This window comes from Desulfoluna spongiiphila (genome assembly GCF_900101345.1).
GTDB lineage: Bacteria > Desulfobacterota > Desulfobacteria > Desulfobacterales > Desulfolunaceae > Desulfoluna > Desulfoluna spongiiphila.
This window is the reverse complement of the sequence record NZ_FMUX01000004.1, coordinates 104,910-335,595: the sequence shown is the minus strand read 5'-3', so window position 1 is coordinate 335,595 and position 230,686 is coordinate 104,910. Positions and strand designations below refer to the sequence as shown.

The following is a 230,686-nucleotide window of genomic DNA, read 5'->3' as shown; positions in this document are numbered from 1 at the left end:
GCACCACAGCTGGCACCGTGCATTGAAGGGCGTTGCCGAGGGAGACGCCTGCCGGCACAGGCTCGGGGACATAACGGTGCGGCGCACCGCCCATGCCCGGCAGCTTCTTTTTTCAGATGCCTTTACCTCCATGGAGGAGGGATACGCCCTGAGGCGCTGGGTGGACCGCCTTCTCAGAAAGCCCCCCGGATGTGTCCGTGAGTTTATTTCCTCCCTTGGGATGCACAGCACAGGAGGCCACAGGCTGGTTTGCGTGATGTCCGAACACCAGCTGGAAAAGGTGCTGAAACGCCTTGCCCCGGGGCCTGCGGACCGAATTCTCCAACAGGTGGTGGCGCTTATAGCAAGCCTTCAGGATTTCAGGGAAAGGGAGGGCAGCAGGGGATGCGTCTGGGTGCTGGACCATGAGTGCCATGGGGTTGCCCGCATCTCGACGGGGGGCTGGAACCCATGGCGGCACGGGGGCCGGACAACGAGCCTGGATCGCTTCCTGTTCAAGGCCGATTACCGGCGGGATCCGGTGTTGCTGGTCTGGTTGGCCGTGTTGGGAGATATGGCCGGGGGGGGCCCGGGGCCGGGTTCGGCGAGGCCCATGGGGCAGGGGGCATCCGTGCGGTAAGTGCAGGCTGCCCGATTATTTATCATGTCAACACCAGCAGGGAGGAACACCATGAAGACCTTAAAGCAAGGGGACGGGTTTTCCCGTCAATCACCTGAGTTACGGCCCGAAGTGAAAGTGTTTCAGCAGGGGTTGGTCAAAGCCGGGTACCCCGTGGATACCGACGGCCTGTTCGGCAGGGGCACGGAGGCGGAGCTGAAACGCTTCCAGGCGGACAAGGGGCTTGCCGCCACCGGCATCGTGGATTCGGACACATGGAAGGCCCTGGAGACCGGCGGAGAGATCCTTCGAGGTTTCAGGGGGGATGCGGCATGGGTCCACGCCCGGGAAGGCTACGCCGGAAAAGCGTACTGGCCCGGGGGGGAGTCCGGCGTGACCCTGGACCCGGGAATCGATCTCGGGTATGCCGCCTCTTCCCTGGTAGAGAAACTCTACGGGCCCCTGTTTTCAAGGGAGCAGCTCAGTGCCATTGAATCGGTTGCCGGAATCAAAGGCGAGGCGGCCAAGGCGGCCCTTTCGGCCAACCCTGTGGTTCAGAGCATCCGGGTGTCCCGGGAGCAGTCGGATACGATTTTTCCGTATGCCGCCGATCCGTATTGGGAGAAGATCTCCGGGCGATTCAAGACCCTGGCAGATGACGACACCTTTCCTCCGGTCCAGACGGTGATGCTCTCCCTCGCCTACAACCGGGGTCCATACAACAAAGGCCTGGAGGTGTTGCGTCAACCCATCGAGGAGAAAAACTGGGCCGAAGTGGCCAACGTGGTGGGAGCCATGCAGCAGGATCACCCCCTTGAAGGGATCCGGAAACGACGGCGTATGGAGGCCGAATTGATCCGGTCCCATCTGGGGTAAGTCATGGCATGGTCGCAGGCATCGCGATTGAGACGGCCTGCAGCGTATCTGTATTTTGCGGGGTGCCGGACCGGCCCTGTTCTGTCGGGGGAGCGGGGAGTTGTGATTCCATGGCATTCGAGGGCATGCCAGGACCCGTTCCCCCGTCTATCTATAAGGAGGCCATTGGTGGATCGAGATTTCCATTTTTTCGGGACGTTCATGGCGGCTTCCCGGGCCGGTTTCTCCGGTAAAGAGGCGTTGACCATCGCCACTGCGGCGCAGTTCGTGGACGATTGCACGGAGGCTGTCACCCACAAGGGCCGGCCCCTTAACCGGAACCCCAGACAGGTGTGGGTGCTCGCAGGGGGCGGGTATGTCTTTACCCCCATCATCACGGCGGTGGCCGATTTGAATACCTGGGCCGGAGCCTCTGAAGTCGACGAAACCCGGCAGATCTGGATGCCCTTTCACTACCTGCCCGGGAACACGCCGAGCCCGAAGGACCCGGTGGTGGTTCGAAGGGGACCGGCCGGGGAAGCCCTGGACGCCCTCTGCCGTCCGGGGAGCGAAGCGGCCAGGGAGCTTGTCAACTTTGCCGTGGATCGGTACGGGGAGCTTTCTGCGGTGGACCGTCACCTTGCCCTGATGCTTGTGGGGATCTGCATGCATGTGTTTGCAGACACCTATGGCCACCAGGACTTTGCGGGCAGCGCTTCCCCGGAGCTCAATGCCCCGCGCCTGGGCATCTGGCGAAACGCAGGTACCTTTACGAACAAGGGGAGCTGGAAGGGGCGCCGCTGGATTCCCCGCAAGCGAAGCCCCAAGGAGATCGCCTGGCCCTGGCGGGTTGGCAGGGGACCGGCAGCGCCCCTGACGGCCTACTCCGAGGTGCCCATGGACGCCACCCGGGTGGGGCACGGCCACATGGGCCACCTTCCCGATGTTTCGTCCATTGCCTATGAGTTTGAGCCCTGCTGGTCGGACGGGAAAACCGACACCAACCGAAACAACCCGGAGGTCTTTTTGACCTGTTTCATGGAGATGGTGCGTGCCCTTCGGGCTGTGCGTGCAGGGGAACGCTTTTCCTTTCTTGCATCGGATAGCGACGCAGACGAAGCCTTTGGCCTGGACGCCTCTTTTTTTGAGCGCGTGGGCCGGGTCATCTGCCCGACAGCCCATGAGGCGTGCGACCGTGACCTCTACGATTCGGGAATGAACCTGGCCGCCGATACCTGGTTCCGGGCCTCGGAAGAGCGGTGGGGGGCGCTGGTTACCGAGGTGATCAAGCCGGGTCTTCGCGTTGACATGGCTGTTTATGACGCCACCCGGGATGCGTGGGCGGCCCAGGTCAAATCTGCCGGGGGTGGGGAGATGTCCGTCCGGGAGTTCACGGGCCTTCCCTTTATCAAATGGAACTGCGCGGCCAAAGCGGTGTTTGCCCACCTGTTCCAACGGCTCCAGACCCCGGGGACCAGGGTGAAGGTGCTGCCCTTTGCAAAAACCTCAGCCTGCCTGCCGTCCCAGTTCCATCTCCTTGATGAGATTGCCGAGTTCTGGCTCCCCAAGGGGAGGGGCTCCGGCGGGTACTACTATTCCGATCAGGTGGCGCGTCTCAAGCTGAGGAACCGAGCCCTCCAGAGGGCCACCTCACCCTTTGAAATCGAGACCCTGTTTTTCTGCTGAAGGCCCATGGCCTTGAAAAAAAGCCCATGTTTCCGCATTTCTCACCTCCATTTCGAAAGAACGATTCCATGAACTCATCACTTCTGCACCATGCGCTGGCCTGGTTTGCCCTTGGCGGGTGTGTCGCCATGTTCCTGGGCGTTTCCGGTTTTCTGGGGTATGGGGGCCTTCTTGGGATCTCCATGGCCGTGGCAGCGGCGGGCCATTGACCATGGGGCTTTAACAAAGGGGGGCGCCGCATGCTTCACCATGCCATCGAGCACATCACGGGCTCGCTCAACGGGTACCTCAGGGGGGTCTTTGACCTTCCCCAGGACGTGGCCGTCATGTCCGGGATACTGGACCAGGACGGATCCATTGAGGCCCAGATCCACAACAAGCTGGTGGTGAGCCTGGTCAACATCGAAAAAGAGCAGGTCCCTGCCGCTTTTATCCGGCAGGGGTCAAAGGAGACCGGGCTCACGAACATCGGTTTTCCGCCCATTCATCTCAACGCCTATGTCCTTGTGTCCGCGTATTTTCCGGGGTCCAATTATGCAGAGGCCTTGAAGTTTATCTCCTATGCAGCCCTTTTTTTTCAGGGAAATCCCGTCTTTACCCGAGAAAACTCCCCTGAGTTAAACGGGGATATCGAAAAGCTCGTCATGGACATTGAAAATTTGAACTTAAGGGATTTGAGCAGCCTGTGGTCTGTGATCAGCGGCAGGTATCTTCCCTCCATCGTTTACAAAATGCGTATCATCACCATTGACTCAAGGGGGATTGGCAAGCAGGTCACCAGCCTGTCCGGTGTGGATTCCTCGGCAGGCCAGTCCCATCGGTAAGGGGTGCCCAGTGAAGACGCTGTTTCTTCTTGAAGGCAGGCACAGTTATTTCGGAGCGGGGGGAGGGGCCGGGGTGCGTTTTGTTCCCACCCGGCACTGCCGGTATATTGCGGACAAGGCCGGTCTGCGGTTTTTCCCCCGGGAGAGCGGGCTTCGGATCTGCTTTGAGTCCACCGACCTCCCCAAGCTCAAGGCCTACACCGAAGACACCGTAGAACCTTTGATGCTGACGATTCTGGTCCTTGCAGGACGGGACGATTTCTGGAATTATACGGCTTTTCCCGAGGTTCCCAGGGACAGCCTCATTCAGGGAACCTACAGGGAGGACGGACTCGACCCATCCCTTTGCATTCGAAATCCCCCGGCACAGGACTCCCTGGTCCGTGCAGATGCGTTAACGGCGGACGGTACCTGTACGGGGGAGGAGCTGGCGTCGTCACCCGTTGCTCTGATACGCCTGGACTGCAGGTCCCGACAGGGGAGGGATTATCTTCAGGGAGCCCTTGAGGGGTGCCCCCGGGTCTGCAGGCTTGATTTTGAGAACCGCAAGACCTTCTGGCGTTATTTCATTCCCTGTGATGGAAATCCTGAGCACCTTCGCATCGTTGATCGTGGTGGGAGTGTCTCCTTCGGCCTGGCCGGCGGGCTCAGTGCCCAGGGGCATCCCTACTATGCCCGTTTTGTATCGGATCGGCCCCTTGGCCTTCAATGGAAGGGTGCCGGGCGGTTTCAGTTGACATGCACGGGGGGCGGTCGGGCCCGGACCCTTGTGAAGGCTTTGCCAAATGCCCCGTCGGATCCTCTGCACTGCATGGATTTGGACAACGGAAAGGTGTTTGTTTCGGATATTTTCGTCAATCATTACGTTTACGGGAGGTGAACATGGGTCAAATGAAGACACCGGGTGTCTACATCGTCGAGAAAAGCGCGTTTCCGAATTCGGTGGTGGAGGTGGCAACAGCCGTGCCAGCCTTTATCGGGCATACGGAAAAAGCGGTGAACGGAGGGAAGTCCCTTGCCGGAAAGGCATGGCGCATCACCTCCATGGCGGAGTTCCACAGCTTTTTCGGCGGGGCGCCTTTCCCCAAGTTCACCCTGGCCGAAGCGCAGGGTGGCGGCGCCGAAGCAGCGACACCCCCGCCCGCAGAGGGCGGTGAGGCAGGGGCCGCCGAACCCGCAGCCGATGGCGGCTCTGCCCCGGCGGCCATGGATTTTACCTTCAACGACAAAGCCTACACCCTGGACCAGTCCGAGGGACACTACATCCTCTACAACTGCATGCGCCTTTTTTTCCAGAACGGCGGCGGACCCTGCTACATCGTCTCCGTGGGGGACTACAAGGCAGCCGTTGAGGCGGACCGGTTTAAAAAGGGCATCGAAGAGCTCATCAAGGAGCAGGAACCCACCATGGTGGTGGTTCCCGAGGCGGTGCTTCTCGAGGATGCGGACTGCACCGGTGTTCAGCAGGCGGCCCTTCAGCACTGTGGCGGCAAAATGCGGAACCGGGTCGCCATTTTGGATGTCTACGACGGCTACAGGGACCGCCAGGACCCCGCAGGGGACTGCATCGACCAGTTCCGAAATGCCCTGGGGATCAACTACCTCGATTTTGCGGCGGCCTATTATCCCTGGGTGGACACCTCCATCGTCCAGGACAAAGAGCTCGGCTATGAGAGCATCAGCAACGCAGACATGGTCAAGACCTTGATCTCCGAGGAGCTGGGCCTTGACGGCGACTCCGGCGGGGACAAAGGCGGGGACGCGGGGGGCGAAGATCCCAAGAAGGCCCAGCTTAAAGAGGCCCTGGAGAAGATGACGGACCCCTCCCTTGCCGACGACGAAAAAGAGCTCCTCAACAAAACCCTGGTGCAGGTGAGCCCTCTGTTCAAGACCATGTGCAAAGAGCTCAAGGCCAAGCTCAACCGCCTGCCCCCATCGGCTGCCATGGCCGGGATCTACACCATGGTGGACAACGCCCGTGGGGTCTGGAAAGCCCCGGCCAACGTGAGCCTGAACGCGGTGATCGCTCCGTCCGTGAACATCACTCACGACGACCAGGAAGACCTGAACGTCCCCACCAGCGGCAAGTCCATCAACGCCATCCGGTCGTTTATCGGGGAAGGTGTCCTCTGCTGGGGAGCCCGGACCCTGGACGGCAACAGCCTGGACTGGCGCTATATCAACGTGCGGCGTACCATGATCATGCTCGAAGAGTCCATTCGCCTTGCCAGCAAGGCCTATGTGTTCGAACCCAACGACGCCAACACCTGGGTGACGGTCAAGAGCATGATATCCAATTTCCTGACGGGTATCTGGAAACGAGGGGGCCTTGCCGGAGCCGTGCCCTCGGACGCCTTCAGCGTCCATGTGGGTCTCGGGGAGACCATGACGCCGGAGGACATTCTGGAAGGGATCCTGCGCGTCACGGTACTTGTGGCTGTGTCTCGTCCTGCGGAGTTCATCGAGATCACCTTCCAGCAGCAGATGCAGAAATCCTGACAGGGCCCTGCGATGATAACGATTATTAAAGGAGGTAGATGCCATGAGTGATGACGGTTCCGCACAATCGACCACGGTCTGGCCGATGCCCAAATTTCACTTTGAGGTGAAATGGGACTCGGAGGTGATGTCGTTTCAGGAGGTGTCCGGTCTGGATATCGAGGCACAACCCATTGAATACCGCCATGGGGACAGCCCGGAGTTCTCCACCATCAAGATGCCCGGGATCAAGAAGAGCGGCAATGTGACCATGAAAAAGGGTGTCTTCAAGTCCGACAACAAGTTCTGGGACTGGTTCAACCAGATCAAGATGAACACCATCAAAAGGGTTCCGGTGACCATCAGCCTGTTGGACGAGACCGGGGCTCCCACCATGGTCTGGACCCTGGCCAACGCCTGGCCCACCAAGATCCAGGCCACGGACATGAAGTCCGACGGCAACGAAGTGGCCATTGAGTCCATTGAGATCGCCCATGAAGGACTGGTGATCGCCAACGCCTGATCGTCACCGTCTGAGATAAGGGAGTCCGTACCATGATAGGTATACCGGATGCAGGCCTTATGTCTCTCCCCCTTGGTGGGATGTTCGGTGGCGCCCTGCCGGCGTCGTTTCATTTCCGGGTGGTCTTTTCGGCCACCCAGGGAGCCACCGACACCTCGTTTAAAGAGGTGGGCGGCATCGGCTCTGAGATGGAACTCGAAGAGGTGGTGGAAGGGGGAGAGAACCGTTACGTCCACCGATTGCCAAAGGGGGTGAGACATCCCAAGCTCCTGTTGAAACGGGGGGTGGCCGATGTCACCTCCCCGTTGGTGATCTGGTGCAAGTCCGTGTTTGAGTCGGGGTGCCATGTGGCCCTGGTCCCCATGCCTGTCCTTGTGTATCTGCTGGACGAAAACCGGCTCCCGGTGCGTGGGTGGTTCTTTGCCAACGCCTACCCGGTGAACTGGAAGATGGACCCCTTCAACGCCACCGGCAACGAGGTGGCCATCGAAGAGATTGAGCTGAGTTACAACCACATGTTTCGCATTATCTGACATCAAGGAGGCCGTATGGCGGTTGAGATTCGCGAGATGGTGGTGCGGACCACCATCTCTTCAGGTCCTGCAGGAGAGCCGCGTGAGACCCTCTCCTGCAGCGGCATGGAGCGGGTGAAGCGAGAGGTGGTGGCCGTCTGCATGGAGCGGCTGGCCGATTACCTTCTAAAGCAGAAGGAGCGGTAGATGCTGGGATCGGGTCTGAAGAAAAAACTGAAGCTCACCGCCGTTGCCGTCACCAAGGGCAAGCTTGGGGCCGAAGGGGACAGCTTCGAGGTGATGATCAACCCGGCCGGTTTTTCAAGGACCTTGGGGATCTGCTTCAGCGAAGACCAGGCCCAGGGGGCCATCGGCAGCGAGCAGAAGTTCACCCGGGTCAGCCCGGACAAGCTCTCCTTTGACATCGTCATGGATGGCACCGGTGTGGTGGAGGTGACCGACCCCGATGACGTGAAGACCCAGGTGAAAAACCTGAGGGCCGTGGTGAGCCGTTACGAGGGCAGCCAACACGACGTCAACGTGGTGAAGGTCCTCTGGGGCACGACGTTGTTTTACGGCCGCCTCGATACCCTGGAAATTGAATACACCCTTTTCAAACCCGACGGGGACCCCTTGCGCGCCAAGGTGAAGCTGAGCTTTACCGAGTTTTTGAGCAAAGAGGAGGAGGTGAAGAAAAAGGCCAACGAATCCCCGGACATGACCCACCTCATCGAGGTAATGGCCTTTGACACCCTGCCGGCCCTGTGTCGCAAAATTTACGGTGACGATGCGTACTACCCGGATGTGGCGCGCATCAACAACCTGGTCAATTTCAGGCGGATAGAGCCGGGAACCCGCCTTCGATTTCCCCCCTTGAGGTGACCTGTGCCCGATTCCCCGAAAAAAGAGGCCGACGGTGTCTTAAAGCTGGTGGTGAAAAGCGGCGGCAGTGAGGTGGATGAGAAGAAATGCCGGGTGATCTCCGCGGTGGTGGACAAGAAGATCAACCGGATCCCCTGGGCCCAGCTGGTGCTCATCGACGGCGACATGAGCGACAAGACCTTTGAGGTGAGCAGCGACAAGGCATTTAAACCCGGCGCTGAGATCACCCTGGAGGTGGGGTACGGCAAGGTGGCGGTCCCGGTGTTCAAGGGGGTGGTGATCACCCATGGCATCAATATCCACGACGGGGGCTCCCACCTTGTGGTGGAGTGCCGGGACAAGGCCGTGGCCCTGTGCTCGGTGCGGAAGAACACCAACCACACGGACAGTGCCGACAGCGCCATCCTCTCAAAATTGATCAAGGCCTGCCCGGGCCTGTCCGCAGACGTTGCATCCACCCGCCCCACCCATGCCCGCATGGTGCAGTACCAGGCCACGGACTGGGATTTCATGCTCACCCGGGCCGATGCCAACGGGCTTCTGGTGACCGTGGCCGACGGAAAGGTTTCGGTAAAGCCCCCCAAGACCGACGGGGCGGCAGTGCTCAAGGTCACCTGGGGGGACGACCTGATTCATTTTCGCGCCGACATGGACGCGCGGCATCAGGTGGCGGCCTCCCGCGGGGTCTCCTGGGATCCCAAGACCCTTGCCATTGCAGAAAAGACCGGGTCCAAACCCTCACTGCAGGCCCAGGGAAACATCACCACAGCCGAACTCGCCAAGGTGGTGGCGGACCCCAAGGGGGTGCTGCGAAGCGCCGTCCCCATGGAGGGTGATGCCCTGAAGGCCTGGGCCGATGCACGCCTTCTCAAGTCGGGGCTGGCACGGATCCGCGGGACCATGCGGTTTCAGGGCAGCGCCAAGGTCTCCCCGGGGGACCTGGTGGAGGTGGAAGGGGTGGGGGACCGGTTCAACGGCAAGGTCTTCGTGGCCACCGTGCACCACGATATCTCCATGGGAGACTGGTACACGGATGTGGAGTTCGGGCTCTCCCCGGACTGGTTTGCAGAAAGGGATGACATCTCCCCGCCCAAGGCCTCGGGCCAGCTTCCCGGCGTGGACGGGCTCCAGGTGGGGCTCGTGACCAAGCTCGATGCGGATCCGGCCAAAGAGACCCGGATCCAGGTCTCCCTGCCCGTGATGGAGAACAGCACCCCGGGGATCTGGGCCAGGATGGCCACCCTGTACGGCACCAAGGACGCGGGAACCTTTTTTATCCCAGAGGTGGGGGACGAGGTGGTCCTGGGCTTTTTCAACTCAGACCCTCGTCACCCGGTGATCCTGGGCTCCCTTCAAGGGAGCTGTCACAAGATGCCGGTCCAGCCCGAAGCCAAGAACAACACCAAGGCCATTGTCACCCGGGAGAAGATGAAGATCACCTTTGATGAAGAAAAGAAGGTGATCACCGTGGAGACTCCCGGGGGCAACAAGGTGATCCTCAGCGACGACGCCAAGGGCATCACCCTGCAAGACCAGAACAAAAACACCCTCATCTTAAACGACAAGGGCATCTCCCTGGACAGCCCCAAGGACATCACGGTCACGGCCAAGGGAAAGATCTCCCTGGATGCCATGGGCGCTGCCAGCGTCACCTCCAAAGCCGATGTCAAGCTCAAAGGCATGAACGTCAATGCCGCGGCCGACGTGGGGCTGGTGGCCAAGGGCAACGCCAGCGCCGAGCTCTCGGCCTCGGGCCAGACCACGGTCAAAGGGGCCATGGTGATGATCAACTGATGCCTCCCGCCGCCCGCCTCACCGACATGCACACCTGCCCCATGCAGACCCCGGCCTTTCCTTCGCCCATCCCCCACGTGGGGGGCCCCGTCACAGGCCCCGGGGTCCCCAACGTCATGATCGGCAAGATGCCCGCCTCCGTGGTGGGAGATACCTGTACCTGTGTCGGCCCACCGGACGCCATTGTCAAAGGGTCGGCCACCGTCATGATCGGCGGACGTCCCGCAGCCCGTGTGGGCGACAACACCGCCCACGGCGGCACCATCGCCATGGGCTGCCTTACGGTAATGATCGGAGGGTAACCCCATGGACGATACATCCCTGTTCCTCGGTTCGGGCTGGCGATTTCCCCCGTCCTTTAACGGACGCGGGCGCCTGGCGAGCATGGCCCAGGGCGGGGAGGACATCAAGGAGAGCCTCCACCTGCTTCTCTCCACGGTACCCGGCGAGCGGGTGATGCAGCCGGAGTACGGCTGCAGCCTCTCTTCCATGGTGTTTGAAACCTTTGACAGGAGCACCCTCACCGATGTGGAGGACCGGGTGAAGCGGGCCATTCTTTTTTTTGAGCCGCGCATCATCGTGGAGCGGGTGATGGTGGACCTGTCCCGGGAGCCCGAAGGCTTTCTCTCCATTGTCGTCTCGTATCGGGTCCGCGCCACCAACAACCGCAGCAACATCGTCTATCCTTTCTACTTCCTTGAGGGCACCAACCTGTAAATGAATCCCGACACCCAACCACAGACGCCTCACCCCCTGACCGACACCGACGGCACAGGGCGGGACGATCGCCTGAAAGGGCTCCCGGCCCCGCCGGAGCTCGCCGTGGACGGCATGGACCTGACACGGCGCCTTGCCCTGGCAGCGGCCTTCTCGGACCAGGTGGCCTTTATCGGCGACGGCAACCTCCCTGCGGGAAGCTGGAAAGGCACCTTCACCACCGATGCCTCCATGCTCCTGGCCCTGATCGCCTGCTCCCCCCTGGAGGATGCGGAAAAGAAGATGAGGCGGTACAGGGGACGGCACCAGGGAGAAGCCGGGTGGGCCATGGGGGCCCTGATCTATAAGGTGGCCCGTCTGCTCAACGACTGGTACCACGCCCTGACAGCCAGTAAAGGGCCGGAACCCTCGGAGCTGGGAAGGGCCCTTTCAGAGCTTATCCAGAGCCGTTTAGGGGATGCCCTTGCCTCCCTGTTTCTTGCCGGGGATGCCCTTGAACGGGAGCTCCCGGACAAGCGTTCCTTTGCGGATCCGTCGGCCTTTCACCCGGTGTGGTCCCTTTCAGGGCGCATGCAGGCCCTTGAAGCCGGGGCGACCGGGGAAAGCGGCGTCCACGCGGATCTCTTTTCGCCATTTTACAATGCGGCCCTTCATATCCGGGAGAAGGCCCGGCAGCAGGTCCCCCGAACCCTGGCCACCGGGGACCACGATCCGGCGGCGGGCCTTTTTATCGCCTTTCTCACCCTGTACCAGCGTGCCGCAGATCGCATAAACGAGATGCCCGGTCGCCACAGGGATCTTTATTACGATAACATCCTGGGGTTTTCCCTGAAGCCCAGGCGCTCCGACAGTCTCTACCTGACCCTGTTTTCCGACGGCTCCCAGCCCGTTGTCCCTGTGCCTGCGGAGACCCTGTTTTTCGGCGGGAAAGAGAGCCTGGGCCATGACGCGGGATGCCGAACCTCCCGTCCTCTCCTGGTTCACCATGGGCGGGTGGCCCGGGTGGAGACCCTCTTTTTTGAACGTCATCCCCTCATCACCCCGGAATGTGATCTGGGCCTGGTGAGCTCCGTGCGCCATGCGGGTTGCGACGTGGCGGACCCCGCCGCCGACGAAGCGCCGGCTGAAGGGGTGGGGTGGAGCCTCTTCGGCGCCCACCACAGCGAAGGTGAAGAGGGGGGTGAAGCCACCCTGGGGTTCGCCGTGGCCGCCCCCCTGCTGCTCCTTGCCGAGGGACATCGCCATATTGAGATGACCGTGCACACGCACCCCCTTGACGCCGGGACCACCGATCTTTTCCATCGCACCCTGGCAACCCTTGAGCAGAGCCGCAAAGAGGGGCGTACAGGGGCCTTGCGCCTTCTTTTCGGGAGCGCTTTTCACCTGTATCTCTCCGCAGAGGGGGGCTGGCACCCGGTGTCCGACTGCACCCTGTCGGTGGGGCTGTCCGAGGCCGGTCCCACCCTGGTTTTCCAGATGGATCTGGAGCCCCGGGACCCTGCCGTGGTGCCCTGCACGGCCGAGATGCACGGAGACATCAACCTGGGGGAACCCGGGGCTCCCGTGCTGCGGGCGGTGTTGAATCCCAAGGCCCACGTCAACCCGTACACGCTGTTGTCCCGCATGCGGTTGACGCGCATTGTGCTCCGGGTGAAGGTGGACGGCGCCCGGAACCTGAGCCTGGCGAACAACCTGGGCATGCTGGATGCCAACACCCCCTTTGCCCCCTTCGGCCCCTTGCCCAAGTGCGGTTCGTTTCTGGTCCTGGGCCACCGGGAGTCCACCGGAAAAGAGGTGAAAAAGCTCACCGTGGAGTTTTCCTGGGCGGAACTTCCCGCGTCGTCCGGCGGGTTTGCCCGGTACTACAGGGCGTATGGAGGGGCCATTGACAATGGGGCCTTTAAGGTGAAGATGGCGGTCCTGAAGCAGGGGCAATGGGTGGAGGACGCCGAAAGCCCCGGGTACCGACTGTTTTCCGAGGACCCCGGCCCCGGGGACAAACCGGCCACCACGGGTGCCCTGGTCTGCACCAGCGAAAAGCTTCTGGACTCCGTGCCCGATGACGAGGGGGCCTTTGTGTTCGGTCCCGGTGTGTGCAACGGGTTTTACCGGTTTCAACTTGTGGCCCCTGAGATGGCCTTCGGCCACGCGCTTTACCCCCAGCTCCTGACACGGGGTCTGATGAAAGAGGCAAAGGCAAAGGGGAAGATCATCGCCGATCTGCCCAATGCTCCCTACACGCCCATGGTGTCCCGGTTGAGCCTTGCCTACGAGGCCGTGGAGACCCTGGACCTCTCCTGTGGCCAGGGGGCCGGTCAGTTTTACCACCTCTACCCCTCGGGCTATGACCGGCTGGACGATCGCGAAGAGGGGGAGACGATTCCCCTGATCCCCGACGCCGACGGCGACGGCCATCTGTTTTTAGGGATCAGCGGCCAACGCCTGGCCGGCATGGTGAACCTCCTCTTCTGCCTGGAAGGGGACGGGGTCCACTCCTTTCACCTGCCCCTTCCCGAGACCCGGTGGGCTTACCTTGAAGCGGACCGGTGGCAGGCGCTGCCCGACCGGTGTGTGCTCCTGGATAGCACCCGGGGGTTTCTCACCTCAGGCCTCGTGGTCCTCGACCTTCCGGCCAGCGGGCTTTCCAGCGACCATACCGTGATGCCCACCGGTTTTTTCTGGCTTCGGGCCATCCCCATGGTTCCGTCCGGTGACCCGGCAACCCTGCAGAACGTCATGGCATCCCTGAGCAGGTGCCGTACCGTGGTGCTCAACGGTGTCCTCGCCCGGCTGGACCACGAAGCAACCACCGACGCCTCGGTGCCCTGCGGGAGTGCGTTTCGGCCTGCAACCCCCCTTGCCGGGGTGGGGACGGTTCGTCAGCTCCTGGACTCCTTCGGCGGCAGGGGAGAGGAGAGCGCCGAGGAACGCATGGCACGCATCGGCGAAAGGCTTCGCCACAAGGGCCGGGCCGTAACGTCCTGGGATGTGGAGCGGCTCCTCCTGGAGCGGGAGCCTGCGATTCGCAAGGTGAAATGCTTTCCCGGCATGAGCTTGGAACGCAGGGAGCACCCCGGGCGGCTGCTGGTGGCCGTACTGCCCGACCGGCAGGGGCAGGGCTCCATGCCTCCGCTGTTTACCATCCTGGAGCTGGGGAGAATGGCAGGCTACCTCAAGGGCCTGCTCCCCGATCATGCCGAGGTGGATGTGATCAACCCCGTCTACGAAAGGATCCAGGTGCGGTGCACCCTAACCTTGAGGGAGGGGCAGGGGGACGCCTTGAAACGGGTCCACCGCTCCATCAGTGACTTTTTGTCTCCCTGGGTACTGGACGTGGGATACCCGGCCCGGTTCGGCTGGTGCGTCCGCGAAGTGGAGGTGGAGGCACACATCGCCGCCCACCCGGATGTGGTGTCCGTCACCGATTTTTCCATGCTGCACCTGATTCGATCCCCGGAAGAGGGGTATGCCATGGTGGATACGGTGATCATGGCAGGGGACCGGGCCGATGACGTGGCCCAGCGCCCCTGCGAGGGGGTTACAGATGAAGAGGTCTCCATCACGCTGAAAGAAATCCGGCCCGCAACCCCCTGGAGTATTGCGGTTCCCGCAGATGCCCATTATCTCCAGACCATCCCCGAGCCCCGTCCCATAGCCCCCCAGCGTACCGGTGTCGGGGAACTCGAAGTGGGGCGGACATTCATTGTTTGATAAACGGTGACTGTTCAGTTTATGCCTCCGGCGGCCCTGCCGGGGGCCAACCTTTTGAAAAGGTTGCCAAACACCTATCTGACACAAATTCCCCAATATAGCCTGAATGAAAGGCGGATGTGATTTGACCCGAGGGACGAGGGGCAAAGCGTATCCGCAACCCGCTTTCAAGGTGGCACACCTTGCCGTTGGAGGCTGTTTTTGAGCACCTTAACCATACAAGGCAGCATGTTAAGCACTGAATAGTTACGACAAACGGAGCGAACTCCATGGCCCAGCAGAACCGCAATACCCTGAAAAAGTATTTCAAGAAGGGCGCCCTGCCGTCGGAAAAGCAGTTCGCGGATTTGATCGATTCGGTGATCAACATCATCGACGACGGCTTTGAAAAGTCCGCAGAGCACGGCTTGAAGATCGCCGCCATCGGGGAGCGGGAGAAGCTCATCAGCTTCTTTCAGAAGATGGAGATGGTCTGCCCGGACTGGTCCATGGGGATCCACCCGGATACGGGGCGGTTTCACCTCCGCAACGCAGACAGCAAGAGCCTGCTTACCCTGACCCCCGACGGGCGGGTGGGCATCGGCTGCGACGACCCCCGGTCCGACCTGGATCTGCGCGGGACCCTTGCCGTGGAAGGCCAGACAGGTCGGTTTCGCCAGGGGTTGATTCCGGCCGACGGGTGCTGGCATACCCTGGTCAGCGGCCTTGACGGCTGCCAGGCCTTTGAGATCACGGCAGGGGCCGGTAAAAAGCGGGAAGGGCGCTATGCCCTGGTGCATGCTGTGGCCCTGAACACCTTCAGGGGCCGGGGAAAGATCACGATGCACCAAGCCTATTTCGACGCCCGGCGCAACCGGATCCTGATCCGGTGGCGAGGGAAACGCCATGATTATCGGCTGGAGATGCGTACCTGCCGCGCCTACGGAGATGATGCCGCCATCCGGTTCGGCCTTGCGCGGCTCTGGGACGATCCCTTCATGGAATCCTGTGTTCTTCCTTTAGACCCCGGGCAGGTGTGAGATGGGGTCCCTGGTCCTTAAAAAGCGGGATTTCAGCCGGGATGACACCAGCTTTGAGTCCCTTCGCAAAGAGGGGATACGGCTCATCCAGGAGCTCTCCGGTGGGGTGTGGACGGACTACAACCTCCACGACCCCGGGGTTACCATGCTGGAGCATCTCTGTTATGGCATTACCGATCTGGTGCATCGCACGGGGTTTCCCACGGTGGACTACTTCACCGGGGAAGAGGGGTTTGTCCCGGAGGCCGTGGGGATGTTCAGTCCCGAGGCCATCCTGCCCTGCGGGCCTGTGACGGGAGATGACTTGAGAAAGCACCTCTTCGACCGGCTGGAAGGCGTGGAGAATGTCTGGGTGGAGGCCCTTTTTCCAGGGCTTTGGCGGATTCTGCTGAGGGCGGCCCCGGGTGTGGACGCGGCGTATCTCATGGCCGAAGCCACCGACGTATACCACGCCGTTCGAAACCTGGGGGAAGATCTCCTGGAGGTGGTGGTCCTCACCGAGGATCCCTACACCCTGGAAGCGGAGATGGAACTCGACGGATCCCGTTCCCCTTCCGTGGTCATGGCTGAGATCTACCATGTCTGCAACGGGCTCCTGGCGCCGGGAATCCGACCGGAGTCCCATCAGGCGATGCTGGAAGAGGAGGTGGAACTGGCCACTGTCTTCCATGGGCCCCTGACCCGCCACGGTATTTTGTCCCGGCTGGGGCGCTCGTCCGTGGTGGAGAGGGTCGCCGTCACCGAAGTGATCGGGGCGGTGCGGAAGGTGGAAGGGGTGGTGTCGGTAAAAAAACTCTGCTTTTTCAAGGGGGGGCTCCGTCACTTTGTCTGCATCCAGCGAGAGAACAAGGGAAGTGTACTCTCCCTTGCCATCCCCGGGCACGATTCTGACAACCGGGTCGCGCTCTTTCTTGAGGGAAAGCGCCTTGCCGTTGATATAGATCAGTTCAAGGGGCTTTACTCCGCCCTGGAGTTCGGTGGGCGGCGCCCCGTGCCCCACGATCCCGCATCGCTTTATACCCTTCCGGAGGCGACGTTTCGGGATTTCGGTGAGTACACCTCCATCCAGGACCACTTTCCCAATGTCTACGGGATCAACGCCTTCGGCGTTCCCCCCTCCTATCCCGAGGAACGAAAGGCCGCGGCCAGGCAGCTCAAGGGGTACCTGGCCCTGATGGAACAGTTCCTGGCCGACGGCATGGCCACCCTGGATGCCATGCCCGACCTTTTCTCCCCGGAGCCTGCGGTGCGGCGGACCCGGTTCGGGAGGTTCCTTGACTCGGGTCACATCAGCGGCATGGACGGGCTTCGAACCAAAAAAGAGCCCGAGGCCGCCCACAGGGCCCTGATGAAAAAATACGACGCCTTTCATCGGCGCCGCAACGGGTTTCTTACCCACCTCCTGGCCCTTTACGGGGAGACGGTGGAGAAAGAGCCCCTTCGCCGGGACGGAAGCTACTTCAGCGATACCGCCCTTGACGAGGCCCTGATCCAGGTGCGCATCGCCCTTTTAAAACGGCTGCCCGAGATCTCGGCCCACAGGTTCAGGGGGTCGCGTCCGGGGCACCGGGTGGAAGGGGAGCGAAACATCCCGCCGTTTCAAATGAAGTGCGAGATTCTCCTGGGGTTTTACCATCACAAGCATGACTCCCTGACCCAGGCCATCACCCGGGACAGCCTGGAGCTGGTCAGCGACGAACACTACCTGGGCCTGCATGCCGGAACCCTTGCCGCGGACCTCGATGCTGACGGGTCCGGCCACATGGCCCCCATCTCTCCCGCCCCGAAGGAACCCCGGCTCACCTGCGGGGCCGTCCGTGAGTTGATGGTCTCCATCGTCCCTTTTCGTCACAACCTCCTGTTCGATTCCCTTCTGCGGGGCGGTGGTCAGTTGAACCGGTACCGCCTGGTGCACCTGTCCGACTGCGATGATGTGCAGATCGCTTTTCACATGGGGGACACCTGGGTTTACCTGGGCAGCACCCGGACGATCTGGAGGGCCGCCCACCTGGTGCATCTCCTGCGCCGTTACCTCATGTACATCAACATGGCCACCGAAGGGATGCATGTGGTGGAACACCTGCTCCTGAGGCCCCGCTCCTTCGGCACAGACCCGGAGACCCCGCCGGACGGTTTTTACGTCCACGGCATCAGCATTCTGTTTCCCGCGTGGACCGATCGGTTTGCCAGCGACGTCTTTCGCGAAATCACCATGGAGATGGTCGCCGGACAGCTCCCGGTCCACCTTCAGCCCTCCTTTCATTTTCTCTCCTTTGACGAGATGCAGCACTTTGAAACCCTCTGGACCCGCTGGCAGGATGCCGCGGCAGGAGGAGACGAAAGCCGTCGGGACGAACTTGCCGATGCGCTGAAAACCCTGCTGCAAAGCCGGTAAGTCGCCTTTGCCCCACCCACCGAATGACAACCAAGGACGAGCCATGGAAACCATTGTGCTGCTGGTGCATGGAGAGGCTTCGGACGGCTGCTTTTCGCATCCGAAGGTAAGGGTCATCGCAAAAGCCGGAGGGCCGCTCAGCGGCAACGAGGTCCGGGAGTATCTCCGGGGGGCCTCAGCCCCGGAGTGCACCACCTCGTCTTCGGGCTCTTTTTCCGGGCTCAGCGATGCACAGTGCAGCCGTGACCTCGGGGTGATCCCCGGGGCCGGGCCCGGCTTCGTGGACAGCGGCAGGCGGAGCGGCGGGGCCCTGTCGGGCAACCGGGTCTTTGTGCTGCGCGGAACGGATGCCACGTTTTGGGATATCGGGGATTTTGCCCGAAGCTATCGGAAAGTCATCCTGCTGCCCTGCAGCCGGGAACCCAGTCACACGACTTCATGACAACGGAGGAAAATCATGCCTGCAAACTGTTTGGCCTACGCGTGTGGCAGAGAGGAGATCCCCTCGGCCATCGAAGGCTGCCCGGGATGGACTGTGTGGTGCAAAAACAATGAGAAAAAAGCGACCCTCTCCTGGGGATACCTGGCCTGTGCCGTGGTGTACCTGGCCACGGTCACCGGCGGACGACCGGACAAGAAGAATGTCTTTCGAAGCAAAGAGACCATCAACGGGTACGGCCGGGATCTGCTCAGGCTCCTCACCGGAAAAAGCGACGGGGAGTTTCTCCGCGGCCGGGACAGGATCCCTGCGGAAGGGGACCTGCTCATCTGCGGTACCCCGGCCGACCCCCACTATGTGCGCTATACCGACGGGTTGTACACCGGGCAACCGGCCACGGCAGACATTCAGTTCGAGGCCATGGTCCATGGGGATTCCCTGACGCAGTATACGGACATCGCCGGTGGGAAACGCGTCTATGGCATACGCGGGGCTTTTCGATGAACGCCGGCCCCCGGCAGGGGCACCGGAGGCAGTGGGGGCCACGTTATTTACATAATCGTTTTGTAACGATTCAGCTTGCCTCCGGCGGAGCCTGGAAAGGCTTGCGTAAGGCCTGTTTGTCAAATGTTTTAAACGTTTGGCCCCCGGCAGGGCCGCCGGAGGCATTTTGAGCTGAATACTTACATCGTTTTTTACATTCACCGATGCCGTGACGGCACGAAAAACCGAACCGATCGTGGGAGGATGACAACGTATGAAACGGATGAAGGTTGCAACCAAACGAGCCATTGACAGTGAAATCACCGGCCAGCTCCTGAAAATAGACCCCATCCGGGGGGAGCTGATGGCCTACGCCAACCGGTTTATGGAGAAGTACCACACCGACACCCGCCCGCTGCTTGGTGCCATCACCCTCCATGAACTCTGCTCCCTGAGCGTCAAGGGAGGGCTGGGCCTGAGTAACCTCAAGGCCCAGATCAGCCCCAACCCCCCGGACACCCTGGTCTGGGACGGGTATGCCGGTGACTGCGACCTGAACCTTGTCATTAAGCAGGATAAGATTCCCAAGGGCAAAACCGTGGGAGAGGTCATGGCGGCCGTTGCCCAGCGCATCAAAATCCTTCTTGTGGAGGCCATCGAAGACACGCGGTACAGCACCCTGCTTGAGCACCTGCCCCATGGGGCGCTGGGGGGGGACAAGCTGTACCGGTGTTCCCAGCTTGAAGCCCTTGCAAAGCTCATCGATTTTTCGTCAAAGAAGCTGGATATTCCTCTTCAGGTTCCCGTGGAGTTTGCAGGCGCCCAGACCATCGTCAATGTGTTCAAGGACCTGGTCCCCATCCTCACCGCCGTTGGCGGCGCCAACCTGAAAAAAGTCTTTGACCTGATTATGACCGCTGACTCAAAGGACTGGTTGGTGTACTGCACGGAGACCCTTTTTTTTGTCTCGGACCTCAACCGGGTGAATTCCGCCTGGAACGATGTGGACCACAGCTTTTTCCCTTACGCCCCGGGTCGCATGGATGCCCTGGGCCATGAAGTCTCGGAGCTGGCCATCGACCAGCAGAAGGCCCGCCAGAAAGAGGCGGAGGCGACTCAGCCCTACGACGTGTTCAAGATCATTACCTCGGATTTCAGGTACAGCAGCAGGGACATCACCGAAGGGCCTGTCTCCGATGACGACGACACCCTCTTTGAGCCGGAGGAGAGCTACAACCTCTCCATGTACGCCAACAACCTCATCGATGATTTTACCCTGATCCGCACGGCGCTGAAATTCCTGGGCTACTCCGTGGAGTACCGCGATGTCCCGGACACCTCCCCCGAGGCGGAAAAGCTCGATGTGCGAAACGGTGCGGGAAAGTGCGAGTTCGTGGATGTGGCCGTGCCCCATATTACGTCGCCGGAGTGGTATTTCTGCCAGGACCGTACCTACTATCACCAGATCCCCGATCCGGTACCCGACGGCCAATGGGGATTCAAGGTCTGTGACTTTGACTACCAGCTTGAGGAGAACGTCAACCTCATCATCGAAAATTCATGCGGCCTCAGCCACAGCGCCCACAAACTGGGCAAACGGATCGCCCGCATGAAAGAGACCTGGGTGCACTGTGACCATGTGCAGGTGTTCCCCAGAAAGCATGACGGCCCGAGACCTGCAAGCATCACCGAGATCTTTGACGCCCCCAAGGCCCTCGTGGACTCTTTCAGCATGGATTATCAGCAGCTTTACTCCATCCATACGCTTCCGGACTGGCTCTACGACGGGATTTTCCTTTCACTGAAAGAGTTGAAGGATACAGCGGACACCGGCGTTCCCGATGATGTCGTGGGCGCGGCGAAAAAGCTCGGGGAAACGGGCATTTTTGAAATGATGTGCATGGCCGACGTGGTGGACGGTCCGGCAATCGCCGAACTCAGAGCCTTACTGGAAGATGGTCATATCAAAGTCAACTGGGTGGTGGCCGCCTACCTTCTTCTCAAGGCGAGCCAGGTGGCCGACGTGATCTGGTTTCCCACCTTCGGCATCTTTCAGGTGGAAAACCCCGAACAGGTCCAGAAGGCCCTTGCCGTGACAGGCACCGGCAAAGCGCCCATGGCTGCGGGGGATTTGGTCAAGGTGGACTGGGACGCCAGGCCGGGGGTGCCGCCCCTTACGTATTTTCCCATTGAAGCAGGCGATGTCATGGGGCCCTCCCCCGAACACCCCACCCCCTTCTTCGGCCACGGACTGGATGCCTCGCGGCGCGCGATTTATCGCGAAATCAGGTTTCGGCTGAGGCGCGCCAACAACCAGATGCTCCGTATTGCTTACGGGCGCATGCTCAATGCCCTGATGCGAGGCGCCGCTGACAGCTATTCCCTGGAAAAATAATCGGTTTCCCATATACCAACTCGAACAGGTGAAAGGATGGACCCATGGATACCTTGCATATGGTGTGGATCGGAGACCCGGTTCAACATAAAAAAAATGCCTTGATGCTGCTGACCTCCATCGTGAACGACCCCGGCCTCGCCGCCAACGAGTCCCTTAAAATAAAGTACTGGTGCAACGGGGACAAGGCCGGGGCATTGGACGAGATGATCAGGGAGATGGACTCCTCCGGCGAGGACAACAAACCCCACCGGCACACCGAGGTGGTGAACGTCGATGCCATACTCGAAGGCGATATTGAGAACGGGTTCCGGTTGATCTATGAGAATTTCGACGGCCAGGTCTGTGTGGAAAAAGAGGGGGCGGTCAAAGACGCGGCAGAAGGCGTCAAACGGGCGTACGACAGGCTTAAGGAGGTGGCGCCGGTGGCGGCAAAAGACCTCATCGCCCAGTACATCATGTGGCGGGAAGGGGGGCTGTTCCTGGACACGACCATGGAGCTGGTCGATGGCGCGGCATTGCTTGATACCCTGAGTCATACGGACAGGCTAACCACGGTACCTGTGTTGATAGATGAGGTCCAGACCTTTCCTGATTTTCTTCAAAGTAAAGTGAGTACCACCTCTGAAGACCAGGGGATCGTAAAGGAATGGTCGTGGATGAATATAGGTATGTACGCCTCGGATTATGGTGCGTACCTGCACCATTATCAAAACAACCTTGAATGCTGGGGGTTGAGGGCAACGGTTCGCAACAGGCGGATCTTCTCCGTGGCATTGGGGCGGCTTCTGAGATTCTGGGAGACACTGTTTTTCCTTGATCCGCCTGTCCAGGGCACAGAAGAGGATGTGGAGCGTTTGAAAAACGCCATGACGTCAGGACAGGACAAAGCCACCCGGGCTACGGTCATCGGCGGCTCCATTATTTACAGCATGTACGAAGGCATGAAAAATGCCACGAAGAAGGGCTTTGATATCGAACGCGGGTTGCCCTTCGGCTTGGAGGACTATTGCTGGACGGGAACCAAAGAGTCTGGAAAGGTGACCATCGATGCCCTGGGAGTTACCAAATGCTACCAGGGAAGCTGGCGGTAGTGAACGTGAATCAAATCGTTTCATAACATGGAGGAAACATCATGCCTACGAGCATTCCCTATGATCCGTCCCTTGTGTTGGGCAACATCGTCAAACCCGAAAAAATAAAGGCCCTTGAGCACATCGCCACTCTGCAGAAACCCGTGGACGATGCCCAGCGGGAGCTCAATGCCCTCATCCTTGCAAAGCGAAGCATGGACATGACGATCCAGGAAATGATGAACATGAACGTGGATGCCAAGGATCTGGACAAAGTGGCCAAGCAGGTCGAAACCCTGAAAACCTCCATGGCCGATGCGGCCGTGGATCTGGCCAAAAAGACCATTGATGCCCAGAACAACATCAAATCGGCACGGGACAGCCAGAAGGAAGACAAGATAAGCGCCACTGTGGAGAGCCCCATTGATTACAACAAGTCCGCCATCAAGCAGATGCCCCTGTCGTCGGACTCCATGATCATGGATGCCCAGTACTTTCGGTTCGAGTCCAACAATCAAAGTTCGGAAGCCCACTCCAGTTCCATCGCCACCTACGTTTCTGCCCAGACGTCAGGCTTTCTTGAACCTTCCTACGGCGCGTCCGTGGGGTCGTCGGCCAAGAGCGCCATGGAGAGCCAGCATGCCAACCACAAGCTCGAAGGCACCCTGGTGATTACCGCCAACTGCACCCACAAGATCTGCGATATCTTCGCCCCCTTTGTCCTGGACCCGGAAAAGGGCATCCGTGCGTGGAACGTCTACTGCCCGGACCGGAAAATCAATACCGACGACAACACCTCCATGGACCAGGCCATCGAGGGCAAAGACGCAGATACAGCTGGCATGCAGCTCCTCTCCGGGGCATCCTACGGGTCGAGCTTTGTGGGCCTGGTTCACCTGTTGAAGGACGAAAAGAGCGACTCCTCGCAATCGGCGAGTTCCCTGGCCGAGTCCCTCAGCACCTCCATCAGCGAAAACCTGTGCCTCTCCAACTACAGCGGGAAGTTCGGCCTGGACTCCTCCTTTGCTGACAGCGTCAAGAGCCTTTTGAGCACCTCCAACCTCCAGACCCATGCCAGCGTTATCACCATGGGCCTGATTCCCTCCATCGTTTCCAACAAGATTGAGACCTCGGTGCAGAACCTGAAACCGGATCCCAAGGAGGTCATGTCCCAGCTCGCCGCCATCCAGGGTGCCAGCGATTCAGAGGTAAACACCATGGGGTCGGCCGCAGACAAGGCCAAAGCAGGCGAGAGCTTCATGCAGCTGAACAACGCCTACGTCAAAAATGTCGTCTCCGGCCTCGGCGCCTACGACGACAAGAACAACAAAGTCATCGACACCAACTCCCTCATGACAGCCTTCGAGGACTATGTGAAAAAAGCCATCGCGGGCAAATGCGGCGTCCCCATCAACTTTTTCCTGAAGCCCATCACCTCCAGGCAGCTGGCCGAGGCCTGGCTCAACAAGTTCTACCCGGGTCAGTTTATCGGGGAGAGCTCCGGTGACGATCAGTCCAAAGGTCCCGCAAAGAAATAAGCACATCATCACAGAGGAAACCACATGTACGTCTTAAAAAGCAGCGATGGCCAGCATACGCAACTGGGAACCTCGGCTGGCAACCGGCAGGAAAATCCTGACGGCTCCTTTTGGGTCACAGGCTGGGGCCCGGTGACCCAGGGCAGGATCGGCGTGGGCGCTTCCTACTTCCTGAGCGATGCCAACGGGAATAACTTCATGTCGGTGAGGGTGACACAGATCGGTGGGGCAGGCATGGGTGGCATCTGTTTTGAGCTTAACCGCTAACCCGGATATTTCACGCGTGGCGTGTTGCGATTATTCATCAAATATCCGGGCTAAGGACAAAGGGGCATCCCCCTTTTTCCAAATGACGTGGAATGAATACGGAGGGAAAGGCGATGAAAACTGTGATCGTTTTTTTGGTGTGCCTCGTGTTGCCCCTGGGGGCTTCCGCACGGATGATTTCCTTTGATCAACACGTCTGCGATACCTCGACGGTGTCCTGCTCGTTCACCAAAGAAGACGCCGGGCATATCAAGTTGAGCATTTGGTGGGGCACGGGAGAAGCCCAGCACACCACATCGTATCTCTGCGAGAAGAAAGTCGACTCCTGGCAGGACCTGGTTGTGTACGCAAAAGGACTTGCCCTTTACGTGGGCACCACGGACCACATCGATATCAAGGAGATCCTCACCCAATTGGGCCTGCCGAATTTTAAGGAAGGAAACTGATGACCCCGGCACACCGTTTCTGCAAAGGCCCCGGGAACAGCAAGGGGCTACGCATGTGCGCGTTGCCCCTTTTTCGGCCCCGTGGGGCCATCTCATACAAAAGGAGCCATTATGGTGACATTCGTCGCATCGGAAGGCACGCAGTGGTACGTCAAGATGACGCTGACCTCGGAAGAGAAAACAAGGATCCTCAACGTTGACTGCTCGGACAATGTGGCCTTTGACACCCGGTCCGGCGGATCCGTGGACGGGGCGTGGAGCGAGGTGGCGGTCTCCGGGCACAGCCTGCGTTATGCAAAGGCGGGAAAGACCTTTACCATCTCGGCCAACATCACCGACGGCAGGGCGTTTACCGTTTGTGGAAAGACGGTGGCAGGGCCTGAGCCTGCTCCGGGTGATCCGGAGTTTTCCCACGATGAGGGAAACGGCGATCCCGTAGAAATCTCAGACGAGGAAAAGGGCGAGCCCCTGGCGATGCATCCCATTGAATCCTGGTTCACACGCAGCGTCTGGGACGAGCTCTTCCCCCATGCCAACCACCAGTGTTTTGAAGGGGTAACACCTTACAGCTATGATTCGTTTATTAAAAACGTCCGGTATTTTTCGGGCTTTGCCTCAGGAGAGGAAAAAAGTCAGAAAAAAGAGGTCGCCGCCTTTTTCGGCATGGCCCTTCAGGAGGTGGGGGGCAAGTCCCTTCGTGACGGGGGCCCCATCGTCTTAAAGGGGCTTACCCAGACCAAGGCCAAAGGGTTCTCAGAGCCCGCCTGGACCGATGTACCCAGCCACAAATGGAACCTGGCGTTTTCCAGTGAACAGGGCCACGAACGAAGCCGGGCTTACGACACCGGGTATCCCCTTAAACCCAACCAGAAGTACTTCTCCGGAGCCGGAATCCTTCAGCTCAGCTACCCCGTCAACTACGCCCGTTTCAGCCAGTTTTACTACGGAGACAAGGAGATCCTCCTCAACGATTCGGACCGGGTGAGAAAAGACTCCGACCTGGTGGTGGCCTCCGCCCTGTTTTACTGGATGGCCCAGGCCGGAACCCGCCCCTCCTGCCACTGCTGCTTTACCGGTAATCCGGTCAACGACATCGACAGGGTCTGCTACGAGCGCATCACCAGTCTGGGCTTTAAAAAAGGTATGGCCATGGCCATCGCCGCGGTGAACGGCATCGAGTGCGCCATCCCCGCCGATTACCGCGTGGGCACCAGAGTAAACGGCTACTTTGAGTACGGTAAAGCCTTTGGCCTCACGGAAGACGAGCTGCTGAGGGAGTGCTTCGTGGAGACGGCGGAGATGTCGGGGAACCTTCACATTGCGGGGATTGCCTGAGGGGCTGGAATCATGGACATCAAGGGCTGTGCAAACGGGAGAGGATCATGAAGCAGAAAACACTTTTTCAACAGTCGGTTGTGTGGTGCATCATTTTAGTCATCAACGTCCTTCTGCTGGCGGGGATCGGGTGGGTTGCCTTCGGGAACAAAGGCGTGAACGAACCCACCGAGACCACAGGCCGCATCATCATGGAACTGCAGAAGTTCAGGGTCAAGACAGATGCCGACCCGGACGGGCCGTGGGACCTGACCCACGGGGAGTACAGCGCGCTTCTGACATCCATGATCCAGGAGGCCACCAAGGCGTCACGGGATCAGCAGACCTTCGCGGCCCACTCCTTTCACATCATCCTCGGGGCCATCCTTGGGTTTCTTTCGGCGTCGGCGACCATGGTGTTCCAGGGGACGAACGGCAAGGCCGGAGAGATCGATACACCACCCGGAGCGAACGGCTCCGACGAGGGGACATAAAGGCGTTGCCATGGATCTGCCCTGTGATGATGACCGATGCATTTTACACTGTTTTTTTGCATGGTGAGGGCAATGGGGCAGGAATGATTTAACGAGGTGCCAAAAGGAAGCGATGTTTAAGGGATATTCTTATCAACCAAAAGGAGAAAACATGATCGTCGAGCAGAAAAGTGAAGACAGCGTGAACGCCTTCGGGGTGTCCTGGGGGCACTATGTGGAGAACCAGATGCCGGTGACGGTGTCCTTGGGCACGGACAGCCTGGGGAGCTGCTTTGCCTTTATCCGCGTCGACAAAGACGCCGAGTCCGTGATCTTCGCCCATGTGTCCAGCGACGGAGAGACCGACACCCTTCTGGACAGAGACTTTCCCGTCTCAAGCATTCTGACCCCAGCCAACAAAGAGATCCAGTACCTCTATGTGAAGGGCAAGGAGCCCAATGACAACACGGAGCGGCGGATCAAAAGCCTGAAAGACAAGTACGGGGGCGGCGTCTACCAGAAAGCCGAGTACGCCGGGGTCGCCCTGTCGCCTTTCAAAAAAGCGGACGGCAAGATCGTGATCACCCACTGCAAATCCATTACGGCAAGCAACAACACCAACTACGTCGCCAACACGGAAACAGCCAAATCATGGGCCGGCACCCATGGGCTTGAGTCCATGTGAGTGGCTGGTGGTGAATGGTCAAGAGTGAATAGTGAGTAGAACCGCCTGAACCGCAGCGAATTTACGATACCCCGCATGGCGCGCCGTGCGTACCGCCATATCGACATCCCACCAAATCCTCTCCAGCCCGTAGGGTGCACTCCGTGCACCAAATTGCTCTCGCCTCAGAACCGTTGTCTCATTTTCGATCATGCAACGAAATACCATGCGTGACTCTTAGCTTTTACCCCAACACCAAAAAATGGAGGTAACAACCATGCCGATGTGTGGCGCAAGACCCGCTTACCCTTTCAACGACATCCTACCCGGTGCTGTCGGCCAGAACGCAAGGCACCATCTCATCCCTTGGGCCGAGGTGTGTGTGGTGGGGCGGGATTACATAATGGATGAACGGGTAAGAGTTCAGGGCTTTTTTGACAGTTATGATGCCAACAGCCTCCTGACGGCCAACCTGGGTGAATGGGGAGGGACCGGGCAGCTAAAGGAACTTGACGGCGATGACGGGCTTATCAACCAGATTCTTCAGCAGAATAACGCCGCATTGGAAGAGTTTGCCGGATTGTTGTCATGGCTGCCGGGAAATCTTGTGGTCGGGCCGACCAACAGACCGAATCATCCTGATCCGGGTGAAGCCTTCGATGATTTTGCATGTGGGCGGAGAGGCGCTGTCGATGGTGAGTATGCTGGCTTGAGGGCAGAGTGGGAAAGTGCGGACGATCAACAAAAATATGAATTGATTAAGGATTTAGCGGGGAAAGTCATGCTCAATGACCTCGCCAATGCCGGGCTGTGGTGATTTTTCTTTCAATGTAACTTACGTGATTAACCAAAAAGGAGGCTCCCATGACAACCTGCACGATATGCCTGAAAAAATTCAAGCAGGGCGACAACATCCGAACCCATGATTCCGACGCCACAGGGGAGACCGTGGCCCACCCGTTCCACGAAGAGTGCCTTCGGGAGTGGTATAAAACACGGGACACATGCCCCATATGCCGGGATCGCATAGATTGGGATGACTGGATCATCGTCGAAATGTGATGTTTGGCCATCACAAACATGGCCCCGTCGGTATGCCCTGCATACCGGCGGGCGTCCTTCCGCGTTTTATCATCAACCACGGAAGCCCGTTGCCCTGTGATGGGGAGGGAGGGGTCTTTGGCATATACCAGTCTGGACCAAAGGGTTCCAAAAGCCGAAACAAGACCGGCAGCCGCGCGAAGGGCCTTAACGTCGGAGCGACCCAACTCATCCCGGGACAACGGTTTTCCGGCAGCGGTCGTTCAGCTGGCCTTGCGGCGAAAAGACTACTTCGGGGAACAGAGCTGGGTAAACAAGATCGGGATGTGGAAAGGAGGTGCCCGTGAGGTTTGGGAAGAGATTGAAGAGCTCTCGGAACAGGTCGTAGACATGGAGACCCAGGACGCCACCCTCATCGCCCGGCGCCAGGCCCTTGAAACCCATGCCATCGGGTTTGCCGAGGCACCGGAGTACCGGGATCGATACGAGGAACTCCTGCAGGATCTGTTAATCGACGAGGGCTTTGTGGCGATGAAGGCCAAGCTGGCCGGTGATTTTACCTATGCCAAACTTTCCGGCGCAGAAAAGATTCTTACCGATATCGAGGAGGATGCGGTTCGAGACGGCGTTGTCTGGAAATTAAAAAGCAAAACGAAAATAGCTAAAAGGATCTATAGGATATCAACCCCGGAAATGAGGAAATATGCCCGCCCCCTGGCCCGGTTGCTGAAGCTGAGCGATATCCCACCCATGATTGTTCAGCAGTCTGACCCTCTGGAGGATATTCGGGGCATGCATCCAGGTCCGGACGTTGATATCGACGATCTCTTCCATGGATTTTGCCGGTGCGGGTTTCAGTATGACAGTGCCCAGAATTTTACGCCGGTTATGCTTGGGGCACCGGGGGAACGCCATGAACCGGAAGATCACCTGGCAGGAAACTGTGTGGCCATGGCCTATGCATTTGCTTTACTGCTTGGAAAGTACGGCATTAAAGCAGAGGCAAAGTACGTGCATCCCGAGCATACCTCGGCCATTATCCTGGAACTCCCTAATTTTATCGATCGCTCCATGCACGGCAACATTCGGATCCAGGGAAAGTTCCAAGGTTACTACCTGTTCACCATGCATGCGGCCACCTACATTCCCCATTTGAATCTCTACTACGACCCCATGGCAGGGGAAGTGTATCCGTCCCTTAAAGGGATGCTCAGCCGGGATTTTGTTTTTTTGGATAAAGATACGTTGGGAGATAAGATCCGGTGCCAGTTCCGGGGCACAAAGGGGGCGTTGAAGGTATCAGGCTCCATGGGGGGGATGTCACGCTGGGATTTTACCCCTGAATAGGTGACGGGAAGGCCTCGGGCTTGGTTTCACAAGTTGGTGCTGTCATCGCAAACCGCCGTTCGATTATCCCTTTGGTCGAAACAGTGGGGGAGTTGCGGGGCCGCGCTATACAATTCCGCATGGGCATGTGTGCGATGTTGCGCATGCCCGAGCGCGATTCAGCAGGAGGGCATCCATGGCTTATCTGGACATCGTGTTTCACAATATCCGGCGGAATATGGTTATTGTCGGGGCTGGTCAGGCCTATTACAACGGCTTTCCTGCAGCGGCAAACGTCGGGCAGGGTGCCGGTGGGGCATTTGCCGTACCGGGTCCCTCAGCCGCCTGGGGGGCAAGCGTTACGGGAGCGGCCACTGCGGCCGGGATATTTCTGTGTGAGGCACCAGCCTATGGCTCTTTTTTTGCCAACTGGGATGTGCCCCCTTTGAACATTCTCGGAAACCTGGGCATGGTACCGGCCACGGATCGTCGATGCCTGTATCTCAGGGGAGGGGCTCCTGCAGGGCCGGTGGCGGTGCTTCCGGCTGTGCCTATGCAGATCGGCGCTGCGGCCTGGTTTGGTCGTGGGCTCCTCGGGGCGCCGGATCACGGTATCCGTTGCCTGGGCACCGGCGCCGTGAATTTTCCCCCGCTGCCCGTCCCTTCGGCTCCCCCCGGCTCGGATCGCTTCGCCTTGCTTTTTCAGGCCGACTGGAATTACAACGGAAGCGCACAGCGAGTGACGGGACTGTTTGTTCACACAAAGAATACGCAAGCGGATCCCGGGACGCAGATCGTCGCGCTGTGCAGGCTCTTTCCCAATGAGATCATCTTTGGGGACATGAATTTGAACCTCAGGGAGGTTTACAAACATACCTCGCTTTCATACGCCGTTGGCGGCACCCATACGATTCTTGCCCTGAGACAGGTCGGGGGCGGTGGCAATTATTACCATACCCGCTACGCAGGCGGAGGCGGAACCTCCACCATTGATTACGCCCTTGTTCCCAATGCCCAGGTAGCAAACGTGGAACTCTGGGCCCGATGCCCGGGCCCTGTTCCTGTGTTGCAGCAAAACGGATCGGACCATAGTGTGATGATGTTGCGCATCCGTGTGTAGCCCAGGCGTCGTCAAACCCGTGTCAAGTATTCCCTACAGGCGTTCCTGCCGTTGTTGTTTCCCCATGCCATCGATGCAGTCAATTTTCCAGGTGTTGCTCTGTAACCCAGCGGCCGGGCATACACCGATATGTTCATATTTTGAGGTGACGGTTGCGGGGAGATGACGACTGATCGATTCCTTTTCGTGGTTCATGGCCTAACACATTAATATAAGAAGGGAAGGTGCTATGAATATCGATTTTCATTACTACGCAACCTACACCGCCGCGCGCATTGCGGGGTACAGTTTCACCGAAGCCCAGACCATCGCCCACGCCGCACAGTATGTGGACGAGTCCGATCACGCCCTGTTGCAGGATGAGGCCGGACAACCACATATCGGTGATTTTGACATGGTTCCCACCGTGCAGACCAATGCGGAAATGGTCAAATACAACACCATTGCCTGGTCAGGTACCCACCTGGATGAAACCTTGAGCGTCTGGATTCCGTTTCACTTTTTGCCCGGCAACTACGGACATGGCCACACGGTCGATTATACCGGGCCCATGGAGGATCACGGCTGGACCAACCACTGGGTTTTCAACCGGGAGTCGGAGCAGAAGTTTAAGCTGATATGCCTGCCGAACAGTCTGCTTTTGGGGGAGATGATCAACAACGTGGTGGAGGCGCACGCCGACAATCTGCAGATGCTCGGCCTGCGCATGCATATTCTGTGTGACACCTGGGCCCATTGCTATTATGCGGGCATCCCGGCATGGTTCATGAACAATGCCGGTGAAACGGTGATGGACATCCATCCCGACGGCTCTGAACACGAGGTGGCCTGGACACGTGTCTGGCCGTTGGGGGATCTGTTTAATCCGGAGATAGCCACCCCGGCGCTGCCGGCTTACAACTCCTATGCCTATCAGGGCCACGGACGCATGGGGCACCTCCCGGATTACCCCTACATGAGGTATCGTTATCAGCCCCAATGGTCCGGGGAACCCATCATTAAGGACAACCGTGATTTTTTCATGAAGGCGTTCAAGCAGATGGTCCAGGCCATGACCTGCGTCCGCAACCGCGCTCCCTTCACGGTTGAGACCTACGCCCCCCTGGACAGCGCCACCGAACAGGTGATCCGCGAGATTCTGGACACCCGTGAGCCCGATCAGTGCGGGGCCTGGAGAAAAAATATCGGTCGCATCCTGGTGGACGGGCAGGCGTTGGAGGTACCCGAAACCTTTGAGCGTATGCAATGGTTGAATGAATACCTAGCCAGCAGCGACAAGGCAGGAACCTCTTATTACCGGTTCAATCGGGCGGCTGTGGATCATCTGGGATTGGTCCATGGACACCTGGAGAGCCAGGGGCTTTTCTTTCTGTCCGGCGATGAGGGGCCCAACACCGTCAGCATGCGGCTTCGCAACCGGGACGGCGCATGCATCGGCAAGATGTCCGAAAGCGCCTATGGCATCGGCAGCTCCCAATACTATCCACGTATGAGCAACATCGGCCTGACCCACAAGGTGATCAAACCGGACGGGGGACCGCTACGTTCCGGCGCGGTGACGGAGATCAAAACCACCGAAGGTGCCGTCGGTGAATACGCCTTTCTGGGAGCCTGGGAGACGCCTGCCCTCTACTATTACACCAAGGACTACTCGGTCAACAAACAGCGCTGGATCATCGAAAAGAGCGATCTCAGCCAGGATGACGTGATCCGGCCGGGTGATCGGGTATACGTCAAGAATCAGAACTTTACCGACAAACCCTACCTGGCCGCCTATCAGTATGGCGACGGCTATCAGTACCTGACCACCATCGCCACCCAGGTGGAGTGGGACCTGGAAGAGGGCCCCATGCCCGGCGGGGTACCCGTCCAATACCGCACCAGCGATGTGACCCTGCAAGGTGGCAACGGCCAGTTCATCGGCGCCATGCAGGAGGAATCACTCTTTCCATCCACCCAGTATTTCCCCAAAATGCGCACAGCCGCCATCACCGTCTCGCTTATCCATGCCGACAACGAAGACTCACGGGATGTAGCCCTGCATGGTGCATCCATCAAGATCAAAACCAACGAATCAGCAACCGGTAATTACTGTTTCCTCGGCGCCTGGTCCACCCCGTCGCTTTACTACTACACCAAAGATTACGACACCTCCAAACAGGGCTGGACCCTGGAGAAGATCAATCTGGAAGATGGGGAAGAGATCCGGGCCGGTGACCGGGTGCGGATCAAAAACCATCACTACACCGACAAACCCTACCTCGCCTGGCACCGTAGCGCAGGTGACAACTACCTGACGACCATCGCTGACGGCAATAGTGACGAGGCGATATGGGTTGTGGGTGTGAAAATGGGATAATACGGGACATCGATTCGGTAAGCCGCATTAACCAAGGGCGCTTTTGGGTGCAAGCGCCTTTGGTTGACGTCTATAAGGATGTTGATTGCCTTCGTTCCATTGTAGGATGGGCAAAGCGGAGCGTGCCCATCTTATGCCCGCCATATCTCACCATTTGATCATCTGACGAAAAACATCACGATGAATCGGTATCTATATTTTGAGGCATTTCCATTCTGCATTCACCTAGTGGGCACGCTGTGGCTTTGTCTATCCTACAGCACGTGGGGCGCCATTGCCGAGCGTTTGGCTTATTTCCCTGATGTTGTTTTGGGTTCGTCAAATGTATAGACACGGCCCCTAAACACGCATCGGAAATCAGAGCATGACCGGGAGTAACACCAACGAGAGAGCCCTTTGCGGCAATGCCCAGGCAACCCTCGCCTTAACAGGCTGATCATCGTGCCTCCAAGGAGAAAACGTTATGCCCATGTATGTGTTTAACGCCCAGCAAGACAGCGGCTCCACCATGTGCGGGGCCTTTGCCCTCTGTGCTTTCTTAGGGGAAAAGGGGTTCAGGCCGGAAGATATTATGTATGCCATCTCGCGGGGACTCTACAGCGGGGTTCTTGAGAACGCGGAAGTCAAAAAACGACGGGATGATCTTGAAAAAACCACTATTTCCAAGGATAAATTTGTGGCGTCCTGCGTTTATGAAATCGTAAAAAGTCCTGATCTGCGAGGTTTCTGCTCGCCCAAACAGATGATCGAGTTTGCCAGGTTCGGGTTCGACCTTCACCTGAAAATAAAAACCCAGGACAAATTGTACGTCGACTCCAAGGTACAGGCAGCCATGGGCGTTATCGGTCAGCATATCCGAGGTATCGAATACGCCACCTATGCCCGTATTGCAGCACCCCAAATCCTTGTGACAATCATAGGGAATCCCGAGATCTGGTACCAAGGCATGCACTACATCACCCGAAGTCTCAAAGGTCACTACATCGATTCCGGGGCAGGTTTTGGCGATCGAGATCATTACGAGACACCTTTTCTGGACAGACCCAAATATTACCCCACTTGGGGGCCATTCTGGATTGAGTAACCCGGCCGATCCCCACGCCCATTCGATAACCCTTTGTCAGATGCCAACGGCCATGGCTTTGTAGGATGGGCAAAGCAGGACGTGCCCATCAGTCGCCCGCATCAACCACTGACCTACCACCAACCACTCCTTTTACGATGGTTCACCCTTTCCCGGGGGGCTTCCCCCACAACACAACAACCCAAAGGAGAAAAAACATGGATGTAGAGTACCTTTTCAGGCCTCACATTGAGGCCCCGTTGTGCGATGGCGTTTCCATGGGACATTACGTGATGCGATCCTTGCCCTCCGGTGAGCTGGGCACAGATTCCATGGCCAGTTGTTTTGCGTTTATCTATATCACGCAAAAAAAAGAGGGAAGCTACGTGTTGATGGCCCATGTGGCAACCGATGGGGATGAGAAGTGGCTCAGGGACTTGAACCTCAGCCAGGGCTCCAAGGATGAGCTGTTTTTTATGGTGACGGGCATAGGGCCCAATAAAAACACGGAAGCACGCATGGACCGGCTCCAAAAGCTCTACCATATTCCCAAAGAGCACATCAAGTCCAACAAGGACAAGGTGGGCGGTGTGGTGGTCAGTTCAGTAAAAGCCGATACCAAAACGGTTACCATCACCTCTTGCGCCAAAATCAAGGCCAGAGATGCGGCGGGCTACAAAGCAAAAACCAACGCTGGCTGGGCCAAGGGAAACCAAGTCCCCCTCTCCCCGCAAACGGCCATGGATGGTCAGAACTACGAAAATGAGTTTGAGGGCTAATCCTCGGTCAGGTTTTGTTTGACCGAAAAGGCATTGACGTGTTGTCCGTGTCGGGTGGAGCATCGATAGACGATGCTTCACCATGATACCGACATCCTGTTAAGCAGTGCAACAAGTTCGAAGGGCTGTTCGAGCATCATAACCGCGAAAAATAGCCGGGCTAAAATAATCGCATAGGTTTTCTTTGGGGTGGCTATGGGGTTTCTATCCCCAAATCGCCCTGTCGGAGGCGCTCATGTATGCTTGTAAAACCCAGAATAAATCTGTCTCAAGGGGGGCTGCAAGAAGAGATCCCGGCGGCCAGCGCGCAACCGCTTCAGCCCAGGGGAGTGCGCTGGTTTGCCAGCGCGCTTTGTACGCCTTTAAGCAGCCGGCCGTTCCCAATGTGGATCAAGCTCAGATCGCAGCCGATGCCGCCACCATTGATGGGTTCACCAATGCGGTATATCCCAATGTGTGGCAGGCCATTCGAAATTCGTTTCCACCCACCAGCACACCATTGACCGCCGCCATGTTTCCCAACACCTCCGCTGCCCGCGTCACAAATCTTGTCAATGCCTTGAACTTCGGTAATGTGGGCGCAACGCTTATGGCCATCGGCTATGTCATTGAATCCGAGGTTTCAGGTGCCGGTCTGCCAGCAGGTACAGCCACTCAGGTGCCTGTGGGAAATGCCATTCCGGATTTTGTCATCACCCACAACGCAGAGCGCGGGATCGTAGACCTCACCTCCACCGGGCAACTGGGCCATGTGCTCAAAAAAGATTTTGCCAAAGGGCCCTTTCCTTACATCGCCGAGACCGTTTACCCCAGCGTGAACTATGCAAATATCACAGGAGGGGCCGCAGGGCCTCCGGCTGTGGGTGGCGGGCTTGCCGCCGCTGCAAACCTTGCCCAGAGAAGCCATGCGAATGCAGCGGTGAGGTCTGGGTTAAGCAAGCTGAAAACCCTGCTGGATCTTTATGTGTCGGGGGTCTATATGGGCGATAACGCCTTTGGGCAGAAGGCCGTTGACACCAAAACGGGCATCAACCTAATCCTCGGTATAGGTGCTGTCTGGACAGGCGCCCAGGTCCAGGACGTCGACGATCTTATTGACGATGTGAATGTGACCCTGGCAGCCGACGGCCAGCCCAGCATAAACACCCTGTCGGATATCATCGATGCAGCCCGCGATAATTACGTGTTGGCTGGCAATCCGGTGTGGTGATGAAGAAAGCGTGGAATAAGACGTGTCGCGTATTGACAGTGGATTTCCTGTCAAAACCTTCTACTGGCGTTTTGGACTCTTTATGGGCGGCCATCATGACGCCACTTCTCTTATCGATAAACCCAATCTGTAAAACGTAGTCAATCTGCAGGGTTTTTCTTTTTTATCCCGCCGATCTACCAATGAGCGTGTATGAACAGACGGTGCTATATGTTGTGATAGCAATTGCAGGGTAATGTTTAAGATCAAGCAGCCGTTATGCTTGTTGTATTGTAGGATGGGCAAAGCGGAGCATGCCCATCTTTAACCCGGAATAGCTCACCTTTTGAGCACCCGACATAAACATCGCGATCAATTGGCATCCTCCTTATGAGGCATTTCCATTCTGCATTCACCCGATGGGCACGGGCTTTGCTGGTGGGGCGTGAATGCTGAGCGTTTGGCCTATTCCCTACATTTTTATTTCGGTGTTGCAGAGACCTATTGTTTTGGGGCTGTCAAATGTCAAGACGCGACCCCTATACGCTATACGCGATCAATTGGTATCCCCCTTTTTAATGACAAGCTAAGAATAGGTGAAAAAATCATACTGGGCGGAGTCTATGTATTACAATAATAATAGATGAATATGAAAGGCTTAAGATATGCATACACGAGTAGAGAAGTCGAAAGGGATTAGAAGTGAAGTGTCTGCTAATTCTGCTGTTCGGAAGAAAGATAATGATAAGCAAGCCTCAGGTTTTGTGGATAAAAGGAGAGACGTCCATAAGTATAAAACAATAATTCAGGGCGCGGCAAGTTATAGTACAGTTGCGCAATTAGCGGAGATACCTATCCAAAGTATTTATTTCAACGATAAGTTCAAGAATGATCACATGGCAGCAAATCTTCGTCAGGCCATGATAAATAGTCTCCAACGACAAGATAATGTAAATAATTATGGTGGTTCGACCTACTGTGTATTATCGAAGGGTGATAAAGATAATATTAAAGAAAATCATCGCGTTGCATACAATGCGAATAATAACAATGGAAATGCGTGGACATCAGGAATCAACGGTGCACATACTATAACAACGGCTCGAGAGATGACTCCCGATGGCGAGTATCGAGCATACGAAACTACTACGTTTAATGGAGCAGATATTAAAACAGGTATGGCAACAAGAAAAAGCGATTTAGGTGAAATTGGACACTTGGATAAAGCGGTTGGAGGAATGGCTATTATGACTTACTATTCGGATAGTATTGATGGGCATGTGTCACGTGAGCTAAGTAGGGATTGATAGATAAAGCTCCATAACAAAATTTAAAAGCAAAATATATAGATTGTCAAATAAACGGTGTGTCTGGAGTGTAAATGTCAAGACTCGACTCCCATACACTATACATGAAAAACTATGGCCTTGAAATCATGGCCAATTTTCGCGATACATTTTGAGGAACGGTGCTCGGATATCATGTATATACTAGCATTGTTGGGACATATTAACCCGGCAATTTAATACACAGGATATGCAGCATAAGAAATTTTCGGATGCTGGAAGTATTTTTTTACCCTTGAAGGCATTTTTTGGAGCATTCTCATATGGGATAATACTTTCGCCTTCAATTGTTTCTGGTTTCTTGCTGGCTTTTTGCTGTGAATTCCCGCTTTCAAGTCACAGTTCAGGTATTCATCTGGGTTTAACTCTAAAGAATACGAAGGTAGATAAAAAACTTCTATCCGTTCAGCGTTTTCTGCCAACCATCGCTTAACAACTTTGGAATGGTGGACTCTTAGGTTGTCCAGGATTAGAAAAACCTTTCGACCAGCATCTTGAATAAGTCGTTTCATGAATCGAATCAGTACAGTAGCATTCATTGTTTCTGTATAGATCATGAATCGAACTTTCCCTTGGTTGGTAATTGCCGATATCATGTTCGCTCGATCCCTTTTGGCTGGAATGCGTATTGCTGGCGTTTTGCCCTTTGGTGCGTAGGAACGCCCATGCTGACTATCTGTACGGAGGCCGGTTTCATCACCCCAGTGTATTTCAGCCTTTTTGAGTTTGGCTCTTTCTTTGATTGAGGGGAATTCATCTTCAAGCCATGCATCAACGGCCTTGGGGTTTTGCTCATAGGCCCGTCGAAGTGGCTTTTGCGGGGTAAAACCCCATCTTTTTAGGTATTCACCAACCGTTCGTATAGGCATTTCAATATCAAATTCTTGTTTGATCAAAAGGACAATAGCCCGACGATTCCATAGGCAAAAATCCAATTTCAATTGATTTGGATCTTTTTCTTTGATCCATTTTTGAATTGTTTTTTCCTGCTCTGGTGTCAGCGTTCGCCGTTCACCGGCCTTACGGCCCCGAGTTTTGGGAATAAGGGCCTTTGAACCCTCTTTCTCAAAGGATTTACACCATCGGCGCACGGTTTCTTGGTGAGCTCCAACAATTTCAGCGATTTTTCTAAACGTCATGCCTTTACTGCGTAGACGGGCTGATTGTTTTCGGAGTTCGTGTAATGTATCAGCTGGTAGTTTTCTTGTATCAATCTTTTCCATGAAAAGGAGTATAGCACAAACAACCAGTTTACTGTATTTTTAATTGCCGGGTTAATAGCAGCACAAAGACCACTCAAATTTACACTCATATCACGGCAAAGGGACTTGTTATTGGCAATGAAAGAACGCCTATAACATCGAATAAATCTAATTTAAAAGGTTTTTGATATGAATGCACAAGTAGAGAAATCGTATGATAATAAAAATAGGACAGCTGCTAATTCAGTTGGTAAAAAGAAATGTAATAGAAAACAAGGGCTGGGATTTGTAGATAATCGATTTGAGTCAATAGCACAAAGAAAGTTGCAGGACATGGTTAATATCAGTACACAGAAAAACAAGCATGAAAACGGACCTTCCTCTTCTTCAATTAAAAATGAAATAGCCCAACTCATGGTAAAAAAAAATCTGGAGAAAGACACTCCGGTGCTCGTGAAAGAGTTGAATAGGGTTTACTATGTCTATGATGAAATAGAGGGTTTTGGATATACTGTTTCTGCCGTCCCGTCTGGAAAAAAAGGGCCGCTCTATATGTACGAGATGTTGGATAATTATGAAATATCAGGGGATAAACTTCAAACATTGAGTGAATTACCTCAAACGCCAAGTCGCTATATTCGAATAAATTCTTTCGCTTTTGCTAAGAGCGGCAAGTTACCTATTGCTAGCCATAGTTACATGACATGTATGGGGGTGATTGTACATGATAACAGCCGAAAAATGGGTGGGTTGGCACACATTGACACAGATGCTCAGGAAAAAATTAAGGATAAGACGGTTCTTATCAATAAATCAGTTTATGCGATGCTAAAAAGCATTAAGCCTCAACGTAAAGAAGATTTAGAAGTGTCGGTCTTTGCTGGTTTGGGTTTGATAGGTAAAGATAAGGACTTTACTGAATTTGTGTCAGGGTTCACAGGATTTTTGAAACAATTTGGGGTTGGTTCGAATCAAATTCACTTCAATCTGAATAAAAAGCAGTTTGCTAAAATGGCAATTTATTTTCCTGAACAGGGGAGTGTTTACTTTGACGGAACTTCCGAGACCTCAGTGATCGACAAGGGTGCGATGAAGCGAATTAACTATGGAGATGATGATTACACCATCGATTACGAAGATCAAGAAGAAAAAAAAGATGAGGTGGGGGAAGGTAACACGATCATTTTTGAAATAGAGTTCGATGAGCAGGGGAATGAAGTAGCGCATACGAATCATAAGGAAAATTATGCCCATTCGCCTGGGATCATGGGTAGTGAACCAATTACGTCTTTTCGAGAACCTGTGCAACGAAAAAAAAGTGCTCTACAACCGAGCAATCGCACTTTACAATTTAAAGAATACCAAGGTAGAGAGGGGGATTTCGAGCAACCAAGACCGCAGGAATCTTCCGGTTTTATTAACTCTCAGGAAACAATTGAAACCTTCACTCAGCTAAAAGGAGTGAATCAAAACATGCAGCCTGCAGGAAATGCTGTGATCCAGCGTACGGAGATCGATGCCATTAAATATGTGGACAGTAAGGGGCTATGGCATGGAAGACCCAAAACTGGCAATTGGCTGATTGTACTACTCGCGGAACTACGGCTTAGTGGAAACAGTGAGTACAACAATGTTTATAGTCGGTTAACTCAAAATTTACCTGATAAGCCTTTGCTTGGGACTGAAGGCTATGATCCCCCAACTCTTTTTGAAGTTGAAGCAGCCTTAGACGATGAAATTGCGAGGCAACGAGCAAATAAAATAGAACAATATTTTTCTGACTCAAGTCATTATACGTTCACTTTCAATCATGTTCGCGCTTCCAAGTCAGACGCAACAGAACGGTGTCGAGACAGATTAAAAACCGGGAAGACATCGGGGAATACTGTGCTTCTTTTGACAACTTCCGAAAAAAACGCCGTTCTGAATACCCTGAAAACCGCCCGCTCTCAAAATTGGGACTATATTTATATCGATTGCGCAGAGGCAATTCAAGGAGGAATGTATGGTATTCAACGCCTTCGTGAAGTAAAAGTTAAGGTAAGTTTGAATGATCAATACCAATTGAGGCACCTTCACGGTGAAGACCTAATCTTTAAATATTCAGATAATATGATTTCTTAAGTAATTGCAGCAATAATCAACTATAAAAGTTAGAGGAGTAGAGAAGGGGGCGCGTCTTGACATTGGGCAAAACCCATACTTAAAAAACGCCCTCACAGCAGAACACCGATTTTCCCATCCACACGTTACGCAAGCCGCCCACTTCATTCCTTCACAAGGTCATGCCCCCAAAACCAACAAACCACATCAGAAATATCCAGATCGTCCTCTTAATTCTTTCCCTTGTCTTTTCGGCCGTGATGATCTGGCACTACCGCGCCGACAAGGCGGCGTGTGTCCGGGAGACGCTGGATATGGCCAGGGCAAAGGTGGGAACGTCCATCGGGTATGCGGAGTCTCGGTTGGCTGAGCTGGAGCGGGTGGGGCAGGAACTGGCCAGGGAGATTTCTGAAGCAAAGCCGGATGCTGATGCTCTGGAGGCGATGGTTGTGGCGACTGCTGAGAAACATGGTTTTCTCAACGGGATTTGCGTGGCATTCAGGCCGTTTCAGGCTCCGGGGGGAAGGGAACTCTATGCCCCTTATTACCGGAAAAACAGGGCCGGAGTTTTTGGCATGACGTATGTGGATGATGTCTACAATTATGCGGACGGTTCCTGGGAGTGGTTTGAGAGGCCTCTGGAGGAGGGGGCGGTATGGCATGATCCTTTCTACGGAAAGGCGAGCGGTGCGTTTCTGGTTCAGTACGGGGTGCCTGTCTCCATCCAAAACGAGAACGATGCGGTGGTGGGGGTAAACTACTCGTTGGCGGATATCCGGGAATACATGGCTGCCTCGGAGCTGGATGGGGCGGGGTATTCGGCTATCATCACGGCTTCAGGGCGTTTTGTGTATCATCCCAATGACGACCTCGTTACGCACACACAGACTGTGTTTGATATTGCCCGCGCAACCAACAACCGGAACTTACTGGATGCCTCTGAAAATGCGGTGAAAGGCAAAGCTGGTCAGGTGGAGTATACCAGTCCGGTGACCGGCCTGGAGGGGTGGTTTCTTTACAGGCCCCTTACTGTTCCAGGGTGGGCGGTGTTGTCCGTGATTGATCGGCACGATGCCCAGCTGGGCAAGGATGACTTGAAAAAGCACGGCATGGAAGTCAGTTTTGCCTTGATTACCGCTTGTTGCTTCTTCTGCATGGTGGTGGTGAAGAGGTACTGGGTCAAGACTCTGTTGTGCTCCCTTGGGTTTGTTATGGGAATCGGGGTGACCTGGTACATCGTGATCAATACGTCTGCGGAAACAGGGCAGATCATTTCCAGTGAGATGACACTGGACAAGTTTAAAAAGAAATATGATGCGGAGTGCCAGCAAAGGCATCTGTCCACTCCGGTGTATGTGCCCACGGGGCTGTTTGTACAATCCATTGAGTACGACGGGCCGAACAATGTCACCATGACCGGATATGTCTGGCAGACGTACGACACCGGTTCGAAAATCGATAAGGGCCTTGTGTTTCCCGAAGCGGTCAAGACCCTTCTGGAAGAGACATATCGGAAAACAGTCAATGGGAAAAAGGTGGTGGGGTGGTATTTCGAGGTGACGGTGAGAGAGCGGTTCGATAACAGCAAATTCCCCCTCGATAAAGTGAACCTCTGGATCAGGATGTGGCATAAAAATTTTTACGACAATGTGGTCCTGGTCCCGGATATTGCGTCCTATCAACTGAGCAATCCAAAATCCCTTGCCGGAATTGAAGCGGATATCGTGACGGAGGGAAAACATATTGTGTCATCGTTTTTCAGCTACAGGTGCAATGCCTACAAAACGAATTTCGGCGTGGCGCGGGGCAAGCCGGGCCGGGACGTTCCTGAACTTTACTACAATATCGCCATGAGTCGGAAATTCCTGGATTCCTTTGTGGCCCACCTGATCCCTTTGATCGTGGTTCTCTCCCTTCTCTATATTATCCTGTTGATGAGTGTTCTGGAAAAAAGCCTTGCGTTGAATGTTCTGGCGGCGTGCTCGGGCCTGTTTTTTGTGGCTATTTTTGATCATATAGGCCTCAGGGAATCGTTGTCTGCTTCCGGCATCGTCTATCTGGAATACTACTATTTTGTAACGTATTTTGTCCTTCTGGCCGTATCCATCAATTCATATCTCTACGCCTACCATGGCAATCTCGGCCTGGTGGGGTTCCAACGCAATATCTACCCACGGGTGTTTTACTGGCCCCTGATCACCGGGCTGCTCTATGCCGTGACCTTTGCTGTTTATTATTGATTGCTAACCCCCACCCCATGAGGCCCCCCATCAAAACAATCCGCTGCATGATCCTTTCGACCCTGTTCGTGGCCGCTTTTGCCCCCTGCCTTCTGTTTGCAGGGGGCAGGGGCGATCTTCACATTGCCGTGGTCTGTCCTTTGTCCGGCAGGAATGCGTCCAACGGCAAGGCGGTGATCCAGGGGGTGCGCCTCTATGTGGACGCGGTGAACAGGGGAGGCGGGGTGGATGGGAAAAAGATCGTGCTGGATGTGTATGACGACGGGGACGACGCGGATACGGCGGCCAAAATGGCCCGTGACATTGCCGGGGCGGATCGGGCGTTGGCCGTTATCGGGCATGAGAGCAGCACCTGTTCCATGATGGGCGGGGAAGTCTACTTGCAGCATCGGATTCCGGCGCTATCGCCCACCTCCACGGATGTGCGGGTGACCCGAGGGAACCCCTGGTATTTTCGCATGACCTTTAACAATGAGTTTCAGGGGCGGTTTCTGGCCAACTACATGCGCAAGGTGTTTCGCCAGGGGCACGTCAGTGTCATCCATGAGGACCTGGCCTATGGGGCCAACCTTGCCGAGGTGTTTGTGGGGGCGGCGAAAAATCTGGGCGTGAGGGTGCCCCACGTGTGGCGATATGACGTCAAGGACAAGGGCCTGGACCAGCGCCTGGAAGAGATTGTCGATGAGCTTGACCGGGCCGGGGAAAAGGCCGGGGCTGTGTTTATTGCCCTGCACCCCCCGGAGGGGTTCAAGCTGATTACCCTGCTCAGGGACCGGGGCATTGAAAACCGTATTGTCTTTGCCGCCGGTCTCTCCTCCCCGGAATTTCTCCGGCAGTTCAGTCGGTATCCCAAGGAGATGGAGCACCCCGGGTATTACACCGACGGCATGTACGCGGCAAGCGGGGTCATCTTTGACACGGCGGATGAAAAAGACCAGGCCTTTATGGAGGCCTACCGCAGGGCCTACGGGGAGGAACCCAACCGGCGGGCGGCGTTTTCCTATGATGCGGCAAAGGTGGTTCACAGGGCCCTTGAAGATGCGGGGATCTCCGGGGACTTGGAAGAACTGGCCACGGACCGGCATCGTATCCGTCAGTGGCTGGCATCCCGGGACTCTTCCTTCAAGGCGATCTCCGGGGTGACGGGGCGGACCTACTTCAACGCAGACGGCGATCCGTCCAAGCCCATCACCATGGGCATGTTCAAGAACAGGCGGTTGGTCTCGGCGCCCATCCAGCTGCAGGAGGTGCCGTCGTTAAGTGAGATTCCCAATGTCCGTACGGCCCTTGCCGATGAGCGGGTAATCCGGGTGGGGGGGCGGTATTTTTACAAAACCAACGTGGTGTATACCGGGATCCAGATGGACAAAATCAGTGAAATCGACATCAGGTCCCAGACATACCTGGCGGACTTTCACGTCTGGTTTCGCTATCACGGCAGCATCGAGCCCCAGGATATTGAGTTTTTAAATGCCACGGAACCCGTTGAGATGGGGGCGCAGCTTGCGGAAAAGCAGACAGGGCAGATGACGTATCGCATGTACAAGGTCCAGGGGCGTTTCATGATGGATTCCTACTCGGATCGCCGCATGTACGGAGAGCATGTGCTTAATATCTCGTTTCGCCACCGGGAGTTGCCCCGGTGCAACCTGATCTATGTCACGGACCTTTTGGGCATGGAACCGCCTGAGACGCTTCAAGAAAAAATTGCGACAACCCGGGTCCTCAACCCCGCAGAGGACTGGACCGTGAGCGGGATCTATTTTTTTCAAGGGGTGTCGGAAAAAGAGTCGTTGGGGCATCCCGATCACCTGGAGAGCCAATCAGGGGTCGTGGACTACTCAAAGTTCAAGATCGGGGTCCGCATCAAAAAACAAGAGCTCCGCCTGCGCCGCAACCTTCCGCCCATGTCCGTGAATTACCTGTTCGGTGCTTCCCTTGCCGTGTTGCTGTGCGGGTTTGTTCCCGGGATCAAGCGGGAGTCCTTTCTCCTGGTGAAGGCCGCCACCGTGGCGATCCTGCTGGTCTCTTCCGAGATAATTTTATTGCAGTGGTTTCTGGAGCGCCACCAGACCCATCACCTTCAGCCCATTATCCGCATCTTCGACATCCTCTGGTGGGGCGTTCCGGCCTTTTTTCTGATCCGGTGCATCGAGCGCTACATCTGGACCCCCCTGGAGCAGAAGACCAACCGCAGCATCCCGAACCTCGTGCGACGTTTCGTTAAAATTTTTATCTGGATGCTGGTGTGTTTCGGGATCCTCGCCTTTGTCTTTGACCGGAAGATCACCAGCCTTCTGGCCACCTCGGGGGTCATCACCATGATCATCGGTCTGGCCATCCAGGTGAACATCGCAAACATTTTTTCCGGCATCGCCATCAACCTGGAGCGGCCCTTTCAGATCGGGGACTGGATCAAGATCAATGACCTTAGCCAGGGCAAAGTCACGGACATTACATGGCGCACCACCCGGATCTGGACCTCGGACAACAACATGGTAAATATTCCCAACAGCATGGCCTCCGAGGCCGTCATCGTCAATTACAACCGGCCCGACGAAGCCTTCAAGATCGACATTGACGTCCACCTGGACGCCGTGCATCCCCCGGAGCAGGTGGAAGAGATTATGCGGGAGGCCATGCTCTCGGTGCCCGGGGTCCGGAGGGTCGAGGTTCTTTTTCAGTTCCATGACTGGGGGTGTATCTACACCGGGTCAATTTTTGTCCGGGACTACGGAGAGATTCAGAGCTTTCAGCATGCGGCAACCAAAAAGATCTGGGCGGCTCTTACACGGGAGGGGATTGAACCGATGGGGCTGAAGTATGCCCCCTGGATGACAAAGGACCCCGCTCCATGAGCCACCCACTTTGTATGGAATGCACTCGACGCGCCACGGTATGTCCCATGGTTTTGATTCCCCTCTAAAAAAAGGAGGCCCGCCATGCAGGAACCGACCCACTCAGGTGAACGCGGAGGGTACCCGTCTCTTTCGGATACTCTCTTGTGCGATGCGATTTTGAGCCGTGCCCCGGCAAGCGATCTGGCCCACATGCTGATGCACGTGGGGGAGCGCCGCATTGAAAAAGGAGAGGCGCTCTTCAAGGAAGGGGAGCCCGCAGACACGGTGTTTCTCGTGCGGGACGGCGCCTTTTCCCTGTCCGGGGAAGAGGTCGGCGAGGTCTGCCTGTGGCGCCGGGACCCCTTGGCATCGGGGGGCTATCTTGGCCAGGAGGCGGTGCTGGGGGCCCGGGGGTACAAGGTCACGGCCGTTGCCCTGGAGCCCTCGTCCGTCATTGAGATCCCCACCCAGGATATCCGGCAGCTGGCCGATGCACACCCGGAGATCAAGAACCTGTTTTTTGCCTCCTATGCAAGGCGGGAGTCCTGCGTGGCATCCGAGCCGCCGGCTCCGGGCAGCGTATCAGGTGCAACAGAGGATGCGGCGCCATTTCCGGTGAGGGAGATGGTGGGGTGGTGCGCCACCCTGCTGGTGGCCCTGGGGTGCTGGCTCGGGGCGTCTCGCCTCGGCCTGGAAAAGAACACCGTTTTTTATCTGGCCATTATCGCCTCGGCCGTCGTCCTGTGGGTGTTTCAACTCGTGCCTGCCTTCGCCCCGCCGCTGTTTGTGGTGATCATGGTGATTCTCCTTGATATCGTGCCGCCGGATGTGGCGGTCTCCGGGTTTGCATCGGGGAGTTTTTTCATGCTCTTGAGCGTCTTCGGGGTGGGGGCGGTGATGGTGGTGTCGGGCCTGACGTTTCGCCTCTCCCTTATGGTGCTCAGCCTGGTGCCGTCCTCGTCGTTCTGGTACAGCATCTGCCTTTTCTCAAGCGGGCTGTTCTTAACGCCCGTTGTGCCTTCCCAAGGGGCCCGTATGGCCATTTTGTCTCCTTTTCTGGTGGACCTTATGGGGGCGTCGGACCCGCAGGAAAAGGATGTCCTCGGGGCGCATTTCGTGAACAGCACACTGGGGGGAATAGGGCTCATGGCCTCGGTGTTTCTTACGGGCAAGCCCGCCAACCTCATTGTTCTCGGCCTGTTTGACTACCAGACCCAGTTTGCCTTTCAGTGGATGAACTGGCTGGTTGCCGCATCGTTTACCGGGCTTCTCATGCTGATTCTGTTTTTCGGTACCTCCTGGGTGGTGTTCAGGGATTCCCGGCAGTTCAGGATCCCCAGGGCCATTGTCTCCGAACAGTTGAAGGTTTTGGGGCCCCTGTCGTCCATGGAGTGGACCGCCGCCATCTCCGTGGGGGTGCTCATCCTGGGGATTCTCTTTTCGTCGGTTCATAAGGTGGATATCCCCTGGGTGGCTCTGTCCATCCTCACCGTGCTGATTCTGTTCGGGGGGGTGGGGAAACGTGAGATCCGGTCCCACATCGACTGGTCCACCCTGCTCTTTGTGGGGGCCATCATCGCCTGGCTTCCGGTGATGTCCCTCACCGGGCTGGACACGCTGGTGGCCAAGCACCTGGACTGGCTCGGCGAGTACATGCGAACCAGCCTGCCCATGTTCATCGGGCTGTTGTGCCTGATCATCGTGCTGGTGCGCCTGTTTCTGCCCGAGCCCATCACGGTGATCCTGTTTGTCACGGCTCTGTTTCCCCTGGCTGATGTCTCGGGGGTCTCTCCCTGGATCGTGGGGTTCATTATTCTGACCATGGCCGAGGCCTACCTCTTTTCCTATCAGTGCGGGTACTTTATCCAGCTCAAGGATATTCTCGGGCTCAAGGGGTTTGACGGGCTCTACGACGAGGGGCGGATTTTTCTGTTTAACATCCTCATGATCATGGGGCGCGTGCTTGCCATCTATGCGTCGCTGCCTTTCTGGAGGTACCTGGATATCATATGAATATCAAAAAGAACGTCTCCGTATGGCTGAAGGCCGGGGTGGTGGTGCTGGTGACCATCCTGATTGTTTCTCAGAAAGCCCAGAAACCGAGGATTCTCATCCTCCACAGCTACCACACGGATTACCCCTGGGTGGTCCAGATCAATGAAGGGATCCGGCGCGTGTTTGACGGGCACCACGACATCGCCCTGCGGCACCACTACATGGACCTGAAAAACCACACGGATGAGGATTTCAAGCGAACCGCCGCCTCCACGGCAAACCGCACCATCCGGAAGTGGAAGCCGGATGTGCTGGTTATTTCAGATGACCTGGGCCAGCAGCTTGTGGGGCGTCGCTATCTAAACGATCGGGATGTGCAGATTGTCTTTTGCGGGGTGAACGGAGAGACCCGGGTCTATGGGTATGACACGGCGGACAACGTCACCGGGATCCTGGAGCGAAAGCCCCTTTCGGCCATCCGGGAGACCTTGCTGATGGTTGCCCGGGCCAAGGGGTACCGGGAGAAGACGGCCGGTGGGGACCACCCGAAGGTGGTGTTTGTCTGCGATGCCTCGGATTCGGTGACCGCCGAACTCTCCGAACTTGGCGCTTTTCAATGGGCGCCTCTGACCTGGTGCCCTCCTGTGCGGGTGAAGAATTTTGCCGGGTGGAAGCGCGCGGTGAGGGATGCCAACGGCTACGCGGACATGATCCTTGTCAGCGATTACCGGGAGTTTCTCCTGCCCTCGGGGGAAAAGGAACCCGTCTCCCCTTCGGAGATCATGGGGTGGACGGAGACGAACTCGGAGATCCCCATTCTGGGGATGTCCCTTGTTAATGTGGCCGACGGCGGGATGATCTCGGTGTTTACCTCGGGGTACGAGCAGGGAGAGGTGGCAGGGGCCATGGCCCTTGCCGTTGCAAGGGGAGAAAGGGCAGGGGACATGGAGGTCAGGCGAACCCGGCAGTTTCTGATCTCCGTGAAAAAATCGGCCATGGACGAACGGAATCTTCCCATTCCCACCATTTACGAGTCTTTTGCCCGGGCCACGGACAATTTCTATGAATAGAGAAGGCACCATGCCCACCATCCTGATCACCACCTCCTCCTTTGGCACCCATGACACCACCCCCCTGGACCGGTTGACACGTTCAGGCTTTGAGGTGGTGCGCAACCCCTTCGGGCGACGGCTCACGGAAAGGGAGGTGTCCGTTCTTATCCGCGAGCACGCCCCGGTGGGGATCGTCGCCGGGGTGGAACCCCTTACCGGGAAAGTGCTGGAAGGCGCCGGAGGCCTCAAGGTGATCTCCCGGTGCGGCATCGGCCTGGACTCCGTGGCCCTGGATACCGCCGCCCGGCTGGGGATTTCGGTTCTTACCACACCGGACGCCCCGGTGGTTCCGGTGGCTGAACTCACCCTGGGGATGATGCTCTCCCTTTTACGGGGCATTCACCGCGTGGACTCCCGCATTCGTTGCGGGGGATGGGATCGCCACATGGGCGGGCTCCTTTCCGGCAAAACCGTGGGCATCATCGGGTACGGCCGGGTGGGGGCCTGCGTTCAGGCTCTGCTGGGGCCGTTTCGGTGCCGGGTGATGGTCAGCGACCCGCGCTGCCTGTCGTCTCTGCCGCATCCGTGTCGGCAGGTGCCCATGGACGAATTGCTCGCGGCATCGGATATCGTGACGATCCATGTGCCGTACACCCCGGAGACCCGTCACCTCATCAACGGCGAGGGGCTGAGCGCCATGAAAAAGGGGGCGTTTCTCATCAACGCCTCCCGGGGCGGCCTGGTGGACGAGGCGGCCCTGCATCATGCCCTGGAATCCGGGACCCTGGGCGGCGCCGCCCTGGATACCTTTGAAGAGGAGCCCTACAAGGGGGTGCTGATCGGGCTGGAGACGGTGCTGCTTACCGCCCATATCGGCTCCTACGCCAAGGAGGGCCGGGTGATGATGGAGAAAGAGGCCGTGGATGGGCTTCTTGATCTGCTGGGCCGCACCTGACCCGGATATTTCACGAAGTGATCGTTTTTTCATGAAATATCCGGGCTAAAGGAGAATGCATGGCATGGCAGGGGGTGTTCTTTGATTTTGACGGCGTGATTGTGGACTCGGTGCCGGTGAAGACCGAGGCCTTTGCCAGGATGTTCCGCGGGTTCGGCCCGGAGATCGAGGCGCAGGTGGTGGCGCACCACCTTGCCCACGGCGGTGTCTCTCGATTTGTCAAGTTCAGGTATTACTACGAGGAGCTGCTCCACAAAGCCGTGGGGGAGGACGAGCTTGCCCGGTTGGGCAGGGAGTTTTCACAGATGGTGCGGCAGGGGGTCCTCACCGCCCCACTGATTCCGGGTGCCCTTGAAAGCCTTGCCATACTGCACTGGAAGCGGGTCCCGGCCTTTGTGGTCTCCGGCACCCCCTGTGAGGAGGTAAGGGACATTGTGGAGGCAAGGGGCCTTGTGCACTGGTTCATGGAGGTTCATGGCTCCCCCTTACCGAAGCACGTCCTCCTCCGGGGCCTCCAGGCCCGTTATCGCCTGGCACCCTCCGCCTGCCTCATGATCGGAGATGCCATGACCGATTACCATGCGGCCACGGCAACCGATACCTGCTTCCTGGGCATTGTGCCCCAGGGCCAGGCCTCTCCCTTTCCCCCGGATACACCCGTTTCCGCGGTTGTCTCCATCCCCTGATGGTTTATCAGGTCACCTTTGACCCAAAGGAGTCTTCCCACCATGGATAAAGCGATTGTTTTCGGCGGTTCCGGGTTCATCGGAAGTCATGTGGCGGATGAACTGAGCGCCAGGGGATACGATGTCGTGATCTTTGACCGGAAGGCGTCCCCTTACCTGAAGGAGACCCAGGCCATGGTGCTGGGGAATCTTCTGGACAGGGAGGCGGTGCGGGAGGTTGTGGCAGGGGCCGCAGCGGTGTTTCATTTTGCCGGCCTTGCAGACATCGCCACATCGGCAAGCCACCCCTGGGAGACCATGCAGGCCAATGTCATGGGGACCTGTTCGATCCTGGAGGCCTGTGCCGCATCAAAGGTCAGGCGTCTTGTCTTTGCCAGCTCCATGTATGTCTATTCCGGGCTGGGGAGTTTCTACAGGGTGTCCAAACAGGCCTGTGAGAAATTGATCGAGGAGTATGCCAGGGCCTTTGGCGTGGACTACACCATCCTGCGCATCGGGACCCCGTACGGGCCACGGGCCAATGCCTTTAATTCCATCGGAACCATGGTGCGCCAGGCCTGCCGTGAGAAGAAGCTCACCTGTTACGGGACCCCCGACGAGGTCCGGGAGTACATCCATGTGTTCGATCTGGCCGAGGCCTGTGTCGGGTTTATAGAAGAGGGCCCCGGGAACCGGCATGTGATCATGACCGGTACCGAATCGGTTCGTCTGGAGCACCTGACCCACATCATCCGGGAGATCTTAAACGATGATTTAACCATTGAATACCGCCCACGGCAATCCTCCGGCCATTACCGGCTGACGCCTTACGCATACAAACCGGAAAAGGCGGTGAAGGTCGCTCCACGTCATTACCATGACCTGGGGCAGGGGTTGCTGGAGATGCTTTATGAATTTGGCGGGCGTGCATCGGAGGATATGCCGTGATGTCCATGGACACACCGTGCCCCCGGAGGCCTTTGTTCGGCCCATGGCCGCTTTGGGGCTGGATGGTCGGTTTGATGTTTGTCGTGCTGTTGCTGTCGGGATACCTCTGCCATGCACAGGCAGAAGGGGCGGCAGCCGGGATTACACCTGCCGAAGGGTGCGGGTGCCCGCCGGATACCGATGACTACAAGAAGACCTACGGGCTGTTCGACATGCAGCAGGGAAAGGGCCTGGTGGTGAACCTCCAGGGTTGGAGTCGCATCGGTGTCTCCGAAGGGGCGGTGCCCAGTGTGTTCGGGTACCTGGGCAGGGACGGGACAGAGCTGCGCGAGATGGTCGGGGTGGTGAGGGCCTATGGCACCGGGGTGGACCTCGTCATCGACCTGGGCCTCCGAAGTGAACCAAAGGCACAGGCCGATGGCGGCGAGGCGGTGGCCAAGGAGGGCGAAGGGGGCGAGAAAGGAAAAGAGGGACCCGGGTGGTTGAAAGCGGGAGAGGGCGCCTGGGTGGAGGAGGCCAACGCCTTTTCCATCGCCAACCTTGCAGAAGAGATCGATCTGTATGCCAGGGGAGCGGGGTGCGACGGCGTGCTGCTCCGGTTTCCCATGGCCTACATCGGAGATTATTTCAACGTCACCGCAACGGATTCCGAGGGAAAGGCGGAGGAGCGCCATGTGCTTCCCCGGCAGCGGGTCATGGACCTCATCTATAAATTGAAGAAGATGGAGACGTATAAGGGGCAGGGGTTACGCATCAACCTGTGCCTGACAGACTGCCAAGATGCCAAAGAGGACAGCGTCCTTTACAGCTATCTGGAAAAGTTACTGGCCGAGGTCGACGTGATCCTGCTGGATATGGCCGTGCTGATGAAGAACATGACCGCGCCGAAACTCAACGAAGCCCTCTGGCAGTACTATTCGCCCCTGGTCTCTTTGAAGGAGGGAAACCGGTCCAAAATGTATCATGTGATGTCCTACGAGCGGTACAAGACCCTCCATAAAAAAGATGGGGCCGATCCCATGGACGTGGCGAGGGTCCTGGGATTCGGCGGGCTGGCCATGGAGCTGACCGAGGAGACTGCCTCTGTGTTCCTTGAGTACAACAGGGCAAGGCTTGAGGATCAGGGCGATTTTTTTGCGGAGATTGTGTGGAAATCGGGGGTGGGCAATGCCCTCTGCTCCAAGCGGTACCTGATCAAAGGGGCGGCCTGGGCCCTTGGGCTGGGGTTGCTTGCCCTGGCTGGCCTTGCCTGCTGGTTCTGGCCTGTGTGCAACCTTCTGGAGCGGTTCTACTATGTCGTGATCGGAGCCGGGTTCCTGTTTGCAGGGCTTGTCTGGCTCTATGAGGCCGTGAATCCCACGGAGAACAACTGGACCAATGAAACGGCGGCGGTGATTCTGGCAACGGCGTGTGTGGTGTTTGTGCTTATCTGGTTGAGAATCCGGCAGCGTGCCGGGTTTCCTTGAAGGCAGGTGTCATGACCCGATCCTTTCTTGTGCGCAGGGCCAGGTTTGAGGTGGCCCTCACCTTCGGCCCGGAGGGACAGGCCGTGGAAACGGCCCTGGTGGCTCTTCTCCGGGAGCGGGTCCTTCCCGTGTTGGAATCTGTATTGGAAGGGTTTGACTGGCCGTCGGGGGATCTCTTGATTCCCGCGCTTGTCATGGACCTGGGTGAGGTGACGGCAACCGAAGCGGCAGAGCTTATCCCCAGGCGGTTTGAAACCCAGTTGACCCGGATGCTGATCGACCATGTCCGGAAGCTCCGGCCCCTGCCCCCCGAAGCCTTTGCTTACGGTGCCGATGCCGTGATCCGCAAGATGAAGGCCTCCCGACCCCGCACCGGTGGTGACGGGCGGGAGGCGGTGTTCAGACGGGTGTTGAAAAAGGTCCTGGTCTTCGGGCGGGGCGGGCGAAACATGTCTCGGGTGGCGGAGCTGTGGCCGGAATTTCCCTGGGTGGTGAGGCACATGTTTTTCTTTTATGCCCATGACAGGAATGTCCCCCGCCATGGGGCCCACTACCTGGGCAGGGCTCTTTTGAAACAGAGCGCCATGCTGCTCTGCCCGGAGCACGGAGGTTTTGTGGGGGGCTTTGTGGCAAAAACCGCTGAAAACAGAATCCTGCTCAAGCACACGGCACCTGTGTCCGGGGATGCGGACGGGTTTGAGCGGCTGCTGTGGGAGTTCACCCTCGGCTACCTTCTGGTGGAGGGAAAGGGGCGGTTTGAACGGAAACAATATGTGTCCCACCTGATCTCGCGCATCGCCTCCCATGAAAATGTGGATGCACGCAGGCTTCTCCTTGCCTTTCAGACCATTTTTCTCCATGTCCCGGGGATCGCGGGCCAGCAGATGCGGGAGATCTTCGGTGCCTTGGTCCGTGAAACGATGGTGGCAGACGAAAAAAGGGCCGGGGCCCCGGATGATGGGGCTGATGAGGTTCTTGGGTTCCCGGGTGTCCTTGAACGGGTTCTGGAAGGGAGGGGTTCTGTGGCCGATGTGGACGAGGTGATGCGCAGGCTGATCCGGGGGGACGCCGATATCCGCGAGATGGTGTTAAGGGAAGGCCGCAGAGCCGATGCCCGCTCGGCCATGGTGAAGGCGCTTTCCCACGATCAGCTCGAAAGCCTGGTGGCGTCCCTGGGACCCGATGAGGCCGCCGCCGGACGCTTTGTCAACCATTGCATCTCCCATGGCACCGTTCTTCAGCAGCGCAGCCCCGAGGTCCAGGGCGGCGAGGTCTTTTCCCGCCAGCTCTGGGAACTGAGCCTTGCCTTTCTTCTGGTGGAGAGAAAAAGCCGGTTTAATTTCAAACGGTATCTCCAGCACCTGATCTCAGGCATGGCGTCCCGGTACAACATGGCCTACGCAACCCTTCTGGATGCCTTCAGGGGCGTTTACGCAACGGGCGGTGGCAAACGAGAGCAGGACGATCTTGCCCTGCTGGATGAACTGTGGCTGGAGGAACATCAACGGGAAAGCCGCTCCGGCACCGACGGAAAGGCGCGTGGAGCCAGGCGGGGCGAGGTCCTTTCCCCACAAGGGAAAGAGGCCTCTTCAACGGTGGAGGCGTCTTTGGCAGAGGAACCCGGAGGTGTGCCTTCCAAAGCGTTGTCCGGTCCGGATTCACCCGAGGTTTTTTCTTCAGAAGGCGGGCCATCGGTTGAGGGCAAGCCCGGCATGGTCCGGTTGATACGCTTCCTTGACGCCGCTGAACCGCCCGGCCCCAAAGAAGCGGCCCTGTGCGTCCGGGAGATCCAACGGGGCCTTGCCGCCAACGGGGCGCTCATGAAGGGCGTTCTGGCGGGCAGGTTGACCTCCCGGCACGTTGCCCTTCGCCTGGCAGGGGCCCTGCCTGTCCCTGACTCTGTCCGGGTGCTCCATCTGCTTGCTCCGTCGTGGAGAACAGGGGTGTCGTCGATGCTGGATGCGGTGCTGGGGGTTATTGACTCGGCTGGCACGGGGTCAGGCCTCGGAGCATGGAAGCACCGCATCCGGGCGTGGGCCTTTCAACTGGCAGCGAGCCCTTCGGGAAGGCCCATGACGCCGAGCCTTTTCCTGCGTAGCCTTTTGGGATGGATGGGGCGCAACGGCAGCCGTGGCCAGGCCGGGGAGCTCCTCGACCGGTTGGCCGTAACGGTCCGGCCCGGAGCCTCTGGTACCCTGCTGCCGGTGGCAACAGCCATCCATGATGTGTTGTACGGAAAGGGCGCTGCAGGTGACCGGGGCGCTTCGTCGGCGGTATCACCCCCTGGCGTGCCGGGTCAGGAGGTCCTGCCTGATGTACCGGAAAGAGGCGATTTGGCCTGTGATGCCGATGAAAAGGATGCCCATGGCGCCAGTCTCCCCTGGGATGACGACGAGCCCGTGGAGGAAATCTGCCGGGTGGACAGCGCAGGCCTCGTGATTCTGTCCCCTTACCTTCCCACCCTTTTTTCCCGGTTGGGCTATGTTGAAAACGGCCGGTTTAAAGACCGGTCCCACGCGGACAGGGCCGTTCTCCTGCTTCACTACATATCCCATAAAATTGTAGAAACGCCGGATTCCCCCATGGCCCTCAACAGGTTGCTCTGCGGTATCGCCTCGGAAGGTCTCTATCTTGGACACATGACTCTGGTGGAAGAAGAGACCAACCTGGCCGAAGAGATGCTTCGCGCCGTCACAGCCCACTGGACGGCATTGAAAAACACCACCCCCGACGGCCTTCGGGAGTCGTTTCTCGCCCGCAGCGGCGATTTGATCCTTAAGGATGGCGCCTGGCATCTGACCGTGGAGCCCAGGGGCTGGGATGTCCTTCTGGACCGCCTGCCCTGGGGGCTTACGCCCATCAAACATCCCTGGATGAAACAGGTCCTCTACGTCAACTGGAGGTAATGCGTGATGAAAATAGCCGACGTGCGTTCCGACAGAGAGGGGGCACCGTCCCTTTCCAGCGTCTCCAATGCCCGGTACCCCGTGTCCCGTGACACCCCCGATGCGGTGCAGCGGCGGTGCGGCGCCCTTGTGGCCCAGGCCAAAAACACCACCGGCATGCCGGACAACGTGAAAGAGGGGATGCAACGGTCCTTTCAGTCGGATTTTTCCAACGTCACCGTGCATCCCTCGTCATCAAAGGCCCCGGCCCTGGGAGCCCAGGCCTTTACCCAGGGCCATGAGATCCATTTTGCACCGGGCCAGTTCAGGCCCGACACCACCTCGGGACGCGCGCTCCTCGGCCACGAGCTGGCCCATGTGGTGCAGCAGCGGGAAGGCCGGGTCTCCCCCACCTGCGAGGTGTCGGGCATGCCGGTGAACGACAACCCGGGCCTGGAAGCCGAAGCCGATGCCCTGGGGAAACGGGCCTCGGGTTCGGTGTAAGGTGGGTTGAAAAGCAGCCTCCGGCGGCAAGGGGCTGAGCCCCTTGACCCCAGGTTGCGAATGCTCCAACCCTCGTTCCTCGGGTTGTTGCATTCGCTGACAGGCTTCGCCTGTGGTCACCGGTGTGGGATCTTTGTGCTCGTTCCCAGGCTCCGCCTGGGAATGCATTCAGGAGGCTCTGCCTCCATGTGTGATGTTATCGGAACCTGCGAGGTGTTCCACCCACGAGGCTATTAAGCGTATAGGCAAGGCAGAGCCTTGCACCCGACACTCCTAAGCAGAATCAAAACCCGTCATGCCCCGAACGCCTCCGCAAAATCAAAGCCTCGGGTGACCCGGACTCAATTTTATGGGAACCTTCGCGAAAGCCCTCACCCTGAGGAACGAAGGGGGAGGGCTTTCGCAACCTGCTTTCAAGGTGGCACACCTTGCCGCCGGAGGCCGTTTTTTCTCTCCCCACGTTGACCATAGACGCAGGGTGCACTGCACTCCGTGCACCAAAATCAAAACCCGTCATGTCCCGAGCGCCTCGGTAAAATCGAAACCTTGGGTGACCCGGACATGGTGCACAGAGTGCACCCTACGGGCTGTCGGCTTTTTGGAACGGTGTCATCAATAACACCCTGGTGGCCCAAACGATGACCAGGGCCCAGCCTTTTCTCTGGGCCATCTGTGCCTCTGTGGTTCCCCCCACGTTGGCCATAGAGGCAACGCGAAACATACCCTTCCATGATACCTCTCCCAACAGAGCCCCAGTCTTCGTCCCCGGGGCCCAACACCTCTGCCCTTGAGCAGGAGCTCGCCTGGTTTGAGCGGGTCCTTGAGACCCGGATTGCGCTGTACTTCGGCCATGAGTGCGAGGCCAGGGGCATCGCCGATCACGCGCCGCCGGATCTTTCCGGGGATCCGTCCCCCTTTGCCGAGGTGGTGTGCGGGCTGGAACTGGATGCCCGGGAGCGGCTGGTGCTTGTGCTGGCCCTTGCCCCCCATATCCGGCCCCAGGTTCTGGACACCTTTTTTATCCAGAACAAGAACATCGACAGAGGGTTTACCGAGTTTGGGGGGGTGACGGGAAACCGCCACGGGGGCTTTTTGCCCACGGGGGAGACCGCGGCCTTTCTCGTGGCCGGGGATGATCTTGGGGCGCGACTGGCCCTTTTGCCCCTTTTCGGGGAGGATCATCCCTTTGCACGCAGCGGGGTGTTGAGCCTGGAAGGCCGGGAGGCAGGGGAGCCTGTCTGGAGCCGGTCCCTCCGGCTCTCCGAGGCGTTTTTACACCGGGTCACCTCGGGTGGGGTTCACCGTCCGGAGTATGGTGCCGGGTTTCCCGCCAGGCGGCTCACCACGCCCCTTACCTGGGAGGACCTTGTCCTGTCTTCCGAGGTGATGGAAGAGATCGATCACATTGTGGGGTGGGGGCGCTTCGGGGAAGAGATCATGGGGCCCTGGGGCCTGTCCCGGGTGCTCAAGCCCGGGTACCGGGCCCTGTTTCACGGGCCACCGGGCACGGGAAAGACCCTTACCGCATCGTTGATCGGCGAGGCCTGCGGGGTGGATGTGTACCGCATCGACCTGTCCATGATGATCTCCAAGTACATCGGGGAGACGGAGAAGAACCTGGCCGGTGTGTTCGACCAGGCCGAGCACCGGAACTGGATCCTGTTTTTTGACGAAGCCGATGCCCTTTTCGGCAAGCGCACCCAGGCCAGCAGCTCCAACGACCGCCACGCAAATCAGGAGACCGCTTACCTTCTGCAGCGCATCGAGGATTTTCCGGGGGTCGTGATCCTGGCCACCAACATGAAGGCCAATCTGGACGAAGCGTTTTTCAGGCGGTTTCAATCGGCGATCTATTTTCCCGTCCCCGATGCCGAGCAGCGCCGGATGATCTGGGCCCGTGCCCTGCATGGGGTATCGCGCCTTGCAGGTGACGTGGACGTGGCATCCATGGCCGAGGCCCATGCCCTCACCGGGGGCTCCATTGTCAACGTGATTCGTTTCGGCGTGATCCAGGCTCTCCTTGAGGGGCGGCAGCATGTGTTCATGCGGGATTTTGAAAAGGGGATACGGAAAGAGCTCTTAAAAGAAGGCAAGACCGGATAACAGGAGGTGAAAATGACGGAATCGGAAAAAATTACCCAGGTTTCGGAACTGTTTAACCGCCTTCAGGACGGCCTGACGGAGATGCAGAGCCTGGCCGTGGACAAGGCGAGTTACACGGCGGAGGAGAAGCAGGTGGTCCTGGAGGTGCTTTTTACCCGGGACGCCATCCACGAAGCCTACAGCGCTTTTGATGTCAATGATGAAGAGGCGGCGGCCTGGTTCATCCGCGCGGACGGCAGGATCAAGTCCCTGGACCGCTGGCTCAGGAAGAACGCGAACCTGGTCAATGCGGTGATCCAGCTGGACAGGTGGCGTGAGCAGTGCGGTCCTGAAACAGACGCCTGGTGGTGGCACATGACGCCGGACATGTCTCCCTGGGACCGGTACGACTGGGTGTGGAATTTTCTCACCATGCTGGTCATCGGCCTTGGGGCCAGCCACGTGGTGACCATTGTGAAGGCACTGTCCGTGGGGGATGTGACGGTTGCCTCCACCTTTTCCACCATTGCCCAGGTGGGCGGCCTTGCCGCCATCAGCCAGGGGACCTTGACCGCCTCCGGCCGCGAGAAGGTGACAACCATCCTGGAGAGCCTGAAGGTCCCGACGCGGTTCCAGAGCGAGGTGGTGTTTGTGCTGGCGGTTATTCTTCTTGTGGGCGTGATGAGCACGAGCTCGTATTTGAAAAATCATTACGATGAGGCGGGGCGGCGAGCTTACGGGCAAGGGGACCTGAACAACGCGGAGACCGCCTTTATGAGGGGCCTGGAACTTGATCCCCAGGAGGCCTCCTTTGACTCGGAGCTCGGGAGGATCTACGAATCCATCGGCATGCAGGAGAGCGCCGGTGATCACTACTATCAGGGCGTGCGCGCAGGAGACCTGGCGGGGATCAACAACCTGGGGCGTCTTTTGATCAACCGCATGAACCCCATTACCCAGGCTCGGGACCCCCGCCTTGCCCAGTCCTTTCTGATGCTGGGCCTCCAGAGGGTGGAGGCCCTGGATCCACGGAACCTCAACCTGGAGTACCAGTTTAATAGAAACCTCGGATGGGCCCTTCTGGAGTCAGAGGATTACGAGGCGGCAAAGAGGTACCTCAAAAAGGCCATTGCCCTTGATGTGCAGATCAAAGACGACCAGATCGGCGCGGGCATGGCCTACTGTTTTTTGGCCCATGCCCTTGAAAAAGCCCCGGATCGTCCCGTGAAAAAAGGCACCGCGGCACAAGGGACCGTCGAATCCGCCGAGGAGAACTGGAACCACTGCGTGGAGTGCGCCCGTCCCGAGACCGTGCTGGAGTACCGGTGGCTCATGCGGACCGGCAACGCACACCGGGCGTACTTCGTCGACACCAGCAAGATTATCTCGGGGCTGGACCGCAACGCCAACCAGCAGAGGGCGGTGTTCGATACCTACATGAAATACAGGAACTCTGCCGTCACCTCGGTATCCAGTGGGAAAAAGCGCTGAACGAGGGGGAAGGGTAAGAATGAAATGGGCCTCTCCTGCAAAAACGGTTGCCACATGCCACACATCACGCGAATGCCCCGAGAACGCTTGCGTAACGGCTGCCGCCATGCATTCGCCATAGGGTTTCAAGGTGCCCCCACCTTGCCGCCGGAGGCATTTTTTGCTTTTTTGTCTGTTTTATTCTTCGTCCCTAAGTCCTGTTGAGAAAATTTGCGATTTTGGTGTAGACGGCCTCGCACTCTTCACGGACCAGGTCCTCCATGTTCATGAAGGTGTGGATCATGTCGTGGAAATGGAGCTGCTCGGCGGCCACCCCGGCTTCTTCGACCTTGCGGACATAGGCGGCTCCCTCGTCCCGCAGGGGGCAGAACTCCGCGGTGATCACAAGGGTCTCCGGGAGCTTGTCGGTGACTTCCATGTGCAGGGGGGATGCGGCATTCCGGTTTTCGCTGTGCTGGAAGTAGTTGTCGAAGTACCAGAGGACTTTTTTCGTTTCAAGAAGATACCCCACGGCATTTTCGTCCATGGAGGCACCCTCCATGGTGTAGTCAAGGCTCGGATAGATCATGGCCTGGCGACTGATGGTTATCCCCGCATCATGCTGGGCCAGGTGGGCGACGGTTGCGCACAGCGCACCACCACCGCTGTCGCCTGCAATGGAGAGCCGGGGTTCGTAGGGCAGGCCCCGGCTCTCCAACACACCCCATACCCCTTTGACGGTGTAGTACGCGTCGTTTACGGCAGCAGGGTAGGGGCACTCCGGGGCAAGCCTGTAGTCCGGGGCCACCACCACATGGTTTGTGGCAAGGGCCGTTTTGCGGAAGATGGGGTCGTACACTGTTACGCTTCCTGCCATGTGGCCGCCCCCGTGGAAAAAGACCAGGACGGGAAGGGGCCGGGACGGGTCCGGATGATAGATGCGCACGGGGATCTTGAAGGCGGGGCTGTGGATGAAGTCGTCCTGGATCCAGGCGACCTCGGGGCTGGTGGTGACCAGCCCCCGGGTGAGGTTGGCCAGCCCTTCCCGTGCGTTGGTGGGGGTGGCCTTGAAGCCGGTTGCCTGCAGGTGGGCAAGGAGCGCGTTGAAGGTTTTCAGCCAGGCTTCCAGTTTGGGGGATACACGTCGCATGGGTCCTCCTATGAGGCCTCTTCGGCGGTTAGGGTGGAAGATGGATCCTCTTGCCGACCGGTTTCAGGCAGGAAGAACGAAGCCAGGAAAAATGTCGAGGAACAGGCCACCGAAAAGTATGCGGCGATGGAGATATTGCCTGTGGCGTCGGCCATGGCCCCGGCCAGGTACATCAAGAGGGTTTCGATGAGGTAAGAGATGGACCAGAACATGCTGAACACCACGGTGATGCGTCCCGGAGTCATGCCCGGGAGTTCCTGGGGCAGGGTGGTGAGGGCGGGCATGGGAAGGAACATGAAAAAACCGGCCAGAAAGGCTGTGGCGTAGGCGATGCCCGGGTTTGAGGTGAGCACCATGGTCGCGGCGCAGGCGGTCATGCAGAGTCCGCTGAACCGGATCACGGGAATTCGCAAGGGGTATCGGTTCGCGCTGATGATCCCGGCGACGGTGCCGGCCATGCCCGCTGCGATCATGATGGCCGACAGGTGGGTTGCCTTGGCAGCAAAATCAGGCATCAGGGGAAAGAGGGCAAAAATGGAGATGTAGCAGAACAGAAGCCCCGAGTACGTAATCGGGAGCCACCAGTTCACCGGTTCCCGGAACCCTTCCTTGAGGGTGTACTCAGCGCTCTTTGCAGTGTTATCGGTCCCTTGCCCTCCCAGGTCGAAATCTTCGCTTAACACCCACCAGATAACAAGGAGCAGGCCACTGACCGCGGAGATGGCCAGGGTGACGTTCTGCCAGGTCCCGAGCCATGAAACCAGCGCCCCGGTAAAGAGCAGGGCAAGCAGGTTGCCTGTGTTAAAGGCGGCTGCGTTGATGCCGTTGACCAGGGGGCGCTCCTCCGGGCCGAAGTACCTGACCACGATGGGGGCGAAATAGACGATCACAAGGGCCCCGCCGAATCCCATGACAAACCGGGAGGCGACATACACCGTGTAGGAAGGGGCAAAGGCACCGATGACGCCGCACGTGATGAGGACCGAGGCCAGGGCAAAGGCTTTTTTGGGGCGGAGTTTCACCAGGAACCAGGCCGCGGCAAGGTTCCCCACGATCTTTGAGAGGGTGATGGCGTTGTTGAGCCAGGTGGCGTCGGCCATGGTGTCGATGCCGAAGTGCCCCATGATATCCAGGGTCAGGGTGGATCCGGCCACCCAGGACATGGCAAAGAGCGCATAGGTGAAGAAGATGATGGTCTCGATGACGATCTTTTTTTTCATGGATTCAGGTATCCTGTTTGGGATGACGGGGCGGGGGGAACAATGTGATTGTTCTGTTTACGGTTAGCAGGGCTGATGGAAAAAGTAAAGCGTCTCAGGCTGTTGGTGTGCCTTGTGATGGTTGCTCGTTGTTCCGGAAGGTGCCGGGAAGCCAAGGCTCTCGAAAAAAACGAAATAGCTTTCAAAACCTGTTTGTCAAACTTTCTGAAAGTTTGGCCCCCGGCAGGGTCGCCGGAGGCGCATTTTTTTACTTGTCTCCCTTCCTCAGGGATGAAATAGTTTCGTGGCATATTCACCCCACCTGAGGAGCGACACCATGCGATACGAAGGACAGATTTTCAGGCCGTTCAGCGAAGCCAACAGCTATTTGCTGCAGTGCACCGTCGGGTGCTCCCATAATAGGTGCACCTTTTGCGGGATGTACAAGGACAAGCGCTACCGGGTGCGTTCCATGGACGAGATCATGGAAGACATCCGCATGGCCAAGGCGCATTACGGGGACCTGGAGAAAGTGTTCCTCTGCGACGGGGACGCCATCGCCATGGAGACCGATGCCCTCCTCGAGATTCTTTCAGCCCTTTACAAAACCTTTCCCTCCCTGCGTCATGTGGGCAGCTACGTGGGACCCCAAAGCACCCTGGCCAAGGGAGACGATCTTTCGGTTTTGCGGGACGCCGGGCTGACCAAGGCCTACCTCGGGGTGGAGTCCGGGGATGATGCCGTGTTGGCCGCCGTTAAAAAAGGGGTGACGGCAGATGAGATGCTTGAGGCCGGTCAGCGCCTGGTGCAGGCTGACATCAACCTCTCCTCCATGGTGCTGCTGGGCATTGCCGGAACCGGCGAGGCCGCACGCCGACACGCCGAAGCAACCGCCGAGATCACCAACCGCATGAATCCCCGCTACCTCGCAGCTCTGACCTACACCCCGGTGCCGGGGACCGTGCTTTTCAATGCCTGTGAAAAAGGTGAGCACCTGTTGCCCGATCCTTTCGAGACCCTGGAAGAGATGAAGACCATCTTCGAGAATATCACCATCGATCATCTGAAATTCGTGGGAGCCCACGCCTCCAACTACCTGCCGGTGAGCGGGGAGCTGCAGAAGGACAGGGCCAAGATGCTGGCAACGGTGAATGAGATCCTTGAAACGAGAAATACGGGGGCGTTACGGAGTGAGGCGGCGAGGGGGCTTTAGAGCAGTGAATAGTGAATGGGTAATAGTGAGTAGGGAATAGGAAACAGGTCATAGGCAATAGGGGGAGGTCAGGGTAGGATGTTTCGTTGTGATCAATGGTTGACCCTCTGGATGGGGTTGATTTGTTGATGTGACCCCGGCAAACTCACCTGAATTGTTTGATTTATAAAAACAGTTGACAAATGCCTTGAATGCCTTCAAAGTTAACCAACTTTTATTTTTATGATGATAAGGACACCAAACGTGCTCAGCCTTAACAACATTCAGATGACCGCTTCAAACGCCGACGTTCGCGTGGTGGGTGTGGTGGTGCATGTGGTGGTGTGCTCCGGCTGAGACTTTGCTCCCATAGATTGAGACAAAGCCCGGCCGGATCAACCGACCGGGCTTTTTTTATATCTTTAACAACCTCGACTCAACCCAACGGACCTTTTTGATGATGACCATTTCAACCCCCCATATCACCCTGACGATTACCACCCTCGTGGTGTGTGTGGTGGTGGTGGTGGTCTGCGTGGGCAGGCCGGGGTGAGACGAGACGCAGAGCAACGCTGATCACAACCCCGGCCGGAACCAACCGACCGGGGTTTTTTTATGCATAGATTTTGGCATCCGGCACGGCGGCCGGAAACGCACGCATGATTTCATTTAAGGAAAGGAGAGAACCATGGAGTATTCAGGAGCAGAAATCGTTATCAAGCTTCTCGAACGGCAGGGTGTTGAGTGCCTTGCCGGGATCCCCGGCGGCACCAACCTTCCCCTGTACGACGCCTTGCGGGAGAGCCCCATCCGGCATGTCCTGGCCCGGCATGAACAGGGGGCAGGCTTCATCGCCCAGGGCATGGCCCGATCCACGGGCGTTCCGGCTGTGTGTTTCGCCACCTCCGGCCCCGGTGTCACCAACCTCATTACGGCCATTGCCGATGCTCACCTGGATTCGGTACCCGTGGTTGCCATCTCCGGCCAGACGCCCATGAGCCTCATGGGCACCGACGCGTTCCAGGAGGTGGACACCTTCGGCATGAGCCTGCCGATAACCAAGCACAACTTTCTGGTCCGCAGCGCAGGCGAACTCCTTGAGGTGATCCCCGAGGCCTTTCGCATTGCCATGAGCGGTCGCCCCGGGCCGGTCTGGGTGGATATTCCCAAAGACGTTCAGACGGAAATGCTTCACATCGATACCTTTCCGGAGACGGGCACAAAGCTGTGCCCGTCATCCCCCCGGGAGGACGTCCTGATTGCCGCAGCTGAGATGATCAACGGGGCGGAGCGCCCCGTGTTCTATGCGGGCGGAGGCGTCGTCAACTCCGGGGCCGGGGCCCGGGTGAAGGCCCTGTGCGAGAAGGCGGGGATCCCGGTGGTCACCACCTTGATGGGCCTGGGGCTCATGCCCGCCGACTCCCCGCTCTCTCTGGGCATGCTGGGGATGCACGGGGCGCGGGCCACCAACCTCATCCTGGACCAGGCGGACCTGCTCATTGCCGCGGGCGTTCGGTTCGACGACCGCGCCACGGGTCGCATCGCCGCTTTCTGCCCCCATGCCCGCATCATTCACATGGACATCGACGAAGCAGAGATCGATAAACTCAGGCCGTCGGATTGCAGCATCCAGGGGGACGCCGGGGAGATTCTTTCCGGTCTGTTGCCCAGGGTGGAGGGAAGGGCCAGGCGGACGTGGGACGCCTCAGTTGCTTCTATGAAAGAGACCCACCCGACCCCGGCAGGCGATTTGGACGACGCCAAGCCCCCGGCCCTGATCCGGCGGATCGGCCATCTTGCCGCAAGGGATGCGTATGTCGCAACCGACGTGGGCCAGCACCAGATGTGGGTGGCCCAGCACTATCCCCATCACGAGGCAGGCAGGCTCCTTACCTCCGGGGGCCTGGGCACCATGGGGTTCGGCCTGCCCGCCGCCATCGGGGCCGCCCTTGCAAACCCCGATTCCCCGGTGATCTGTTTTTCCGGTGACGGCTCCATCATGATGAACATCCAGGAGCTGGCCACCCTGGCCGAGCAGGACCTCAACGTAAAAGTAATCGTCCTGAACAACGGGGCCCTGGGGCTGGTCCGCCAGCAGCAGGAGCTGTTCTACGGGGCCCGTTACATGGCCTCACAGTACGATCGGAACCCGGATTTGTCGGCCATCGCCCGGGGGTTCGGTATCCCGGGGCGCCGCCTGCCCCTTGCCGCCTGTACCGACGGGGCCCTGGCAGAGTTTCTCCACTCCCGCGGCCCGGCCCTCCTGGACATCACCATCCCCCAGGAAGCCAATGTCTACCCCATGGTTCCTCCGGGAGCCGCCAACACCCGTATGATCGAGGAAGGAGCCACCCATGACTGATTGCACATTGACCCTCACCGTGTCCAACCACCCTGGGGTTCTCTCCCGGATTGCCGGCCTGTTTGCCCGGCGTAACTACAACCTGGACGGCGTCTACGTGGTGGGTCTCACCGGCACCACTGATAGCCGCATGCAGCTTCTGGTCAACAAGGATGAGAGGCTGCCCCAGATCATCAAGCAGCTGGAAAAACTCTATGACGTTCGGGAGATCTCCGTGGAAGAGGGCCGGGATATGCCCATCTGTTTTCAGCATCCAAAGGCAGGGTAGGTCGAAAAACAGGCCTCCGCCGGCAAGGGGGTACCACCTTGAAAGCGGGATTGCGAATGCTTTGCAGCTGTCGGTACTCAGGGCACCTTGCGTCCGCATTCGCGTGAAGGGTGAAGGGGGCCTCGTACGTCGCAAGCGCATGAGCTGCCGGCTTCATCGCCCGGAGAAGGGGGCGCGGCATAAACCCGTTTGAATGGAGCGCCGCACTCCTGTGCGGCATGAACAGTGACGCCACCACAAAAAAAGCCGCACCGGAATGCGGCCCTTCAGAACATGTTGGTTCAGCCACAGTCGTGAATTCACGGATACCCATGATTGAACAGAACGGCCTTGATCATCGTTTCGGCGAAGTCCATAAAAACCACGAGTTACCCTTGGCCGAAATTGCATGGGAAGAAAACGTAAATCCGGGCATGGATCCCCGGTCACCTGGCGATACAAAAGGTGGCGAGTTTCGAACAGTAAAACGACACAACCGAATCCATTTTCTCAGTCAGCCGGGGAAGACGAGGAGGGACGAAGGCTATCATGCTCTGTAGCGTTTCTTCCATCCTGCCCTCGTCATTCCCGCCTCGCCCTCGTCATTCCCGCCTCGCTTTCGTCTTTCCCGCCTCGCTCTCGTCTTTCCCGCGAAGGCGGGAATCCATGGTCATGATGAGACACTACCGGGTTTTATGATGCGGATGGTGATGTCAATGCGAAGGTGGCTGATACAATGACCAAGGCCAACAGAACCAAGACACCGGCCAAGGTTTGGCCCCCGGCAGGGCTGCCGGGGGCATTTGGGGCGGTATTCTTAGCGGTCTGTTGTCTCGATCAGTGTAGACCCGTCGTCCGGGGTATGTTTCCAAAGATAATGGTGCGTATCATCTTGGGTTGAGTAGAGGAATTCGTTTGCGCCGGTCGGTTCCGTGTAAAGGATGTTTCTTTCCGGGTTCCTTTCGCTTACCTCTATGAGCGCATCGCTCGTCCCCGGTTGCATGGCATATACTTGATAGTCAAGCGATGAGGCATAGCGCCAGACACTAAAATAGAAGGTGTCGGCGACAACGCGAATGCCCCCCCTTACCTGATTGAAATCGGGCAGTGTGTAGAGCTTTCTGACCTCAACGGTTCCTGCTTCGGTGCCGTTCGAGGTCCAGATCGCATCATTCATTATAAAATAGGGGGTTCCATTCACGGCAAACATCTCTTTGACGTCCAAGGATCCTTGTCTTTCCATGGCTTTTACCAATTGTGTGCCATCCACGGTGCCGTTGCTCTTCCAGAGGTCCCTGTGGTTGATGGTGTTTTCGCCATCCGTTGTCTGGTAGTGGGCAAAGAAAAAGAGCAGGCCACCGGCTTCGGTCAGTTTCCATGGCACCTTTTCGAACCCTTGGAGCAGCTGGGTTCCGCCAGGGGTGCCGTCACTTACCCAGAGACCGCAGGCGTTGCCGTCTATCTCATCGGAGGCGATGAAGAGCTTTCCACCGGCGCTGGTGAGGTGTCCATAAATGTCCAGGGACCCTTTTACCAGAGTCGTGCCGCCTGCAGAACCGTCACTTTTCCACAGGGAGTCCGGGCTGCTATGCCCGTTTACGTAAAAAAAGAGCGTGTCGTCGATGGTTTGCAATTGCTGGATGTTTCCGCCTGAAATGGATTTCACCTGGGTGGTGCCATCTTCTGTGCCGTCAGTTTTCCAGAGGGCCGTCTCTGTTGATGTCGGGGCAGTTCGGAAGTAGACCCGGTCCCCCAGTGTCGCAAACGAGGAGTATGCGGCATGTGTCAGGCTCTCTTTCAGGGGGGTTGCTCCTTCGTCAAGCGTTGCGGTGAACAGTCGCTGGTCTACGTTGCCGTCGTCATAGGTGTAATAGTAGCGATTGCCGGACTTAAACGGCTGGATGTCGAAGGAGACCGAGTCGCCGTTCGGGTTGGCGTCGTTTAACAGGGAGCCCGTGCTTCCGTCCGTTTTCCAGAGTTCGGTGCCGTGGGTGCCGTCGGCAAAGGGAATGAGGATGGAGGGCTTGTGGTAAATGGTGAACTCCTTTTCACTGGTGTAGGTGCCGTCACTGACGCGGAGGATCACGCGCTGGGTCAGGAGGCTCTCCGTATCAAAGTCGCCGGTGGTCAGGGTGACGGTGCAGTCATAGCCTCCGTTAGCGTTGGGCGTTGAGGTCACAGAGGATACGGTGGTGCCGGTGTACCCACCCGGGGCATTGACCGAGACGATGCGGGCCGTGATGTCCAGTTCGTTTAAGGGGGTGTCCCTGTCCGTGACGGTAAAGGAGAACGTCAGGGGTTCGGAGGCGCTGACCCTGACCCCCGTGTTGAGAATGGCTCCGGTGATCTGCGGGCCTTTGTAGGCGAACCCGTCATACAGGCTCAGCAGGTGGAGGGTCGTGCCTTGAAAGCCCAGGGCCAGGTCACGGTCGGTGTCTGCAAACTCGAATCGCCCCATTTTTTCGGTGCTCCGGTACACATCGGTATCGTCTCTTCGGGGGCTGACGGCGGATTTGAGGTACCCGGAGCAGGTGAGGCCATCGGCACAGTAGTAGGCCCCGTCCGGGTTGTAGCGAAGGGACGGGACATTCTGGTAGGAGGACCGGTCACCGAAGTAGTACGCGTCGGTGAACGTGTCATACCGGAGCTGGAAAAGGAGCCGTCCCAGTCGCAGTACAGAGGAGGAGCCGTCAACGGTTGCCACGCATTGCAGGTCGTTGACAAGGTCCCTGAACGAGAAGATGCGTTTCAGCGGGTAATACGATTTGATATCGTTTCCGTTTGTCGGCGCGTAGAAAATATCCTGGGCGTCGGTGAGTTCGAGGCGGTGGCTGTCGTTGATGGCAAAAAGCAGCAGGTCGTTGCCCACCAGTTCAAACAGGCAGTCCAGGTTGTCGCTGGTGCAGGTGCGCTGGACCTCTTCCCAATCGGGCCACCAGGCGTAGCCAGCCTCGCCGAACAAAAGGGTCCGTGTCATGACCGCCACATGGGTCTCATCCAGAAATTCGATGCTTGTCAGCGGCGCACCGTTGCCGAAGGAGTTGGATGAAAGACGGGTAATCTCTGTGGTCTCCCCCATGTCTTCCGCCAGGTCGATTTCATACAAATTCAAGTGGGTGTAGGCGGGGGTCTTTTTGTCCGTGCCGGCATAGTCCGTGGGCACAAAGGGCACCATCAGGCGGGTTCGGCTGGGAGAGAGCTTTGCCTTTAAGATGCTGTACACCGGGTTGCCTTCGGCGTCTTTGATGGGTTCGCTTTTCTCAAGGGTCATGGCTCCCGAAGCATTGTATGTCACGATCATAAGCCGTGCGCCTTCATGGTGGGATATGGCAAAGAGCAGTCGATTTCCCGGAAGGAGTCGGACCAGGGGCAACTCCTTTGTCGAGAGCGCTTTGGATGAGGCCAGGGCCTGGGCGATGGGCAGCAACTCGCCTGTGAACGCGCTTACATCATAGGTGAACCGGTTCGTCAGGTAGTAAGACGGTCCGACGCCATACTCAACCAGGCTTGCGTTTTTGAGGTTCTCTCCCACGATGGCCGCGCCGTTGTAGACATCCAGGAGACGCCCCGTGGCAGGGGTGCTTGCAACCGATGTCATGTTCATGGAGTAGGTGTCCCGACCGCTTCCCATGACCCCTAAGTCCAGGGAGGTGTCCACCCTGGGGTGGGGGATGCTCATATCCCCTAAGGTGAGGTTGAGGGTCAACGAGACCAGGGCGCTGGGCCTTCGGTTGCGGTTGTGGGCTTTCTGGCGTTCAAAGTCAGGGCTCAAGGGGTTTTCCAGGGAGAGCTGATTGCTGGAGTTGTAGATGGGGTATTCGGTGATTGTGAGCCGATAGTTGTTGCCGCCGAGGAACGCCCATGTGTAATCGGCGTGTTTGTTGAAGATCTCTTCCAGCGGGATGGTCTGGCTGAAGACGCCGATCATGTCGTCGTCTTCTACGCTGATGGCGTCATCTTCCATAACGGCCAGCTCCACGTAGACCGCGGCGGCGTTGTATCCGCCCCCCGAATAGAGAATCGTATCGGGTGTTTCCAGGGTCTGGCCATCTTTTACTCCCCCAAATCGCAGGTAATTCCAGCTGTGGTTCCCATCGATGATGGCCTCACTCTCGGTGAACACCGCGTGCAGGGCGTCTCCCTCCTGGGGCTTATCGCTCACCACCCCCACAAAGGGGAGCATGTTGATCTCAGCCGTGTTGCCGGCCTCTTCGTAGTTGGAGATGATCTTCACCCGGTCAAGCACAACCTCCAGATTGGCCACGGGAACCGAGCTTACCCGTTTGAATTCCACCTCCGCCCGGGTTTTTTTGTCGGTGCCCAGTAAGTATTTGGCGTTGGATTTTAAGACGTTGTTTCCGTTTCCGGCAGAGCCCGCATTCCCATAATGGGCGATGAGGCTGTCCAGGTCATCAAAGAGATCCCTGCCTTCCGTCAGGGAGTTGATGTCGCTGTGTGTTTTTAAGCGTTGTTTGGCCTGGTCGATCTTGCCTTCCCGGATCAGGCTGTATACCTCTTCGGCTTCCGCCATCACTGCGGCCCCGCCAATGGCCGTCGAAGTCCCCGCGATGATTTTGTAGACATCGGCCACGCTGCCCAGCTGTTCATAGTCCAGGTTGAGGAGCAGGTCTGTGTTTTTTGCAAACTGCAGCCCCGAGCTCGAAAGGTTGGCGCAGTCGCAGGCAATTTGCGCGTAATTCAATTTCTGGCCGTAGGTGTCCACCTCGCTGTTTTGCTCCGGCACCCCGGACATGAAAAAGGTGAACGCGTCCTGATGATGCAGGCCGTAAAAGGGGTCGCTGCTGGAGTACCGGTTGATGCTGACCCGGGCGCTGCCCAGGGGGTCGTCCAGGGCGGCGAGTTCCACGTCATGGAGATCGTCCACCAGGTCCACCGAATCACAGATCATGCCCACAAAGTTGCCGGTCACGATGTTGAAGGTCTGGCTGGCCAGATAGCTGACAAAGGCCCAGTTTGCGGCGTTGGTGTCGTAGACGTCCTGGTCGCTTGCCGTGTAGTCGAAGGTGATGGGCAGGGTGCTTTTGATGAGGCGATCCAGGGAGACCCCGAAGATGGGCCGGTTGGTCTGGATGATGACGGGGATGCGTGGGTAATCCCCCCTCAGCGCTGCTGCGATGCACTCGGCGTCTCCCTCTTGGCAGGCTGTAAACTCATGGGTTTTGTAGGGCACCCCGTCGTAGGGGAACTGGGCCGTGTCCACCTGCACGGTTCGATCTTTCCAGTTTTGGTACAGGTCGTAATAGTTGGATAAGAGGTTCAGGTACTCGACATCCTGGTACTGGCGTTGCATTTTCTTGGAGAAATCGGTCATGACCACCCGGGCCTTGAACTCGTCGGGGATGGGCTCGGCCATGTTGTAGGGTCCCAGCTCCCCACGGATGCAGACGGCCGACTCCCCGTTCTGGTCGCGGCACTCGTAGATCTCCGGGTCGTTCTGATAGTCAACGCTGTGCTCCGTCTCGTAGCACCGCTTCAAAAGGTCAAAGAGGTCTTTGTACTTGAAACACTCTGCCTCGGGCTCGAATTCTCGGCCTGTTTTCTCGGATTTTGCCCACGCCTGCCAGAGCGCCACCCGCTCGTTGAGTTTGTCGCCGCTGGCGATGATGTCGTCGATGTAGGATGGGATCACGAGTTTGGGGGCCATGCTGGTGTTCAAGTCTATGGTCACCTCGCCTTCGTTGAAGGCACCGGTTTCCCCCTGGGTTTTCAGGGAAATGGTCTTGACGATGCCGAGCATGAACTCTTTGGTCTGGACATCGGGATCGGTGGTGACAAGGGGGGTGAGGGTGAACATGGTCTCGTCGTCGGGAAGGAGCTCTTTGGCTGAGAGCCCCGTGATTTTTTCCGAATGGACGGAGACGCTCCCGGACGGCAGGATGTCCAGGCGCCAGATGCCGGAGTCTCGGTCCACAGGGTGACTCAAGCCATCCTGGTCGCCCGTGTAGACATCCCCATACGGCGAATAAAGGAGAAAGGTAAACCCTTGCGCTGCATCGTCGGACTCTGTTTTGAACGTGAGGTCCAAGGTGTCCAGATGGGAGTTGAGGGTACTGAAGGTATACGATTTCGGTTTGAAATAGGTGCATGAATTGAGGAGCTCGGCCGGTTGCCCCGTGGTCAGGTACTCTGCGCCGTCCACAAACGCTCTTTCGGTGAGGCGCTCGGGCTTGATGATCTCCATGAGCGTTACACTGTACGCGGTGCTGGCACCGACAAACCGGAAGGGTTTGCAACGGTTCTCGTGGGTGATGGGCAGGTAATAGACGTGCGCGTCCGTGGCGGTGCCTGTGCAGAGCGTTTCCCCCTCACTGTTTTCAATGGTGGCTTCCCTGCTGGCCACGATGACGGCGATGCCGGTCTCAGGAATGGAGACCACCGCATCGTTGCCGTCTGCGTGGACGATAACGGTGTCAACGGGCTCGCCGGGTTGGGCAATGGCCATGGGCAGGCCGGGCAGTGCGGCCATGGCGCAGGCATCGTTGGGTGACGGCTCCGTGCCGATGCCGCCGGTCGCCTTGAGTTCGTCCACGGCATTGACCAGGGTGTAGCCAGTGGACGGGGTGCTTCTCAGGGCCTTTGTCAGGGGCGTACGACGAACCGGGATGTTCTGGGCTTGCTGATCCAGGTTGCCAAAGTTATTGACGATCTCTGTTTTGCTGAAGGCGGCTTGCAGGGCAAGGAAATCGCCCATGGCCAGGGGCGCCTGGCCGCGCAGGCGCAGCTTCCTGTTAAATGTCTTTAATTTTGCTTCATTGAGCTGAGCCAGAGCGTCTGAGGAAGCCTGGATCGGAAAAATCTCAGGGTCCGGGAGCTGGACACATTGTTTGGTGGCAACCGGAGAATAGGGAAGCTGTTTCAGCCTGGAGATCACAGCTTTGGAGACACCCTGTTTTTCGAGTTTTTTGTATTCGATGTTCTTATTGTTTTGTTTAAGAACCGTTATGATTTTTTCAGTCGGCAACGCAGGATTCTCGTTGCGTATCTCGACCGTCAGGGCAACAACGCCCGATTTGGAAATTTTGTTTTTTACGTCTTCATTGGTGGTGAGGCCAATGGAGGCCAAAACCCCATCGGGGTCCTGCAAGGCCACCGGGGCGCTTGCCGCCGGTGGCTCTTCATGTGAACCGCCCCCGCCGCCGCATCCGACCATCAGACATGCGATGATGAAAAGTGACAGGAATCTGTGGAAGGATATGTGTTTTAAACGATACATTGAGGTCTCCTGAGGGCATTGATTGGTCATGCACGGGATGTGCATTTATGCCAAGGGGCGGCCTGGAGGGCGTTTCCCTGTCTTTTTGCTATTTTTCAAAGAGTGTCGCGATATTGCCCAGCAGCGACCCTTCCTCTCTCTCATCGCCTCCAACGGACGGGGCGTGATCGATGATGCGGTCCGCCATGCGGGAGAAGGGCATGCTCTGGAGGTAGACGGTGCCGTGTCCTTGCAGGGTGGCCAGAAAGAGCCCCTCGCCGCCGAAGAACATGGATTTCAGGTTCCCAGCCTGCTGGATGTCGTAGTCGATGCCCTGGGTGAACCCCACGAGGCAGCCGGTGTCCACGAGGAGCTTTTCTCCGTGGAGCTCTTTTTTGACGATGGTCCCCCCGGCGTGCACAAAGGCCATGCCGTCGCCGGTGAGTTTCTGGAGGACAAACCCTTCGCCCCCGAAAAAGCCCCGGCCCAGCTTCTGGCTGAAGGAGATGCCGATGCTGGTGCCAAGGGCCGCGCATAAAAAGGCGTCCTTCTGGCAGTAAAGCGTGCCGCCTTCCATGCCGCTTAAGTCCACGGGTATGATTTTTCCCGGGTAGGGCGCTGCAAAGGCGATGTGTTTTTTCCCTGCCCCGGCATTGGTAAAGTGGGTCATGAAGATGGACTCGCCGGTGAGCACCCGTTTTCCCACACCCTTGAGCAGGCCCATGATCCCACCTCCCTTGGGTTCGGTGCCGTCGCCCATTTTGGCTTCGAACCGGATCTCTTCTTCCATGTAGTTCATGGCACCGGCTTCGGCGATGACCGTCTCGCCGGGGTCCAGCTCCACCTCAATGATCTGGATGTCGTCGCCGATAATGGTGTAGTCGATTTCGTGGCTCTGCATGTGTTGCTCCTTAATAAAAAATAGGTCGTAATCAGCCGGTGGCTGTGTGGGACATGGTCAAAATGGAATGGTTACTCGCCTTGGCCGGACGGTCCGAAGAGGCCCTGCATCTGGTTCTGGAGGGCTTCAAGGCCGCCGTTTTCCTGCATCTGTCGAAAGGTTTCCATGGCCTCGCCCATGTCATCCATGGATTGCTCCTGGCGGCTCACCGGGCGCTCTCCGGCAAGAAGAGACTGGAACATCATGTGGATCTGGTTTCGGATTACGGCATCGGCCGCGGGTTCGTGGCGGATGTCGGCTCCCCGGGGCAGGGCGAATTTTTCCGTGGGGACCCTTTTCTTCTCGATGCGGGTCACCTCTTCATGGATCTGCATGCCCATGATGCTGCCCGACACCTTCATGGGAAAGTCGGTTCCGGCAAGGGTGAAGGTTTCGATGCCCAGGGCCGTGACCTTGTCGCAGGCATACCCTTTCAGCTTCACCGCTTTTTTTTCCACGGATCCGCTCATATCCCCCACCATGGTGATGCCCATTTTATCGCTGTTTTTAACGAGTTTTTTCTGCTCCTTGCGGGAGAGGCGGCCAAACTCCTCTTCGATCACCTTCTTGGGGTTGATCTGCCGGGTGCCTGTGTTGTCTCCCAAGTCCACGGTGTAGACCCACTCCGGGGTGGTGAGGGTGAGTTCCCGGGAGTTCATGGGCACCCCGAAACTCGACCCGGATTCGGTGTGGTAGGCGGCAGTGGTGCGGCCATGGTCTTTGACATAGACCGTCTCTTTTCCCTGCATGGTCCCCGAGATTTCATAGGTGACCACGGCTTCTTTGAAGGGCAGCTTTCGTGTCCAGGGATTTTCCACGGCATGCACCGGGGCTGAAAGAAAAAGAATCATGACAAAGGTCAGTAGTGCGTGTTTCATGGGGTCTCCTGCATGTAATGGTAACGTTGGCGGATTCGCCGCGTGGCGGGAAAAAGATAGGAGATTTATTGAATTAAGTCAATGTGTTGCGAGTCACTTTTGGTGTGTCCGCACGTCACTGTTTTGGACGGGAATGGAGTGACTCAGGTCATCGGGCGGTGACGCCGGTCATAAAAGGGGGAGAACTATTCAGCTTATGCCTCCGGCGGCAAGGTAGGGGCTAAACATTTAACCCTCCTTCGTCCAAGGGCTACGGCGCGACAGGAAAGTTTAACAAACAGGCCTTAAGAATTGTCGGCCTTGATCATCGTTAAGGCCACCTTCACGTTTATCGCACCACCCGCATCATGAAGCCCGGCAGTATCCTATAACCAACATGGGTTCCCGCCTTCGCGGGAAAGACGGTACAGAGTGTGATGTCCTTCGCACCTCTTCGTCTTCCCCGGCTGCCCGGGAAAAGGGGCCGGTTGTACCGTTTTGCTGTCCGGCACCTGCCACCTTTCGTATCGTCAAGTGACCGGGGACCCATGTCCGGAATTACATGTTCCGTCTGCAGTATGGTGACCAAGGGTAATTCGCGGTTTTTATGGTACTGGCCGAAACGATGACTAAGGCCGAATTGTCCTTGAGTCAATGTCATCTTAAAGGCGAATGTGATTTTCCCTGAGGAACGAAGGGGAAAGCGCATTCGCAACCTGCTTTCGAGGTGGCTCACCTCGCCGCCGGAGGCCTGCTTTTTCCACCGGCTTTAACCATAGGAGGCCGCTTTTTAAGAGCTGCACAGTGACGTTGTATGTTTGATTTTAGGGCAGGTCTTAAGAAACTGAGAGGTCACCTTGACGTGGAATGGTGATGCGGGTCATGAAACCGTCTTCGGAGCTGAAGTGGGCCTCGCCTCCCAGGGCGCGGGCGCGTTCCTCCATGCCCAGCAGGCCGCTGCCCGGAATGAGGGGATGGGCCCCTTTTCCGTTGTCCACGGCCATGAGGTGGGCGTGGGTTTCACGGATCTTGACGGAGAGAAAGAGGCGCGTGGCGTCGGCGTGCTTGAGGCAGTTCGTGATGATTTCGGTGCAGGTGCGGTGAAGGGTGGTGTAGAGGGCGGGTTCCAGGAGATAGATCATCCCCTGGAGGTTCAGGCTGGCATCCAGGCCGGTGTGGCGGGCCTGCTCGATGAGCTCGTCGATCTCTTTTTTCAGCTCTTCCCCGGTGACCCGGCCTGACTCCTCCTGGGACTCCGGGACGGCCTTGATGCCGGAGAGGCCGGTGTCCAGGGCGGTGACGGCATGGGTCAGGGACGGGAGCCCCCGGGTCGTGTCGTGGGGGCCGTAGATGCGGGCCACCTCCAACAGCTTGATGGCCGCCACCAGGGAGTGACCGATGATGTCGTGGAGTTCCCGGGCCACAAACTTTCGGGCGCTGCCTTTGGAGAGCTCTTTTAGCTGGCGGATGGTCTCGTTGACGCGCTTGTTCTTTTCCTCGATCTTTTCCTGGCCGGCCATGATGTCCGCCTGGATGGCCTTGTACTGGGTGACATTCCTTAAGGTGACCAGGAGTTGGCCTCCGGTGACGGTGCGGATTTTCCTGCAGGAGACAACAAAGGAGGCGTCTCCGATGCGTGCTTCAAACCCGGACTCTCCGGATTTTTCGAGCTGGTCCGGCAGCGTGGCCAGAAAATCGTCCATGGCGTGACCCGAGGCAAACAGGGACTGAAATGCCCCGTTGGTGTAGCCGAGGCGGAACCGCCGGTTGAAAAGGGCGATGGGCAGGTTGAGGTGGTGGGTGATCTCGTGGCGCATCAGGGGCGTCAGGGAGAAGAGGTCGTGGTTGAAGGTGGCGTACATAAAGAGCAGGGTCGACCAGGTGAAGACAATGGGGGTGATGTCGAAGATCACCGGGATGCGGGCCATGAAGGTGAGGGTGTGGAGCACCTTGGTGATATAAAGGAGGTTGAGGAAAAGGGGCACCAGGATGGCGGTACTCACAATCCAGGTCACCGCCCGGTTTCTGGTGGAAAATTCCTTTTTGAACCGAAGCCTGCAGTAGAAAAGGCCCACGCCGAAGTAGGTGTACTCGATGAGCATGTGTGCGTAGAACAGGGGGCCGAAGCTGTCTCCGTAAAAGTCGTAATGGCCGTAGAAGAGAAAGTGCAGCGGGTTGGTGAGGATCCAGGAAAACTGGAGCACGGGCAGCCCGTAGACCAGGGGGCGGATCTTCCGGGGCAGGCGGGTGCCCCGGGCATAGGCGTGCCCGAACTCAATGAAGGCCGCCTCCACCACACAGGTGCAGGCGTAGTAGCCGAGGATGAAGACCCACCTCAGGGTCACATCCGGGGAGACGGTTTTCAGGATCTTGAAGACCATCCACAGGGTCATGGCCCCCTGGAGTATCAGAAAGGCGTTGGCCGAGGGGTCGTCCCTGCGGCTCTTCATGGTGAAGACCGCCAGGCAGACCACCGAGAGCACGATGGCGATGATGTGGATGATGCAGATGGCTGAGATCTCTAATTGAAGGGTCGGAGACACGGCGCGGTATCCTATTCAATGCCGTTTTCAACGGCATAGACGGCCAGCTCCAGCCGGTTGGTGATGCCCAGCTTTTCATACAGGCGGCTTACCTTGTTTTTGACGGTGCCCTCGGCGTAGTGGAGGGTCTCGGCGATGGTCTTGTTGCTCTCCCCCATGACGATGAGCCGCACGATGTTGATCTCCTCCATACTCAAAAGATCTGTGTAGGTGGCTTTCCCTGGGCCCAGGGGCTTGAACCGTTCCAAAAGGATTTTTCGGGCACCGGGGTGGATCACGGTCATGCCCATGGCCACGCACCGGATGGTTAAGATCAGCTTTTCATAGCCGATATCCTTGGTGATGTAGCCGTCGGCCCCGCCCAGGAAGGCATCGGTGATGTACTCGGGGTTCTCAAAGGTGGTGAGCATCAGCACCTTGATGTCCGGGTGGCTTTTTTTGAGGATGTTCAGGGCGGCCAGGCCGTCGATGCGGGGCATCTCCACGTCCATGAGGATGAGGTCCGGGGCCTTGCGGTTGCACGCTTCGATGAGCTCTTCACCGGAGCCCACGCTGTCTGTGACGGTGATGTGGGGATCGCTGTTGATGATCTGCTCAAGGGAGTTTCTTAAGAGCAGCTGGTCGTCGGCGATGATGACGTGAATATCAGGTACCATGGTATCTCCTGTAACGGGCGACAAGGGAACGGATGCGGGAGAGGTTGGCCTGGGCGTCCCCGATGAGGGCGTCCAGGCGCTCGTTGAACCCTGCCGCATTCCGGGTTTGGGACAAGGCCCGGACCCGGGCGCGGAACTGGTGGATGAATGTGTCCTGGGTGTGGGTGACATCGCTCAACAGGGCGGACACCTCTTTCTCTTTTTCCAGGTCAAAGACGATGTGGGAGTACTGGCGCAGCCTCTGGTTGGCCTCCTCCAGCTGGGCTCTCTGCGTCTCCTGCAGGTCAAGCATCTCGATGTGTCGGGAGATGTCGGTGAAGATAAAAAAGCGGCTATTTTCCTGGGGACCCACGGGCTGGGTACGGCAGGAAATGTGGCTTTTTTCGTCCGGGGAGGAAAAGACCGGGATTGTGTACGGGGTGGCCGGACGCATTCCCTGGGCGACCAGGGCTCCGGGGCCCTCGTCCGGTACGGTGGTGATCCCTTTTTTAAGGAATTTTGCCTTTTGGGCGAGGGGGTTGCGGTAGACAATCTCCCGCTGCTCGTCGCAGAGAATCACCGCGTCGTCGATGAGGTTGGTGATGTTGGCAAAGGCCTGGTCCCCGATGTGATAGGCCCTGAACTCCGTTGAAAAGAGATGGAGCCCGCAAAGGAGAAAGGGGTAGAGGAGGAGCAGGCTTGTCTCCCCCGGGGTGCCCCCGAAAAAGGCCCCTGCCAGGTGCACTCCCAGGGGAAGGGCAAAGAGAAGCAGGGCACGGAGGCGCGACGTCGAGGAGAGGCCGGCTGCAACGGAAAGCAGAAGGATACCGCCGGTGACGGCAAGGTAACCGGTTCCAAAGGCCATGACGTAATGGCTGTGGTTTTGGATAAGCCATGGCCCGTGGGCCTGGAAAAGGATTCCTACCGCGGCGCAGGGGATCAGAAGCGCCCTGGCGGAGAGAAAAGGGGCCAGGGCCGAGCGTTGCCCCATCACATGGAGAACGATACATTCCGTTATCAGGGTGCAGGCCAGCTCAGCCTGCCTGGCGCCGAGGGCAAGGGTCGGGGAGACCACCACTTCGGCTGCAAACCGCATGAACACCGCCGCTCCCAGGGTGGCGTGGGCAGCCAGGATAAGCCGCCCTTTCTGTTTGAATCCCTGGTAGCAGCTGATGACGCCTAGGATGCTGATGGCGGTGAGCAGGCACGTAAGGAAAAGAACAGAGTAAAACTGATCAAATGTGTAGTAACGCCCGTCCCCCACGTCCATTCCTTTGGGTTGGTAAACACCCTGGGGGACGTGGCCGTGAAAACGCCTGTGGTCCGGGCCCCGGGATGCTCCGTCAATGGTTTATAAACGCCCCTGCCGGGGGCGTCTGCCCCATGCGGCGTGTTGCCGTGCATTTGTTTGTTGGAAAAGTTTTCCTATTAATCATGGTTTGTTTTGTCTTGTCAAGGTGGGGGGGCAACGGCGGGAGGGAAGAACGAAAAAAGGCAGGACCGAATCGGTCCTGCCTTTTTCTATTCAATGGAGTCTGCTCCTTCCCCGAATAAAGGGGAAGGGGCAGGACGGGCTGGTCTTAGGGGTTCATCTTGTAAGCGTCCACCAGGGCATACAGGTGGTCGTTGATCACGCGGTTGTATCTCTCTTCGTTGACCACGGGCTTCATGACCATCTGCTTGCAGAGTTCCTGCTGCTTTTCGGTGCTGGAGGGCTTCATGGCAAGGTCGAGGGCGTAGCGGCTCATGTCTCGGACAAAGACGTCAAAGATGGAGTCGAGGATGTCGTCTTCGAGGCCTTCGCGCTTGGCGCTTTCCACGATGAGCTGTGCGTAGGGAACCACGCAGAAGATCTCGCCCATGGCGTAGAGGAAGTCGAAGTTTGCCATCTGGCCCATGAGGTCGTTGGCGGACTCCATGAGGAGCTGCTTGAAGAGTTCCACCTGCTTGATGAAGACCTTGACGTTGGGCAGGTCAACGCTTTCAAAGACAGGCATGTAATCGTGGAACTGGATCTTGCCGTAGCCTTTGGTGGGACCCTGGTTGAAGAGGAAGTCGTCGTTTTCTGCGCCGTTTCTCAGGCCGACTTCTTCGTACTCTTTCGGGTTGAACATGAAGTTGGGGATCAGCTTGGCCATGAGGGCCATGTTGACGTGCTTGGTGCCTTCCAGCTTGGGCATCCCTTTGATCTGGACGGCTGCGTGCTCGAAGTGCTGATCCTTTTCAAAACCCTTGGCTGCCAGAACGTCCCAGATCAACTCGTGAACGATCTCGCCCTGGATGGCCACCTTCATCTTCATGAGGGGGTTGTACAGGAGGTAGCGGCGATCCTCGGGACCGGCGGCGCGCATGTAATCCGTGGCACGCAGGCCGAAGAGCTTCATGGCCGTGATACGGATGTAGGAGTCGAAGAAGAGCTGCTTGATGTGGGGGAATTCGGTGACTTTTTTGCCGAAGATCTCACGGTGGGCCGCATGGTTCAGGCCTTCGTAGAGGGAGTGCGTGGAGAGGCCGATGGCAGCAGAGCCGATGTTGAACTTGCAGATGTTGATGGTGTTGAGCATGTCGTCCCAGGCCTTCTGGCCGCGGGAGAGGATCTCGGCGTCGGTGATGGGGTAGTCATGGAGCTTGAACTCAGAGACGTACATCTGGTCACAGGCAATGACGTTCTGCACGCACTCGTATTTTTCGTGCTTGGAGTCCACCATGAAGAAGACGTAGTCACCGGTGTCGGCAAGCTTACCGAAGACGGTTACGGTTCCGGCTTCGTTGCCGTTGCCGATGTAGTACTTGCTGCCCTGGGCCAGGTAGGTACCGTCGCCCTGGGGGTAGAGTTTCATGTCGCTGGAGTAGATGTCCGCACCGTGCTCCCGCTCGGAGAGGCCGAAGGCGCACAGGGGATTCTCTTTGAGCTTGGCGGCCGCCTTGTGCTTGGCTTCTTCGTTGTCGCCCAGGAGAACGGGGTCCAGGCCCAGGGTGGAGACGTGGTACATGTACCAGTATGCAGAGCTGTAGAACCCGCAGATTTCGGAGAATTCGAACATCTTGTAGGTGCTGTAGTGCTGATTGGGGTCGTCCCCGTAGCCCTTGGGCAGGAAGAGGGTCTCAAAGATGTGCTCGTCACGAATAAAATCGGCAAAGTCACTGGTGAAGGTTCGTTCCTGATAGTCTCTCTTGATAGCCGCAAGACCCTTGTTCTCGAACCAGTCGATGGTCTTGAGCATGATCTCTTTGGAACGCTCGTCCGGGTAATTTCTGTCTTTGTATTTTTTCGGGTTTAAAAGGACCATGGGTTCACCTCCTGAACAACTGAAATAAGCAAATATGTGGATTCGACTCCGAGTATTAAGAAACATTGTTTTGGTAGCACCAATTCCGGGGGGTATCAAGGGATTTTTAGTCGTGTACAAAAGTTTCTTTTGGGGCCTATTGTCAAATATCGTGTATTTACAGCCTTGAACTCATCGAACATTTGTTTGTGTGCAACATAAAAAATAAAATTGGTTGACCAATTTTTAGCCCTGTATTACTTGTGACGTACATTTTTACCATGCGGTAAAAGCTCCTGTACCCCGGTACCACAGGGCGGGTATGGCGTGGGGCATCGGGGTGTTGTTTACCGATACAGCCCCGGTGATCATGTGCCCGGCGTCCTGGTTTTGACGGTACCTTCCACTATTTAAGCTTTTGTGGCCGCCTGCAGCGGCTGCCGGGATGGACCCATGCCCACATGCATTGCAGACACAGTCTTTGAGAGCCTTCGGCGGGATATCTTCAACGGTCGTTACGAGACTGGGAGCCGGCTGCCCTCGGAAAGGGAGCTGGCCGAGCGGTTTGATGCGAGCCGGAATACCGTTCGGGACGCCCTGAGCCGACTCGGTCACATGAAGCTGGTCAAGCGGGTGCCCCAGAGCGGGACCTATGTAACGGATTATCGCAATGAGGCGGCCCTCTCGCTCCTGATTTATTACATCGAAAACAGCCTGGACCTAAACGATGATGTCCTCACCTCTTTTATGGACTTTCGTCTCATCAGCGAGCGATTTGCGGTGAAACGGGCCGTGCACAACCTGACCCCCGAGGACCTTGGGTATCTCCACGGCATCCTGGACGAAAAGCAGGCAGCCCGAACCGACGCACGGGCCCTTGCCGAGTGCGACTATGCCTTCCACGAGTTCCTCTTTCAAAAAGCCGACAGCCTGGCGGTTCAGCTGATCTTCAACACGCTGAAGCCTGTGTTCATCAACTACCTGACCTATTATTACAACCTCGGGGACGACCCCGACGGGATCATCGAGTACCAGAGGAGCCTCGTGTCCGCCCTGGAGACCAAAGACGAAGAACTCTGCGGGTACATGATGGAAAAACTCCTGCTCTTCGGCATCAACCTTATCAAGGAAGCGCGATTGACGGATAAGAGCAGGAAGTAGAAGGGGCAGGTAATACAGGTCATAGGTAAATAGGTCATAGGGGTATAGGGGTATAGGGGGTAGGTAATACGGGGACTAAGGAGTCGTGAGGAGGAGGGACGGGCAGCCTGGGAAAGAGGGCTGCCCGTGGTGGTTTCAGCCCGGATATTTTACGAGCCGGGTGCACCCATATTAAGGCATCAGAGTTGCCGATGCAGTGGTTTACCTCAAAGCTCTGATAACCCAGAAGATGAACGAACAGGTTTAAACATCTTTTTTAAAAGGTGGATGTGGCTTGCCCCGAGGAACGAGGGGCAAATCACATCCGCAACCTGCTTTCAAGGTGGCACACCTTGCCGCCGGAGGCATCGTCTTCGGCGGAGTTATTTTTTCGTTTCCGAGGCCTCGATGGCAGCGTGGGCGGCGGCCAGCCGGGCGATGGGGATGCGATAGGGGGAGCAGCTTACGTAGTCGAGGCCTGCCTTGAAGCAGAACCGCACCGAGGCCGGGTCGCCGCCGTGTTCCCCGCAGATTCCGATTTTGAGATCGGGGCGGGTTTCGCGGCCCCGTTCCACGGCAATTTTGATGAGCTCCCCGACGCCTAAGGGGTCCAGGGTCTGAAAGGGGTCCGCAGAGAGGATTTTTTTCTCAAGATAGGTGGGCAGGAACTCCCCTGCGTCATCCCGGCTGAAGCCGTAGGTGAGCTGGGTGAGGTCGTTGGTGCCGAAGGAGAAAAACTCCGAGAGTTCGGCCATCTGGTGTGCCCTGAGGGCCGATCGGGGGATTTCGATCATGGTCCCGAACTTGTGGACAATGGCGGCAAGGCCGTATTGTCTTGCAACCTCCTCGCAGACCCGGTTGACGATTTTTCTTACGAACACAAGCTCTTCCACGTCGCAGGTGACGGGGATCATGATTTCCGGCTGGGGATGATGCCCGTTTTTGGCAAGCTCTGCGGTGGCTTCAAAGACGGCCTTTACCTGCATCTCGGTGAGATCGGGAAAGCTGATTCCCAGGCGTACGCCCCGGTGCCCCATCATGGGATTGCTCTCCTGGAGGGTCTCGCAGCGTCTTTTGATTTCATTTAAGTCCACGCCAAGGGCCTCGGCCAGCTCCACCTGTTTGGCCCGGGAGTGGGGAACGAATTCGTGCAAGGGGGGATCCAGGGCGCGGATGGTGACGGGCATGCCGTCCATGGCCTTGAGGGTCTCTTTGATCTCCTCTTTGACAAAGGGCTCAAGCTCCCGTACGGCGGCCTTTCGTTCGCCCTCGGTGTCGCTCAGGATAATTTTTCTCAGGATAAAGAGGCGGTCATCCGCTCCGGCGCTGTAAAACATGTGCTCGGTGCGGAACAGGCCGATGCCCTCGGCGCCGTAATTTTTAGCCACCAGGGCATCTTCCCGGGTATCGGCGTTGGCCCGGACCCCCATGGTGCGGTAGGCATCCGCCATCTTCATAAAGCTCTGGAACCGTGAGTCTTCGGTGGCGTCCACCATCTTGAGCTTCCCTTCGTAGACCCGGCCCCGGGTGCCGTTTAAGGTCAGGATGTCCCCTTGGTTGAAGGTCTTGTCTCCGATCTGCATTTTTTTCATGGAGGGGTGGATGGCGATGTCACCGGCCCCGACGATACAGCATTTTCCCCAGCCCCGGGCCACCAGGGCCGCATGGCTGGTCATGCCCCCCCGTGCCGTGAGGATGCCCGATGCCGCGCGCATCCCTTCGATGTCCTCCGGGTTGGTCTCTTCCCGTACCAGGATGACATTGGGGTGGGTCTTGGCGAGCTTGACGGCATCGTCCGAGGTGAAGGCAAGGTGGCCGAAGGCCCCGCCGGGCCCGGCGGGGAGCCCTTCGGTGAGGCACTGGGCCCGGCTCTCTTCATCGGGGTCCACGATGGGATGGAGGAGTTCGTTCAATTGGTGGGGTTTCACCCGTTTGATGGCCGTGATCTCATCAATGAGCCCCTCTTCCAGCATCTCCATGGCCATGACCAGGGAGGCGGTCCCCGTGCGTTTGCCCACGCGGCACTGGAGCATGTAGAGCCGTTCGTTTTCGATGGTGAATTCGATGTCGAGCATTTCCCTGTAGTGGCGCTCCAGGGTGGTACGGATGGACTCAAGCTCCTGATAGGCTGAGGGCATGGTCGCTTCCAGGGATTTGACCCCTTTGTTTGTCTCCCGTTTGGTGGCGTCGTTGATGGGGGCGGGGGTGCGCAAACCGGCCACCACGTCTTCGCCCTGGGCGTTGGCCAGCCACTCGCCGAAAAAGGTGTTTTCCCCTGTGGCGGGGTTTCGGGTAAAGGCCACGCCGGTTGCCGAGGTGTTTCCCATGTTTCCGAAGACCATGGCCTGCACCGTGACCCCGGTGCCCCATTTGTCGGGGATCTGCTCGATACGGCGGTAGGAGCGGGCCCGTTTTCCGTTCCAGCTTTTGAACACAGCCCCGATGGCCCCTTCGAGCTGGGCTACGGGGGAGTCGGGGAACTCTTCTCCCAGCACCGTTGCCACCCGCTCGGTGAACAGCCCGCAAAGGGTTTTCAGGTCGTCTTCGGTGAGATCGGCGTCGTTTTGAAGATTGCGGGTCTCCTTGAAGGCGGCCAGGATCTTTTCAAGCTGGTTGCGGATGCCGTTGCCGTTGACCGCTTCGATGCCTTCGGCTTTTTCCATGACCACATCGGCATACATCATGATGAGGCGACGGTAGGAGTCGTAGACAAACCGGGGGTTGCCGGTTTTCTTGATGAGACCGGGGATGGTCTCCGAGGTGAGCCCCACGTTAAGGACTGTCTCCATCATGCCGGGCATGGATTGCCGACCCCCCGACCGGCAGGAGACAAGCAGCGGATTTTCAGGATCCCCGAAGGCCAGCTCCATGTTCGCCTCAAGGCGCGACAGGGCCTCTTCCAACTGGTCTTCGTATCCTTTGGGGTAGCTTCCGCCCGATTGAAGAAAGGCGTTGCAGCATTCTGTGGTGATGGTGAACCCCGGGGGCACAGGAATGCCCAGGCGGGCCATTTCTGCGAGGTTGGCTCCCTTACCGCCCAGAAGGTTCATCAAGGACGCATTGCCTTCTGTCTTCTCGCCGTTGAAACTGTAGACATACTTTTCCACGCGCGACATCCTCCATGCTTGATCTTGGTTTTACGGTGGGTGTGTGCTTCATTTCGGGACGTTCACGGTTTGCTTGATGTGCATCGTGTGGAGCGGGTCGGTGGCCGGGTTGAGACAAGGGGGCCGTGGGTGTGAATGGTGTGATTTTTTGACTGGGATTAGGAAACGAAACGATTGAGGTGTCACCACGTCCTGTTGACCTTGCACTGGGGACGGCCGGGTGGGTATGGGGTAAAAACCGAAGGACGCTGGACACGATGAAAAGCAAACCATATGAATAAAATACAGGCATGGGTGACCGGTGTCAAGACGGGGGCGGGGGGCTTGGGGGAAAAGGGCCCGGGGCAGGGCGCCCATTGATGCCTTGCCTCGACAACCCTGCCGTGTTACTTGCAGTGTCCCGTGGGATTGATTACAATTACCAGATACCATCTGTAACACCACCGGAAGCCGATGCTTCCCAACCAGCACCCCAATTCCACATCCCGGCACATCACCGAAGGGGAATTGCCCCTTCAATCCCGCACGGGCAAAGGCCTTGTATGCCTCAACCCCATGTGATTCATGTGGCCGTGAACCCCTCGAAAATGAGTGTTGATGACTGCTCACCTGAGCGTATCGGAGAGAGACGTGATCGCAAGATTTTTTCCCTTTTTGACATGGTTTTCCCTTGTGGGCCGGGCTTCGCTGAAGGCAGACCTTCTGGCAGGGTTCACCGGGGCTGTCATCGTGCTCCCCCAGGCCGTCGCCTTTGCGGCCATCGCGGGCCTGCCGCCGGAGTACGGGCTCTACACGGCTATGGTCACCCCTGTTGTGGCGGCCCTGTTCGGCTCGTCCCATCATCTTATTTCGGGGCCCACCACAGCCATATCCATAGTGGTCTTTTCTGCGGTGAGTCAGTACGCCGAACCCGGGAGCGGGTTGTATATCCAGCTTGCCCTGACCCTGACCTTCCTTGCGGGTTTTTTCCAGCTCGCCTTTGGCCTGGCGCGGCTTGGCACCCTCGTGAATTTTGTCTCCCACACAGTGGTGACGGGCTTTACCGCCGGGGCCGCCATCCTCATCGTAACCAGCCAGTTAAAGCACGTCCTGGGGCTGACCCTGCCCCGTGGGGAGTCGTTTCTGGATACCTGGGTTGCCATGGCCGAGCACCTGTCCACGGCCAATGGGTTTGTGGCGGCCATCGCCGCTGTTACCATCGGGGCTGCCGTGGTGTGCCGCAGGTTTGTTCCGAGGGCACCGAACCTTCTGGTGGGGATGGTGGCGGGGAGCATCGCCTGCGCGGTCATGGGCGGGCCCGATCACGGGGTGGCCCTTCTTGGGGAGATTCCGTCACAGCTTCCCCCTCTCTCGTTTCCGGAACTTACCATACCCGCTGTTCGGACCCTGGCACCGGATGCCTTTGCCATTGCCCTTCTGGGGCTCATTGAGGCTGTTTCCATCTCACGGTCCGTTGCGGCAAAGTCCCGGCAGCGCATCGACGGCAACCAAGAGTTCATCGGCCAGGGGCTCTCCAACCTGGTGGGAAGCTTTTTTTCCAGCTACGCGGGGTCGGGCTCCTTTACCCGGTCCGGCATCAACTACGCCGCCGGGGCCAAGACGCCCCTGTCCGCAATCTTTGCAGCCGTTGCCCTCATGGCCCTGGTCCTTCTCATCGCTCCGCTCACGGCCTGGCTTCCCCTGGCCTCCATGGGCGGGGTGATTCTCATTGTGGCGTGGAACCTCATCGATTTCAGGCATATTCGATTTATCCTTCGCGTCAGCCCTTCGGAATCAGCGATTCTTCTGGTGACCTTTCTCTCCACCCTGTTTCTGGAGCTGGAGTTTGCCATCTATATCGGGGTGTTTCTCTCCCTGATCCTTTTTCTTTCGCGTTCCTCCACCCCGGACATTGTGGTGATGGCCCCGGATCCCGCCACCCGGACCCGGCAGCTTACCGATATCGCCAAACGGCCCCTGCATGAATGTCCCCACATGAAGATCATCCGCATCGACCGGTCCATCTACTTCGGATCGGTGAGCAGCATCCAGAACCGCATTGAAGAGATGGTGGAAAAAGAGGGGCTGACCAACATGCTCATCGTCAGCGAGGGGATCAATTACATCGACCTTGCCGGGGCCGAGATGCTGGTGGACCTTTCGGATACCCTCAAGGCGCGTGGTGGCGGGCTCTACTTCTGCAACCTGAAAACCACGGTGTTTCAATTCATAGCCCATGTGGGGTTCATTGACCGCATCGGAGAGGACCACATCTTCGACCACAAGCGCGAGGCCATCGCCGCTTTTGTGGCCAAGCGGGATGAGGCGTGCCGCAGCCAGTGTACCTGCCGGATTTTCAGGGAGTGTGATAAGGATGGGGGCGATGAGCCCTGAGGCTCAGACCAACGTCGCCTCCGGCTGTCCTGCCGGGGGCCAAACGTTTGCCTGATCTTATAACGACGGGTTTAATAAACAGTTTTAAAAAACAGATTCAGTTTAATCTGAACCCTAGGCGAATGTGATTTTCCCTGAGGAACGAAGGGGAAAGTGCATTCGCAACCTGCTTTCGAGGTGGCTCACCTCGCCGCGGGAGGCAAGCTTTTTCCACCCACGTTAACCATAGAAGGCATGGCTTTTGTGAGTTATATTTTTGCACCGCCGCTTATTGAATCACCGCCTGTTATGAATGGATAAAGGAGTTGGGTTATGTCTGTGGACTCGTTGTCGCCGTCTCATTTAAAGGCCCTGGGGCTGCTTTTGGAAGAGGGGCATGTCACCAAGGCCGCTGCGCGGATGCGGGTGAGCCAGTCGGCCATGAGCAAGATCTTGGGAAAACTTCGTGAAGCGTTTTCAGATGATCTGCTCGTGCGGGTGGGAAACCGCCTTGAACTGACGGAACGGGCCCAAGCCATCCGCCCGAGGCTGGAGGTGATCCTGGGCGAGCTGGCCGCCATGGCCTCGGAGGCGCCCTTTGACCCGGCCGGGTGCAGGCGCTGGTTTACCCTTGCCGTCAGCGATTACGTGGCCCAGTTCGTGCTCCCCGATCTTCTCTGCTCTATCCATGCGGAGGCCCCGGGCATCCGGGTCTCCCTGGTCACAGAACGCTCCGACACCGTGGTGGAAGAGCTGGTGGAGAACCGCATCCAGGTGGCAAGTGCCATAGAAGGGGAGGGGCCCCTTCCGCCGGGGGTGGTGTGCCGCTGGGTCGGCACGGACTCCTTTGCCTGTGTGGGGGCCAAGGGGCACCCCCTGGCCCGGAACTGCGATATGGAGGGCTACCTGAAGGCACCCCATGTGGTGGTGACCGGCGGCAGCGACAAGGCCGGACCCATTGACCGGGCCCTTTCCGCCCTGGGCAGGCAGCGCACCGTGGCCCTTGAGACCTCCCTGTTTGCCTCGGCCATGGAGGTGGTGGCCCAGAGTGATTTTATCCTGACCATCCCCGCCCATATCGCCCGTCACCTTGCCCGGCGGTACGACGCCGACGTGTTCCCGCTGCCCTTTGAGGTCCCCCCGTTTCGCTACGGCCTTCTCTGGCATGAGCGCTACAGGCGGGATGCAGCCCACGCCTGGCTGCGCCGGAAGCTTGTGGAGCAGCTGCAGGATTCCGACTATTCCCACTAAAAGGTATTCCGTCTTGGAATCTCCTGTATTCCGGGTATGTGTTTTACATCATGTCTCCATTGGGTTATCGTTTCTCTTTCAGATTGTTACCCAACCATGACAACACGGAGTACCCGATAATGTTCGAATCCCTTGTGGTCGTCCTGGGGGTGGCCCTGGCCGCCCAGCTCTCCCCCGGACCCGACATGATGCTGATCTTCCGCCACACCACCACCTCGCTCCGGGCCGGTATGGCCTGTATCCTGGGCATCTGCCTCGGCTTCACCTTCCATGTGACACTGTCCGTTGCGGGCCTTGCCGTGCTCATCCGTACCAGTCCCGTTCTCTTCAACACCATCCGGTACGCCGGGGCCGCGTACATTCTCTACGTGGGGATCCGCTGCCTCACCGGCAACTCCGGCCTCACCTTCGATGCCAATCAGAGATCCTCGGCCCCCTTTGGCCAGGCCTTTCGAGACGGCCTCTTCTGCAACCTGCTTAACCCCAAGGTCACCCTGTTTGTCCTCAGCGTCTTTTCCCAACTCCTCGCCCCCGAAACCCCCACAGGCATCCGGGCCCTCTTCGGCCTAGCCCTGATCGTCGAGGCCATCGTGGTCTGGACGCTCTTCTCCATGCTCCTGGACAGACCGGCCTTCAGAACCCGCTACGAGCGATTCCAGAACCCCATATCACGGGGCTGCGGCGTGGTTCTCTGCGGCCTTGCGGTGCTGATGGTCGCCGGGTAAACAACAAGCCTCCGGCGGCGAGGTGAGCCACCTCGAAAGCGGGTTGTAGAAACGGTTTATCCTCCTTTTGTGGGGTAGGTGCCGATTGTCGTTTGGTGAAAGGGTCCACACTCCACCGCTGATCTCAATCCCTCTGTAAAAATGGAGCGCCGCACTCCTGTGCGGCAAACGCTTCGCTATACACCCGAATCCACATGAGCGGGGAAAACCAGATAAAAGGCACCATATCCATCTGTATACCCCCCCCCTATTTACAATGATATATCCAATTTTGTTAGTCTGGTTTTTACAGCCCATTACTCTCTTGCATTTGTAACGCTCAAAGAGTAAGAATTTAATGGCGTTTGGATGAATGACTGAATTCGTTGTGCCAGCCAGGTAAGGTACCGGATGGGGCATTGCATTCGTATTGTGGATTTTAATGGAACATTGTTGATGGAGAGAAACGCAAACGTAGTTGCGCAGTGTCCGAAAAAACTGGAATTAGTCGGATTATCGGACAGCCTTGTCCGATAATCTTGCCATAGCTGGATTATCAGACAGTTTTGTCCTTATTTGTCCCTGAGAGGGGATTATCGGACAGAAATGTCGGATAATAATTGTTAGGCTTAGTATTACGTAAAATGTAACATTAAGGAGTTTAGAAGTTGGAAGATGAGAATGTAGAAAACATGAACGATAATGTAAAAACTGAAACTGCTAAAAAAGTAAAAAACAATCAGAATGGATTTTCAAGTTTTTTATGGGATTTAAGTAGTTTGATTTTTTTGATTTGTATACTTCTTTGGAATATTGATGGTGTTTGGCAGACAGATATCAAATTTATCAAAAATATACAAAAAAACTATTTTTCTCAAAAATACAAATCTGAGCAACTTAAAATTTCGAGAATTACGCATAATAACGAAATTATAGAAGATATTCAAAGAAGGTTGGACCGAACAATGCAAAAGTATGAATCTCAACTTGTCCAAGTTAACTCTGAAAAAGAGCAAGCGGAAAAAGTAGCTCTACTTTCTCAACAAAAATTAGAATCATATCTTGAAACTGAAAATAATAAGTGTAGATACTACCAAACAGCATTAATGATAATTAAAAATTTACGTAGGCACTATTCTGAAGATGAACTCCAAAAAATAATTACATGCACAAACCCTGAGTGTGTAGACATTCTGAGTTTTAAAACAGAAGCATTTGATGTTTGTACAAAATAGAGCCTAACCACAAAAAGAAGGGGTCGCACCTACACATTTCACATTTTGGCCATTAATCAGATTTTGGTTTCCAAAATGGCAATATCAAGACCCGTAAGTGTTGATTTACTAATTGGGTCATATTACACCCGACATTTGGTGCGCCATAAGGCCCTGAATATAATGCCCGCTGAAGCAATTACTATGTCGACTGGGATTCGGCCTCATTAGTAAGTGTATTCGCGGGAAAAAAGTCAAGCATAGGTATGTGACCGTTTTTACAAACACCATGCGTTAGATGGACACGGCTTCAGTCGGATGATTAAACGCTTCGAAACACCCAAGGGCAAGTCCCGGTACAGCAGCGTATGGACACTATAGAAAAGGTCTTTGCAACATCAGGGGCGCCTTCGTGTTGAATCGGTTTGCCCTGGGAGGGCGGGCCAAAGTCGATACGCATTGGAAACTTTTTGCCATGGTTCACAACATAGGGAAGCTGGCGCGCTATGCTTGGTGTTGATCAAGTAAAATCTGATTGGGAAGCCTGCGGCGGTCGTATCTATGGCAGCAAAATGAGGGCCTGCTCCGGCAAGTGAGGTTCCATAAAGATCAGATATGGCGTGATAAATTTCGTTAGTTGAATTGTGGCAGCCGTCTGAAAGCTTTCTTTAAAATCAGCCTGGAGAGGCATTCCTGAAAATGGGGTTATTCTACAGGCTCGTTAGGGCCTATCTACCATGGCGAATAAATGTAAATGAATGGAGAACGAATGAAACCTAAAATTGCGGTCATTGGGGAATATTATGAGAATTTCGATCCCCATACTTCCTTGAACAAAGCTCTTGATTACTTGAATGATGAGTATGATTTCGAGTATGAGTGGATAGACACTGAAAGCATTGAAAAAGAAAAAGACCAGATACTGAAAAAATATGCTGGAATTTGGAGCGCACCTGGTAGTCCTTTTAAAAGCTTCGACGGCGCATTGTATGCCATCACTTATGCACGATTGAACGATATTCCACACTTAGGAACTTGTGCGGGCTTTCAGCATGCTGTTATTGAACTTGCAAGGAATATACTTGGAATTGAAGAAGCGCAGCATGAGGAATATGATTCTCAGTCCTCAAGCCTTTTTGTCAATAAATTGGTATGCTCACTTGCAGGGAAAAGCATGGATGTCTATCTCAAAAAAAACACACTTGCTCACAAACTGTACGGCTGTAATGAAACAAAAGAAAACTATTATTGTAATTTTAGCATTAACCCTGAATTCAAGCAACATCTGGCTCATCCTCAGATAGCTGTTTCCGGTGTAGATCAAGATGATGAGATCCGTATCATTGAAATACCGAGTAATAATTTTTTTCTGATTACCTTGTTTGTGCCTCAGACCAAATCGTTGCCGGGTTCTCCACATCCTATAATCAATGGTTTTGTGAATGCTGTCTGTTTAAAGTGAGTAATAATAATCTATTTCACCCTAACCAAGCTAATTCAGCCGACGGAAAAAGCCGCGCGGCTGATTAGCGTGTTAGCAGCTAGGAAATGAAATATTATCATGTCTGATAAGGCAATCAAATTTTGGGGACTGCTCGATCTAAGCTTTGTTGCCTGGTATGTTGTATTCTCCATTACAAATGGCCGCATCCCGTTTTGGTCCGATTTATTAGGCTCTATTGCTGTTTCTAAATCGTTCGGAAATCTGTTGCCAGTTTTCATGTCGGTCACAAGTATCATTTTTTATGTTTCGTTTGTTGTCTTAGGTATTCTCCTTTTTAGGGTGAAAAAACCCGGTGTATTTGTAAGTTACCTACAGTTACCTTTCAGAGTGCTCAGTGTTTCACCATCAATGTTTTTTGTTGTCTGGCCGCTCAAATACTTGTTTGTGGAACCACCGTTAATTCTTGGTGCTATTCTTATGGCTGCAACAGAATCAATTAAACTATTTTCGACAATATTGTGGCATAGAAAACATGCAACAATCTGCTGCTAAGAATGCGCCTGAGGAGAAGGGATCAGATCTACACATTTGGCAAAATAAAATTATTTATAATATTTGTGCGTTATATTCCAAATCAACCGATTTGCATATTCAGTATGGGATAGGTTTGATGTCATTGTCTTCCTGAAGGGTGGAGCCCTCCTTCGGAATAGCCAATTCCGCGCTTTGGCGGAAGCCTTGCACAAAAGAATGTCAAGAAAAAGCTTGTGTAAAATGTGTGGGGCTGTCCCCTACACAGGCGTTTAGCGATATGCCTGGCGTTGAGTAAGAGGAAGCTGGTCGAGAAGCTCACTGTCGTCACGTTGATGATAGCGAAATGTTGCGTGAGCACTTTTTGTGATGGAGCCGAAAAACTTTTATAAAATTCAGCCTGTAGAGGTGTTCTTTTTAAAAGAGTTATTCTGCTGGCTCGTTTGGACCTGAATTTCAACAAGTTATTTGGGGTAATATGTCACTATTTATAGCAATGTTTACATTCTCATTGGCAATGTCAATATCACCTGGCCCAGTAAACATGGTAATAATTTCATCTGGTGTTAGCTATGGTATACGAAGGACTTTTTCGTTTGTTTCTGGTGCGACTATTGGTTTTACAATGCTCTTGCTCTTTGTTGGTTTGGGTTTTTATAGAACAATCAATCTATATCCATTTATTCTAAAATATCTTGGTATTGCGGGTTCCGTGTTTATTATCTACATGGGTTATCTCATAGCGAGGTCAAATCCAGAGTTAAATATCGAAGAGCAAAATAGGCCTACTTTCATTCAAGGGTTTCTTATGCAGTGGTTAAACCCAAAAGCATGGCTGGCTTGTATGGCAGGTGTTTCAATGTTTTCATCACCAATCAGTAATAGAATATTTATTACCTTTTCTCTAATCTATTTTGTAGTTTGCTACTTATCTCTTTTTGCATGGTCTGTATTAGGAAACAAAGTTACTGTAATTCTGAAAAATGAACTTAGAATAATTTTTTTCAATAAAATAATGGGTGGATTGCTAATCTTTACAGCTGCTTTCTTGTTGTATGCTCAATTCAAACAACCATAAAAATAAAAATTTTCTGCAAAGATAGGACCCAAAGAAGGGGGCCGCACCTACACATTTGACATTTTGGGCTCTCGATCAGATTTTGGTTTCTGAAAAGGTAATATTTAGGCCGGTAAGTGGCGATTCATCTATAATCATGGGATAAGTCGAACATAGGTGATGTAATCGCTTTTCACTTTCCAAACACAATTTGCCAGATGGGTACACGGCTGTCAGCCGAATGATTCAGAGAGAAGGGGGCTGACATAGGACAAAAGGTCCTCCATTGTCCTGGAAAGTGCGTGATAATACCATCAATCGAATGAGTATAGCGGCTATTCTGATTAAAGGGACTATTCTACAGGCTCGTTTGGCAGCATACCTACTTTGTATATTCTAAGGAAAAAAATGAAGGCAATTGTAACTGGCGGTAACCGAGGAATCGGCTTCGAAATATCAAAAAAACTTTTGGCCAGAGGCTTTGAAGTTCATGTTTTGTCCAGATCGGGGATCGATTCCCCGGCGGATGGGGTCATCTCCTGGACAGCGGATATTTCAGATTACGAACAGACAACCCAGGTTGTTGACAAGATCGGTCATGCCGATGTGCTCATCAATAACGCTGGAATCATGAATACCAAGACGGCAAGCGACTACTGCCAAGACGATATTCATCATATCCTCAACGTTAATCAGGTTACTTCCGTGCGACTTAGCATCCGCATGGCCGAGAAAATGGCCAGTATTGGTGGAGGCCGGATCGTGAGCATGGGGTCAATTGCTGGCGAAATCGGCCATCCTGACATTTGGTATGGTATTTCTAAAGCAGGAATTATGAATGCCATGCGCTCAATCGCAAGAACATTCGGTCCAACAGGTGTCGTTGCAAACTCGGTGGCTCCCGGGCCTGTGGATACAGACATGATGAAGAACATTCCTCAGGATCGAAAAGAACGTTTAAAAACCGCTACCATCACACAACGATTCTGTTCAGTTGCAGAGGTGGCAGAGACAGTCTGTTGGCTCGCAACAGATGCACCTGCATCCATTAACGGCGAAGTTATTGATTTGAACAATGGGACGAATTACCGGTAAAGGCCCAACTATAGGCTGCAGGTGATGCCAAAACGCTGCGGTGGTTATTTGCATAAAAACTCATTTTAGCGTTGGCGTTCTCTCGGAGATGGAAATATTGATATGATTTCGATTGCAAAGGCAGATGTGTCAGATGCTTTCCAAATTTGGAAAATCCAAAAATCCGCATTTGAAGGGCAAGCAAAAATCTACAATAATTACAAATTGCCACCATTGATTCAAACGTTGGAATCATTGAAAGATGAGTTCGAAGAAAAAGTGTTCTTAAAAGCTGAAATCGATAGCAAAATCGTAGGTTCTGTACGCTTCACGGTTGATGGTAATGAAATTGACATAGAACGTCTGATAGTGGATCCGAATTTTCAGAATCAGGGCGTTGGAACCATCTTGATGAAACGGGTTGAGCAAATTGCTGATAAAAAAGTTACCTTCAAATTATTTACGGGCATAAAAAGTAGTCGAAACATCCGTCTGTATGAAAAGCTGGGTTACACGATTTATACTCAATCAGAAACATCTCAGGGCGTTGAACTGCTTCATATGCAAAAAACATCTCGGTAACAATTGCTTGTTTGAGAGGGGCCAAACCGAATGGCATTGGAGTGCTCTTGGAAATGAGAGTATTCTACAGGTTCGGTAGGGGCTTCTGCACCATCACTTTATAGCTCAAGTATTCAAACCTTAAAAAAGGAATATATAATGGGGGATTTAAGAGAAGAGTACAACCAGATCAGTGATAATTTCTGGGAGTTGATCGATTGGCAAGGGGAACAGGGGGAACAATACCAAGCCCATTACAAGAAAACGTATGAGCCTGGCGTTCTGGACACGAAGACCAAGCGGCTGATGGCAATGGGTGCAGCCATAGTGATGGGGTGTAAGGGTTGTATTTTAGGACAGACACAAAAGGCTATTGATGCAGGGGCAACACGAGATGAGATCATGGAAACCTGCTCTGTTATGCTTTCTCTTGGTGGGACCATGGCAGGGTCAAAGATTTCCATTGTTATGGAGTTATTGAAAGAGATTGGTATGATAGATGCCGACAAAAAGTGAACAGGGAAAAGTGCTGTACATTTGGCTTATTTGCAGTATTTTGCGCTAAAAATGAGGAAATTCGGGTTTGTGAGATCATGTTTACGTATTTTTCCGGAAAAAGATCGCCCACAAACAATGTAATCGTCTTGTAACGCCCTTAGATCAGATACGTATGCCTGTCAGTCGAAGCATTCTGCGGTTTAACAAACTCAAGGGTGGGTTCTGTTCAGCAGGCGAATGGGCCCCGTTGAAACGGTTTACCCTAACCCGGATATTTCATGAAATAACGATCAGTCGAAAGCCATGATGGGTTGTAGATTGTTACTGTGGAATATCCGGGCTAAGAGGGCGGGCCAAAGTTTACATGCAATGGAACCGGCATACTCGTTATGTTTCCCAAAGGAGTTTACGATGGATGCTATAAGCTATATCATTACATTTGTGAGCTATGAGCTGATACTAAGCTTTTTCCCGTTTCCTTATGTATTGTTGCTAATTTTTCTGTTACCGATATTGGATAACTTACCAACTATAATCAATTTCGTATTAATCGTACCTGTTTTGGTATGGTATTTTTTTTGCTCATTTTGGCTTGCACACAACGCAACGATAAGAAGACTTACACATTATGGAGAATATTGGGCATCGTTCGGTGGGGCACTATCTGAAGGGAAAATGTACTTAGCCTTTATTCCTGTTATCGGTTTCCTCTTTGAATCAAATAAAGATGTTTTTACGCTAAACGAAGTGGATAGACATGACACATAAATTATGAAAAGGGAGCGCGCCTTGACGAACGGTCCGTCATGGCTCCTGATAGCACCTGTCCTCCCTTTTCTCCCACAGAACACAAAAGCCCCCGGCCATGATACGCCGGGGGCTTTTACGTTACCCTAATCTTTTTTATGGAAATACCGGGGCTTGATCATGTTCTCAGGGGAGAGGATGTCGTCCAGATCCTCTTTTTTCATATACCCCTTGGCAAGGACGATGTCGTACACTGACGTGCCGGAGGCAAGGGCCTCGTGGGCCACTTCTGTGGACTTTTCATAGCCGATATAGGGGTTCAAGGCCGTGACCAGGCCGATGCTGTTGCGGACGTAGTTGCGACAGACGTCCTCGTTGGCGGTTATGCCGTCGATACATCGGGTCGCCAGGGTTTCAAAGGCGTTGTGCAGGTACATGAGAGAGCTGAACAGGCTGTGGGCGATAACCGGTTCCATGACGTTGAGTTCCAGCTGACCGGCGCCGCAGGCCATGGTGACGGTCATGTCTGCACCAACCACGTAGAAACAGGCCTGATTGACCACCTCGGGAATGACGGGGTTGACTTTGCCCGGCATGATGGAAGACCCTGGGGCCATGGGGGGCAGGTTGATTTCGTTGAAACCGCAACGGGGACCGGAAGACATCAATCGCAGGTCATTGCAGATTTTGGAGACTTTTACCGCCACACGCTTAAGTACTCCGGAAAGCTGGACATACGCTCCGGTATCCTGGGTGGCTTCCACCAGGTTTTCGGCTTTGACCAGATTAATGCCCAGCAGGTTGGACAGTTTCTCCGTCACCAGATCCGCATACTCGGGATGGGCGTTCAAACCCGTGCCGATGGCGGTGGCCCCCATGTTGATCTCACGCACCAGGTCCGTGGTTTCCTGCAGGCGCATCATGTCTTCGCCGAGCATCACGGCGTATACGGAAAATTCCTGTCCCAACGTCATGGGCACGGCGTCCTGGAGCTGAGTACGCCCCATCTTGATGATGTCCTTGAACTCCTCGGCCTTTTTTTCAAAGGACTTTTTCAAAAACGCCATGGCCTCGATAAGCTGGCGTATTTTGGCAATCAAGGTGATACGCATGGCTGTGGGGTACACGTCATTGGTGGACTGGGACATGTTCACATCAATGTTCGGGTGCAGGAACTCGTACTCACCGCAGCGGTGGCCCATGCCTTCCAGGCCGAGGTTGGCGATGACCTCGTTGGCGCACATGTTGGTGGAGGTTCCTGCACCGCCCTGGATCACGTCGACCACAAACTGATCGTAGTATTTCCCTTCCAGGATCTTTTCACAGGCCAGTGTGATGTGTTTTGACTTGTCTTCTTCCAGCAACCCCAGCTCACAGTTGGCCTGGGCTGCGGCCATTTTGATATATGCCAGGGAGTCGATCAGCTGGGGATAATGGCTGATGGGAATGTTGCTGATTTTGTAGTTTTCAGCAGCTCTCAGGGTCTGGATGCCGTAATAGCATTCACAGGGGACTTCTCTTTCACCGATGCAATCATGCTCAAGACGATAACTTTTCACTGCATTTCCTTCTTACTATCACTGTGTTCCTGTTTCCCGGGGCCTACACCATACATGTACGCACATGTTGCTCTACCGGGGAACATATCAATAGGGTACAGGGTGGTTCCGTGTACTGGATCCCATTCACTTCATTTCTTTCCTTCAGCTAACAGAAACTGCCGCTTGAGAGAAGGGGGCAGGCATGCATATTTGATACGATCCTCTTTGGAATCGCCTCGCAGGGAACTAACATACTAAAATAGCATTGTTAATTTTTTTGCTTATTTTTAGAATGATTTGTTTTGGCTTTGCAGAAAAACAGACCGCTATGAATCGGCGATCAGCCTCTATAGGCATGGGTATCTCCCCGTCACACAGGCGGTTTGGCGGGATCGTATGGTGAGGGACCGTATTTTTTAATTCCCGGGTTTACCCCCACGGGAACTGACGCCGACGGCTTGGTGCCAATCGAACCCGTTCCTCTTCTGATGATTCAGCCATCGAAAATTGCGATCACAGCAGCCTGGGTGATCTGGATTTGCATGGTCACAATGCCACAGTGATGTGGGGGGAGAAAAAGTTTCAAGGAGGCGCGTGGACGGCATGTTGTCCATGAAGCGGTTTACGGAATGATATCCCTTGCGGCGATGTCCCAACCCTACGAGGGCCTTTTGGCTTTTGTTTTATCGAACCGGATGTTGAGCTTTTTTATTTTACTTCTCAGGGTGTTCGGTTTCATGCTCAGGAGTTTTGCAGCGCCATTGGGGCCTTCTATGCGCCCGCCTGTGCGTTTTAAAACCTTGACGATGTAGTGTGAAATCATGTCATCAAAGGGGATAATGTCATCATCGTTTTTATCCATAGGGATTTCCGTGGCGTTATGTGTGGCAGAGTTGATATGCAGGTTGTCAAAGGTGAGTGGGGTGTTGCGGTTTAGAATCAACGCTCTTTCTATGACATTCGAAAGTTCACGTACATTGCCGGGCCAGTCATAATCCATCAATTGGTCCATGGCCCGGGGGGCCAGTCTTTGAGGCGGGTAAAGATTTAAATCTTTGGCTTTTTTTTCGATAAAGTAATGGGCGAGGGCCGGGATATCCTCTTTTCTCTTCCTTAAAGGGGGAATGCGAATAGGGAAAACGTTTAGTCTGAAGTAGAGATCTTCACGAAATGTGCCGGATTTAATCAACTCATCCATATCTCGATGGGTTGCGGCAATAATACGTGTATCCACAGGAATTGTTCGGGTGCCTCCCAGGCGTTCAATCTCCTTGAACTGGATAGCCCGTAACAACCTGACCTGGGCAACCAGGGAGAGTTCGCCGACTTCATCTAAAAAAAGAGTGCCGGAGTCAGCGCGTTCGAATTTTCCTCTTTTTTGGGAAACAGCACCGGTAAATGCGCCTTTCTCATGGCCAAACAGCTCAGAGTCTATCAGATTTTCCGGTATAGCCCCGCAGTTGACCTTGACAACCGGTCCTTCGTGTCTTTTTGAAAACTGGTGGATAGCATTTGCAATGACATCTTTGCCTGTGCCTGTCTCTCCAAGAAGCATCACGGGACTTTCCACTTCAGCCACATGCCGGGCAAGGGTCATGACCTCTTTTAAGCCGGACTCCGCGCCTATGATTTTATCCCCTGAGATTTCCATCAGTTCAAGGTAGAGCCTCTGGGTCTCTTTCTTGAAATTTTCCGACCGGTTCTGTACGTCACGGTGCCTCAGTGCATTGGACATGGCCATCGAAAAGGGTTCCTTTACTGCTGAAAGAAGCTTTGCATGGTCTGCTGTGTAGGCATGTTGAGAAAAAGTGTACAGGGAAATTGTTGCAGGAAAACTGTCCTCAAAGTCCACCGGCAGGATAAGGTTGGATGCTTCCTTGAGGTTAAGGACTTTGGCAAAATCCTTACTGATGGGATTTATGCTCGGTGCATTGAAAATCAGGACATCGTCAATTTTTTTATTCTCTTTTTTTTCATAATACCTTTGCTCTTCTTCTATGGACTCCGGTGAGAACGGAATAAGAATGTCCTGAATTTCGACCCCTTCTTTTGTTACCCTGACAATACTGAGTGTGGCGCCGTTAGGTTCGGTAATATCGAATTGAAGACCATCTGCCGGGATGTATTTCCTGATATAATGAAAGCACTTAAAGAGCGCCTTTTCAAGGTCAAGGCTGCTGCAAAGGCTTAGCGTTACATTTCGGAAAAATCGGTGTTTATCAACCGTCATCTGAACCCCCTTCATGTGAACCAGACAAAATAACCACGATATTAAATAGTTTATCATGTAGCCACGAAATTTAGTAGCCGAAAGCCATTTAATATCGTTGTTTTGGGGTATTGGTGTTGATAATAGCTGTATTTACAGACCCTTATATTTTGGCATATCTTTTGAAACAATAGATATCAACTTTTAAACACAAGGGGAATCTTAAATGAATTCAGAAATAGTAAAAGAGAGCCTGAGGAAATTTTCAGAAGTCGTGTCTTTCAATTACCCTGCCATCGGCTGGTATTTTTCGCCTGAAGAGATAGACGATTCTTTTGTTTACCAGAAAGACCGCTGGGTATGCATGTTCATGTATCTGAAAATGGTTACGAAACAGGGAAAAAGAATCCGTTTTTCAGAGGATAACGGGAAGGCATGCACCGGTTCAACGGAGTATTTTGGTTTTGGAGAACTGGAAGATGACGGAGGTGTATTTTTAGCGGAAACCGAACGGTTTTTTAAGAATCTCGAGCTTTCAAAGGCATATACCCGTGAGTCGGCAACCCTTATTCAGCCGCCAAAAGAAAAATATCTGTACATGGAACAACTCGAAATGGTCGATAAAAACAGGGAAATTGAGGTTGTAAATATTTTTCCGGCGGATCTCACCAACCTGACAAAACTGGTCACCCTGTCAGGCTACGACAGCACGGCCAGTTTGATGGACAATGTGTTGATTCCCAATTGTTCAGGGTGTCAGTCTGTCTTTACACTTCCCTATAATGAAAAATTTCAAGAGCACCCCAGGAGTATCGTCGGGTTCATGGAGCCCATGGTCAGGAATTTTGTTCCTGAAGACATGGTGTCCTTTTCGTTGCCTTCCACTCGTTTTGTTGAAATGGCGAACAACATCGAAGGCAGCTTTCTTGATAAAAACTTCAGCAATCCTAAAGGGTTTTGATCTCTTTGTCGCCGGATCAAAGGTATACAGGCGTGATCAGGCATAAAAAAACCGATGCCCACGAGAGTGCGGGCATCGGTTTTTCGCGTTTTATCTGTATCGCTAACCCGGATCTTTCACGAGTCGAGTGTGCCCATATTCAAGGCATCAGAGCTGTAGATGTAGTGGCTTACCTCAAAGCTATGATAACGCAGAAGATGGGCGCACTCGGATCGCCCGAAGGGTGAGAAAAACGGGCCGAAGACGGTGAGTTACATTTTGTATTTATGAAATATCTAACTTTTTCTCATGAAATGTCCGGGCTAAAGAGCTGTGCGGCTTAAGCCGCCTCGCTCTCAGGCCTCTCACCGTTTTTGATGAGTCCCATCACATGTTCAGCCACGAGGTAGACACCCACGGCGGCCAGGACGCTGTTGACCGGGGCGATGCCGGGGATCACCCTGGCGGCTGCCACCCCTGCGGCCCAGGCCAGGATGGCGGTGGGGCGGATGGTTTCGAAGCGGGTTTTATCCAGGTGGCCGTAGAGGCGCTTTCGGACCATGAAGTAGTCTGCGATGAGGATGCCGCCGATGGAGGGGAGCATGGTGTTCAGAAAGGCGAGCCATCCCACAAAGTTGTTGTAGAGGTAAAGGGCGGCAAGGGTTCCCACCACACCGTTGGCCAGGACCACCCATTTTTTGGGCAGGCCGGTGATGTTGGAGAAACCGAGGCCTGAGGCATAAAGGGCGTTGTCGTTGGTGGTCCAGATGTTGAGGCCCAGGATCACCATGGCCCAGACGATCATGCCCTGTTTCAGGAGCACGTCGGAGATATCCGCCTGCTGGTAGAAGGCCGCTCCCACGGCGCCGAAGAGAAACATGAGGCTGTTGCCGAGGAAAAAAGCCATGACCGTGGTGGAGACGGCGGTTTTGGTGTTCTTGGAAAACCGCGTGAAGTCCGGGGTGAGGGTGCCGCCGCTGATGAAGGAGGCCACGCAGATGCCGATGGCGGTGAACAGGCCCATGGGCTCGGCAGGGACCATGGAAAACCAGGCGTCCAGGCCGCCGAAGTCGGTGAAGGCCTTGCCCACGGAGAAGCTGCCCAGGACGGCGATGGAAGGCACGGCAATGAAGCTTAAGATGGTCAGCGCCCGGATGCCGAACCAGGCCGTGGCCGTCATGACAAGGCCCGAGGCCAGGATGAGGGCGTGGATATTCCAGCCGGTGACCTTCTGGACGGGCAGGGCGAACATGGCAACCCCTACGCCGAACCATCCCACCTGGGTGATGGACAGGAGAAAGGAGGGGAGGTAAGAACCTTTTTCCCCAAAGGAGAATCGGGCAAGCAAGTGGGTGGAGAGACCGGTTTTGGCGGCGATGGCCGCAAGCAGGCCCGTGTAGCAGCCCAGAAGCAGGTTGCCGGTCATCACCGTGGCGATGAGCTGCCAGGCCGTCAGGCCGGTGCCGAGCTTTCCGCCGGACCACATGCTGGCGGAAAAAAAGGTAAAGCCGAGCATCACCACCAGCATGGGCCAGAACCCTTTGCGGTGGGAATCGGCGACATGGGTGAGGGCGAAATCAGCGTCTGTTGTGTGGTCTTTCTTCATCTGTTTCTCCTAAAATATGTACAAAAATCGTGCCTCTGGCGGGCAGGGGATAAATCCCCTGCACCCCGGGTTCGCAAATGCTCCGTGCCTTCGTTCCTCAGGTACGTCCCATTTGCTGACGTGCTTTGCCCGTGAAAAGCGGCTAAGAACCGAGTCCATCATACGTTGAGCTAAATGCATGCCTCCGGCGGGTCGTTTGTTGAAAAAAGCCCCGTAAAAACTTTTCGGCTGCAAACGAATCATCATGATGGGTGGAGGTTACCGTAAACGTCAGGCGCGCGTTTTATTATAAATACCTGTTTGTCAAACTTTTCAAAAGTTTGGCCCCCGGCAGGGCCGCCGGAGGCGTTTTTTTCTATCAAGCGTCCAATTGTGATATCTGCTTCCGGCAGATCCGTTTCAGGTCCACTTCAGAGAAACGGTTCGCGTCGAGTTCGGGGAAGCGCTCTTCGAGCAGCTCGGCAAAGCCCATGCCTTTTTCAGCCAGGGCCAGGGTTTCGCCCCAGTATTCCGTGAGGTCCGCGATGTACTCCGGGGTCCAGAAGGCACGGGATCCGGCGTCGTAGACGGCGCAGCGCTGGATGGGGTAGGAGGGCTCTTCGTACTGGGACTCGATGAACTCCGGTGCCATGAGGGCGCCCTTGCGCAGAAGGTCGGTGCCGGTGATCTTGATGGTGAGGGGCGTCTCTTCCGTGGGGACCACAAAACGGCCTTCCAGGTAGATGAGGGTGGTGCCTTCGTAGGAGGGAAACCGCTTGCGGCACATGGCGTCGGCAGCTTCCAGGATCTCCTCGGCGCGGGGCCCGCCGAAGGTGAAAAAGACGATGGAGCGCAAGGCGGTTCCCTGTTTTTCGGCTTCGGCCACCAGGGCCTTCATGGCGTGTTCCAGGCTGGTGCCGGTGGCCACCACATCGCCGATGACGATGCTGGCGGTTTTGGGCATGTAGACCTTGCTGTACTCGCTCTCCATGATGTGCCAGTTCTCGGGATCGCCGTCCACGCGGGCGCGCTGGGCGCTGATAAAGGAGCAGCCGTGGCGGTTCCAGCCAAAGGCGTCGGCCAGGGCTTCCCGGAGGCCGAAGTTCAGGCCGCCGCGCAGGATATCGAAGACAATGGTCTCGTCCTCGGTGAGGCAGGTTCGCTTTTCGGTATTCAGGATGGACAGGATGCGCGTGCAGGCGGTCTTGAGGCGCCGGGTGTAATCGACCCCCATGACTTTGGGATCGTTGGCGATGGCACGTGTTTCCGGGGTGGAGACAACAAGTCGGTTGACCGTTGACGGGGTATGATCATCAATGCGGTGAATGGCACATTCGGGTGTGTTGACGACGGGGTGCAGCATGGGCAGTTCTCCTTGGGCGTTGTACGATCCGCCATGGTCTGCCATGGCGGAGCCCGCCGCAGGGCGCTTGGTTAAGGCGACATGCGAACCGGTGACGCTGAAGGGCGTTTCCGCTGTGTGCGGCAAAGGGTGTTGCACGGTAAGGTTTTCTCCGGGCACAAAAAAACCCGCGCGATGACGGGTACCCCTTGCCGGTGCCGATAAAAGAGCACCATGCTGCGAGCTTACGCTTTTTAATCGGAGATTCCGTCGGTGTCAAGCCCTCTGTCCCAAAAGGAGGGTGAAAAAATGGACCGGGGCCTGACGCATGTGAGGGAAACCGTGCGGCCTGCACCTGTCTCCGGCGCTTTGGCCTGCAAGTTGTTGATGGTGCGGGATTTTTCATTTTCGGTGAAATATGGGGCCTGGTTTGTTACAGTGGCATTGGCGCAATGGCCCGGCGACCCTGCGGGGGCGGTTTTTATAAAGTTAACCTCAGAGGGCATTGTTTTTCCGGCCCCTTACACACACATCAACGATGGCCTGGCTTCTGTTTCTGGCAGGCAGGCCAGGTACCCTGGAAAGGAGAGGCTATGGACGGTTTCACCGAGATGCTTGTGGAGCGGGACGGTCGGGTTGTCACGGCGACCTTGAATCGCCCGGAGATTCGCAACGCCCTCACCGGCGGGGCCATGGTGGAGGAACTCTGCAGGCTGGTTGATGAGGTCAACAAAGATACCGGCGTCAGTGTTCTCGTGTTGACGGGAAGTGACCCGGCCTTTTCCTCCGGGGGCAACATCAAGGACATGGCCGGACGAAAAGGGATGTTTGCAGGGGATGGGCCGGAGCTGGTGGCCCGTTATAAGAGTCATGTCCAGCGAATCCCCCTTGCCATGGAGTCCCTTGAGATCCCCATCATCGCGGCCGTCAACGGCCCGGCCGTGGGGGCCGGTTTTGATTTGACCCTCATGTGCGACCTCCGCATCGCCTCGGAACGGGCGACCTTCGGGGAGACCTTCCTTAATGTGGGACTCATTCCCGGTGACGGAGGGGCCTGGCTCCTGCCACGGGCCCTGGGAATGGCCAAGGCCTGCGAGCTCGCCTTTACCGCAGAGGTCATCGATGCGCAGCGCGCCCTGGAGATGGGGCTGGTCTCCCGGGTGGTCCCCCACGGGGCGTTGATGGAGGAAGCAACTGCCCTGGCTGAAAAGATCGCGGCCAAGCCGCCCCGGGCCCTGCGCATGACCAAGCGGCTTCTCAAGATGGGGCAGCGCACGGAGCTTGCCGATTTTCTGGAAACCTGTGCCCTGATGCAGGCCCAGTGCCACGGCTCCGAGGACCACAAAGAGGCCCTTGCAGCCATTTTTGAAAAACGAGAGCCCCGCTTTACAGGAAAGTGACCATGGGAATCAACCTGATCAAAAGAGAATTTTTTTCGGTGTCCGGCCTGTTTCCGGACGGATTCCGGACCCCGCGCCTTGCCGTTTATCCCTTTGCCCCTTCGGATGTTGCAGGCATGGAGACGGGGTTTGACTCGCCGTCCGTCTGGAGGTTTTCACGGGGCATCGACTCGGCTGCGTCTGCCGGGGAGTGGCTGCTTTCCACCCTGGAAGATGCCACACAGGCGACCTTTACCGTTCGGATACGGGAGACCGACGAGCTGGCGGGGTTCTGCGTGCTGTTGCCTTTCGGTAAGGACCGTGTGGAGGCGGGGGGCTGGCTCTCTTCGCAGTTCTGGCGTCGGGGCCTGGGCCGTGAGCTTCTGGATGCGTTGACTCAGCACACCTCCGACGGAAAGGGCCATTGCCCCCTGGTGGCCGATGTGGACCCGGAGAACAAGGCGGCCTGCTGTCTTCTTGCCTCCGCAGGGTTTGTGGCCCGCGGAGGGCTCTGGACGGTCGATCCCGTTTCTGGGCGTGGGGCTATCGCCACCTGAATACCAGGTCGTAATCGGAGGTTGTTTCCACCGACGTGTTTGCGTCTTTGATAAAGACCTGCTTCTCATCAGACGCCGGGTAGGTGAGGTATTCCGAACACTTGGCAGACTGCCCGGTGCCTACGACGATTTTTGTTCCGGGTTTCAACCTGCCCACCACCAGTTTGTCCAGGGGGGACCACTGGTAGCAGATTTCACAATCCGAGCGATAGGCGGAGACCAACCCCATGGGCTTGCTAAAGGACCACCACTGACCCATTTTGCTGTGTGGGTTTGTGCTGTTCCACGCACGGTAGATGGTAATGTCTGAATTTTCTTTGGCCACATACACCTGGCCCCAGCACAGTTTGCCCTTGTCGGGCGCTCCCAGCGCAAGATCCAATAACACACTGTCATCCGCCTCTCTGAATTGGTCTTTAAATACTGCGGGAATTTCCGTATTTCCGAGACAATCCGGTGTTAAGGCTGTGGTGACGGTTTTGTTGTCCATGGAAGAACAGCCGAAAGCAAACAAGACAGAGAGTAAAAGAAGTGTTTTTTTCATCATGGGCACCTGTGGTTGGGGTGTTGTTATGCGGCGGGCCCGGCAGATGGAAGCCGGGCTTTGACGGGATGTTCCCGGGTAGAGTCCGCAAGGACGAATTCAATGGAGGGGCCTTATCCCGACAGCACGGTTTATTGAAGCATTGAATCTGAATACACGGACATCTCGGCTTCAAACGCTTCAAAGCGAAGGTCAAGGGAATGGACCAATGAGTCTTTATCTTCTTCAGGAAGAAATGAGTGGTGAATGCTGTTGTACACATACTCCTTAACCGTTTTGTAACTGGGCTTATATCGTGCCGCCAGCAATACGTACTCACCGGTCAAATTGTTTCTGGATACCCCGGAATCATCCGTGCAGATAACCATTGGGACGCCGTAGGCGGAATAGATAAGATAAGGGTGGGTATTGCCTTTCACGCCAAGGATAAATTCATTGCTTGTGAGGCAAATCTCCACGGCAGCGTTTTCTTTGATTTCCTGCAACAGGCCAATGGGGTCTTCTTCATAGGGTAAGTCCACGCCATGCCCGATCCTCTGGGCTTTGGCGACCCTTATTGCCTGAGAAATATGGAAGGTCAGATTTTTGGGGCGCACCATGCCAAGGGTAAGCTCTCCCGCATGCAGCGCCCTGTTAACATCCTGGAATTTCTTGTGTAAATATGCAAACATCTGCATGTGTAGATTATAATCAGCGATGGCAACCACACCGTTTTCAGGGCCGACGATGTTGACGCCCACAAGGAGATCGGACTGGTCAACGGCTTTAAATGCGGAATAAAGGCCTGAAAAGACAATGCTTGGTGAGCTGTTTCTTGATGTGTATGTTTGGTAACGCATCATAAAGTGTTCATCGTCGATGCCTTTGTGAGCAGCTTCCATTGTCTTGGTGAATGCGTCGATTTTCGTCTTAAACCCATCATCTGTATCTATTTTCGAAGACAGTTCATCCAGATGAGCCCAAACAGACTCGTGACTGGCATCCTTTCTGATCAGTTTATCAAAGGACGGATCCGGATATGAGTACCCCACAGACTTGAGCATGACCTCGATAAAGCTGACATTTTCTTTGATGGCCCGCTCTTTTAAAATCATCAGCCCTTTATTGTAATTCTGTGCGATGGGGCCAAAGTAACCGAAGGTATCGAAAAAATTCTGGTCAGGGGGAGGCTGTGAGTGGTCATGGTTCTGATAGTCTTTGTCTGACCAGCGTGTTAACAGGGTTCTGTAGAGCCCGGTGTCAGAACGTAATTCATCAACAGACATACTGGTGTCCGTCTTTACCTTGCTGATATGAAGTGTTTTTTTGTCTATCCAGTAACCGGCATCGGCAACCCAATCCAAATATGTCTCCGCATAAATACTTCCAGAATAATGATTGTGCAGGTCCCCACCCTTGGGCATTTTGGACATGAAAAGGGTGAGTTGAGCTGTGTTCGGGGTTTCGCCTTTGATCAGCTCGTCGTAAAGCAGCGCTGTTGTGCGCTCATTATCAATATCGGCATTTGATTTGATCTCGAAGGTCGAACATCCGACGATCGCCAACATTGCAACCATGATTGTGCATATTCTAAACTTCATGTCTCTCCCCAAATCATTACGACACATTCGTCACTACCGACGCTGGCATCCACAGGCACGATTTTATGCGATGGCCTGGACCTTATATCGGGAAACCCTCTGAACAGGAATACTACCGGCCAGAAAACGATTTAACATAAGTACTAACCTAAGACAAGGCTGGCCTGCATGGCGCTATCTGGGTGATACAGATCGAAAGGTAATCCGGGCAGGATTGTTTAAGGTGTCAGATTTATCGGTACAGGTTGCCTCCATGGTTCAACCAGCCCCACCTCATGGCGCCCGCTGGGGTCATGGGGCGTCCAGTGAACAACGCCACCTTTGCCGTTCCACTCGTATTGGACGAAGAAATTGATGTGGTCGCCGACCCGGAGCGCGTCAATGCGTGGGCCATCAGAGGTGTTTGACCGGAATCGAGGCGACCAATAACGCGTTGGTGCCTGCTCCCCTGGGTGTCGTGGGGTAAAATGGTGATCACTTTACCCGAGCCGCCGACCTGGATAGCACTGAGCTTTTTGTCCAATGCTCTCTGAAGGGCTTCATCGCTTGAAGACGCCTCGGATGAGAAGAGGGAAAAGAGGGGCTTGATGGAAGAAGGGATATTCACCCGAGTAAAAGCCCCCGTAGGCACCCAAACCGATAAGGGCAATAATCACTATTTTTTTCATGTCAGGCTCCCCATGCTGTCGCCTCAGGGCGTGTCATACCGGCTGACCGGATGAAACGCTTTACGTATGTTAAGACAAGGATGGCGCTGTTATGTTTCAGCTGGAGGAAAGCCGGTTGCGAATATCACGAGAGCAAGCGGGAACGATCCTATAACCCGGAAATTTTAACGGGTCGAGCGTCCCCATATTAAAACTGGTGAATTGCCGTTTGTCTTTTTGGGATGCTTAAATTTTTAATAGTAACCAGCCGTAATGGCGCCGTATTGTCCTGATTGTTTTCTCATGAAATGTCCGGGATAGAGTGGCCTTCTGCGGAAAATCTTACGGGCGACAAACAGGCAAGCCGGCCGGAGTGAGTGTTATCCGTTTTTTAACGGCCCCGGAGGATGAGAGACAGGGGATTCCGAATCACCAGCACAACAGGACGAAATTCAGGGTTCGAGGATGTAAGGCAAATGCCCGGGCGTGTAGATAAAGGCCACATTTTTATCTGGTATTGAAAGGCATTCGGAACAGACTCAGGTTTGGTTCTGTTTTTTTGCTACGGTCCAAATGTCTTTGAGGATGGTCAGGTATGTGCCCTGACCCGGCTATCCGGTTGGGGCACTGGCAAAAATAAAATATACACGTATTGGCGTATGAAATAACTCTCCATGAGCCTTACCGTTCGGTGAACTCCCGGTATCGCTCAAGGGGCCAACACTTCATGGTCTATCATTATTTTCCGGCCGATCCCTTGGCTATTTCGCCCCAATGGTAATGCCACCCGGGTTGTCTACTTCACGGATCGAAAAATCTTCGATGGTTAGCGATTGTACTTCACACTTAAGGACAACTGAAATATTATTGCTTGGTTTGTGAGAAAAATTAATACTCGTATATTTCCAATAGCCTTCATCCTCAAGTTTAACCCTATATGTTTTAGATACAGTGCCTCTATCTAATATCTCTACTATTAAACCATAATTATCTTTCGGATATGCCGTGCACCCCCCTAATATTTTTGCATCTCCTTCCCACATAAAGGAAAAATTAAGGCAATGGACTGCTGAACTATTTAAATTGTAATTTTCAACGACTGGCCCGTCAATACAACCACTTGTATTGTTGGCTACTGATCGCCCACTCCAAGCGCTGAAATTATCACTGATTTGAACGTATTCTTTTTCGAATACAGAGTCACTCTGCTGTGGAGGTATGTTTCTTGAATGAGTTCTACTTGTTGCTCGGGGATGAATGTGTTTTCTCGATTGTCCGGATTGTTTGGCGCCATGTCATCTGACGAACCCCCGCAACCCCCAATTAATAAAACAATAAAGAATAAAAAGGTGAGGTGTTTTGGATGCACTTTTATCCCTCCAGTCCTGCGATGTGGTTGATGTACACAAACGTAAGGGGGGGGGCTGTGATTCAATACCTGACGATCGGTTTCACCGAGCGAAAAATGTGGAGCAAAAAAACGTTTGGCTTCTTGGGATTCCTCCGCAAGCCGCTGTGAACGACCGTCTTGGGTGTGATTTATTGCGGCGGTCAGTAAGTCCTTTATAGGAAAGTCTAAGCGGGTATCCTTGTGGCTAAACAACGGTTTACCATAAGCAATGGTCGATGACAAGGTCCGCGCCGTGAGGTTTCGTCTGGTGGTAATGGAACGGAGTCATGAGCGTGAGGGGGCTTTCCATGGAAGATCAATGGGTGATGGGTGAATCGCCTACAAGGCCTGATGCCGCAGCCGAGCCTTTGAAGCCTCATAATGCGTGATTGGGTTCTGAGCGGTTCTATTTTCGCAGTCTGAGCAGCATCCGCAAAAGGTCAGTATGCCGTGGGGGGTGGGGTATGGATTTGAAAACACCGGCTATCCGACAAGCTGCTATTTCCCGATTTCTTTTTTATACTCAAAAAGCCTGAACGGATTGTTGGGGATTGGCTGGGATTCACCAACCTTTATAAATCCGTTTTTTTCATAAAAGTGATGGTTTCGAAACGATTTATAGGGGGTTGATAATACCCAAACGGCTGCGTCGCTATACTGCTTCTCGATTAGCTCTATGGTCGTTGAGCCAATTTGTCTGTTTTGGTATTTTTCAGTGATGAAAAAGTACTTTATTTCGATGCGGTCATTATCCGATGGGATGACGCAGATTCCACCTGCAGTCTCACCATTAAATTGAATTTTATAATAATGGCCTTTTTCGATTTCTGATTGATGCCAACCTATCGATCCAATACCCGGAGGATAAGAGCCGTACTCTTCATAATCACCCGTAAACGCCTCGATACTGGTGGAATTGAGAATCTCTGCATCGTCAATGTTTGCCAGCTCAAGTGTAGTCGTCACTTTTTATTCCCTGTTATTGATTCGTGCGATTATGCGGCGCATAGCATATGCTTCGGCCCACGGGAGTGCCGTGTTGACCCGGATGGCGTTGGGGCTGGGGAGAAACCCACGGCTACTCAACCTTGTTTGCTTTTTTTATAGCATATATTTCAGTAAGGGAAAAATCACATTGAGAAAGAATGCTTGAGATAAATTCCGTTTTTGCTTCGCAATAGGTATCTACATCATGGGGGTATTTTTCAGCAAGTTCATGTTTGAGACGTGCATACTTTTTGGCAATGCCAGGATGACTTCTAAGATGCTCCCTGAAGACCAGGTGGTTTTTTACAGCTAAAGCATGGGGGTCACATACATATAGGTTGTGGGGATGTATCGGGTTGCTGATTTCAAACATTTCACGTCCCTCAAGGCCTAAATTGCCTCTATGGCAATAACCGATTCCTTCAAGTGTTTTTTTTGCAGGCTCAAAACCATCGAAATCCTCTAAGATAATATCTATGTCTATTATTGGCTTGGAGTCCAAGCCTTCAACAGAAGTGCTTCCGACATGCTCAATGCGACATGAGACGTCCCGAAGGGCATCCGATAGGTTACATGACAAGTTTTTGAACCAGATTTTCCATTCCGAAGAATACGTGACAACATTGACGTTCATTTCTTAAGACTCCGATCATTAAGCTGTTTGAGGGATGTGGTTGAAACTTATTACAGCGTGCCCAGCAACCTTGTCTTCCGCGGCATCAGAACGTTGGCGTGAATTATCCGGGGCGGGTGTAATCCAATCGCGTGATTTCATTCTTACTCTATTGAAATAGATCATGGCAAGGAGAGGATATGAAGGGCTTGGCTCTCGTTTCGTGCCAAGGGGATCGACCAATTGGAACGGCCGTTGCCTTATTCACAAACGGGCTCGTGGGATAACCGGGGGTACAATCGGGTTAAAACTATCTCTGTTGCGCTATCAGGCGAGTTGTTGTAAGTTTAGCTTGTGTAGATAATCTGGTTGTCATTTATTTCAGGTACTTACCTCTACTCTTTGGTACCACTTGGTACGTTACAGGTGACTATGTCGTTTTCTGAAAATGGGATGAAATGCCCGGTATGCGGATATCTGAACGACCCGGAAGATGCGGAGTGCATAGCCTGCGGATCGGACATGGCCCTTTCTGCGGAGTCCATAGCTATTGAGCAACGGCGGAGCGAGGAGGCGATGGAACGCTATCACCTTCAGCAGAAAGAGTTGCGCCGGGAATTGGGGATCGACGAACCGGAGGAGGAGCCCCTTGTCATGGCAGGGGGCGGTGAGGTACCCGAGCCGTCGGAGCCGTCGGAGGCCTCTGCCGTGTCCCTGGAGATGGAGAGTATCCCCTCGGACTTTCATTCCGATGCGTTTTTGTGTCCGCAGTGCGGTTTTCGAAACGATACGGAGGCCCTTGAGTGTGGTCGCTGCGGCGTTATTTTCAGCAAGCTCAAGCGGGCAGGGGGAAATGGCAACGGGGCGGTGGCGGGCCCTTCTTCACCTGCAGGCCGCGGGGTGCTGCTGGATGACCTCGGGGAGAGTGCCCTGGACACGGGTACGGGCTATACCCCGTATGTGCCCGAGACGAAACTCGAATCCTGGTCCGGTGCCAAAGCCACGGGACAGCGGGTGAAGGAAGCCTGGGAGGATGTGGATCTTTCGGGCAGGGGTGAGACAGCCCTTAAAGGGCTGCAGGGGGTGGGGGCTCGGATGAAATCGGTGCCGCCGAAATGGTATGGCCTTGCCCTTGGCATCGTTTTGTTGCTGGTGGCTCTGCCGTTTGCATGGAAGGGTGGCCTTTTCCTTAAAACAGAGTGGGAGCAGCGGTCACGGCTCAAGCTTGAGGCAACCCTCGTTGATGAGTTTACTCGCAATCATGCTGCCATTGGTGCTGAGATCCGTTCCCTTGCAGACGGGAAAAAATTCAAAGAGGCCCGGGCCGCCCTGGACCGGTTTGATATCGAGCCCCTTCAGGCAAAGACAGAGCCCCTGGAGCGGTACCTGGAGGAAAAAGAGACCTACGCCAGGGTACTGGCGGTTCCAGCCTGGAAATTTGAGACCAATTACACCTTATTTACAAGGCTCGTGGCCTTGGACCCTTCCAGCTCCTTTTACAAATCAAAACAGGATTTTTACAAGAAACGTTTTGCCGGTCAATGCTATGACAAGGCCTTGAGGCTTTATCAGGGCCGCAAGAACGACGCGGCCCAGAGCGCAAAGGCGGTTGCCCTTATTGATAAGGCCGTGGGATTTTATCCCCAGGACCGGACCTTCAAAGAACTTCGGTCCAAGCTGATCCATGCGGATCTCCTGTACTACAAGGGCAATGGCAGTCTTCAGATGGCGCTTCGTGATGAGGGGCGGGGAAAGGCCATTCATGCGAAACAACGGAAAATAACCATTTGGCTACGCAATACAAGCGATGCGACGCTGTACATCAACCCCGATTTTTTTACCCTTGAAACACGAAACGGGAAGAGCCTGAAGTACAATAACGTGATGGAGACAGGGTTCCAGGGCAAGCTTACTCCAGGCGCAAAAACAGCTGGAGTCCTCTATTTCCGTACCCTTGCCATGCCCAGGGCGCTCACCTTTGAGCACCTTGTGGCCGGGACCATACAAAGGGAGTTTCCTTGACCAGTCGGCTGTGATATGCCTGTGTCCGACATGGGCCGCTGCGGCCAATGCATCGCAACGACCGAATGCCGTGTGCGGCATTGTTTTTTACGATTATCAGCATGGTTTGGACTGGTTTAATGAACAAGCGTTTCGTGAAAAAGATAAAAAACGATATTATCTATTATAGCATTGTGGTTCTCATTTCTCTGCTTCGGGCTCTCAACCGTCGCGCCTCTATCCTGCTGATGCGTGGGATCGGCCGTCTCGCCTGGCACCTTGCCCTCTATGAACGAAAGAAGAGCCTCAAGCACCTGACGGGTGCTTTCGGGAAGGAGTTGTCCAAAAAGGAGATCATTCAACTGTCCAAGGGTGTCTTCGATAACATCGCTGTGTGCGTTGCCGATGCCGTGCGATTGCCCAACCTGGTAAGCCAAGGCCTGGACCGCATTGTGACGGTAGAAAATTTTGAGTACCTTACCGATGCGGTGGCCGAAGGCAACGGTGTCCTTCTTCAGACCGGCCACTTCAGCAACTGGGAGCTCATGGGAACCTGGCTGGTGCAAAAGGGGATTCCCCTGCGCGTCATCGCTAAGCGTTCCTATGATCCGCGACTCGATGCCATCATTGTGGGGTACCGTAATAAGGCCGGCTATTCAAATACCGCTCGCGGAAATGCCTTGAAGACCATGGTGGACGGGTTGAAAAACGGCTGTGTTTACGGTATGCTTTTTGATCTGGATACCAAGGTGAAAGGGGTGTTTGTGGACTTTTTCGGCAAGCCTGCCCACACCGCTGTGATCCCCGCCATGATGGCGGTTCAGCATGATATACCCATTGTTCCCGTCTTTATCCGTCTCAATGATGATTACACCTATACCATTGAATGCCAGCCCCCTCTTTCCCTTCAACGAACCGATGAGCCTTACGCCGATGCGCAGGTGAATACCCAGCGATGTTCCGATGTGTATGAGTCCATGATCCGCCGGTATCCCAGGCAGTGGATCTGGATGCACTCCCGATGGAAGAAGCAGCCTACCAGGACGGCTGCGTGAGGCGTGCTGATCGTTTCCCGTTAACCCCACTCCCTTTGGTCATCGCGCACGCGTGATGTCCGGTTGGTTGCCCGCAGCCACGGCATACCAGACACGTCATGTCACATGGCCCGTTCCGCAGGGCGGAAACCTTGAAAACAAAGGGCGTGATATATCTTGGTTCTGTGATCCCACTCACAACCCCTGAGCGCATCTCTGTGATAGATATATGGGTACGTGTCAAGGTTGTCTGGCCTGTGTGTCGGGCCAGCCGACAGCGCGAAAGGCCATTGAAAACAGAGGCGGGTTCATGTATTTATTGGGGATAAACCATAGCGAAAAAATCATGGCGCCTGCCATCTTCCATACACGGAGAATTTAAGATTATGGCTTCATCTACTATGCGTAACGGGTGTCTCATCATCTTGGCGTTGCTGCTTGCGATGCCTCTATCAGCCGACGAGTTTGAAGATTTTGCCAAAAGTGAAATGGGAAGCTTTACGCAATTTCGCGATGAGCGGGACGCGGAATTCGTCAGTTTTCTCAAGGCTCAGTGGGCCGAGTTCGACGCATCCCGCGGGGTCGTCAGGGACAGTGTTCCCAAGCCCTCTGCCATGCCCGTTGCCAAGCCTCCGGAGCCCGTGCCTGCAGAAGAGGAGGGCGTTGAAACGCCCCCTGAGCCTGCCACGCCGGTGGGCGAGATTGTTCTTCCTGCGTTGCCGCCGTCTTTGCCCCCGGAGCCCGAGGTTGTCCCGGACGGGGAGGGCGTTTCGCCGGAGCCGATTGAGCCTCCGGTTGCCGTTGAACCCGCGCCCCTGCCCGAGGTTCCCCCTGTGCCGGAAGAGCCGTCGCCCTTTGACGATCCCTCCGGAATGGAGACCGAGATGGTCCCTGTGGGGCTCTCCATCGCTTTTTTCGGAGCCAATCACTTGTTCCACGGCGAGTTCTCCTTTCCCCATACGCCGCTTGCAAAGCCTTTGAAACCGGCTATTGCCTCTTATTGGGAGGCCATGAGCCAGTCGTCAAAATTTGAGGCCTTTTTGTCGCAGGCCAGGGAAAAGTCAGAGAGTCTCGGCCTCAATGACTGGGGCTATCACAACTTTCTTTTTACCTGCGGCATGGCGGTCCATGACGGCGACCGGAACCTGGCCAACCTGTTTACCTGGTTTATGTCGGTGAAGAGCGGCTATGACGCCAGGGTGGGCTACTCCGATAATCGGGTCTACCTGCTGCTTCCGTCCCGCAACACCCTCTACAGCGTGTCGTACCTCACCCTGCAGGGAACCCGGTACTACGCCATGACCTTTGACGGCAGCAGGGAAAAGCTGGGCCGGCTCTACACGTACAAGGGGAAGTACCCGCAGTCTGAGCGGCTGATGGACTACAGGATTCTCAAGGTGCCCGCCCTCGGCCCCGAGATCACTGAAAAAGAACTGAGCTTTGAATACGGTGGGGTGCCCCAGGCCCTTAAGGTTTCCTACAACAAGAGCCTGGTGGACTACTACCGATACTACCCCCAGACCAACATCAAGATCTATTTTGATGCCCTGGCCTCGGATGAACTGAACTACTCCATGGTCAAGGAGCTGAAGGACAGGCTTGAGGGCAAAAGCGAGAAAGAAGCCGTGGATTACCTCCTGGGCTTTTCGCAAAAAGCGTTTGCCTATAAAACCGATGACGACCAGCTCGGCCGTGAGAAGTACATGCTGCCGGAAGAGACCCTCTGGTATCCGTATTCGGATTGTGAGGACCGCTCCTTTCTTTTTGCCTACCTCGTGCGGCGGGTCCTGAAACTGGACGTGGTGGGCCTCAACTACCCCGGTCATGTGGCAACCGCGGTTCGCTTCAGCGACAACGTGGCCGGTGATTATGTGGTGATGAACAACAGGAAATATATAGTTTGTGACCCGACGTATATCAACGCATCTGCCGGTATGGCGATGCCCAAGTACAAACGGCGGAGTCCCAATGTAGTAAAAATCCGGAACTGGCAGTAACCGACCCGTGTGTTACAGCTTGGGCCATAGTGAAGGATGCCGTAACAGGGTGGTGGTCTCGAAACCAAATATACCGGGCCCCTTCCATCAATTACACAAAGGAGAATGAGACGATGAAACGAGTATGGACAGCGGTACTGCTGGTGGTGTGTTGTGCATTTGTAATGACCGGTTGCCAGAGCAGCCCCGAGGTTGCTCCCAGTGACCTTCCTTCCTGGGTCCTGATGCCCCCTGAAGGTGGTATCAGTGCTGTGGGTTCTGCCAAGGTGGGCCCTGCGGGGATGAGCTTTGCCAAGCTTGAAGCCACCTCCAACGCCCGTGACGAAATTGCCCGCACCATCAACGTCAAGGTGAAGAACATGATCAAAAACTTCACCGAGACCACCGGCGTCGGCGACGACACCACCGTGGACAAGGTGTTCACCAACGTGTCCAAGCAGGTAGCCAAGGTGGATCTGACCGGAAGCCAGATCAAAAATGTTCACCTTGACAAGGCCAACGAAGAGATCTACGTGCTCGTGGCTCTTCAGCCCGAAGCGGTGGCAGGTGTTGCCGATGCCATGAAGCAGGCGGCCGTGACCAGCTACAAGAACGACAAGGCTCTCTGGCAGAAATTCCAGGCCAAAAAAGGCCAGGAAGAGCTGGACAAAGAGATCGAAAAAGAGTTCGGCGGCATGTAACCCTTTTCGGGTACAGCTGACTGAGACAGTATAAGGGCAAGGGGGGAGGCTGTGTGCGGCCACCCCCTTGCTTTAAAGAGAAGAGGGGGAGGGCTCGGCCGGTGCCCGGTGTGGGGTGAGTGCCAGTGGGTGTCATGGTGCCGGGTTTCTCGTGTTTTTTTTGCCGTGTGTGTGATGCTTGTTCACGGACGCGGTGTTCTGTTTCGTGATGTCGGGTTTTTCCGGGCGGTTGGTGACTGTGCGGGAAATATGGGTGGAAGCGCATCACATGGGAGGAAGCGGTGTGAGAATTGTTTATGTGGGTATCATGGCCTGTTTGGTGGCCATTGGGGGGTGCAGCCCTGTGGCGGCGCCTGTAAAACAGCCTCCTGCCTGGGTTATGAACCCTTCCAATGGTGGGAAGGTCGCGGGGGTGGGCAGTTGCCGGCCCCACATCAACGGGTTCAGCGCCCAGCGGAAAGTGGCCATTCGGCGAGGACTCGATGAAATTGCCATGCAGAAAGGGATGACCATCAGCAACGTGGCGCTGGTGGGGACGTCCGGCACACGGGCCGGAACGACAACCAGCATGGAGAGCTGGAGTTTCCAGACTGTCGACAACCAGAAGGTGACGGCCGTTGTCAAGGCATCCTGGAGGGACCCCGTAACCGAGGAGCTGTTCGTATGGGTGATTTCAAACTGAATGCATGGCATGCCGGTGCCCTGAAAGGGGTGGCCATGGTCCTTTGCCTTGCCGGTTTTCTGGCGTGGGCGCAGCCGGTGCGGGCCGACGAGTTTTCAGACATGCAGAATGAATTTAACTCGTTTAAAAACGATGAGGCGGAATTCGAAAGCTACAAAGCCCGGGTTGCGCGGGAGTATGCGGCCTACAAAACCATCATCGATGAGGAGTTTGCCCGGTATCGCGGCGAGATCCTCAAGGTGTGGGGCAAGCCCGAGGTCACGACGAAAAAGACTTACGTGGGTTACTCGTCCGATTACAAAGTCAAGAAGGTCGTGGACTATGAGAAGGGCGTCATCAGGATAAGCGCGGTGGTTCCCGCATCGGAAAAAGAGCCGGTCAAGGTCCTTGAGGGGCATTTGAAGGACCTGATGAACCAAAGCGCCAAAGGGGCATACAAGGCCGATCAGTTTACCACGGGGGTGGAGAAGAAGCTGAAAAAGAAGGTGACCCCCTCGCATCTGCAGGGGGCCGAGGTGGGGAACAAGCCCATCGTGGCCGATATGGTGACGGGAAAACTGCGTCCCACCACCAAAGAGATTGATGCTTCCGTGGCTGGGATGATGGGGTCGGCGACCATGGGAAAGAAGAAAGCCCCCAGGCAGGCCAACGCGGAGATGGTGACCCTTGAGGTGAAGATTCCCACCACCGGGCGCGCCGTCAAGGCCAGGGCGTATCTGCCGGATGTGAAAAGGCAGGCGGCCAAGCGCGGGGTGGACCCGGCCCTTGTGTTTGCGGTCATGGAAACGGAAAGTGCGTTCAATCCCATGGCGCGTTCGTATGTCCCGGCCTACGGGCTCATGCAGATCGTGCCCAAAAGTGCAGGTCGGGACGCCTCCAAGGTGGTGCTTGGAAAAGACGTGGTGCTGTCGCCTTCGTACCTCTACAACAGCGGAAACAACATTGCCATGGGGGTGGCGTATCTCTACATTTTAAACGATCGCTACCTGGCGTCCGTTAAAAACCCGGAAAGCCGTCTGTACTGCGTTATTGCCGCGTACAACACCGGGGCGGGCAATGTGGCGCGGGCCTTCATCGGGACCACGAACATAAACAAGGCGGCAAAGAAGATCAACAGCATGCCGCCTGAGAAGGTGTATAAGGTGCTCATCCGAAAATTGCCCCACAAAGAAACCCGCGACTATCTGCAGCGGGTTTCTAAGCGAATTCCATCGTATCAGGCCGTGTGACGGGTATCAGCCGATGCCGTACTCCAGGGGGCGCGAGGCCTGCTCGTCACCGCTGGACTCGGATGGCGGGGTGGAGAGGTTGAAGAAACCTGATTTTCCAGAGATGGTCCAGCCTGTGGTGTCCCAGAGGTTGGCCCTCTCCATTTCGGAGCCGTGGTAGTAGACATCCCCAAGGGGGGTGGTCAGGGTTTGGCCGCGTTTGCCTGAAACGGGGGTGCCGTTGTGGAAGAGGTCACCGTGGATGCCCTGGCTTCGGGTCCCTTTGTTGGTGACGTAGACCACGAGCTTCCATCCGTCTTTTTCGTATATGCGTTCGGGCATCTGTTCACATGCCCGGGTGGTATCCATCTGTGACATTTGCGTGTTGTGACCCATGTCGCGTGAGGTATGGCTGGGTCCAGATTTCATGGAAGATCCACCGCAGGAAGCGATGAAAATCGTCAAGGCTGTTACGATCCCGATCGATACTTTTTCAGGGCTCATGCAATCATACTCCTTCAAAAAAAAACGTGGCACGCCGGGGGGATGTTGCCGGGGCGGGAAACAACGATATAAAAGTCATGGCCGCTGTTGCCAACCTCAAGGCGCCCCGTTACCGGGTGTCTTTGTCAAACGATACCATACGTATCATAAATAACATCCTGAATCCACCTTAAAAATTTGTTTTGCCCCTTTGCGGGGGCTGCGGGGTTGGGGAAAATACCGCGCACGTTCGGATATTTATAAAGAAATAAGTTGACATCCTGCCGCGAATGACCGATGCTCCGGGCCGTACCTGACTCCTTTTGGAGATCCTTATATCAAGGCGACCTCACACCTGAACGTTCCCGCCGTTTTATAAAGCCCTTCTCAAGATGGATCCAACATGGTGTTGCGTGACCTTGGGCCAGGTTTTCCTTTAGATAAAGGGGCAACCATGGCAGAGGATGCATGGGACGCTGCGGTCAGCGATATGCTGGCGCGTGTTGCCGGCGCGTGCTCGCCGGAGGAGACAGGGGCCCGTCTTGCCGCCAGGGCGTGCGAGATGGGCGAGTACATGGTAAAAAAGGTGGAAACAAGCCAGGGGATGGAAGGCACGTCAGACTGTGAGAAAGGCTGCGGCTGGTGTTGCCATGCCCAGGTTCCCGTGTCCAAACCCGAAGCCGAGTGGCTGCGAGGCTGGATCAACGAGAACTTCAGCCGTGCCCATCGAGACGACACGCTGGCCCGCATTGCCCGTAATCGGGATCTCACGGAGGGTCGTTCCCTTGAAGAGCGCGTCGCCGTCTGGGATCAGACACCTTGTATTTTTCTGCATGAGAGCGTCTGCCGGGTGTATCCGGTACGCCCCCTGGTGTGCCGAGCGTGGCATGCCCTGAACAGGGAGCAGTGCCGAAGGGCCTTTTTGGCCCGGGAGACCGGCGCAGAGATCGACAACACCCCTTTCCGGAACTATATCCTCGGGGTGGTTCGAGATGAACTCGCACGTATCATGCCCTGGCCCGGAGGTGGCGTTTTGCCCCTTCCTGAAGCCATGGCATGTTTAATATAGGTTCCGTTGCTACGGAGCCTGCCTCATTTGTGTTCGGGCGACTCACCTGGCTGAACAAGAGCCTGCGTGTCGCCCTTTTTGTTCTTTTCGTTTTCGGGTAATGACCCGGAAACTCACCATGGCCTTTACCAAAGGCCTTTTGAAAAAATGTTCGCGACACGTCCTGGGTTTGATGTCTCTTGTGCCTTGAGGTGCACTGCGGTGCCGGCACGAGAAAGGGAAGATATCAGTGGATTCGGTGACGGTTTGCGACAACCACCACCACGCCCGTGCGTGATGAAAGAGAGTAAGCGAATATTATGTCCGTTTGTTTTGAAGAGTTTGGATTACGTCAAGAACTGGTTGAAGCCGTCGCCGCCCTCGGGTTCACCGAGCCTACCCCCATTCAGGAAAAAGCCCTTGCCACCCTTCGGGAGAGCACGGGCGACCTCGTGGCCCTTGCCCAGACCGGAACCGGTAAAACGGCAGCCTTCGGTCTTCCCCTGATCAACCGCATTCAGACGGATCGGCGACATATCCAGGCCGTAGTCCTTTGCCCCACCCGTGAGCTGTGCATTCAGATTTCCCGTGATTTCCTTGCCTATGGGGCGAAAATCCCCTCGTTGCAGATTGCCTCCATTTACGGAGGCTCTTCCATGGCCCTTCAGATTCGTCAGGTCAAGCGTGGTTCCCAGATTGTGGTGGCCACCCCCGGTCGTCTCCTGGACCTTATGGGACGCGGTGTCGTGGACCTTTCCGGCGTGACCAATGTGGTCCTGGATGAGGCCGATGAAATGCTCAACATGGGTTTTAAAGAGGCCATCGACGACATCCTCAAGGAGACCCCGGACTCTTCTTCCACCTGGCTTTTTTCCGCCACCATGCCCAAGGGCGTTGCGGCCATTGCCCGCGGGTTCATGACCGACCCGGTGGAAGTGACCGTGGGTAAGAAGAACAGCACCTCGGCGCGTATTGACCACGAAAACTACGTGGTTCGCCCCGGCTCCCAGCTTGTGGCCCTGAAGCGCATCATCGATGCCTATCCGGATATTTACGGGGTGGTGTTCTGCCGTACCCGCCATGAAACGCGTCAGGTGGCTGAGTCCCTTCTCGAGGCGGGCTACGATGCCGATGCCCTCCACGGGGATCTCTCCCAGCAGCAGCGTGATGTGGTCATGCAGCGATTCAGGAACCGTCGTCTGAAGCTTCTTGTGGCAACGGATGTTGCCGCGCGTGGTATTGATGTGGAAGGGATCTCCCATGTGATCCACTTCGGTCTCCCCGATGAGGTGGCTGCCTATACCCACCGCAGCGGTCGGACGGCCCGTGCCGGGCGATCCGGAAAATCCCTTGTTATCATGAACTGGCGAGATCACCGCAAGCTGGGTCTTGTGGCCGCAAAATGCGGGATCCGCTTTACCGCGTGCAAGGTGCCCGAAGGGGACGTGATCTGCAAGCTGAAACTGGCCGATATGGTGGAGAAGCTCAAGGCCGTTGAAGTGGATTACGACGCCGTGGGCGAGTACCTTCCTTCGGTTTACGAATCCCTTGAGGGGCTCTCAAAAGAGGAGCTCATCAACCAGATCGTTGCCGAGCGCTTCAACAGCGTGGCCGCTTCGTACAAAGGTGCGGAAGACGTCAACGACCGGGGGGCCCAGCCCCGCCGATCACGGCCCGACAAGGGGAACCGCTCCCATGGGGACTCACGCTCTTCCGGCATGCAGCGCATCACCTTTAACAAGGGCGCCAACAACCGCATCAACCAGGGGGCTGTCATTCGCCTGGTGTGCGACCGGGCCGGGATCTCATCCCGCCAGATCGGGCGCATTGATATCGGCAAGGATGCATCCTATTTTGAGGTGGAGGGCGGTCTCGCCCGCCACGTCTTTCATGCCATGAAAGGGGCGACCCTGGACGGTCAGCGCCTGTTCGTTGAACTGCAGGGCGGGGGAGACTCCCCCTGGCGCGGAGGACGGCGGGTAAACCGCGGCGGTCGCCGACCCCAGGGACGACGGGCTTCCTGAAAAGTGTCCTGACCCGTAGCACAATCTCGTATTAAACAAAAACGGCCGACGTCCCATGACGTCGGCCGTTTTTGTTTTTGTCGTGTGTCTGCTTATTTCTCCGGCGGCCCTGCCGGGTCTAACTGTTTGAAAAATTAACAGAACAGGTTGAAGAAAAGCATCCGCAACCTGCTTTCAAGGTGGCACACTTTGCCGCCGGAGGCCGTTTTTCACGGCTTAGAAAAAGAACCCTCCGGTTCCCAGGCCTGCCGGAATGGTGATGACGGTGGTGACAGCCGTGGGCACGGCCAGGATATCCTGCTGGACGGTGTGCAATTCCCTGTGGATGCGGGTGTTTTGCTGTGCCGTGTGATGCATGTCCCGGATCTCTTTGATCAGCTCGGACGGGACCATGTTATTAATGGCCGCAAACGCTTGAATGCCCATGTTTCTGTTTTCCTCTTCACGTCGTTGCTCTTCCGTCGAATCATTCCCTTCAAGGGTCCTGATACCGCTTTGGGCGGTCATTTCCATCATCTCCCGGTCCGTCATGCCTTTGAGTTCTGCAAACGCATACGGGGTTGTAAAGGTCAGGAGACTGGTGGCGATAAGGCTTTGTGCTATTTTTTTTTGCGTGGATTTCATTTTTTATCTCCATGGGCGGGTCGATCCGGCGGTTCCCCAGATTTCAGGGGATCCGCCGGATTAAACCCGTACCGGTAGTGTTCCGGGCCGTTGGGGATGCCGGCGGTCGGTGTGCGGCATGGGGCCCGTTGGAACCCGGCTGGCGGGATGGTTAAAGGGCGGATTAAGGGCGACAGGGGAGCTTACGGACCCACCACAAGCTGGGCCGCATCGATGAAGAACTGGGGGAGGCGCCCCGGTGTGCCCTCATCCAGGAGTTGGTGGATGGTCTGGCCCGATAATTTGCCGTTTTGGATGTTGGCGAACTGGGTGAGGCGTTCGTGGCTGGATTCCACCGGGTACTCGGTGGTGTTGTTGCGTCTCAGGATCTCCCGTTTGACCTCGGTGTTACGCTCGGCAATTTCGAGGAGGGCATGGCCGTCTTCAATGCCGCTTTGCCCTGAGATGGTGTCCATGTCCCCCTCGGAGAGGGCAAGGGGCTCGGCAAAGGCGCTGCCGGCTGTAAGAAGCAAGCCGAAGGCAATGAGGGCCAGGGTGGTTGGTCGAGGTGTTTTCATGGGGCTTCTCCCGTGCCTTGGTCAGGCTGTTGCGTGGTTGGTATGTCAGGCCGTGCATGCACATGGAGACGAGGGGAGAGAGCGCCGTTGGCGTGGGGACATCCCGTGGTGGGGATGGTTGACCTGAGGTGTTGCCTACAGGTAATTCACGTTTCGTTCCAAGTGGGAGAAGAGGTGCCTTTTTTTTGAAGGCGAGATGAAAAAAGAGGGGGGCATCAAGGGGAATACGTCGAGTGGCGGGGATCTTGGTAACGCGGTGGTCGCATCAAGGTTGTGCCGGGGCAGGACAGTTGAAAGGCTGTATCAATTTGCTTTTGTTCACTATACCACATCGACGGGTCTTTATCCCGTATGATGAATGGGCAGCCTGTTCACTATCTGGGACACAAGGGGGGGGGGCGCCCCATGGTTCAGATCATATATGACTGGTGGAAATAGATGTAACTATTCAGGTTGTGCCTCCGGCGGCCCTGCCGGGGGCTGGACATTTGCCTGATATGATAAAGTAGGGTTTAACAAACAGGCCTTAATGGTTCTTTTTGAATGACGTTTGGGCTTTGTCGTTCGGCCGTGACAGTCAAAAAAACCGAGAAAACCCGACCGAAACGGAGCGCCGCACTCCGGTGCGGCTTTTTAGTCCGTCGCCACCCGTGCCGCACAGGAGTGCGGCGCTCCAGGGGACAAGGGTGTTCGGGGGGAAATGTAAATGGGCCGATGACCCACACGATGATTGAGGCCGACGTTTGTTTGAAAGGCGGATGTGATTTGACCCGAGGAACGAGGGGCAAAGCGCATTCGCAACCTGCTTTCAAGGTGGCACATCTTGCCGCCGGAGGCTTTTTTGAGCTGAATAGTTACGTTTTTATTTTTTTTTGCGGCCTTAAGAAAACAGATGGAGGGTGATCTCCGACGGGGAGCCGAGGCGAAAGGGAGGGCCCCAGAATCCTGTGCCGCGATTGATGTAGAGGCGGTGGCCCTCCTCTTCGTACAGCCCGGCTACCCATGGCTGAACCATATGAATGACCCAGGTGTAGGGCAGGTATTGCCCGCCGTGGGTATGGCCGCTGAGGGTGAGCTGGCAGTTTTCTTCCTTGGCTTCGGTAAAGGAGAGGGGCTGGTGGGCAAGGAGAATCCGGTACGCATCTTGGGGGGCGCCTGAAAGGGCCTGCTTCGGGCTGGATGCGTGGGTGGGGACCAGCCGGCCCGCGTGATAATCCGTGACACCTGCCATCACCAGGGGAGCGCCATTGTAGTGGAGGGTGCGGTGGCTGTTGAGGAGCACCGTAAATCCGAGACGGGAGATTTCATTCAGCCAGGGGTGCACCCCGGAGTAGTACTCATGGTTGCCGGTGATGAAATATTTCCCCATGGGGGCGTGAAGGTCGGCCAGGGGGGCGACGTCGTCCTTGAGCATGGAGACCGATCCGTCGGCAAGGTCTCCGGTAAAGACGATGATGTCCGGTGAGAGTTCTGAAATCTGGCTGACGACCCGTTCCACCATGCTGCGACGGATGGTGTGGCTGATGTGAAGGTCGCTGATCTGGACGATGCGAAGGCCTTGAAGGCCTGTGTGCCCGGCCGGGTGGGTGACGGTTACGATCTCCGGCGCCCTGAGCCCGCCTTTCAGAGCAAGCCCGGCCAGGGTGGCCGTCCCCCCTGCGATGGCGAGGTTGACGCCGTTGATGAGAAAACCGCGACGTGCGGGGACAAAGGGCAGGGCCATGGCGGCATGGCCCTTGGAGGATCCCAGGGAGAAAAGGGACACAAGACCGCTTGCCAGGTCCCGGGCCATCACCCCGCAGATGAGGATGGAGTAGGTTCCCATGAGAAGGTAGCCCACCCATGCCATGGCATCGAAGAACGCTCCCTGTTGCCCAAGGGTCCGCAGGTAAAAAAGCAGGGGGGAGAAGAAGAGGGCGTAAAGAAGGCTGGCCCAGAGGGCGAGGCGAAGGACAAACGGCAGGGGCAGCTGGTTGAAGAAACGGAATCCGCCGAACCAGATGAACACCGAGATGGAGACGACAAGAAAGAGGATAAAGAGGCTCATGTTTCGCAACTTTTCAGAAAGGTTCATGGTGCCCGTCGTTGTTGTGATGGGAAGGTGACGCAGCCTTTCCCCGGATTGCAGAGAGATATTGATTGTAGATCAACGGAGGCTTTTCGCACAACCTCAAAGTGCTTTCGGTGATGAGGCGGGCCATCGGCGAACACAGTAAGTCGGCATACGTCCGGTTTTCCGGAGGCGGTTGCGCATGTACCGCGGGAATCAAACAAAAAAAGCGAACCCTTACCATGGGTTCGCTTTTTTGATTTTATGCCGCCGCGAGGGTCTCGTGGGGGGGGGGCTTTTAGAGAATCTGATTGAGGAAGGTCTGGGTTCGCTCGCTTTTCGGGTTCGAGAAAAACTCTTCCGGGGTGCCCTCTTCAATGACGCATCCGGCGTCCATGAAGATGACCCGGTCCGCCACTTCCCTTGCAAAGCCCATTTCGTGGGTCACCACCACCATGGTCATCCCTTCCTTGGCCAGTCCCTTCATGACGTCCAGGACCTCACCGACCATCTCGGGGTCCAGGGCACTGGTGGGTTCGTCGAAAAGGATCACTTTCGGATCCATGGCCAGGGAGCGCGCGATGGCCACGCGTTGCTGCTGTCCCCCCGAGAGCTGATTGGGGTAGACGTTGAATTTTTCTTCGATGCCCACTTTTTTAAGCAGCATCATCCCCTTTTCCTCGGCTTCGGTTTTGGACCGTTTCCTGACGCTCATCTGCGCCATGGTGAGGTTGTCCAGCACGGTTTTGTGGGGAAAGAGGTTGAAGGACTGGAACACCATTCCCGCTTCGGCCCGAATGGCGTTGATGTTGGCCTTGGGGTCGAGGACATCGTCACCGTCAATGGTGATGGTGCCGCTGTCAGCGTACTCCAGACGGTTCAGGCAGCGGAGGAAGGTGCTCTTCCCGGAGCCTGAAGGGCCGATGATGACCACCACCTCACCGGGGGCCACATCGAGGGAGGCGTCCTTTAAGGCGTGAATTTTATGGGGTGCGTAAAAAAATTTGTTAACCTGTTGTGCACGTATCATGATTACACCGCTCTTGTTTCAAGCTTCTGGACAAGCAGGGAGAAACCGAAGGTGAGGACCAGGTAGAGGGCCGCACAGACGATCCAGAGTTCAAAGGGTTGCAAAGATGAGGTGACCACCTCACGGGTGACTTTGGTCAGCTCACGGACGGAGATAACCCCCAGCAGGGAGGAGTCTTTGATAAGACTGATGAACTGCCCGGCCAGGGCCGGCAGGATCCGGTTGATGGCCTGGGGCATGATCACTTTTCGCATGGCCTCAAAGTAGCTCATGCCGAGGGACCGGGCCGCCTCCATCTGGCCGACCTGCACCGACTGGATGCCCGCGCGGACGATCTCAGCGGTATAGGCACCGGTAAAGATGGCCAGCGAGAGGATCCCGAACCAGAGGGTGGGGATCTTGGAAATGCCTAAATCCATGAGGATCCGGTTGATCAGGGTGCCGATGACAAAGTACCAGATCATCAGCTGCACCAGCAAGGGGGATCCTCTGACCAGCTCGATGTAGGTGATGGCGGACCATTTGAGAGCCGGGTTGTCGGAGATGCGCATCAGGCCGGTGACGATGCCGATGATCAAGGCCAGGATGATGGCATAAAAGCTTGCCTTAAGGGTGATCCAGAGGCCGTAAAGGAGAAGGCCTGTCTGCCACTTTTTTTGTGAGCCCAGGGGGTCGCCGGCGTAAATATAATCCCCTTCCGCCGCCAGGAGGCTCTCCGTGGGGAGGGTGTAGGTCTCGGTCTCCCCTTCGCCCCGCACCGTGACATGGGTGGCTGTTCCTTGGGTCTCGATGCGGTCGACGAGGCCGTCGATTTCGCTTAAGGTCTCAACCTCTTCCTGATACACAAAATAATCCGGCACCTGGTACCAGCGCCACACGTAGTCCACGGACTTGGTGGCCACGTACAGGCCGGCCATGCCGAGGATGAGGGCGACGAAAAAGATGCCTGTCCAGATGGTTTTGTACGCCTTGGTGCGCGGCGCATCCAGACCCGGGTAAAGTGACATGTCCTGCTCCTTTGTCCGCTGCCGGCATGTGGTCGGTCTGCCTGAAGGCCGCGGGAGGGATCGCATCCGAACAGCCTTGCATGGGGATCTGTTCGGATCTGAGAAGGTGAATCGTGTGGTACACATAACGGCCATGCAACAAATCACCCCGGAAGCGGAAAGCTGCCGGGGTGAAGATATGCGGAAAAACCGTCGGGGACCGGTTACATATTTTTAAACCACTTGGTGCTCGAGATCCACTTGTGGTGGAGACGATCGTAGGTGCCGTCGGCCTTGATCTGGCGGACAAAGTTGTTCAAGAAGTTGAGGAAATCCGGATCGCCTTTGCGGATGCCCATTCCCAGGGGCTCGTAGGTGAAGGGCTCGTCCAGGAGGATCGCTTTGCCTTCCCCGTGCTGGGCCATGAAGACCACGCCAAAGGGGAGGTCGTAGACAAAGGCGTCGGCCTGGCCGTTGACCACGTCCATGGCGCCGTCTGCCTCTTTGTCAAAGGACTTGTACTTGGCCTTGGGGATCATGCGCTTGGTGGCCATCTCCCCGGTGGTGCCGATGCGTGAGGCCACGGTGTACTTGGGATCGTTCAGGTCCTTGTAGGAGTGGACGGTGTCCTTCAGGCGCTTGTTCAGGATAATGGCCTGGCCCACCACGATGTAGGGCTCGGGGAAGTTGATCTGCGTGTTGCGGCTCTGGGTGATGGTCATGCCGCTTAAGATGATGTCGAACTTGTCGGTGAGCAGGGCAGGAATGATACCGTCAAAGTCGGTGTTGACAATGGTGAGTTTGACACCCAGGGACTTGGCCAGGAGTTTGGCGATGTCGATGTCGAATCCTACGATGTTGCCCTTTTTGTCGGTCATTTCAAAGGGCTGGTAGCCGGGGTCAAGGCCGATGCGGAGTTCTTTGCGTTCCAGGATCTTGTTCAGGGTGGACTTCTTGGCCAGTTCAATGTCGTCTGCGAATCCCTGGGCGGCAAACGCCAGCAGGCACAGGGTCGCAATCAGCATCTTTTTCAGCTTCATCAGTGAATAATCCTCCAGTTCGTTCTCTCCGTTAACACTTCATCCGTACGGGGCGGCGTTGGCAAAGGCACGGCCTTGGGTCAATATTTGCCTTCCGTAAGGACCTCTTTGATGATCATTTTTTTCCGACAGACGGGGCAGTCCGGCATTTTTTCATCGGGAAGGTAGATGATCTGGCTGCGCTTGCACTGCGGGCAGTGCACCTCCACGGCTTCCCTTTTGTATCTGTTTTTGATGACGTCCATGGGACCTCCTCGCCTAAAAGACAGGTGACGTTAAAATCGGAGGGAGAGGCAGGTGAGCCCCCCGTCCATTTTTCTGGTTTCGCTGGTATCGATCTCCACGATGGGGAGCTCCAGCGCCTCAAGTTTTGCCCGTGTTTTGGGGTATCCCTTGGGCATGATCAGTGTGTCGTTGATAAGGAGCGTGTTGCCTGCATACTCCTCTTCGGGGTCGAGGACAAGAAGGGTGTATCCCTCAAGCTCACTGCGGTCCTGAAATGTTTCGGTGACGAGCAGGGTGTTTTTCCCCACGTAGTTGACGCTGGACTTGAAGTGAAGCCCTGCAGCCACGGGAACGGCGGACCAGGTGTATCCGTGCCGGGTTACGATGGCACCCAGCTGGGCGGCACCTTCATCGTTGGTTCGGTCGGAGACACCGATGAAGAAGTGGCGACCCACCATGAGGATGTCGCCGCCGTCCACGGTTCCGGGGGCCGTGATCTTTTCGATGGGGCGGTGAGCGGTCAGGGCCTTTTCGATGGTCACCTCTTCGCCTTTTCGCGCATCCGCGCCGGGGTTGGTGATGACGGCGGCTTCGGGGAAGACCACTGCGGTGTCCTCCACAAAATGCGCATCCGGGTAGGCCTCCTCTGCTTCGAGCACCTCCACCGTAAGGCCGAGGGATTTCAGGGTCTCGGTGTAGGTGGTGTGCTGAGCGAGCATTGTATCATAATCCGGGGCACCCAGGGACTGTGTGGTAATGCCTTTGGCGAAATTCCTACAGGGTATTCTGACGATAGCTTTCTGAAACATAGCGAAACCACCAACTCCTTACAACAAAAACGGTAACCGATCCCTTCCACAGCAGAAAAACGGCAGCCATGTATAGCCATGGTGCCGTCGGCAGGCAACAAACGGGTCAACAACGCCGGGACCGTCATGCTGGCAACCCGTGAGTGCGAACGTATCTTAAAAAATAGATGACGTTTCGTTTTTAGTCGTGGAATGGAGTCATGTCAACCCTATTTCATGACGGCACCGGAAATTAGGCGGGGGCAGTGCCGGGAAAAGGGGCTCTTCTGCTTGAAAAAACCGGAGATACAAGGGGTTGGCGGGCGGGATTCGGGGAGCCACGGGTCCGGAATGGGTGCCCTTTTGAAACGAGGCGCTGAATCTCCTTTCTTTTGTTCTTCAGGTGGGTTAGAAAGCAGTGTTTGCCTGTTTTGATGTATTGCTGAAAATGATGCAGATCGCACCATGCGTCCGGTCGCAACCCGGCGCGAAGTCCTCCACACATGTCTGACTCCGGTCAGCCCCTTGTGTTGCCCGGGGCGGCCTTTTATCCCTTTTTCGTTGGAAACGAACCATGCCCGTTGAAACCTTTCTCCATGCCCTGACATCGTATTTTGTCATCATCGACCCCCTGGGGGCCGCCATCATCTTTTATGCCCTCACCGACGGCAAGGGCCGCAGCTATCGCCGTAGCATGGCGGTGAAATCCATTGCGGTCTCCACCTGCATCATCCTGGCCTTCGGATTTTTCGGGGAGGTCCTTTTGACCCGACTCGGTATCAGTATCGAGTCCCTGCGCGTGGCAGGGGGGCTGCTTCTCTTCTATACCGCCTTTCACATGATCACAGGCGCCGAATCCCAGCAGGAAGGCGGGGCGGTCCAGGGGCTGACCGATATCAGCGTTTATCCCATGTCCATTCCCCTTTTGTCCGGCCCGGGCTGCCTGACCCTGACCATCCTGCTCTTTTCCGGAGCCGCCGGGACCCCCGAAGTGGTCTCGGTGATGGCGGCCGTCCTTATCATCAATACCATCACCCTCATCTCCTTTCTCTTTGCAGGCACCGTCATGCGGTGCATCGGCGGCACCGGCGATGACATCATCAAGCGCCTTTTCGGCGTGATCCTGGCCGCCCTGGCCATTCAGTTTATCGCCGACGGCATCCGGCAATTGGCCGGAATGCAATAACATAGAGGCTCAATTATTCAACGCATACGAATCCCAAAAGAATGCCGCTGTGATTTGACCCGAGGAACGAGGGTTAAAGCGCTGCGGCAACCCGCTTTCAAGGTGGCTCACCTCGCCGCCTGAGGCATTGCTTTTGTTTTTTCCTGAGCCCTTTTGATCTGTGATTCATCCGACTTTAACCATCGAAGGCATCATTTATCTTCTGACTTTCGTCAGGTGGTTTCGGAAAATGTCGTGAGGTGTGTTTTGAGGGTGTTTTTTTCGGCGTGGAGAAGGGGCCGCCAGGTGATGGTGTAGATGGTCTCTTCGCCGTCGTGGTAGGCGGGGGTGAAGTGGGCCGCGTGGAAGGCCTCTTTGAGGAAGGGATCGCACTCGATCCAGAGGGTGCGCTTGATGGACAGGTTGAACTCACAGAAAATATGACGCCCCAGGCTTTCGGCACAGATGCGCCGGCGGGGGCCATCGGAGATGTCTTCGGCCAGCACCACGTGGCGCTTCAAGGGCATTACCGACGTGGTCCCGGGGGCCAGGTCGATGATCCGCAGTCGGCACGTGATGAGCCAGGGGGTGTGCCGGATATCTCCCGCAGCACACTCTTTGCACCCTCCTTCAGGGCCTTTCCATTGGTAGATGTCATCGTAGATGACCAACACAGGCTCTCCTTTGCCGTGGGGACTCGATACGGATCACGGGGCGTTTATCAAAAACCCGTCGGTTATTGTAATGGATGCAAGGGTGGCCGTAAACTCAATTAATTCGGGACAGGATATTTTCCCGTTGAACCGTCCCAGGTGGGGGCCGGTGAAGAGGATGATATCGGCGGCGCCCCGGGGTACCCGTTGCGCCTCTTGGTCGCTGTAGCCCCGATCCGTAAGAAACCGCGTAAAGTCTTTTTCCTCCATATCCTGCTGGTCCCTTGCCCTTAAAATCTCCTCCATATGGGTATCTCGTCCCATCTCTTCGATCATGCGTCTGCCAAGGGCCCCTAAGTCGATTCCGTCCGGGGGCTTTGACCCGCCCCCTGTAAATCCCTGGTGGTAGCCGGTCAGGATGGCTTCCAGCATGGCGGTGAGGTGATCTGCGTTGAACCAATCTCGGCGATCGCTGGTGTCGGGAGCGTGCGAAAGGGCGGCTGCGCCTTCCCTGCTGCGAAAATGGCTTCCGGCCACGAGGAGCAGGCTCAGGATCTGGTCTCCCATGATGCGGTAGTAGTCCCCTGTGGGCAGCTCCCGGGCCGTGCTCATGTGTTCAAAGTCTCGCAGGCCGGACAAGCCGAAGTTGGGGAACCGGCAGGAGGCGAGCCAGCGGTCCAGGCGGCCCCCTTTCTGCCAGAGGTAGACCCCTTCGTCGTTGCGTCGGTCGGTCTGGACGCGGTTGTGGAAGAGGGGGACCGGAGCCGTGTGGAGGATGCCCCGGGCGGCCAGGTGGCCGAAGAGAAAGGCGGACCGGCCCATGATTTCGATAACGCTGGCGGTCTCCAGGGGGGCCAGGGGTTCGTTGGGGTAGGTAAAGTAGTCCGGTGTGGTGAGAAAGGCCATGGCCGTGTCCGATGCCGCTTCTTGGGGAAGGTCCGTGATACGCATCAGGGCAGGGCCCACAGGTGTCGGTACGTGGGAACCGGGCGGGAGTGACGAGGCCAGGGTCTGCATCCAGTGCCATTCGGCCGAGAGACCTTCGGGATCTTCTTCGGGTCGCGCGCACTTGATGACCAGGGTGGTTTTCCCGTGGTGGTAAAGGAGGCTGCGGCCCGTGGGATGGGGGTGGGTATCCAGGGGAAAACCCGCCCTTTGAAGGATCTCGTCCAGGGAGCAGCAGGTGGGGGCCGGACCAGGCCCTGCAGGGGGAAGGTCAGAGTGTCTCGGGGCCAGGCAGTGACAGGCTGAGCAGATGGCCATGTGGCGCCTCCCTTTTGCCTCGGCGCACAGGGTGCTGACGCCTTCAAGGGCCAGGCGGGAGACGGGGTGGCCGGGCCCGAGGGCTTCGGCGGTGCGGGCGAGGATCCCGGCGAGGCGTCCGTAGAAGAAATAGGCGGTTCGCCGGGTCTCAAACCGGTCGTCGGCAAGGCATCCGAGGAGGAGTCTGACCCCTGTTTCCGTAAGGCTCTCCGGGTTCTCTTCGCAGGCCTCTTCAATGGATCCGGCAGCGAGAAACAGGGCGTTGTAGCCCCGCGATGCGGAAAAGAGCCGTTCGATATCTTCGGCGGTGGAGGTCATGGGCTCCTAAACAAAAGGGGCCATGCCGCAGCATGGCCCCTCGGGTTGGTGTATGGGATGACGGACGACGGACGACGGGTCAGCCGCCGATCTCCTGCTCGCTGATGGTCCCGGCCGGCGAGGCGGGCGGGGGCGTCTGGGCAGGAGGGTCTGCCGGGGCAGGGGGGCCCTGGTCCGCCTTTTCGATACTGTCCATGCGCATGTCAAGGGAGGTGCGCACCTCGTCAATGCGGACCTGGAGCAGGATGCGTTCCTTTTTCAGCCGCTTGTCGAGTTCCGAAAGGGTGGGCAGGGAGACTGCCAGGTCCTTCAGATCTTTTCGGGCGGCGGCAAGGTCAGCCTTGAGCCGGGTCAGGCCCTTGGCATCGGCTGCGGTTTTCTTCTCCAGCTGCCGGGTGCGGTCGATGGTTTCGTCCACATCGGACTGGATCAGGGCCAGGGCCTTGTCGTTTTTACCGAGCCGGGTCTCAAGCGTTCCGAAACGGGCCTCGGTCTGCTTTTTGGTGAGGCGGGTGGCCACAATAAAATCGACGTCCTTTTGGGCCTTGCCGATTTTTTTCTCCAACACCCCGAGCCGGGTTTTGATGACCCCCAGCTCTTCGTCCAGGAGCTTTTCCATTCGGGCGTTTTTGACCTGAAGGGAGGAGACCATGCGCTCCATGTCCTTGGAAGCGCTGCGCACCTCTTTGGAGCCGGTGTCCTTGAAGGCCGCCACCCGTCGGTTCATGTCGATGTAACCGAAGAGCATCACGATGCCTATCAGGCAGGGCGTAATGACGGCAATGAGCGTTACCTTGAGGCTGAGGCTGTCCAGCCGGGAACGCTCATGGTCGCCGTAGGCCACCGGTTCATCTTTGTCGTCGGCCCCGAACACAAACCGACCGTCGTTTTTCTTGTCCATACGGGCCTATTCCCATTCAATGGTTCCGGGGGGTTTGGAGGTGATGTCGTACACCATGCGGTTGACCCCGTTGACTTCGTTGATCACCCGGTTGGAGATGCGGGCAAGGAGATCGTGGGGAAGGCGCGCCCAGTCTGCGGTCATGGCGTCCTTGCTGGTGACGGCACGCATGGCGACCGTGTAATCGTAGGTGCGCTGATCGCCCATGACGCCCACACTCTTAATGGGGAGCAGCACGGCAAAGGACTGCCAGACTTTTTTGTAGAAACCGGCCTTTTTGATCTCTTCCACGATGATGGCGTCGGCTTCCCGGAGGATGTCGAGGCGGCGCTTGGTGATTTCACCCAGGACGCGGATGCCGAGGCCGGGGCCGGGGAAGGGCTGGCGCCAGACAAGATCGTCGGGGATGCCCATCTCTTCGCCCAGGGCGCGGACTTCGTCTTTAAAGAGGTATTTCAGGGGCTCAACGAGTTTGAGCTTCATGTCCTCGGGGAGGCCGCCCACGTTGTGGTGGGACTTGATAACGTCCGAGGCACCGCCGAATACGGACTGGGACTCGATGACGTCCGGGTAGAGGGTCCCCTGGCCGAGGAACTCCGCCCCTTCCACTTTTGCGGCTTCGTCTTCAAAGACATCGATGAAGATGTTGCCGATGAGTTTTCGCTTCTGCTCGGGATCGGAGACGCCGTCAAGGGCCGTGAGAAACCGCTCGGAAGCGTCAACAAACTTGATGTTGAGGTCCAGCTTGTCGGTGAGGGACTCTTCCAGCTTCTCCCGCTCGTTGAGCCGCATGAGCCCGTTGTCCACGAAGATGCAGGTGAGGTTCCGGCCGATGGCCTTGTGGATGAGCACGGCGGCCACGGTGGAGTCCACGCCGCCGGAAAGGCCCAGGATGACCTTTTTGTCGCCGACGGTGGTTTTTATCTCTTCAATGGATGACTTGACGACATTCTCCATGGTCCAGGTGCGCTGGCATCCGCAGACATCAAAGAGAAAGTTGGAGAGCATCTCGCGCCCCTTGAGGGAGTGCTCTACCTCGGGGTGGAACTGCAGGCCGTAAAATTTTCTGGCCGGGTCCGCGGCTGCGGCAAAGGGGGTGTTGTCGGTGGTGCCGGTGGGCATAAACCCTTCGGGGAGCTTTGAGATGGAGTCGCCGTGGCTCATCCAGCACTGGGTGGGGGACTCGATCCCTTCGAAGATGCGGCAAGGCTCTTTGATGGCGAGCTCGGCAAACCCGTACTCCCGCTTGTCGGAACGCTTGACCTCGCCGCCCAGGGTGCTGACCATGAACTGCATGCCGTAGCAGATGCCGAGGACGGGGATGCCCAGATCGAAGATGGCGCTGTCCACCTGGGGGCTGTTTTCATCGTAAATGCTGCAGGGGCCACCGGAGAGGATGATGCCCTCGGGCTTGAGCTCTTTGATGTAGTCCAGGGTGGCGACATTGGGTGCGTCGACCTGGCAGTACACGTTGAACTCACGGACGCGGCGTGCGATGAGCTGGTTGAATTGTGAACCGAAATCGATGATTAATATCATGATATTCCTTTATGTGTTGGTAGCTTTGCAGATAAAGTGCGATGTTGCCTTTCTTCTAAGGATGGCACCGCAGAGCCCGGATGCTTTTTTGCTTGGGTTACAGGGACATCGGGCATGGTGTCGTTTTTTGGAAAGCCAGTATAATTCACTTTAATCCGTGCATTTACCATATCAGGAAAAAAATGGAAAGGGGATCATCCCATGGCTGCCGGGCGCTGGCGTTGCCAATGGGGGCGTCATGTGGTAAAAAAACGGTGAGCCGTCTGTGTTTCAAGCCAGGGGGCGTTGCAGGTGGCGTAAGGGGCATGGAAACAAAGGGCCTACGCGCGCATTCTCACCCACATAAGGTTAACGGGCCGTTGACAGGTCTCCGGAACGGCCGCAATGTGCGCAGTTGAGATGGCTTTTTTCCATACAAGTCCCAGACATATGATATCAACAGGCCCGAACAACCCGGGCCATGAAAAAAACAGACGAGGACAGGCAGACAATGATTGAATGTGGTGAACTGCGGAAAGGCATCAAACTTGAGATTGACGGTGAACCTTATGTGATCGTGCAGTTTGAATTTGTAAAACCCGGCAAAGGCCAGGCCCTTTACAAATGCAAGCTGAAGAACATGATCAACGGCACACAGTTTGACAGAACCTACCGCTCCGGTGAGAAATTTACCAAAGCCAGCCTGGAAGAGCGTGAGATGGAGTATCTCTATTTCGACGGGGATGCCTACAGTTTCATGGATACCCAGAACTACGAGCAGGAGTTCCTCTCCGCAGACCAGGTTGCAGACGTCATTCCCCTGCTCAAAGAGAACACCAAGTGCTCCGTGCTTATGTTCGACGGGCGCGCCATCGGTGTGACCCTCCCCAACTTCGTTGAGCTCCAGATCACCAGGTGCGATCCCTGGGTCAAGGGCGATACCGCCACCAACAACTACAAGCCTGCCACCGTTGAAACCGGCTATGAAATTCAGGTGCCCCCCTTTGTGGACGAAGGGGAAGTCATTCGCATCGATACCCGCACCGGCGAGTACTCCGAGCGTGTGAAAAAATAAAAGCCCCCGGCATTTTTCTGTGCCGGGCGCTTGCGCCATCAGGATTAAAAAAAGGCCCATCCGCAGAAAATAACGGATGGGCCTTTTTTGGTCTCTGTCAGGTGGTGACCATCAGGCCTCTTCGTTTTTTTCCACGGGCTCTTTAAAACCACACCCGTCGGTGAGGCACTTCAGGAAGGTGCCGTCACGCTTGGTGGTCTTCTCCACCACAAAGGGTGCGCCGCAAAGCTCGCAGGGGCGGGCCACGGGCTTGTCCCAGATGGCAAAGCTGCAGTCGGGATACTTGTTGCACCCGTAAAAGACCTTGCCCCGCTTGGAGCGTTTTTCAACGATGGTGCCCTCGCACCCTTTTTCAGGGCAGGGGACCCCGGTGTCCGCGCCGGTCCCGGAGCTTGCATCGCCGTTGACTCCCATGGTGTTTTTGCACTCGGGGTAGCCGCTGCAGGCCAGGAATTCTCCGTAGCGGCCCTGTTTGAGCAGCATGGGTTTGCCACACTTGTCGCAGACCTTTCCTTCGGCCAGCTCAAAGGAGGGCTCAATGGGGTGAATGACGCCCTTGTCGTCCCGTTCGTAGTTCCGGGAGTAGTCGCACTCCGGGTAGCCGTTGCAGGCGATGAACGTGCCGTTTCGGCCGATTTTAAGGTGGAGTTTCTCTTTGCTGCATTTGGGGCAGGTGAGTTCTGTCTCAATCCCAACGCCCTTGACGCTGATCATGTGAGAGGTGGCCTCTTCCAGCTCCTTGTCAAAGGAGGCGTAGAACTCGCCCAGGAGGGTGAGGTAGTCGATCTCCGAGGCTTCCACCTTGTCGAGGTTGTTTTCAAAACTGGCCGTGAACTCGACGTTGAAGACATCCGGGAAGTTGGCCACCAGCAGGTCGTTGACGATAAAACCGAGCTCGCTGGGGCGGAAGTAGCGGTTCACCAGGTCCACATACCCTTTGTTCCGGATGGTGGACAGGATGGTGGCGTAGGTACTCGGACGCCCGATGCCGTTCTCCTCCAGCTCCTTGACAAGGGAGGCTTCCGAAAAACGGGGGGGCGGGGAGGTGAAGTGCTGCTTGGGGTCCAGGTTGATAAGGGAGAGCGCTTCCCCTTCGGCAAGCTCCGGCAGCTGCTGCTTTTTGTCGTCGTCTTTTTTCCCTTCATCGTAGGTGTAAAGGGTCATGAAGCCGGGGAACCGAACGGTGGAGCCGGAGACGGACAGGGTGAACCGCCCTGAGGCGATGCCCACGCTGACCTGGTCGATGAGGGCCTGCTGCATCTGTGAGGCGATGAATCGTTTCCAGATGAGGGTGTATAAGAGGCGCTGGTCCTCGTCCAGATAGGCCGCCACCTTTTCAGGGGTGTTGAAGACGCTGGTGGGACGAACCGCTTCGTGGGCGTCCTGGGCCTTGTTTTTGTTCTTGAAGAAACGCGGTGCGTCAATGGCGTAATCGTTGCCGAATTTGTCGCGGATGAACTGTCCGGCTTCCACGGCCGCTTCATTGGCGATACGCGTGGAGTCGGTACGCATGTAGGTGATAAGGCCTACGGGTTCGCCCGGCCCAAGTTCCACCCCTTCGTAAAGCTGCTGGGCAACGCTCATGGTTTTTCGTGCGGAAAACCGCAGGCGGTTGATGGCCTCCTGCTGGAGCTTACTGGTGGTGAAGGGGGGCAGGGGGTTGCGCTTTTTGGTGCGGCGCGTGACTTTTTCGACCTTGTAGGGGTTGTCCCTGAGCTCATCCACCATGGCGTGGGCGGCGTCACCGGTCTTGATCTCGGCCTTGGCACCGTCGACCTTGGTGAGTTTGGCGATAAAGGTGGTGTCTCCGTCGCCTTTGAGTTCGGCTCCGATGCTCCAGTACTCTTCGGGCTCGAACCGGTGGATGGCGTGTTCGCGTTCGCAGATGATGCGAACCGCAACGGACTGAACCCGTCCTGCGCTGAGGCCGCCCTGCACTTTTTTCCAGAGAAGGGGAGAGACCTGGTATCCCACCAGCCGGTCCAGGATGCGTCGCGCCTGCTGGGCATCGTACCGGTTGTAGTTGAGCTCGGTGGGGTTGTTCAGGGCCTCTTCGATGCCCCGCTGGGTCAGCTCATGGAAGAGGACTCTTTTAAAGGTGCGATCCTTGCCTTTGAGGATATCCGCTGTGTGGAAGGCAATGGCCTCCCCTTCGCGGTCGGGGTCGGGGGCGAGGTAGATTTCGGTGGTGTTGGCTGCCGCGGCCTTGAGTTCTTTGATGATCTTGGACTTGCCTTTGATCTGAAGATACTTGGCCTTAAACCCCTTTTCAATGTCAATGCCCATCTCTCTGGGGGGCAGGTCTTTGATGTGACCTGAGGTGGCCGCCACATTGTAGGTTTTTCCAATATATTTTTTGAGGGTCCGCACCTTGGTGGGGGACTCCACGATAACCAGGGGTTTGCTCACGATTTCTCCTCTTTCAGCGAAAAGAGTTTTCCGGGGGATCGTACCACCACGCCTTTCAATTCAAGGTTCAACAACACGGCGGAGAGTCGACCCGCCCCCATGGGAACGGTTTGTAAAATATCGTCAATATGAGACGGATACAAGTCAAGGACCTTTAATACAGAGATCTCCTCATGATCAAGAGAAAATTTTGATGTGTCCGGCCTGCAGGTGTTTTGGCTTGGCTTGGAATGACTTAGATCACAGGGTGTTGTCGTTGATTTTGCGGCGGTGTGCACATGGGCCGCGAATTCTTCCGTGATATCTGCCGACGATGCAACCAGTTTTGCCCCCTCCTGAATGAGGTGATGGGTACCGGCGCTCTGGGAGGCGTGGATGTGGCCCGGAACGGCAAAGACCTCCCGGTTCTGGTCGGCGGCACAGCGTGCGGTGATGAGGGAGCCGCTTTTCAAAGAGGCTTCCACCACCACGGTTCCCAGGCTCAAGCCGCTGATGATGCGGTTGCGCATGGGGAAATGGTGGGCTTCAGGGGAGCGGTCGTAGTCAAACTCAGAGATGAGGGCGCCGGAGCGGGCGATGGCTTCGGCCAGGCGCCTGTTCTCCGGAGGGTAGATGGTTCCCAGGCCGCATCCCAGGACGGCGATTGTCCGCCCCTGTGCGGCAAGGGCGCCGCTGTGGGCCGCCGTGTCAATGCCCCGGGCCAGGCCGCTGACCACGGTAAATCCCGATGCGGCCAGCTCCGAGGCAAGGCCGGAGGCGTTTTTGAGCCCGTAGGAGGTGGCTTTACGCGACCCCACAAGGGCCACCATCGCCGAGTCGGGGTCCAGCTGCCCGACGATCTGGAGCACAGGGGGCGGGTCGTGAATGGCCGCCAGGAGTTTCGGGTAGTCCCCATGGGTCAGGGGAACCAGGCTTACCCCGGCATCAAGGGCGCGGTCATGGCTGCGCCGGGCCTGGTCGCTGATTTTATGGGCGCGGATCGTGCCTGCAAGGCGTTTTGAAACCCCGCTTACGCGAGCCAGGCGTGACGCATCGGCCCCAAAGACCTGTTGAGGGGTCTGAAAGGCGTCTATCAGTCGTTTGAACAGCAGGTTCCCGACACCGGGGACTTCCTTGAGGGCGAACCAGGGGAGAAGGTTCATCGGTTCAGATCCGGATTCAGCGGTCGTTTGGGGCTCGCCGCCCGGTGTGTCGGCGCACCGCATGGCGGTGCGCAAACGGGTCCGGGAATGTGCTGTGGTTCGGTGTGTGAGCCCTTAGTTATCGTCCAGGGAGTTGAGCGCTCTTTCAGCTTTGGCGCCCGACGGGGTAAAGGGGTGTTCCATAACCACCCGTTTCAAGTATTTTCTGGCGGATTCCTTGTCATTGAGTGCAAGGAAAGAATACCCGGTTTTGAGCAGGGCATCCGGGGCTTTGCTGCCTTTGGGGTATTTTTTCAGGAGTGTCCGGAACGCGCTGATGGCGGCCGAATAATTTTTCTCAGTATAGTGGATTTCACCCGACCAGTAAATGGCGTTGTCGGCCAGGTTGTCTCCGGGCCACTTTTCCGCGACCTCTCGGAACAGGAGAAGGGCCTTTTCGTGGTTTTTTTCTTTCATGGCGGCAAAGGCTTCGGTGTAGGTCCGGCTGGCCAGGTTGCCCTTGTCGGATTTTTTCTGCTTTACAGGCAATGGCGCCGCCTTTGGCAGGGAAGAGGACGCCGAGGACTCCTCGCTGATCTGGGGCGCCTTTACGGGAGGTTCGGCCGATGCGATGGGGGTTATGGGGGCTTCACCGGACACGGGGGTGGTCCTCTCCAGGTCGGAGATGGCCCGTTCGTGGCTGTCCACCATGAATTGCATCACCGAGAGGCGGTGGTGCATTTCGTTCATCTTCTGGCGGGTCTCCTGCAGCTCCCGTGCAAGGGTGGCTGTTCCGGGATCACGCCGCTGTGGGACCGTTTTGCACCCGGGGGCGACAAGAAGGGCAATGATGAGTGCCGTTGCGGCGGATTTTCCTGGGAACCTGTCTCGTCTCTTGGCCGTTGCCTTCATCATCGTTGCAAAAACTCCTGTTGAAAAAAAGTGGGGGGGTGGTCGATTCGGCGTGCCGCAAAGCACCCGGGCGCCGGATCGCAGCATCTCCTTGGCGGTGGGTGCCCCAGGGATGCAGGCGGACAAAATATGCCAGAAAAAGCTACCAGAATGGCCCGTGGAATGCAAAACAAAAAGAGTGTGAGGGGGCAGGAGAGGCGGTGGAAAAGGTCCGCCGGCTGGATGGCCCAGCCGGCGGGAGAGATCAAAGACGCTGAGTGATCAGTTTTCGTCTGTTTTCCAGGCCAGGAGAATGGGGCTGGCCACATAGATGGAGGAGTACGTCCCCGTGACAACGCCGATGATCATGGCAAAGGCGAAGTCGTGGATAACGCCGCCGCCCAGGACATACAGGGCAATCACCACCACCAGGGTCGTCAGAGAGGTGAGGATGGTGCGGCTCAGGGTCTCGTTGACGCTGCGGTTGATGATGAAGTCCAGGGGCTTTTTGGTGTATTTTTTGCCGTTTTCACGGATTCGGTCAAAGACAATGATGGTGTCGTTGAGGGAGTATCCGATGATGGTCAAAAGCGCCGCGATGATGGGCAGGGTAAACTCGATGTTGAGCAGCGAGAAGATCCCCACCGTGATGGTGATGTCATGGACCAGGGCGATGATGGCCCCCATGGCGTATTTCAACTCCAGATACCAGCAGAAGATGATGCTGACCACCAGGGCAAAGACGATGAGAAAGGGCATGCCCGAACTCACAAAGGCAATGGACTGCAGCTGGGTGACGCCGTAGACCGCGCCGCCCAGGATGGCTGCCATGGCACCGGAGATGCCCCATTTCAGCTCGAAACGGCCCGAGATGTAGATGATGATGAACAAGAGGGCGTAAAACATGGCCAAAAGGGCTTTTTGCCTCAGGTCCTTGCTGACCTGGGGGCCTACCATGTCCAGGCTCAGGTCCTTGACGGCCACGCCGGTGCTCTCGCCCAGGGCTTTTTTGACCTTGGGGGCAAAGGCGCTGTCGGCCATGAAGGCCTGCTTGGTGCGAATCTGGAACTCATGGTCGCTTTCGCTGCCGAAGCGCTGGACGGATGCGCCGTCGAGTCCGGCGGGCTTGAGCCCTTTTTTGACGGCGGCGATGTCAACGGCATCGGTAAATTTCACCTGGACGGCGCTGCCGCCGGAGAAGTCGACTCCGTAGCGGGGTCCCTTGTGAACGACCAGGGAGAGGATGCTGATGACGATGAGGGTCAGGGAGACGCAGAACGCGATCTTCTTGATGCCCGTAAAGTTGATGTTGGTCTCTTTGATAAACTGCATTGGGATATCTCCTCACTAAGGGCTAAATGCTCAGGGTTTTCACGTTCGCCTTGTGCAAGATGGAATCAAACAGCAGTCTTGACACCACAAGGGCCGTAAAGAGGCTGGAGAGGATACCGATGCCGAGGGTGACGGCAAAGCCCTTTACCGGGCCGGAGCCGAACTGGAACAGGACCATGGCAGCGATGAGGGTGGTGACGTTGGCGTCCAGAATGGTGAGGGTCGCCTTGTCGAAGCCCGCCTCCACGGCAGCCATGGGGCTCTGGCCGAGGTTCAGTTCCTCGCGTATTCTCTCAAAGATGAGCACGTTGGCGTCCACCGCCATGCCGATGGTCAGGATGATGCCCGCAATGCCCGGAAGGGTCAGGGTCGCCTGGAAGGCGGCCAGGCCCGCGGCAATGAGCAGGACGTTCAGGATCAGGGCCACATCGGCGATGAGACCGGATCCCCTGTAGTAAATCACCATGAAGACGATGACGGCCAGGCCCCCGATGAGCATGGACCAGATCCCCTTGCGGATGGAGTCTGCGCCCAGGGTGGGACCGACGGTTCGTTCTTCAAGGATCTTGACAGGTGCGGGCAGGGCGCCGGCTCGCAGGGCGATGGCCAGGACTCGGGCCTCTTCCATGGTGAACCCGCCGGTGATCTGGGCGTGCCCGCCGGAGATCTGATCCCGGATGACCGGGGCGGAGTAAACGGTGTCGTCCAGCACGATGGCCAGCCGCCGGTTGACGTTGGCGCCGGTGACCTTGCCGAAGATATGGGCCCCTTTGCGGTCGAATTCGATGGAGACGTAAGGCTCGTTGGCCATGTTGTCAAAAAGGACCCGGGCATCGGTGAGGGAGTCGCCGGTGAGGAGGACACGCTTTTTGATCAGCATGGGGGTGGCGGATTCCGCGCCGGTGGCGGGGTCTTTGCGCACCAGGTTGAGCAGCTCGCTGCCTGCCGGGGCGTGGGATGCCAGGGCAGCCCGGACATCGCCTTCTTCATCCACGAGGCGGAACTGAAGGGTGGCGGTCTTGCCGATGAGGTCTTTGGCTGCCTTGGTGTCGGTGATTCCGGGAAGCTGAATGAGGATGCGGTTTTCCCCCTGCTTGCGGATATCGGGCTCACTGACGCCGAATTCGTCGATGCGGTTACGGATGGTCTCAAGGGCCTGGTCCGCAGCAAATTTTTCCACGCGCTCCGCTTCGTCGGTTTTCATGGCCAGGGTCACCAGGGTGATGCCGCCGCTTTCGGATGCGGAGGTCACGGCAAGGTCGGGAAAATCGTCGGCAATGATGCTTCGGAAGGCCGGCAGGTCATCTGCAGAGAGGAGTTTGACATGGAGCTTTGCGCTCTGGTCCACCAGGACAACGCCCCTGTTTTTCATTGTGTTTTTGCGCAGGGCCTGGCGAATGTCGGATATCTTCAGGGACATGGCATTTTCAACGGCTTTTTCGGTCTGGACTTCCAGAACCAGGTGCATGCCGCCCTGAAGGTCAAGGCCCAGGTTGATCTTTTTGTGGGGCCATATCTCGGGCTCGCTTGTCCCTTTTATGTACATGCTCGCCGTGGGAAGGATAAACACGGCAGCCATGATGATAACCACAAGAACCGCTATCAGTCTCCAGGATAGATTCTTCAATGGTGCTTCCTCTCAGCCCGGTGGGTGTTGGTGATCGCGTGAAAACATGCTCAAGGTCAGGATCTGGTTTTAAGCGGGTTTCAACGAAAGAGTCACTGTTCCCTGGGTGCTCACTCTGGTAAAAGCTGTTCGTACAAGAAAGAATATAAAAGCACACAAGCCGCTTCGGGGCACCTTATGTGCTTTTTATTCGCTATGGGGGCAATCGGATCAACGCCGATGGCGGGATCAGACCTTGACGGTGATGTTGGCCCTGATCACCTTGATGTTGACTTTTTCGGCAATCTCAAGGGTTACCGTGGCATCATCCACCTTGACGATGGTGCCATGGATGCCACCGGAGGTGATCACGTTGTCCCCCTTCTTGATGGCGCTGATCATCGCCTGGTGCGCCTTGGCTTTTTTCTGCTGGGGGCGGATCAGGAGAAAATAAAAAATGACAAACATCAAAATAAGGGGAACAAAGGCGGCGAAACCCTGCTGCCCGCCGGCGGCACCCTGGGTTCCCATGGCGTATGCGGTGCTGGTGAACATGATACTCCTTTATATGGATCAAAAGGGGTTGTGTATGACGGCTTAGTGAAAAGCCCGGCACATACCCGAATCGAGTGGGCATGCACATGGTTACCTGTTAACGGTCGCTGTCTGTGGGGCGCCCCCGTCGACCCGAAAAGGGTGATGGAGGCGGTGGCACCGGAAAATCAGCATGGCGAATCGCTTATCCGGCACCTCGCAAACTGCCCAACAGATACAGTAAAAGAGCCTCTGGTGTCAACACAAATGGGGCTGTGGACAGGCCCTTGAGGGCCCCTGAAGATGGCCGCGCGGGCCGTGGGGTCCGGTATCCCCGCGGCCGTGCTGCGGGGATCCGGCTTGCTGCGATACTATTCGCAGATAATCCGGCTCTCTCCATGGACCATGGAGGTGTTGCCTTCGATGGTGATGGAGATGCTGCGTTTGATCTCGATGTCGAGGATCTCTGCCCGCTTTTTGTTGAGGAGGTAGACGGCCACATCTAAGGGGACATAGCCCTTGGCGTTGGTGATCCCGTCCTTGAGGGTCTCCAGGCTGAGCTTTCGCAGGAAGGCCAGGGCCACGGTCTCCGTAGAGAGGATCATGCCTTTGCCCTTGCAGTGCTGGCAGGGGACCATGCTCCCGAATTCAATGGAGGGACGGATACGCTGGCGGGACATTTCAAGGAGGCCGAAGCGCGAGATGCGGCCCACCTTGGTGCGGGCTTTGTCCGACTTGAGGTTCTCCTTGAGCTTGGTCTCCACGGCGCTTCTGTTTTTGGGCTCCTTCATGTCGATGAAGTCGATGACGATGAGGCCGCCAAGGTCACGCAGTCTGAGCTGGCGGGCCACCTCTTCGGCGGCTTCCAGGTTGGTCATGAGGGCGGTCTGCTCGATGTTCTTTTTCTGGGTGCCCTTGCCGGAGTTGACGTCGATGGCCACCAGGGCCTCGGTCTGGTCGATGACGATGGACCCGCCGGAGTTCAAGGAGACGCGGCTTTCAAAAATGGAGGCGATCTGGCTTTCCAGCTGGTGCTTGGTGAAAATGGGCTTGTCGCCGGTGTAGAGTCGGGTCAGCTTCACGTGCTTGGGCGCGATGAGGCGGATAAACTCCTTGATCTCCTTGAAAGCGTCGGGGTTGTCCACCAGGATTTCGGAGACATCGTCGGTGAGGTAGTCCCGGATGGCGCGGACGGCAAGGTTCTTTTCTTTGAACAGAAGGGAGGGGCCGGGGGTGTTGGCGGCCTGCTTGTTGAGGTCTTTCCATACCTTGGTGAGGTAGGTGACATCCTTGGAGATCATGGTTTTGTTGCAGTTTTCCCCTGCCGTGCGGACGATGAGCCCATACCCGTCGGCGAGTTTGAGCTTGCCGATGATCTCTTTTAAGCGGTTGCGCTCCTTTTCGTCTTCAATCTGGCGGGAGACCCCTCTGTTGCTGCTTCCGGGCATGAGCACGGCGTGGCGGCCGGGCAGGGAGACGAAGGTGGTGAGCATGGCCCCTTTGTTCATGATGGGGTTTTTGGTCACCTGAACGATAAGCTCCTGGCCGCGTTTGATAAGACGGGTGAGGTTTTTTTCGTGTTCGCTGGTCTGGTGGAAATACGAGTTGTGGATCTCCTGTTTCTGGAGAAAGCCGTTTTTTTCGCTCCCGAAATCCACGAAAACGGCCTGAAGGCTGGGTTCAACACGCGTGACCACTGCTTTGTAGATGTTGCCCTGGATGCTTTCGCGCGAGGTGGTCTCAAGGTGGAACTCTTCAAGGCGCGAATTGGTGACTTTGGCGATCCGGCACTCTTCCGGATCCACCGAGTTGATGAGAATTTTACTTGTCATAGTAATGTGTTGTCCTTAACGAACGTGGGATAGGGATCTGAAGAAGGAGCGGTACCCGGCAGGGCTCTGCGATGGGAATGTGGGTGCGCGGCAAGTCTGCCAAGCATAGTGGCCCTTGAAGCAGCTGACAGCCTCCATCCCGTTTTCGTCTCCTCCATTGCGTCTGGTGGTGGAATGTTCGGGGATGGGTCTGCAGCGGGTAGCAACATCATGCCGGAGTTCGTTACCGCTGACTTGGGTGGGTTTGATGGCCGTATTCTAACCAAAAAACGATACGGTGGGCAGCTGGCTCTCCGGGGATGCTTCTGATCCGGTGGTTGTGATTTGTATGATGGCCTGCGAAGCGGCTCTCCCGGCCCTCCCGGCGCATGGCTGGGTTTACGGGGTCGGGCAGTGGCTCAAGACGGAGGCATCATGATTTTGTGAAAAGACGCGAAATTGATGGAGACGGGTCGCATGCTTGGTGGACACCGCCTTGCAAAAGGGGCTTCGACCGTTTCGAAGCCCGGTGTTCTTTTCACAGCCATCGAATGCTGTACAGATCCGGGGGGCAATGTGCATCATGGGATCCCCCCATGTGCCCGCCGGTTTTTCGTTCCATATGCAGCGTTCATGTTTGTTCTCTTTAAATAGGGGATTGTCGGAGGCAAGTCAATATTAAACCTCCCCGGCGACGGGGGGCAAGGGCCCCGGCTTTTCTCGGTCGTGCGGGGCAGGGTGGGTGCGTGGCAGGCCTTTTGCTTGCCATTTATCTATGATTATGGCATTTAAATTTGTTTGGCGCATTTGCGTTTGTTGGGAACCTTGTGTCCACGAATCTGAATCCATTTGCAATATCACACGCACTCTGGAGGTTTTAAATATAATGGAAGATAAGTATCTCCCGGACTCGATAGAGTCCAAGTGGCAGCAGCGATGGGCCGATGACGGCTCATTCCGGGTGGTTGAAGACCCTGAAAAAGAGAAGTATTACCTGCTGGAGATGTTTCCATACCCGTCGGGCAATATCCACATGGGCCATGTCCGGAACTACACCATCGGTGACGTGGTGGCGCGCTACAAAAAAATGCGGGGCTTCAACGTGCTCCACCCCATGGGATGGGATGCCTTCGGCATGCCTGCGGAGAACGCCGCCATTGACAACAACACCCACCCTGCCGCCTGGACTTACGCCAACATCGACACCATGCGCAGCCAGCTCAAGCGCATCGGCCTGAGTTACGACTGGGACCGGGAGATTGCCACCTGCACGCCGGAGTACTACCGGTGGGAGCAGTGGCTCTTTATTCAGATGGTTGAAAAGGGCATGGCTTATCGGAAGGAGTCGTACGTCAACTGGTGCGAATCCTGCCACACGGTCCTTGCCAATGAGCAGGTGGAGAACGATTGCTGCTGGCGATGCGGAGAGAGCGTGCAGCAGAAAAAACTCTGGCAGTGGTTTTTCCGTATCACGGACTACGCCGAAGACCTCCTGGTGCACTGCGACAAACTCGGCGGGTGGCCGGACAGTGTCACCACCATGCAGAAGAACTGGATTGGAAAGAGCGTGGGCTCGGAAGTGACCTTTGAGGTGGAAGGCTCGGAGGGGCCCCTTTCGGTCTTTACCACGCGTCCCGACACCCTGTTCGGTGCCACCTTTATGTGTCTGGCTCCGGAGCACCCCATGGTGGCAAGCCTCTCCAGGGGCACGGAGCAGGAGGGGGCTGTAGCAGAATTCGTGGATCGCATCCTCAAGCAGGAGCGTTCCAGCAAGGCCATTGAGAGCTACGAAAAAGAGGGTGTGTTTACCGGTGCCTACTGCATCAACCCCCTTACCGGGTACAAGATGCCCATCTATGCCGCCAACTTTGCCCTGATGGAGTACGGCACCGGGGCCGTGATGTCGGTGCCTGCCCACGACCAGCGTGACTTTGATTTTGCCCGGAAGTACGGCCTGGAGGTAAAGGTCGTGGTGAGCCCCGAAGGGGAGGTTCTTGATGGTGCCACCATGGCGGAGGCCTACAGCGGCTCCGGCGTGATGGTGAACTCCGGGGATTTTGACGGCATGGACAGCGTGGCGGCCAAGGAGGCCATCACCGATGCCCTCGAAGGGCGGGGAATCGGGAAAAAGACCATCTCCTTCAGGCTGAGGGACTGGGGTGTTTCCCGTCAGCGCTACTGGGGCACGCCCATCCCCATGATTCATTGCGATGCCTGCGGGGCTGTTCCCGTTCCCGAGGAAGATCTTCCCATTGTGCTGCCCGAAGACGCTCAGCTCCTGGAGTCCGGCGGCTCTCCCCTGGGTACCCTGGATTATTTCAAGAAGGCGACCTGCCCCAAATGCGGCAACACCGACGCGCGCCGCGACACCGATACCATGGATACCTTCGTGGAGTCCTCCTGGTACTTTGCCCGCTACTGCAGCCCCGAATACACCGAGGGCATGGTGGACAAAGAGAAGGTGGCCTACTGGATGCCCGTGGATCAGTATATCGGCGGGGTGGAACACGCCATCCTGCACCTGCTCTACTCGCGGTATTTTACGCGGGTGATGCGCGATATCGGCCTCGTGGAGTTTTCAGAGCCCTTTAACCGGCTCCTCACCCAGGGCATGGTGACCAAGGAAACCCTGTCCTGTCCCAACCACAAGTGGGTGTTCCCCACCGACACCGAGAAGGCCGAGGACGGCAGCGTCACCTGTAAGCTGTGCGGGTCGCCCGTGGACGTGGGCCGGGTCATCAAGATGTCCAAGTCCAAGAAGAACGTCATTGACCCCAATGTTCTCCTGGGTCGCTACGGTGCGGACACCACCCGCCTGTTCTGTCTTTTTGCCGCTCCCCCTGAAAAGGACCTGGAGTGGAACGATGAGAGCGTTGAGGGGTGCTTTAAGTTTATCGGCCGCGTGTGGCGCATTATCACAAGCAGGCTGGAGGCCTTTTCGGGGGTCGAGGCCTATGCCGGCCCCGCATCCGAACTCTCCGGCAAGAGCCGCGAGCTCTACACCAAGATCAACGCCACCATCAAAAAGGTGACGGACGATGTGGAGGGCAAGTTCCATTTCAACACCGCCATCAGTGCGGTAATGGAGCTGGTGAACAGCATGTATGCCGTGGATGGCGACGCCTCGCTGAGGGAGGATGTGATGAAGCGGGCTGCAGAGACTGTGGTGCTTCTTCTCAACCCCGTGTCTCCCCATGTCACCGAAGAACTCTGGGAGAAACTGTCCGGTACGGGGCTCCTCATGGATCAGCCCTGGCCCGAGTACCGCGAAGATGCCCTTGTCTCCGATGAAGTGCTCATTGTGGTGCAGGTCAACGGCAAATTGAGGAGCAAGTTTCAGGTGCCCGCAGGCGCATCAAAGGACGAGGTGCAGGAGTTGGCCCTTGCCGATGCGGCTGTTCAGAAGTTTATCGACGGAAAGCAGATCCGAAAAGTGATTGTGGTTCCCGGTAAGCTTGTCAATATTGTGGTTTAATCCGTGGGTGGCCGCCTTTTTCCCGAATGGGAAAAGGGTGGCCACGTCCAGAAGAGGTGTGTGTCCATGAAAAGGGTTTTTGCATGGAAAGCGGCGGCTGCTGCCGTTCTGGCGGCAGTCATCATTCCCGGTTGCGGGTATCAATTTTCCGGGAGCGGTTCCCTGCCGGACGGGGTCACCGGCCTTTGTGTGGCGGTTCCTGAAAACCGGTCGTCGGATATCGGTCTTGCGCCCATGGTGGCAAGTGCTGTGGTTACCGAGGCGGTGGCCGCCGGCGCGGATGCTGCCGTGGGGTGTACCGGACGGTCGGGGTCCCTTATGGGCGAGATCCGTACGGTTTCAACGTCCACCATCACGAGGAACAGCGACGGCGACGGCACCGAAGAACGGGTGACCATTACGGCGTCGTTCCGGCTGGCTGATGAGGACGGTGCGGTGCTCTGGCAGAGGGCGTCGGTGACGGGGACGGAGACGTACAGCGTGACCCCCGGAGCGGATTCCACGGCTGCCCGGAACGCGGCGCTTGGGGAGGCGGCCGAGGACCTTGCGGAGAATGTCTGGGTGGGTTTGACCCAGAGGTTTTAGGCGGCTCCTCCGGGTGACGCAAAGGTGGGTGCCCCACAAAAAACAAAAAAGGCCTTCCGGTATCTCGCGAGTGCTACCGGAGGGCCTTTTTTTGTAGGGCAATAAAGACGGGATCACAACAATGTTGCGAAGGGCCGGGGTTCAGGGTTTTGCGGTGAAAACGCTGAGGCGGCCGTGTCTCGTCTTAAGCCTGAGCGCCGTTGATGAGCTTTGTCAGGCGGGAAATCTTGCGTGCGGCAGTGTTGTTATGAATGACGCCTTTCTTTGCGGCGACATCAATCACTGATTTTGCTTTGTTCAGGACGTCCCCCATGTTCTCAGCCTTTTCGGCCTCTGCGGAACGAACGGCCTTAACGGCGTTCTTCATGCGGGTCTTGACCGCCATGTTACGGATGCGCTTTTTTTCGTTCTGGATTGCTCTTTTTTTTGCCGATTTGTGATTTGCCAAGGACTTAACTCCTTTTATCGTCGAAATTTTTTAACGATGATGCCTCTTCCCGATACCAGCTTGCCGCGTGCTTACCCGTTGCTCGATGGTGCCTGCAGCGTGTGCTGCGCTTTCGAGCGGTAAACCCACCGGTGAGGTTGAAACGCCATCTGTAGAAAGATTGTGTGTTTTAACGGTTTCCGTGACAATACAGGCTTTTTTTTGAAGAACGTCTCGCAAAAACGCCTCCAAAGACCCGTTTGTCTCCATGTGCGCACGGGGTGGAAAGGGAGGAATATCCTTTCCTGTCCATGGGTTACGGAACCGACAGTGATTTAACTTGGTAAAATTATAGTGTTTGATGGGGGGTGTCAAGGGAAAAAGTGGATGACGGACGGCTCACAGGGGCTTTATAAGGGGTTGCCATCGGAAGGGGGTTGGACTAAAGGATAGTCAGGGGCCATGCAGCCCCCTTGACCTGTCACAGGATGTTTCTCTCTTATTTCAAAACCGGATCGGAAGTGTATGTCGGAAAAAGGAAAGGTTACCCGGGCTGCGGGTATTGTCGGGAGCGCCACGCTGCTCAGCCGGGTTTTCGGGTATATCAGGGATATGGTTACGGCCTACTATTTCGGGGCGGGGCCCCTGGCGGACGCCTTTATCGCCGCGTTTCGCATACCCAATATGCTGAGGCGCCTGTTCGCCGAAGGCTCGCTGAGCATCTCCTTTGTCCCGGTGTTTACCGAAACCTTGAGCCGGGACGGCCGAAGGGAAGCCTTTCGCATGGCCGGAGCCGCCCTGCGCCTTCTCTCCCTCATTCTGGCCGTGGTGGCGGTGATCGGGGTGCTGGCCTCCCCCTGGATCGTGTCGGCCATAGCCGCAGGCTTTAAAGGAGATCCCGCCAAGTTTGAGCTTACCGTGCTTTTGTCCCGGATCATGTTTCCCTATGTGGTGTTTATCTGCCTTGTGGCCCTGTGCATGGGGATATTGAACGTGCTGGGCCATTTTGCCGCTCCGGCCCTTGCCCCGGTGGCCCTGAACCTTGCCATGATCGCCGCGCTTTTTCTCGGCGGGGTGGTGGCCTCCGACGGAGAGACCCGCGTCATCCTTCTGGCGTGGGGGGTGCTTTTGGGCGGGCTGCTGCAACTGGGCATGCAGGTGCCGGTGCTGTGGCGCCGTGGGTTTAACGTTTTTAAGCCGGGCCCTTTGTGGCATCCGGCCCTGGCCACGGTGGGGCGTCTCATGCTCCCTGCGGTCTTCGGGGCTGCGGTGTACCAGGTGAACATGTTCATCGGCACCATGCTCGCCTCTCTTCTGGACACGGGGAGCATCACCGGACTCTACTACGCCGATCGGCTGGTGCAGTTTCCGTTGGGGGTGTTTGCCATCTCCATCGGCACGGCCGTGCTTCCGTCCCTTTCCCGGCAGATGGCCGAAAAGGACCTTGCGGGGGTGGCCGAGACCTTCAGCTTCGGGTTGCGCTTTACCTTGTTTATAACCCTTCCGGCCACGGTGGGGCTGGTGGTGCTCAGAAATCCGCTGATTGCGCTTCTGTTCGGGCGGGGGGCCTTTGACGCCGCGGCCGTCTCCCTCACGGCCGATGCGCTGTTGTTTTATGCGGTGGGGCTCTGGGCCATCTCCTGCGTGCGGGTGACGGTTCCCCTTTACTATGCGTTTAAAGACACCCGGACTCCTGTCCAGGTGGCCGTGGTGGCCATTGTGATGAACATTGCCCTGAGCTGTCTTCTCATGGGGCCCATGGCCCATCGCGGCCTTGCCCTTGCTGTCTCCCTTTCCTCCATGGCCAATTTTACCCTCCTGGTGTTTCTGCTGGTCAAACGGGGAATGGTTCAATTAGACTATGGGGCGATTCTCGTGTCTGTCATGCGCAGCGGCGCAGCCTCCCTTGTCATGGGGGTGGTGGTGTGGCGGGGACTTGTCTTTTTACGGCCCGACGGGGGGTACACCTTTTTATCTGCGGCTGTTTCCACCGCCTTTGGTGTCACGGCCGGGGCCGCTGTCTATTTCGGGGCGGCCCGGTTGATGAAAAGCCCCGAGCTTTTAACGGTTCAACAAATCCTCAACAAGAGAAGGGGGCGATAGTGGGAGGCAGAGAAAAGATTGTCGGCGGCGGGCTTGCGCTGGTGCTGATAGCGCTGCTGATTCCCCTGGTGTTTATGCAGTGGGGGCTCCTTGATCTGAAGGAGAGGCAGCAGGAGCTTTTGGACCGGCAGGCGATGAACCGGAGTATCGCCGAAGAGAACCGCAGCCTGGAAAAAGAGATCAGGCGCCTGAATCATGACCCGGCATACCTGGAGCATATCGCTCGAAAGGAGCTGGGCATGGTGGCCGAAGACGAGATTGTCGTGAAGTTTCACGGAAAGGATGCTGCAGAGTGAACGACCCTGTGATGACACGGACCCTTGCGGATCTCTACCTGGCGCAGGGGCATGTGACGGAGGCGCGCGATGCCTATGCGCTTCTGCTGTGCCGGTTTCCCGATGACGAGAAGGTGGCAAGTGGCCTGAAAGCGGCCCAGTCCCTCGTGACGGAGTCGAAAAAGACCCGCCTTCTCCTGCTTATGGATGAGTGGGGCACCCTGGACCGAAAGAGAGAAGGGGGAGTGGCTCCATGAAGTACCCGGTGCGAATGGCCTTGCTGGTGGTGGTCGCAGCCGCTGTGGCTCTGGTGTGGAATGCCCTGTCTTCCCGGGGGATTCCCCTTGTGGGGCAGTGGAACGCCGAGGTGGGCGTGGTGACCCCGGCCCCGGAAGCCGATGAACAGGACGTCACCGTTCAGACCGTTTCCGAGGCGCAGAGACTCTGGGAGGCAGGGGATGTGTTTGTGGATGCCCGGGCCACGGAGAGTTACCGGGAGAGTCATATCAAAGGGTCGGTCTCCCTTTCTGTGTATGAGTTCGACGCCCTGTTTTTTGATTTTATCGATGCCTATCCCCTTGAGACGAAGCTGGTGACCTATTGCTCGGGGCGGCTTTGCGATGAGAGCCACCGACTGGCCACGATGTTGAAAGAGCTGGGGTACGAGGATGTGCGAATTTTTGCCGACGGGCTGCCTGCCTGGGCGGATGCCGGGCTGCCGGTGGAGGAGGGAAGATGACAGGCGTCAATGAACATGCGGGACGGACGGCTGTTCCATGGGACATGGTGGAACTTTTGTGCCGCTTGGTTCTGGGGGGGCTTTTTCTCTACGCCGGGGTGCAGAAAATTGCCGACCCTTACGGGTTTGCCAAGACGGTGTACGGCTACGGGATTCTTCCCGGGGAGCTGGTCAACCTCACGGCCATTGTGCTTCCCTGGGTGGAGGTACTGGCAGGGGGGACGCTGATTCTCGGGGTCTGGCCCGTGTCGTCGGCCGGGGTGATCACGGGGCTGCTCCTGCTGTTTCTGGCGGCCCTTCTGGCCAATATTGCAAGGGGGTACACCTTCGACTGCGGATGCTTTGGCTCCGGGGGAGATGAAACCACGGGCTGGGGGACGGTGTGGCGCGATGTGGCCATGCTGGTGCCTGCAGCGGGTGTGATCCTGTTCAAGGGGCGCAGGCGCTTTTGCCTGTACGGCAGTGGGGAGTAGTCAACCGGCGGCGGGGGGAACCCGACGCCGGTCGCTCGGGTGATTTTAAAAAACAGGGGGGGCGGGGTGTCAGGCCTTGACCACATTGCGGGCGCTGGGGCCCCTGTCGGTCTCAATGATTTCAAAGTTGACGAGATCGCCTTCCGCCAACGTTTTGAAGCCTTCCATGGTGATTTCGGTGAAGTGAACAAAGACGTCGGAGCCGCCGTCGAGTTCAATGAATCCAAATCCCTTCTTGTCGCTGAACCATTTTACTTTTCCAGTAACCAAAACCAATTCTCCTTTTAAAATCTAATTCAAGGGCCATGCTTTGAGGTGAGTATGGTGGTTAGGTGTTGAGAAGAATGCCTATATCTTATGTCGTATAGGTAATAAAACAATTACTTCTAAATAACCATGAAGAGGAGAAGTTTACAACAGATTTTTTAAGGGGTGTAATATTTTCAGACGATACGCTGGTGAGGAGGAAGGAATTGACATGTGGGCATATGGTGGATTATCTGCCCACATATTAAGTCATTAGGATGTGATTTTTGTGGTGTGGTTCTTTTGAGGTAAACACGGCGCGTTTGACGACGGGGCCCTAAGGCATGGCGATGGTTTCCCGGATACACGCCGCCAGGGCTTTGAATTCCTTCCCCTTGGGAGCGCTGTCCCTTTTTTTGAGGGCGTTTCTCCGGAGCATCCGGAGTCGCTGGCGGTCCCCTGAGGGCCATTTTTCGAGGAAGGTTTCGATGGCGCTGTCGTCGTCAAGGATGGCCTCGGCCCACGGGGTCTCTTCGGAGGGCTTGTTGCCGGGCGTACCGGAGAGTGAGAGGCCTGCTTCCAGTCGGTCCAGGGCCTCCCGGACAGGCTCGGGATCGCATTCGCGCATGAGGGCGCCGATGAACTGCCGGTTGCGATGGGCGGCTTTTCGCGCAGAGATATGCCTCGCATCCTCAATGGCTTTTCTCAGCTCGTCGGGAATGTCGACGTGTTTCAGCTGCGCCGGGGAGAGTTTGATGAGGCGCTCTCCCAGTTTTTGAAGTTCTTCGGACTCCTTCTTGATTTGAGTCCGGCTTTTGTAGATATCGGCTGTGATTTCTTTGTTCATAATAGTTCTTGCCACACTTCCCATGTTGATCTTATATATAAAGCCAACCCGCATTTTTCGGGGTGTCGCCTAACTCGCAAACCCGTCATTGTGAGTCCTGGCCTGTTGCTGTCCGTTTGGCGTCATAGTGGCATATCTCCGTTTAAAATTCCATCAAAAACGATGGGCCTGACGTCCCCTGGCATGTCCGGGGGGACGGGCAAAAAATCAACTGTTCCAGAACGCCCTGGACCAGGTTGAAGGAAAGGACCTTTTGGATGAGCCGGGACAGCCGATTGAACAACAGGGTAAAACTTGAGGTCCGCACCGTCATGGACATCGGGCCCAGGAGCGGCCAGGAAGATGCGGTGCTCGTGGGGACACGGGTGTACCAGCAGCCTTCCCTGGACCTTGAGACCGAGGAGGACGCATCCTACGTGAGCCTCTGCGTGTGTGACGGCATGGGGGGCCATGCTGCCGGCGATATCTGCAGCCGGTTTGTCCTGGATGAGTTCAACCGGTCCTTCAGCCATGACACCTTGTCGCCGGAGGGGATCGACGTTCTGCTCAACATGATCCAGACCGCCGCCGAAGGGGAACTCCCCATCAGCAGCGGTACCACCATCGCCGGCGTGGTGCTGACCGGGGAGCAGGCCGTGGTGTTCAATGCCGGGGACAGCAGGGTGTACCTCATGCGGGGCGGAGAGCTCCTCAGGTGCTCCCACGATCACTCCTACGTCCAGAGCCTCGTGGACAAGGGCGCTGTCTCTGAAGCCGAAGCCTTTACGCATCCGTATCGCAACGTGGTCAGCTTCGGCGTGGGGTCGGCTTTCAGCGAACTCTGGGGCCACACAGAGGTCCATTACAAGGTGCTGGATGTGAGGCCGGATGATACCTATATCCTCTGCAGCGACGGGGTAACCGATTTGATTGAAGACCCGGTGATGGAGACGGTCCTCGGGCCAAGCCCCATCACCGGTGTCGCCAGGCTGCGCGTGGAACTCAAGCGCAAGACACTCAAAGACAACACCACCTTTATCATCGCCCGGGTGGTGGCATGATGGCGTTTCGGGCGGAATTATGGGAGACAGGATCAGTGAGGATGCAGCGGCGGGGAAGCCATGATCAATAACATGAAGGAGGTTATCGAAAAGTGCCTCCCCACCTACGAGATTGTCGGCGAATTGGGGCAGGGTATCCACGGGTCTGTGTATCATGCCAAGGACAGGCTGAAAGAGCGGGCGGTGAAAGTGGTTCCCATTCATGTGGAGCGCTCCGTTTTGTTCCGGGAGGACACCGACCTTGATTCCAAGGTGTCCCGGGATTTTCATGCCGTGTGCAGCTACTACGAAAAGGTCAAGGGACCGGACGTGGTGACGGTCCATGATTTTCACCTTGTGGACAAGCGCATCGCCAGCGGGTATGCCCAGGCCTTTCTGGTGATTCTCATGGAGCTGTGCCGGGAGAACCTCCAGGACCTTGTGCTGCGTGAACACCCCCTTTCCGCAGAGACCATCTCTTCCCATGCGGCGTCCCTGGTGGACATGATGGATCGGCTGAGCCGGGCCAGCGGAGAGACCTTTCTCCTGACCGATTTCAAGCCCTCGAATATTCTCGTGGGCGACACCGGCCGGCTGCTCATGGGCGATTTAGGGGGCCTGAAACGGGTCAGTTCCGTCTCCTCAGCCCTTGCCGGTGCGCAGTTCACCCCCAACTGGTCGGCCCCCGAGCTCATCTTGCGGGGCGAAAAACCGGACGTGGTCTCAGGGGTCTACTCCCTGGGGCTTGTGATCTATTACCTGTGCGAAGGGCACCTCCCCTATGAAGAGGTGGATTTCATCGACCGGGTGCGCAAGGTCCAGGAGGAGGGGGTGAGCTTTTCCCGCAGCGACCTTTCCCAGACCCTGGCCCACACCGTCATGCGGTGCCTGGCCTTTGAACGGAGCGAGCGCCCGGCTTCCTTTACCGAGGTGAAGGACCTGTTGAACGCCGAATCACAGGCGGCCAAAACGCCGGAACCCGAGAGACCCCGGGCCCCCAAAAGGGCGGTGCTGCCCACCCCGCCGGTGACGCCTGCCCTCCCCACGGTGTGGGTGGAGCAGGCCACGGCCCTGACCATGAACTGGATCTCAAGCGGGAAGCTGACCCTTCGTGATGCCCGGCATCTGTGGTCCGAAGAGGTCTCCGGATTCTACCTGGGGATCCACCCGGTGACCCAGGCCCAGTGGCGGCGGGTCATGGGCACGGACCCCTCTCATTTTCCAAGGCGGCCCGACCAGCCGGTGGAGATGGTGTCCTGGAAGGACGCCGATGCGTTCTGTAAACGCCTGACGGAAGCCTACAAAGGGGAGCGTCTCTTTTTTCTTCCAAGCGAAGGGGAGTGGCTCCATGCCGCCCGGGGGGGGCGATGACCAGTCCCGTTACGCAGGGGGAGATTCCCTGGACAGCCTGGGGTGGCACCTTGGAAACAGTGACTTTACCACCCACCCTGTGGCGGAGAAGAGCCCCAACGCCAACGGGATTTACGACATGTGCGGCAATGTCCAGGAGTGGTGCCGCGATGCGGTGGGGTGTTTCAAGGACAGGGACATGGGCGCCCGTGGAAAGGTGATTCGCGGGGGCAGCTGGAATCAGGGGCCGGAGAGGTGCACCCTGGACCACCGGCGCATTGTTCAGGAGGGCCTTCGATACAGCAACCTTGGATTTCGCGTTGCCATGCGACCGGGGGATACCCTTGCCTGAGTCACGGGTGTCGGCAGGTGTTCGACATGGCGGAAAAGTAATGGGTAATATGACCGCCGTTGACTCAGGACCCGGGGTGTGCGGGAGTAATATACCTTCAGCTGCTGAGGTGTTGCCGTTTTGAATCCGGAGAGAAATTGCATAATGTAGAGTTTTTTCTGAAAAATTAGCTATTTTTGTGTTAGTATGGGTAAACAATGTTAACGGGCCGTATCGGCCCACATCCGAGGCCCGGCTGACGGCATGCATAGAAAACACAACGACCTCGAACCATCTGTTTCCCAGTGGGGGCGCAGGAGACCCGTTCCGGTGCTCCAGTATGTAATTCGTGCCTCGCTCCTGCTTTTCTGGGCCGCTTACGGGTCCGTGGCCCCACCGTCTTCCGTGATTTCTTATCCCCTGGCCTTTGCCGTGGGCGTGGGGTATGTCGCCATACAGGGCTTTTTGTTTTTTATGCTTCGGCATCGGGGGGCCCACTGGGGGCTGATTCGTGCCACCATGGTTGCGGACCTCGGTCTTGCCTGGGTCGTCTGGCTGTTTGACCCAACCCTGCCGCCGCCTTTGATGCTCTATACGGTCATCGTGATTGTGGGCAATGCCATTCAATACGGGATCCGGGCCTTTAAGCTCCTGGCCGCCTCCACCCTGGTCATGGCTCCGTTGACCATGGGGCTCCGCTTTTTCTTCGGTCAATTTCACGTCACAGAACCCTTCCTCCTCTTCTTCTGCATGGTGATCGTCTGGTATGTCTACAAGTTTATCTTCCGCATTGAATCGTTTCGGCGCGAGACCATTCGCCGCACCGAAGCCCTGGCCCAGAGCGAGCACAAATACCGGAGTATCTTCGAAAACACCGGGGGCGGGGCCATCATTGTGGAGGACAACCTGGTCATTTCCCAGGCCAATGCCCGGTTTGAAAAGATCACGGGGTTCAAGCGCCACGAGATCGAGGGCAAGGTGCGGTGGATCGAATTCGTGGAAGCAGGCGACTTGGACCGCATGCGCCTGGAGCACAAAACGCGGGTCCAAAACGGCCAGGAGCCCCCGCGTGAGTACGAGTTCCGCCTGGTCCGAAAAGACGGGGCAGTGATCGATGTCTTCTCCGAGGTGAACTATGACCCCCTGGCCAGGCGCAGCGTGGCCTCGGTCATCGATATCTCCCTTCGCAAGCAGGCGGAAAGGGCCCTGAAAGACGCCCACGACCAGTTGGAACGACGGGTGGAGGAGCGCACCGCCGAGGTCATGGAGGCCAACAGGCAGCTCAAGGTCGCCAAGGAGGCCGCCGACGCATCGGGCCATGCCAAAAGCCAGTTCCTGGCCAACATGAGCCATGAGATAAGGACCCCCATGAACGCCATCATCGGCATGTGCGACCTGGTCCTTGCCACCGATCTCTCCTCCCGGCAGAAAGAGTACATCAACATTGTCCGCTCCTCCTCCCGCTCCCTTCTGGAGCTCATCAACGATATCCTGGATTTTTCAAAGATCGATGCGGGAAAGCTCGACCTGGAGACCATTCCCATGTCCCTTCGGGATGTGGTTGAGGAAGTGGCCGACATGTTCCTTGAAAAGACCATGGACAAGGATCTGGAGATGATCATCGATATTGCCGATGATGTCCCGAGAAAAGTGATCTCCGATCCTCTGCGCCTGCGGCAGGTGCTGGCCAACCTCACCGCCAATGCCTTTAAGTTTACCAATCGGGGGGAGATCAGCCTGGCGGTTCGCACGCAGTATCTGGATGCCAAGGCGGCCAAGCTGCAGTTTTCCGTGCGGGACACGGGCATCGGCATCGAGGCCGACAAGACCGGGACCCTTTTCGACGCCTTTGCCCAGGCGGACGGATCCACCACGCGCAAGTACGGGGGCACCGGGCTGGGCCTTGCCATCTGCCGGAAAATCGTCACCATGCTGGGGGGGGACATCTGGGTGGAGAGCGAGCCCGGGCAGGGGAGCACGTTTCGGTTCACGATGGAGGTCAGGCTCCTGCCCGATCAGGCCACGAACCCGGAGCTGGCCCTTCCCCCGAACCTCCAGGGCAACAAGGTCCTGGTGGTGGACGACAACCCCTCCACCTTGATGATCCTCAAGCGATACATGGAGACCTTCGGGTTTCGCACGGAGATTGCCGAGTCGGCGGAATCGGCGCTTGAGCGCTACCGGCGCAGCCGTGAAAAGGATCCCTTTGCCCTGGTGATCATGGATATCCACCTGCCGGCCATGGATGGCATCGATGCCGTGGCACACATCAAAGAGGAGTCGGCCGGGGAAGCACCGCCCGTGATCTGCATCAGCGCCTACGGCAGGGATCGCGAGGTGGACCGGGCCAGGGAGGCCGGGGCCGACGGTTTTTTGATGAAGCCCATCAAGCAATCGATTCTCTTTGATACCATCATGGAGCTGTTCGGGTTCAAGGCCGTGAGGCACGCCCATGTGACCCGGGGGCTTGTGTCGGACAGCGAATTTTCCGAGTTGAACCTGCTGCTGGTGGAGGACAACGCCATCAACCAGATGGTGGCCGTGGAGATTTTGAAATCCGCCGGGATTTCGGTGACCACAGCGGAAAACGGGTTGGAGGCCATCAACCACCTTCGGACCAAAAGCGACTACGATGCGGTGCTGATGGATGTGCAGATGCCGGAGATGGACGGCCTGGAGGCGTCCCGCCAGATACGGAAAAAGCTGCACAGAGGGGACCTGCCCATCATCGCCATGACCGCCCATGCCATGTACGGGGACCGGGAACGCTGCCTGGCCGCGGGGATGAACGACTATGTCCCCAAGCCCATTGATCGCAACGAGCTGTTTGCGGCCATCCGGCGTAATATTGCCCGTTTCGGCGGGACCTTTGCCCTGCCTGAGGGCCATCATGACACCGTCTCCGAATCGGTGGAAACCCAGTACATGCTCCCTGGGATCAACGTCTCACGGGGGCTGGCACAGACCGAAGGCCAATGGGGCCTGTACGGCGACATGCTGGCGGAATTCCTAAGGGACCATGGGGATGCAGGGGCCCTGTTGAGGCATCACCTTCAAGGGCATGCCTTTGACGAGATGGTTTCGGAACTGGAGCGGCTGGTCGATGACGCCGGAAAGGTCAGTGTCGTCCATGTGGCGACCTGGGCAGAGTCCCTGAAAGAGGCTGCCGTCGCCCATGACGCGGACCGTTGCGGAGAGCTCTTCTTTTTTCTTGAAGAGTCCCTGCGTGAGGTGGCCGCGTCGTCCCGGGAGCTCCTTGCCGGCCTGGAAGCCGGGGAGGACTCGTGGGACCCCTTGTTCACCGCGGGCCCTGAAAAAATGTTCTCATTGCTGGGTAAACTTGGTAAGAGCCTGGAAGAACTGGACCCTGTGGAGTCCGGTCGCCTTTTTGACGAACTCCGGGAAGGGGTTTCGCGTCATGGGGTGGGGCCCGAGTGCCGGAGCCTGACAAGCAGCCTGGAGCAGGAAGTCCGGGAGTACAGTTTCGAAAAGGCAGGTGGGACCTTGAAGCGCCTCGGAAACCAGTTGAAAAAAGAGATAGCGGCAGGAACCTTACGATGACTGAGCCTTTGAAACAGTGCAGGGTGTTGCTGGTGGACGACACCAGGGCCAACCTCGATATCCTCATCGACGCCCTGAAGGATTCGTTTAAGCTCGGGGTTGCCATGAGCGGGGTGCGTGCCCTTGAATATGTGCGGCAGCATCCGGTGGACCTGATCCTGCTGGATGTGATGATGCCCGAGGTTGACGGGTTCGAGGTGTGCAGGCGCCTCAAAAGGGCCCCGGAGACGGCGGGGATCCCCGTTATTTTCATTACCGCCCTGGACAGGCCGGAAGACAAAACCCGGGGATTTGATTACGGTGCGGTGGATTACATCACCAAGCCCTTTGACATTGCCGAAGTCAAGGCGCGCGTGCGGACACATCTCACCCTGGTCACGGCCCAGGAGGCCTTGAGGCAGCAGAACATCGCCTTGGAGGCCATGGTGCGGGAGCGGACCCGGGAGCTGGAGGAGACCCAGCTTGAGATCATCAACCGCCTTGGGCTTGCCTCCGAGTACAGCGACGAGTGCACGGGCAAGCATGTGCAGCGCATCTCCGATTACTGCCGTCTTCTGGGGCGGGCCGCAGGGTTGCCCCGGGACGAGGTGGAGCTCGTTGCCCTGGCAAGCACCATGCACGATGCCGGAAAGATCGGGATCTCAGATGCCATCCTCCTGAAACCCGGGGCCCTCACCGATGAGGAGTGGGTGGTGATGAAACAGCACGCCGAAATCGGCGGCCAGCTTCTCTCCGGAAGCACATCGCGGCTGCTTTGCATGGCCGAAGAGATAGCCCTGACACACCACGAACGGTGGGACGGCACCGGCTACCCCAAAGGGTTGAAGGGCCCGGAAATTCCGCTTTATGGACGGATCGTCTGTATCTGCGACGTCTTTGACGCCCTTGTCTTTGAAAGGCCGTACAAAAAGGCCTGGTCCGTCACAGATTCCCTGGCCGAGATCTCCGAGTGGGCCGGGCGGCAGTTCGACCCCTGGCTGGCAGAGCTGTTCCTCGGGCTCGAGCCGGAGCTTACGCACATTGTCAACACGGTCCGTGAGGCGGGCAAGGGCGAAGAGAGCATAAAGAAAGAGGCCGGGTGACCCCAAGGGACACTCTTCCCCGGGGGGTGTCGATACCGGTTTACATCGGGGGCTGCCCGGTGTATGAAAAACCATCACAGCCGATTAGAAAGGGGAGCAGGCACAACCGGCCTGGTCCCCTTTTGTTCATTACCGCATGACCATTCATCCCAAGGGGCGTCCATGAAGAGCTATCTATTCTACGATCTTGAAACAAGCGGCCTGAATAAATCCTTTGACCAGATTCTTCAGTTTGCCGCCATTCGCACGGATATGCACCTCAACGAGCTGGAACGCTATAACATCGTGGTGTCCCTGCGGCCCGACGTGGTGCCGTCTCCCATGGCCTCCGTCACCCATCGCATCGGCATCGAAAAATCCATGGAGGGGATCTGCGAGTATGAAGCGGTGAGGCATATCCATGCCCTGATGAACCGCGAGGGCACGATTTCCCTGGGTTACAACACCCTGGGGTTCGACGACGAGTTCCTTCGGTTTGCTTTTCATCGCAACCTGCTCCCCCCTTACACCCACCAGTGGGCCAACGGGTGCTCCCGCATGGACCTGCTTCCCATGGCCGTGCTCTACCATCTCTACAAGCCGGAGGTGTTAACCTGGCCCTTGAGGGAAGACGGGCAAACCACCTTGAAACTTGAAAAACTCAGCGAGGCCAACGCCCTGGCCGAAGGGCAGGCCCATGACGCCATGGTGGACGTGGAGGCGACCCTGGCCCTGGCCAAGCGATTCATTGCCGAAGGGAAAATGTGGGAGTATGTCTCGGGGAGTTTCAACAAGAAAGAGGACGGCCTTCGCCTGGGCAAGCTGCCCCCTAAGCATGTGTCATCGGCTGGCCAGCACACCTGGGGCATCATGACGGGCAGCCGGTTCGGTGCCGATGCCTTTTACCAGGCCCCGGTCCTTGCCATCGGAGAGTCCGTCCCCTACAAAAACCAGACCCTCTGGCTTCGGCTGGATGATGAGTCACTCATCAACGGGGAGGGCGAGGTGGAAGACCGGGTCTGGGTGATCCGGAAGCGACTGGGAGAGCCCAACGTGATCCTGCCCCCCCTGGAGCGTTTTGTGGGGAGGCTCTCCCCCGAGCGCCTGGCCAGGGTGGAGGAGAACCTCAGCTGGCTGAAGGAACACCCCGATGAGTTTGCGCGGATTGTCCGGCACCACCGGGAGTTCCGCTACCCCGAGGTTCCGAACCTGGATGCGGACACCTGCCTGTACCAGAACGGGTTTCTCTCCAAGGCCGAAGAGGCCCTCTGCGCCAAGTTTCACCGGGCCGGGCCCGAGGCCATGGCAGAGGCCATGCAGGCCATGGCCCCCGGTCATGTCCGGGAGCTTGCAACGCGTATTTTGTTCCGCAACTACCCGGAATTCTCCGACGAAGAAGTGTTCGAGGCCTTTGAATCCTATATGGCCCGGGTGCACCCCCAAGAAGAGGAACCCCCCATGGTGGACTTCAGGGGCGATGCCCGCCTGACGCCTGCAGCGGCCATGGAAGAGATCGCCCGGGTGCGCGCTGAGGTGCCCTTAGATGACGGCCAGGTTCACCTGCTGGACGAGTTGGAAGGGTATCTGTCCAGCAATTTTTAGTCTCCGGATAGCGGGGTTTTGATTTACGGAAGGGGCGTGGCGTGTTGCCACGGCCCTTTTTTATTTGGGAACGCACAGAAGATAACTCAAGGTAGCGGGAAAAACATGCCTCCGGCGGCGAGGTGAGCCACCTCGAAAGCATATTGGCCTTGGGCTCGGGCTTTGCCCGATTTAAAAGCGGATGGTTTGTGCGGATTGATCCATAAGCTTCGAAGCAGCAGAGTACGTTATCGTAACCTGCTTTCAAGGTGTTTTGCCTATGTGGGTTCCCCACCCTTGCCGCCGTAGGCAGCCCTGCCGGGGGGCACCCTTTTGAAACGTTGGAAAAACAGTAACTATTCAGCTCAAACAAGCCTCCGGCGGCCCTGCCGGGGGCCAAATTTTTAAAAAGTTTGACAAACAGGTCTTAAGCAAGCCTTTCCAGGCTCCTCCGAAATAATTTCCACTTTTTCACATTAGAAACGTTTTTTTGTGGAGCTTTTTTTAAAAAAAGCGACCCGCCGGAGGCAAGCGAAATAGTTATGAAAAACAGTTATCTGACAAGATTTTCTAAACATGCCCTGAATGAATGGCGAATGTGATTTTTCCCGAGGAACGAGGGGGAAAGCGCATTCGCAACCTGGGGTCCAGGGGATCATCCCCTGGCCGCCGGAGGCGTTTTTTTGAGATTGCATTTTTGTTGATTAAACAAGGGGGTCGTCGTTCCGCTGGGTAGCCAGGAGGCTGTAGAGGGTGGGGACCACCACGAGGGTGAGGGCCGTTGCGATGATCAGTCCGAAGATGACGACGATGGACATGGATTGCCAGTACTGGGAGGTTTCGCTGAGGGTGGAGATGGATCGCTCCCGAAAGTTGATGGAGACGCCGGTGACCATGGGGATGAGCCCGAGGACGGTTGTGACGGCGGTGAGCATGACGGGCCGGAGGCGCGTGGCTCCTGCGGCGACGATGGCGTCGCTGGTCTCCATGCCGGATTCCCGCAGTTTGTTGGTGTAATCGATGAGGACGATGGCGTTGTTGACCACCACGCCGGCCAGGGAGATGACGCCCACCCCGCTCATGATGATGCCGAAGGGGTAGCCCATGACGGCGAGCCCTAAAAAAACGCCCCCGAAGGAGAGGATCACCGAGGTGAGGATGATGACGGGCTGGGCCACGGAGTTGAACAGGGTGACAAGGATCAGGAAGATCAGGAGGATGGCCAGCAGAAAGGCCCGGGAGAGAAAGGCTTTTGCCTTTTGCTCCTCTTCGTTTTCCCCGGTGAAGGTGAGGGTGTAGCCCTCGGGCAGGGGAAAGGCGTCGAGAAGGGTCTCGGCTTCGCTTCGCAGGGCGGTCCCCGGCTTGATTTCAACATCGACGTTGGCTTTGACCGTCACCACCCGGTTGTGGTTGATGCGGGTGATATCCCCTAAGCTTCCGGTGTAGTGCATGCGGGAGAGGGCCGACAAGGGGATAAGGGTGCCGTCTTCTGCGGGGATCAGCAGGGTGTGGAGGGTCTCCGGGGCGTTTCGGAAGTGCTCGGGCATGCGCACGGTGATGTCGTATTCATCACCGGCTTCCCGGTAGGTGGAGACCTTGGTGCCGTTGTACGCCGTTTTCAGGGCCGCCCCCACGGCCCCGGTGGAGAGGCCGAAGAGGGCCGCCCGTTTTCGGTCGATGCGGATGCGGATGGTGGGGATGTTGTTGCTGTAGTCGTCACGGACGTCCTCAATGCCGGGGATGGTGGCGATGACTTTCTGGACCTCGGCTGCGAGGTGCCCCAGGGTGGCAAAGTCATCCCCTGCGATTTCGATATTCACCGGGGCTCCGGTGGGGGGGCCTCCCTCCTCTTTTTTTACGGTGACCCGGGCACCGGCAATGTGCTTGACGCGGTCCCGGAACCGGTGGATGGCTTCCGCCGACGGGCGGGTGCGGTTTTCGTAGTCCACAAACTGGATGCCCAGGTGATTGGGGGAATTCTGGGCAAACAGGTTGCTGCCGAATCGACGGACGCTGTTGGCGTAGATGTATTCAACGTTGTTGAAATCACTGGGGGCCATGTAGCTGTGACCCTTTCGGTCCGTGTGCTGCCGAAGGGCCAGGGCGTTCCGGTACGCCTCGTCTGTGGGCCGTGCGTCCGTTGCCGAGGCGATGCGCATCTCCACCTCCCTCACGATGCCGTCACAGTAATCCAGGGTGGCCCCTTCCGGGGGGTCGATGTTGACAAAGACGTTTTGCGGGTCCACGGAAGGAAAAAATTCCATGGGCTTTTCAATGCCCACCACAAGGAGCCAGAGAAAAAGGAGGATAAACAGGGAGAGAAAAGCCCCTGTGATTACCTTGGCCCGGTGTTTCAAGGCCACATGGAGGGTGGCTGCGTAGGAGACCAGGAGCCTGCCTTTGATCTCCACCGGGGTTTCGACGGACAACGAGAGGGGGGCGCTTTTGGGCGTATGGGGCCCGGAGGGCGCTTTAACCCGCATGATGAAGGCGGCCAGGGCCGGGTTGATGACCAGGGCCACGAAGAGGCTTGCCGTGAGGGTGACGATGAGGGTCAGGGGCAGGTAGCGCATGAATTCGCCCATGATGCCGGGCCAGTAGAGCATGGGGAAAAAGGCGGCCAGGGTGGTCAAGGTGGATCCGATAACCGGGTAGGCCACCTCCGAGGAAGCCTTCATGGCGGCCTGGGTGCGCGAGGCCCCCTGCTCCATGAAACGGTAGATGTTCTCCACGATGACGATGGCGTTGTCCACCAGCATGCCAAGGGCCAGGGTCAGGGAAAAGAGGACCACCATGTTCAGGGTGATGCCCAGGGCATACAGGACGGTGAAGCTGATGAGCATGGAGAGGGGGATGGCCAGGCCCACGATGATGGCGTTGCGGAAACCCAGGGCAAAAAAGAGGACCCCCACCACGAGAATGAGCCCGGAGAGGATGTTGTTCTCAAGGTCCGCCACCATGAGCCGGATGTTTTTCTCCTTGTTCATCAGTTTGGTGATGAGGGTGGTCTCGGGCCACCCGGTGCGGTGGCGGGCCACGATGCGGTCCAGCTCCGCGCAGATGGCAAGGACATTTTCTCCGCTTCGTTTTTTGACGGAGATATTGATGGCTTCGTGGCCGTTGAGGCGGGCCCTGCTCTCCTCCTCCTTGAAGGTGTCGAGAACACGGGCCAGCTCTTTCAGGTACACGGGTTTTCCGTTGTGCTCCTTGACAACGATGCCGATCAGTTCATCCGGGGAGTCAAATTCACCGGGGACCCTCAGCTGGTAGCGGCCGTCCCCCATGTTGACGGCCCCCCCCCGAGGTGTTTGTGTTTTCGCTGGTGACGGCCAGGGAGAAATCGGTGATGGGGATGTGGTACCAGGCGAGTTTTTCCGGGTCCACCTCAATGAGGATCTCCCGCTCCTGGCCACCGGTGACCGTGACCTCCAGGACCCCTGCCACCGACTCCATGTCTTCCTGGAGGTCGTCGGCCAGGCGTTTGAGCGCCGTGCTGCCCTGGGGCCCGCTGAGGGAATAAACCACGATGGGCATCTCCGAGATATTCACCTCAAACACGGACGGGTCTTCCTCCATGTCCGAGGGCAGGTCCCGCTCGGCTTCGTCTACCTTGTCCTTGACCTTGCGGAGGACCTCGTCGATGTCGGTGCCCGGGATGAATTCGATGTTGATCTCGCTCAACCCTTCGGAGCTGACGGAGCTGATCTTTTTGACCCCCTCAAGGCCTTTGAGCTTTTTTTCAATGGGGATGGTCACCGAGGTTTCGATGTCGGCCGAGGCCACGCCTTTGTAGACGGTGGCAACAAAGACATACGGGATGGTGATGTCCGGTTCGTCTTCCCGTGGCAGCACCGAGTAGGCGTAGATCCCCACCAGCACGATGATGACGGAGAGCACCAGGACACTGATGCGGTTTTTGACGGCGGTGTCCGGGATGATCATGGCTGAAGCTCCTCAGCCTTTTGCACGCGGCGGACCACGTTGACCTTTCTACCTTCGCTCACCGACCGCTGCCCCACCACAATAACCTTGTCCCCCGGCGCAAGTCCCCGGGTGACCTCCACCATCCAGCCTTCCTGAATTCCCGTTGTGACCTCCCGGGCCGTGGCCAGCCCCTTTTCTTCTAAAAAAACGACCTGGGTGTTCTTTCGGGTGATGAGGGCGTAAAGGGGGATCGCCAGGGCCTGTTCCCGGACCTCTTTGATCAGGTCCACCCGGGCGAACATGTCGGGGATCAGGTGCCCCTGGTCATTGGGAAAAAGAAGGTCCAGGTCGTAGAGGCGCGCCTTGTTCCCCGCCGATCGGGCCAGATGCAGGACGCGGCCCCCTTGGATGGGGTCGCCCCCTAAGGCATCAATGGAGACGGAGAAAGACGCCATGGTGCGGATGTGCCGAACATCGGATTCGGGGATGCCCACGCGGATTTTTACGGGGTTGAGGTCCACCAGGCGGCAGATGGGGCTCCCTGCCGTTACAAAGGCCCCTTTGTCGATGAGGTAGGCGTCGAGATACCCGGCAAATGGGGCCTTTACCTGACATTTGGCAAGGTCCAGGCGTGTGACGGTCAGCACGCTTCGCGCCTCTTCCAGTGCTGCTTCGGCCTGGTCCAGGTCCGACCGGGTGGCAAGGTTGGTGCGGTTCAGATTTGTCAGGCGCCTGGCCGTGGCCTGTGCCGATTCAAAGGAAGCTGTGGCGGCCTGGAGGCGGGCCGCAAACCGGGAGGTGTCGAGCTGCGCCAGGGTGTCCCCGGCCTTGACGGCCTCACCCTCTTGCCGCGTTTTGTTTATGAGAACAGCCGACACCTCCGAGGGTACAAGGAGTTCCTGATTGGCACGGACCTCGCCGGGGAGGGTGACCCGGTCCCTGATGGTGGTGGGGGCAAGGGTTAAGGTCACCACGTTGACGGGAGGCGAGCCCTCCTTTCGCTGGTCGCGGCGTGCCTTTGCCACCGCTTCCGCCTTCATGACGGTCATGACGTACAGGATAAGGAGAACAACCATGAGGAGGCACACCGGCCACCAGGCCGCACAGGCCGTTATGACTTTTTTTGCAAGGGATGGGTGGGGTGGTCTGAACGTCATACCAAGTCTCTTTCGTTGCCATAGTCTGTATGAAAAATGAAGAAAGCCGAGAGCGTGCCTTCGTATGGTTAAAGATGCCTCCGGCGGCAAGGTGAGCCACCTTGAAAGCATGTTGCGAATGTGATTCAGATTAAACGGGGTCTGTTATTAAAACCTGTTTGTCAAACTTTTCAAACGTTTGGCCCCCGACAGGGCCGCCGGAGGCGCACTTAACCCATGGATGGCGATGGTCAGCCATTGGGGGCGCTTTGGGGCGCCGGGGCGGGGAGCATGGGCACCCCCGAGGTGTACCTGAGGCGGATGGCGGCCAGTTGCAGGGCAAAGCGGGCGTCTGCCAGCTGGTTTTCTGCCTCGACAAACCGTGTGTTGGCGTCGATGAGATCCAGGCTTTCCGCCAGCCCTTCGTCAAACCGCCGGGTGACGGAGTCCAGAAATTGCCGGGCAAAGGTGAGGCTCTCTTCAAGGGCCTGCACCCGGAGTGATTCGGTGTTGTGGTCGTACCAGGCCCGCTCCACGGCCAGGCGAATCTCCTTGGTTCTTTCGTTCAGCCTGTGGTCCACGGAGCGTTTGTCCGAGAGGCTTTTGCGGATGTCGGCCCTGCGCAGGCCGCCGTCCATGAGGGGAAGGGAGAGGGTGAGGCTCGCCATGTACCGGGTTGTGTCCAGGTCAAAGTCTGCCTCCAGATTGTCGTAGCTGCCGTCCACCCGGCTCTCGGTCCGGCCGGCCGACCCTTCGATGGTGAGCTTTGGCCAGTAGGTGCTTTTGGCCACGGCCACCTCCTTGTCCGCCACCCTGGATGCGATGACAAGGGCCTTGAGTTCAGGTCGGTTTTCCGTTGCCAGGGAGACGCACTCTTCAAGGCTCAGGTTCGTGGGCGCTGGAATGGTTTCCGGCGGCATAAGCTGGAAACCATCGGTCAGGGGAACCAGGCGCTGGAGTGCCCGCCTGCTCACGGTACGCTGGTTGAGGGCCTCTTTGAGTTCTGCCCGCCCACCGGCGACTTCGGCGTCTGATCGAAACTGTTCGGTGCGGGTGAGAAGCCCGGCCTCAATGCGGCGGATGACGGCATCCCGGTTGGAGATGAGCCGGGTCAGGTTTGCCTCGGCAATGGCCACGCCTTTTTCACTGCGGATACAGCCCACAAAGGTGACGGCCACCTGCAGCATGTAGTCATGACGTGCGGCTGTTACGTCCATGCCGGCTTTTTCAACGAGTTCCCCGGAGGCCTTGTAGACGATGAGTTCACGGCCGTTGAGGTAAAAACTGTAGGAGAGCCCCAGGCCCGCAAAGGCCCCGTAGCGTGTCTCCTCGATGCGGTTTGGCGGGGCGTAGGCCCCTTGGATTTCGGTGTTGCTTCCGTCTATACGGCCGGTGAGTTCCACGGTGGGGATGAGGACCGAGCGGGCGCGGAGCCGGTCCTGTTCTGCGGCATACAGGGACTCTTCGGCCAGCTTGATGGCGTCCGCATAGGGGAGTGCTTTTTCAATGCACTCCCTGAGGGTGATGGGGCCGGTCTCTGCCATGGCCGACGAGGGGCCGAGCCATGCACAAAGGAGAAGCAGGGGCAATAACATAAGCGATCGATTCATGGTCACCTGTCCGGCATGGTGCCGCTGATGCGGTCGTTTACAAAACAGCCCCATGCCTTTAGGCCGGGTGTTTTGGGCACGAACATTAAATAGCATACAGATTTGGGTGTTCGTTCCTTAGCGCAGGGTCTGGATGAAACAGCTGGAGGAGTCATCGTGCCAGACCTGCTCCTGGGAGTTGTCGTCGTTGGTGGTTTGGCGAACGGTCAGGCCGCCCTGTCCATCGGCGATGTAGGCGGCGCGCAGGGACGGGCTGTCTGAGCTGAGCCCCCCTGTGGTGGCCGCCACAATGGCCCTGGGAGAGCCCGGGGAGGTCTCGCGGGAGAGGAGGCCCGGGGTCGAGGGATCGGACATATCAAGGATCAGGAGGTTGTCCGAACTTTGGTCGGTGACGGCATAGAGGTTGTTGTTGTCCGTCAGGAAGAGGTCGATAACATGTCCCGAGTCGATGGTGTAGCTGCTCTTTTTTGCAAGGGTGATGAGGGCGGGGGTGTTCTGGTCGGCGAAGAGGTCCAACGTGACGATGCCTGCGCCATCATCGGCCACACAGGCATGGCGGGTGCCGTCGGACGACACGTTGACGGTATTGCTCAGTCCTGCGGTGTGGGAGGCTTCAATGGCGTGGGACAGCGTTCCGGGGGTGTCCGGGTTTGAGAAAAGATCCACAACCTGGAGACCCTGGGGGCCGCATGCCACAAGGAGGTAATCGCTGGCAAAAGGTTCCACGGTTTTCGGCGTTCCGGGCAGATCCACAAAGTCAACTCTTTCATCGGTGTCGATGGTGTGGATCTGGGGACTGCCCAGGGGAACGGGCAGGGGAAAGGAGAAGAGTTTGCCCCCCTCGGTGAGGACGTGGAGGTAGTCTGTGTTTACCCCCCCATGGTTTTTGGAAGAGACGGTAATGCTTAAAGGGCTCTCGTGGTCAAAGTGCTCGATGCCAAGTGTTGCTAGTGGCAAGGGTGCTATGGGCGATGGGGGCTCGGGGTTGTCCAGATCGTCCTCCGAGGAGACAAAGTCGCTGTTCATGGAATAGCAGTACACGCCTTCGGATTTATCCGCCACGAAGAGCCGGTAGAAGTCTTTGTCCACGGCGAGGTCACAGGCCCGTCCGTTTGTGGGGCCAAAAAAGACGCATTTCGGCTGGGTGGCGTTGAGGATATCCATGACGCGGACCCCGGCTTTGTCGCTGTCCAGCCCGTCCACGAAAAAGAGATGGTTTTCCCTTGCCAGCAGCTCATCCACGGCAAAGGGGGTGGCCACATGGGGCCCCTGGGCGGGACTCCCGGAGGTGGAGAGGGTGATTTTCGACAGGCCGCTTTTGATATCCATGAGAAAAAGAGTGGTGGCATCCGTCTGGTGCACGGCCCCGGCCCCTTCCTGGGCAAGGGTCCCCACAACGGCTTTATTGGCGAGCTTCATCACCTGGACCCCGGGTGGGTTGTCGTCGTTATCCGCAAGGGTGGTGATGCATGCATAGGCCCCCCCCATGGAGAGGTCCAGGGGGTAGCCCAGAGTGATGCCGTCCGAGTCGGCAATGGGGTAGGTCTGGCTCAGGTAAGGGGGCGTGCCTTGAATCCCGAAACTCAGGAAGTGTCCCATGGAGTTTTCGACGACATGGGCCGTGTCGTCTGCAACCCGCAAGGTGAGGGTGCTCATGTAGAGCAGGGCGGTGGAGGGCAGGTTCGGGATGTCGAAGGTGAGCTTACCCAGCCCTTTGATCTCCCACTGATCGTGGATGCCTTTTGTTATGTCGAGGAGGCCCATCTCCCTGTTTTGTGCCACGGTGAGGATGCAGTCGTGGCCGGGTTCTTTATTCCACCGGTCAATGTCCACAAGCATGGTGTAAAGATCCCTGGAGAGCTCCTGGCGGGCCACCTCTTCCAGGCTTGGCGTGGTGGTAAACTTAAAAACGCGGTAGCCGAAGTTGTTGTCTATGGTGGCGATGAGATGTGCACCCCTGGCCTCAAAACCGACGCATCCTGCGATGTTCAGGAGCGCCGGAGAGGGGGTGTCTTTCCGGGGATGGGTCGATTCGGTAACCACGGCATCCCCATGGAGGGTAAAGGAGGTGCCGTCAAATTTTACAACCTGCAATCCGCCGGTGCCGCAGGCGGCGATGATGTACTTGTCACCTCCTATCTTCAGGTAATCAAGGGTGGCGATGCCTTCAGGGGCGTTGAGGCGGATGGAGGCAGGGGCCGTGGTTTCAAAGGCACCCTTTGGGTAAGCCGCCAGGATGTCTCCGTTGGCTCCGAAGAGGGTGGTGCTGTTGCCGACCAGTGTTTTTTTGACACCCGCAGGCCAGCGGGTTCCCATGGGGGAGAAGGCGTCTGCCCAGGTGAGGGCCGGGAGCAGGAAAATCGCCAGAAACAGGGTGAGTGTTTGTCGGTTTATCATGTGACCTCCCGGGCGTTGGAAGTATTGGATTGCTAACATTGTTTACGACAATGTAGTGCAGTTTCCATTCGGTGTCAACATGGGGAAGCATGACAGAACGGGCATGGGGATGACCCGGGCGATGACAGGCCGTCGGGGGGAGAAGAAGGCCTCGTTACTCAGGGAATGGCTTAAGGAGTAAGGCCCTGAGGGGATTGGGCTTCTGGGCAGTGCCTGTGGCAACCCACCTGCGCCGATTCGGTGTCGCATCATCTGTTGCGGCGACACCGAATGACGGCGCGGTGAGGCAGGGGAGAACATCCGTGGACCCGGTTATCGGACGGTGACGCGAACGGTTCCCTGGGTGGTGACCCGGATGTACTCCATGGATACCGTGCCCAGGCTGTTACCGGTCCCCGTGGGGTTTCCGACGCGAAGGCTGGTTTGATAGTTTTGAATGGTGAATCCTGGATTTTTGATGTCGAAGGAGTAGGAGCCGTCTTCTGCAACCCGTATGGCGCTGACGTCGCCGGTGTGCTCTCCTTGGTGGGAGGCGTTAAAGAGGGTGGCGATGGCTGCGCTGGCTCCGAAGTGAAGGCTGTCGGTTGCCAGGTCCCGCTGAAAACCGGCATAGTTTCCTATGGTTGCAAACCCCGCCTGGCCTGTGACTTCAGCCAGGTCAGCGTCACTCATGGCGACAACCTGGGCCTGGGCGACAGCGCCTGACAAGACAACAAGTGAACAAACCAGAGCAAGGATAAGATTGTTTTTTTTCATGGTGTTCTCCTTTGCCGCCTTTGCGGCAAGTAACCCGGCTGCCCGGGGGCAGCGTGATTGCTGCCGTCCCGGACCCGTGGCTTTCCGTCCCGGGGTCACCCCCGGTTTGGCGTGGTCACCGCATCGCCGTGGGTGCGGTTTGTCTGATGGATTATTTCTTCAAGAAGCGTGCCAGGGAAGGGAACGGGCTGGAGGGAAGAGGGAATAGTCTTGAAATGGCCGGGGCTGGCGGATTTTTGCGTGTTTCGGGGCATGCCGGGGGCAAGGGGGAACGAACAGAGAAATTCGATACAAGGGGGTGGATTTTCAGGATTGTGAACGGATGACCCGGATTGCGCATGGGACACTCGGCTGTCACACGGCTGGGGTCAGGTTGTGGAGGGATGGGGCATGGTCCCGGCTACAGGACGGCAGGGTGCCACCTGTGGCCGAAGGGGGGATGAGATGAGGGGGGGCTTATTCGTCGTCAAAGGGGTTCAGGAAATGATACGCACTTTTTACCATTTCCGCTTGATGGTGCATGTGTTCCTTCATGGTGCTGATGGGCATGCTGACATTGACGGAGATGATATAAGCTTCCATCTCCTGTTCGAAGTCGAGACCGGCGTAGGGGTTGTAGACGGGTTTGTTGAAGTCGGTAGAGTTCATGTTGATGCTGCCGTTGTTGGCAATTTCCGTGGTGTCTCCGATAAGGTAGGCAAAGGAGACATCAATGACCACGTCATCTTTGGTTTTGATTCCGAACCCCGTACCGAAATTGTGGATATCCGGAACGGCGTACATGGCATCGTAGAGGTCTTCCTGCACCGAGGTGGGGCGCCATTCATACCCGAACCGCCAGGTAAACCAGTCCGTGGGAAAGAGCTCGATGCCGGTGGCCCAGCTGATGGTGTCTTCAAAATCCCGCCGGATGATCAGGGCATCCGGTCCGCCGGTGTAGCCCATGAGGGTCGCAAACCTCAGAAAGTCGGCCTGCCGGTCAAAGGTGAAGGTGTCCTGGTTCAAGACGGACCAGTCCACCCAGTTGACATCAAAGAGGAGCTGAAAGTATTTCGAGGGCCGTAAGGCGATGCCGGCCTGGATACGCTGGGGAATGGTCATGTTGTTGGTGACGTAGCCACCCTGGTTTTCCGCGTCTGTGGGGAGGTTGAGCATGGCGGCGGTGACGGGCAGGATATTGCCCTCGCCGAGCCAGTCGATCATGGCCTTGAACTGCTTGGAGTACTGAACCTCCCAGTTGCCCACCTGCTCCACCTTGATCTCGCTTTGGTAGGTGAGGCCCAAGGAGAGCCAGCGTTTCGGTTCGTAGAGGACCCCCACGTTGTAGTTTGGAGAAAAATCATCCCGCATGCTCATGCTGAGCTGGGCCACTTTGTCGTAGGGGGCCACGCCGCCGCCGAACCAGGGGGGTGGCAGGGTCATCTGGCTGATGACGGGGATGTTGAGGTCCTGGGTGGCATCCCCCAGGACCTTGGTCAGGGCGGTCATCTGGTTGGGCATGCGCATGTCGAGTTCGGCGTAGGTGGCGGTCTGGCCCATGCCGACGGTGAACCCCACGGAGAGTTTGTCGTTGACCTTGTAACTCAAGGCCGGGGCGGCATAGATGAGGTGCTGCTGGCCCAGGGCCTTGGCCTGGTAGCGTACGGGGTTGTCATCGTCGTCAAAGGTGAGGCCCACGGCGTAAGGGGAGTAGTTGGCAAAGGCAAAGGTCCACTTGGAGCCTTTCCGCCGCGACGAGAGCCCCAGGGAGGGCCCCGCCAGAAAGGGGATCGTGTCGTTGTACAGGGGCACATACATGGAGGGGCCGCTGGAGCCGGTGGTCCCGGCCAGGGGGTCGACCTTGGATTCTTCGGAGGCACCGTTGGGATGCCCTACGGGATTGGGGCTGGAGCCATCCATAAACGGCTCCATGTCCGGATCGGCGGTCAGGCTGATATCGATAAAGATAAAGGGGAGGGTCAACCCCTGGCTGAAGGACTGGTCGGGGAGCTTGGTAAGGCCTGCGGGGTTGTAGTGAACACTCATGACCCCTGGAGGGTCCGCCGTGCAGGCGTTTCCCAGGGCGATGGCCCGTGTGGACACGGCCATCTGTTCCACAAACATGGCCCTTGCATGTCGGGGTACGCAGATCAGCAGGCAGAGCACCGCAAGAGTTGAAACAGCCGGTATGTGCCATCGCATGCGCAAGGTGTTCACAGCTCTTCTCATCATGGTTTCCTTAAAGGCTCTGGGGCCGGGTTCGTTTTAAGCTGATGGCTTCTTCATGTCGCCGGGAAGAAGGAACCGGGGCATCTTCTGATGGAGCGAGTCGGGCGTTTACAGCGCATAGTTAAAGGGCATGGAAAACGACAGCGTAAAGTCGGAGGTGGCGTCGGTGAGGCCAACGCCCACGGTGATGTTCATGGAACTTTCCGGGGAGAGTTTCCAGCCGGTACCGATGTTGAGGGAGGCTGCCGTGGAGGTTCCTGTTTTGTTGTGCTCTCCGCCGTGCCAGTCAAATTCGTAGCTGGTGGTGTGGGAGTACTGACAGCTCAGGTGCAGGGTGACCTGATAGGAGAGGGCATAGGCGATACCCAGGGAGCCGCCGAAGGTATCCCCCGGAGAGACCTCTTTTAGGGCCGTGGCACCGTTGGGGCCGTTTCGGGTTTGGTTGAGCCCTGTGACTTCATGGGCGTAGCGGTACGAGAGGCTGCCGAAGGCCATGATGGGGTCAATGGGCTTGCTGATGGAGAGTTCCGCAAGGGCGGAGTAATAGCCCGAACCGGTGGAGAGGGCGTTGTCCACATCGATTTCATAGGGGCTGGTGCCGGAGGGAACGATGAGTGAGGTGTTGAGGATGTATGAGGCGCGCCCTGTGGACGTGGGCAGGGGCTGCCACTGGAGCCCGAAGCTGATGTCCCCGATGTCGGTGGCGTTGCGCTCCGAGGCGGTGGATTGCTGGTCCCATTTGTAGACAAAGGGAATGGCGCCGTTGACGGTGAGGTTGTTTTTCAGGCCGTACTGTACGCTCACGCTACTGTAGAGCGTGTGGTTGCTGGTGTGGTCCACCGTCATGTTGGTCTTGGCATTTTCAAGGATATCCGTGGAGTTGTATGAATAGCTGGCCCCGTAGGTGACGCCCAGGGAGCCCTCCCTTCTGAGGACATACTCCAGACCGATGGCCGTAAGGATCCGCTCGGTCTCTTCGGTTTTCTCCTCTTTGGTGGCTTCAAGTTGTTCCCGGACCTGGGCCGCCTGCTTGATTGTCGCCAGCTCTTTTTTCAGCTGTTCAAGTTCGGTGGCAATGGATTCGAGGGCTGCCTGATCCGTATCTGCCGCCTCCTCCGCCCAGGTAAACGCCGGGAGAACCAGGATTCCCATGGCCACGATCCATGTAAGCAGTATGCCGGCTCTTCTCATCAAAACCGCCTCCTTCATCAGGGGTGAACACGCTGGGGTCGTTGGGGGAAACAAACCTGCCTGCCGTGCTTAGTTATCATCAGGTAAAAACCGATTAATTCTTGAAGTAAAGCGTGTCCCCGCTGGATTGGTTGAGGGCCCGCTGGATGTCGAGCTGTCGCTCCACCTTGTCCTGCTCAAAAAGTGCAAAACGGGTGATCTCTTCATCAATGAAACGCAGATCATCCCGAATCAGGGCCAGGTTTCCCACAGGCCGGGAGTCTTTTGCCGAGACGATGAACATGACGTTCTTAAACCAGATTTTCTTGAACTGGGGGACGGTGTAGCTGCTGTGGCCGCGCCAGGGATCCGCCACAAAAACGTGGCCCCTGTGGATTCCCTTGACCACCACGAAGTGGCGGTACCCGAAGAATTTGATGGGCACGATGCAGGGCCAGTATTCGGCGGAGGCGAGGTCCTCAATGGATGCCGTGTACCCGTTGGCATCATACCCCAGCACCGTGACGAATTTTTTCATGTCCAGAAGAGAAAAGGCCCGTCTCTCCTGGATCCGCTTGACGTCTCCGTATTTCAGCATCCCCCAGATCACCTGCTGCTCGGTAAACTGTTCGCCAAGGTGGTACTTGAGCAGGGTTGCAAGGGCAGCAGAGCCGCAACTGTAGTCATAGTTCTGCTTGACAATACGCCGCTTTTCAATCTCGGTGATGGGCTCCACGGGATGGCTGAACCCGAACTGGGGCCGTTGCAGGTCAAGAACCGTCACCTGGTTTTCCGGGGCCTTTTCCAACGGATGGTAGATGGTGAAAAAACCGACACCGATTAGAAAAGCAACAAGAATATGCATGCGTCCATCCTTGGGGAATTAAGGGTGCATGGGTACGCGCCTGGCCAGATTCTGGTAGTGTCCTGAGGATGTGAACCCCACTTCACTGCGTGGTTCCTGTGCGGTATTCTTATTCAGCCCGCAAGACTTATGATTAAGAAGATAAACATTGTTCCTATCAAGCGCAAAAAAAACTGTAAAGCATTATTTCCCGTATGCTGCGCCCGGTGATCGGGCTGGCGACAGCCTGTGGTGCTGTTGCCGGCAGGGCTATAATACCTTCAAAGGACAGTTTGTCTGATATGTATTTTGTAAGTCAGAGAAAGGCTTGTCGATTTATCTTTATTATATCACAATGTTGCTGTGCAAGATTCCTTGCCGGCAGGTCTCACTCCGGAAATTACGAGGTTACTGGGTCGTGGTTATGACAACGGTTCCACCTTCGACGAGTGTCTCACCTGAAAAATAAAGGGTTCCCAAGGTCCCTGAGTAATCTCCGGCTGCTGCGCCGACATTGCCTGCGTTGAGACCGGCCGCGTTGTTGGACAGTTTGACGGTGTACGCGCCGCTGTTTCGTGTCACCAGGCGGTTGATGTCAATTTGGATAAAGTCCGTTTCCGCGGGGATGGTTGTGAATAGCCGCCACTGGGTAGAGTCTCCTTCCCCATGGGGAATAAGAAGGTGCAGGGGGCGTTCTCCCGTTTTGGCAACTGTCTGGGCCTGACGGTTTGGGTAGGCACGGTACGAGGTTTCATCGATGAGGTCTTTTTCCATATACGTGCTTCCCTGGTAACTGAGGAGGTAATTACCATCGGGGTAGACATCGTCCAGTCGTTCTTTGGAGACGCGGATTGTTTTAAAACTCGATCCGTCGTCATAGGTTGAGGGAACGACGAATTCTCCGAAAAAAGTGCCGTGGAGGTGGACATAGGTCTGAGTGTCCTCGTCAAGGTAGAAAATGTTACCCACCTCTACCTCACCGTTGAAATCTTCGGCGTCGGTCCCGAGGCGTTCATTGGCCTCCACACCTAAAAAATCGAGAATGACGGTGTTGGTGTGGTCGCCGTCCAGGGTAGACGGGGCCATGGTTGGCTTGGGCAGGACCGGGTGAAGGGTATCGTCGGGGGGGTGTACCTCCGTGGCAACGGTGTAGGCCGTTTCACGGTCTTCGTTGGATTGCTGTGCGGTTGCCTGCCCGGTGATGTGGTCCATGGCATGGTTGGTGAGGGACTCTATGGCAGGGGATGCCGACGGGATCGTCAGGGCAGCGGTGACCCACATCACAAAGATCCGGAGAACTCGGTATGCCATGTATCTCTCCCTATAATTCGAAGTATATCGATATTTATGAAATAGTTGGCATAAGTAAACAACGTTTAATGTATGAAAATTACGTTACCAGATGCCAATATACGGGTCAAGGGAAACTTGGGAGGCTCTGATGGGTGGTAGCTATCTATAAACACTGAAAAAAGGTGTTGACAGTCGTGTTGTGGTGGTGGATAACTGTTCTATGCAAGTGAACGTTGTTTATTTTAAGGTACGTCGAAATAAAGCGGTGTTTGTGGCTTGTATCCGGCAGATCCCCTGTCGGGCTCTTATGTGCAGGAGCCGGGCCACACCGGAGTCCGTCACCGTTGGTGGGCGGATGATTGGCAACTAACCTAATTTTGAGGAGGGTGACTGAATGAAAAAGATTCTTTTGGTGGCTGTACTGGTTCTGCTTCCCCTGTCTGCCTATGCAGACCTGAAGTCCATGGATGCCGAAGCTCTGGATGAGATTACGGCACAGGAAGGGGTGAAGATTGAGATTGGTGGGACACATGGTGCATTGAAAACCCCGGCGGATCCTTCTGCAACACCACCGACGGACGCTGTCTATTATTTCGAAGATGCAATGAAAATAACCAAGAGCAATTCCACCACTGCTTGGGAAAATGACAATGGAGCTTCTAAGGGCGCGATTGTTATGTATGAATCCTTGTCCCAAGAAATCTATGTGGCAGGCGAAATTGGTATTACGGCGGATACGATTACAACGGGGACAGGTGATGACGTAGTAAAAGACAGCTTCGTCAAGATTCAGATTGGTAAAGAAAATACCGCTGCCGATGGGGACGCTTCAAATGCCGATGCCTTTGATATTTTTCAAACAGCCAAAGCAACCGAAATTTATATCCAAGAAACGGCACTTGTTGAAGGTTCCTTAAAGGGTGCTTCTGCAGCCAATTGCCTCGGGACTTCTTATCAGGCAGGGGGGCATACGACTGTCCTTGGCAACATCAAGATTTCTGCCATGTAAAATTAGTCGTGAATCAACGGTATAATCGAGAATAGGGGCTATCCGAGTAAGACGGATAGTCCCTTTTTTTGATCAGGTAGCTTTCGATTCATTCGGGAAAACGGCCCGGCATGTCATGCTTTCCTTGGCGCTCTGGAGGACTCGGTTTTTCTGAACATCGCTGGGCACGTTTCGCTTTGCCGATTCTCCGGGGCCGCCTCATTGCCGCGGTGATCGCGGTGATGGTCCTCTGGATGACGTCAATGTGAAAGATACCGACGGGCTGTTCCCCGAGGTACGAGGGGGGCAGCCCGTCGGTCATTTGCTTTCAAGGTGGCACACCTTGCCGCCGGAGGCATTTTTTTGCGCTTTTATTTTTATTCTGCGCGAAGCCACCTATTCCCCGGAGGAAATACTGTGTTTCCCCGCAAAGCGGATGGCGGCTTCGGCGATGACGGTCAAAGGGTCCACGAAGGGGCCGGAAAAACCGTAGAGCTTTTGTGCCACGGAGAGTTCGGTGCAGCCCAGGACAAAGCAGGTTGCGCCTTTGGCCTTGAGGGCGGTAACGGCCTCCATGAATCCGTCGATGGGGATATCTCTGTTGGCTTTTATGCCGTAGATGAGATCCGTGACGTGCTGCTGCATGGCTGGTTCCGGCGTCAGGGCGGTGAGACCGTTGGCGGTGAGGGCTTTGGTGTAGACCCCGGCCTTGCAGGTGCCTTCAGTGGCGAGGACCCCGACGTTTCGGGTGTCGGGATAATGGGTGCCGATGTAGGCGGCGGTTTCGTTGACCATATGGAGAAAGGGGATGGTGAGCCCTTTGGTGATGTCCTCGTAGAAGTAGTGGGCGGTGTTGCAGGGCATGATGAGGAAGTCGGCGCCCATGGCCTCCAGGTGGGTTGCGGTGGCGGTTAACTCGGGGCGCGGGTCTTCGCCGCCGGCCACGATGTGGGCGGTGCGGTCCGGGATTTTTGGGTTGCTGTCGATGAGGACCCGGATGTGATCCTGATCCTTTGACACACGGGTGAGGGTGGCGACTTTCTCAAAGAGCATGGCGGTGGCCAGCGGGCCCATGCCGCCGACAATTCCTAAGGTTTTCGAAGACATCTGCTACTGCAACTCCTGTAAACGTTTTTTTCAGACACAAAAAAAGCCTTCGGCGGCGAGGGTGGACACGCCACTGCAAGGCTTGGGGGCGCCACGTCGGCAACATCCTTTGGGACTTATACACCAGATGAGGTGCGGTTGCATGGAAAATTGTCATTCAAGGAAGATGGGGCCAAACCTACACATCTGACAGAGCTTAAACATACTTTTAATCACCTGTGGCAACGGTATGGCATCGCGTGGTGTGTTGATGGGGGTGAACAAGGCGGGTTGACTGAGCAATGATGGGCACGCTTCCGACTCGTGAAATATCCGGGATAGGCTGTTCCCTGAAGCACGAGGGAAACAGCCTGTAGGGCATTTGCATTCAAAGCAGCACAGAATGCCGCCGTATGCAGCCAAGTTAAAGCTGCCTTCTATGGTTACAGTGGGCAGGGAAAACCTGCCTCCGGCGGCCTGGGGATGATCCTCTGGACCCCAGGTTGCGAAAGCCCTCCCCCTTCGTTCCTCAGGGTGAGGGCTTCCGCGAAGGTTTCTGTTAAATTGAGCAAAACCTGTTTGTCAAACTTTTCAAAAGTTTGGCCCCCGGCAGGGCCGCCGGAGGCATTGCTTTTGCTGCTTCAGGTGGAGATGACCTCCACGGGAACGGATGCCATGCGTTTCACTTTTTCCAGCGTGGGCTCGCCGATGTCCGGGATGTGGGGCTCGTGGCCTGCCATGACCACCATGTCCATGCCCTCTTTGTCGATGAGTTTCAGGATCTCATCGGCTGGTTCCCCAACGGCGGTGTGCCGTGTGAACAGGGCGCAGCCGTCCAGGTACTTGTTGCAGAGCTGGTTGAGTCGCTTGGCCGCGGATTCTTCTTCCCGCTTGGTCAGGCGTTTGACGTGTTGCTTATCGTATTCGCCGTACCATGGTTCATGGCGGGCGATGTCCGGGATGACGTACAGGATATGGACGTCGGCCTTTTTTTCACGGATCAACGTGGCGATATAGGGCAGTGCTTTTTCCGCACGCCTTGAAAAATCTGTGGGCCAGAGAACTTTGGGGTTGTTCATGTGTTACCTTCCTCGGGCGGGCACGAAGGGGCCGCCCTGGTTTTGTGAAGGGGTGGTGCATGCGGGGTTGCACCGATGGTGTTGAACGGCAGGAAAGATCGGGGACAAAGGGGATGCGATAAGGTGCAACCGGAATCGGTATAGATTATACCACATTGTGGTATGCTTGTGCCGGTTTTTTTAAGGGGCGGACAGCGAGGGACCGGGGGGCGGCTAAAACCGGTCGGAAAACTCGGATTCCCTTGCCGGTGTTGACTCCGGTGGCCGCTACCGACTCCGCGGGGGAGGAAATGGACACAGCAATTCGAATGATTTCTATGGTGCACCAACTTTCGGGTGATTGCGGGCTGTTTTTAGATTGATTTGCAGGCAAGAGTGTGAGAAAGTTCTACTAAGATGTGTGTGTGTAGCACGGATCATAAATTTCAAAGCTTCCCTGTTGAAGTGGTCACCGTGGCCCGCCCCGATGGGGAAGTTGTTGCGCTCTCAGGAAAAAGAAAAATGTGTCATCGTGACATCTACCTTGGAATGAGAATGCATGAAAACACTAGAACAATGATGAGGAGATCGTCACCATGGCAAACGGTATTGTAAAATGGTTCAATGAGCAGAAGGGTTATGGTTTTATCGAGCAGGAAAACGGACCTGATGTTTTCGTTCACCATTCAGGTATCAATGCATCCGGTTTCAAAACTCTCAACGAAGGCGACCGAGTGACCTTCGATGTTGAGCAGGGTCAGAAAGGTCCTGCGGCTGTGAACGTTACTGTTCAGTAGCCCCTGCTTTTCAAAAGGTTTATACAAAGCGCGACATCCTGGCACCAGGGGGTCGCGCTTTTTTTGTGGCCCAATTCATTTTTTCCTCCTGCTTTTGTCTTGTCGGCATGCCGTTTGCTGAATGTATACGGTATGTCAGTCCTGGACCGTGTTTCTTGAAAGGGCTCAGGCACTGGCGACGCACCCGTTCAGAGAGCAAAAACCGGTTGGATGATCCGTGTAATGCGGTATAGTGATGTAAGCTGATCTGTTTACACGGCGCGGGGGCGGGATAGCCCGTTACTCCGAACGCTGTCTGCGGGCTTGACACACTGAGAGAAAGGAGGACACCATGCTTATTTCCGAACCGACCTTTGTTCAGATTGCCGACGCCATCGAAAACGGTGTACGCATTGAGCTGGGCACCACCGCCCATGACAATTCCCTTGCGCGTGCCTACCACGAGACTGAGTTGATCGCCGAGTGCCAGGGGACGTACACCGACTTAAACGAGGTGTTAACCGAGCTGGACAACCTGCTTTACGACTGGAACGCGGCCATTCAGGCGGACAGGCCGGAGTAGTTGAAAGCCTGTGCCCTTCAGCCTTCCGGGCAAAGATGTCTCTTTGCATGGCATGGTTGATGAAAGAGGGGCGCTGCGTTCCAGCGCCCTACCATCGCTCGGCGTGGCGTCTATCCTGTGCGGAGGGTTGAGGCGGGTGCGAGGCGGGGTGGATATCGGTCCAGGCCACCAGGACATACCCTTTTTCTGCGCGATAGAGCTTTCGGAAGAGCAGGTCCAAAAAGGATGCCATCTCATTTGGCTGCACCCTTGGGCCGGTGAGGGTGAAGTGTTCGTGACGTTTCCAGTCGGTGAGGACAAATCCGTCGGGCAGGTGGATTCCGATGGCTTTCAGGCGCTCTGCAGGGGAAAAGGGCGGGCTGTAGCGGATCATGAGATCCGTGGTGGTGTCGCCTTGCACAAGGCGAATGAAAGGGCCCTGGACATGCTCTAGAGAGAAGCAGGCGGCCGAGTCGATATGGTGCCGATAGCTCATGAGGATCCAAGAGACCAGAGAGACGGGATCTGGAAATTCGGGCGTGGCGCTTACGCCGGAGAGAAGGTCTTCCCGGTGCGTCTTGGTAAAGAGCCTTCTCAGCCAGCGTTTGATTGTGGTGATGATGGGCATGGTTCCAACACTCCAGCATGACGGAAACATCTTATTTTCCGGTGTCTGTATGGGATGTCAGGGGCCTTTCTTTATGTATACCAGAGCCTTGCCCATCGGTCGCCCTCTTTTATGCGATGAGCTCCAGGGTATGGGACTTAAAGCGCAGGTGGGGGTGGTAGGAGCGCTTGGCATGGCGAAGTCCCGGGTCATCCATGTCGCACTCCTTGTTGATGAGGGGGGTGTCGGGAAAGAGCATCCGGGCACACTGGCGGTCAAAGAACTGATACAGTCCCTTGATGTCGGGGTCGGCTTTTTCAAAATTGAAGTCGGCCATCTCCCCGGTAAGGTCCGTGGCCATGCCGAAGGCCTTGACCGTGCCGTCCACGCGAAGGAGGATCCCCCTGAGTCCTTCAAGGGTGCCGATGAGATCAAGCCCGCAGGTGCAGGCCACCTTTTCCCCGAGGACCTCTTCATCGGTCTGGGCTTCAGCGGGTTTCTGGCCCCACCAGTGTGCCAGCAGGGCCTTGCACTCCTCTTTGTTTGAGTCGGTGATGGCCTCGACCTTTACCCGTCCTTTTTCCACGTACTCCCGTAAAAACTGGTTGATGAGGTTTCGCTTTTTGCTGAATTTGTTTCCCTTGAGTTCGGCCAGGTCCTCTTTTTTGTAGACGTAGTCTTCGTAATCGGTTTGCTCCCTGAGGGTAAACAGCTGTGTGATGGCCTCGGTGCCCCAGGTGTCCAGATACGCTTCGTGGACAAAGCTGATGCGGGGAATCCCGTGCTGTCGGCACAGGGCGGCAAGCCGTTCGGGTGACCAGGCCGTTGCGTTGGGGACCGGCAGGATCAGGTAGTCCTTTTCAGGGCTTGAGGGGAAGAGCCGGGCGATGATGGCGTCGTCACCGTTTACGGCAAAGGCCGGGTAGTAGACGTGGGTTTTCCAGATGATGAGGGCTGAAAGGGAGTATCCGCACAAGGGATTTGACTGCCCGTTAAAAAAGGGCGCAAGCTCTGCGTGGTATTCCGGGAGGAGGGGCGTCATGCCGCACTGGTCGTGTCGTTTTGTCATGGTCTCGTCTTGTCGTATGGTCAATGGGAGGTTAAGGGGTACTGCCCGAGCAGCTCCGAACCGGCATCGTTGATGTTTCCCCTGTATCAGCAGGGGCGGTCCCCTATGCGGGGGGTGTTTCGAAGCGAAACATGGGGACGGCATCCTCCAGGGCGGCAAAGCCGAATTTTCGGTAGAGGGCAGGGGACCCGTTTTCTCCGATGAGACCGACCCATGTGATGCCGTCTTCTTCAAGGCGCGCGAGGATCATGGAGACAATACGTTGGGCGATGCCCCGGAGGCGGTGGCTCTCCACCACGGTGATGTCATGGAGATAGGCATCGCCCACCCCGTCGCTTAAGGCCCTGCCGAATCCGATGACCTCCCGGCCGTCCCTGGCCACCACATAGCAGTGGCTTCCCCGGATGATCCGGTCGATGCGTTGGGGGTCGGTGATGGATTCCGGCCACCATTTCTGGTGATGGTAGATGCTGAGAATACGTGATTTTTCGTCGGGTGTGGGGTGATGGAGAAAGTCGACAGTGATCATTCTGGTCCAGTGCTTTTATTCGGTGTTGTCTTTGTTTAAAAGGGAGATGAGGTCTTTTCCCCTTGCCTTGGAGAGGTACATGGCCCTGTCTGTCCTTCGGACAAACTCTTTTAAGGGTTCCCCCGAGGCATACTCGGTGAGGCCGATGCTGAGTGTCGTGATGACGGGCTCGGGGGCCGATACCGGTGAAAACGAGCTGTCCCGCATGGCTTTCTGGATCCGTTCTGCCACCACCAGCCCTTCATTGACCGTGGTTTCAGGCAAAATGATGGTAAACTCTTCTCCGCCGAAACGGTAGCCTGAGTCCATGGTTCGAAGGCATTCCCGGATGACCTTGCCCAGGTTGACCAGAATGCGGTCCCCCTCAAGATGACCATAGGTATCGTTGAAAATTTTAAAATTGTCAATATCGAGAAGCATCAGGGACAGGGGGCGATTGTAGCGGTTGAACCGGTCGATCTCCTTTTCGAGCTGGTTGTAGAAGTAGCGCAGGTTAAAGAGCCGCGTGAGGGGGTCGGTGACGGCCATGCGCTTGAGCCGGTTGAGCATCTCGTTGCGCTCGCAGGTCAGGCGCCGCTCGTGGAGCACCCGCTTGATGCGCAGGAGCAGCTCTTCGAACCGGACCGGTTTGAAGACAAAATCACTGGCCCCTTTGTTGATGGCTTCCTCGTAGGAGTAGCCGGTGCTGTAGCCGGTGAGGATGATGACGTCGGTTGTAAAATTCTTTTTGATGGTGTCGGTGAGTTCAAAACCGCTGGTCCCCTTTAAGGGGATATCTGTGATGACGATGTCCAGGGGAGTGGTTTCAAGGTGGGTCAGGGCTTCGCTTGCCGAAGCAAAGGCGATGACATCAAACCCTGCAAGGGTGAGGTAATCGGCAACAGAGTCCCGAACGCTTTTGTCCTCATCGACGATGGCAATAGAGCTCATGGCAACCCTTGATATCGGGGTGAGTGGTTTTCGTTTCCGGCCAAAGGGGACCTTTTTCCCGGCAGGCCGTGACCGGCGGGTGAGGGCACCACAGACGGCATACGATGCAACAGACCGCGCAACGCCCCGGGTGAGTTAGAAATATTCGAGGGGGGGAAGCCATGGAGAGAGCCGGTTAACAGGCCTTTGGACGATGGCCTCCACTGGGGTGATGAGCCATGGCTTGACAGGGCAAAAGCCGATTTGATAGATAATGATGTTTTTATTTGGAAACTATAGCGGTTCGGTTTGGTTATGTCAACCCGCATACACCGGCGCATTTCTTTTATACATCTGAAATTTCACAGTATTCATATGGTATGACCCAGTGATTCTGTCCGCGGTGGGCAGGAGGGATGCCACATGAAGAATCGTTCAGGAGCAGCAGTCGAAACGGCATGAAACATATTCGTAACTTCAGCATCATCGCCCATATTGACCATGGAAAATCCACCTTGTCCGATCGCCTGATTCAGGAGACCGGCATCGTCTCGGATCGTGACTTTCAAGATCAGATCCTGGATACCATGGATATCGAACGAGAGCGGGGGATCACCATCAAGAGCCAGACCGTTTCTCTTCCCTACACGGCCAAGGACGGGAAGGAGTACGTGCTGAACCTCATCGATACCCCCGGGCACGTTGACTTCACCTACGAGGTCTCCCGTGCCCTTGCCTCGTGCGAAGGTGCTCTGCTCATTGTGGACGCCAGCCAGGGGGTGGAGGCCCAGACCCTGGCCAACCTGTACCTTGCCCTTGAGCATGACCTTGAGATCATTCCCATTATCAACAAGATCGATCTCCCCAGTGCTGAGATCGACTGGGTCAAGGGGCAGATCGAAGAGGATCTGGGCCTGGATCCCGAAGCCTCCATTTTGACCTCGGCCAAAAACGGCATCGGCATCGCAGACGTCCTTGAAGGGGCCGTTGAGTTGCTTCCGGCACCGGAAGGGGACCCGGCTGCCCCCTTAAAGGCCCTGATCTTTGACTCCCATTACGATCCGTATCGGGGGACCGTTGTCCATTTCCGTGTCATCGACGGCAAGATGAAGGCCGGTGATACCATCAAGTTCATGAGCAACGATGCCTCCTACAAGGTCGAAGAGGTGGGTGTGTTCCAGATCGTCAGGGTCCCCAGAAAAGAACTCTCCGCAGGGGAGGTGGGGTACCTCATCGCCGGTATCAAGACCGTCAGTGATACCCGTTGCGGGGACACCATCACCCACGTGAAGGGGGGCTGTGAGGAAGCAGTGGCAGGGTTTAAGGACCCCACGCCGGTTGTTTTCTCCTCCATCTACCCGGTGGCATCGGACGACTACGAAGAGCTGACCACGGCCATGGAGAAGCTTCAGCTCAACGATGCCTCCCTGATTTACGAAAAAGACTCCTCGGCAGCCCTGGGCTTCGGATTTCGCTGCGGGTTCCTCGGCCTGCTCCACCTGGAGGTGGTTCAGGAGCGCCTGGAGCGTGAATACGGTCTCTCCCTGATCCTGACGGCGCCCTCTGTTCAGTACGAGGTGGAGTTCAACACCGGTGAGGTGGAGATCATCGACAACCCGGCCCTCTACCCGGACCCCACCACCATCAGCCGCACCAGCGAGCCCTTTATCAAGGCGGCCATTATCGTGCCGGAGCGCTACATGGGGGCGGTGATGAAGCTGTGCCTGGATCGCCGGGGAATCAGTGTGAACTACCAGTACCTCACCAACAGCCGCATGGAGATGATCTTTGAACTGCCGCTTGCCGAGGTGGTCTATGACTTTTACGACAAGCTCAAGAGCATCACCCAGGGCTACGGGTCCTTTGATTACGAGCTCATCGGGTACAAGGAAACCGATCTGGTCAAGCTCGATTTTCTTATCAACGGAGAGAAAGTGGACGCCCTGGCCCAGTTGGTGCACAAGGATCGCGCCGTGTCTCGCGGGAGGGTCGCCTGTGAAAAGCTGAAAGAGGAGATTCCCCGGCAGATGTTCAAGGTGGCCATTCAAGGTGCCATCGGTGCCAAGATTGTCTCCCGGGAGACCATCTCTGCTTTCCGTAAAGATGTTACCGCCAAGTGCTACGGCGGGGATATCAGCCGAAAACGAAAGCTTCTGGAGAAGCAGAAAAAGGGCAAGAAGCGCATGAAGATGGTGGGCCAGGTGGAGATTCCCCAGTCCGCCTTCCTCGCCGTGCTCAAGTCCGACGATTAAGGGGCGGTGCAAAAGGCGATGCCTCCGGCGGCAAGGTGTGCCACCTTGAAAGCAGGGTGCGGATGCGTTTTGCCCCTCGTTCCTCGGGTCAAATCACATCCGCCTTTAAAGTAGAATTTTCTGTCTGAGCCTGGCGAAAAGATTCCCTTTTTCAAAAAGGGGCGTACCACGACAAAGGGCCATGATTCCGCTGAGAATCATGGCCCTTTTTTTGATCAAAAATGCATGCAAAGGCTTGCTCTCCGGGCAAATCAATGAAACGAGCCCTTAGCCCTTAGCCCTTAGCCCTTAGCCCTTAGCCCTTAGCCCTTAGCCCTTAGCCCTTAGCCCTTAGCCCTTTTCTATGCCCCGTTAATTTTCTTCAACGTCTTCCCGATAAAATCAAGGACCAGGGACGTATCCCCCGCTCGGAGTCCGGCCCGGGACAGAAGATTTCGGAATCGGGCGGCCCAGTGGTCGGGGTTTTCCGGGTTGTGCAGGTCGATGGCATGCAGGAGGTTCTCGATGGCTTCATGGACCTTGCCGATCTCCTGCTTGTTGGCCAGCCTTAAGGGGTTCTTTTCCCCTGCGGGCGGTTTGCGGGAGAGTTCGTAGCAGAGGATCATGACGGACTGGGCCAGGTTGATGGAAGAGAAATCCATGGTGGGGATGGAGACCAGGGCGTCGGCAAAGCGGAGCTCGTCGTTGGTCAGCCCCTTGTCCTCGGAACCGAAGAGGATGGCCACCTTGTCGTCGGTGGAGAGGGTGCCCACGCGTTCCACAAAGCTCTGGGGGGTGATGAGGCCGTGGCGCTTCTTTCCTTTGCGCGTGGTGGTGGCGGCCACAAAGGTAAAGGGTTTAAGGACCTCTTCCAGGCTGTCGTGGATGGTGAGGGTGTCGATGATTCCGGCCGCATGGTGGGTGGCGGTTTTGCGCATGCGTTCCTGGTCCGGCTCCAGGGGGTTGACGAGGATCAGCTCGGAAAAGCCCATGTTCATCATGGCTCGGGCGGCAGACCCGATGTTTTCCGGGTAGCGGGGGCGCACCAGGATGATGGCGATCTGTTGGGTTTGGATGGGGGCGTTGCTCATGGTCGTCTCTCACATCTCCTGAATGGCTCAAGAAATAAAAAACGAGAGCACCGGAAATGCCGGTGCTCTCGAAGGTTTTGTTGTCGATGGGGAAAATATGCTGGAATCAGGCCATGATGTCAAGGGAGGAGAAGAAGTAGGCGATTTCCGTTTTGGCCGTTTCCGGGGCGTCGGAGCCGTGGACCACGTTGCTTTCGATGGATGATGCGAAATCTTTTCGGATGGTTCCTTCATCGGCCTCTTTGAAATTGGTGGCGCCCATGATCTCCCGGTTAAGGGCGATGGCTTTTTCCCCTTCAAGGACCATCACCACCACGGGGCCTGAGCACATGAAGTCGGTGAGGCTGTCAAAGAAAGGGCGCTCCTTGTGGACGGCGTAAAAGCCCATGGCATCTTCTTTGGTCATCTGAAGCATGCGCATGGCCTTGACCGAAAGGCCCCGGTTTTCAAATCGCCGGATCACGTCGCCTATGATCTGTTTTTTGACCCCGTCGGGTTTGATGATGGATAGCGTCTGTTCCATGGGTGTGGGAAGGCTCCTTGTTTGATGGTTGAGGGATGCGGAAACATAATTCCGGCAATACGCCCGCGGTACCGCCGCCTGTGGCACCCTGCGGGTATCATGGTCATGGTGATGACAGCCTGATGACGGCGGGGCCGGCCCCTCTGTCCTTAAAAGGGCGGAGCGGTCCCGACGGCAAGGGGTGCAGCCCCGCGGTGCGCAGCTGTCCCGTGGTATTGATGAAACTGAATGCGGATGGATTTTCCATAGTTTTTCTTTATTGACAAGGGTAAACCGAATGTTTACATTGTGCCAAGCCCGATAGACGAAACGAAAGTTTCATTTTTCTTATATATTTACAGCTTCTATGGAGGTCCCATGTTAGAGGTGACTGCGGCTGCAACGCAACAGATTGCAGAATATTTCAAGGGCAGGGAAGTCATGCCCATTCGTATTTTTCTCAACTCCGGTGGCTGAGGGGGCCCTTCCCTTGCCATGGCTCTGGATGAGTCTAAAGACACCGACGAAAAATTTGAAGTGGATGGCTACGTCTACATTGTAGACAAGGAATTTCTGGGCCAGGCCCAGCCCATCAAGGTTGATTTCCTTGAAGTGGGCTTCAAAGTGACCTCAAGCCTCAAGCTTGAGTCCGCTTGCGGCAGCTGCAGCTCCACCGGCTCCTGCTGCTCCTAATCGCGTCGTCCCGTGAATGCGGGCAATACGCGATATGAAGACGACTGCAACGGCCCCTTTTCCCCTGGGAAAAGGGGCCGTTTTTTTTAGTCCAGGCTGGCCAGTTTGACGGCGATCTCACGCAAGGCCTCAGGGACGGTTTCGATGTCGTCGTAGGGGCGCTCTCCGGATCGATCGGATTCGGCCACCTCATCAAGCTCCGGGACAAACCCCAGGATCTCGAAATCGCTTAAGCTCTCCTCAATCATCTGCCGGTCTTCCGCAGAGCGGACCCGGTTGCCGATGATCATCACCCGTTTGATCCCCAGCTCTTCTGCCAGGCGCCGGATCTGAAGGGCCGCCACCCGGCTTCTTTTGCCGGGGTTGACCACGGTCACCAGGGCGTTTACCGATCCGGTGGTGGCCCGGCCCAGGTGTTCTACCCCGGCCTCCATGTCCATCACCACCACCTCATCGCGCTGCAGCACCAGGTGCATCATCAGGGCTTTCAAGATGGTGCTCTCCGGGCAGATGCATCCGGAGCCTCCCTTTTGCACTGTTCCCATCACAAGCAGCTTGACACCGTCCCGTTCGAGGGAGAACCGGTCGGGGATATCGTCCACTTTGGGGTTCAGGGTGAAAAAGCCTCCCATGGTCCCGGGCTTGGCCCCGGTTCTCTCGGCAATGAGGTCGGAGAGTTGGGCGATGGGGGTGATTTCAATCTCTTCGGAAATGCCCAGGGCCGATGCCAGGTTGGAGACCGGGTCCGCATCGATGGCGATGACCTTCTTCTCCTCCCGGGCGATGATGCGTGCGATAAGAGCGGTAAGGGTTGTCTTGCCGACCCCGCCTTTGCCTCCAAATGCCAGTTTCAAACTCACAGATCGTTCTCCCGTCATGGGGCCGGTCGCTCAGGAAAAAGCGTCTCCCCGATATGTCAAAGCTTGTGGCGGGATCCAAGACCCCGCTGATTCATTTTTTCTTTGCTCACTATGGGGCATATGCCCGGCGTGTGCAAGGATTGAAGGGGAGGGGGGCAACCATCAAGCACCGGTGTGACTGGTGCTGTCCTGCCGTTGGTTGACACCCATGGGCGCCCCTTTGGTCTTTATGGCCTGTCAGGTCTTCTCGGCTGCAGGGAAGGGATTGATTTTTTCAAGAATGGCCCCTGTTTTGTCCAGCATGAAGATAAGGAAGTTCTGGTCCGCGGCATAGCGGTTCAGGTCGTCTTTGTGGATCGCCTGGGCTTCAAAGGAGGCGGCGGGGTCCATAAAGTGCCCGGAGCACATCAGGGCGCTCTCTTTGTCCTGAAAGGCCGGGATAAACCGGATCCCCAGCTCCTGATCGTCAAATCCGGCAAAGGATTCATCTTTCCCGGGATTGTTCACATAAATATAGATCCAGCCTTTGTCGTCAGTCGTTTTGTCCATGGTCATTGCCTGTATCCTTTCCGCATCACGGAAAGCCTTCCGCGTCATGGAAAGCCTTTCGCATGATCGGAAGATGAGAAAAGCCCCGCAGGGTCTGCGGGGCTTTGGGTTCATGGGGTATTGGGGCAATTCGTTATGGGAATCTGCACCGGCGTTTCGACCGGCCCCAGGGGTTCCCGGTGAGCTGCTCCTGCCTTCCGGCCCGACCCCGTCCCATTCCAGGGTTAGACTTCAAGCCAGGAATCCGAAAAGAGGGTGTGGCCAAGGATGACATTGCAGGTCTTCACATAGCCTCGCAGTTCCTCGCTGAGGGAATCCAGGGCCGGAGCATTGCCGTCCATGGTGTTTTTGATTACTTCATAGATATCGGGGCGCTTGCCCTTGCCGAGGCCCATGGTGGCGTCGTCCTTGGCATCCGCAATGAAAGACTCCATGCCTTTGATGTTGAGCATGGTGGTAAAGGTGATGTTGATGATGTGCCGAAGGTGATCGGGCACGCCGTTGGAGATGTTGGAGACACCGCAGGTGCTGCGGGCACCGGGGGCGATATCCTGGAGCATGTCCATGAAGTTGAGAAGGCTCACGGCCTGGGGCTGCTGGATGTTGACGGGGGTGACGATGCCGTCGACCCAGATCTTCTCGTTGGGGACTCCCGCTTCGTTGGCTGCGTAGAGGAGCTCCACGCACAGGGCGGCACGCTCGTTTTCGTCCCTGGGCAGGCCTTCCGGTCCCCACATCAGGGCGCAGAAGTGGGCGCCGCTTTCGGCGGCCAGGGGAATCATGCGCTCATAGCGTTCGGGCACGGCCATGATGGAGTTGATCATGGGAGGCAGTTTGCATTTGGGAAGGGCGGCTGCGATGGCGTCGATGTTGGAGGTGTCCAGAACCAGGGGGATATCGTCCACCACTTCCTGTACGGTTTCCACAACCCATGGCATCAGCTCCACGCCGTTTTTCTTGGCGGGACCGAGGTTGATGTCGATCCAGTCCACGCCTTTGGACTTCTGGAAGAGGGCCTCTTCCTGGATCGGCTTGGGATCTCTCTCTCTGAATGCGCGTCCGATCTCTTTGCCGATAACGTTCAAGCTTTCTCCGATGACTTGAAAACCCATAAAATTCCCTCCGGATCTAGGTTGATGTTGCAGTGCAGGTATTGAAATGTGCTCGTGTTCGAAAATAAGGCCGTCCCAACCCGATGGCGGCGGTTGGGACGGGTTTGAGGGTGGCCCTGATCAGGCCGCACCGATTTTGGCCTTCAGGAAGGCCGGCAGGTGGGCTGCTTCCCTGGGGCCAACGGTAATGCTCCAGTCGGGGAGTTCTTCTTCCACGTCTCCGGCGATGGCCGCAGCGTATCCGGGGATGATCAGCTCGTTGTGCTTGATCTTGTCGGCGATGCCGCTCTTTTTCACGAAGACGCCTACATCGTCGCCGCTGAACTTGCCTGCAGCCCAGGCCGTGAGCACCGAGAGGCCTTCGGCTTCCTTGATGAGGAGCCAGCAGGGGACCCGGCTGCCTTCGGCTTCGCCTGAGACGATGAAGTAGGTCAGGGCAAAGTTGGTGGTGACCATGACCGGGGAGTTTTCATCGGGGTTGCCGATTTCGTAGATCCCTTCGGTGACCGTCATGGGCCGCTGCGGGTCGGTGAAGATGTTGAGGCGTTCCAGCAGGAGCGGGAACAGGGTCTCGGTGTTGAACTCGGAGAGCACCACGATGCCCCCGTATTTGGCCACGAACATCCCGGCGATGAGGGCTTCCATGTCGGGGTTTCCGGCCATTTCGCAGGGAAAGGTGATGGTGGGAAAACCCAAAGAACGGTTCCCGCCTTTGAGGGCGGCCCGGCGGATGGATACCTGGTCTGCAAAGGAGCCTTTGAGGTCGCGGCTGCCGGCGTCGATGACGATGTCCTTGACCCCCATGGCCGTCAGTTTGTCGGTCAGGGGGATGAGGGCTTCGACGCTGTCGGCCTTGACGGCGATGGGCAGCTCTGCGGCCTTGGCGATTTCACCGAAGGCATCGATGGTGCTTTCGGTGGCACCGTAAATGAGGGGGCGCTTGAACCCAACGGCTTCCACACCGGCTTTGATGACGTCGGCGCTATCGCTCATGAGGATGAGGTTGAACTCCGAGGTCTCGGCAATGAGCTTTGCGGTTTTGGCAAAGGCCTCCGCATTGCCGTCACTGTCCTTGACGGCGATGAGTTCCGGGCGAAGGTTCAGGCCCACGCGCTCGTACTGGAGGGCGTTCCAGGCCGTCAGGCGGGCCGCAAGGTCGGCTTCTCCCATGGAGGAGGAGACCGTTGCCGCCAGAACCGTGGGGTTGTAGAAGGTCTTTTCGTGACGGTACATCACGGTTTCGCCGCCGGCGGTGGTCTCACGGACCCCTTTGCCCAGCTTGACGGGGCGAATGGGAGGGGCCGATGCTTCGGCCAGCTTTTCCCTGGCTTCGTCCGAGACGTAGGGGCAATTGTCCAGCTCCGCCTTGCCGGAGGCCAGGTTCATGGCAAAGGCGAGGCAGGTGGGCACCCCGCACTCTTTGCAGTTGGTTTTGGGCAGAAGTTTGAATATCTGAATACCGGTAAGAGCCATGTGTATCTCCTTGTCTGGGTCCTTTCGGGATGACGCTCGGTGGAAAAAGGACAATGGGGTGCACCCGGGCGGCAGGGCGGCCGCCCGGATGCAGGCGCATTACCCGATGAGCGAGTCCATGGACATGGCGGGGTGACCTTTTTCCTGGAGGAAGGGCAGAATTTCCTCTTCGGTGGTCCCCACCGTTTCATCGGCGATCATGTTGTAGAAATCGGGATAGCCGTTTTCTTTGCCGTACTGATCAAGGCGATCCTTAATCTCTTCTTTCAGCATCTTGGGCATCCAGACCATGCGGAGCAGGCCGCCGTCGCCCTTGATGAATTTTCTCTGGGTGATGTTGTACTTGGAGTGGCCAACAAACCCGGGTGAGGACGCGCCCCCGCCCATGACGCCGGCAAGGGTCGTGAACTTCATCCCTGAGGGGGTGTCCCCGGCGAATTCTCGGTTGACGGTCATGACCCCGTTGCAGCTGGGGAGCATGGCGGCGATGCATTCGCAGCAGCCGCAGGTGGTCATGGGGTCGATGACCATGGAGTAGAAGTTGTAGTGGGTGACGGCACCGCGGGATGCCTTCTCCACGAACTCGTTGACCCCTTTCCACTGGCCGAGGACCGGATCGAGGCACTCCCCTTTTTCAATGGGCTGGTTGGGGCCTGTGGGGTTGATCTCATAGGCTGCCCGGCAGTCCATCCAGTTGTAGGCACCGCAGAGGCCGGTTCGCTCGGGGCTCACCGAACAGACGTGGTTGGGGGCAAAGGACTGGCAGAGGGAGCAGGAGTAGAAGATCTCCACGTCCTCGTCGGTCATTTTGTCCACGCGCTCGTCGCGGGTCTTGTACTCGGCGCGGGCCGTTGCCGTGAGCTTGGCCACGTCCTCTTTTTCCGTGTAGAGGGTGATCTGCACCTTGTCGACGATCTTCTGGAACTCCTGATGGAACTTGGCATGGAGAACCACGCCGATGTCTTTCAGGGTGAACCCTTTGTCCACGGCGGCTTTGCTGACGCGGACCCAGGAGATGTCCCGCTGGCCGATGTGCATGATGCCCTGGATGTAGTTGACGAGGTGGTGGATCTGGCGCTCCATGATGGGCTCGAAGTCTTCCTGGAACTCGCGCCCTGCGATCTGGATGAAGATGCCCAGGGGCAGGGTATCGCCTTCGTTTAAATCGGCGATGTCCTTGCCTACCACGATCACCTTGCCGTCTTCGATTTCGTTCATCTCGGCGCGCTTGACCAGCTCGGTGCACTGGGTTTTGCCGCCGCCCATCTGGCTGTGCAGGTCGGCACCGCGTACACGCTCGCCTTCGTACGCGGGACCGAAGGAGCAGGGGATGTTGATGTCGGAGACGGTGACCTTAAGGCCCCTGACCTCAACCGACTTCTGGCAGAGCTCCTCGTGGGGGACGTTGGCCACCACGTGCTCGTAGGTGCAGATACCGGTGGGGAGAATTTCGGGGATGTCGGTGTCGGCAAGGGTCGGGAAACCCCAGTTGACACAGCCGGCAGCCGCCACGCCCCACTCGGTGCCCACATCGCCCAGGGCGTTGACAAAGGCGAAGATCCGCTCTTTGTTGTACATGAGCATTTTGCGGTGGTCGCCGGGCTGAACGCCGCCGAAGGCCATGGCCGCACGGTTGGCAAAGCCCAGGGCGAAGACGGCGGACGAGATGTCCGGGCCGAAGGGAACGATACGGGTGTTCCAGCCCACCTGCACGTCCTGATCCACGAGCTGCTGAATAACGCTGGTGTTGTTGTGGTTGGCCGCGCAGAAGATGTAAAGGCTCTTCTTCTGGTAGTCTTCCACGATGTCCCTTGCGATTTCAGGGGTGGGAGCGGCGCCTACGATGGCGGCAAACCCGGGGGCGCTGCCGTCCACGAACTCCACGCCGCGTTTACGCAGGATGGTGTCGTCGGCGGGGCCGAGCCAGATGCTGCCGGACTCCACATCCGGGTCTTCGGTAAAGGAGTAGAAGTCGGGCTCGTTCAGGATACGCAGGGCTTCTTTGATCTCATAGGCAAAGATCGCGGCCATGCCGGCGTCAAGGAGGGGACCCAGGTAGGGGAGGTGGTTCTTGCCCTTGACGTGCGGGGGAAGAAGGCCCCGGGCAAATTCCAGGGGTTTTTTCAGGTCTTCCAGGGTTTCCACTTTGATACCCAGAAGAGAGTATATAACCGGCAGGTAGTAGGCCGTGTTGCCGAAGCTGACCTTGGTGCTTGCGTCAAAGGTTTCAAGTGCTTTCTTGTACTCACCTTCCACCTGGGAGACCACTTTATAACCACCCTGAATGGCGGCGAATGCGACTAATTTGGACATGCTCTTCCTCCTTCGTTGAGGATATTCTTAAGGTTGATGATCAAGCATGTGGATGGTGGCCACGGGCGGGCCACCGACCCGCTATCCGTCGATGGCCTGGCGGGCGGCCATGTCCATGAGGACACGCTCCCTGGCCTTGTCGATGCCCAGCTCCTGGCGTTTCTTGTCGATATGGGCGATCATCTTTTGAGCGTGCTTGACGGGGTCGGGCTCGCAGTCCCACATCCCGCCGTAGAGGCCTTCCAGCTCGTTGTAGAGGTGGTCCCTGAAGACAGGGGCACCGTCCACGGGCATGGTGACGCCGAAGACCGTGTAGACGCCGGAGGTTACGAAGTAGTGGCCGATGGAGATGGCTTTTTCACTCATCCACTCCGGAGCGCTGCCGGCCACGGGAAGGTCCTTGATCTCTTTGCCGAGCCCGCCTGCCTTGACCACTTCGGTGGCGGCCAGGAGGATACGGGAGTTGTCCACACAGGATCCCAGGTGAAGGACCGGGGGGATGCCCACGGTTTCGCAGACCTCGGCAAGGCCGGGGCCGCAATGGACGGCGGCGCATTCCGGGCTGAGCAGGCCGGCCATGCCTGCTGCGATGGCGCTGCAGCCGGTGGTGAGGACGATGACGTCGTTTTTGATCAGTTCTTTGATCACGGTGATGTGATCGTTGTTGTGCTTGGTTCGTGCGTTGTTGCAGCCCACGACCCCTGCGATGCCGCGGATGCGGCCGTTGATGATGTTGTCGTTCAAGGTGTAGTAAGAGCCCCTGAAGGAGCCGCCGAGGTGGTACTCGATGGATTCCACACCGAAACCGACCACCTGGGTCTCTTTCTGTGTGGGAATCATCACTTCGGCCTTGCGGTTTTCGAAGTTGTCGATGGCCATCCTGACGATGCGCTTGGCATCTTCCATGGCGTGGTGCTCGTCAAATTCGATATGGATGACGTTGTTCTGCTCCATGCGGGCGATGGGGTGGGTGGTGATGAGCTTGGTGTGGAAGCACTTGGCCACGTTGGCCAGGTTCTGGAAGATACACTGCACATCCACCACCATGGCATCGCAGGCGCCGGTGATGATGGCCAGTTCCTGCTGGAGGAAGGTCCCCACGATGGGTACCCCGTGGCGCTGGGCCAGTTCGTTGGCCGTACAGCAGATGCCGCCGAGCTGGATGCCTTTGGCGCCTTTTTCTGCTGCGTAATCCATCATCTCCTTGGACTGGCAGGCAGCAACGATCATCTCCGAGAGGATGGGCTCGTGGCCGTGGACGACGAGGTTGACGTGGTCCGCCTTCATGATGCCCAGGTTGACTTCGGACTGCACGGGGCTGGGGGTCCCGAACATGACGTCCTGAAGGTCGGTGGCGATCATGGAGCCGACCCAGCCGTCGGCCAGGGCCGCCCGGGTGGACTGCTTGATGAGGTTTTTGTAGTCCTGGTCCACGCCCATGTGGGTGCGGTGCATGATTTCGACGATTTCGCGGTCAACGTTTCTGGGGAGGACGCCGAGCTCTTTCCAGCGGTTGTAGGTGGCCTCGGGAGCACGCTTGATGTAGAGGCACTCGCTGTCGGGCTTGCCCCATTCGTTCATGGCCTTTTCAGCGACCTCAAGGGCGATCTCGTCCATATCGCGATCTTGGGTTTCGCCGTCCACGGTGACGGTGGTGGCCACGTCAAAATGGGGGGCGATGGCAAGGAGCTTGTGGTAGTCCTTGATGTGGTAGTCTTCGGTCTCTTTTCTCGCCACAGAGAGGAACACTTCGGCCACACCGCGTCCGTGGTCGGAGTGGGCGGAGGCGCCGCCGGCAACCATGCGGGCAAAGTTACGTGCCGCGATGGTGTTTGCTGTGGCCCCGCAGAGTCCTTTTCGGGTGTCTTCGCCTTCGATGCCGCTCTTGGGAAGGGGGAGGCGACAGGGGCCCATGGCGCAGTTTTTACAGCAGGTGCCCTGGATGCCGATGTTGCAGGGCTTCATGGTTTCGGCCCGGTCGAACACGGTCTCGACGCCGAGCTCCTGGGCTCTTTTGATCATTTGCTGAGTCGCTGGATCAATGGAGGCATTGAGCGGATCTGCCAGCTTCATTGCCTTTGCTTTTTTCTCATCTGCCATCAGAGGTTCCTCCTCTTGTTGTTGGGTCTTCCTTTTCCTTACACTCGAAGCTCGCTTCGATGCGGCTTCGTAAATGAAAGTACCTAAGGCTTACGCCACGCGACGATGGATCATGTTGAGGCGATCAATGAGCTTGTCCAGCTGGCTCTTTTGTTCTGCTGCCGCGGTGAGTGTCCTCAGGGCCTCAGGCTTGGTTGCATGGGATTTGGCCATTTCGGCGCGGGCCTTGGCCCGTTCTGCACGGATGGCTTCTTCTGCTTCTTCCCGCTTGGCCTGGGCATCGATTTCCGCCTGCTTTTTGGCGGCCTCTTCTGCCTTGGCTTTGGCTTCCGCATCGGCCTTGGCCTTTGCTTCGGCTTCTGCCTTGGCCTTGGCGTCCGCCTCGGCTTTGGCCTTTGCTTCAGCCTCCGCCTTTGCGTTGGCTTCGGCTTCCGCCTTGGCCTTGGCTTCGGGATCTACCTCAGGCTCTTTGGTCGTGGCAGGCTCAGGAGCGGGCTGGGCAGGGGCAGGTGTGGCTTCCGCCTTGGGAGCGGCAGGGGCTGCAGGGGCCGCGGGCGCTTCTGCGGCGGCTTTGGGTGCCTCTTTTTTCGCGGGTTGGGGGGCCGCCTTTTTCTCTTCGGCGATGGCGGTGTCGGGGGCAGGAGCGAGGCTCGCAAAGTCAACATCCACTTCGCTGAGCTGTTTTGAGATGGCCGCCACGTCGGTGGCCATGCCCCCGTCGATCATCAGGTCGATGAAGGAGCGGACAAGCCGGACGGCTTCGGGGTGGCGCATGACGAGGATGTCACCGCCTGAGACAAGGTAGGAAACGGCACAGACGGCTTCCATGAGGATGCCGCGTTTTTCAGGATCGCCCAAGAGGGGGGCTTCTTCCACGCTCTGCTTGGCTTCCTTGCACTTCCAGATCTCGTTGCCGAGGTTGTTGATGATGGGGAACTGGAGTTTGTCGTCGCCCTGCTGCATGGCTGCCATGCGCAGGCGTTCCATGACGGAGTAGGAGTACTCCATGCCGTAGCCGAGGCCGCCGGTGGTGGGGTCGACAATGACCCTGTCCATGGGCATGCCCAGGTTTTCCAAGAGAATGTTGACCTGCTTGGCAAGGTTGACGTCAATGGGCGATGAGGAGATGAGGGCGTGGCCGTACCCCATGGCCGAGGCGCCGATGCCTTTGTGGTTGGCATCTTCCACCGGGCCCAGGGTGAGCTTGAATTCCTGGCACTCTTCCGAGACGGCTTTCAGGACCTCTTCGTCTTTGCCCGGGTTTGAACAGCCCCAGACAATCAGGGGCACATCAATGGCTGCGGCCACCTTTTTTACTGTGGCCGCCGCATCCGCCGGGCTGGCGTCTTTGTCGTTGGGGTCGGTGCTTTTGAGTTGGAGAACGATGAGTTCCGCGCCGAATTTCTCCACGCAGAGTTTTGCCCAGGCCGCAGGATCGTTGACGACATCCTTAAAAGGAGCCAGGCAGGCTTCGGGCCAGTCTTCAGGTGCCATGTCCCAGACTTCCATGGCGATTTTGGGTTTGTGTGGCATGTCCCCTTCAAAATGATAGAAAGGGTAGCATGAGGCACCGCCGACGGAGACTGCATTGTCGCCTGCCCCGATGGAGATTTCCTTGATGCTTCCTGCATAGGACTCTTTAATGATTTCGAAACCCAATGTTACCTCCTTGTCGTTGACTAATTATATGGATGAAGGCGTCCATTCGTTTATTCGTGTCGATCACGCCCACGGACTGTGACGATCCGAAGGGACGTTTCGAGGAGAAACCTGAAGTTTTTAAAGAGCGGAGTCGGAAGGTAACGCAAGAGAGCGTGTCATGAGGTCGTGCTGGGCACGGCGTTTACTCTTCAGTATATATGGTGTTGAGTCGTGTTAGTTTCTTCTTAGGATAGCTAAACCATGAAATTTCTAACAACTGCCTTGGGTGCTGTCAATATTAAATATCATATGATTCGAATTATTTTTCCCCGGATGACCTTTGAGAAGTAATATATTGTTTTTGTCAATGGGCGGCAGTCAAAAATGGAAGGTGTTTATCTATCATAGTTGGGTATCCTGACTCGGCTGCAGACCACATAAGCAGGGGCCCCAGAAGGATATTTTTACAGGGGTGTTCGCGTGATGACAACTATCATTGATGAGTAACATTAAAAATACTAATTATGAAGAAAAAGAGCTTGACTGGTATTGGCGATTGAGAGATAGTTTCGAATAATAAATAAAGGATAGAAGGCAATCCGTTTTGTTGGTATAGCGTTTGGAACGGTGTTTACGATCAATGCATTCGTTATACGACATGATGGTGGTTTCTTCCGGGGGAAACAAAGAAGAGCTGCCAGGAAGTAGTGAAAACAAACAAAAGGGGGCTTGCCCCGGCGTCGTTCGTTCGTTAAGGGGATGGACGTGACAGCGCCAAGCAAGGGCTCGGTATCAGCCGGGCCAGGCGTATGTGCGCCAAGCGACTCTGAACAACCGGATAATTCCTGCAGGTATAGTTTGTGACGCAGGCAACAATTATTGGGACGTACAGACCAGGGATTTTGTTTTCATCACCATGCTACCGGCTCTTTCTGTGGGCCAATTCTTGAAAGGAGTTAATGAATGGCTTTAGATCCAAAGAAGCACGCTGATTGGGAAATTGCTCAGGATTCCGAAAAATCCATGAAGACCATTTATGAGGTTGCGGAAGAATTCGGGCTGACCAAAGAAGAACTTCTGCCCCAGGGCCATTACATCGGCAAGATTGACTATCGCAAGGTCCTTGAACGATTGAAGGACAAGCCCAACGGCAAATACGTCGATGTAACCGCCATCACCCCCACCCCCCTGGGTGAGGGAAAATCCACCTCCACCATGGGCCTTGTCCAGGGCCTGGGCAAGCGCGGAAAACGCGTGTCTGCAGCCATCCGCCAGCCTTCCGGCGGTCCCACCATGAACATCAAGGGTTCTGCCGCCGGCGGCGGCCTGGCCCAGTGCATTCCCCTGACCCCTTTCTCCCTCGGATTCACTGGTGACATCAACGCCATCATGAATGCCCACAACCTGGCCATGGTGGCCCTGACCTCCCGCATGCAGCATGAGCGGAACTACACCGACGAGCAGCTCGACCGCCTCACCAAGATGCGCCGCCTCGACGTGGACCCCACCAACGTGGAGATGGGCTGGGTCATCGATTACTGCTGCCAATCCCTTCGCAACATCGTCATCGGCATGGACGGGGTCAACGGCAAGCGGGACGGCTTTATGATGCGTTCCAAGTTCGGCATCGCCGTCTCCTCCGAGGTGATGGGGATTCTCTCGGTGGCCACCAGCCTTAAAGACATGCGCGAGCGCATGGGCAAGATCGTTGTGGCTTACGACAAAAAGGGCAATCCCGTCACCACCGAGGACCTGGAAGTGGCCGGCGCCATGACGGCCTGGATGGTGGACGCCTTGAACCCCAACCTGATGCAGACCCTGGAAGGCCAGCCCGTGGTTGTTCACGCCGGTCCCTTTGCCAACATCGCCATCGGTCAGAGCTCCATCATTGCCGACCAGGTGGGCCTGAAGCTTGCCGACTACCACGTCACCGAATCGGGTTTCGGTGCGGACATCGGTTTTGAAAAGTTCTGGAACTTAAAGTGCCGTTACAGCGGCCTGGTTCCTGATGCGGCCGTTGTTGTGGCCACCATCCGTGCCCTCAAGTGCCACGGCGGCGCACCGGTTCCTGTTCCCGGAAAAGCCATGCCCAAAGAGTACAGTGAAGAGAGCGTGGAGTGGGTTGAAAAGGGATGCGCCAACCTCATCCACCACATCCGCAACGTGCGCAAGGCCGGTATCAGCCCCGTGGTCTGCCTCAACGCCTTTGTCTCCGACACCAAGGCAGAGTGTGACAAGGTCCGTGAGCTGGTGGAGGCCGAAGGGGCCAAGTTTGCCATCTCCGAGCACTGGGAGAAGGGCGGCGACGGCGCCCTGGACCTTGCGGATGTTGTTATCGAGGCGTGCGAAGAGCCCACCAACTTTAAATTCCTCTATGATCTGGACATGCCGGTCAAAGAGCGCATCGAGCTCATCGCCACCGAGGTGTACGGTGCCGACGGCGTGGATTTTTCTGCCGATGCCTCGGCTGCCCTTTCGCGGATCCAGGCCGACCCCGAGCTTGCCAAGCTGGGGCTCTGCATGGTCAAGACCCACCTGTCCCTGTCCGACAACCCCGCCCTTAAAGGGGTGCCCACGGGCTGGAGGCTCCAGATCCGTGAGGTGCTGACTTACGGCGGTGCCGGATTTATCGTGCCCGTGGCCGGTACCATCAGCCTGATGCCCGGCACCGGTTCCAACCCCTCCTTCCGTCGGGTGGATGTGGATGTGGACACCGGCAAGGTTCAGGGGATCTTCTAAGGTTATTTTAATGAAGGTGTAACACGCTATAGAAAAAAGGCCGGCTTGCCGGCCTTTTTTTGTCTTTAATGAGCAAAAGCTGGATTACTTAACGTGCGTGGGTTAAGATAGCTTTCGCATCACCGTTTCAAGCCCCACCTCTATCGTATCGCACCGACCCGTTGGAACGGATCTGGTGAAAACCCACTCGGGAGAGAGTATGGAAAAATACACGGTGCAGTTCATTCCCCACGATGTCTCCATTGAAGTCGCAGCCGGAGAGACTCTTATCGCTGCCGCCATGGAAGCCGGCGTGCACATCAATGCCTCCTGCGGCGGGGGCGGCGTCTGCGGCAAGTGCCGCGTGATGGTTGAGAAGGGGGCGTCGGCTTGTGAACAAACCGACAAATTGACCAGGGAAGACTACGACGGAGGCTGGCGCCTCGCCTGCATGACCGAGGTGCGGGACCATCTGACGGTTCGCATACCCATGGAGTCCTCGGCCCTTCTGGGAGGGGAATTGCCCCAGGCCACGCCGCGGACCACTGCCCATATCCGCAAAATGGATTTTGAGGCCCTGAAAGAAAAGGGGTTGTTCATTCCTCCCATGGAGAAGATCTTCGTGGACCTTCCCGTCCCCGACGCGTCGGACCACAGCGCCGATGTGACCCGCCTGTTCGAGTACTTGAAAAACGTGAGGGGGGAAGGGGGGCTCGACATTGATCTGTCCGTTATCCGGAAGATGCCCAAGGTGCTCCGGGACGGGGAGTTCAAGGCCACGGTGACCCTTGAACGGCCGGTGAAGATCGGCAACAAGTCCCGCATCATCAACATCCAGTCTGGGGACCGGACGGACTTCAACTACGCCATCGCCCTGGATATCGGGACCACCACCATTTACGGCCAGCTCTTTAACCTCAAGGATGCCGCCGTGCTGGAGCAGTGCGGCAAGGTCAACGGCCAGGTGAGCTACGGGGAGGACGTGATCTCCCGGATCATCTATGCCGAAAAGAACGGGGGGCTGGAGCGGCTCCGCCAGGTGGTGGTGGAGACCATCAACGACATTGTGGGCCGCCTCCTGTCCCGCAGCGGCGTGGACATGGAAGAGGTCTCTACAGTGGCCATCGCCGGCAACACAACCATGACCCAGCTTCTGCTGGGGGTCGACCCCCGGAACATCCGCCGTGCGCCTTATGTTCCGGCGGCCAACGTCTATCCTCCCCTTTTGGCCCAAAGCCTTGGCATTACCCTTGCCGAGCACACCACGGCCCTTATTTACCCGCTTATCTCCAGTTATGTGGGGGGGGACATCGTGGCAGGGGTCATGGGCAGCGGCCTCTACCGGAGCGACAAGCTGACCCTTTTCATCGACATCGGCACCAACGCCGAGATCGTGGTGGGAAACAGGGAGTGGCTGGCCTGCACCGCCTGTTCCGCAGGTCCCGCCTTTGAAGGTGGGGGCATTAAATTCGGCATGCGGGCAGCTCCGGGAGCCATTGAAGATTTTTCCATCGATCCGGTGAGCTGGGAGCCGATGCTGCGGACGGTGGGGGGTGTCAGGCCCCGCGGGATCTGCGGGTCCGGCCTCATTACCACCGTGGCCGTCCTGTTTGAGAACCGGCTCATCGACAGCCGGGGAAAATTCAACACGGACCTTCATAATCCGCGGGTCCGGGAGAGCGAAGGCATCACCGAGTACGTCATGGTCTGGGCGGATGAGACAGACATCGGGCGGGACATCACCCTCACAGAGCCGGACATCGATAACCTCATCCGCGCCAAGGGCGCCGTGTACAGCGGTTGTGAAACCCTTTTAAATGAGGTTGGGCTCTCCATTTCCGAGATTGAGGAGATTATTCTGGCCGGTGGGTTCGGAAGCTACATCGACCTGGACCGCGCCTTTACCATCGGGTTTCTTCCGGAGATCGATTCCGAGAAGGTCACCTTCATCGGAAACGGGTCCCTCATGGGAGCCAAGATGAGTGCCCTGACCAACACCCTGCGGCAGGATGTGGTCGATGTGGTTCGCATGATGACCAACTTTGAACTCTCCGAGACCCCCTCTTATATGGATCACTACATCGCGGCACTTTTTTTGCCCCACACCGACCTGAACCTGTTTCCCCGCCTGAAGGCGCGGCTCTCTGAAAAACAGGCGGCGGTGGATACGCCGTAAGTTTAATGTGCTATGATGCTTTTTGCCCCGGAGGGCAATCGCGTCATAGGTCCGCGCAGGGCGCGGCGGCGGTTTTTTTTCATCACATCACACATGACCCTGATTGAGGATGACCATGGGAAAAGTAATTGCAGTTGCAGGCAAGGGCGGTACCGGAAAGACCACCACAGCATCCCAGGTGGTGCGGTACCTTGCGGCCAACGGCGTCTCCCCGGTACTGGCCGTGGACGCTGACCCCAACAGCAACCTCGGGGAGACCTTAGGCATTGAAGTGGAAAAGACCGTCGGGGATATCCGGGAAGGGTTCATGAAGGACCCGCAAGGGGTTCCGTCGGGCATGGACAAAGTCAATTACCTGGAGCTTCTGATGAACCAGGTTATCATCGAACGGAAGGATTTCGACCTACTTGTGATGGGCCGCCAGGAGGGCCAGGGCTGCTACTGCATGGTGAACAATATCCTGAACCGGTTCACCGAAGAGCTGGCCAGCTCCTACAAATATATGGTGGTGGACAACGAGGCGGGCATGGAGCACCTGAGTCGGCGCACCAGCGGTCGGGTGGATTACCTGCTTCTTATCACGGATTACTCCTTGCGGGGGCTAAGGGCCGTCAAGCGGATCCATGACATGCTCGAGGACTTAAAGCTCGATGTCAAGCACAAGGGGCTTGTGGTGACCCGGGCGCCCGAGGACCTGAACGGCACCTTTCTTGCCGAAGTCAAGGAGATCGGGGTGGAGATCGTGGGCACCGTTCCGGATGACCCGCAGCTGGCCGTTCTGGACATGGAGAAGGGCTCCATGATGGATCTCGCCGATGAGTCTGCCTCGGCGCAGGCCGTGGGCGGTGTGATGGAAAAAGTTCTGGCCGCCTTTGCCTGAGGCCGGGATTTTGTATGACCCGCCCGTGGGAGCCTGTCGGTCTTTTTTTTGAAAAAGGCCGGGAGTTATCAAGGAACGTCAATTTCATATCTCTCTGTGAAAGCGGGGCGTTGACAACGCCCCGCTTTTTTAGCTCTTGCCCTGCCTTCCCTCTTTATTATATGGGAAATAGACATCCGTCATTTATCATCAACCATTGAGGAGCAGAACATCCATATGGAAAAAGCAAGAGCAGTCATACTTGCCTTTACACCGGAACCCGAGCGTATGTGCGCTTCTGCGGCGCGTATTTCATCCACCAAAGGGGCGGCCACCGAGATCTATGAGAACACGGATCGCACCAACATCGGCCCGCTGATCAAACGGGTCGTGGCATTGGGGCATGTGACCATCACCGAGCATGCCGTCTTTAACATCGCTTTTGAAAATGTGTCCGCCTTTTTTGAACAGTTTCTCATTGAGTTTCGACTGGCAGCGTACACCATCAAATCCCGCCGGTACGTGGATTACTCCGAGATGGGCGGCCTCGCCCCCGAGTTTCGACTGAAAAAGGGTGGGGTGGCCGATGCCTCCTTTGCCGATCGGTTCGAGGCCCTTTCCAGCGAGCTGTTCGAGGATTACCACAAGCTGTTGGAGGCCGGGGTTCCCAAGGAAGACGCCCGTTTTGTGCTTCCCTATTGCCTGAGAAGCCATATCTACTGCACGGTCAATGCCCGGGAACTGCTCCATATTCTCCACTCCTGTCTTCACGGCCGCGGGGCTGCGTATCCCGAGATCCGGCAGATCGGCGAGAGCCTTCTGGCCCAGGCCAAAGAAATCCTTCCCGATGTGTTTGATGACATTGACAAGGTCGAAAAAGGGCGCGAGGACAAAGAGGTCAGGCTCCGCGAGTTGCTTGCGGGCAAAGGCGTCCAGCGCCGTGCCGAAGGCGACAGCGCCCTGGTGGAACTCCTCACCCATTCCGGCGAGCCCGATTTGATGGTGGCCGTCTCCGCCCTTGTCTCCCACAGCGGGTGCTCCTCTGCCGACGCCCTGACCCTTCTGAAAGACGATGAGTCCCTTACCGCCGGGGTCATCGACATCGTGACATCGGATCGGCGCAGGCGCGAACTCGAGCAGGTGAACGTGACCTTTCGTCTGAATGACATGAGCCTGTCTTGCCTCACCCACCTGGCGCGTCACCGCATCCAGTCCCTGGTGGTGCCTTCCTTTACGGAGTTCGGCAAGAGCCGGACCTGCGTGATGCCCGAAACCATCACCGAAAACGAAGCAGCCAAAGAGATCTATATGGGCTGCTTTGAAAAGAGCATGGACCTCTACGAGTCCTTCCTCGATGCAGGGGTCATGGAAGAGGATCTCGTGTACCTTTACTTAAGCGGCAATGTGATGGACGTGGTGACCACCATGAACGGGCGGGAGCTCTACCACTTCCTCAAGCTGCGATGCTGCGACAGGGCGCAGTGGGAAATCCGGAATTACGCCGTGGGGATGCTTTCCGCCGTGCGGGGTATCTCTCCGGTCCTCTTCGGCAAGGTCGGGCCGGGATGTTTTATGGACGGGGTGTGCCCGGAAGGAAAGATGAGTTGCGGTAAACAAGTTGAAATGAAACAACTTTTTTCCAATATGCAATAACATAAGGAAGGGTGTCATGAAAAAGGTTACCGTCACAACGCTGTACAACAAGAAGAAGGAAGGGGAGAAGATCACGGCCATGACCGCCTATGATTATCCCTTTGCCAGCCTCATGGATGAGACCGGGGTGGACATGATTCTCGTGGGGGATTCCCTGGGCATGGTGATTCAAGGGGGCAACAGCACCCTTCACGTGACCATGGACGAGATGATCTACCACACCCGTATTGTCTCAAGGGCCTGCAAGCGTACCATGGTGGTGGGGGACATGCCGTTTATGGCGTACCAGACCAGCGTGGAAGACGCGGTGCGAAATGCCGGGCGTTTTCTCAAGGAGACCGACTGCTCCGCCGTTAAGCTTGAAGGCGGCGCCTCGGTGTGCGAGGTGATAAAAAGCATTTCGGCCGCAGGTATTCCCGTCCAGGCCCACATCGGCCTTACCCCCCAGTCTGTTCACCAGATGGGCGGGTTCAAGGTGCAGCGTGACGAAGACCGACTCATGGCAGACGCCCTGGCCGTTCAGGAGGCAGGGGCCTTCTCCGTGGTTCTGGAGGGCATTCCCAGCCATATTGCCCGGGCCATCACCGAAAAGCTCACCATCCCCACCATCGGCATCGGTGCCGGACCCGACTGCGACGGCCAGATCATCGTGATGCACGATACCCTGGGCATCAACTCCGGCCACATCCCGAAGTTCGTGAAGAAATACGTCAACCTGGGGGATGAGGCCAGAAAGGGCATCAAGGGATTCATCGATGAGGTGAAAAGCGGCGAGTTCCCCGCCCCCGAGCACTGCTACAGCAAATAACTGCGGATTTTCCTGCCAATGGCGGGGGAGCCACAGAGGGCGCAAGCGACCTGAGTATTCCACTCAGTTCCCCGCGCCCGGACATAGAGATCAATAAAAAAGCCTGTGCGATTGCACAGGCTTTTTTGTTTTTCGGACCGATTGGAATCGGCATTTTCTGCAGGGACGGTTTCGAGGGGAGAACCCTTCGCGCGAATGCCCTGAAAACGGCGGCACTCAGATTAAGGCGGATGTGATTTTCCCCGAGGAACGAGGGGGAAAGCACATCTGCAACCTGCTTTCAAGGTGGCACACCTTGCCGCCGGAGGCTTTTTTTATTTTTTCACCAGGGAAAAAATCTCCCGGGCGGCGTAGTCCGCGTCAAAGGCCTTGACCAGGGTGCGGAACCGGCCCAGTTCGTCACGGATGCGCCCCAGGCGCTCCGGGTCGCTTAAGATGGTCACCACTTCTTCTGCGATGCCCTCGGGGGTGGCGGCATCCTGGATCAGCTCGGGGAAGACGTGGTGCCCCAGGATGAGGTTGGGGATGGAGATGGCGTCCACCTTCACCAGGCGCTTGGCCACATGGTAGGTCACGGCGTTCATGCGGTAGAGCACCACGGTGGGGACCCCTGAAAGGGCCAGCTCAAAGGTGACGGTACCGGAGCAGGCGATGGCCAGGTCCACCTTCTGGAATTCGTCGTGGGGATTGCCCTCGAACACGCGGATACCTGCTTCGTGGGCGCTCTTAAACAGGGTGGCATCGAGGCTGGGGTGCTTGAGCACGGAGTAGCGGGCATCGAGGCGGCCGTCCATGGCCTTTTTGGCCTGACACATGGTGGCCAGGTTGGACTTGACCTCTTTGCTGCGGGATCCGGGAAGGAGCAGGATACGCCGGGGGCCTGCCTCTTTTCTTGTCTCCGCCTTCATGGCCGGGATGGTGTTGACCAGGGGGTTGCCCACAAAGGCGGCTTCCACGCCGTTTTCTTTGTAGAACCCCTCCTCAAAGGGAAAGATCACCAGCATCTTGTCGATGTACTGCTTCACCAGTTTCAGGCGCCCCTTGCGCCAGGCCCAGAGCTGGGGGCTGATGAAGTAGACGAGCTTTCTGCCCGGTTTGGCCACGCGCTTGGCCATGCGAAAGTTGAAGTCCGGGTAGTCGGTGAAGATGACCACGTCGGGGTTGATCTCTTCTATCTTTGCCGCGATGCGGTTAAAGACCCGGATGAGGGTGGGCAGGTAGCTGATGACCTCGAAAAAGCCGGTGACGGCCAGGCTTGCGAGGTCTTCCACCTGGGTGGAGCAGGCGGCCAGTCCGGGGCCCCCTGCGGAGTAGACATCGATGTCGGGTGATGCGTTTTTCAGGGCGTGGACCAGTTCGGTGGCATGCATGTCACCGGAGGGTTCGCCTGCAACGATAAAAAGTTTCACAACCTTGCCTTTATGGGCCGGTGAGGCCCTTGTGTCCAGAGTATCGGGAGGCCGGAGTCCCTTGGTGTCATTGTGCCGGGTTCCGGAGTTGGGTCTGTCGTTTGGCCAGATCTTCGTCGATTTTCAGGGCAAGGTCAAGGGCCATAACCGCATTTTTTGCCAGGGTGTAGTCCCGCCTTTCCGCTGTGATACCGGCATGGAAGTGACGGATCTCCCGCTTTAGGGGCTCTTCCATTTCAATGGCGATGACCCTTTTTTCGATGCCGTGGTCTCCGCTTTTAAACGCTTTGATGGTGTGCTCGGCAAAATCCAGGGAGATGTAGTTGTGGTTGAAAAAGACCCGGGTCCTGCGCATCTGCTCTTCGGAGATCCGCGATGCGGTGATATTGGCGATGCAGCCTCCCTTGAAGTGGATGCGGGCGTTGGCAATGTCCGCCTTGTCCGTCAGGGCCTTGACGCCGACCCCCTCGACGGAGGCCACCTCGTCGCCCACGAGGTCGAGGATAATGTCCAGGTCATGGATCATGAGGTCCAGCACCACGCTGACGTCCAGGGATCGGTTGGGGAAGGGGCCCAGCCTGTGGGACTCGATGAACATGGGGGCGGTTATCATCTTGCGGGCCTCGGTGTAGGCCTTGTTGAATCGCTCGACCATGCCCACCATGAGAAAGGCCTGTTTGCGGGAGGCGGTCTCAAGGAGGTCCTCGGCCTCGGCCATGGTGACGGCGATGGGTTTTTCAATGAGGCAGTGCACCCCGTGGTCAAGGAAGAACTTGGCCACCTCGTGGTGGTTGACGGTGGGGGTGGCGATGGTCACCGCCTCCACCCCCAGGGCGAGGAGTTCGCTGCAGTCCCGGGTCCAGGCCGAGCCGTGGAGGTGCTCCTGGCCGGGATGACGGGGGTCGGTCACCCCCACCAGCTCGAAGGCATCCAGTTCGGCGTAAATTCGGGCATGGATTTTTCCCAGCTTTCCCACCCCGATGACCCCAGCTTTCATACGGTCTCCCGGACGGCGGTTGCAACGCGATGGATCTCCTCATGGGTGAGATACGGGTGCATGGGCAGGCTCAGGACGTGGGCCGATGCCTCATCGCTGACGGGCAGGTGGGCATCGGGCCGACGGAAGACCGGTTGGTGGTGCAAGGGGACGGGGTAGTGGACGGCGGTGGGGATGCGTTGGTCCCGAAGGGCCTCCTTCAGGGCGTTTCTATCGCCCACACGGATGGTGTACTGGGAATAGACAGAGGTGTTGTGGGGGCGGACCACGGGCGTGGTGATGCGGTCATGGGCCAGGGCCTGGGTATAGCGTGCCCCGATGGTCCGGCGTTTTTCGATTTCCCCCGGAAACAGGGGCAGCTTGGCAAGGAGCACCGCTGCCTGGAGGCTGTCCAGCCGTCCGTTGATGCCCAGGCGGGGGTGATGATAGCGCCGATCCTGGCCGTGTTCACGGATTTCCCGCATGCGCGTCGCCAGGGCTTCGTCAGCGGTAAAGCAGGCGCCGCCGTCCCCGTAGCATCCCAGGGGTTTGGAGGGGAAGAAGGAGGTGCATCCGATGGTGGTGAGGTTGCAGGATTTTCGCCCCTTAGAGGTGGCTCCGAAGCTTTGTGCGGCATCCTCGATGACGGGAAGCCCGTGGCGCCGGGCGATGGCGTTGATGGCATCGAAATCGGCGCACTGCCCGAAAAGGCTGACGGCCATGATGGCCTTGGTCCTGTCGGTAATGGCCGCCTCAATGAGGCTGGGGTCAATGTTGCAGGTGTCGGCCTGGATATCCACGAACACGGGCACGGCACCCAAAAGGGCGATGGTTTCCGCTGTGGCGACAAAGCTGAACGGGGAGGTGATCACCTCATCACCTGATGAGATGCCAAGGGCCATCATGGCCATGAGAAGGGCACCGGTTCCGCTTGCGGCCCCGATGCAGTGCGGGGTGCCGGCAAAGTCGGCAAGGCGCTGCTCCAACTCCCGGACTTCCGGTCCGTTGATGTATTGTCCATGCTTGAGAACGGCATGGATCCTGTCGTTTACATCTTTTTCAATCTGATCATACTGGGCTCTGAGATCGATAAATTGCATGGCGTCTCCTTGGCTTGCAGGGCGCTGGGGGCGTCGTCAATTTTCTATGATGCTTTTTGCGGGCCTTTGCCCCGTGGCGGGTCGTGTATGGCCTCCTGACCGGTTGAGCAGATATGCTTGACGTTGATTGTACAGTTCGCTGTGTGTAGCGCTGTTTATGGCTGGGTATGATGTTTATTGTATAGATAATGAGTAAATAAAATAGGGGGAAATGTCAAAGTATCTTCACCCATGACTCGGCACCAAAGGGGCGGTCAGAGTCTCCGCCCCTCATTGTGCTGCCTCGCCCTCAAGGCACCACACCGACGACAGACGAACACGGCTTCACCATGTATTTCGATGGGTTGCCAGGCATGGCGACCCAGCAGGCACAGCACTCGGGGGATCCATTTTATCACCGTCTCGTCTCCCGTGGGGCGTGGCTTTTTTTTGGAAGGGTTTGCGTTGTTCCCGGTTTGTCATTGAACACCGGGGGCCGGGAAATGTCAAAGAGTCTGCACCCAGGGCCGAGCATAGGTGCTGAAATTTTATATGGTTGATTGATGTTGACGCTGTAAACATTGCGGGGTATGCTACCGGCCATGATCAAAAAAAACACAGATGAAAACACAGCGTATCACCACGGAAACTTGAGGCATCGTCTCATTGAAGTGGCCTTGGAGATGATTGAGGAGGCGGGTACGGCGGAGCTGACCCTTCGCGGCATTGCAAAGCGGGCAGGGGTTAGCCACTCGGCTCCCTATCGTCATTTTTCAGACAAAGAGGCCCTGCTTGTGTCGGTGGCACGGGAAGGGGTCGCCCTCATGCTTTCCGAGATCAACCACCGCCTTGAGCGGGCAAAGGGGGATCCCCTGGCGCGCTTTATGGTGTGCGGGCTGGCGTACATTGATTTTGCCATTGCCCATCCGGCCCACTTTCGGGTGATGTTCTCCTCGCCGCGCAAGGGCGTGCCCATGCCCGAGGATCTGAAGCCCGAGTCCACGCCCTTTTTTCATCTGTTCATCGATGAGATCACCGAATGCTGGAAGCAGGGGATCCTCAAAGGGGAGAGTCCGTATTCCATTGCGCTCTCCGCATGGTCCACCGTCCATGGGTTTTCGCTTCTTGTCATTGACGGGCATCTCCAGGGGGGCTCCCTGGACGAAGGGTCCCTGGAGTCCATGAAACGCGGCCTGCTGTACGCCTTTTACGCCGGGTTTCGCGGTGAGGCCGGCCCTGACTCTGTTCCGTGACGGCCCCTCGGCAGACGATAAGGGCACAGGCGAAACATACATAGACACGTCACGCATGAATGCCGCTGAGATTCAACAGCGGCAACCGGCTTTCAAGATGACTCCGGCGGCCCTGCCGGGGGCAAGTTTTTGAAAAATTTGACAAACAGTTATGGCAAGGTTTTCTCAGCATACCCTGAATGAAAGGCGGATGTGATTTTCCCCGAGGAACGAGGGGGAAAGCGCATTCGCAACCTGCTTTCAAGGTGGCACACCTTGCCGCCGGAGGCTTTTTTAAAGCACTTTAAGCACAGAAGGCAGCGTTTTGGCAGATTACAGAAGACAACAGGCAGATGAATGAAGGGAGGAGAGTATGGCTCAGACGATTTACAGGCGGCTGCAACAGGTTCTGGACACCCTGCCCAACGGGTTCCCCGCAGCGGACGACGGGGTGGAGATCAAAATCCTGGAGCGGATTTTTACCGAGGAGGAGGCGGCGATTTTTTGCGACCTTCGCCTGACCTATGAAACCGCCGAGCAGATCTCCGAACGGTCGGGGCGGCCCCTGGAGGGGCTGGATGACCATCTCAAGCGCATGTGGGGAAAGGGACAGATCTTCGGCATTGACTTCGGCGGGGTGTATGTCTACCGCATGGCCCCTTGGATTTTCGGGATCTATGAGTTTCAACTCAAGAGCCTGGACCGGGAGATGGCAGAGATCTGCAAGGCGTATGAAACCTGTTTTGCCTCGCAGTTTTTCACCCACGATCCCCCCATGATGCACGTGGTACCGGTGGAAGAGGAGCTGGGAAGCGACAGCCAGGCTCTTCCCTTTGATCAGGTCTCGGCGATCATTGAGAAGGGAAAGTCCTTTGCCGTGACCGACTGCATCTGCAAAAAAGAGCATGAACTCATGGGCGAGCCCTGCACCAAGCCCATGGAGGTGTGCCTCTCCATTGCCCCGGTCCCCGGTTTTTTCGACAACCATCCGCTGAAGCTGCGCCCCATCACCAAGGAAGAGGCCTACGGGGTCCTTAAGATGGCCGAAGAGGCCGGTCTGGTCCACATGACCAACAACTTTGAGAAGGGCCATTTTTATATCTGCAATTGCTGCGGGTGCTGCTGCGGGGTGCTCAGGGCAAAAAATGAGCTGGGGCTGACCAATGCCGTCCATTCCAACTACACGGCGGTCATTGATGATGAGGCGTGCGTGGGCTGCGGGCTTTGCGCCGATGAACGATGTCAGGTCTCGGCCATCGACGAGGTGGAAGACGGGTATCGCGTCAATGCCGATCTGTGTATCGGCTGCGGCCTGTGCATCTCCACCTGTCCGGCAGATGCCGTGTCCCTGGTTCGAAAGCCTGAGTCTTCCCTTGTGGCTCCACCCAAAAACGAGGCGGACTGGTATGCCAGGCGAGGTGAAAGCCGCGGTGTTGATTTCTCGTCTTTTGCCTGATTAAAAATGGTTAAAAGGCCCCAAAGACGAAAGGGATCGGCGTTTTTGGGGCCTTGATTTTCGTTCCTGCCAGTTGCGTCCATGGCGGCGTGAGTTAGGGCAATGACAAAAAAATATACGCGTATCGGCGTGTGAAATAGCACGCCATGAGCCTTACCGAACGGTGGCTTGACGGTATCGCTCAAACGGCCAATACGTCATGGTGTATTATTATTGTCCGGCCGAGCCCTTACCCTTCACCGGGGAAGTGAAGGGTGATCCGTTCCCGGTCCTTTTCCTTTTTAATCTTGATTTTCAACTCCATGCTGTTGCCTCGAAACCCTAAGGCCAGGTCTGTTTTTCCCTTGTCTGTTTCAATATGGGTGATGGCCCGTGCGATGTCGAGGATGCGGGCACCGGTCTCCTCTCCGGGGGAGGGCAGCTCCGTTGTCCTGTAGGTGGCCGTGATACCCACCTTCCCGGATTCGGTTTTAACCAGGTTGATTTTTTCAGCGTTGCTGTTGACTCCGTGGAGCACGGCCAGGGCAAGCCATTTAAGGGCTGTCTCTTCGGTGGCCGGTTCGCGGATGATGGCGGACATCTCTTTCAACGGATCGGTCTCTGCATAGCAGTCGCAGAGCTCCTGTACTTTTAAGTGGAGGCTGGCTGACTCTTTCATGGTCTCTCCCGACTATGAAGGTTTAACGGGCGGGAAGGGGGGTGGAATGAAGGGAGGGGCCCGTCGTGGGGATGGTGCTGTGATTAATGGTTGATTTTACCATACTTCCGCCCGGGGTCAATAGCAGGTGGCTCCGGGGTTCTGCTCCGGGGGCTGTGGGGTTCCTGCGGGCCGGGAAAAAGAGATCACTAAAAACGGGTTTTGGGAGCTGACAAGGCGCTTGACACTGTATTTTCGGTATGATACCGTTGTTAGGATAAGCTATTTGTGAATAATATCATGGCGTTGCACCAAATAAGTCATTGCCTACTCACTTCCAGGAGATGCTGATTATGACCGAGCCCACTAGCAAAAGCCCCATGGATAAAACACCTCCGGATGCATTGGATGACCACTGGTTGGAAGACGATGACGAACTCATTGAGTTGACGGAGTTTGTTGACGGGAATGACGATATCCCGGGCGACGATGACGCTGTGGATGATATGGACCTGGATTCGAATGACGACATCGTCGAGCTTTCAGAGGAATTTCGCCTGGACGATGATGACTTGCCGATTGAGAACGGGGCTCCGGATTTTGGTGAGAAGACCCTGGACGGCTCCGAGATGGCTGATTTGCTTGAAGAGGTGCCGGAAGGCGTAGAAGCCGGTCTTGGCGATGAAACCATTGATTTAACGGAGATGGCCGGCCTGGTCGAAGGGGTCCCGGAAGGCGATGACGTCTTTGGGGACGAGACCACCGACGTAACGGAGATGGCCAGCCTGCTCGAAGAGATCCCGGAAGGTGGTGATGACACCTTTGGGGACGAAACCACCGATGTAACGGAAATGGCCGGGCTGCTCGAAGAGATTTCGGAAGATGGCGATGACGTCCTCGGGGACGAGACCATCGACTTGACGGAGATGGCCGGCATGCTGGAAGAGGTGCCGGAAGAGAGCGCCGGGCTGGGTGAAGAGACCATTGACCTGACCGAGCTTCCCTCCCTTGAAGAGATGGGGGATCTTTCGGAGATACCCGGGGAAGAGATGCCGGGCGATGACGTTCTGGATTTGACGGAGATTTCCTCCCTCCTTGAAGAGGATCCTGTCCCTGAAGGCGATGAGGCCGGTGATCTTGAAAGCGATGATCTGGATCTCTCTTTCAGCCTGGATGACCTCGATATTTCGCAGCGCAGTGAGGTGGTGGCCGAAGATGCCTCCCTGGATGTCGCCGCCACCGGTGATGACGACGGTTTTGTGGATATTGATCTGCTTCTGGCAGACAGCGATGACGAGGCCGGTGGGCTGGACCCCATGGCCGAAGACGGTCTCCTGGGTGACCTTCCCGATGAAACCATTGTGTTGGACGCCGATGATGAGCCGCTTCTGGATCTGGGGCTTCCCCTGGACGAAGGGCAGGCCGCTGCCGGCGACGTTCCGGCGGGGGACGGTCTGCTGGACGATCTTCCCGATGCCACCATGGTGTTGCCCGTGGATGACGAACCCCTTCTGGATCTTGGCCTGCCCCTGGACGAAGACCTTGCGGCTGGGGCGGACGCCCCGGCAGGAGACGGCCTTCCGGACGATTTAGCCGATGAAACCCTTGTGTTGCCTGTGGACGACGAGCCCCTCCTGGACCTTGGGATTTCCCTGGACGAAGAGCCTGCGGCTGTGGGCGACGCCCCGGCAGAAGATGGCCTTCTGGAAGGTCTTCCCGATGAAACCATTGTGTTGCCTGAGGATGACGAGCCCCTTCTGGATCTTGGGATCTCTCTGGACGAGGCTTCGGTTGATGCAACCGAAGCCGGCGATGAGGGGGCCGGCGAGGTCGAAGGCACCGGGGTCCTGGACCTTTCGGAGCTGGTGGATGAGCAGGGGACCCGGGTGCAGGAGCCTGCCCCGGTCGCCGCAACATCTGACCGGCGTCCTCCGGGGTTCCCCGAGGGGACCTTTGATCTGTCCGGCATCAACGACGACGCAGGCGAAGCCGACGGAAAGGTTCCGGCGCCTGTTTCCATGGCCGGGTTGGCCGATATCTCTGAAGAGCAGCTGGAGCGGGTGGTGGAGCGCGTCATCCGGACCATGTTCAAAGAGCGGATCGAAGAGTTGATTGTCGATGCCATCGGCAAAAACCTCTCGGAAGATATTGAGAAAATGAAAAAGATGATCCGGGAAAATTTTTCCTGATTTCCCCGGGGCGTTAATAAATGGTTGCAAGAAGACTGGAGATTATTTAATAATTTCCAGTTTTTCTTTTTGGATGGTTTCGCAGACGTGGCCCGGCTGTTGAATCCTTCGACTGGAATAGTGCGTGGTTCCGACACCTTGGGGTGAGATACCCCGGTGCCTGCACCCTTGAACATACAGGCAGGGTGCCCTTGCTCGTCTTGAGCGGACATAAGGGTGCGCGCCCATCAACATATGAGGTTTGAATATGAGTGGAGAATTGCTGGCAAAGGGGTATGAGCCCCATGAAGTAGAAAAACGCTGCTATGCGTCCTGGATCGAGCAGGGGCTCTTTTCAGCGGAGGAGACAAGCGACAAAAAGCCCTATTCCATCGTGATCCCTCCCCCCAACGTCACCGGTGTGCTCCACATGGGCCATGCGTTGAACAACACCCTGCAGGATCTCCTCTGCCGATACCGGCGCCTCAAAGGGGACAACGTCCTCTGGATGCCCGGCACAGACCACGCAGGCATCGCCACCCAGAACGTCGTGGAAAAGAAGCTGGCCGCCGAGGGCAGGACCCGTCATGAGGTGGGCCGAGAGGCGTTCATCGACGAGGTGTGGAAGTGGAAAGAAGAGTCCGGCAACGCCATCTTCAAACAGCTCAAGCGCATGGGCGCGTCCTGCGACTGGGACCGTGAGCGCTTCACCATGGACGATGGGCTCTCCGAGGCCGTTCGCAAGGTGTTTGTGGATCTCTACAAAAAAGGGCTCATTTACCGCGGCAATTACATCATCAACTGGTGCCCCCGCTGCAACACCGCCCTGGCGGATCTTGAGGTGGAACACGAGGACAAGCCAGGCAAGCTTTACCATCTCAAATACCCCTTTGCCGACGGCTCCGGTCACTTTGTCGTGGCCACCACCCGTCCCGAGACGATGTTCGGCGACACCGCCGTGGCCGTCAACCCCGAGGACGACCGCTACAAAGGGATCACCGCCACCCACGTGAAGCTTCCCCTCACGGACCGCGAGATTCCCATTATCCGTGACGAGTACGTCGACCTGGAGTTCGGCACCGGTGCCCTCAAGGTCACCCCCGCCCACGACCCCAACGACTTTGAGCTGGGCAAAAAACACAACCTTGAATCCCTGAAGGTGATGACCGACGAAGGCGTCATGAACGACGGTGCCGGTGCCTTTGAGGGGCTCACCCGCGAGGCGTGTCGCGAGGCTGCTGTCAAGGCCCTGGATGAGCAGGGGTACCTCGTCAAGGTGGAGGATCACCCCCACAGCGTGGGCCACTGCTACCGCTGCAAGACCGTTATTGAGCCCAACCTGTCCCAGCAGTGGTTTGTCAAGGTCAAGCCCCTGGCTGAGAAAGCCATTGCCGCCGTGGAGGACGGGAGAACCCGTATTATCCCCGAGCACTGGACCAAGACCTACTACGAGTGGATGTACAACATCCGTGATTGGTGCATCTCCCGACAGATCTGGTGGGGACACCGCATCCCCGTATGGACCTGTGACGAGTGTGGCATGGACATCGTGGAAGAGACAGACCCCACGGTCTGCCCCGGCTGCGGCAGCACCCACCTGACCCAGGACACCGATGTGCTGGACACCTGGTTCAGTTCCGCCCTCTGGCCTTTCTCCACCATGGGTTGGCCGGAAAACACCGATCTCCTCAAAACCTTCTACCCCACCTCAACCCTGGTGACCGGTTTTGACATCCTCTTTTTCTGGGTGGCGCGCATGATGATGATGGGCCTCCACTTCATGGATGAGGTCCCCTTCAAGGATGTCTACATCCACGCCCTGGTTCGCGACGAAGAGGGCAAGAAGATGAGCAAGTCCAAGGGCAACGTCATCGACCCCCTCACCGTCAGCGATGAGTACGGCACCGATGCCTTCCGTTTTACCCTCACCGCCTTTGCGGCCCAGGGGCGCGACGTGAAGATGTCCCTGGCGCGGGTGGAAGGGTACCGCCACTTCATCAACAAGATCTGGAACGCGGCGCGTTTTTCTTTCATGCATCTGGAGCAGCCCCACACCGAGATCGACTACGCCAACATCAGCCTTGCCGATCGCTGGATCCTGGCACGACTTGCCGAGACCACGGCCAAGGTGGAAGAGGCCATCGACACCTACAAGTTCAACGAAGCGGCTGCCGCCCTGTACAGCTTTGTGTGGCACAGCTTCTGCGACTGGTACCTGGAGGCTTCCAAGCCTGCTCTCTACGGCAAGATGGGGGATGCGGCCATGGAGTCTACCCGCTCCGTGCTTTATCGGGTTCTCCATGACACCCTGATTCTCCTGCACCCCATCATCCCCTTTGTCTCTGAAGAGATTTACAGCAAGCTCCCCGGAACCGAAGGGTCCATCATGAAGGCCTCCTGGCCCGTGTGCGACGAGTTTGCCGCCCATGGGGCCGATGCCGTGGCCGAAAAGGAGATGGAGTCCGTCATCGCCGTGATCTCCGGCCTCCGAAACATCCGGTCCGAGATGAACATCGCCCCCTCCCTGGAGCTCACCGTGGAAGTCCAGGCCGAGACCGAGGAGATGGCGGCCCTGGTGAACCGCGAGAAGAGCACCATCATGACCCTGTCCCGCCTGGCGTCCTGTGAAGTCAAGCTCACCGGTGAACGACCCAAGGGCGTGGGCACGGCCATTGTCGAAGGCGCGGCCGTCTATGTGTTCCTGGAAGGGGTCGTGGACTTCGACCGGGAGATCGAGCGCCTTGAAAAGAGCATCGCCAAGAGCGAGAAGGCGGTGGCTGGCCTCGAAGGCAAGCTGAACAACCAGGGCTTTATCTCCAAGGCCCCTGCCGATGTGGTTGCCAAGTTCCAGGCACAGCACGACGAAGCCAAAGATAAGCTGGACAAGCTGGCGTTTACCCTCCAGAAGCTCAAGGATGTTCAGAGCAACTAAGGGTCCGGCAGCGTAAAAACGGTGCGGAGATTTTATTTCGGCAGCTCCGGGGAGGGTGGATTGTCCTGCTCGCGGCTGCCGACCCGCGCTGTTTTTTTCTTGAAGGCCCAAGGTATCATGCCCCCTTTGCGGTTAGCTGAGTGTTCTGCCGCAAAGGCAAAAAGGGACAGCACATGAATATGATGACAGAAGAGTTGATTCGCCTGGCCCTTGCCGAGGATATCGGCACCGGTGACATCACCACGGACTTTCTGATTCCGGAGGGTGAGACGGGGAGCGGGGTTCTGGTGGCCAAAGAGAGGCTTATGGTGGCCGGTACGGCCACGGCAGCGGCCTGCTTCACCTTTCTTGATTCCGGTTGCCGTGTCGAGGTGGTGGCCGGAGACGGATGCTGGGTGGACAAAGGGGACGTGATCCTGAAGGTGGAAGGGACCTTGAGGGCCCTTCTCAAAGGGGAACGGACGGCGCTTAATTTTCTGCAGCGCCTCTCCGGTATTGCCACCCACGTGAGCCGATACGCCGAGATGGTCAAAGGCCTTCCGGTGCGATTGGTGGATACCCGGAAGACCACCCCCGGCTGGCGGGTCCTTGAAAAGGAGGCGGTACGCGTGGGCGGCGCCTTCAACCACCGCATGGCCCTTTACGACGGGGTCATGATCAAGGACAACCATATTTCTGTGTCCGGGGGCATCGGACCTGCTGTTGAAACGGTGCGTCGGTCCATCTCCCACCTGGTGAAGGTGGAGGTGGAGGTGACGAACTTTGACGAGCTGGAAGAAGCCCTGGCTGCCGGAGCCGATGTGATCATGCTGGACAACATGGCCATGGAAGACGTTAAAAAAGCGGCGGCCCTTGTGGGGGGGCGAGCCATGACCGAGGTGTCGGGGAATATCACCGACGAGAACCTTCGTGCCTATGCGGAATCGGGTGTGGATGTGATCTCCTCGGGGGCGTTGACCCATCAGGCTCGATCCGTGGACATCAGCATGAGGATGTAGGCTGCCGGTTTGGCATGCGGTGCCATGATGTTTATGAACCCCTTCGGTCTCCATCTGAAGGGGTTTTTTTATGGGCGGGGTCCTGTGAGGACGGGTGGTGAATGGGGGAGGGACTGTTCTGCGATTCGCTTCCGCAGGCCCGGGGACCGGGCTCTGCGAATAAATTCGCGAAGAAGTTATTCAATATGAAGTAATTTTAGGGGATTTATCCTTTTTTCGGAATCCCCGGCTTCGGGGTTCAGTAAACCTGTGAGGTGACAAATCAATCAATTTTCTCCGTTGACCTGAAATGGTTTAATACTTTGCTGAATGATTGGGAGAAAAATTGGTGTGAGGTTGTTGGTATGGCGTTAGGTATTGTGACATGTGTTTCATCCCTGATAAATGAGATGGTTAAACAAAGCCTGTAAAATGTATTCAATGTTTATTGAGAAATGAATTAGGCAATAAAATACTTGACCATGTTAGGATTTCTAATTATCATCTTTGCCTGTGGGTTGTTAAACTATTAACGGGAAAGGTTTGGAGATTCGTCAATGGCAGCAGGATACGATCTTGAAAGCGCTTTTTCGCATGTGATTGAAACCATGCGCGGTGATTTTGTTCCGAGAGTTCATTACAATAAACTTCAACGACAGGTGGACAGGCTTGAAGACCAGATGCGGATTCTGAGTCGTCAACTGGCCCGGGTGGAGAGAAAACTGCCTGGAGGTGGACGACGAAGGGGGGCAGCTGGTGCTTCCAAAGAAAAAAGCAAGCCGACAAAGCGGACGTACAGAGCCGATTACCTAAAGATGATGGAGCTGCTTCAGAGTAACCCCGACAAGGAGTTTACCTTGAAAGAGCTCATCGACGGGACCGGCTTCAATGAGAAAAAAGTTCGCAACATGGTGTTTATCTACAGCCGGGACAAGTTCGGTTATGTCCAGGTCATCCGAAGGGGGGTTTACAAAGCCGGGAAACCGGTGGTGGCATCCACGGATGAGAAGGCGTTTCCCCCGGAACTGCTGAAGGAAGAGCCGGCGGTTGAGGTGGAGTAGAAAGCACCTGCGGGTGGTTGATCACCCTTTTAGCCCGGATATTTCACGAATCGAGTGTGCTCGGCTCGCCCGAAGGGTGAGAGAAGCGATCAAAAAACGGTGGTTTTGATTTTGTATTTTAAAAATGTTTTAGTTTTTTGTGGTAATAAAAAGTTCATTGTTTTGGTGTGATCGTTTTCTCATGAAATTTCCGGGTTAGGGGTTGCCCGGGTAGTTATTAATGCGGCGCGTGGCTTTTCAAGCTGCGCGCCGTTTTTTTATGGGGCCCATTGACCCCTCAGGCGGGTTTGGTTATGACTCGCCCATGAACGATAAATTGAGTTTTTATTCAGTATATGACGCGGCGCCCGGGGCCATGGGGAGATCCCGGCAAGGGCGCTGTGTGGAGGTGGTTTCCCATGGCTGATGCGCCTTTTCTCTCCAAGGCCGATATTGTGTACATGGATGATGCCGTGGTGGCGGTGAACAAACCGTGCGGGATGCTGGTACACCGGAGCCATCTGGACCGGCGGTCTCCCACGGTCATGCGTGAGCTGCGGAGTCTCACGGGCAAGATGGTCTGGCCTGTCCACCGCCTGGACCGGCCGACTTCCGGGATTCTTCTCATGGCCTTCGGAAGCGAGCTGGCCGCTGTCCTCAACGAGGATTTTCGGCACCACCGTGTGGAAAAGGAGTACCTCGCCGTTGTCCGGGGATATGCCGATACCGACGGGGTGGTGGATCACCCTGTGAAAAACAGCCGGGGAAACCCGAAGCCTGCGGTGAGTCGGTACCGGCGCCTGGCTGAGGTGGAGCTTCCCATGCCGGTGGGGCGCTATGACACGGCCCGTTACAGCCTGGTGAAGGTGGCCCTTGAAACCGGGCGGTACCACCAGATCCGGCAGCACTTTCACCATCTCTCTCACCCCATCATCGGCGACACGGTATACGGCGACGGGCGGCACAACCGCTTTTTTCGTGAAACACTCGCCTGCCGCCGTCTCCTTCTTTTTTCGGTGGCCCTTGCCTTTCCTCACCCTGTGGACGGCCGGATTGTCTCCTTGGGATGCGGGCTGGGGGAGGCGGAGAGGGCACTTTTTGAACGGTTCGGGTGGGCGGCTGAGGTTCCCCATACTTTTTGCCATGATTAATGGCTCAGGAAAAAATGCACCAGTCAACCCTGAATGCCGCCGGAGGCAGCCAGGTTACAGGTGCCTCCGGCAGCCCTGCCGGGTGCTAAACGTTTAAAAAGTTTAATAAACAGGATTGGAAAATCAAAGGCGAATGTGATTTTCTCCGAGGAACGAGGGGGAAAGCGCATTGGCCACCTGCTTTCGAGATGGCACACCTCGCCGTCGGAGGCATCGCTTTTGTTTTTTCCTGAGCCCTCTGTGACCCGACTTTAACCATAGAATGCATGATTTTTGGCCCTGACAGCGACCAGCACGTGTGCATGAATCTTCTGCATGGACCCCAACACGAAAAGGATATCCATGATGAAAGTCGGTATTATCGGTCTGCCCCAGAGCGGCAAGATGACTCTTTTTGAAATATTGACGGGCAATAAACGGAAAGACGGGGTGCCCCTTTCAAAGGCCACCCCCGGCTCCGCTGATATTCTGGATGCCCGCTTTGATGCCCTGGTTTCCATGTACGAGCCTGAAAAATCCGCCAGGGCCCGCATTGACCTGGTGCTCCTTCAGAAAATGGAGCCCGAGACCATCGCACGGGGAGATATTTTTCGGGATATCGTCGATGTGGACGCCATCTGCCATGTGGTGCGTGCCTTTGAAGACGAGTCCGTCTACCATGTGGACGGATCGGTGGACGCCGTAAGGGACATGGATATGGTCAACGCGGAGCTTCTGATCCACGATCAGATTTTTGTGGAAAAGCGTGTGGAACGCCTGGAAAAGGCCTTGAGGAAGATCAAGGACGAGGCCCAGCAAAAAGAGCTGGCGTTGATGCACCGCATGCTGGCTCATCTGGAAGGGGAGCGCCCTTTGCGGATGATGGCCATGGACGCCGACGATGAGGCCCTGATTCGCAGCTACCCCTTTATTACGCGAAAAGAGATGGTCCTGGCCTTGAACATCGGTGAGGACGACATCGGAACGGCCCCCATCGCCGGGGAGATCCTCACCCGGTGCGAGGCTCAGCGTATGAAAGCCATGCAGGTCTCAGCCAAAGTGGAGTCCGAGATCGCCATGCTTGATACCGACGAAGAGAAAAAAGAGTTTATGGAGGATCTCGGCATCAGCGAAATGGCCCTTGAGACCCTGACCCGCCTCTGCCTGGAAGCCCTGGGGCTTGTCTCGTTTTTCACCGTGGGCAAAGACGAGGTGCGTCAGTGGCTGGTGCGGAGAAATTCCCCGGCCCCCGTGGCCGCCGGGGTGATTCATTCGGACCTTCAGCGCGGGTTTATCCGGGCCGAGGTGATGAAATACGAAGAGCTCATGGCATGCGGTGACGAGGCCGCCTTGAAAAAAGCGGGGAAGATGAACCTCAACGGAAAAGAGTACATCGTAGAGGACGGGGATATCCTGAATATCCGTTTTAAGGTGTGACGATATTGGGGTTGGAGGCCGGACAACAGTAAAACATACAAGAAAGATACCTCAGGCGGCATGGTGAGTGAGACACCTTTAAAGATGTTTGCCGCTGCGCCTAACCCCTCTTTCAGGTTAAAGCGCAACGGCATTTTTTTGTACATTTTTTGTGCCTGAGCCTTGTTGATGCGCTGATCTGGCATGCTCACTTTCTGATACGGCTTATCTTGATGCCTGCAAAATGTCTTCACGAGTTACGGAGTGGGCATCGACGTTTTGAGTGAGGGGGAGGACGATATATCCTGTAATGTGAGTCTGTCCGGAACCATAATTCGAGTAGACGGCCAGTTCCGTGTTCTCTTGGCCACCAGAAACTTTTAAAATGAGAAAGTTTTTGCTCTTGTCTACATCAACTCCGATATTCAGGCCAATCTCAGATGCATCTGACCCTTTGGGCAGGGCGGCATTGTAGAAAATTTCGGAGGGGCTAATTCTTATTCCATTGAAACTATTAAGGGGGGCTCCCTTGGATGTCATCGTTATGGTCCCGACTTCGCCGCCCCAGGTTCCCTCAGAGTATGGCTCATCGTTGCGGATCGTAAAGGTGGCGCCTTCTTGCAGGGAAACCGTATAGTTTTTTTGAGAGTCCGTTGGGCCAGTCATGGTGATTTGGATTCCAATATTCCTTATATCCATAATGCCTCCTTATTCGTTATACGAGTATGCTGTATTTGTTTGGTACAGAGTAAAAGCTGTTTTGTCGTGTTGATGTACTGAATCACCTCCATAGTGATAATAAGTTAAGGGAGGTACGTCTGGGCTTGTTTGGGCATAGGCTGTCTTTACCTTATGAAAGGTTATCGTGAAGCTCTGTGTCGGTAGGTTGAGAAATACGGTTTTGTGAAATTACAAAAAGCCTTGTCTGGAGGGGTGTTAGAGATGTCGAGCTGTCTTGCAAGGCGAGATGAATGATGTGGAAATCATTATAAATACATTTCAAATATGATCGAATGATACTGTTATGTCAAAGATTTTATGATGATAATTTGTTGATAGAATGCTGGCCTGGCAATGGCGTTTGCAGGACATATGACGCCGCCCGGGTGCCTTCGTGAACCCGAGGCTTGTAATTCCCCGTTCATGGGGTTCAGCAGTCCACCCGACTGCTGTTTTGGCACGGGCTGCACGTGTCAGAAAAGTGGCATGGACCCAGTTTTTTAAGTTGAAAATCTGAAGGCCCTTTTACAGACATTTACCCCGCCTTTTTCCGGTGGCCGATTTCAGGACACGGTGTTTCTTCAGCCCAGTGGAACCGCCCGGTGCCCTGATCCGCATGGAACGTAACCCACCCCCTCTCAACGAGATCCTTCAGGGTGAACTCCGTGAAGTCAGGGGTCTCGTCGGTGAGACCTGCAAGGATTTCGGCGGCAGAGTGCAATGCCTTTTTAAGCCCCTCGGGAAGGGGGCTGAGCGTATCCAGAAGATCACGGCGAAGCAGTTTGAAAATAAGGTGCATGCGCCGATTGCCCAGCACCATCAGTTCGTCGTCTTTGGTGGCTGTGCCGCTTTCGCAGCGGGCCCTGGCGGCGTCCCAGGCCTGGTGGATGGGCAGGGCGTCTTCCCGGACAAAGGCATCGATTTCGGCTGATGTCAGGTGGGAGGTGGAGACAATTGCCTGGTCTGCGTCGTAGAGGTCCCAGTCATTGGAATGGAGGGTGAGGTCGTAGTCCGCCATCTGTTCGCGGACCGTGGTGCCGGGGAAGGGGGCCAGGTGATGGAAGCCGTATTCGATTTTGAGGCGGTTTTTTAAGGCCACGCTCTCTTCCAGGGTCTCTCTGCTTTCGCCCGGCAGGCCGGCAATGAAAGAGGCGTGGGCCCGGATTCCCACCTTGCGGCAGAGGGCAGCGGCGTTTTCAGCCTGGGCGATGGAGATGCCCTTTCTCACCCGTTTGAGCATCTCGGTGTTGCCGGATTCGATGCCGAAGCTCACCGAGGTGCATCCGGCCTCCATCATGGTGCGGAGCAGCTCCTCGTCCACGGTGTTGACCCGAGCAAAGACACTCCAGTTGAAGACGAGGCCCCGCTTTTTGATTTCGCGGCAAAAGGCGAAAACCCGTTTTCTGCTGGCCGTAAAAAGATCGTCAGCGATGTTGATGGTGGCAAAGCCCATGGCCAGAAGGGATTCGATCTCATCGGCCACGCGTTGCGGAGACCGCTGACGCACATGAAATCCCACCATTTTCCGGCCCAGGCAGAAGATGCACCGGTTGGGGCAGCCCCGTCCGGTGATGATGCTCACCGGAAACCCCAGGGCCTTGTATCGTGCAAGGGGCAGGAGGTGGCGGGCGGGCAGGGGAAGGGTGTCTAAGTCCTGGATGAAGTCCCGCTTCGGGGTATGGACGACGGTGGAGCCGCGGCGAAACGCCAGCCCCGCAATGTTTTTCCAAGTCTCTCGCTGATGAAAGAGGTCCGTCAGCTCTTTGAGGGTCTCTTCGGCCTCTCCCACCACGATGCCGTCAATGGCCGGGTAATGGGCCAGGGTGTCGTCGATATCAAAGGAGGCGTGGGGGCCTCCCATGAGGATGACGGCGTCGGGACAGATGGCCCTTGCCTCCGTGAGGATGGCGGCAGCCCCCGTAAAGTTCATGGTGACGCACGAGGTACCGATGATATCGGGCGAAATCGCGGTCAACTCTTCCCTCAATTTTTCAGGGGAATACTCCCGGACGATGTAATCGAGAAGGTGCACCTCGGCGCCGGCGGTTTCAAAGGCGGCGGCTGCGTAACAGAGGCCCAAGGGGGGCGAAGGGCATTCATCAAGGGGGTAGGGGGCTGCGATGAGGACGACACGTGTCATGGGATGCCTGTGGGTTGAGGTTGGTATTCACCCGGCATCACAGGGTGTGAGGGTGCCGGATAGGGCCCGGTGATGCAGATGGCTGAAATGCTCACTCGGCTCGCATGTTATTGACTATCCGGTTTACTATGGTGAACCGGTGTTTCATTGTTTTTTCTATCGGGGTGGTGCCGGTTTGTCAAGGCTGCGACGGAGGGGAAGGGCACGGCCAGCCTGTGGGCCTGCGCCG

General features: G+C 56.7%; 182 protein-coding genes, 2 pseudogenes and 1 riboswitch (1 of these 185 running past the window's edge). Of the genes and pseudogenes, 109 read left to right on the top strand and 75 right to left on the bottom strand.

The features are described 5' to 3' along the window. The 36 genes from BLQ12_RS08175 to BLQ12_RS08010 form a co-directional block, all read left to right on the top strand. On the top strand, positions 1–619 hold the 3' portion of the coding sequence (locus tag BLQ12_RS08175) for a hypothetical protein (RefSeq protein ID WP_139163908.1). 209 nt of this gene lie to the left of the window's left edge; only the last 619 of its 828 coding nucleotides appear in the window; the start codon falls outside the window, past its left edge; it ends in the stop codon at positions 617–619. A gap of 51 nt (positions 620–670) precedes the next feature. Further along, entirely contained in the window at positions 671–1,474 is an 804-nt protein-coding gene (locus BLQ12_RS08170) for a peptidoglycan-binding protein (protein WP_217640264.1), read from the top strand. Between the two features lie 168 nt (positions 1,475–1,642). After that, entirely contained in the window at positions 1,643–3,139 is a 1,497-nt protein-coding gene (locus BLQ12_RS08165; protein ID WP_092210088.1) for a DUF6765 family protein, read from the top strand. A gap of 68 nt (positions 3,140–3,207) precedes the next feature. Next, complete coding sequence (locus BLQ12_RS27365; RefSeq protein WP_175469585.1) at positions 3,208–3,348, top strand: hypothetical protein; 141 nt, start codon at positions 3,208–3,210, stop codon at positions 3,346–3,348. A 30-nt stretch (positions 3,349–3,378) separates the two neighbouring features. Then, positions 3,379–3,963: a Pvc16 family protein gene (locus tag BLQ12_RS08160; RefSeq protein WP_092210086.1), complete on the top strand. Its 585-nt coding sequence runs from the start codon at positions 3,379–3,381 to the stop codon at positions 3,961–3,963. A 10-nt stretch (positions 3,964–3,973) separates the two neighbouring features. Then, positions 3,974–4,843: a hypothetical protein gene (locus BLQ12_RS08155; protein ID WP_092210084.1), complete on the top strand. Its 870-nt coding sequence runs from the start codon at positions 3,974–3,976 to the stop codon at positions 4,841–4,843. A 2-nt stretch (positions 4,844–4,845) separates the two neighbouring features. Further along, positions 4,846–6,462 (top strand): phage tail sheath family protein, encoded by a 1,617-nt coding sequence (locus BLQ12_RS27965; RefSeq protein ID WP_092210082.1) that lies wholly within the window; start codon positions 4,846–4,848, stop codon positions 6,460–6,462. 43 nt (positions 6,463–6,505) lie between these two features. Beyond that, on the top strand, positions 6,506–6,964 hold the full coding sequence (locus tag BLQ12_RS08145) for a phage tail protein (protein WP_092210079.1): 459 nt from the start codon (positions 6,506–6,508) through the stop codon (positions 6,962–6,964). A gap of 32 nt (positions 6,965–6,996) precedes the next feature. Beyond that, positions 6,997–7,497 carry a phage tail protein gene (locus BLQ12_RS08140; protein ID WP_217640263.1) on the top strand — a complete coding sequence of 167 codons (501 nt, stop codon included), beginning with the start codon at positions 6,997–6,999 and terminating at the stop codon, positions 7,495–7,497. A gap of 15 nt (positions 7,498–7,512) precedes the next feature. Further along, the gene (locus BLQ12_RS27360) at positions 7,513–7,683 is read left to right on the top strand and encodes a DUF5908 family protein (protein ID WP_175469584.1); all 171 of its coding nucleotides are present in this window, start codon (positions 7,513–7,515) and stop codon (positions 7,681–7,683) included. Next, a complete protein-coding gene (locus BLQ12_RS08135; protein ID WP_092210075.1) occupies positions 7,684–8,358 on the top strand; it encodes a CIS tube protein in 675 nt (224 codons plus the stop codon). Positions 8,359–8,361: 3 nt separating this feature from the next. After that, positions 8,362–10,152 (top strand): type VI secretion system tip protein VgrG, encoded by a 1,791-nt coding sequence (gene vgrG / locus BLQ12_RS08130; protein ID WP_092210073.1) that lies wholly within the window; start codon positions 8,362–8,364, stop codon positions 10,150–10,152. After that, positions 10,152–10,454, top strand: a complete 303-nt coding sequence (locus BLQ12_RS08125; protein ID WP_092210071.1) for a PAAR domain-containing protein — start codon at positions 10,152–10,154, stop codon at positions 10,452–10,454. The genes vgrG and BLQ12_RS08125 overlap by 1 nt, the downstream gene beginning before the upstream one ends. A 4-nt stretch (positions 10,455–10,458) precedes the next feature. Further along, positions 10,459–10,869, top strand: coding sequence for a GPW/gp25 family protein (locus tag BLQ12_RS08120; RefSeq protein WP_092210070.1), 411 nt, complete (start codon positions 10,459–10,461; stop codon positions 10,867–10,869). After that, positions 10,870–14,580 carry a baseplate J/gp47 family protein gene (locus BLQ12_RS08115; RefSeq protein WP_092210068.1) on the top strand — a complete coding sequence of 1,237 codons (3,711 nt, stop codon included), beginning with the start codon at positions 10,870–10,872 and terminating at the stop codon, positions 14,578–14,580. Between the two features lie 269 nt (positions 14,581–14,849). After that, positions 14,850–15,599: a hypothetical protein gene (locus BLQ12_RS08110; protein ID WP_092210066.1), complete on the top strand. Its 750-nt coding sequence runs from the start codon at positions 14,850–14,852 to the stop codon at positions 15,597–15,599. A gap of 1 nt (position 15,600) precedes the next feature. Continuing rightward, positions 15,601–17,994, top strand: coding sequence for a hypothetical protein (locus tag BLQ12_RS08105; RefSeq protein WP_092210064.1), 2,394 nt, complete (start codon positions 15,601–15,603; stop codon positions 17,992–17,994). A 43-nt stretch (positions 17,995–18,037) separates the two neighbouring features. Further along, entirely contained in the window at positions 18,038–18,436 is a 399-nt protein-coding gene (locus tag BLQ12_RS08100) for a hypothetical protein (RefSeq protein WP_092210063.1), read from the top strand. Between the two features lie 15 nt (positions 18,437–18,451). Next, positions 18,452–18,937, top strand: coding sequence for a hypothetical protein (locus BLQ12_RS08095; protein WP_092210061.1), 486 nt, complete (start codon positions 18,452–18,454; stop codon positions 18,935–18,937). A 253-nt stretch (positions 18,938–19,190) separates the two neighbouring features. Continuing rightward, a complete protein-coding gene (locus BLQ12_RS08090) occupies positions 19,191–21,311 on the top strand; it encodes a hypothetical protein (protein ID WP_092210059.1) in 2,121 nt (706 codons plus the stop codon). A 44-nt stretch (positions 21,312–21,355) separates the two neighbouring features. Next, the gene (locus BLQ12_RS08085) at positions 21,356–22,405 is read left to right on the top strand and encodes a hypothetical protein (RefSeq protein WP_092210057.1); all 1,050 of its coding nucleotides are present in this window, start codon (positions 21,356–21,358) and stop codon (positions 22,403–22,405) included. Between the two features lie 41 nt (positions 22,406–22,446). Next, entirely contained in the window at positions 22,447–23,922 is a 1,476-nt protein-coding gene (locus tag BLQ12_RS08080; protein ID WP_092210055.1) for a hypothetical protein, read from the top strand. A gap of 24 nt (positions 23,923–23,946) precedes the next feature. Next, entirely contained in the window at positions 23,947–24,189 is a 243-nt protein-coding gene (locus BLQ12_RS08075; RefSeq protein WP_092210054.1) for a hypothetical protein, read from the top strand. A 113-nt stretch (positions 24,190–24,302) separates the two neighbouring features. Next, positions 24,303–24,635: a hypothetical protein gene (locus BLQ12_RS08070; protein ID WP_092210052.1), complete on the top strand. Its 333-nt coding sequence runs from the start codon at positions 24,303–24,305 to the stop codon at positions 24,633–24,635. Positions 24,636–24,746: 111 nt separating this feature from the next. Further along, complete coding sequence (locus BLQ12_RS08065) at positions 24,747–25,970, top strand: chitinase (protein WP_092210050.1); 1,224 nt, start codon at positions 24,747–24,749, stop codon at positions 25,968–25,970. Between the two features lie 47 nt (positions 25,971–26,017). After that, positions 26,018–26,443, top strand: a complete 426-nt coding sequence (locus tag BLQ12_RS08060) for a hypothetical protein (RefSeq protein WP_092210048.1) — start codon at positions 26,018–26,020, stop codon at positions 26,441–26,443. A gap of 151 nt (positions 26,444–26,594) precedes the next feature. Beyond that, positions 26,595–27,107 carry a hypothetical protein gene (locus tag BLQ12_RS08055; RefSeq protein WP_092210047.1) on the top strand — a complete coding sequence of 171 codons (513 nt, stop codon included), beginning with the start codon at positions 26,595–26,597 and terminating at the stop codon, positions 27,105–27,107. Between the two features lie 382 nt (positions 27,108–27,489). Further along, on the top strand, positions 27,490–27,903 hold the full coding sequence (locus BLQ12_RS08050; RefSeq protein WP_139163906.1) for a hypothetical protein: 414 nt from the start codon (positions 27,490–27,492) through the stop codon (positions 27,901–27,903). A 47-nt stretch (positions 27,904–27,950) separates the two neighbouring features. Further along, complete coding sequence (locus tag BLQ12_RS08045) at positions 27,951–28,148, top strand: RING finger domain-containing protein (RefSeq protein WP_092210042.1); 198 nt, start codon at positions 27,951–27,953, stop codon at positions 28,146–28,148. A gap of 117 nt (positions 28,149–28,265) precedes the next feature. Continuing rightward, complete coding sequence (locus BLQ12_RS08040; protein WP_092210041.1) at positions 28,266–29,474, top strand: hypothetical protein; 1,209 nt, start codon at positions 28,266–28,268, stop codon at positions 29,472–29,474. A gap of 175 nt (positions 29,475–29,649) precedes the next feature. Further along, positions 29,650–30,573, top strand: coding sequence for an endonuclease/exonuclease/phosphatase family protein (locus BLQ12_RS08035; protein ID WP_092210039.1), 924 nt, complete (start codon positions 29,650–29,652; stop codon positions 30,571–30,573). 229 nt (positions 30,574–30,802) lie between these two features. Continuing rightward, on the top strand, positions 30,803–32,932 hold the full coding sequence (locus BLQ12_RS08030; RefSeq protein WP_092210036.1) for a DUF6765 family protein: 2,130 nt from the start codon (positions 30,803–30,805) through the stop codon (positions 32,930–32,932). A gap of 463 nt (positions 32,933–33,395) precedes the next feature. Further along, positions 33,396–34,016, top strand: coding sequence for a hypothetical protein (locus BLQ12_RS08025; protein ID WP_092210034.1), 621 nt, complete (start codon positions 33,396–33,398; stop codon positions 34,014–34,016). A gap of 197 nt (positions 34,017–34,213) precedes the next feature. Further along, positions 34,214–34,774, top strand: coding sequence for a hypothetical protein (locus tag BLQ12_RS08020; RefSeq protein WP_092210033.1), 561 nt, complete (start codon positions 34,214–34,216; stop codon positions 34,772–34,774). Positions 34,775–35,009: 235 nt separating this feature from the next. Beyond that, entirely contained in the window at positions 35,010–35,984 is a 975-nt protein-coding gene (locus BLQ12_RS08015; RefSeq protein ID WP_217640262.1) for a hypothetical protein, read from the top strand. Between the two features lie 644 nt (positions 35,985–36,628). Continuing rightward, positions 36,629–37,270 (top strand): hypothetical protein, encoded by a 642-nt coding sequence (locus BLQ12_RS08010; protein ID WP_092210029.1) that lies wholly within the window; start codon positions 36,629–36,631, stop codon positions 37,268–37,270. Between the two features lie 215 nt (positions 37,271–37,485). Here the strand turns inward: BLQ12_RS08010 and BLQ12_RS08005 are convergent, their stop codons facing one another. After that, a complete protein-coding gene (locus BLQ12_RS08005; protein WP_092210027.1) occupies positions 37,486–38,532 on the bottom strand; it encodes an IS630 family transposase in 1,047 nt (348 codons plus the stop codon). 168 nt (positions 38,533–38,700) lie between these two features. Between BLQ12_RS08005 and BLQ12_RS08000 the strand changes: the two genes are divergently transcribed. The 13 genes and pseudogenes from BLQ12_RS08000 to BLQ12_RS07935 all read left to right on the top strand — a co-directional run. Next, on the top strand, positions 38,701–40,635 hold the full coding sequence (locus BLQ12_RS08000) for a hypothetical protein (RefSeq protein ID WP_092210025.1): 1,935 nt from the start codon (positions 38,701–38,703) through the stop codon (positions 40,633–40,635). A gap of 161 nt (positions 40,636–40,796) precedes the next feature. Continuing rightward, the gene (locus tag BLQ12_RS07995; protein WP_092210023.1) at positions 40,797–42,854 is read left to right on the top strand and encodes a PDC sensor domain-containing protein; all 2,058 of its coding nucleotides are present in this window, start codon (positions 40,797–40,799) and stop codon (positions 42,852–42,854) included. 47 nt (positions 42,855–42,901) lie between these two features. Then, positions 42,902–45,712: an ABC transporter substrate-binding protein gene (locus BLQ12_RS07990; protein ID WP_175469583.1), complete on the top strand. Its 2,811-nt coding sequence runs from the start codon at positions 42,902–42,904 to the stop codon at positions 45,710–45,712. 84 nt (positions 45,713–45,796) lie between these two features. Continuing rightward, positions 45,797–47,707, top strand: a complete 1,911-nt coding sequence (locus BLQ12_RS07985) for an SLC13 family permease (RefSeq protein ID WP_092210020.1) — start codon at positions 45,797–45,799, stop codon at positions 47,705–47,707. Further along, positions 47,704–48,759, top strand: coding sequence for an ABC transporter substrate-binding protein (locus BLQ12_RS07980; RefSeq protein WP_092210019.1), 1,056 nt, complete (start codon positions 47,704–47,706; stop codon positions 48,757–48,759). Before BLQ12_RS07985 ends, BLQ12_RS07980 begins: the two co-directional genes overlap by 4 nt. Next, a complete protein-coding gene (locus BLQ12_RS07975) occupies positions 48,752–49,696 on the top strand; it encodes a phosphoglycerate dehydrogenase (protein WP_217640261.1) in 945 nt (314 codons plus the stop codon). The genes BLQ12_RS07980 and BLQ12_RS07975 overlap by 8 nt, the downstream gene beginning before the upstream one ends. A gap of 59 nt (positions 49,697–49,755) precedes the next feature. Then, positions 49,756–50,382, top strand: a complete 627-nt coding sequence (locus BLQ12_RS07970; RefSeq protein WP_092210015.1) for an HAD family hydrolase — start codon at positions 49,756–49,758, stop codon at positions 50,380–50,382. A 42-nt stretch (positions 50,383–50,424) separates the two neighbouring features. Next, the gene (locus tag BLQ12_RS07965; RefSeq protein ID WP_092210013.1) at positions 50,425–51,309 is read left to right on the top strand and encodes an NAD-dependent epimerase/dehydratase family protein; all 885 of its coding nucleotides are present in this window, start codon (positions 50,425–50,427) and stop codon (positions 51,307–51,309) included. A gap of 71 nt (positions 51,310–51,380) precedes the next feature. Next, a complete protein-coding gene (locus BLQ12_RS07960) occupies positions 51,381–52,775 on the top strand; it encodes a hypothetical protein (protein ID WP_139163904.1) in 1,395 nt (464 codons plus the stop codon). A gap of 11 nt (positions 52,776–52,786) precedes the next feature. Beyond that, positions 52,787–55,681 carry a contractile injection system tape measure protein gene (locus tag BLQ12_RS07955; protein ID WP_092210010.1) on the top strand — a complete coding sequence of 965 codons (2,895 nt, stop codon included), beginning with the start codon at positions 52,787–52,789 and terminating at the stop codon, positions 55,679–55,681. Positions 55,682–55,687: 6 nt separating this feature from the next. Beyond that, complete coding sequence (locus BLQ12_RS07950; protein WP_092210008.1) at positions 55,688–56,164, top strand: eCIS core domain-containing protein; 477 nt, start codon at positions 55,688–55,690, stop codon at positions 56,162–56,164. A 729-nt stretch (positions 56,165–56,893) separates the two neighbouring features. After that, on the top strand, positions 56,894–58,267 hold the full coding sequence (locus tag BLQ12_RS07940) for an ATP-binding protein (protein ID WP_092210004.1): 1,374 nt from the start codon (positions 56,894–56,896) through the stop codon (positions 58,265–58,267). Positions 58,268–58,279: 12 nt separating this feature from the next. Continuing rightward, positions 58,280–59,374: pseudogene (locus BLQ12_RS07935) on the top strand (hypothetical protein); the annotation flags it as partial. A gap of 553 nt (positions 59,375–59,927) precedes the next feature. On the opposite strand, the gene BLQ12_RS07930 reads toward BLQ12_RS07935, so the two are convergent. Together BLQ12_RS07930 and BLQ12_RS07925 are read right to left on the bottom strand one after the other, a co-directional pair. Next, positions 59,928–60,866, bottom strand: coding sequence for an alpha/beta hydrolase (locus BLQ12_RS07930; RefSeq protein ID WP_092210000.1), 939 nt, complete (start codon positions 60,864–60,866; stop codon positions 59,928–59,930). A gap of 8 nt (positions 60,867–60,874) precedes the next feature. Further along, positions 60,875–62,086 carry an MFS transporter gene (locus BLQ12_RS07925; protein ID WP_092209998.1) on the bottom strand — a complete coding sequence of 404 codons (1,212 nt, stop codon included), beginning with the start codon at positions 62,084–62,086 and terminating at the stop codon, positions 60,875–60,877. A 316-nt stretch (positions 62,087–62,402) separates the two neighbouring features. Here BLQ12_RS07925 and BLQ12_RS07920 point away from each other — a divergent pair, with 316 nt between their 5' ends. From BLQ12_RS07920 to BLQ12_RS26940, 4 genes are all read left to right on the top strand, one after another. Further along, a complete protein-coding gene (locus BLQ12_RS07920) occupies positions 62,403–63,278 on the top strand; it encodes a radical SAM protein (protein ID WP_092209996.1) in 876 nt (291 codons plus the stop codon). Positions 63,279–63,945: 667 nt separating this feature from the next. Next, positions 63,946–65,619 (top strand): biosynthetic-type acetolactate synthase large subunit, encoded by a 1,674-nt coding sequence (gene ilvB, locus BLQ12_RS07915; protein ID WP_092209994.1) that lies wholly within the window; start codon positions 63,946–63,948, stop codon positions 65,617–65,619. After that, positions 65,612–65,887 carry an acetolactate synthase small subunit gene (gene ilvN / locus BLQ12_RS07910; protein WP_092209992.1) on the top strand — a complete coding sequence of 92 codons (276 nt, stop codon included), beginning with the start codon at positions 65,612–65,614 and terminating at the stop codon, positions 65,885–65,887. Before ilvB ends, ilvN begins: the two co-directional genes overlap by 8 nt. A 311-nt stretch (positions 65,888–66,198) precedes the next feature. Beyond that, entirely contained in the window at positions 66,199–66,426 is a 228-nt protein-coding gene (locus tag BLQ12_RS26940; protein ID WP_139163903.1) for a hypothetical protein, read from the top strand. 257 nt (positions 66,427–66,683) lie between these two features. Here BLQ12_RS26940 and BLQ12_RS07905 read toward each other — a convergent pair whose 3' ends face one another. The 7 genes from BLQ12_RS07905 to BLQ12_RS07880 all read right to left on the bottom strand — a co-directional run bounded on the left by BLQ12_RS07905 (position 66,684) and on the right by BLQ12_RS07880 (position 81,344). After that, positions 66,684–73,100, bottom strand: coding sequence for a hypothetical protein (locus BLQ12_RS07905; RefSeq protein ID WP_175469582.1), 6,417 nt, complete (start codon positions 73,098–73,100; stop codon positions 66,684–66,686). An 88-nt stretch (positions 73,101–73,188) separates the two neighbouring features. Then, complete coding sequence (locus tag BLQ12_RS07900; protein WP_092209988.1) at positions 73,189–73,980, bottom strand: TIGR00266 family protein; 792 nt, start codon at positions 73,978–73,980, stop codon at positions 73,189–73,191. Positions 73,981–74,051: 71 nt separating this feature from the next. After that, positions 74,052–74,897, bottom strand: coding sequence for a hypothetical protein (locus BLQ12_RS07895; RefSeq protein WP_092209986.1), 846 nt, complete (start codon positions 74,895–74,897; stop codon positions 74,052–74,054). Between the two features lie 815 nt (positions 74,898–75,712). Further along, positions 75,713–77,419 carry a histidine kinase N-terminal 7TM domain-containing protein gene (locus BLQ12_RS07890; RefSeq protein ID WP_092209984.1) on the bottom strand — a complete coding sequence of 569 codons (1,707 nt, stop codon included), beginning with the start codon at positions 77,417–77,419 and terminating at the stop codon, positions 75,713–75,715. A gap of 11 nt (positions 77,420–77,430) precedes the next feature. After that, positions 77,431–78,075, bottom strand: coding sequence for a response regulator (locus BLQ12_RS07885; protein WP_175469581.1), 645 nt, complete (start codon positions 78,073–78,075; stop codon positions 77,431–77,433). Then, positions 78,065–79,318, bottom strand: a complete 1,254-nt coding sequence (locus BLQ12_RS27355; RefSeq protein ID WP_175469580.1) for a nitrogen regulation protein NR(II) — start codon at positions 79,316–79,318, stop codon at positions 78,065–78,067. Before BLQ12_RS27355 ends, BLQ12_RS07885 begins: the two co-directional genes overlap by 11 nt. A 316-nt stretch (positions 79,319–79,634) precedes the next feature. Beyond that, on the bottom strand, positions 79,635–81,344 hold the full coding sequence (locus BLQ12_RS07880) for an acyl-CoA dehydrogenase family protein (protein ID WP_092209980.1): 1,710 nt from the start codon (positions 81,342–81,344) through the stop codon (positions 79,635–79,637). 432 nt (positions 81,345–81,776) lie between these two features. Here BLQ12_RS07880 and BLQ12_RS07875 point away from each other — a divergent pair, with 432 nt between their 5' ends. After that, entirely contained in the window at positions 81,777–82,484 is a 708-nt protein-coding gene (locus tag BLQ12_RS07875; protein WP_092209977.1) for a FadR/GntR family transcriptional regulator, read from the top strand. Positions 82,485–82,846: 362 nt separating this feature from the next. Here BLQ12_RS07875 and ppdK read toward each other — a convergent pair whose 3' ends face one another. Continuing rightward, positions 82,847–85,579, bottom strand: coding sequence for a pyruvate, phosphate dikinase (gene ppdK, locus BLQ12_RS07870; protein ID WP_437438241.1), 2,733 nt, complete (start codon positions 85,577–85,579; stop codon positions 82,847–82,849). A gap of 621 nt (positions 85,580–86,200) precedes the next feature. On the opposite strand from ppdK, the gene BLQ12_RS07865 reads away from it, so the two are divergent. The 11 genes from BLQ12_RS07865 (at position 86,201) to BLQ12_RS07815 (ending at position 97,024) form a co-directional block, all read left to right on the top strand. Continuing rightward, positions 86,201–87,943, top strand: a complete 1,743-nt coding sequence (locus tag BLQ12_RS07865) for a SulP family inorganic anion transporter (RefSeq protein ID WP_217640260.1) — start codon at positions 86,201–86,203, stop codon at positions 87,941–87,943. 312 nt (positions 87,944–88,255) lie between these two features. Next, the gene (locus BLQ12_RS07860; protein ID WP_092209971.1) at positions 88,256–89,173 is read left to right on the top strand and encodes a LysR family transcriptional regulator; all 918 of its coding nucleotides are present in this window, start codon (positions 88,256–88,258) and stop codon (positions 89,171–89,173) included. A gap of 119 nt (positions 89,174–89,292) precedes the next feature. Then, positions 89,293–89,898: a LysE family translocator gene (locus BLQ12_RS07855; protein ID WP_175469579.1), complete on the top strand. Its 606-nt coding sequence runs from the start codon at positions 89,293–89,295 to the stop codon at positions 89,896–89,898. A gap of 647 nt (positions 89,899–90,545) precedes the next feature. Beyond that, complete coding sequence (locus tag BLQ12_RS07850) at positions 90,546–91,112, top strand: hypothetical protein (protein ID WP_092209967.1); 567 nt, start codon at positions 90,546–90,548, stop codon at positions 91,110–91,112. 748 nt (positions 91,113–91,860) lie between these two features. Beyond that, positions 91,861–92,553 carry a CTP synthase C-terminal region-related (seleno)protein gene (locus tag BLQ12_RS07845; RefSeq protein WP_175469578.1) on the top strand — a complete coding sequence of 231 codons (693 nt, stop codon included), beginning with the start codon at positions 91,861–91,863 and terminating at the stop codon, positions 92,551–92,553. A 99-nt stretch (positions 92,554–92,652) separates the two neighbouring features. Further along, positions 92,653–93,087, top strand: coding sequence for a hypothetical protein (locus tag BLQ12_RS26935; RefSeq protein WP_139163901.1), 435 nt, complete (start codon positions 92,653–92,655; stop codon positions 93,085–93,087). 457 nt (positions 93,088–93,544) lie between these two features. Then, positions 93,545–94,144: a LysE family translocator gene (locus BLQ12_RS07835; RefSeq protein ID WP_092209963.1), complete on the top strand. Its 600-nt coding sequence runs from the start codon at positions 93,545–93,547 to the stop codon at positions 94,142–94,144. Positions 94,145–94,531: 387 nt separating this feature from the next. After that, entirely contained in the window at positions 94,532–95,218 is a 687-nt protein-coding gene (locus BLQ12_RS07830; RefSeq protein WP_092209961.1) for an SDR family NAD(P)-dependent oxidoreductase, read from the top strand. Positions 95,219–95,320: 102 nt separating this feature from the next. Further along, positions 95,321–95,779 carry a GNAT family N-acetyltransferase gene (locus BLQ12_RS07825; RefSeq protein WP_092209959.1) on the top strand — a complete coding sequence of 153 codons (459 nt, stop codon included), beginning with the start codon at positions 95,321–95,323 and terminating at the stop codon, positions 95,777–95,779. 138 nt (positions 95,780–95,917) lie between these two features. Beyond that, positions 95,918–96,274, top strand: a complete 357-nt coding sequence (locus BLQ12_RS27960; protein WP_254782020.1) for a carboxymuconolactone decarboxylase family protein — start codon at positions 95,918–95,920, stop codon at positions 96,272–96,274. A 393-nt stretch (positions 96,275–96,667) separates the two neighbouring features. Beyond that, positions 96,668–97,024: a hypothetical protein gene (locus tag BLQ12_RS07815; RefSeq protein WP_092209958.1), complete on the top strand. Its 357-nt coding sequence runs from the start codon at positions 96,668–96,670 to the stop codon at positions 97,022–97,024. A gap of 125 nt (positions 97,025–97,149) precedes the next feature. Here BLQ12_RS07815 and aspA read toward each other — a convergent pair whose 3' ends face one another. Together aspA and BLQ12_RS07805 are read right to left on the bottom strand one after the other, a co-directional pair. Further along, positions 97,150–98,562, bottom strand: coding sequence for an aspartate ammonia-lyase (aspA, locus tag BLQ12_RS07810; RefSeq protein WP_092209956.1), 1,413 nt, complete (start codon positions 98,560–98,562; stop codon positions 97,150–97,152). Positions 98,563–99,202: 640 nt separating this feature from the next. After that, positions 99,203–100,774, bottom strand: coding sequence for a sigma-54 interaction domain-containing protein (locus BLQ12_RS07805; protein WP_175469577.1), 1,572 nt, complete (start codon positions 100,772–100,774; stop codon positions 99,203–99,205). 205 nt (positions 100,775–100,979) lie between these two features. On the opposite strand from BLQ12_RS07805, the gene BLQ12_RS07800 reads away from it, so the two are divergent. Further along, positions 100,980–101,714: a DUF169 domain-containing protein gene (locus tag BLQ12_RS07800; RefSeq protein WP_092209952.1), complete on the top strand. Its 735-nt coding sequence runs from the start codon at positions 100,980–100,982 to the stop codon at positions 101,712–101,714. Positions 101,715–102,033: 319 nt separating this feature from the next. On the opposite strand, the gene codB is transcribed toward BLQ12_RS07800, so the two are convergent. Both codB and BLQ12_RS07785 read right to left on the bottom strand, forming a co-directional pair. After that, the gene (codB, locus tag BLQ12_RS07790; RefSeq protein ID WP_092209949.1) at positions 102,034–103,299 is read right to left on the bottom strand and encodes a cytosine permease; all 1,266 of its coding nucleotides are present in this window, start codon (positions 103,297–103,299) and stop codon (positions 102,034–102,036) included. Positions 103,300–103,657: 358 nt separating this feature from the next. Continuing rightward, on the bottom strand, positions 103,658–104,779 hold the full coding sequence (locus BLQ12_RS07785) for a type I phosphoribosyltransferase (RefSeq protein WP_139163900.1): 1,122 nt from the start codon (positions 104,777–104,779) through the stop codon (positions 103,658–103,660). Between the two features lie 434 nt (positions 104,780–105,213). Between BLQ12_RS07785 and BLQ12_RS07775 the strand changes: the two genes are divergently transcribed. Further along, a complete protein-coding gene (locus tag BLQ12_RS07775) occupies positions 105,214–106,020 on the top strand; it encodes a crotonase/enoyl-CoA hydratase family protein (RefSeq protein WP_092209945.1) in 807 nt (268 codons plus the stop codon). A gap of 2 nt (positions 106,021–106,022) precedes the next feature. After that, positions 106,023–106,556: a GNAT family N-acetyltransferase gene (locus tag BLQ12_RS07770; RefSeq protein WP_092209943.1), complete on the top strand. Its 534-nt coding sequence runs from the start codon at positions 106,023–106,025 to the stop codon at positions 106,554–106,556. Here the strand turns inward: BLQ12_RS07770 and BLQ12_RS07765 are convergent. From BLQ12_RS07765 to BLQ12_RS07740, 6 genes and pseudogenes are all read right to left on the bottom strand, one after another. After that, positions 106,543–107,103, bottom strand: a complete 561-nt coding sequence (locus BLQ12_RS07765; protein ID WP_217640259.1) for a hypothetical protein — start codon at positions 107,101–107,103, stop codon at positions 106,543–106,545. The genes BLQ12_RS07770 and BLQ12_RS07765 overlap by 14 nt on opposite strands. Before the next feature lie 128 nt (positions 107,104–107,231). Then, positions 107,232–108,680: an amidohydrolase family protein gene (locus BLQ12_RS07760; protein WP_092209939.1), complete on the bottom strand. Its 1,449-nt coding sequence runs from the start codon at positions 108,678–108,680 to the stop codon at positions 107,232–107,234. Between the two features lie 218 nt (positions 108,681–108,898). Further along, positions 108,899–109,287 (bottom strand): annotated as a pseudogene (locus BLQ12_RS28305) (DUF3465 domain-containing protein). A 1,172-nt stretch (positions 109,288–110,459) separates the two neighbouring features. After that, positions 110,460–110,960 (bottom strand): hypothetical protein, encoded by a 501-nt coding sequence (locus BLQ12_RS26930; RefSeq protein ID WP_139163899.1) that lies wholly within the window; start codon positions 110,958–110,960, stop codon positions 110,460–110,462. A gap of 255 nt (positions 110,961–111,215) precedes the next feature. Then, positions 111,216–111,683: a GNAT family N-acetyltransferase gene (locus BLQ12_RS07745; protein WP_092209935.1), complete on the bottom strand. Its 468-nt coding sequence runs from the start codon at positions 111,681–111,683 to the stop codon at positions 111,216–111,218. A 112-nt stretch (positions 111,684–111,795) separates the two neighbouring features. After that, positions 111,796–112,338, bottom strand: a complete 543-nt coding sequence (locus tag BLQ12_RS07740) for a GrpB family protein (RefSeq protein ID WP_092209933.1) — start codon at positions 112,336–112,338, stop codon at positions 111,796–111,798. A 432-nt stretch (positions 112,339–112,770) separates the two neighbouring features. On the opposite strand from BLQ12_RS07740, the gene BLQ12_RS07735 reads away from it, so the two are divergent. From BLQ12_RS07735 to BLQ12_RS07710, 6 genes are all read left to right on the top strand, one after another. After that, positions 112,771–114,339 carry a zinc finger protein gene (locus BLQ12_RS07735; protein WP_175469576.1) on the top strand — a complete coding sequence of 523 codons (1,569 nt, stop codon included), beginning with the start codon at positions 112,771–112,773 and terminating at the stop codon, positions 114,337–114,339. A 119-nt stretch (positions 114,340–114,458) separates the two neighbouring features. Next, complete coding sequence (locus tag BLQ12_RS07730; RefSeq protein WP_175469575.1) at positions 114,459–115,373, top strand: lysophospholipid acyltransferase family protein; 915 nt, start codon at positions 114,459–114,461, stop codon at positions 115,371–115,373. 365 nt (positions 115,374–115,738) lie between these two features. Further along, positions 115,739–117,349 carry a hypothetical protein gene (locus BLQ12_RS07725; protein WP_139163897.1) on the top strand — a complete coding sequence of 537 codons (1,611 nt, stop codon included), beginning with the start codon at positions 115,739–115,741 and terminating at the stop codon, positions 117,347–117,349. Positions 117,350–117,462: 113 nt separating this feature from the next. Next, on the top strand, positions 117,463–118,029 hold the full coding sequence (locus tag BLQ12_RS07720; protein WP_092209927.1) for an LPP20 family lipoprotein: 567 nt from the start codon (positions 117,463–117,465) through the stop codon (positions 118,027–118,029). A 283-nt stretch (positions 118,030–118,312) separates the two neighbouring features. Beyond that, complete coding sequence (locus BLQ12_RS07715) at positions 118,313–118,711, top strand: hypothetical protein (protein ID WP_139163896.1); 399 nt, start codon at positions 118,313–118,315, stop codon at positions 118,709–118,711. Then, positions 118,693–119,940 (top strand): murein transglycosylase domain-containing protein, encoded by a 1,248-nt coding sequence (locus BLQ12_RS07710; RefSeq protein WP_092209923.1) that lies wholly within the window; start codon positions 118,693–118,695, stop codon positions 119,938–119,940. The genes BLQ12_RS07715 and BLQ12_RS07710 overlap by 19 nt, the downstream gene beginning before the upstream one ends. Before the next feature lie 6 nt (positions 119,941–119,946). On the opposite strand, the gene BLQ12_RS07705 is transcribed toward BLQ12_RS07710, so the two are convergent. Further along, on the bottom strand, positions 119,947–120,261 hold the full coding sequence (locus tag BLQ12_RS07705) for a hypothetical protein (RefSeq protein WP_139163895.1): 315 nt from the start codon (positions 120,259–120,261) through the stop codon (positions 119,947–119,949). A 595-nt stretch (positions 120,262–120,856) separates the two neighbouring features. Between BLQ12_RS07705 and BLQ12_RS07700 the strand changes: the two genes are divergently transcribed. After that, complete coding sequence (locus BLQ12_RS07700; RefSeq protein ID WP_175469574.1) at positions 120,857–121,471, top strand: YkgJ family cysteine cluster protein; 615 nt, start codon at positions 120,857–120,859, stop codon at positions 121,469–121,471. A 299-nt stretch (positions 121,472–121,770) separates the two neighbouring features. Then, complete coding sequence (locus BLQ12_RS07695; RefSeq protein ID WP_092209917.1) at positions 121,771–123,474, top strand: DEAD/DEAH box helicase; 1,704 nt, start codon at positions 121,771–121,773, stop codon at positions 123,472–123,474. Positions 123,475–123,690: 216 nt separating this feature from the next. On the opposite strand, the gene BLQ12_RS07690 is transcribed toward BLQ12_RS07695, so the two are convergent. From BLQ12_RS07690 to BLQ12_RS07655, 8 genes are all read right to left on the bottom strand, one after another. Further along, positions 123,691–124,098 (bottom strand): hypothetical protein, encoded by a 408-nt coding sequence (locus BLQ12_RS07690; protein WP_092209915.1) that lies wholly within the window; start codon positions 124,096–124,098, stop codon positions 123,691–123,693. 182 nt (positions 124,099–124,280) lie between these two features. Beyond that, a complete protein-coding gene (locus BLQ12_RS07685; protein WP_092209913.1) occupies positions 124,281–124,655 on the bottom strand; it encodes a hypothetical protein in 375 nt (124 codons plus the stop codon). Between the two features lie 880 nt (positions 124,656–125,535). Further along, positions 125,536–126,729, bottom strand: coding sequence for a metallophosphoesterase (locus tag BLQ12_RS07680; protein WP_092209911.1), 1,194 nt, complete (start codon positions 126,727–126,729; stop codon positions 125,536–125,538). Positions 126,730–127,003: 274 nt separating this feature from the next. Beyond that, positions 127,004–127,735 carry an amino acid ABC transporter ATP-binding protein gene (locus BLQ12_RS07675; protein ID WP_092209909.1) on the bottom strand — a complete coding sequence of 244 codons (732 nt, stop codon included), beginning with the start codon at positions 127,733–127,735 and terminating at the stop codon, positions 127,004–127,006. 2 nt (positions 127,736–127,737) lie between these two features. After that, the gene (locus BLQ12_RS07670; protein WP_092209907.1) at positions 127,738–128,742 is read right to left on the bottom strand and encodes an amino acid ABC transporter permease; all 1,005 of its coding nucleotides are present in this window, start codon (positions 128,740–128,742) and stop codon (positions 127,738–127,740) included. 203 nt (positions 128,743–128,945) lie between these two features. Beyond that, a complete protein-coding gene (locus BLQ12_RS07665; protein ID WP_092209905.1) occupies positions 128,946–129,761 on the bottom strand; it encodes a transporter substrate-binding domain-containing protein in 816 nt (271 codons plus the stop codon). Between the two features lie 80 nt (positions 129,762–129,841). After that, a complete protein-coding gene (locus BLQ12_RS27350; RefSeq protein ID WP_092209903.1) occupies positions 129,842–130,006 on the bottom strand; it encodes a hypothetical protein in 165 nt (54 codons plus the stop codon). A 30-nt stretch (positions 130,007–130,036) separates the two neighbouring features. Next, on the bottom strand, positions 130,037–130,705 hold the full coding sequence (locus tag BLQ12_RS07655) for a dimethylarginine dimethylaminohydrolase family protein (protein WP_217640257.1): 669 nt from the start codon (positions 130,703–130,705) through the stop codon (positions 130,037–130,039). Between the two features lie 643 nt (positions 130,706–131,348). On the opposite strand from BLQ12_RS07655, the gene BLQ12_RS07650 reads away from it, so the two are divergent. Next, positions 131,349–131,960 carry a MarC family protein gene (locus BLQ12_RS07650; protein ID WP_092209899.1) on the top strand — a complete coding sequence of 204 codons (612 nt, stop codon included), beginning with the start codon at positions 131,349–131,351 and terminating at the stop codon, positions 131,958–131,960. Positions 131,961–132,172: 212 nt separating this feature from the next. Here the strand turns inward: BLQ12_RS07650 and BLQ12_RS07645 are convergent, their stop codons facing one another. The 4 genes from BLQ12_RS07645 to guaA form a co-directional block, all read right to left on the bottom strand. Next, positions 132,173–132,610, bottom strand: coding sequence for a hypothetical protein (locus tag BLQ12_RS07645; protein ID WP_139163894.1), 438 nt, complete (start codon positions 132,608–132,610; stop codon positions 132,173–132,175). 36 nt (positions 132,611–132,646) lie between these two features. Continuing rightward, positions 132,647–134,173 (bottom strand): SidJ-related pseudokinase, encoded by a 1,527-nt coding sequence (locus BLQ12_RS07640; protein WP_092209895.1) that lies wholly within the window; start codon positions 134,171–134,173, stop codon positions 132,647–132,649. A 79-nt stretch (positions 134,174–134,252) separates the two neighbouring features. After that, entirely contained in the window at positions 134,253–135,074 is an 822-nt protein-coding gene (locus tag BLQ12_RS07635) for a coiled-coil domain-containing protein (RefSeq protein WP_092209893.1), read from the bottom strand. Positions 135,075–135,080: 6 nt separating this feature from the next. Beyond that, a complete protein-coding gene (gene guaA, locus BLQ12_RS07630) occupies positions 135,081–136,613 on the bottom strand; it encodes a glutamine-hydrolyzing GMP synthase (protein ID WP_092209892.1) in 1,533 nt (510 codons plus the stop codon). A 490-nt stretch (positions 136,614–137,103) separates the two neighbouring features. On the opposite strand from guaA, the gene efp reads away from it, so the two are divergent. Beyond that, entirely contained in the window at positions 137,104–137,667 is a 564-nt protein-coding gene (efp, locus tag BLQ12_RS07625) for an elongation factor P (RefSeq protein WP_092209891.1), read from the top strand. Positions 137,668–137,778: 111 nt separating this feature from the next. On the opposite strand, the gene topA is transcribed toward efp, so the two are convergent. The 7 genes from topA to BLQ12_RS07590 all read right to left on the bottom strand — a co-directional run bounded on the left by topA (position 137,779) and on the right by BLQ12_RS07590 (position 147,392). Continuing rightward, the gene (gene topA / locus BLQ12_RS07620; protein WP_092209889.1) at positions 137,779–140,076 is read right to left on the bottom strand and encodes a type I DNA topoisomerase; all 2,298 of its coding nucleotides are present in this window, start codon (positions 140,074–140,076) and stop codon (positions 137,779–137,781) included. Next, positions 140,073–141,218, bottom strand: a complete 1,146-nt coding sequence (gene dprA, locus BLQ12_RS07615) for a DNA-processing protein DprA (protein WP_092209888.1) — start codon at positions 141,216–141,218, stop codon at positions 140,073–140,075. The genes topA and dprA overlap by 4 nt, the downstream gene beginning before the upstream one ends. 114 nt (positions 141,219–141,332) lie before the next feature. Next, positions 141,333–142,112: a tol-pal system protein YbgF gene (gene ybgF, locus BLQ12_RS07610; RefSeq protein WP_175469573.1), complete on the bottom strand. Its 780-nt coding sequence runs from the start codon at positions 142,110–142,112 to the stop codon at positions 141,333–141,335. Positions 142,113–142,370: 258 nt separating this feature from the next. Continuing rightward, the gene (secF, locus tag BLQ12_RS07605; RefSeq protein WP_092209885.1) at positions 142,371–143,420 is read right to left on the bottom strand and encodes a protein translocase subunit SecF; all 1,050 of its coding nucleotides are present in this window, start codon (positions 143,418–143,420) and stop codon (positions 142,371–142,373) included. A 22-nt stretch (positions 143,421–143,442) separates the two neighbouring features. Beyond that, positions 143,443–145,047, bottom strand: coding sequence for a protein translocase subunit SecD (gene secD, locus BLQ12_RS07600; protein WP_092209884.1), 1,605 nt, complete (start codon positions 145,045–145,047; stop codon positions 143,443–143,445). A 228-nt stretch (positions 145,048–145,275) separates the two neighbouring features. After that, positions 145,276–145,581, bottom strand: coding sequence for a preprotein translocase subunit YajC (yajC, locus tag BLQ12_RS07595; RefSeq protein WP_092209883.1), 306 nt, complete (start codon positions 145,579–145,581; stop codon positions 145,276–145,278). Positions 145,582–145,931: 350 nt separating this feature from the next. After that, positions 145,932–147,392 (bottom strand): Rne/Rng family ribonuclease, encoded by a 1,461-nt coding sequence (locus BLQ12_RS07590; RefSeq protein WP_092209881.1) that lies wholly within the window; start codon positions 147,390–147,392, stop codon positions 145,932–145,934. A gap of 865 nt (positions 147,393–148,257) precedes the next feature. Here BLQ12_RS07590 and leuS point away from each other — a divergent pair. Together leuS and lptE are read left to right on the top strand one after the other, a co-directional pair. Then, the gene (gene leuS / locus BLQ12_RS07585) at positions 148,258–150,846 is read left to right on the top strand and encodes a leucine--tRNA ligase (RefSeq protein ID WP_092209879.1); all 2,589 of its coding nucleotides are present in this window, start codon (positions 148,258–148,260) and stop codon (positions 150,844–150,846) included. Positions 150,847–150,912: 66 nt separating this feature from the next. Continuing rightward, the gene (gene lptE, locus BLQ12_RS07580; RefSeq protein ID WP_092209878.1) at positions 150,913–151,431 is read left to right on the top strand and encodes an LPS assembly lipoprotein LptE; all 519 of its coding nucleotides are present in this window, start codon (positions 150,913–150,915) and stop codon (positions 151,429–151,431) included. Positions 151,432–151,615: 184 nt separating this feature from the next. Here lptE and rpsT read toward each other — a convergent pair whose 3' ends face one another. Continuing rightward, positions 151,616–151,879, bottom strand: a complete 264-nt coding sequence (gene rpsT, locus BLQ12_RS07575; protein WP_092209877.1) for a 30S ribosomal protein S20 — start codon at positions 151,877–151,879, stop codon at positions 151,616–151,618. Positions 151,880–152,383: 504 nt separating this feature from the next. Here rpsT and murJ point away from each other — a divergent pair. Genes murJ through BLQ12_RS07550 form a run of 5 tightly spaced genes read left to right on the top strand, consistent with a single transcriptional unit; the run spans position 152,384 to position 155,448 of the window. Further along, on the top strand, positions 152,384–153,961 hold the full coding sequence (gene murJ, locus BLQ12_RS07570; RefSeq protein WP_092209875.1) for a murein biosynthesis integral membrane protein MurJ: 1,578 nt from the start codon (positions 152,384–152,386) through the stop codon (positions 153,959–153,961). After that, positions 153,961–154,257, top strand: a complete 297-nt coding sequence (locus tag BLQ12_RS07565) for an FtsB family cell division protein (protein WP_092209874.1) — start codon at positions 153,961–153,963, stop codon at positions 154,255–154,257. The genes murJ and BLQ12_RS07565 overlap by 1 nt, the downstream gene beginning before the upstream one ends. Then, positions 154,254–154,493, top strand: coding sequence for a tetratricopeptide repeat protein (locus BLQ12_RS07560; protein ID WP_092209872.1), 240 nt, complete (start codon positions 154,254–154,256; stop codon positions 154,491–154,493). Before BLQ12_RS07565 ends, BLQ12_RS07560 begins: the two co-directional genes overlap by 4 nt. Continuing rightward, positions 154,490–154,975 (top strand): rhodanese-like domain-containing protein, encoded by a 486-nt coding sequence (locus tag BLQ12_RS07555; RefSeq protein WP_092209871.1) that lies wholly within the window; start codon positions 154,490–154,492, stop codon positions 154,973–154,975. The genes BLQ12_RS07560 and BLQ12_RS07555 overlap by 4 nt, the downstream gene beginning before the upstream one ends. Then, complete coding sequence (locus BLQ12_RS07550) at positions 154,972–155,448, top strand: MauE/DoxX family redox-associated membrane protein (RefSeq protein ID WP_092209869.1); 477 nt, start codon at positions 154,972–154,974, stop codon at positions 155,446–155,448. Before BLQ12_RS07555 ends, BLQ12_RS07550 begins: the two co-directional genes overlap by 4 nt. Before the next feature lie 69 nt (positions 155,449–155,517). Here the strand turns inward: BLQ12_RS07550 and BLQ12_RS07545 are convergent, their stop codons facing one another. Together BLQ12_RS07545 and yjgA are read right to left on the bottom strand one after the other, a co-directional pair. Next, entirely contained in the window at positions 155,518–155,718 is a 201-nt protein-coding gene (locus BLQ12_RS07545; RefSeq protein ID WP_092209868.1) for a cold-shock protein, read from the bottom strand. A gap of 313 nt (positions 155,719–156,031) precedes the next feature. Further along, entirely contained in the window at positions 156,032–156,541 is a 510-nt protein-coding gene (gene yjgA / locus BLQ12_RS07540) for a ribosome biogenesis factor YjgA (RefSeq protein ID WP_175469572.1), read from the bottom strand. Between the two features lie 257 nt (positions 156,542–156,798). Here yjgA and BLQ12_RS07535 point away from each other — a divergent pair, with 257 nt between their 5' ends. From BLQ12_RS07535 to BLQ12_RS07510, 6 genes are all read left to right on the top strand, one after another. Continuing rightward, complete coding sequence (locus tag BLQ12_RS07535; protein WP_092209865.1) at positions 156,799–157,581, top strand: PP2C family protein-serine/threonine phosphatase; 783 nt, start codon at positions 156,799–156,801, stop codon at positions 157,579–157,581. A gap of 60 nt (positions 157,582–157,641) precedes the next feature. After that, the gene (locus BLQ12_RS07530) at positions 157,642–158,931 is read left to right on the top strand and encodes a protein kinase domain-containing protein (protein ID WP_092209863.1); all 1,290 of its coding nucleotides are present in this window, start codon (positions 157,642–157,644) and stop codon (positions 158,929–158,931) included. Further along, on the top strand, positions 158,909–159,262 hold the full coding sequence (locus BLQ12_RS07525) for a formylglycine-generating enzyme family protein (protein ID WP_092209862.1): 354 nt from the start codon (positions 158,909–158,911) through the stop codon (positions 159,260–159,262). Before BLQ12_RS07530 ends, BLQ12_RS07525 begins: the two co-directional genes overlap by 23 nt. Positions 159,263–159,571: 309 nt before the next feature. Then, positions 159,572–162,802, top strand: a complete 3,231-nt coding sequence (locus BLQ12_RS07520; protein ID WP_175469571.1) for a hybrid sensor histidine kinase/response regulator — start codon at positions 159,572–159,574, stop codon at positions 162,800–162,802. After that, positions 162,799–163,884: an HD-GYP domain-containing protein gene (locus BLQ12_RS07515; protein ID WP_217640256.1), complete on the top strand. Its 1,086-nt coding sequence runs from the start codon at positions 162,799–162,801 to the stop codon at positions 163,882–163,884. The genes BLQ12_RS07520 and BLQ12_RS07515 overlap by 4 nt, the downstream gene beginning before the upstream one ends. A 162-nt stretch (positions 163,885–164,046) precedes the next feature. After that, the gene (locus BLQ12_RS07510) at positions 164,047–165,465 is read left to right on the top strand and encodes an exodeoxyribonuclease I (RefSeq protein WP_092209858.1); all 1,419 of its coding nucleotides are present in this window, start codon (positions 164,047–164,049) and stop codon (positions 165,463–165,465) included. A gap of 683 nt (positions 165,466–166,148) precedes the next feature. Here BLQ12_RS07510 and BLQ12_RS07505 read toward each other — a convergent pair. From BLQ12_RS07505 to BLQ12_RS07465, 10 genes are all read right to left on the bottom strand, one after another. Continuing rightward, a complete protein-coding gene (locus BLQ12_RS07505; protein ID WP_254782019.1) occupies positions 166,149–168,728 on the bottom strand; it encodes an efflux RND transporter permease subunit in 2,580 nt (859 codons plus the stop codon). Next, on the bottom strand, positions 168,691–169,386 hold the full coding sequence (locus BLQ12_RS27955; protein ID WP_254782018.1) for an efflux RND transporter permease subunit: 696 nt from the start codon (positions 169,384–169,386) through the stop codon (positions 168,691–168,693). The genes BLQ12_RS07505 and BLQ12_RS27955 overlap by 38 nt, the downstream gene beginning before the upstream one ends. Next, on the bottom strand, positions 169,383–170,525 hold the full coding sequence (locus BLQ12_RS07500; protein WP_175469570.1) for an efflux RND transporter periplasmic adaptor subunit: 1,143 nt from the start codon (positions 170,523–170,525) through the stop codon (positions 169,383–169,385). The genes BLQ12_RS27955 and BLQ12_RS07500 overlap by 4 nt, the downstream gene beginning before the upstream one ends. Before the next feature lie 230 nt (positions 170,526–170,755). After that, a complete protein-coding gene (locus BLQ12_RS07495) occupies positions 170,756–172,114 on the bottom strand; it encodes a TolC family protein (protein WP_175469569.1) in 1,359 nt (452 codons plus the stop codon). A gap of 117 nt (positions 172,115–172,231) precedes the next feature. Next, positions 172,232–174,511 (bottom strand): LVIVD repeat-containing protein, encoded by a 2,280-nt coding sequence (locus tag BLQ12_RS07490; protein WP_092209852.1) that lies wholly within the window; start codon positions 174,509–174,511, stop codon positions 172,232–172,234. A gap of 312 nt (positions 174,512–174,823) precedes the next feature. Beyond that, positions 174,824–175,267 (bottom strand): hypothetical protein, encoded by a 444-nt coding sequence (locus BLQ12_RS07485; protein WP_092209850.1) that lies wholly within the window; start codon positions 175,265–175,267, stop codon positions 174,824–174,826. 25 nt (positions 175,268–175,292) lie between these two features. Then, a riboswitch (cyclic di-GMP riboswitch) is annotated at positions 175,293–175,388 on the bottom strand. 335 nt (positions 175,389–175,723) lie between these two features. After that, positions 175,724–177,478 (bottom strand): OmpP1/FadL family transporter, encoded by a 1,755-nt coding sequence (locus tag BLQ12_RS07480; protein ID WP_092209848.1) that lies wholly within the window; start codon positions 177,476–177,478, stop codon positions 175,724–175,726. 105 nt (positions 177,479–177,583) lie between these two features. After that, entirely contained in the window at positions 177,584–178,666 is a 1,083-nt protein-coding gene (locus tag BLQ12_RS07475) for a transporter family protein (protein ID WP_092209846.1), read from the bottom strand. Positions 178,667–178,760: 94 nt separating this feature from the next. Next, on the bottom strand, positions 178,761–179,510 hold the full coding sequence (locus tag BLQ12_RS07470; RefSeq protein WP_092209844.1) for a C39 family peptidase: 750 nt from the start codon (positions 179,508–179,510) through the stop codon (positions 178,761–178,763). Between the two features lie 387 nt (positions 179,511–179,897). Further along, positions 179,898–180,800, bottom strand: a complete 903-nt coding sequence (locus BLQ12_RS07465; protein WP_092209841.1) for a hypothetical protein — start codon at positions 180,798–180,800, stop codon at positions 179,898–179,900. 376 nt (positions 180,801–181,176) lie between these two features. Between BLQ12_RS07465 and BLQ12_RS07460 the strand changes: the two genes are divergently transcribed. Continuing rightward, on the top strand, positions 181,177–181,791 hold the full coding sequence (locus BLQ12_RS07460; protein ID WP_092209839.1) for a DUF6160 family protein: 615 nt from the start codon (positions 181,177–181,179) through the stop codon (positions 181,789–181,791). A 375-nt stretch (positions 181,792–182,166) separates the two neighbouring features. On the opposite strand, the gene cuyB is transcribed toward BLQ12_RS07460, so the two are convergent. Both cuyB and BLQ12_RS07445 read right to left on the bottom strand, forming a co-directional pair. Further along, positions 182,167–182,877, bottom strand: coding sequence for a cysteate racemase (gene cuyB, locus BLQ12_RS07450; RefSeq protein WP_092209834.1), 711 nt, complete (start codon positions 182,875–182,877; stop codon positions 182,167–182,169). 620 nt (positions 182,878–183,497) lie between these two features. After that, positions 183,498–183,935, bottom strand: a complete 438-nt coding sequence (locus BLQ12_RS07445; protein WP_092209832.1) for a universal stress protein — start codon at positions 183,933–183,935, stop codon at positions 183,498–183,500. A 575-nt stretch (positions 183,936–184,510) separates the two neighbouring features. Here BLQ12_RS07445 and BLQ12_RS07440 point away from each other — a divergent pair. Beyond that, positions 184,511–184,711, top strand: a complete 201-nt coding sequence (locus tag BLQ12_RS07440; RefSeq protein ID WP_092209830.1) for a cold-shock protein — start codon at positions 184,511–184,513, stop codon at positions 184,709–184,711. Between the two features lie 331 nt (positions 184,712–185,042). Further along, a complete protein-coding gene (locus BLQ12_RS07435) occupies positions 185,043–185,273 on the top strand; it encodes a hypothetical protein (RefSeq protein WP_092209828.1) in 231 nt (76 codons plus the stop codon). Positions 185,274–185,361: 88 nt separating this feature from the next. Here BLQ12_RS07435 and BLQ12_RS07430 read toward each other — a convergent pair whose 3' ends face one another. From BLQ12_RS07430 to BLQ12_RS07415, 4 genes are all read right to left on the bottom strand, one after another. Continuing rightward, the gene (locus BLQ12_RS07430) at positions 185,362–185,880 is read right to left on the bottom strand and encodes a hypothetical protein (protein WP_092209826.1); all 519 of its coding nucleotides are present in this window, start codon (positions 185,878–185,880) and stop codon (positions 185,362–185,364) included. 109 nt (positions 185,881–185,989) lie between these two features. Beyond that, positions 185,990–186,928, bottom strand: coding sequence for a DUF2156 domain-containing protein (locus BLQ12_RS07425; RefSeq protein ID WP_175469568.1), 939 nt, complete (start codon positions 186,926–186,928; stop codon positions 185,990–185,992). Between the two features lie 103 nt (positions 186,929–187,031). Next, the gene (locus BLQ12_RS07420; RefSeq protein WP_092209822.1) at positions 187,032–187,457 is read right to left on the bottom strand and encodes a GNAT family N-acetyltransferase; all 426 of its coding nucleotides are present in this window, start codon (positions 187,455–187,457) and stop codon (positions 187,032–187,034) included. A 15-nt stretch (positions 187,458–187,472) separates the two neighbouring features. After that, positions 187,473–188,387 (bottom strand): GGDEF domain-containing response regulator, encoded by a 915-nt coding sequence (locus BLQ12_RS07415; RefSeq protein WP_092209820.1) that lies wholly within the window; start codon positions 188,385–188,387, stop codon positions 187,473–187,475. Positions 188,388–188,824: 437 nt separating this feature from the next. Between BLQ12_RS07415 and lepA the strand changes: the two genes are divergently transcribed. Beyond that, entirely contained in the window at positions 188,825–190,618 is a 1,794-nt protein-coding gene (gene lepA, locus BLQ12_RS07410; protein WP_092209818.1) for a translation elongation factor 4, read from the top strand. Between the two features lie 341 nt (positions 190,619–190,959). On the opposite strand, the gene BLQ12_RS07405 is transcribed toward lepA, so the two are convergent. After that, a complete protein-coding gene (locus BLQ12_RS07405; RefSeq protein ID WP_092209816.1) occupies positions 190,960–191,688 on the bottom strand; it encodes an RNA methyltransferase in 729 nt (242 codons plus the stop codon). A 106-nt stretch (positions 191,689–191,794) separates the two neighbouring features. Then, the gene (ndk, locus tag BLQ12_RS07400) at positions 191,795–192,211 is read right to left on the bottom strand and encodes a nucleoside-diphosphate kinase (RefSeq protein ID WP_092209814.1); all 417 of its coding nucleotides are present in this window, start codon (positions 192,209–192,211) and stop codon (positions 191,795–191,797) included. A gap of 474 nt (positions 192,212–192,685) precedes the next feature. Between ndk and BLQ12_RS28525 the strand changes: the two genes are divergently transcribed. Further along, entirely contained in the window at positions 192,686–192,883 is a 198-nt protein-coding gene (locus BLQ12_RS28525) for a hypothetical protein (RefSeq protein ID WP_139163892.1), read from the top strand. Positions 192,884–192,969: 86 nt separating this feature from the next. On the opposite strand, the gene BLQ12_RS07390 is transcribed toward BLQ12_RS28525, so the two are convergent. From BLQ12_RS07390 to BLQ12_RS07360, 7 genes are all read right to left on the bottom strand, one after another. Then, positions 192,970–193,743, bottom strand: coding sequence for an ATP-binding protein (locus BLQ12_RS07390; protein WP_175469567.1), 774 nt, complete (start codon positions 193,741–193,743; stop codon positions 192,970–192,972). 237 nt (positions 193,744–193,980) lie between these two features. Continuing rightward, a complete protein-coding gene (locus BLQ12_RS07385) occupies positions 193,981–194,292 on the bottom strand; it encodes a hypothetical protein (protein ID WP_139163891.1) in 312 nt (103 codons plus the stop codon). 224 nt (positions 194,293–194,516) lie between these two features. Then, positions 194,517–195,404: a dihydropteroate synthase gene (locus tag BLQ12_RS07380; RefSeq protein WP_092209809.1), complete on the bottom strand. Its 888-nt coding sequence runs from the start codon at positions 195,402–195,404 to the stop codon at positions 194,517–194,519. A gap of 120 nt (positions 195,405–195,524) precedes the next feature. Next, a complete protein-coding gene (acsC, locus tag BLQ12_RS07375; protein ID WP_092209807.1) occupies positions 195,525–196,877 on the bottom strand; it encodes an acetyl-CoA decarbonylase/synthase complex subunit gamma in 1,353 nt (450 codons plus the stop codon). A gap of 99 nt (positions 196,878–196,976) precedes the next feature. Further along, complete coding sequence (gene acsB, locus BLQ12_RS07370; RefSeq protein ID WP_092209805.1) at positions 196,977–199,190, bottom strand: acetyl-CoA decarbonylase/synthase complex subunit alpha/beta; 2,214 nt, start codon at positions 199,188–199,190, stop codon at positions 196,977–196,979. A gap of 81 nt (positions 199,191–199,271) precedes the next feature. Next, on the bottom strand, positions 199,272–201,290 hold the full coding sequence (cooS, locus tag BLQ12_RS07365; protein ID WP_092209803.1) for an anaerobic carbon-monoxide dehydrogenase catalytic subunit: 2,019 nt from the start codon (positions 201,288–201,290) through the stop codon (positions 199,272–199,274). Between the two features lie 90 nt (positions 201,291–201,380). Then, on the bottom strand, positions 201,381–202,949 hold the full coding sequence (locus tag BLQ12_RS07360) for an acetyl-CoA decarbonylase/synthase complex subunit delta (protein WP_092209801.1): 1,569 nt from the start codon (positions 202,947–202,949) through the stop codon (positions 201,381–201,383). A gap of 945 nt (positions 202,950–203,894) precedes the next feature. On the opposite strand from BLQ12_RS07360, the gene BLQ12_RS07355 reads away from it, so the two are divergent. The 5 genes from BLQ12_RS07355 to panB all read left to right on the top strand — a co-directional run bounded on the left by BLQ12_RS07355 (position 203,895) and on the right by panB (position 211,145). After that, complete coding sequence (locus tag BLQ12_RS07355) at positions 203,895–205,670, top strand: formate--tetrahydrofolate ligase (RefSeq protein ID WP_092209799.1); 1,776 nt, start codon at positions 203,895–203,897, stop codon at positions 205,668–205,670. 199 nt (positions 205,671–205,869) lie between these two features. Beyond that, positions 205,870–207,825: an ASKHA domain-containing protein gene (locus tag BLQ12_RS07350; RefSeq protein ID WP_092209797.1), complete on the top strand. Its 1,956-nt coding sequence runs from the start codon at positions 205,870–205,872 to the stop codon at positions 207,823–207,825. Between the two features lie 115 nt (positions 207,826–207,940). Next, positions 207,941–208,705: an ATP-binding protein gene (locus BLQ12_RS07345; protein WP_092209796.1), complete on the top strand. Its 765-nt coding sequence runs from the start codon at positions 207,941–207,943 to the stop codon at positions 208,703–208,705. 216 nt (positions 208,706–208,921) lie between these two features. Next, positions 208,922–210,337 carry an FAD-dependent thymidylate synthase gene (gene thyX, locus BLQ12_RS07340; RefSeq protein WP_092209794.1) on the top strand — a complete coding sequence of 472 codons (1,416 nt, stop codon included), beginning with the start codon at positions 208,922–208,924 and terminating at the stop codon, positions 210,335–210,337. A gap of 16 nt (positions 210,338–210,353) precedes the next feature. Further along, positions 210,354–211,145 (top strand): 3-methyl-2-oxobutanoate hydroxymethyltransferase, encoded by a 792-nt coding sequence (panB, locus tag BLQ12_RS07335; RefSeq protein ID WP_092209793.1) that lies wholly within the window; start codon positions 210,354–210,356, stop codon positions 211,143–211,145. Between the two features lie 314 nt (positions 211,146–211,459). On the opposite strand, the gene lpxB is transcribed toward panB, so the two are convergent. The 3 genes from lpxB to BLQ12_RS07320 all read right to left on the bottom strand — a co-directional run bounded on the left by lpxB (position 211,460) and on the right by BLQ12_RS07320 (position 214,630). Then, complete coding sequence (gene lpxB / locus BLQ12_RS07330) at positions 211,460–212,554, bottom strand: lipid-A-disaccharide synthase (protein WP_092209791.1); 1,095 nt, start codon at positions 212,552–212,554, stop codon at positions 211,460–211,462. A gap of 67 nt (positions 212,555–212,621) precedes the next feature. After that, positions 212,622–213,551 carry a Gfo/Idh/MocA family protein gene (locus BLQ12_RS07325; RefSeq protein ID WP_092209789.1) on the bottom strand — a complete coding sequence of 310 codons (930 nt, stop codon included), beginning with the start codon at positions 213,549–213,551 and terminating at the stop codon, positions 212,622–212,624. Next, complete coding sequence (locus BLQ12_RS07320; RefSeq protein WP_092209787.1) at positions 213,548–214,630, bottom strand: DegT/DnrJ/EryC1/StrS family aminotransferase; 1,083 nt, start codon at positions 214,628–214,630, stop codon at positions 213,548–213,550. The genes BLQ12_RS07325 and BLQ12_RS07320 overlap by 4 nt, the downstream gene beginning before the upstream one ends. Before the next feature lie 581 nt (positions 214,631–215,211). On the opposite strand from BLQ12_RS07320, the gene BLQ12_RS07315 reads away from it, so the two are divergent. Together BLQ12_RS07315 and BLQ12_RS07310 are read left to right on the top strand one after the other, a co-directional pair. Further along, entirely contained in the window at positions 215,212–215,862 is a 651-nt protein-coding gene (locus BLQ12_RS07315) for a TetR/AcrR family transcriptional regulator (RefSeq protein ID WP_175469566.1), read from the top strand. Between the two features lie 352 nt (positions 215,863–216,214). Beyond that, positions 216,215–217,297, top strand: coding sequence for a 4Fe-4S dicluster-binding protein (locus BLQ12_RS07310; protein WP_092209783.1), 1,083 nt, complete (start codon positions 216,215–216,217; stop codon positions 217,295–217,297). A gap of 229 nt (positions 217,298–217,526) precedes the next feature. Here BLQ12_RS07310 and BLQ12_RS07305 read toward each other — a convergent pair whose 3' ends face one another. Further along, positions 217,527–217,955 carry a hypothetical protein gene (locus tag BLQ12_RS07305; protein WP_092209781.1) on the bottom strand — a complete coding sequence of 143 codons (429 nt, stop codon included), beginning with the start codon at positions 217,953–217,955 and terminating at the stop codon, positions 217,527–217,529. A gap of 332 nt (positions 217,956–218,287) precedes the next feature. On the opposite strand from BLQ12_RS07305, the gene BLQ12_RS07300 reads away from it, so the two are divergent. From BLQ12_RS07300 to BLQ12_RS07275, 6 genes are all read left to right on the top strand, one after another. Then, on the top strand, positions 218,288–220,123 hold the full coding sequence (locus BLQ12_RS07300) for a hypothetical protein (protein WP_092209779.1): 1,836 nt from the start codon (positions 218,288–218,290) through the stop codon (positions 220,121–220,123). Between the two features lie 247 nt (positions 220,124–220,370). Further along, on the top strand, positions 220,371–223,034 hold the full coding sequence (locus tag BLQ12_RS07295; protein ID WP_092209777.1) for a valine--tRNA ligase: 2,664 nt from the start codon (positions 220,371–220,373) through the stop codon (positions 223,032–223,034). Positions 223,035–223,207: 173 nt separating this feature from the next. Beyond that, a complete protein-coding gene (gene nadC, locus BLQ12_RS07290; RefSeq protein WP_092209775.1) occupies positions 223,208–224,032 on the top strand; it encodes a carboxylating nicotinate-nucleotide diphosphorylase in 825 nt (274 codons plus the stop codon). Between the two features lie 536 nt (positions 224,033–224,568). Further along, positions 224,569–225,072 carry a hypothetical protein gene (locus tag BLQ12_RS26920; RefSeq protein ID WP_139163890.1) on the top strand — a complete coding sequence of 168 codons (504 nt, stop codon included), beginning with the start codon at positions 224,569–224,571 and terminating at the stop codon, positions 225,070–225,072. 398 nt (positions 225,073–225,470) lie between these two features. Continuing rightward, positions 225,471–226,202 (top strand): pseudouridine synthase, encoded by a 732-nt coding sequence (locus BLQ12_RS07280; RefSeq protein ID WP_175469565.1) that lies wholly within the window; start codon positions 225,471–225,473, stop codon positions 226,200–226,202. Between the two features lie 342 nt (positions 226,203–226,544). Further along, on the top strand, positions 226,545–227,618 hold the full coding sequence (locus BLQ12_RS07275) for a DUF933 domain-containing protein (RefSeq protein ID WP_254782017.1): 1,074 nt from the start codon (positions 226,545–226,547) through the stop codon (positions 227,616–227,618). Positions 227,619–227,822: 204 nt separating this feature from the next. On the opposite strand, the gene BLQ12_RS07270 is transcribed toward BLQ12_RS07275, so the two are convergent. Together BLQ12_RS07270 and BLQ12_RS07265 are read right to left on the bottom strand one after the other, a co-directional pair. After that, complete coding sequence (locus BLQ12_RS07270; protein WP_092209767.1) at positions 227,823–228,296, bottom strand: hypothetical protein; 474 nt, start codon at positions 228,294–228,296, stop codon at positions 227,823–227,825. Between the two features lie 556 nt (positions 228,297–228,852). Beyond that, a complete protein-coding gene (locus BLQ12_RS07265) occupies positions 228,853–230,457 on the bottom strand; it encodes a B12-binding domain-containing radical SAM protein (RefSeq protein ID WP_092209765.1) in 1,605 nt (534 codons plus the stop codon). Positions 230,458–230,686: the final 229 nt, after the last annotated feature.

Bases quoted from the DNA above. Each gene is read 5' to 3' on its own strand.
- BLQ12_RS08170 (WP_217640264.1), top strand. From the start codon at position 671: ATGAAGACCTTAAAGCAAGGGGACGGGTTTTCCCGTCAATCACCTGAG.
- BLQ12_RS27365 (WP_175469585.1), top strand. From the start codon at position 3,208: ATGAACTCATCACTTCTGCACCATGCGCTGGCCTGGTTTGCCCTTGGC.
- BLQ12_RS08160 (WP_092210086.1), top strand. From the start codon at position 3,379: ATGCTTCACCATGCCATCGAGCACATCACGGGCTCGCTCAACGGGTAC.
- BLQ12_RS27965 (WP_092210082.1), top strand. From the start codon at position 4,846: ATGGGTCAAATGAAGACACCGGGTGTCTACATCGTCGAGAAAAGCGCG.
- BLQ12_RS08145 (WP_092210079.1), top strand. From the start codon at position 6,506: ATGAGTGATGACGGTTCCGCACAATCGACCACGGTCTGGCCGATGCCC.
- BLQ12_RS08140 (WP_217640263.1), top strand. From the start codon at position 6,997: ATGATAGGTATACCGGATGCAGGCCTTATGTCTCTCCCCCTTGGTGGG.
- BLQ12_RS27360 (WP_175469584.1), top strand. From the start codon at position 7,513: ATGGCGGTTGAGATTCGCGAGATGGTGGTGCGGACCACCATCTCTTCA.
- BLQ12_RS08135 (WP_092210075.1), top strand. From the start codon at position 7,684: ATGCTGGGATCGGGTCTGAAGAAAAAACTGAAGCTCACCGCCGTTGCC.
- BLQ12_RS08125 (WP_092210071.1), top strand. From the start codon at position 10,152: ATGCCTCCCGCCGCCCGCCTCACCGACATGCACACCTGCCCCATGCAG.
- BLQ12_RS08120 (WP_092210070.1), top strand. From the start codon at position 10,459: ATGGACGATACATCCCTGTTCCTCGGTTCGGGCTGGCGATTTCCCCCG.
- BLQ12_RS08115 (WP_092210068.1), top strand. From the start codon at position 10,870: ATGAATCCCGACACCCAACCACAGACGCCTCACCCCCTGACCGACACC.
- BLQ12_RS08110 (WP_092210066.1), top strand. From the start codon at position 14,850: ATGGCCCAGCAGAACCGCAATACCCTGAAAAAGTATTTCAAGAAGGGC.
- BLQ12_RS08105 (WP_092210064.1), top strand. From the start codon at position 15,601: ATGGGGTCCCTGGTCCTTAAAAAGCGGGATTTCAGCCGGGATGACACC.
- BLQ12_RS08100 (WP_092210063.1), top strand. From the start codon at position 18,038: ATGGAAACCATTGTGCTGCTGGTGCATGGAGAGGCTTCGGACGGCTGC.
- BLQ12_RS08095 (WP_092210061.1), top strand. From the start codon at position 18,452: ATGCCTGCAAACTGTTTGGCCTACGCGTGTGGCAGAGAGGAGATCCCC.
- BLQ12_RS08090 (WP_092210059.1), top strand. From the start codon at position 19,191: ATGAAACGGATGAAGGTTGCAACCAAACGAGCCATTGACAGTGAAATC.
- BLQ12_RS08085 (WP_092210057.1), top strand. From the start codon at position 21,356: ATGGATACCTTGCATATGGTGTGGATCGGAGACCCGGTTCAACATAAA.
- BLQ12_RS08080 (WP_092210055.1), top strand. From the start codon at position 22,447: ATGCCTACGAGCATTCCCTATGATCCGTCCCTTGTGTTGGGCAACATC.
- BLQ12_RS08075 (WP_092210054.1), top strand. From the start codon at position 23,947: ATGTACGTCTTAAAAAGCAGCGATGGCCAGCATACGCAACTGGGAACC.
- BLQ12_RS08070 (WP_092210052.1), top strand. From the start codon at position 24,303: ATGAAAACTGTGATCGTTTTTTTGGTGTGCCTCGTGTTGCCCCTGGGG.
- BLQ12_RS08065 (WP_092210050.1), top strand. From the start codon at position 24,747: ATGGTGACATTCGTCGCATCGGAAGGCACGCAGTGGTACGTCAAGATG.
- BLQ12_RS08060 (WP_092210048.1), top strand. From the start codon at position 26,018: ATGAAGCAGAAAACACTTTTTCAACAGTCGGTTGTGTGGTGCATCATT.
- BLQ12_RS08055 (WP_092210047.1), top strand. From the start codon at position 26,595: ATGATCGTCGAGCAGAAAAGTGAAGACAGCGTGAACGCCTTCGGGGTG.
- BLQ12_RS08050 (WP_139163906.1), top strand. From the start codon at position 27,490: ATGGATGAACGGGTAAGAGTTCAGGGCTTTTTTGACAGTTATGATGCC.
- BLQ12_RS08045 (WP_092210042.1), top strand. From the start codon at position 27,951: ATGACAACCTGCACGATATGCCTGAAAAAATTCAAGCAGGGCGACAAC.
- BLQ12_RS08035 (WP_092210039.1), top strand. From the start codon at position 29,650: ATGGCTTATCTGGACATCGTGTTTCACAATATCCGGCGGAATATGGTT.
- BLQ12_RS08030 (WP_092210036.1), top strand. From the start codon at position 30,803: ATGAATATCGATTTTCATTACTACGCAACCTACACCGCCGCGCGCATT.
- BLQ12_RS08025 (WP_092210034.1), top strand. From the start codon at position 33,396: ATGCCCATGTATGTGTTTAACGCCCAGCAAGACAGCGGCTCCACCATG.
- BLQ12_RS08020 (WP_092210033.1), top strand. From the start codon at position 34,214: ATGGATGTAGAGTACCTTTTCAGGCCTCACATTGAGGCCCCGTTGTGC.
- BLQ12_RS08015 (WP_217640262.1), top strand. From the start codon at position 35,010: ATGTATGCTTGTAAAACCCAGAATAAATCTGTCTCAAGGGGGGCTGCA.
- BLQ12_RS08010 (WP_092210029.1), top strand. From the start codon at position 36,629: ATGCATACACGAGTAGAGAAGTCGAAAGGGATTAGAAGTGAAGTGTCT.
- BLQ12_RS08005 (WP_092210027.1), bottom strand. From the start codon at position 38,532: ATGGAAAAGATTGATACAAGAAAACTACCAGCTGATACATTACACGAA.
- BLQ12_RS08000 (WP_092210025.1), top strand. From the start codon at position 38,701: ATGAATGCACAAGTAGAGAAATCGTATGATAATAAAAATAGGACAGCT.
- BLQ12_RS07995 (WP_092210023.1), top strand. From the start codon at position 40,797: ATGCCCCCAAAACCAACAAACCACATCAGAAATATCCAGATCGTCCTC.
- BLQ12_RS07990 (WP_175469583.1), top strand. From the start codon at position 42,902: ATGATCCTTTCGACCCTGTTCGTGGCCGCTTTTGCCCCCTGCCTTCTG.
- BLQ12_RS07985 (WP_092210020.1), top strand. From the start codon at position 45,797: ATGCAGGAACCGACCCACTCAGGTGAACGCGGAGGGTACCCGTCTCTT.
- BLQ12_RS07980 (WP_092210019.1), top strand. From the start codon at position 47,704: ATGAATATCAAAAAGAACGTCTCCGTATGGCTGAAGGCCGGGGTGGTG.
- BLQ12_RS07975 (WP_217640261.1), top strand. From the start codon at position 48,752: ATGAATAGAGAAGGCACCATGCCCACCATCCTGATCACCACCTCCTCC.
- BLQ12_RS07970 (WP_092210015.1), top strand. From the start codon at position 49,756: ATGGCATGGCAGGGGGTGTTCTTTGATTTTGACGGCGTGATTGTGGAC.
- BLQ12_RS07965 (WP_092210013.1), top strand. From the start codon at position 50,425: ATGGATAAAGCGATTGTTTTCGGCGGTTCCGGGTTCATCGGAAGTCAT.
- BLQ12_RS07955 (WP_092210010.1), top strand. From the start codon at position 52,787: ATGACCCGATCCTTTCTTGTGCGCAGGGCCAGGTTTGAGGTGGCCCTC.
- BLQ12_RS07950 (WP_092210008.1), top strand. From the start codon at position 55,688: ATGAAAATAGCCGACGTGCGTTCCGACAGAGAGGGGGCACCGTCCCTT.
- BLQ12_RS07940 (WP_092210004.1), top strand. From the start codon at position 56,894: ATGATACCTCTCCCAACAGAGCCCCAGTCTTCGTCCCCGGGGCCCAAC.
- BLQ12_RS07930 (WP_092210000.1), bottom strand. From the start codon at position 60,866: ATGCGACGTGTATCCCCCAAACTGGAAGCCTGGCTGAAAACCTTCAAC.
- BLQ12_RS07925 (WP_092209998.1), bottom strand. From the start codon at position 62,086: ATGAAAAAAAAGATCGTCATCGAGACCATCATCTTCTTCACCTATGCG.
- BLQ12_RS07920 (WP_092209996.1), top strand. From the start codon at position 62,403: ATGCGATACGAAGGACAGATTTTCAGGCCGTTCAGCGAAGCCAACAGC.
- ilvB (WP_092209994.1), top strand. From the start codon at position 63,946: ATGGAGTATTCAGGAGCAGAAATCGTTATCAAGCTTCTCGAACGGCAG.
- ilvN (WP_092209992.1), top strand. From the start codon at position 65,612: ATGACTGATTGCACATTGACCCTCACCGTGTCCAACCACCCTGGGGTT.
- BLQ12_RS26940 (WP_139163903.1), top strand. From the start codon at position 66,199: ATGATTGAACAGAACGGCCTTGATCATCGTTTCGGCGAAGTCCATAAA.
- BLQ12_RS07905 (WP_175469582.1), bottom strand. From the start codon at position 73,100: ATGTATCGTTTAAAACACATATCCTTCCACAGATTCCTGTCACTTTTC.
- BLQ12_RS07900 (WP_092209988.1), bottom strand. From the start codon at position 73,980: ATGCAGAGCCACGAAATCGACTACACCATTATCGGCGACGACATCCAG.
- BLQ12_RS07895 (WP_092209986.1), bottom strand. From the start codon at position 74,897: ATGAAACACGCACTACTGACCTTTGTCATGATTCTTTTTCTTTCAGCC.
- BLQ12_RS07885 (WP_175469581.1), bottom strand. From the start codon at position 78,075: ATGGTACCTGATATTCACGTCATCATCGCCGACGACCAGCTGCTCTTA.
- BLQ12_RS07880 (WP_092209980.1), bottom strand. From the start codon at position 81,344: ATGGTCCTTTTAAACCCGAAAAAATACAAAGACAGAAATTACCCGGAC.
- BLQ12_RS07875 (WP_092209977.1), top strand. From the start codon at position 81,777: ATGCCCACATGCATTGCAGACACAGTCTTTGAGAGCCTTCGGCGGGAT.
- ppdK (WP_437438241.1), bottom strand. From the start codon at position 85,579: ATGTCGCGCGTGGAAAAGTATGTCTACAGTTTCAACGGCGAGAAGACA.
- BLQ12_RS07860 (WP_092209971.1), top strand. From the start codon at position 88,256: ATGTCTGTGGACTCGTTGTCGCCGTCTCATTTAAAGGCCCTGGGGCTG.
- BLQ12_RS07855 (WP_175469579.1), top strand. From the start codon at position 89,293: ATGTTCGAATCCCTTGTGGTCGTCCTGGGGGTGGCCCTGGCCGCCCAG.
- BLQ12_RS07845 (WP_175469578.1), top strand. From the start codon at position 91,861: ATGAAACCTAAAATTGCGGTCATTGGGGAATATTATGAGAATTTCGAT.
- BLQ12_RS26935 (WP_139163901.1), top strand. From the start codon at position 92,653: ATGTCTGATAAGGCAATCAAATTTTGGGGACTGCTCGATCTAAGCTTT.
- BLQ12_RS07835 (WP_092209963.1), top strand. From the start codon at position 93,545: ATGTCACTATTTATAGCAATGTTTACATTCTCATTGGCAATGTCAATA.
- BLQ12_RS07830 (WP_092209961.1), top strand. From the start codon at position 94,532: ATGAAGGCAATTGTAACTGGCGGTAACCGAGGAATCGGCTTCGAAATA.
- BLQ12_RS07825 (WP_092209959.1), top strand. From the start codon at position 95,321: ATGATTTCGATTGCAAAGGCAGATGTGTCAGATGCTTTCCAAATTTGG.
- BLQ12_RS27960 (WP_254782020.1), top strand. From the start codon at position 95,918: ATGGGGGATTTAAGAGAAGAGTACAACCAGATCAGTGATAATTTCTGG.
- BLQ12_RS07815 (WP_092209958.1), top strand. From the start codon at position 96,668: ATGGATGCTATAAGCTATATCATTACATTTGTGAGCTATGAGCTGATA.
- BLQ12_RS07805 (WP_175469577.1), bottom strand. From the start codon at position 100,774: ATGACGGTTGATAAACACCGATTTTTCCGAAATGTAACGCTAAGCCTT.
- BLQ12_RS07800 (WP_092209952.1), top strand. From the start codon at position 100,980: ATGAATTCAGAAATAGTAAAAGAGAGCCTGAGGAAATTTTCAGAAGTC.
- codB (WP_092209949.1), bottom strand. From the start codon at position 103,299: ATGAAGAAAGACCACACAACAGACGCTGATTTCGCCCTCACCCATGTC.
- BLQ12_RS07775 (WP_092209945.1), top strand. From the start codon at position 105,214: ATGGACGGTTTCACCGAGATGCTTGTGGAGCGGGACGGTCGGGTTGTC.
- BLQ12_RS07770 (WP_092209943.1), top strand. From the start codon at position 106,023: ATGGGAATCAACCTGATCAAAAGAGAATTTTTTTCGGTGTCCGGCCTG.
- BLQ12_RS07765 (WP_217640259.1), bottom strand. From the start codon at position 107,103: ATGATGAAAAAAACACTTCTTTTACTCTCTGTCTTGTTTGCTTTCGGC.
- BLQ12_RS07760 (WP_092209939.1), bottom strand. From the start codon at position 108,680: ATGAAGTTTAGAATATGCACAATCATGGTTGCAATGTTGGCGATCGTC.
- BLQ12_RS07740 (WP_092209933.1), bottom strand. From the start codon at position 112,338: ATGAACGTCAATGTTGTCACGTATTCTTCGGAATGGAAAATCTGGTTC.
- BLQ12_RS07735 (WP_175469576.1), top strand. From the start codon at position 112,771: ATGAAATGCCCGGTATGCGGATATCTGAACGACCCGGAAGATGCGGAG.
- BLQ12_RS07730 (WP_175469575.1), top strand. From the start codon at position 114,459: ATGAACAAGCGTTTCGTGAAAAAGATAAAAAACGATATTATCTATTAT.
- BLQ12_RS07725 (WP_139163897.1), top strand. From the start codon at position 115,739: ATGGCTTCATCTACTATGCGTAACGGGTGTCTCATCATCTTGGCGTTG.
- BLQ12_RS07720 (WP_092209927.1), top strand. From the start codon at position 117,463: ATGAAACGAGTATGGACAGCGGTACTGCTGGTGGTGTGTTGTGCATTT.
- BLQ12_RS07710 (WP_092209923.1), top strand. From the start codon at position 118,693: ATGGGTGATTTCAAACTGAATGCATGGCATGCCGGTGCCCTGAAAGGG.
- BLQ12_RS07705 (WP_139163895.1), bottom strand. From the start codon at position 120,261: ATGCCCGAACGCATATACGAAAAAGACGGATGGAAGCTCGTGGTCTAC.
- BLQ12_RS07700 (WP_175469574.1), top strand. From the start codon at position 120,857: ATGGCAGAGGATGCATGGGACGCTGCGGTCAGCGATATGCTGGCGCGT.
- BLQ12_RS07695 (WP_092209917.1), top strand. From the start codon at position 121,771: ATGTCCGTTTGTTTTGAAGAGTTTGGATTACGTCAAGAACTGGTTGAA.
- BLQ12_RS07690 (WP_092209915.1), bottom strand. From the start codon at position 124,098: ATGAAATCCACGCAAAAAAAAATAGCACAAAGCCTTATCGCCACCAGT.
- BLQ12_RS07685 (WP_092209913.1), bottom strand. From the start codon at position 124,655: ATGAAAACACCTCGACCAACCACCCTGGCCCTCATTGCCTTCGGCTTG.
- BLQ12_RS07680 (WP_092209911.1), bottom strand. From the start codon at position 126,729: ATGAACCTTTCTGAAAAGTTGCGAAACATGAGCCTCTTTATCCTCTTT.
- BLQ12_RS07675 (WP_092209909.1), bottom strand. From the start codon at position 127,735: ATGATACGTGCACAACAGGTTAACAAATTTTTTTACGCACCCCATAAA.
- BLQ12_RS07670 (WP_092209907.1), bottom strand. From the start codon at position 128,742: ATGTCACTTTACCCGGGTCTGGATGCGCCGCGCACCAAGGCGTACAAA.
- BLQ12_RS07665 (WP_092209905.1), bottom strand. From the start codon at position 129,761: ATGAAGCTGAAAAAGATGCTGATTGCGACCCTGTGCCTGCTGGCGTTT.
- BLQ12_RS27350 (WP_092209903.1), bottom strand. From the start codon at position 130,006: ATGGACGTCATCAAAAACAGATACAAAAGGGAAGCCGTGGAGGTGCAC.
- BLQ12_RS07655 (WP_217640257.1), bottom strand. From the start codon at position 130,705: ATGCTCGCTCAGCACACCACCTACACCGAGACCCTGAAATCCCTCGGC.
- BLQ12_RS07650 (WP_092209899.1), top strand. From the start codon at position 131,349: ATGCCCGTTGAAACCTTTCTCCATGCCCTGACATCGTATTTTGTCATC.
- BLQ12_RS07640 (WP_092209895.1), bottom strand. From the start codon at position 134,173: ATGACCTCCACCGCCGAAGATATCGAACGGCTCTTTTCCGCATCGCGG.
- BLQ12_RS07635 (WP_092209893.1), bottom strand. From the start codon at position 135,074: ATGGACAAGAAAAACGACGGTCGGTTTGTGTTCGGGGCCGACGACAAA.
- guaA (WP_092209892.1), bottom strand. From the start codon at position 136,613: ATGATATTAATCATCGATTTCGGTTCACAATTCAACCAGCTCATCGCA.
- efp (WP_092209891.1), top strand. From the start codon at position 137,104: ATGATTGAATGTGGTGAACTGCGGAAAGGCATCAAACTTGAGATTGAC.
- dprA (WP_092209888.1), bottom strand. From the start codon at position 141,218: ATGAACCTTCTCCCCTGGTTCGCCCTCAAGGAAGTCCCCGGTGTCGGG.
- ybgF (WP_175469573.1), bottom strand. From the start codon at position 142,112: ATGATGAAGGCAACGGCCAAGAGACGAGACAGGTTCCCAGGAAAATCC.
- secF (WP_092209885.1), bottom strand. From the start codon at position 143,420: ATGCAGTTTATCAAAGAGACCAACATCAACTTTACGGGCATCAAGAAG.
- yajC (WP_092209883.1), bottom strand. From the start codon at position 145,581: ATGTTCACCAGCACCGCATACGCCATGGGAACCCAGGGTGCCGCCGGC.
- BLQ12_RS07590 (WP_092209881.1), bottom strand. From the start codon at position 147,392: ATGACAAGTAAAATTCTCATCAACTCGGTGGATCCGGAAGAGTGCCGG.
- leuS (WP_092209879.1), top strand. From the start codon at position 148,258: ATGGAAGATAAGTATCTCCCGGACTCGATAGAGTCCAAGTGGCAGCAG.
- lptE (WP_092209878.1), top strand. From the start codon at position 150,913: ATGAAAAGGGTTTTTGCATGGAAAGCGGCGGCTGCTGCCGTTCTGGCG.
- murJ (WP_092209875.1), top strand. From the start codon at position 152,384: ATGTCGGAAAAAGGAAAGGTTACCCGGGCTGCGGGTATTGTCGGGAGC.
- BLQ12_RS07555 (WP_092209871.1), top strand. From the start codon at position 154,490: ATGAAGTACCCGGTGCGAATGGCCTTGCTGGTGGTGGTCGCAGCCGCT.
- BLQ12_RS07550 (WP_092209869.1), top strand. From the start codon at position 154,972: ATGACAGGCGTCAATGAACATGCGGGACGGACGGCTGTTCCATGGGAC.
- yjgA (WP_175469572.1), bottom strand. From the start codon at position 156,541: ATGAACAAAGAAATCACAGCCGATATCTACAAAAGCCGGACTCAAATC.
- BLQ12_RS07535 (WP_092209865.1), top strand. From the start codon at position 156,799: ATGAGCCGGGACAGCCGATTGAACAACAGGGTAAAACTTGAGGTCCGC.
- BLQ12_RS07530 (WP_092209863.1), top strand. From the start codon at position 157,642: ATGATCAATAACATGAAGGAGGTTATCGAAAAGTGCCTCCCCACCTAC.
- BLQ12_RS07525 (WP_092209862.1), top strand. From the start codon at position 158,909: ATGCCGCCCGGGGGGGGCGATGACCAGTCCCGTTACGCAGGGGGAGAT.
- BLQ12_RS07515 (WP_217640256.1), top strand. From the start codon at position 162,799: ATGACTGAGCCTTTGAAACAGTGCAGGGTGTTGCTGGTGGACGACACC.
- BLQ12_RS07510 (WP_092209858.1), top strand. From the start codon at position 164,047: ATGAAGAGCTATCTATTCTACGATCTTGAAACAAGCGGCCTGAATAAA.
- BLQ12_RS07505 (WP_254782019.1), bottom strand. From the start codon at position 168,728: ATGGGGGACGGCCGCTACCAGCTGAGGGTCCCCGGTGAATTTGACTCC.
- BLQ12_RS27955 (WP_254782018.1), bottom strand. From the start codon at position 169,386: ATGATCATCCCGGACACCGCCGTCAAAAACCGCATCAGTGTCCTGGTG.
- BLQ12_RS07500 (WP_175469570.1), bottom strand. From the start codon at position 170,525: ATGACGTTCAGACCACCCCACCCATCCCTTGCAAAAAAAGTCATAACG.
- BLQ12_RS07495 (WP_175469569.1), bottom strand. From the start codon at position 172,114: ATGAATCGATCGCTTATGTTATTGCCCCTGCTTCTCCTTTGTGCATGG.
- BLQ12_RS07490 (WP_092209852.1), bottom strand. From the start codon at position 174,511: ATGATAAACCGACAAACACTCACCCTGTTTCTGGCGATTTTCCTGCTC.
- BLQ12_RS07485 (WP_092209850.1), bottom strand. From the start codon at position 175,267: ATGAAAAAAAACAATCTTATCCTTGCTCTGGTTTGTTCACTTGTTGTC.
- BLQ12_RS07480 (WP_092209848.1), bottom strand. From the start codon at position 177,478: ATGATGAGAAGAGCTGTGAACACCTTGCGCATGCGATGGCACATACCG.
- BLQ12_RS07475 (WP_092209846.1), bottom strand. From the start codon at position 178,666: ATGAGAAGAGCCGGCATACTGCTTACATGGATCGTGGCCATGGGAATC.
- BLQ12_RS07470 (WP_092209844.1), bottom strand. From the start codon at position 179,510: ATGCATATTCTTGTTGCTTTTCTAATCGGTGTCGGTTTTTTCACCATC.
- BLQ12_RS07465 (WP_092209841.1), bottom strand. From the start codon at position 180,800: ATGGCATACCGAGTTCTCCGGATCTTTGTGATGTGGGTCACCGCTGCC.
- BLQ12_RS07460 (WP_092209839.1), top strand. From the start codon at position 181,177: ATGAAAAAGATTCTTTTGGTGGCTGTACTGGTTCTGCTTCCCCTGTCT.
- cuyB (WP_092209834.1), bottom strand. From the start codon at position 182,877: ATGTCTTCGAAAACCTTAGGAATTGTCGGCGGCATGGGCCCGCTGGCC.
- BLQ12_RS07445 (WP_092209832.1), bottom strand. From the start codon at position 183,935: ATGAACAACCCCAAAGTTCTCTGGCCCACAGATTTTTCAAGGCGTGCG.
- BLQ12_RS07440 (WP_092209830.1), top strand. From the start codon at position 184,511: ATGGCAAACGGTATTGTAAAATGGTTCAATGAGCAGAAGGGTTATGGT.
- BLQ12_RS07435 (WP_092209828.1), top strand. From the start codon at position 185,043: ATGCTTATTTCCGAACCGACCTTTGTTCAGATTGCCGACGCCATCGAA.
- BLQ12_RS07430 (WP_092209826.1), bottom strand. From the start codon at position 185,880: ATGCCCATCATCACCACAATCAAACGCTGGCTGAGAAGGCTCTTTACC.
- BLQ12_RS07425 (WP_175469568.1), bottom strand. From the start codon at position 186,928: ATGACAAAACGACACGACCAGTGCGGCATGACGCCCCTCCTCCCGGAA.
- BLQ12_RS07420 (WP_092209822.1), bottom strand. From the start codon at position 187,457: ATGATCACTGTCGACTTTCTCCATCACCCCACACCCGACGAAAAATCA.
- BLQ12_RS07415 (WP_092209820.1), bottom strand. From the start codon at position 188,387: ATGAGCTCTATTGCCATCGTCGATGAGGACAAAAGCGTTCGGGACTCT.
- lepA (WP_092209818.1), top strand. From the start codon at position 188,825: ATGAAACATATTCGTAACTTCAGCATCATCGCCCATATTGACCATGGA.
- BLQ12_RS07405 (WP_092209816.1), bottom strand. From the start codon at position 191,688: ATGAGCAACGCCCCCATCCAAACCCAACAGATCGCCATCATCCTGGTG.
- ndk (WP_092209814.1), bottom strand. From the start codon at position 192,211: ATGGAACAGACGCTATCCATCATCAAACCCGACGGGGTCAAAAAACAG.
- BLQ12_RS28525 (WP_139163892.1), top strand. From the start codon at position 192,686: ATGGCTCTGGATGAGTCTAAAGACACCGACGAAAAATTTGAAGTGGAT.
- BLQ12_RS07385 (WP_139163891.1), bottom strand. From the start codon at position 194,292: ATGGACAAAACGACTGACGACAAAGGCTGGATCTATATTTATGTGAAC.
- BLQ12_RS07380 (WP_092209809.1), bottom strand. From the start codon at position 195,404: ATGGGTTTTCAAGTCATCGGAGAAAGCTTGAACGTTATCGGCAAAGAG.
- acsC (WP_092209807.1), bottom strand. From the start codon at position 196,877: ATGGCTCTTACCGGTATTCAGATATTCAAACTTCTGCCCAAAACCAAC.
- acsB (WP_092209805.1), bottom strand. From the start codon at position 199,190: ATGTCCAAATTAGTCGCATTCGCCGCCATTCAGGGTGGTTATAAAGTG.
- cooS (WP_092209803.1), bottom strand. From the start codon at position 201,290: ATGGCAGATGAGAAAAAAGCAAAGGCAATGAAGCTGGCAGATCCGCTC.
- BLQ12_RS07355 (WP_092209799.1), top strand. From the start codon at position 203,895: ATGGCTTTAGATCCAAAGAAGCACGCTGATTGGGAAATTGCTCAGGAT.
- BLQ12_RS07350 (WP_092209797.1), top strand. From the start codon at position 205,870: ATGGAAAAATACACGGTGCAGTTCATTCCCCACGATGTCTCCATTGAA.
- BLQ12_RS07345 (WP_092209796.1), top strand. From the start codon at position 207,941: ATGGGAAAAGTAATTGCAGTTGCAGGCAAGGGCGGTACCGGAAAGACC.
- thyX (WP_092209794.1), top strand. From the start codon at position 208,922: ATGGAAAAAGCAAGAGCAGTCATACTTGCCTTTACACCGGAACCCGAG.
- panB (WP_092209793.1), top strand. From the start codon at position 210,354: ATGAAAAAGGTTACCGTCACAACGCTGTACAACAAGAAGAAGGAAGGG.
- BLQ12_RS07325 (WP_092209789.1), bottom strand. From the start codon at position 213,551: ATGAAAGCTGGGGTCATCGGGGTGGGAAAGCTGGGAAAAATCCATGCC.
- BLQ12_RS07320 (WP_092209787.1), bottom strand. From the start codon at position 214,630: ATGCAATTTATCGATCTCAGAGCCCAGTATGATCAGATTGAAAAAGAT.
- BLQ12_RS07315 (WP_175469566.1), top strand. From the start codon at position 215,212: ATGATCAAAAAAAACACAGATGAAAACACAGCGTATCACCACGGAAAC.
- BLQ12_RS07310 (WP_092209783.1), top strand. From the start codon at position 216,215: ATGGCTCAGACGATTTACAGGCGGCTGCAACAGGTTCTGGACACCCTG.
- BLQ12_RS07305 (WP_092209781.1), bottom strand. From the start codon at position 217,955: ATGAAAGAGTCAGCCAGCCTCCACTTAAAAGTACAGGAGCTCTGCGAC.
- BLQ12_RS07300 (WP_092209779.1), top strand. From the start codon at position 218,288: ATGACCGAGCCCACTAGCAAAAGCCCCATGGATAAAACACCTCCGGAT.
- BLQ12_RS07295 (WP_092209777.1), top strand. From the start codon at position 220,371: ATGAGTGGAGAATTGCTGGCAAAGGGGTATGAGCCCCATGAAGTAGAA.
- nadC (WP_092209775.1), top strand. From the start codon at position 223,208: ATGAATATGATGACAGAAGAGTTGATTCGCCTGGCCCTTGCCGAGGAT.
- BLQ12_RS26920 (WP_139163890.1), top strand. From the start codon at position 224,569: ATGGCAGCAGGATACGATCTTGAAAGCGCTTTTTCGCATGTGATTGAA.
- BLQ12_RS07280 (WP_175469565.1), top strand. From the start codon at position 225,471: ATGGCTGATGCGCCTTTTCTCTCCAAGGCCGATATTGTGTACATGGAT.
- BLQ12_RS07275 (WP_254782017.1), top strand. From the start codon at position 226,545: ATGATGAAAGTCGGTATTATCGGTCTGCCCCAGAGCGGCAAGATGACT.
- BLQ12_RS07270 (WP_092209767.1), bottom strand. From the start codon at position 228,296: ATGGATATAAGGAATATTGGAATCCAAATCACCATGACTGGCCCAACG.
- BLQ12_RS07265 (WP_092209765.1), bottom strand. From the start codon at position 230,457: ATGACACGTGTCGTCCTCATCGCAGCCCCCTACCCCCTTGATGAATGC.